215 protein-coding genes, 1 tRNA gene and 1 pseudogene (2 of these 217 cut by a window edge) are annotated in these 230,686 nt (G+C 44.6%); 109 read left to right on the top strand and 108 right to left on the bottom strand.

Going from position 1 to position 230,686, the window contains the following annotated elements:
• The 9 genes from CXF83_RS03875 to CXF83_RS03835 form a co-directional block, all read right to left on the bottom strand.
• Positions 1–409 carry the start of an ABC transporter ATP-binding protein gene (locus CXF83_RS03875; protein ID WP_101090312.1) on the bottom strand. It extends 596 nt beyond the left edge of the window, so the window shows 409 of its 1,005 coding nt (coding positions 1–409); the start codon lies at positions 407–409; its stop codon lies off the left edge, out of view.
• Complete coding sequence (gene nosD, locus CXF83_RS03870; RefSeq protein WP_232775023.1) at positions 399–1,730, bottom strand: nitrous oxide reductase family maturation protein NosD; 1,332 nt, start codon at positions 1,728–1,730, stop codon at positions 399–401. The genes CXF83_RS03875 and nosD overlap by 11 nt, the downstream gene beginning before the upstream one ends.
• 20 nt (positions 1,731–1,750) lie before the next feature.
• Entirely contained in the window at positions 1,751–2,236 is a 486-nt protein-coding gene (locus CXF83_RS03865) for a nitrous oxide reductase accessory protein NosL (protein ID WP_101090313.1), read from the bottom strand.
• A gap of 133 nt (positions 2,237–2,369) precedes the next feature.
• Positions 2,370–3,317, bottom strand: a complete 948-nt coding sequence (gene nrfD / locus CXF83_RS03860) for an NrfD/PsrC family molybdoenzyme membrane anchor subunit (RefSeq protein ID WP_101090314.1) — start codon at positions 3,315–3,317, stop codon at positions 2,370–2,372.
• 2 nt (positions 3,318–3,319) lie between these two features.
• Positions 3,320–4,024 carry a 4Fe-4S dicluster domain-containing protein gene (locus CXF83_RS03855; RefSeq protein ID WP_101090315.1) on the bottom strand — a complete coding sequence of 235 codons (705 nt, stop codon included), beginning with the start codon at positions 4,022–4,024 and terminating at the stop codon, positions 3,320–3,322.
• 54 nt (positions 4,025–4,078) lie between these two features.
• The gene (locus CXF83_RS03850) at positions 4,079–4,795 is read right to left on the bottom strand and encodes a nitrite reductase (protein ID WP_101090316.1); all 717 of its coding nucleotides are present in this window, start codon (positions 4,793–4,795) and stop codon (positions 4,079–4,081) included.
• Between the two features lie 46 nt (positions 4,796–4,841).
• Positions 4,842–5,633 carry an FKBP-type peptidyl-prolyl cis-trans isomerase gene (locus tag CXF83_RS03845; RefSeq protein WP_101090380.1) on the bottom strand — a complete coding sequence of 264 codons (792 nt, stop codon included), beginning with the start codon at positions 5,631–5,633 and terminating at the stop codon, positions 4,842–4,844.
• An 88-nt stretch (positions 5,634–5,721) separates the two neighbouring features.
• Positions 5,722–6,150, bottom strand: coding sequence for a rhodanese-like domain-containing protein (locus CXF83_RS03840; protein WP_101090317.1), 429 nt, complete (start codon positions 6,148–6,150; stop codon positions 5,722–5,724).
• 71 nt (positions 6,151–6,221) lie between these two features.
• On the bottom strand, positions 6,222–8,255 hold the full coding sequence (locus tag CXF83_RS03835) for a cytochrome c3 family protein (protein ID WP_101090318.1): 2,034 nt from the start codon (positions 8,253–8,255) through the stop codon (positions 6,222–6,224).
• A 619-nt stretch (positions 8,256–8,874) separates the two neighbouring features.
• On the opposite strand from CXF83_RS03835, the gene CXF83_RS03830 reads away from it, so the two are divergent.
• From CXF83_RS03830 to CXF83_RS03805, 6 genes are all read left to right on the top strand, one after another.
• The gene (locus CXF83_RS03830) at positions 8,875–10,872 is read left to right on the top strand and encodes a heme lyase CcmF/NrfE family subunit (RefSeq protein ID WP_101090319.1); all 1,998 of its coding nucleotides are present in this window, start codon (positions 8,875–8,877) and stop codon (positions 10,870–10,872) included.
• On the top strand, positions 10,859–11,347 hold the full coding sequence (locus CXF83_RS03825; protein WP_232775022.1) for a cytochrome c-type biogenesis protein: 489 nt from the start codon (positions 10,859–10,861) through the stop codon (positions 11,345–11,347). Before CXF83_RS03830 ends, CXF83_RS03825 begins: the two co-directional genes overlap by 14 nt.
• Complete coding sequence (locus tag CXF83_RS03820) at positions 11,340–11,963, top strand: TlpA family protein disulfide reductase (protein ID WP_101090320.1); 624 nt, start codon at positions 11,340–11,342, stop codon at positions 11,961–11,963. Before CXF83_RS03825 ends, CXF83_RS03820 begins: the two co-directional genes overlap by 8 nt.
• Before the next feature lie 229 nt (positions 11,964–12,192).
• On the top strand, positions 12,193–12,426 hold the full coding sequence (locus CXF83_RS03815; RefSeq protein ID WP_145991691.1) for a hypothetical protein: 234 nt from the start codon (positions 12,193–12,195) through the stop codon (positions 12,424–12,426).
• 4 nt (positions 12,427–12,430) lie between these two features.
• The gene (locus tag CXF83_RS03810; protein ID WP_145992387.1) at positions 12,431–12,679 is read left to right on the top strand and encodes a hypothetical protein; all 249 of its coding nucleotides are present in this window, start codon (positions 12,431–12,433) and stop codon (positions 12,677–12,679) included.
• 132 nt (positions 12,680–12,811) lie between these two features.
• Positions 12,812–13,390 (top strand): nucleoside triphosphate pyrophosphohydrolase family protein, encoded by a 579-nt coding sequence (locus tag CXF83_RS03805; protein WP_101090323.1) that lies wholly within the window; start codon positions 12,812–12,814, stop codon positions 13,388–13,390.
• A gap of 88 nt (positions 13,391–13,478) precedes the next feature.
• Here the strand turns inward: CXF83_RS03805 and CXF83_RS03800 are convergent, their stop codons facing one another.
• The gene (locus CXF83_RS03800) at positions 13,479–14,534 is read right to left on the bottom strand and encodes a hypothetical protein (RefSeq protein ID WP_101090324.1); all 1,056 of its coding nucleotides are present in this window, start codon (positions 14,532–14,534) and stop codon (positions 13,479–13,481) included.
• 209 nt (positions 14,535–14,743) lie between these two features.
• Here CXF83_RS03800 and CXF83_RS03795 point away from each other — a divergent pair, with 209 nt between their 5' ends.
• Positions 14,744–15,730, top strand: a complete 987-nt coding sequence (locus tag CXF83_RS03795) for an alpha/beta hydrolase (protein ID WP_101090325.1) — start codon at positions 14,744–14,746, stop codon at positions 15,728–15,730.
• A gap of 5 nt (positions 15,731–15,735) precedes the next feature.
• Here CXF83_RS03795 and CXF83_RS03790 read toward each other — a convergent pair whose 3' ends face one another.
• The 4 genes from CXF83_RS03790 to CXF83_RS03775 form a co-directional block, all read right to left on the bottom strand.
• Positions 15,736–16,272, bottom strand: coding sequence for a hypothetical protein (locus tag CXF83_RS03790; protein WP_101090326.1), 537 nt, complete (start codon positions 16,270–16,272; stop codon positions 15,736–15,738).
• Positions 16,273–16,555: 283 nt separating this feature from the next.
• Positions 16,556–17,419 carry a 4-hydroxybenzoate octaprenyltransferase gene (ubiA, locus tag CXF83_RS03785; protein WP_101090327.1) on the bottom strand — a complete coding sequence of 288 codons (864 nt, stop codon included), beginning with the start codon at positions 17,417–17,419 and terminating at the stop codon, positions 16,556–16,558.
• Between the two features lie 85 nt (positions 17,420–17,504).
• The gene (gene uvrD, locus CXF83_RS03780) at positions 17,505–19,670 is read right to left on the bottom strand and encodes a DNA helicase II (RefSeq protein ID WP_101090328.1); all 2,166 of its coding nucleotides are present in this window, start codon (positions 19,668–19,670) and stop codon (positions 17,505–17,507) included.
• 574 nt (positions 19,671–20,244) lie between these two features.
• On the bottom strand, positions 20,245–20,598 hold the full coding sequence (locus CXF83_RS03775) for a RidA family protein (RefSeq protein WP_101090329.1): 354 nt from the start codon (positions 20,596–20,598) through the stop codon (positions 20,245–20,247).
• Positions 20,599–20,808: 210 nt separating this feature from the next.
• Here CXF83_RS03775 and CXF83_RS03770 point away from each other — a divergent pair, with 210 nt between their 5' ends.
• Both CXF83_RS03770 and CXF83_RS03765 read left to right on the top strand, forming a co-directional pair.
• Complete coding sequence (locus CXF83_RS03770) at positions 20,809–21,012, top strand: hypothetical protein (protein ID WP_101090330.1); 204 nt, start codon at positions 20,809–20,811, stop codon at positions 21,010–21,012.
• A gap of 70 nt (positions 21,013–21,082) precedes the next feature.
• Positions 21,083–23,200, top strand: coding sequence for a putative bifunctional diguanylate cyclase/phosphodiesterase (locus tag CXF83_RS03765; RefSeq protein ID WP_232775021.1), 2,118 nt, complete (start codon positions 21,083–21,085; stop codon positions 23,198–23,200).
• Here CXF83_RS03765 and CXF83_RS03760 read toward each other — a convergent pair.
• The 4 genes from CXF83_RS03760 to CXF83_RS03745 form a co-directional block, all read right to left on the bottom strand.
• On the bottom strand, positions 23,184–23,597 hold the full coding sequence (locus CXF83_RS03760; RefSeq protein ID WP_101090331.1) for an NUDIX hydrolase: 414 nt from the start codon (positions 23,595–23,597) through the stop codon (positions 23,184–23,186). The genes CXF83_RS03765 and CXF83_RS03760 overlap by 17 nt on opposite strands.
• Before the next feature lie 240 nt (positions 23,598–23,837).
• Entirely contained in the window at positions 23,838–24,779 is a 942-nt protein-coding gene (locus CXF83_RS03755) for an SPFH domain-containing protein (RefSeq protein WP_101090332.1), read from the bottom strand.
• Positions 24,779–25,708 (bottom strand): SPFH domain-containing protein, encoded by a 930-nt coding sequence (locus CXF83_RS03750; RefSeq protein WP_101090333.1) that lies wholly within the window; start codon positions 25,706–25,708, stop codon positions 24,779–24,781. Before CXF83_RS03750 ends, CXF83_RS03755 begins: the two co-directional genes overlap by 1 nt.
• Before the next feature lie 41 nt (positions 25,709–25,749).
• The gene (locus CXF83_RS03745; RefSeq protein WP_101090334.1) at positions 25,750–26,226 is read right to left on the bottom strand and encodes an NfeD family protein; all 477 of its coding nucleotides are present in this window, start codon (positions 26,224–26,226) and stop codon (positions 25,750–25,752) included.
• Positions 26,227–26,664: 438 nt separating this feature from the next.
• Between CXF83_RS03745 and CXF83_RS03740 the strand changes: the two genes are divergently transcribed.
• A complete protein-coding gene (locus tag CXF83_RS03740) occupies positions 26,665–27,417 on the top strand; it encodes an ion channel protein Tsx (RefSeq protein WP_101090335.1) in 753 nt (250 codons plus the stop codon).
• A 95-nt stretch (positions 27,418–27,512) separates the two neighbouring features.
• On the opposite strand, the gene udp is transcribed toward CXF83_RS03740, so the two are convergent.
• The gene (udp, locus tag CXF83_RS03735; RefSeq protein ID WP_101090336.1) at positions 27,513–28,271 is read right to left on the bottom strand and encodes a uridine phosphorylase; all 759 of its coding nucleotides are present in this window, start codon (positions 28,269–28,271) and stop codon (positions 27,513–27,515) included.
• 390 nt (positions 28,272–28,661) lie between these two features.
• Here udp and CXF83_RS03730 point away from each other — a divergent pair, with 390 nt between their 5' ends.
• The gene (locus CXF83_RS03730; protein WP_101090337.1) at positions 28,662–28,877 is read left to right on the top strand and encodes a YdcH family protein; all 216 of its coding nucleotides are present in this window, start codon (positions 28,662–28,664) and stop codon (positions 28,875–28,877) included.
• Positions 28,878–28,925: 48 nt separating this feature from the next.
• Here the strand turns inward: CXF83_RS03730 and CXF83_RS03725 are convergent, their stop codons facing one another.
• Positions 28,926–29,384, bottom strand: coding sequence for a hypothetical protein (locus CXF83_RS03725; protein ID WP_101090338.1), 459 nt, complete (start codon positions 29,382–29,384; stop codon positions 28,926–28,928).
• Between the two features lie 211 nt (positions 29,385–29,595).
• On the opposite strand from CXF83_RS03725, the gene CXF83_RS03720 reads away from it, so the two are divergent.
• Positions 29,596–30,432, top strand: coding sequence for a mechanosensitive ion channel family protein (locus CXF83_RS03720; RefSeq protein WP_101090339.1), 837 nt, complete (start codon positions 29,596–29,598; stop codon positions 30,430–30,432).
• Between the two features lie 38 nt (positions 30,433–30,470).
• On the opposite strand, the gene CXF83_RS03715 is transcribed toward CXF83_RS03720, so the two are convergent.
• From CXF83_RS03715 to CXF83_RS03695, 5 genes are all read right to left on the bottom strand, one after another.
• Positions 30,471–31,355: a radical SAM protein gene (locus CXF83_RS03715; RefSeq protein ID WP_101090383.1), complete on the bottom strand. Its 885-nt coding sequence runs from the start codon at positions 31,353–31,355 to the stop codon at positions 30,471–30,473.
• A gap of 227 nt (positions 31,356–31,582) precedes the next feature.
• Entirely contained in the window at positions 31,583–31,900 is a 318-nt protein-coding gene (locus CXF83_RS03710; protein ID WP_101090340.1) for a putative quinol monooxygenase, read from the bottom strand.
• Positions 31,882–32,367, bottom strand: coding sequence for a GNAT family N-acetyltransferase (locus CXF83_RS03705; RefSeq protein ID WP_101090341.1), 486 nt, complete (start codon positions 32,365–32,367; stop codon positions 31,882–31,884). The genes CXF83_RS03710 and CXF83_RS03705 overlap by 19 nt, the downstream gene beginning before the upstream one ends.
• Before the next feature lie 348 nt (positions 32,368–32,715).
• Positions 32,716–34,302, bottom strand: coding sequence for a DHA2 family efflux MFS transporter permease subunit (locus CXF83_RS03700; protein WP_101090342.1), 1,587 nt, complete (start codon positions 34,300–34,302; stop codon positions 32,716–32,718).
• A complete protein-coding gene (locus CXF83_RS03695; protein WP_101090343.1) occupies positions 34,302–35,375 on the bottom strand; it encodes an HlyD family secretion protein in 1,074 nt (357 codons plus the stop codon). Before CXF83_RS03695 ends, CXF83_RS03700 begins: the two co-directional genes overlap by 1 nt.
• 126 nt (positions 35,376–35,501) lie before the next feature.
• On the opposite strand from CXF83_RS03695, the gene CXF83_RS03690 reads away from it, so the two are divergent.
• A complete protein-coding gene (locus CXF83_RS03690) occupies positions 35,502–36,443 on the top strand; it encodes a LysR family transcriptional regulator (RefSeq protein ID WP_101090344.1) in 942 nt (313 codons plus the stop codon).
• 108 nt (positions 36,444–36,551) lie between these two features.
• Here CXF83_RS03690 and CXF83_RS03685 read toward each other — a convergent pair whose 3' ends face one another.
• The gene (locus CXF83_RS03685) at positions 36,552–36,917 is read right to left on the bottom strand and encodes a nuclear transport factor 2 family protein (protein ID WP_101090345.1); all 366 of its coding nucleotides are present in this window, start codon (positions 36,915–36,917) and stop codon (positions 36,552–36,554) included.
• A 122-nt stretch (positions 36,918–37,039) separates the two neighbouring features.
• Here CXF83_RS03685 and CXF83_RS03680 point away from each other — a divergent pair, with 122 nt between their 5' ends.
• The 3 genes from CXF83_RS03680 to CXF83_RS03670 all read left to right on the top strand — a co-directional run bounded on the left by CXF83_RS03680 (position 37,040) and on the right by CXF83_RS03670 (position 39,475).
• Positions 37,040–37,945: a LysR family transcriptional regulator gene (locus CXF83_RS03680; RefSeq protein WP_101090346.1), complete on the top strand. Its 906-nt coding sequence runs from the start codon at positions 37,040–37,042 to the stop codon at positions 37,943–37,945.
• A gap of 118 nt (positions 37,946–38,063) precedes the next feature.
• The gene (locus tag CXF83_RS03675) at positions 38,064–38,582 is read left to right on the top strand and encodes a hypothetical protein (RefSeq protein WP_101090347.1); all 519 of its coding nucleotides are present in this window, start codon (positions 38,064–38,066) and stop codon (positions 38,580–38,582) included.
• A 158-nt stretch (positions 38,583–38,740) separates the two neighbouring features.
• Positions 38,741–39,475 (top strand): YebC/PmpR family DNA-binding transcriptional regulator, encoded by a 735-nt coding sequence (locus tag CXF83_RS03670; protein WP_101090348.1) that lies wholly within the window; start codon positions 38,741–38,743, stop codon positions 39,473–39,475.
• Between the two features lie 82 nt (positions 39,476–39,557).
• Here CXF83_RS03670 and CXF83_RS03665 read toward each other — a convergent pair whose 3' ends face one another.
• From CXF83_RS03665 to fdhD, 5 genes are all read right to left on the bottom strand, one after another.
• Complete coding sequence (locus CXF83_RS03665; RefSeq protein ID WP_101090349.1) at positions 39,558–39,965, bottom strand: thiol-disulfide oxidoreductase DCC family protein; 408 nt, start codon at positions 39,963–39,965, stop codon at positions 39,558–39,560.
• A gap of 30 nt (positions 39,966–39,995) precedes the next feature.
• Positions 39,996–40,652: a thiol:disulfide interchange protein DsbA/DsbL gene (locus tag CXF83_RS03660; protein WP_101090350.1), complete on the bottom strand. Its 657-nt coding sequence runs from the start codon at positions 40,650–40,652 to the stop codon at positions 39,996–39,998.
• 328 nt (positions 40,653–40,980) lie between these two features.
• Positions 40,981–41,217 carry a sulfurtransferase-like selenium metabolism protein YedF gene (yedF, locus tag CXF83_RS03655; RefSeq protein WP_101090351.1) on the bottom strand — a complete coding sequence of 79 codons (237 nt, stop codon included), beginning with the start codon at positions 41,215–41,217 and terminating at the stop codon, positions 40,981–40,983.
• Positions 41,218–41,278: 61 nt separating this feature from the next.
• A complete protein-coding gene (gene yedE / locus CXF83_RS03650; RefSeq protein WP_101090352.1) occupies positions 41,279–42,535 on the bottom strand; it encodes a selenium metabolism membrane protein YedE/FdhT in 1,257 nt (418 codons plus the stop codon).
• 22 nt (positions 42,536–42,557) lie between these two features.
• A complete protein-coding gene (gene fdhD / locus CXF83_RS03645; protein ID WP_101090353.1) occupies positions 42,558–43,421 on the bottom strand; it encodes a formate dehydrogenase accessory sulfurtransferase FdhD in 864 nt (287 codons plus the stop codon).
• A gap of 147 nt (positions 43,422–43,568) precedes the next feature.
• Between fdhD and CXF83_RS22460 the strand changes: the two genes are divergently transcribed.
• A tRNA-Sec gene (locus CXF83_RS22460) sits at positions 43,569–43,663 on the top strand.
• Here the strand turns inward: CXF83_RS22460 and selB are convergent.
• The 8 genes from selB to zntR all read right to left on the bottom strand — a co-directional run bounded on the left by selB (position 43,641) and on the right by zntR (position 55,399).
• Complete coding sequence (selB, locus tag CXF83_RS03640) at positions 43,641–45,548, bottom strand: selenocysteine-specific translation elongation factor (RefSeq protein ID WP_101090354.1); 1,908 nt, start codon at positions 45,546–45,548, stop codon at positions 43,641–43,643. The two genes, CXF83_RS22460 and selB, sit on opposite strands and share 23 nt — an antisense overlap.
• Positions 45,545–46,969, bottom strand: a complete 1,425-nt coding sequence (gene selA, locus CXF83_RS03635; protein ID WP_101090355.1) for an L-seryl-tRNA(Sec) selenium transferase — start codon at positions 46,967–46,969, stop codon at positions 45,545–45,547. The genes selB and selA overlap by 4 nt, the downstream gene beginning before the upstream one ends.
• A 107-nt stretch (positions 46,970–47,076) precedes the next feature.
• On the bottom strand, positions 47,077–48,051 hold the full coding sequence (gene fdhE, locus CXF83_RS03630) for a formate dehydrogenase accessory protein FdhE (RefSeq protein ID WP_101090356.1): 975 nt from the start codon (positions 48,049–48,051) through the stop codon (positions 47,077–47,079).
• A gap of 2 nt (positions 48,052–48,053) precedes the next feature.
• Positions 48,054–48,698 (bottom strand): formate dehydrogenase subunit gamma, encoded by a 645-nt coding sequence (locus CXF83_RS03625; RefSeq protein ID WP_101090357.1) that lies wholly within the window; start codon positions 48,696–48,698, stop codon positions 48,054–48,056.
• A 5-nt stretch (positions 48,699–48,703) separates the two neighbouring features.
• On the bottom strand, positions 48,704–49,612 hold the full coding sequence (gene fdxH / locus CXF83_RS03620) for a formate dehydrogenase subunit beta (protein WP_101090358.1): 909 nt from the start codon (positions 49,610–49,612) through the stop codon (positions 48,704–48,706).
• Positions 49,613–49,614: 2 nt separating this feature from the next.
• Positions 49,615–52,635, bottom strand: coding sequence for a formate dehydrogenase-N subunit alpha (gene fdnG / locus CXF83_RS03615; RefSeq protein WP_101090359.1), 3,021 nt, complete (start codon positions 52,633–52,635; stop codon positions 49,615–49,617).
• A gap of 926 nt (positions 52,636–53,561) precedes the next feature.
• Complete coding sequence (locus tag CXF83_RS03605; protein ID WP_101090360.1) at positions 53,562–54,893, bottom strand: SO_0444 family Cu/Zn efflux transporter; 1,332 nt, start codon at positions 54,891–54,893, stop codon at positions 53,562–53,564.
• Positions 54,894–54,895: 2 nt separating this feature from the next.
• On the bottom strand, positions 54,896–55,399 hold the full coding sequence (gene zntR, locus CXF83_RS03600) for a Zn(2+)-responsive transcriptional regulator (protein WP_101090361.1): 504 nt from the start codon (positions 55,397–55,399) through the stop codon (positions 54,896–54,898).
• A gap of 322 nt (positions 55,400–55,721) precedes the next feature.
• Between zntR and purH the strand changes: the two genes are divergently transcribed.
• The 4 genes from purH (at position 55,722) to CXF83_RS03580 (ending at position 62,783) form a co-directional block, all read left to right on the top strand.
• The gene (gene purH, locus CXF83_RS03595) at positions 55,722–57,311 is read left to right on the top strand and encodes a bifunctional phosphoribosylaminoimidazolecarboxamide formyltransferase/IMP cyclohydrolase (protein ID WP_101090362.1); all 1,590 of its coding nucleotides are present in this window, start codon (positions 55,722–55,724) and stop codon (positions 57,309–57,311) included.
• Between the two features lie 179 nt (positions 57,312–57,490).
• Positions 57,491–58,792, top strand: coding sequence for a phosphoribosylamine--glycine ligase (purD, locus tag CXF83_RS03590; RefSeq protein ID WP_101090363.1), 1,302 nt, complete (start codon positions 57,491–57,493; stop codon positions 58,790–58,792).
• A 454-nt stretch (positions 58,793–59,246) separates the two neighbouring features.
• Positions 59,247–62,246, top strand: coding sequence for a hypothetical protein (locus tag CXF83_RS03585; protein ID WP_101090364.1), 3,000 nt, complete (start codon positions 59,247–59,249; stop codon positions 62,244–62,246).
• Positions 62,247–62,564: 318 nt separating this feature from the next.
• On the top strand, positions 62,565–62,783 hold the full coding sequence (locus CXF83_RS03580; RefSeq protein WP_101090365.1) for a hypothetical protein: 219 nt from the start codon (positions 62,565–62,567) through the stop codon (positions 62,781–62,783).
• Positions 62,784–62,801: 18 nt separating this feature from the next.
• On the opposite strand, the gene CXF83_RS03575 is transcribed toward CXF83_RS03580, so the two are convergent.
• The gene (locus CXF83_RS03575) at positions 62,802–63,605 is read right to left on the bottom strand and encodes an SDR family oxidoreductase (RefSeq protein WP_101090366.1); all 804 of its coding nucleotides are present in this window, start codon (positions 63,603–63,605) and stop codon (positions 62,802–62,804) included.
• Between the two features lie 64 nt (positions 63,606–63,669).
• Positions 63,670–63,828 (bottom strand): hypothetical protein, encoded by a 159-nt coding sequence (locus CXF83_RS22455; protein ID WP_157822896.1) that lies wholly within the window; start codon positions 63,826–63,828, stop codon positions 63,670–63,672.
• Between the two features lie 130 nt (positions 63,829–63,958).
• On the opposite strand from CXF83_RS22455, the gene CXF83_RS03570 reads away from it, so the two are divergent.
• The 4 genes from CXF83_RS03570 to CXF83_RS03555 all read left to right on the top strand — a co-directional run bounded on the left by CXF83_RS03570 (position 63,959) and on the right by CXF83_RS03555 (position 67,843).
• Positions 63,959–64,660: a spondin domain-containing protein gene (locus CXF83_RS03570; protein WP_101090367.1), complete on the top strand. Its 702-nt coding sequence runs from the start codon at positions 63,959–63,961 to the stop codon at positions 64,658–64,660.
• Between the two features lie 11 nt (positions 64,661–64,671).
• Complete coding sequence (locus CXF83_RS03565; protein ID WP_101090368.1) at positions 64,672–65,403, top strand: spondin domain-containing protein; 732 nt, start codon at positions 64,672–64,674, stop codon at positions 65,401–65,403.
• An 89-nt stretch (positions 65,404–65,492) separates the two neighbouring features.
• Complete coding sequence (locus CXF83_RS03560; protein ID WP_101090369.1) at positions 65,493–66,230, top strand: response regulator transcription factor; 738 nt, start codon at positions 65,493–65,495, stop codon at positions 66,228–66,230.
• Between the two features lie 140 nt (positions 66,231–66,370).
• Positions 66,371–67,843 carry a sensor histidine kinase gene (locus tag CXF83_RS03555; RefSeq protein WP_101090370.1) on the top strand — a complete coding sequence of 491 codons (1,473 nt, stop codon included), beginning with the start codon at positions 66,371–66,373 and terminating at the stop codon, positions 67,841–67,843.
• 440 nt (positions 67,844–68,283) lie between these two features.
• On the opposite strand, the gene CXF83_RS03550 is transcribed toward CXF83_RS03555, so the two are convergent.
• From CXF83_RS03550 to CXF83_RS03530, 5 genes are all read right to left on the bottom strand, one after another.
• Positions 68,284–68,574: a cytochrome c3 family protein gene (locus CXF83_RS03550; RefSeq protein WP_101090371.1), complete on the bottom strand. Its 291-nt coding sequence runs from the start codon at positions 68,572–68,574 to the stop codon at positions 68,284–68,286.
• A 21-nt stretch (positions 68,575–68,595) separates the two neighbouring features.
• Entirely contained in the window at positions 68,596–69,537 is a 942-nt protein-coding gene (gene nrfD, locus CXF83_RS03545; protein ID WP_101090372.1) for a cytochrome c nitrite reductase subunit NrfD, read from the bottom strand.
• Positions 69,534–70,211: a 4Fe-4S dicluster domain-containing protein gene (locus tag CXF83_RS03540; RefSeq protein WP_101090373.1), complete on the bottom strand. Its 678-nt coding sequence runs from the start codon at positions 70,209–70,211 to the stop codon at positions 69,534–69,536. The genes nrfD (CXF83_RS03545) and CXF83_RS03540 overlap by 4 nt, the downstream gene beginning before the upstream one ends.
• A 15-nt stretch (positions 70,212–70,226) precedes the next feature.
• The gene (locus CXF83_RS03535) at positions 70,227–70,694 is read right to left on the bottom strand and encodes a cytochrome c3 family protein (protein ID WP_101090374.1); all 468 of its coding nucleotides are present in this window, start codon (positions 70,692–70,694) and stop codon (positions 70,227–70,229) included.
• 86 nt (positions 70,695–70,780) lie between these two features.
• The gene (locus CXF83_RS03530) at positions 70,781–71,281 is read right to left on the bottom strand and encodes a DUF2726 domain-containing protein (RefSeq protein WP_101090375.1); all 501 of its coding nucleotides are present in this window, start codon (positions 71,279–71,281) and stop codon (positions 70,781–70,783) included.
• Positions 71,282–71,823: 542 nt separating this feature from the next.
• Between CXF83_RS03530 and CXF83_RS22785 the strand changes: the two are divergent.
• Both CXF83_RS22785 and CXF83_RS03525 read left to right on the top strand, forming a co-directional pair.
• Positions 71,824–72,012 (top strand): annotated as a pseudogene (locus CXF83_RS22785) (helix-turn-helix domain-containing protein); the annotation flags it as partial.
• A gap of 36 nt (positions 72,013–72,048) precedes the next feature.
• The gene (locus tag CXF83_RS03525) at positions 72,049–72,789 is read left to right on the top strand and encodes a substrate-binding domain-containing protein (protein WP_232775055.1); all 741 of its coding nucleotides are present in this window, start codon (positions 72,049–72,051) and stop codon (positions 72,787–72,789) included.
• Between the two features lie 236 nt (positions 72,790–73,025).
• On the opposite strand, the gene CXF83_RS03520 is transcribed toward CXF83_RS03525, so the two are convergent.
• Positions 73,026–74,027 carry a LysR family transcriptional regulator gene (locus tag CXF83_RS03520; protein WP_101097968.1) on the bottom strand — a complete coding sequence of 334 codons (1,002 nt, stop codon included), beginning with the start codon at positions 74,025–74,027 and terminating at the stop codon, positions 73,026–73,028.
• Positions 74,028–75,014: 987 nt separating this feature from the next.
• Positions 75,015–76,079, bottom strand: coding sequence for a uroporphyrinogen decarboxylase (hemE, locus tag CXF83_RS03515; protein ID WP_101090688.1), 1,065 nt, complete (start codon positions 76,077–76,079; stop codon positions 75,015–75,017).
• A 522-nt stretch (positions 76,080–76,601) separates the two neighbouring features.
• Here hemE and rsd point away from each other — a divergent pair.
• Positions 76,602–77,069 (top strand): sigma D regulator, encoded by a 468-nt coding sequence (rsd, locus tag CXF83_RS03510; RefSeq protein WP_101090689.1) that lies wholly within the window; start codon positions 76,602–76,604, stop codon positions 77,067–77,069.
• 148 nt (positions 77,070–77,217) lie between these two features.
• Here the strand turns inward: rsd and acnB are convergent, their stop codons facing one another.
• Positions 77,218–79,815, bottom strand: coding sequence for a bifunctional aconitate hydratase 2/2-methylisocitrate dehydratase (gene acnB / locus CXF83_RS03505; RefSeq protein WP_101090690.1), 2,598 nt, complete (start codon positions 79,813–79,815; stop codon positions 77,218–77,220).
• A gap of 400 nt (positions 79,816–80,215) precedes the next feature.
• On the opposite strand from acnB, the gene hxpB reads away from it, so the two are divergent.
• Positions 80,216–80,893, top strand: coding sequence for a hexitol phosphatase HxpB (hxpB, locus tag CXF83_RS03500; protein ID WP_101090691.1), 678 nt, complete (start codon positions 80,216–80,218; stop codon positions 80,891–80,893).
• Between the two features lie 78 nt (positions 80,894–80,971).
• On the opposite strand, the gene CXF83_RS03495 is transcribed toward hxpB, so the two are convergent.
• From CXF83_RS03495 to ampD, 9 genes are all read right to left on the bottom strand, one after another.
• Positions 80,972–83,029 carry a M13 family metallopeptidase gene (locus tag CXF83_RS03495; protein WP_101090692.1) on the bottom strand — a complete coding sequence of 686 codons (2,058 nt, stop codon included), beginning with the start codon at positions 83,027–83,029 and terminating at the stop codon, positions 80,972–80,974.
• A gap of 156 nt (positions 83,030–83,185) precedes the next feature.
• Positions 83,186–85,402 carry a patatin-like phospholipase family protein gene (locus tag CXF83_RS03490; RefSeq protein WP_101090693.1) on the bottom strand — a complete coding sequence of 739 codons (2,217 nt, stop codon included), beginning with the start codon at positions 85,400–85,402 and terminating at the stop codon, positions 83,186–83,188.
• Between the two features lie 64 nt (positions 85,403–85,466).
• On the bottom strand, positions 85,467–90,053 hold the full coding sequence (locus CXF83_RS03485) for an EAL domain-containing protein (RefSeq protein ID WP_232775020.1): 4,587 nt from the start codon (positions 90,051–90,053) through the stop codon (positions 85,467–85,469).
• A 374-nt stretch (positions 90,054–90,427) separates the two neighbouring features.
• The gene (gene lpdA / locus CXF83_RS03480) at positions 90,428–91,858 is read right to left on the bottom strand and encodes a dihydrolipoyl dehydrogenase (RefSeq protein ID WP_101090694.1); all 1,431 of its coding nucleotides are present in this window, start codon (positions 91,856–91,858) and stop codon (positions 90,428–90,430) included.
• 424 nt (positions 91,859–92,282) lie between these two features.
• On the bottom strand, positions 92,283–94,217 hold the full coding sequence (aceF, locus tag CXF83_RS03475) for a pyruvate dehydrogenase complex dihydrolipoyllysine-residue acetyltransferase (RefSeq protein WP_101090695.1): 1,935 nt from the start codon (positions 94,215–94,217) through the stop codon (positions 92,283–92,285).
• A gap of 12 nt (positions 94,218–94,229) precedes the next feature.
• Positions 94,230–96,896, bottom strand: coding sequence for a pyruvate dehydrogenase (acetyl-transferring), homodimeric type (aceE, locus tag CXF83_RS03470; RefSeq protein WP_101090696.1), 2,667 nt, complete (start codon positions 96,894–96,896; stop codon positions 94,230–94,232).
• Positions 96,897–96,965: 69 nt separating this feature from the next.
• Positions 96,966–97,718 (bottom strand): pyruvate dehydrogenase complex transcriptional repressor PdhR, encoded by a 753-nt coding sequence (pdhR, locus tag CXF83_RS03465; protein WP_101090697.1) that lies wholly within the window; start codon positions 97,716–97,718, stop codon positions 96,966–96,968.
• Between the two features lie 320 nt (positions 97,719–98,038).
• Positions 98,039–98,890: a beta-lactamase regulator AmpE gene (ampE, locus tag CXF83_RS03460; RefSeq protein WP_101090698.1), complete on the bottom strand. Its 852-nt coding sequence runs from the start codon at positions 98,888–98,890 to the stop codon at positions 98,039–98,041.
• 93 nt (positions 98,891–98,983) lie between these two features.
• Positions 98,984–99,526, bottom strand: a complete 543-nt coding sequence (gene ampD / locus CXF83_RS03455) for a 1,6-anhydro-N-acetylmuramyl-L-alanine amidase AmpD (RefSeq protein WP_101090699.1) — start codon at positions 99,524–99,526, stop codon at positions 98,984–98,986.
• Between the two features lie 508 nt (positions 99,527–100,034).
• Between ampD and nadC the strand changes: the two genes are divergently transcribed.
• From nadC to mutT, 9 genes are all read left to right on the top strand, one after another.
• Positions 100,035–100,919 (top strand): carboxylating nicotinate-nucleotide diphosphorylase, encoded by an 885-nt coding sequence (gene nadC / locus CXF83_RS03450; RefSeq protein ID WP_101090700.1) that lies wholly within the window; start codon positions 100,035–100,037, stop codon positions 100,917–100,919.
• 1,730 nt (positions 100,920–102,649) lie between these two features.
• Complete coding sequence (locus CXF83_RS22945; RefSeq protein WP_269801699.1) at positions 102,650–103,072, top strand: pilin; 423 nt, start codon at positions 102,650–102,652, stop codon at positions 103,070–103,072.
• A 109-nt stretch (positions 103,073–103,181) separates the two neighbouring features.
• A complete protein-coding gene (gene pilB / locus CXF83_RS03440; RefSeq protein WP_101090701.1) occupies positions 103,182–104,891 on the top strand; it encodes a type IV-A pilus assembly ATPase PilB in 1,710 nt (569 codons plus the stop codon).
• 75 nt (positions 104,892–104,966) lie between these two features.
• A complete protein-coding gene (locus CXF83_RS03435; RefSeq protein WP_101090702.1) occupies positions 104,967–106,238 on the top strand; it encodes a type II secretion system F family protein in 1,272 nt (423 codons plus the stop codon).
• 70 nt (positions 106,239–106,308) lie between these two features.
• Positions 106,309–107,220 carry a prepilin peptidase gene (locus tag CXF83_RS03430; RefSeq protein ID WP_101090703.1) on the top strand — a complete coding sequence of 304 codons (912 nt, stop codon included), beginning with the start codon at positions 106,309–106,311 and terminating at the stop codon, positions 107,218–107,220.
• Positions 107,221–107,693: 473 nt separating this feature from the next.
• Entirely contained in the window at positions 107,694–108,299 is a 606-nt protein-coding gene (gene coaE / locus CXF83_RS03425; RefSeq protein ID WP_101090704.1) for a dephospho-CoA kinase, read from the top strand.
• A gap of 8 nt (positions 108,300–108,307) precedes the next feature.
• Positions 108,308–109,042: a cell division protein ZapD gene (zapD, locus tag CXF83_RS03420; RefSeq protein ID WP_101090705.1), complete on the top strand. Its 735-nt coding sequence runs from the start codon at positions 108,308–108,310 to the stop codon at positions 109,040–109,042.
• 51 nt (positions 109,043–109,093) lie between these two features.
• Entirely contained in the window at positions 109,094–109,321 is a 228-nt protein-coding gene (yacG, locus tag CXF83_RS03415) for a DNA gyrase inhibitor YacG (RefSeq protein WP_101090706.1), read from the top strand.
• On the top strand, positions 109,318–109,713 hold the full coding sequence (gene mutT, locus CXF83_RS03410) for an 8-oxo-dGTP diphosphatase MutT (protein WP_101090707.1): 396 nt from the start codon (positions 109,318–109,320) through the stop codon (positions 109,711–109,713). Before yacG ends, mutT begins: the two co-directional genes overlap by 4 nt.
• A 106-nt stretch (positions 109,714–109,819) precedes the next feature.
• Here the strand turns inward: mutT and CXF83_RS03405 are convergent, their stop codons facing one another.
• Together CXF83_RS03405 and CXF83_RS03400 are read right to left on the bottom strand one after the other, a co-directional pair.
• Positions 109,820–111,217, bottom strand: coding sequence for a M16 family metallopeptidase (locus tag CXF83_RS03405; protein WP_374702346.1), 1,398 nt, complete (start codon positions 111,215–111,217; stop codon positions 109,820–109,822).
• 77 nt (positions 111,218–111,294) lie between these two features.
• Positions 111,295–112,626, bottom strand: coding sequence for a M16 family metallopeptidase (locus CXF83_RS03400; protein ID WP_101090709.1), 1,332 nt, complete (start codon positions 112,624–112,626; stop codon positions 111,295–111,297).
• 399 nt (positions 112,627–113,025) lie between these two features.
• On the opposite strand from CXF83_RS03400, the gene CXF83_RS22450 reads away from it, so the two are divergent.
• Positions 113,026–113,196 carry a hypothetical protein gene (locus CXF83_RS22450; RefSeq protein WP_157822901.1) on the top strand — a complete coding sequence of 57 codons (171 nt, stop codon included), beginning with the start codon at positions 113,026–113,028 and terminating at the stop codon, positions 113,194–113,196.
• Positions 113,197–113,223: 27 nt separating this feature from the next.
• On the opposite strand, the gene CXF83_RS03395 is transcribed toward CXF83_RS22450, so the two are convergent.
• The 3 genes from CXF83_RS03395 to CXF83_RS03385 all read right to left on the bottom strand — a co-directional run bounded on the left by CXF83_RS03395 (position 113,224) and on the right by CXF83_RS03385 (position 115,426).
• A complete protein-coding gene (locus CXF83_RS03395) occupies positions 113,224–114,195 on the bottom strand; it encodes an eCIS core domain-containing protein (RefSeq protein ID WP_157822902.1) in 972 nt (323 codons plus the stop codon).
• A 71-nt stretch (positions 114,196–114,266) separates the two neighbouring features.
• Positions 114,267–114,911 carry a class I SAM-dependent methyltransferase gene (locus tag CXF83_RS03390; protein WP_101090711.1) on the bottom strand — a complete coding sequence of 215 codons (645 nt, stop codon included), beginning with the start codon at positions 114,909–114,911 and terminating at the stop codon, positions 114,267–114,269.
• Between the two features lie 155 nt (positions 114,912–115,066).
• Positions 115,067–115,426 (bottom strand): hypothetical protein, encoded by a 360-nt coding sequence (locus CXF83_RS03385; RefSeq protein ID WP_232775019.1) that lies wholly within the window; start codon positions 115,424–115,426, stop codon positions 115,067–115,069.
• A gap of 410 nt (positions 115,427–115,836) precedes the next feature.
• On the opposite strand from CXF83_RS03385, the gene CXF83_RS03380 reads away from it, so the two are divergent.
• A complete protein-coding gene (locus tag CXF83_RS03380) occupies positions 115,837–117,948 on the top strand; it encodes an EAL domain-containing protein (RefSeq protein WP_198553517.1) in 2,112 nt (703 codons plus the stop codon).
• A gap of 205 nt (positions 117,949–118,153) precedes the next feature.
• Here the strand turns inward: CXF83_RS03380 and CXF83_RS03375 are convergent, their stop codons facing one another.
• Complete coding sequence (locus CXF83_RS03375) at positions 118,154–118,756, bottom strand: tRNA-uridine aminocarboxypropyltransferase (protein WP_101090713.1); 603 nt, start codon at positions 118,754–118,756, stop codon at positions 118,154–118,156.
• Between the two features lie 163 nt (positions 118,757–118,919).
• Positions 118,920–120,122, bottom strand: coding sequence for a multidrug effflux MFS transporter (locus tag CXF83_RS03370; protein WP_101090714.1), 1,203 nt, complete (start codon positions 120,120–120,122; stop codon positions 118,920–118,922).
• 100 nt (positions 120,123–120,222) lie between these two features.
• Here CXF83_RS03370 and CXF83_RS03365 point away from each other — a divergent pair, with 100 nt between their 5' ends.
• Positions 120,223–121,218 carry a LysR substrate-binding domain-containing protein gene (locus CXF83_RS03365; protein WP_101090715.1) on the top strand — a complete coding sequence of 332 codons (996 nt, stop codon included), beginning with the start codon at positions 120,223–120,225 and terminating at the stop codon, positions 121,216–121,218.
• A 118-nt stretch (positions 121,219–121,336) separates the two neighbouring features.
• The gene (locus CXF83_RS03360) at positions 121,337–121,660 is read left to right on the top strand and encodes a hypothetical protein (RefSeq protein WP_101090716.1); all 324 of its coding nucleotides are present in this window, start codon (positions 121,337–121,339) and stop codon (positions 121,658–121,660) included.
• Here the strand turns inward: CXF83_RS03360 and CXF83_RS03355 are convergent.
• The 3 genes from CXF83_RS03355 to CXF83_RS03345 form a co-directional block, all read right to left on the bottom strand.
• On the bottom strand, positions 121,650–122,933 hold the full coding sequence (locus CXF83_RS03355) for a hypothetical protein (RefSeq protein ID WP_101090717.1): 1,284 nt from the start codon (positions 122,931–122,933) through the stop codon (positions 121,650–121,652). The genes CXF83_RS03360 and CXF83_RS03355 overlap by 11 nt on opposite strands.
• 282 nt (positions 122,934–123,215) lie before the next feature.
• Positions 123,216–124,625, bottom strand: coding sequence for a DUF4145 domain-containing protein (locus CXF83_RS03350; RefSeq protein WP_101090718.1), 1,410 nt, complete (start codon positions 124,623–124,625; stop codon positions 123,216–123,218).
• Positions 124,626–124,732: 107 nt separating this feature from the next.
• The gene (locus CXF83_RS03345) at positions 124,733–125,461 is read right to left on the bottom strand and encodes a hypothetical protein (protein ID WP_101090719.1); all 729 of its coding nucleotides are present in this window, start codon (positions 125,459–125,461) and stop codon (positions 124,733–124,735) included.
• Positions 125,462–125,647: 186 nt separating this feature from the next.
• Between CXF83_RS03345 and CXF83_RS03340 the strand changes: the two genes are divergently transcribed.
• Positions 125,648–126,157, top strand: a complete 510-nt coding sequence (locus CXF83_RS03340) for a DUF2780 domain-containing protein (protein ID WP_101090720.1) — start codon at positions 125,648–125,650, stop codon at positions 126,155–126,157.
• A gap of 109 nt (positions 126,158–126,266) precedes the next feature.
• Positions 126,267–126,725 carry a tellurite resistance TerB family protein gene (locus tag CXF83_RS03335; protein WP_101090721.1) on the top strand — a complete coding sequence of 153 codons (459 nt, stop codon included), beginning with the start codon at positions 126,267–126,269 and terminating at the stop codon, positions 126,723–126,725.
• Positions 126,726–126,745: 20 nt separating this feature from the next.
• Here the strand turns inward: CXF83_RS03335 and yjeH are convergent, their stop codons facing one another.
• Positions 126,746–127,999 (bottom strand): L-methionine/branched-chain amino acid transporter, encoded by a 1,254-nt coding sequence (yjeH, locus tag CXF83_RS03330; protein WP_101090722.1) that lies wholly within the window; start codon positions 127,997–127,999, stop codon positions 126,746–126,748.
• Between the two features lie 143 nt (positions 128,000–128,142).
• Here yjeH and CXF83_RS03325 point away from each other — a divergent pair, with 143 nt between their 5' ends.
• Positions 128,143–128,571 carry an Lrp/AsnC family transcriptional regulator gene (locus CXF83_RS03325; protein ID WP_101090723.1) on the top strand — a complete coding sequence of 143 codons (429 nt, stop codon included), beginning with the start codon at positions 128,143–128,145 and terminating at the stop codon, positions 128,569–128,571.
• Between the two features lie 50 nt (positions 128,572–128,621).
• Positions 128,622–128,966, top strand: coding sequence for a hypothetical protein (locus tag CXF83_RS03320; protein ID WP_101090724.1), 345 nt, complete (start codon positions 128,622–128,624; stop codon positions 128,964–128,966).
• Here CXF83_RS03320 and CXF83_RS22940 read toward each other — a convergent pair.
• The gene (locus tag CXF83_RS22940; protein WP_101090725.1) at positions 128,963–129,448 is read right to left on the bottom strand and encodes a type II secretion system protein; all 486 of its coding nucleotides are present in this window, start codon (positions 129,446–129,448) and stop codon (positions 128,963–128,965) included. The two genes, CXF83_RS03320 and CXF83_RS22940, sit on opposite strands and share 4 nt — an antisense overlap.
• Before the next feature lie 617 nt (positions 129,449–130,065).
• On the opposite strand from CXF83_RS22940, the gene menD reads away from it, so the two are divergent.
• The 4 genes from menD to menE are packed head-to-tail and all read left to right on the top strand — an operon-like array spanning position 130,066 to position 135,088.
• Positions 130,066–131,775, top strand: coding sequence for a 2-succinyl-5-enolpyruvyl-6-hydroxy-3-cyclohexene-1-carboxylic-acid synthase (menD, locus tag CXF83_RS03310; protein ID WP_101090726.1), 1,710 nt, complete (start codon positions 130,066–130,068; stop codon positions 131,773–131,775).
• A complete protein-coding gene (gene menH / locus CXF83_RS03305; RefSeq protein WP_101090727.1) occupies positions 131,775–132,581 on the top strand; it encodes a 2-succinyl-6-hydroxy-2,4-cyclohexadiene-1-carboxylate synthase in 807 nt (268 codons plus the stop codon). The genes menD and menH overlap by 1 nt, the downstream gene beginning before the upstream one ends.
• The gene (gene menC, locus CXF83_RS03300; RefSeq protein ID WP_101090728.1) at positions 132,581–133,624 is read left to right on the top strand and encodes an o-succinylbenzoate synthase; all 1,044 of its coding nucleotides are present in this window, start codon (positions 132,581–132,583) and stop codon (positions 133,622–133,624) included. The genes menH and menC overlap by 1 nt, the downstream gene beginning before the upstream one ends.
• 6 nt (positions 133,625–133,630) lie before the next feature.
• Positions 133,631–135,088: an o-succinylbenzoate--CoA ligase gene (gene menE / locus CXF83_RS03295; protein WP_101090729.1), complete on the top strand. Its 1,458-nt coding sequence runs from the start codon at positions 133,631–133,633 to the stop codon at positions 135,086–135,088.
• A gap of 105 nt (positions 135,089–135,193) precedes the next feature.
• Here menE and CXF83_RS03290 read toward each other — a convergent pair whose 3' ends face one another.
• Positions 135,194–135,793, bottom strand: a complete 600-nt coding sequence (locus CXF83_RS03290; RefSeq protein ID WP_101090730.1) for a hypothetical protein — start codon at positions 135,791–135,793, stop codon at positions 135,194–135,196.
• 284 nt (positions 135,794–136,077) lie between these two features.
• Between CXF83_RS03290 and CXF83_RS22445 the strand changes: the two genes are divergently transcribed.
• The gene (locus tag CXF83_RS22445; RefSeq protein ID WP_157822903.1) at positions 136,078–136,254 is read left to right on the top strand and encodes a hypothetical protein; all 177 of its coding nucleotides are present in this window, start codon (positions 136,078–136,080) and stop codon (positions 136,252–136,254) included.
• A 379-nt stretch (positions 136,255–136,633) separates the two neighbouring features.
• On the opposite strand, the gene rpoH is transcribed toward CXF83_RS22445, so the two are convergent.
• From rpoH to ftsY, 4 genes are all read right to left on the bottom strand, one after another.
• Complete coding sequence (gene rpoH / locus CXF83_RS03285) at positions 136,634–137,491, bottom strand: RNA polymerase sigma factor RpoH (protein WP_101090731.1); 858 nt, start codon at positions 137,489–137,491, stop codon at positions 136,634–136,636.
• A 214-nt stretch (positions 137,492–137,705) separates the two neighbouring features.
• On the bottom strand, positions 137,706–138,671 hold the full coding sequence (ftsX, locus tag CXF83_RS03280; RefSeq protein ID WP_101090732.1) for a permease-like cell division protein FtsX: 966 nt from the start codon (positions 138,669–138,671) through the stop codon (positions 137,706–137,708).
• Between the two features lie 8 nt (positions 138,672–138,679).
• The gene (gene ftsE / locus CXF83_RS03275; RefSeq protein ID WP_101090733.1) at positions 138,680–139,372 is read right to left on the bottom strand and encodes a cell division ATP-binding protein FtsE; all 693 of its coding nucleotides are present in this window, start codon (positions 139,370–139,372) and stop codon (positions 138,680–138,682) included.
• Positions 139,373–139,423: 51 nt separating this feature from the next.
• Positions 139,424–141,085: a signal recognition particle-docking protein FtsY gene (gene ftsY, locus CXF83_RS03270; RefSeq protein WP_101090734.1), complete on the bottom strand. Its 1,662-nt coding sequence runs from the start codon at positions 141,083–141,085 to the stop codon at positions 139,424–139,426.
• 224 nt (positions 141,086–141,309) lie between these two features.
• On the opposite strand from ftsY, the gene rsmD reads away from it, so the two are divergent.
• Together rsmD and CXF83_RS03260 are read left to right on the top strand one after the other, a co-directional pair.
• Positions 141,310–141,927, top strand: coding sequence for a 16S rRNA (guanine(966)-N(2))-methyltransferase RsmD (gene rsmD, locus CXF83_RS03265; RefSeq protein ID WP_101090735.1), 618 nt, complete (start codon positions 141,310–141,312; stop codon positions 141,925–141,927).
• On the top strand, positions 141,928–142,206 hold the full coding sequence (locus CXF83_RS03260) for a DUF1145 domain-containing protein (RefSeq protein ID WP_101090736.1): 279 nt from the start codon (positions 141,928–141,930) through the stop codon (positions 142,204–142,206).
• Between the two features lie 210 nt (positions 142,207–142,416).
• On the opposite strand, the gene CXF83_RS03255 is transcribed toward CXF83_RS03260, so the two are convergent.
• Positions 142,417–142,686, bottom strand: coding sequence for a bacteriophage T4 gp5 trimerisation domain-containing protein (locus tag CXF83_RS03255; protein ID WP_101090737.1), 270 nt, complete (start codon positions 142,684–142,686; stop codon positions 142,417–142,419).
• Between the two features lie 148 nt (positions 142,687–142,834).
• Positions 142,835–143,395 (bottom strand): NapC/NirT family cytochrome c, encoded by a 561-nt coding sequence (locus CXF83_RS03250; RefSeq protein ID WP_101090738.1) that lies wholly within the window; start codon positions 143,393–143,395, stop codon positions 142,835–142,837.
• Positions 143,396–143,777: 382 nt separating this feature from the next.
• Here CXF83_RS03250 and CXF83_RS03245 point away from each other — a divergent pair, with 382 nt between their 5' ends.
• The 6 genes from CXF83_RS03245 to CXF83_RS03220 all read left to right on the top strand — a co-directional run bounded on the left by CXF83_RS03245 (position 143,778) and on the right by CXF83_RS03220 (position 150,632).
• Complete coding sequence (locus tag CXF83_RS03245) at positions 143,778–144,215, top strand: hypothetical protein (protein WP_101090739.1); 438 nt, start codon at positions 143,778–143,780, stop codon at positions 144,213–144,215.
• A 92-nt stretch (positions 144,216–144,307) separates the two neighbouring features.
• Positions 144,308–144,724 (top strand): DUF2057 family protein, encoded by a 417-nt coding sequence (locus CXF83_RS03240; protein WP_101090740.1) that lies wholly within the window; start codon positions 144,308–144,310, stop codon positions 144,722–144,724.
• 112 nt (positions 144,725–144,836) lie between these two features.
• Positions 144,837–145,253, top strand: coding sequence for a hypothetical protein (locus tag CXF83_RS03235; RefSeq protein ID WP_101090741.1), 417 nt, complete (start codon positions 144,837–144,839; stop codon positions 145,251–145,253).
• 129 nt (positions 145,254–145,382) lie between these two features.
• A complete protein-coding gene (locus tag CXF83_RS03230) occupies positions 145,383–145,769 on the top strand; it encodes a heavy metal-binding domain-containing protein (RefSeq protein WP_101090742.1) in 387 nt (128 codons plus the stop codon).
• A gap of 24 nt (positions 145,770–145,793) precedes the next feature.
• Positions 145,794–147,461 (top strand): efflux RND transporter periplasmic adaptor subunit, encoded by a 1,668-nt coding sequence (locus CXF83_RS03225; protein ID WP_101090743.1) that lies wholly within the window; start codon positions 145,794–145,796, stop codon positions 147,459–147,461.
• Between the two features lie 15 nt (positions 147,462–147,476).
• Positions 147,477–150,632, top strand: coding sequence for an efflux RND transporter permease subunit (locus CXF83_RS03220; RefSeq protein ID WP_101090744.1), 3,156 nt, complete (start codon positions 147,477–147,479; stop codon positions 150,630–150,632).
• 386 nt (positions 150,633–151,018) lie between these two features.
• On the opposite strand, the gene CXF83_RS03215 is transcribed toward CXF83_RS03220, so the two are convergent.
• Positions 151,019–151,798, bottom strand: a complete 780-nt coding sequence (locus CXF83_RS03215; protein ID WP_101090745.1) for a VOC family protein — start codon at positions 151,796–151,798, stop codon at positions 151,019–151,021.
• A 469-nt stretch (positions 151,799–152,267) separates the two neighbouring features.
• Between CXF83_RS03215 and CXF83_RS03210 the strand changes: the two genes are divergently transcribed.
• Positions 152,268–153,461 carry a GGDEF domain-containing protein gene (locus CXF83_RS03210; protein WP_101090746.1) on the top strand — a complete coding sequence of 398 codons (1,194 nt, stop codon included), beginning with the start codon at positions 152,268–152,270 and terminating at the stop codon, positions 153,459–153,461.
• A gap of 96 nt (positions 153,462–153,557) precedes the next feature.
• Here CXF83_RS03210 and CXF83_RS03205 read toward each other — a convergent pair whose 3' ends face one another.
• Together CXF83_RS03205 and CXF83_RS03200 are read right to left on the bottom strand one after the other, a co-directional pair.
• The gene (locus CXF83_RS03205) at positions 153,558–154,781 is read right to left on the bottom strand and encodes an HlyD family secretion protein (RefSeq protein ID WP_101090747.1); all 1,224 of its coding nucleotides are present in this window, start codon (positions 154,779–154,781) and stop codon (positions 153,558–153,560) included.
• On the bottom strand, positions 154,774–155,139 hold the full coding sequence (locus tag CXF83_RS03200) for an MFS transporter (RefSeq protein ID WP_101090748.1): 366 nt from the start codon (positions 155,137–155,139) through the stop codon (positions 154,774–154,776). The genes CXF83_RS03205 and CXF83_RS03200 overlap by 8 nt, the downstream gene beginning before the upstream one ends.
• 147 nt (positions 155,140–155,286) lie before the next feature.
• Here CXF83_RS03200 and CXF83_RS03195 point away from each other — a divergent pair, with 147 nt between their 5' ends.
• Complete coding sequence (locus CXF83_RS03195; protein WP_232775018.1) at positions 155,287–156,309, top strand: AraC family transcriptional regulator; 1,023 nt, start codon at positions 155,287–155,289, stop codon at positions 156,307–156,309.
• A 36-nt stretch (positions 156,310–156,345) separates the two neighbouring features.
• On the opposite strand, the gene mtr is transcribed toward CXF83_RS03195, so the two are convergent.
• Both mtr and plsB read right to left on the bottom strand, forming a co-directional pair.
• Entirely contained in the window at positions 156,346–157,602 is a 1,257-nt protein-coding gene (mtr, locus tag CXF83_RS03190; protein WP_101090749.1) for a tryptophan permease, read from the bottom strand.
• The gene (gene plsB, locus CXF83_RS03185; RefSeq protein ID WP_101090750.1) at positions 157,602–160,025 is read right to left on the bottom strand and encodes a glycerol-3-phosphate 1-O-acyltransferase PlsB; all 2,424 of its coding nucleotides are present in this window, start codon (positions 160,023–160,025) and stop codon (positions 157,602–157,604) included. The genes mtr and plsB overlap by 1 nt, the downstream gene beginning before the upstream one ends.
• 301 nt (positions 160,026–160,326) lie before the next feature.
• Here plsB and lexA point away from each other — a divergent pair, with 301 nt between their 5' ends.
• The 6 genes from lexA (at position 160,327) to CXF83_RS03155 (ending at position 166,596) form a co-directional block, all read left to right on the top strand.
• Positions 160,327–160,947 (top strand): transcriptional repressor LexA, encoded by a 621-nt coding sequence (gene lexA / locus CXF83_RS03180; protein ID WP_101090751.1) that lies wholly within the window; start codon positions 160,327–160,329, stop codon positions 160,945–160,947.
• Positions 160,944–161,456 (top strand): cell division inhibitor SulA, encoded by a 513-nt coding sequence (locus tag CXF83_RS03175; RefSeq protein WP_101090752.1) that lies wholly within the window; start codon positions 160,944–160,946, stop codon positions 161,454–161,456. The genes lexA and CXF83_RS03175 overlap by 4 nt, the downstream gene beginning before the upstream one ends.
• A 451-nt stretch (positions 161,457–161,907) precedes the next feature.
• A complete protein-coding gene (coxB, locus tag CXF83_RS03170) occupies positions 161,908–163,443 on the top strand; it encodes a cytochrome c oxidase subunit II (RefSeq protein WP_101090753.1) in 1,536 nt (511 codons plus the stop codon).
• Positions 163,444–163,452: 9 nt separating this feature from the next.
• Entirely contained in the window at positions 163,453–165,057 is a 1,605-nt protein-coding gene (ctaD, locus tag CXF83_RS03165) for a cytochrome c oxidase subunit I (protein ID WP_101090754.1), read from the top strand.
• Between the two features lie 2 nt (positions 165,058–165,059).
• Positions 165,060–165,617, top strand: a complete 558-nt coding sequence (locus CXF83_RS03160) for a cytochrome c oxidase assembly protein (protein ID WP_101090755.1) — start codon at positions 165,060–165,062, stop codon at positions 165,615–165,617.
• 103 nt (positions 165,618–165,720) lie between these two features.
• Positions 165,721–166,596, top strand: coding sequence for a cytochrome c oxidase subunit 3 (locus CXF83_RS03155; RefSeq protein WP_101090756.1), 876 nt, complete (start codon positions 165,721–165,723; stop codon positions 166,594–166,596).
• A gap of 30 nt (positions 166,597–166,626) precedes the next feature.
• Here CXF83_RS03155 and CXF83_RS03150 read toward each other — a convergent pair whose 3' ends face one another.
• Positions 166,627–166,845, bottom strand: coding sequence for a DUF2909 family protein (locus CXF83_RS03150; RefSeq protein WP_101090757.1), 219 nt, complete (start codon positions 166,843–166,845; stop codon positions 166,627–166,629).
• On the opposite strand from CXF83_RS03150, the gene CXF83_RS03145 reads away from it, so the two are divergent.
• From CXF83_RS03145 to CXF83_RS03125, 5 genes are all read left to right on the top strand, one after another.
• Entirely contained in the window at positions 166,793–167,581 is a 789-nt protein-coding gene (locus CXF83_RS03145; RefSeq protein WP_101090758.1) for an SURF1 family protein, read from the top strand. The two genes, CXF83_RS03150 and CXF83_RS03145, sit on opposite strands and share 53 nt — an antisense overlap.
• A 225-nt stretch (positions 167,582–167,806) precedes the next feature.
• Positions 167,807–168,352: a hypothetical protein gene (locus CXF83_RS03140; RefSeq protein WP_101090759.1), complete on the top strand. Its 546-nt coding sequence runs from the start codon at positions 167,807–167,809 to the stop codon at positions 168,350–168,352.
• Entirely contained in the window at positions 168,352–169,335 is a 984-nt protein-coding gene (locus tag CXF83_RS03135; protein WP_101090760.1) for a COX15/CtaA family protein, read from the top strand. The genes CXF83_RS03140 and CXF83_RS03135 overlap by 1 nt, the downstream gene beginning before the upstream one ends.
• 107 nt (positions 169,336–169,442) lie before the next feature.
• Complete coding sequence (cyoE, locus tag CXF83_RS03130; RefSeq protein ID WP_101090763.1) at positions 169,443–170,348, top strand: heme o synthase; 906 nt, start codon at positions 169,443–169,445, stop codon at positions 170,346–170,348.
• A gap of 66 nt (positions 170,349–170,414) precedes the next feature.
• Complete coding sequence (locus CXF83_RS03125) at positions 170,415–171,047, top strand: SCO family protein (protein WP_101090765.1); 633 nt, start codon at positions 170,415–170,417, stop codon at positions 171,045–171,047.
• A gap of 712 nt (positions 171,048–171,759) precedes the next feature.
• On the opposite strand, the gene CXF83_RS22935 is transcribed toward CXF83_RS03125, so the two are convergent.
• From CXF83_RS22935 to CXF83_RS03105, 4 genes are all read right to left on the bottom strand, one after another.
• Positions 171,760–172,938, bottom strand: a complete 1,179-nt coding sequence (locus CXF83_RS22935) for a methyl-accepting chemotaxis protein (protein WP_101090766.1) — start codon at positions 172,936–172,938, stop codon at positions 171,760–171,762.
• 26 nt (positions 172,939–172,964) lie between these two features.
• The gene (locus CXF83_RS03115) at positions 172,965–173,711 is read right to left on the bottom strand and encodes an EAL domain-containing protein (RefSeq protein WP_101090769.1); all 747 of its coding nucleotides are present in this window, start codon (positions 173,709–173,711) and stop codon (positions 172,965–172,967) included.
• The gene (locus tag CXF83_RS03110; protein ID WP_101090771.1) at positions 173,704–174,189 is read right to left on the bottom strand and encodes a hypothetical protein; all 486 of its coding nucleotides are present in this window, start codon (positions 174,187–174,189) and stop codon (positions 173,704–173,706) included. The genes CXF83_RS03115 and CXF83_RS03110 overlap by 8 nt, the downstream gene beginning before the upstream one ends.
• Before the next feature lie 466 nt (positions 174,190–174,655).
• Entirely contained in the window at positions 174,656–175,702 is a 1,047-nt protein-coding gene (locus tag CXF83_RS03105; protein WP_101090772.1) for a polysaccharide deacetylase family protein, read from the bottom strand.
• Between the two features lie 18 nt (positions 175,703–175,720).
• On the opposite strand from CXF83_RS03105, the gene CXF83_RS03100 reads away from it, so the two are divergent.
• Entirely contained in the window at positions 175,721–177,052 is a 1,332-nt protein-coding gene (locus CXF83_RS03100; protein ID WP_101090774.1) for an MATE family efflux transporter, read from the top strand.
• Positions 177,053–177,150: 98 nt separating this feature from the next.
• Here CXF83_RS03100 and nfuA read toward each other — a convergent pair whose 3' ends face one another.
• Positions 177,151–177,729 (bottom strand): Fe-S biogenesis protein NfuA, encoded by a 579-nt coding sequence (gene nfuA / locus CXF83_RS03095; protein WP_101090775.1) that lies wholly within the window; start codon positions 177,727–177,729, stop codon positions 177,151–177,153.
• A gap of 211 nt (positions 177,730–177,940) precedes the next feature.
• Between nfuA and CXF83_RS03090 the strand changes: the two genes are divergently transcribed.
• On the top strand, positions 177,941–180,481 hold the full coding sequence (locus CXF83_RS03090) for a M14 family zinc carboxypeptidase (RefSeq protein WP_101090777.1): 2,541 nt from the start codon (positions 177,941–177,943) through the stop codon (positions 180,479–180,481).
• A 36-nt stretch (positions 180,482–180,517) separates the two neighbouring features.
• Here the strand turns inward: CXF83_RS03090 and CXF83_RS03085 are convergent, their stop codons facing one another.
• The gene (locus CXF83_RS03085) at positions 180,518–181,240 is read right to left on the bottom strand and encodes a ComF family protein (protein WP_101090778.1); all 723 of its coding nucleotides are present in this window, start codon (positions 181,238–181,240) and stop codon (positions 180,518–180,520) included.
• 71 nt (positions 181,241–181,311) lie between these two features.
• Between CXF83_RS03085 and bioH the strand changes: the two genes are divergently transcribed.
• Complete coding sequence (gene bioH, locus CXF83_RS03080; protein ID WP_101090780.1) at positions 181,312–182,082, top strand: pimeloyl-ACP methyl ester esterase BioH; 771 nt, start codon at positions 181,312–181,314, stop codon at positions 182,080–182,082.
• Positions 182,083–182,168: 86 nt separating this feature from the next.
• Positions 182,169–182,642, top strand: coding sequence for a hypothetical protein (locus tag CXF83_RS03075; RefSeq protein WP_101090782.1), 474 nt, complete (start codon positions 182,169–182,171; stop codon positions 182,640–182,642).
• Positions 182,643–182,661: 19 nt separating this feature from the next.
• On the opposite strand, the gene CXF83_RS03070 is transcribed toward CXF83_RS03075, so the two are convergent.
• From CXF83_RS03070 to greB, 3 genes are all read right to left on the bottom strand, one after another.
• Positions 182,662–184,533: an LTA synthase family protein gene (locus tag CXF83_RS03070; protein WP_101090922.1), complete on the bottom strand. Its 1,872-nt coding sequence runs from the start codon at positions 184,531–184,533 to the stop codon at positions 182,662–182,664.
• Between the two features lie 431 nt (positions 184,534–184,964).
• Positions 184,965–187,304: a Tex family protein gene (locus tag CXF83_RS03065; RefSeq protein WP_101090784.1), complete on the bottom strand. Its 2,340-nt coding sequence runs from the start codon at positions 187,302–187,304 to the stop codon at positions 184,965–184,967.
• Positions 187,305–187,456: 152 nt separating this feature from the next.
• Positions 187,457–187,942: a transcription elongation factor GreB gene (gene greB / locus CXF83_RS03060; RefSeq protein WP_101090786.1), complete on the bottom strand. Its 486-nt coding sequence runs from the start codon at positions 187,940–187,942 to the stop codon at positions 187,457–187,459.
• A 355-nt stretch (positions 187,943–188,297) separates the two neighbouring features.
• Here greB and ompR point away from each other — a divergent pair, with 355 nt between their 5' ends.
• From ompR to CXF83_RS03040, 4 genes are all read left to right on the top strand, one after another.
• The gene (gene ompR, locus CXF83_RS03055) at positions 188,298–189,023 is read left to right on the top strand and encodes an osmolarity response regulator transcription factor OmpR (RefSeq protein WP_101090787.1); all 726 of its coding nucleotides are present in this window, start codon (positions 188,298–188,300) and stop codon (positions 189,021–189,023) included.
• Between the two features lies 1 nt (position 189,024).
• Positions 189,025–190,341 (top strand): two-component system sensor histidine kinase EnvZ, encoded by a 1,317-nt coding sequence (gene envZ, locus CXF83_RS03050; protein ID WP_101090789.1) that lies wholly within the window; start codon positions 189,025–189,027, stop codon positions 190,339–190,341.
• Between the two features lie 197 nt (positions 190,342–190,538).
• Positions 190,539–192,482: a methyl-accepting chemotaxis protein gene (locus CXF83_RS03045; RefSeq protein WP_101090791.1), complete on the top strand. Its 1,944-nt coding sequence runs from the start codon at positions 190,539–190,541 to the stop codon at positions 192,480–192,482.
• Between the two features lie 111 nt (positions 192,483–192,593).
• Positions 192,594–193,445 carry a hypothetical protein gene (locus tag CXF83_RS03040; protein ID WP_101090792.1) on the top strand — a complete coding sequence of 284 codons (852 nt, stop codon included), beginning with the start codon at positions 192,594–192,596 and terminating at the stop codon, positions 193,443–193,445.
• A gap of 55 nt (positions 193,446–193,500) precedes the next feature.
• On the opposite strand, the gene CXF83_RS03035 is transcribed toward CXF83_RS03040, so the two are convergent.
• The 4 genes from CXF83_RS03035 to CXF83_RS03025 all read right to left on the bottom strand — a co-directional run bounded on the left by CXF83_RS03035 (position 193,501) and on the right by CXF83_RS03025 (position 196,346).
• Positions 193,501–193,974, bottom strand: a complete 474-nt coding sequence (locus tag CXF83_RS03035; protein ID WP_101090794.1) for a peroxiredoxin — start codon at positions 193,972–193,974, stop codon at positions 193,501–193,503.
• A gap of 182 nt (positions 193,975–194,156) precedes the next feature.
• Positions 194,157–194,681 carry a sulfatase-like hydrolase/transferase gene (locus CXF83_RS03030; protein ID WP_198553502.1) on the bottom strand — a complete coding sequence of 175 codons (525 nt, stop codon included), beginning with the start codon at positions 194,679–194,681 and terminating at the stop codon, positions 194,157–194,159.
• 18 nt (positions 194,682–194,699) lie between these two features.
• Entirely contained in the window at positions 194,700–194,825 is a 126-nt protein-coding gene (locus CXF83_RS22930) for a hypothetical protein (protein ID WP_257985428.1), read from the bottom strand.
• Between the two features lie 96 nt (positions 194,826–194,921).
• The gene (locus CXF83_RS03025) at positions 194,922–196,346 is read right to left on the bottom strand and encodes an aminotransferase-like domain-containing protein (RefSeq protein ID WP_101090796.1); all 1,425 of its coding nucleotides are present in this window, start codon (positions 196,344–196,346) and stop codon (positions 194,922–194,924) included.
• 108 nt (positions 196,347–196,454) lie between these two features.
• On the opposite strand from CXF83_RS03025, the gene CXF83_RS03020 reads away from it, so the two are divergent.
• Positions 196,455–196,967: a GNAT family N-acetyltransferase gene (locus CXF83_RS03020; protein ID WP_101090798.1), complete on the top strand. Its 513-nt coding sequence runs from the start codon at positions 196,455–196,457 to the stop codon at positions 196,965–196,967.
• A gap of 209 nt (positions 196,968–197,176) precedes the next feature.
• Here the strand turns inward: CXF83_RS03020 and flhA are convergent, their stop codons facing one another.
• Genes flhA through CXF83_RS02985 form a run of 8 tightly spaced genes read right to left on the bottom strand, consistent with a single transcriptional unit; the run spans position 197,177 to position 203,634 of the window.
• Entirely contained in the window at positions 197,177–199,258 is a 2,082-nt protein-coding gene (gene flhA / locus CXF83_RS03015) for a flagellar biosynthesis protein FlhA (RefSeq protein WP_101090800.1), read from the bottom strand.
• Positions 199,259–199,273: 15 nt separating this feature from the next.
• Positions 199,274–200,407, bottom strand: a complete 1,134-nt coding sequence (gene flhB / locus CXF83_RS03010; protein ID WP_101090802.1) for a flagellar biosynthesis protein FlhB — start codon at positions 200,405–200,407, stop codon at positions 199,274–199,276.
• Positions 200,404–201,183 carry a flagellar biosynthetic protein FliR gene (fliR, locus tag CXF83_RS03005; protein WP_101090804.1) on the bottom strand — a complete coding sequence of 260 codons (780 nt, stop codon included), beginning with the start codon at positions 201,181–201,183 and terminating at the stop codon, positions 200,404–200,406. Before fliR ends, flhB begins: the two co-directional genes overlap by 4 nt.
• Positions 201,184–201,194: 11 nt before the next feature.
• Positions 201,195–201,464, bottom strand: coding sequence for a flagellar biosynthetic protein FliQ (locus CXF83_RS03000; RefSeq protein WP_101090806.1), 270 nt, complete (start codon positions 201,462–201,464; stop codon positions 201,195–201,197).
• A gap of 4 nt (positions 201,465–201,468) precedes the next feature.
• Complete coding sequence (locus CXF83_RS22440) at positions 201,469–201,615, bottom strand: hypothetical protein (protein WP_157822904.1); 147 nt, start codon at positions 201,613–201,615, stop codon at positions 201,469–201,471.
• Between the two features lie 42 nt (positions 201,616–201,657).
• Complete coding sequence (gene fliP / locus CXF83_RS02995; protein ID WP_101090807.1) at positions 201,658–202,386, bottom strand: flagellar type III secretion system pore protein FliP; 729 nt, start codon at positions 202,384–202,386, stop codon at positions 201,658–201,660.
• Positions 202,387–202,388: 2 nt separating this feature from the next.
• Complete coding sequence (gene fliN, locus CXF83_RS02990) at positions 202,389–202,745, bottom strand: flagellar motor switch protein FliN (protein ID WP_101090809.1); 357 nt, start codon at positions 202,743–202,745, stop codon at positions 202,389–202,391.
• The gene (locus tag CXF83_RS02985; RefSeq protein ID WP_232775017.1) at positions 202,738–203,634 is read right to left on the bottom strand and encodes a FliM/FliN family flagellar motor switch protein; all 897 of its coding nucleotides are present in this window, start codon (positions 203,632–203,634) and stop codon (positions 202,738–202,740) included. The genes fliN and CXF83_RS02985 overlap by 8 nt, the downstream gene beginning before the upstream one ends.
• A gap of 482 nt (positions 203,635–204,116) precedes the next feature.
• On the opposite strand from CXF83_RS02985, the gene CXF83_RS02980 reads away from it, so the two are divergent.
• The 8 genes from CXF83_RS02980 to CXF83_RS02945 all read left to right on the top strand — a co-directional run bounded on the left by CXF83_RS02980 (position 204,117) and on the right by CXF83_RS02945 (position 211,941).
• Complete coding sequence (locus CXF83_RS02980; protein ID WP_232775016.1) at positions 204,117–204,944, top strand: MotY family protein; 828 nt, start codon at positions 204,117–204,119, stop codon at positions 204,942–204,944.
• On the top strand, positions 204,941–206,248 hold the full coding sequence (locus CXF83_RS02975) for a sigma-54 interaction domain-containing protein (protein WP_101090813.1): 1,308 nt from the start codon (positions 204,941–204,943) through the stop codon (positions 206,246–206,248). Before CXF83_RS02980 ends, CXF83_RS02975 begins: the two co-directional genes overlap by 4 nt.
• A gap of 29 nt (positions 206,249–206,277) precedes the next feature.
• Positions 206,278–206,616, top strand: a complete 339-nt coding sequence (gene fliE, locus CXF83_RS02970; RefSeq protein WP_101090815.1) for a flagellar hook-basal body complex protein FliE — start codon at positions 206,278–206,280, stop codon at positions 206,614–206,616.
• Positions 206,617–206,695: 79 nt separating this feature from the next.
• The gene (fliF, locus tag CXF83_RS02965) at positions 206,696–208,411 is read left to right on the top strand and encodes a flagellar basal-body MS-ring/collar protein FliF (RefSeq protein WP_101090817.1); all 1,716 of its coding nucleotides are present in this window, start codon (positions 206,696–206,698) and stop codon (positions 208,409–208,411) included.
• 48 nt (positions 208,412–208,459) lie between these two features.
• Entirely contained in the window at positions 208,460–209,446 is a 987-nt protein-coding gene (locus CXF83_RS02960) for a flagellar motor switch protein FliG (RefSeq protein WP_232775053.1), read from the top strand.
• On the top strand, positions 209,446–210,198 hold the full coding sequence (gene fliH / locus CXF83_RS02955) for a flagellar assembly protein FliH (RefSeq protein ID WP_101090820.1): 753 nt from the start codon (positions 209,446–209,448) through the stop codon (positions 210,196–210,198). The genes CXF83_RS02960 and fliH overlap by 1 nt, the downstream gene beginning before the upstream one ends.
• On the top strand, positions 210,188–211,531 hold the full coding sequence (locus CXF83_RS02950; RefSeq protein WP_101090822.1) for a FliI/YscN family ATPase: 1,344 nt from the start codon (positions 210,188–210,190) through the stop codon (positions 211,529–211,531). The genes fliH and CXF83_RS02950 overlap by 11 nt, the downstream gene beginning before the upstream one ends.
• Positions 211,528–211,941: a hypothetical protein gene (locus tag CXF83_RS02945; protein WP_101090824.1), complete on the top strand. Its 414-nt coding sequence runs from the start codon at positions 211,528–211,530 to the stop codon at positions 211,939–211,941. Before CXF83_RS02950 ends, CXF83_RS02945 begins: the two co-directional genes overlap by 4 nt.
• A 12-nt stretch (positions 211,942–211,953) precedes the next feature.
• Here the strand turns inward: CXF83_RS02945 and flgN are convergent, their stop codons facing one another.
• The 3 genes from flgN to flgA form a co-directional block, all read right to left on the bottom strand.
• The gene (gene flgN / locus CXF83_RS02940) at positions 211,954–212,412 is read right to left on the bottom strand and encodes a flagellar protein FlgN (protein ID WP_101090826.1); all 459 of its coding nucleotides are present in this window, start codon (positions 212,410–212,412) and stop codon (positions 211,954–211,956) included.
• The gene (flgM, locus tag CXF83_RS02935) at positions 212,405–212,692 is read right to left on the bottom strand and encodes a flagellar biosynthesis anti-sigma factor FlgM (protein ID WP_101090828.1); all 288 of its coding nucleotides are present in this window, start codon (positions 212,690–212,692) and stop codon (positions 212,405–212,407) included. The genes flgN and flgM overlap by 8 nt, the downstream gene beginning before the upstream one ends.
• Before the next feature lie 110 nt (positions 212,693–212,802).
• Entirely contained in the window at positions 212,803–213,549 is a 747-nt protein-coding gene (gene flgA, locus CXF83_RS02930; RefSeq protein WP_101090830.1) for a flagellar basal body P-ring formation chaperone FlgA, read from the bottom strand.
• An 84-nt stretch (positions 213,550–213,633) separates the two neighbouring features.
• Here flgA and CXF83_RS02925 point away from each other — a divergent pair, with 84 nt between their 5' ends.
• The 12 genes from CXF83_RS02925 to CXF83_RS02870 are packed head-to-tail and all read left to right on the top strand — an operon-like array spanning position 213,634 to position 223,553.
• Positions 213,634–213,984: a flagellar basal body rod protein FlgB gene (locus CXF83_RS02925; protein WP_101090832.1), complete on the top strand. Its 351-nt coding sequence runs from the start codon at positions 213,634–213,636 to the stop codon at positions 213,982–213,984.
• 6 nt (positions 213,985–213,990) lie between these two features.
• Complete coding sequence (gene flgC / locus CXF83_RS02920; protein WP_101090834.1) at positions 213,991–214,410, top strand: flagellar basal body rod protein FlgC; 420 nt, start codon at positions 213,991–213,993, stop codon at positions 214,408–214,410.
• The gene (locus CXF83_RS02915; RefSeq protein ID WP_101090836.1) at positions 214,410–215,072 is read left to right on the top strand and encodes a flagellar hook capping FlgD N-terminal domain-containing protein; all 663 of its coding nucleotides are present in this window, start codon (positions 214,410–214,412) and stop codon (positions 215,070–215,072) included. Before flgC ends, CXF83_RS02915 begins: the two co-directional genes overlap by 1 nt.
• Positions 215,073–215,094: 22 nt before the next feature.
• Positions 215,095–216,303 (top strand): flagellar hook protein FlgE, encoded by a 1,209-nt coding sequence (gene flgE / locus CXF83_RS02910; RefSeq protein ID WP_101090838.1) that lies wholly within the window; start codon positions 215,095–215,097, stop codon positions 216,301–216,303.
• A 9-nt stretch (positions 216,304–216,312) separates the two neighbouring features.
• Complete coding sequence (locus CXF83_RS02905; protein WP_101090840.1) at positions 216,313–217,047, top strand: flagellar basal body rod protein FlgF; 735 nt, start codon at positions 216,313–216,315, stop codon at positions 217,045–217,047.
• Between the two features lie 23 nt (positions 217,048–217,070).
• Complete coding sequence (gene flgG / locus CXF83_RS02900) at positions 217,071–217,856, top strand: flagellar basal-body rod protein FlgG (protein ID WP_101090842.1); 786 nt, start codon at positions 217,071–217,073, stop codon at positions 217,854–217,856.
• A gap of 49 nt (positions 217,857–217,905) precedes the next feature.
• Positions 217,906–218,580: a flagellar basal body L-ring protein FlgH gene (gene flgH / locus CXF83_RS02895; protein ID WP_101090843.1), complete on the top strand. Its 675-nt coding sequence runs from the start codon at positions 217,906–217,908 to the stop codon at positions 218,578–218,580.
• A gap of 37 nt (positions 218,581–218,617) precedes the next feature.
• Positions 218,618–219,754 (top strand): flagellar basal body P-ring protein FlgI, encoded by a 1,137-nt coding sequence (locus tag CXF83_RS02890; protein WP_101090845.1) that lies wholly within the window; start codon positions 218,618–218,620, stop codon positions 219,752–219,754.
• The gene (locus CXF83_RS02885) at positions 219,754–220,167 is read left to right on the top strand and encodes a rod-binding protein (protein ID WP_101090847.1); all 414 of its coding nucleotides are present in this window, start codon (positions 219,754–219,756) and stop codon (positions 220,165–220,167) included. Before CXF83_RS02890 ends, CXF83_RS02885 begins: the two co-directional genes overlap by 1 nt.
• A 47-nt stretch (positions 220,168–220,214) precedes the next feature.
• On the top strand, positions 220,215–221,588 hold the full coding sequence (gene flgK, locus CXF83_RS02880) for a flagellar hook-associated protein FlgK (RefSeq protein WP_101090849.1): 1,374 nt from the start codon (positions 220,215–220,217) through the stop codon (positions 221,586–221,588).
• Between the two features lie 10 nt (positions 221,589–221,598).
• Positions 221,599–222,516 (top strand): flagellar hook-associated protein FlgL, encoded by a 918-nt coding sequence (flgL, locus tag CXF83_RS02875; RefSeq protein ID WP_101090851.1) that lies wholly within the window; start codon positions 221,599–221,601, stop codon positions 222,514–222,516.
• Positions 222,517–222,536: 20 nt separating this feature from the next.
• Positions 222,537–223,553, top strand: a complete 1,017-nt coding sequence (locus CXF83_RS02870) for a hypothetical protein (RefSeq protein WP_101090853.1) — start codon at positions 222,537–222,539, stop codon at positions 223,551–223,553.
• A gap of 64 nt (positions 223,554–223,617) precedes the next feature.
• Here the strand turns inward: CXF83_RS02870 and fliB are convergent, their stop codons facing one another.
• On the bottom strand, positions 223,618–224,793 hold the full coding sequence (gene fliB / locus CXF83_RS02865) for a flagellin lysine-N-methylase (protein ID WP_101090854.1): 1,176 nt from the start codon (positions 224,791–224,793) through the stop codon (positions 223,618–223,620).
• Positions 224,794–225,037: 244 nt separating this feature from the next.
• Between fliB and CXF83_RS02860 the strand changes: the two genes are divergently transcribed.
• The 8 genes from CXF83_RS02860 to motA form a co-directional block, all read left to right on the top strand.
• Complete coding sequence (locus CXF83_RS02860) at positions 225,038–225,844, top strand: flagellin N-terminal helical domain-containing protein (protein WP_101090856.1); 807 nt, start codon at positions 225,038–225,040, stop codon at positions 225,842–225,844.
• Between the two features lie 290 nt (positions 225,845–226,134).
• On the top strand, positions 226,135–227,514 hold the full coding sequence (gene fliD / locus CXF83_RS02855; RefSeq protein WP_101090857.1) for a flagellar filament capping protein FliD: 1,380 nt from the start codon (positions 226,135–226,137) through the stop codon (positions 227,512–227,514).
• Positions 227,515–227,527: 13 nt separating this feature from the next.
• Complete coding sequence (fliS, locus tag CXF83_RS02850; protein ID WP_101090859.1) at positions 227,528–227,908, top strand: flagellar export chaperone FliS; 381 nt, start codon at positions 227,528–227,530, stop codon at positions 227,906–227,908.
• Entirely contained in the window at positions 227,877–228,203 is a 327-nt protein-coding gene (locus CXF83_RS02845) for a hypothetical protein (protein WP_101090860.1), read from the top strand. The genes fliS and CXF83_RS02845 overlap by 32 nt, the downstream gene beginning before the upstream one ends.
• Positions 228,196–229,299 carry a flagellar hook-length control protein FliK gene (locus tag CXF83_RS02840; protein WP_101090863.1) on the top strand — a complete coding sequence of 368 codons (1,104 nt, stop codon included), beginning with the start codon at positions 228,196–228,198 and terminating at the stop codon, positions 229,297–229,299. Before CXF83_RS02845 ends, CXF83_RS02840 begins: the two co-directional genes overlap by 8 nt.
• Positions 229,300–229,314: 15 nt before the next feature.
• Positions 229,315–229,770, top strand: coding sequence for a flagellar basal body-associated FliL family protein (locus CXF83_RS02835; protein WP_101090865.1), 456 nt, complete (start codon positions 229,315–229,317; stop codon positions 229,768–229,770).
• Positions 229,771–229,782: 12 nt separating this feature from the next.
• Positions 229,783–230,505 carry an RNA polymerase sigma factor FliA gene (locus CXF83_RS02830; protein WP_101090867.1) on the top strand — a complete coding sequence of 241 codons (723 nt, stop codon included), beginning with the start codon at positions 229,783–229,785 and terminating at the stop codon, positions 230,503–230,505.
• A gap of 14 nt (positions 230,506–230,519) precedes the next feature.
• A protein-coding gene (gene motA / locus CXF83_RS02825; RefSeq protein ID WP_101090868.1) for a flagellar motor stator protein MotA crosses the window boundary here: on the top strand, positions 230,520–230,686 show its 5' end (the start). It continues 691 nt past the right edge of the window; the window shows 167 of its 858 coding nt (coding positions 1–167); its start codon is at positions 230,520–230,522; its stop codon lies off the right edge, out of view.

Below are 230,686 nucleotides of genomic sequence, written 5' to 3'. Positions count from 1 at the left end.
AGGTCTTTAAGGGGCGATGCTGTGCGTATTCTAATTCAAACTCAGCTATAAGTTGCTTAACCCGTGGGGCTTTTACCCCTTTTAGCGCGGCAAAATAGCTAAGCACCTCCCAACCCGTTAACTTGTCATAGAAGCTGACATCTTCTGGCAGATAACCCAGATTGACTCGCTGCTGTGACGCTTGTCCTCTCTGTACTGTTAACTGACCTGTAGTGGGCGGAATTAAGCCTAAAATCAACTTTATTAGGCTAGATTTACCGGCGCCATTATGGCCGAGCAACGCTAACGTTTGCCCTTGATACACATCCAAATTAATGTCATGTAATACCTCAACATCACCAAAGCGTAGCCCCACATGTTTAACGTTGACCACTGGGATATTATAAGTTGGACTCGTATTACTGTTCATAGACAAACTCACTTTCGAACATATCTGACTCAACAGGATGATTGATCGGAAACGGCTGCATTAGCGGGTAATCATCTTTAATGCCAGTGACCGTGAATACGGTCAGTTGCGACTCAACCCAACGCAGAAGGGAAACAACTGGGCTATTCATTAAGAATTTGGCTTCAGGATAACGCCAAAAAAGTTTGTCCATTGAATCATTAGGTTGATAACTCTGCGCGCCAATGCCATCTTGAGTATGATCCCAGCCCATGTAGCCACTCCAATAGTTACCGCGACCCGCTAAGCTCCACTGCAGTAACTCATCGCCCACATATTTCACTTGAATAAGGTTATTAATAAAGTTGTTCTCATAAATACGGTTCTTCTCTCCACCCATTGCCATCGCAATACCTATATCACTCATCGCAAACTCATTCCCACGGATCTCATTATCTAAGGCGCCGTAAATGAACATGGCTCGGCCTTGATTGCCCAAGGCTTCCTGTCCATTAGGATTATGGATATTTCGTAATACATTGAACTCAATACGCGCACCATTGGTGATGTTTAATAACACGCCATACTCAGTGGCATTTTGTGTCCTGTTATGATGTAAATACACCAATTTTGAGCTCATGATCGCGTAACCACCGTTCACATTTTCGCTCACATTACCGTAAGCTTCACCTTGCTCGCTATACATGTAATGAATGCCGTACTGCAGCCCATAAAAGCGGTTGTTGGTAACTAAACTGCCTTTACTCGACTCGATATAGACGCCATCTCTGACATGATCGATTTTATTGAATTCAATGACGGCCTGCTCAACGCGATTGAGATAAATGCCATCACCTCTATCAAGAACGTGCAACAAGGGATTACCAGAGATTCGATTATGGCGGATAGTCAACTCTCGGCTATCGTCGGCGCGGATCCCAAACCCATCGCCCACTAAGCGGTTACCGTTAATCGTTATCTTGTCCGTTTGTTCTGCAATCCAAATACCGGCATCATTTTCATACAGATCGGCGCCCCAATTTCGAATGCTGAGACCTTGTATAGCTACATCGCTGGCACTGACTTTTATCGCACTGCCATGGCCTAGAGCATCAATATCAGCACCCTCTAACCCTTTCAACATTAACGCTTTAGTGATCTCAAAATTACCGGTGTAACTAGCAGCTTGCAGTATTATGGTATCCCCAGCGTTAGCACTAAGTAACTGCTCACGTAGCTCAGAGTTATTATTAACTATCCATGTTGCCGCCATCACAGCATTGCTAAGCACAACGATTGCAATAATCGTAATATGGGCGATAACATGAGCCATTTTTGACATTGAAATAAGCCTAATTAAGGTTACTCACCTGCAAGTAACTGGGTATCAATTTGGTCATAACTCAGCACTATGCCGCCTAACTCCTGAGAAAATTTGAGCGCGCCTTCTTTAGTACCAAAACTAGCAACCGCTGGACCCATTACCGCTTTTTTACTCGCACCATAGACATACCATGCTGTTTTAGCATCAATAAAGGCGCTATCTTCGGGCGATTCCCAATTCGTTGTTGCCATATCATGCACAAAAAGGTCCGTCACTTGACGTTGATTTTCGCTTTGTAGTGCAAAATTAAACATGTCTCGAGTCGAGCAGAATTTAGGAGTAACCAGCTGTCCTTTTAGATGCACCTGACCTTTAGGCCCAGGATATTTCTTGATCATCATGCCGCACATATGACAACGATCATGTTCATGAATGGCTTGTGCTACGACTACAGCGGTGTCGCTGGAGTCCTGACTACACGCAAATAATAAAGGCAATAACAGCAAGCCCCATAACTTTTTCATTGACGACCTCAACTCCAGTAATAATTGTTTTCTAACTGACTTAGCTTTCAGTTCAACACCCAATTGCAGCCCTGCAGGGGCGGCGCAATTGGGGGCTGACCTACTCGCTCTTTGTCACATATACTTTGGACTATTAAATCGCAAAGTTTTGTCCCGCATACAGAATGAACAAACGTAAACACATCATGCCTGTTACCGCACAAACACCTGAGGCATAAAATGCTTTAGCAGAATGGCTAAACGACTTACTGGTGGCAAAGTTCAGCAACAGCGGACCAGCAAAGCCTATCCCTATAACCCCGAGCCAAAACACGTTTGCCCACTCACCAGAATGAAAAGCAACAAAGGCACTTTGTGCGCCTGCGTTTCCTGTCATTAACGAGGTGACAATCATAAAAATGAACATGGCTTCAGCAAACATAATCGGCCATTCAGCACCATGGAGTAGCTTCATGTCTTGGCTATGCAGATCTTCTTTGAAGAATGACACTGCCAACATTTTTGCTGATGCTGCACCCGCTGAGATCCCTGACGCAATGAATAACGCCGGCAACACCGATGTATTTATGATGGGGAAACGGATCAAGGCTGAGATAAGGAAACCTGTGTAGGCACACACTGATAACGCTAATATCAACACCAGCACTTCAATTGGCTTGCGCACACCTTTCAATTTTTCAATGATCGGTAATAACGCTTTCAGTGCTGGTATTGAGCGCAACTCCTCTTCTAGTGCCAGTAATGCAACAATCGCGGTTAATGGGATATAAACCGTTAAAGCAATCACACCAATTGACATCACAGAACTAAGGTTGTAATAAACCAAAATCCTCCAGAAGAACAAAGGGTTAGTTAAGTCTAAAACTAAACACAACATGCCCAAACTGATGGTCACAAACGAGATTACGGCTGCCGCTTTATAGAAAGGCGTGTTGGTCGTCTGTTTTTTATAGAAACGAATAAATATCGCAGTGGCTAGCGCTCCACCGGAAATTCCCGCAAAAAACAGATAAACCGCAATCGGCCAAGGCCAGGCAATGCCCTCAGATAAGCCGATGGTAAAATCAATAGTTCCGTCCATAGCTATACCCCTAACTTAACAATTGGTATGTATCTCAAGCTCGGTTCAGTGCCAAATTCAGGCTTGATCCGCACGGAGTCCTTCACTCTTAAAAGCTTGCTCACATAAGAGGTAGGGTCATTCGCATCACCAAAAATCAACGCATCATAACGGCATTGTTGCACGCAAGCTGGAAGCTCACCTTTAATCAATTTACTGTTTAAACAGAAATCACAGTTATCCGCTACATCGGTTTCTTTATTGATAAAACGCGCATCATAAGGACAAGCACCAATACAGTATTTACAACCTGCACATTTGGCTTTATCCATAGTCACAATGCCCGTTTTTTCATCTCTATGGGCTGCGCCCGTAGGGCAAACAGTGACACAAGGAGCGTTCTTACATTGCTGACAAGAAACACGCACATATTTGCGTTCGCAATTACATTCTGTTTTGCCACAATGAGGACATATTTCACCCGCTACACCACCTGATAACTGCTCCATAACCATGCGAGACTTACCATCGGGTAGATTATTTGCGACATTACATGCGTCCTTACATTCACCGCACCCAGTACATTTATTTTGATCAAACACCATCACGTAATGGGGTTTGTTTGCATCTGACTCTTCTTTGACTGAACTGCACCCTAAGGGCGCTATTATCAAAGAGCTGGCTCCTAAGCATTTAAGGAACCTCCGTCTCTCTATATTTTCACTCACAGCATCCTCCATCTAGCCAGCTATATTGCCGACCTATTCTCTATTGGTGTGACTTTACTCAGATGCAGTCACTGAACGATTAGCTATTTTTTGCTCGGTTCTTAAAATTGCATTGTTAATTGAGGCTCTATTAAAGCTCTGGCTATCGCTACGGAGTAACAACTGCCAATGTTCAATCGCTTTGGCATACTCTTGATTGAGATAAGCATCCGTCGCGATCAGTAATTGCGCTTGGGATTCAAATTCATCAAGGGCTAACGCTCTAGCCAAAACTAAACGGGTATCGATGCTCATCTGGCGGCCATCACGGTAGTACATGGCAGTCGCTTTCATCCCTAAGGTTTGAGCATCCTCACCAGTAAAGGCAAGTAGTTCATTTAGCGTCGCAACAGACTGGGCATATAGCCCGCCATCGACATAAGATTGAGCCAAAGTTAACAATGCAATTTCGTTGTTAGGTTGCTCGTTGACTTTACGTGCATTTTTATTGATATCTGCGGCGATCAGATAATCAATGTTGTCGTCTATTACTCCTTTATCCCACTCGGAAAAACGGCCTAACTGGCTATAAAGCACCAGAGGTACAATTAATATCACTAAAGAGATTACTGTTGGCACTGCTCCATTTACGGCTCTTCCTTTAGCAGTAGACAAAATATCTTGGCTCGCTAGATCAGAACGTTGGAGATGACGAGCTTGAAGGTGATGGCCCCAAACACACGCAATGACACTAACCAGACAACAACCAATGCCAACAGCAAGACTACTCATAGTGACTCTCTAATTTAGTTAGATAACGACTCAGGCACTTAACGTACTAGTGCGCTTTGTCCATTCCCATCATGCCACCCATTCCCATGCCGCTAAGTCCCATACCGTGGGAGTTTTCGCCTGGGGCTTCAACTTTGACGAGTTCAACTTCAAACACCAACGTTGAACTTGGCGGAATGATACCGACCTGCTTTTGACCATAGGCAAGCTCAGATGGAATTGAAAACTTGTAGGTAGAACCTTCTGTCATTAGAGGGATCCCTTCTTGCCAACCCTCAATGACACTCATTAAAGCAAAACGATTAGGTTCATCACGATCGTAGGAATTGTCGAATTCAGTACCATCAACCAAGTAGCCTTTATAGTGCACAGTGACCACATCTTCAGGGCCTGGTTTACGTCCTTCACCCTCTGATATCACTTCGTATTGCAAACCCGAATCGGTCACACTGACGCCGGGCAGCTTTTTGTTATTGGCTAGGAAGGTACTTCCGGCTGTAATATTTTGTTGAGCTATTCGCTCTTCAGCCGCCTCTTTAGCACTATTGAGTTGCACTGAGCGCTGATTTAAATAGGTGAGGATCTCTTCATCTGAGAATTGTGGATTATTCTTCAGTGCATCCACGACACCCTCAATAACCAGTTCAACATTAACCTCTGCACCCAACTCTGTTTGAGCGAAAATCTGGCTAGAGAGGTATTTACCGATTGAGGCGCCGATACTATATGACTCTTTCTGTACGTCGCTAGTCAGGTCTGTGTTTGCCATGCTGTTAGCGGAAATAAATAGCGAAAGTCCCGTCACAACAGCTAAAGACGTTTTTACAAATGTTTTCATGTTCATCATCTCTTTTAATAAGGTCGTCATTCATTAAATTGATTACAGCAGTTCCATCTGTGTAGTCATTCATCACTGGATTGATCTATTATGGTTTTTCAGTCACCCGGTTTGATAAGCGCCAGCCATAAATCCCTTCTGGCATTTGTCTAACATCGGTGTAGCCCAACTTCATTGCTGCTCTGGCGGCAATTTCACTCGCATTGCAAAGCCTATTCGCACAATAGAACACCATCTGGGTGTCTTTTTTTGCGGGTAGAAGCGTTTTCCAATCTTTAACATTGAAGTAAATAGCACCTGGTATAAATCCCTCAGCCCACAGCTCCAACGTGTTGACATCAAAAAAGTAAACGCCCTCTTTACCCACTAAGCCATCCACTTCCATCATGGTGATGGTATTGAGTTGGTGCTCGTAATGCGGAGCTAAGGCCATCTCTGAGCCACCACCCGCTATACAGCTTGCCGAACTAACGAGTAAAGTCAGTGTTACTAGCATTTGACCAAGTACTCTTTTCATAATCTTCCCTCTTATATCTCGACACCGTTTATGACTTATTCGGGTGCCGAGATAGTTAACGATTAAGCTGCTTACTTCGCAGCGTAACCTGTTCCGTCAAGGATGTTTTGCGCTTGAGTGACATAAGTCAGCGCTGCATCTAGACGTTTCTGGCTATAACGGAAACCATGTACACCCCAAGAACCATCTTTCTTAATCAGATCAACAGTTTCTTTCGCTTTTTCAGCCAACATAAGCACTTGTGTCTTATCTTCGGTTGATAGCTTGGTGACTTCGAGTAGCTGATCGATTCGCTCGAGTGCTTGCTCAACTTTGGCGTGAACCTCTTTGACGGGAGTCTGCATCTTCATGACTTCGCCATAGATCTCCATCTGGTCTTCATAATGCAGACCGGTTTCAAGCTCTGATTGGAACTGGCTGTGACAACCTTTGTTATCTACCACATCGTGGTCAGAAATTGAGGTACGAGCGCAAGACCACATCAAATCGAGATATGAGCGACCTTCTTCGTTCTTAGCAACCGTCCAACCTTTGCCAGCTTTTGGCCCTTGAGTACGAGGCTCGCCTTCAGGTGGGTTCAAAGTTTTACGTGTTGGGTTAACATCAATTTTCCACATGTGAGACTTACGAACCGCGTCGAAGCCCGCTTGGTCAGGGAACTGCATTGCTTTAAAGTTTTCACAGCTACCCATATTTGGCATATGACAGCTTTGACATGTTTGCTTGCTATGAGTATCTGTATTTTCAGCAATCAAAGTTTGTGCTTCGTGGCAATCCTTACAGTCTTTCTTTAGCTTTGGCTTGGTGATGCCAGACATCCAAGTGCCGTCAGTCACTTCATGTGGATCGTGACAAGTAGTACAGCGCATGCCTTTCTCATAATGCGCAGAGCCATACATTTGTGAACCTTCAGTACCACAAGATGGACAAAGAGACTTCATCTTCACACCAAAGGCATACTCACCTTTCTCTTGTGCTTCCGGTGTGTCCATAAGTGCAGGGTTGTACTGGAAGCGTTGATGACAACGTTCACAGTTAGACTGCATGCCACCCGTACCACCATCTAAATGACCGCCAGCGCCATGACACTCTTCACAAGCAATACCCTTACTGATGGTATGTTCTTGTAGTTTCTTAGGATCACCTAAGGCATCGAAGAACTCTTGTTGATTTTGGAAATCAAATTTGAAAGAGTGACAAATTTCACAATATGAACTTGCAGGTTGGAACAACATCTCTTTACGGTATTTAGCACCGTATGAGCTCATGCCTTTCTGATGCGATCCTGAACCACCAAACTCTTCTAACGTTGTCGGGAATTCAGGAATAACAGCATTAATTTTTTTAGCCATATCATCGGTAAGCCACTCAGCCCACCCACGTGAAAACTGGTTAGCACCAGCAACCATTTTACCGGTACCGTCGCGCAGCAAACCGCCTTCGATATGGTAAGTACCACGGACTAACCAAGCATCAATGTAACCGTATTTAGTACGAGGAGTACCAATAGTGGCGTAGATCATGTCAGGGGTAATACCGTCAGCCAAGATAGAGGTGTCTTTAGTGCCATACATTGGTTTTTTCAGATCGTTATCCACTTCTGGGTGTTCACCAGGAAAACGAACTGATTGGGCATGACGCGAACGCTGCCACTTCTCATATTGAGTAGCATGACACTCAGCGCACTTTTCTGGACCAACAAAATTGTTTGGATAATCCAAAATAGATTTCGCACCTAAACGGTACTGTACAGCACGAGGCTTACCATCAATTGAGCTGTAATCAGGGCTGTGTCCAGTATCTAAATACTCTTCGCCACGATCACTGATGTGGTAATCACCCACTAAGTTACCTGACTCTTGATATTTAAATAGAGGATGATTTTCGAACAAGAAATCGAATAATTCTTCTTCTTGAACAATATAATCTTGTAGCGTTTTCACGCCATTAATACGTTCAGTACCTTTGTAATTGGCAATAGCTTCTTTAGCTGTTTTACCCATTTCAGGTACGCTGTTGTATTTACCACCACTGGCATTAACATTAGCAATGGCACCAAAACAAAACAGCATGCTTAATGCTACCTTGTGCTTCCATCGTCTCATCATTCACTCCTACTTATTATCAGTTTTATTTTTAAACTCTCATCTTATCTTTAACGCATCACATTAGAATTTGGATTTATCGAAAGAAGAAATAACATCACCGTTTAGTTATTTATCGCAGTCGACATCTATACCTACATTAAAATGTTTTTTACAAAACCTAACCGTTCACCGAACGACTTAAACAACTGAGCAACCGCTATTCTCCTGATTGACCCGAGGAAAAACATGCGCTAGAGCACATAAACAAACGCGTTAGTTATGATTAAATCTAAAAATTAAATACTTCTTTAGTAACAGATGCATACGATTTTATTACGTTGATTATTAAGATGTAAAACTTATGATTTTTAGATCTAAAAATAGTTCAAAAACAACATTTATATATTAAAAATAATAGCAATTGGATATTGTCAATTAGACTTTGAACTTCATCCCATTATTAAACTACATTCTGAATTAGTCTTATAAAAAGAAACGCAGATTGTTTTCAAATGCAGTGAAAAAACAATTAACCATAGGTAACATCAGTACCTAACTCAAATACCAAACTATCGTAAAGCCGATATAATATTCTTATATGGATTGCTCTGAATTAATTATAGACATAGGAAAAATCATGATTCCGGAGATAGGTTTAACATTGCTTATAGTATCTTCTACTTTATCGTTTATATTATCATTTATAACGATTATGGGTATTAAGCTAAACAGTGAATATTTACTCAGCTATACAAAACCATTAACAACACTGATGTGTTTAACGCTGATATCGTCAATACTATCTCTGGCTTATTGCTTCTTAGTTAATGATTTTTCTGTCGCCTACGTTGCTAATAACTCGAATACACAGTTAGCCACCTTATATAAAGTCGCTGCGGTGTGGGGCTCCCATGAAGGCTCAATGTTATTTTGGGTCGTCGCCATTGCAATTTGGGCAACTTTTATCATTAATCGTGCTCCAGCCACTGATCAATATTTCCATCAAAAGCTTGTAGCAGTCGCCGCATTACTCATATTAGGGTTTTGTCTTTTTCTACTGTTTACCTCTAGCCCCTTCACGCGACTATTACCCGGTATCCCAATTGAAGGCAGAGATCTCAACCCCATTCTGCAAGACATTGGGCTGGTAATTCATCCTCCACTACTTTTTCTCGGCTACGTTGGGCTAACTATCTGTTTCGCTGGTGCCGTTGCTGCATTGCTATCTGGTGGGTTAAGCCAACAATATGCTCGCTACCTTCAACCATGGGCCATTTTGGCTTGGGTCTTTTTAACCGGAGGTAATGCATTTGGCTCATGGTGGGCCTATAACGAACTTGGCTGGGGTGGTTGGTGGTTTTGGGACCCTGTAGAGAATGCCTCGTTTATCCCGTGGTTAGTTTCAACTGCAATGGTTCACTCCATATTACTCACTGCGAAACGAGGCATATTAGGTTCTTGTAGTATTTTCTTGGCCATTATGGCCTTTTCTTTAAGCCTACTCGGAAGCTTCTTAGTACGTTCTGGGGTGGTCCAATCGGTGCATGCCTTTGCGTCAGATCCCACCCGTGGCGTATCAATACTGATACTACTCATTGTATTTTCTGGCTCTGCGATGGCATTGTTTGCTCAGCGAACGTCAATAAAGGCTGCGCCAATGACATTTTCACTACTGTCTAAAGAAGGTCTAATACTATTCGGTAATATGTTACTGGTCATTGCTGCTATTTCGGTGCTACTGGGAACTTGCTACCCCCTCATTTTCGAGGTTATATCCGGACAAACTATCTCTGTAGGTGCCCCCTATTTCAACAGTATTTTTATCCCAATTGCTGCGCTTATATTTTTACTGATGGGCTTGGCACCACTGCAAAACTGGCAGCATAGCGCCAAGATGCGACCACCTCTAATATTAGCGGCTGTGTGTATGTTAATGGCACTAATTATCACCTTGGTAACTAGAGACACATTTAGTTTTTGGCTTCTACTCGGTTTGTTCTCCTCTCTATGGATTATAAGCGCTACAGGGCTTGCATTAGTTCAGAGAATTGCTTTTAAAGACGATGAGTTAGGCACTGGAAAAGACTCTTCATCATTGCGCTTTTACGCGATGTGTTTTGCTCATCTTGGCGTCGCTATATCAATTCTAGGGGTGACGTTAGTGTCTAACTTTGAGTCCGAAGAGCTACTCCGTATGGGGCCTGGTCAAGGTAAGACTCTGGCTGGCTACAGCTTTATTTATGATGAGACACAAGCCGTTGAACGTAACAGCTACACCGCCATTCAAGCTCAAATAAGAGTGCTGGATAACCAAAACCAGTTTGTGACTTACCTCTATCCGCAAAGGCAAACATTTAAAACCAATGGCATGGAGATGTCAGCGGCAGGAATACATAGCGGCTTCTTAGGTGACTTATATATTTCTATGGGGCAAAAACTGACGAATAAGCGCGGGCTCAATGACAATGAATACCTGATCAGGATCAGTTACAAACCGTTAGTAAGCTGGATATGGTTGGGCGCATTATTCATGATGCTTAGCGGGCTTGTCATTGTCTTGGCGACAAGCAAGAGCGTTGCGCCGATACCTTCGCTAACACTAAAGTACCGGGGGCACTCCAATGAATTGGCATAATGGCATTATGAATGGCGCACTCCGCTTTAAGCTGCTCACACAAAACGTACTATCTATTGCACTGATTTTATTATTACTGCTGTTTTGTGTCACAGCTACGGCCCAAGATACTTTAGCACCGACACATTATACTCATGAACAAAAAAGGGACATTGGCTTTCAAATCGCCCGCGAATTACGCTGTCCGATGGCGGTGAATCAAAATTTATTTGATTCACAAAGCAAAATAGCCAGTGAGCTTAAAGGACAGATATTTTTGATGTTGGACGAAGGGCAATCTAAAGCCGCCATTATTGATTTTATGGTACTACGCTACGGCGAAAAGATCCGCTACATGCCAACACTTAGCAGTCATACTTTTATACTCTGGTTTATACCAATAATTTTGGTTCTACTCGCCATAATAGGCCTATTTTTCTTCGTGCAGCCAACATTGAAGCCTCAAAAACTTACGCAGGACTCCCCCCATGACTAATTTTATTATTCGCCCACTCTGTAATGCTAAGCAGTTGATAGCGTCTTTCTTAGCTGTCGCAGCACTTAGTTTTACGCTAGTTTTTCCAGCACACGCATCACTCCCCACTCAAAAAGTTTACAACACGGGGCAGCCGATAGAAAAGCCGATGATCATGTCACGCTTTATAGAGATGAGTTCAGCAAGACAAGTCCCTAATGTTAGTTTTGTCGATACCGAAGGCGGCTCCATTAATTTAAAGCAGTTCGACGGCAAAGTGATACTGATGAGTCTATGGGCGACATGGTGCGCTCCCTGCTTAAAGGAGATCCCACAAATGGAAGCCATTAAACAGGCAAATATCAATAACAATTTAGTTGTACTGCCGGTTTCTATTGATGAAGAAAGCGATAAGGTCGCCGCTTTTTTAGCACGTCATGATCTTGGTTACTATCACACATGGCTTGACCCTGAAATGAACATCGATAACGTCATGCCAGCCGATGTTGTACCGGCCACTTATGTATTTGACGGTTCTGGTAACCTTATTGGATTTCTGCGTGGCTACCTCGACTGGAGTGATAAAGATGTCCAACCCTACCTAGAGAAACTCATCAGTAAATACGCAAAACGCTAAGTAGATATCCTCGCTATACTCTAGCGCAAAGCTAAATTATCGCGCTGCCCTTTTGATGATTATCAAAAGGGCTTTTTTCTGCTTAAAAATAAAACTTGTCATGCCACTTTAAAATCGATGTAAAGAGATAACGATAGATAGTTTAACGGAGCGCGTTCAACAATACTTTTATTACCGCTAGTATTGTTTTATGGTGATGTTCCGCTTAATGCCACAGACGAGTCAGCATATGGAAGTGTTTAAAATTAGTCGTATTACCGCTGCCGAAGGCATTTTCAAGATCTCTGGGGAAGTATCGACAAGCAAGTCGAGCGATACAGGTAAGCAGTCAGTTCGTATCACGGCCCTAGACATAATGAGTACCGACGGCTGGCAAGCATTGGATATCAGTGCAGACCCCGTGCAAACACTCATCCATAAGCTTAATCCTCTAATCCTTTGCCACCTAGAAGTAGAGGTCTAAAGTGATGATAAACATTAAACCTTCAAGCCTGTTTATTATTCTTATGTTGCTCATGTCGTCATTAACTGCCTGCAGCGTGCAACAAACTCAATCCGTTGCCGAGCCTTTTATCAGTGGTGCGGACAATGCTCGCGAGGCTAGAGAAGATCAAGAGGCGCACAACATTAATGACCAACAGACAAGCAATAGAGATGTTGAAGTGGGTATTTTAAGTACCATCATGGCATTTTTGTTTTCAGGCAGTGGGGGTTAACCCGTAAATCCAAGCTGCTAACATAACAAAATGCGCTTGAGTACGTTCAACAGCACTACCAACCTTTCATTTTCAGGTCCATTTCTTTACTATGACGGCAATTTTTTAATATTAGCGCCAAGGGTATTACTTATGAAACTATCTGCTTTAGACCAGCCTCTCTACGATCATCTTTATGGTGATATTCACCAATTCCGTGCCACATTTGATCTACCTATTGAAGATGAATCAACGCTAGATGATAAAGCCGATACGTTGCACACTTCGCTGGCAATTGAAGAGTTAACTGAACTTGCTGAAGCTGATAGCCGCGTTGAACAAGCCGACGCTATTGTCGATTCAGTCTATGTATTGATGGGGCGTCTAGTGCACTTAGGCGCTAAAAAAATATCTGACCATGTTGAAATAAGCTACGTGATTGACCTGCTTTTACATGTTGCTAAGAACCGTGAAATCGACTTTATCACTTGTTGGGATGAAGTACATTCAAGCAACATGAGTAAAGTCTGTCGCAATGAGCAAGAGCTGACAGAGACTATCGCTTTTTACGCTAAGCAAGGTGTAGAGATCGTTGGCAGTACCAAAGGCAATTTCATTATCGCTAAGTGCGCCAAAGACGTCGATATGGCGGGTAAAATTGTCCGCCAAGGCAAGGTGTTAAAATCGGTTTACTATCGCCCCGCGGACTTAGAAGCACTTGTAAAAAACTAGTCTTCTATCGACCTAGCCTCTTTATCAAAATCTTTAATTTAGTGACTAGGTCGGCAGGATCTCAAGCTGCTACCTAGTCGATGTTGTGCTAAACCGCAGCAGTCAACACCTGTTGTTGCTCACTCTCCTTCACCCGTAACTGTTGCGCTAAAGCTTCGGGATCGCTTACGACTAAGTAGAGCTGTTCAATTTTTTCAGGTAATTGCCCAAGTGCACCAAAGTATGTCTGTGGCTGGCTAAATTGAAGCTTTATATTGGCATTTACACCTCGACCAAAACACAGTAGCTCTTCTGCTGAGCCATTATTGTTCAACGCACTGCTCTTGTCCCACGTTCCAACTTCCAGCTCTGCTATCTCGGCAATGTTGACGGTTAAAAAGCCCCACATACTATTATTGATCACTAACTTATCTTGCTGAACATATAATGAGTAATGCTTTGATACTCTATAGTTAGCGGTCACAAACACCACACCATAAGCAATAATACTGGTGACGATGATCGCCACTAATTCACTCCATAGGCTTAACAACATGAAGCAGACTGTCGACATCGCCAATGTTCCCAGCAACATCAACAACCACATCCAAGTCTTGCCAGATAATAGCTCAATGGCGTTATCACTAGAGACATGCTGACGACTAAACCAAGGAATAGCGTAATACCAACTTGCCGGCTCTGATGCTAATACCAGTGCTAACGAGCGCTTCTTGTCGTCCTCATCTTGATACTTATCAACGATATGCACTCTAGGATCCCCCTTCATATTGCGGGCTTGCCATAATCCCTTAGCGATACTGGCCATTAAGTAGAGTTCTATCAGCAACAACACCGCAATAATCGGGTACCTAAACCACATGATAAATTCGAAATAGCTGGCCACTTCAGCAGGAAAACTCAATCGTGCCATTAAGCCACTAAGACTGAAGATAAGCAGTAGTTTCCACGCTTTTTGCTTACCTGCCTTAATAATCCAAACCCAATATAGAATCGGCAGCAGCACAAAATATACGGCGGCGATAACACCCAATATGGCTATCTCTGTGTCATTGCTCAGCGACTCGGGTAAAAGGTTAAACCCCAAAACGTAGCTAGCGATTGCGGTTAGCAAAAAACTCAGCCTTAACTTAACACTGCGACGCATACGGGCTCCTCGTTACAATTAATCAACATGATAGCCTACAAGTAAAACTCAGAGTTTAATAGTGCAATGACCTTCCACCAACCGGATTAATTGAAAGCTAATGTTAAACCTAAGTCACTATTAAATAGTTAAGCCTCAGCGTATGCTGACTGACCTGATTATCCAACGTATACAAGGTATTTAGTTACCTACTTTCCAGGATGAAATTTATGTCTCGCACTTTAACCTCTTTTCTCTCTTCGGCATTTTTATTATTCCCTTCATGGTTTTCACGATATGTACTCAGTGCCATTGGAGTCATTATTTACATCGCCAACAGTCACAACGCTATTGCTGCGCAGCAAACTGACGCCAGCCCCTTTAACATTCCTCGTACTCAAACGATTCAGCTCGATGATGCAGATAGGGCCTACGACCTCTTTATTAAATTGCCAAAAGGCTACAACTCAGACGCGAATCAACACAGCCACTACCCAGTGATCTATATTACCGATGCCATGTATGCTTTTCAGATAATCTCTGGTGCAACGCGATATCCAATGAACTCAAATGCGATGCAGCAGGCCATTTTAGTTGGTGTATCGTGGCAAAAGGGCCTTCGCGGTGATAAAAGCCGAGTTCGAAATTACACCCCTTCCGTTGATAAGAGCTGGAAAAAACAGACGGGAGGCGCTGATCGCTATGTCGCCTTTCTGCAGCAAAAAGTACTGCCTTATATACAACAACACTTTAGGACAGAACCGAGCCAACGCACTTATGTCGGTAACTCTTTAGGTGGGCTATTGGGTGCCTATATACTGCTAGAGCAGCCAGAAATGTTTAGCAACTACGTATTAGGTAGTCCATCATTTTGGTGGCATAAGCAGATGATTTTTAAGCTTACCCAACAGCGACAAGAAGCATTAAGCAAGATTAAGACTAATGTCTTTATTGGCATTGGTGAGCTTGAGCATAATGGTAACGGAGGCTTTTCAAATTTTGACATGGTCGGTGATGCGCAGCAGTTTAAGGCCCTGCTCGACAGGACTAATAGCCTCATAAGTGTGAATAGAAACAGCAATAAAGTGCCAAACAAGACGATAACTAGCAAGCTACTTATCATCAGCGACGCCAGCCATGAAACCGCATTTCCTACCAGCGCAATACAGGGGATCTATTGGCTCTTTAATCTAAAAAATGGTGTGAGTTCTAAGTAGAGGCTTTAAACAGCCTCCACATCAAGCGCTTCAATCCTTAAAATGCAGGGTGTTTTTAATGTAATTAAATCATTTTTATATATAAAATCATGTTCATACCAATGTATGTACAAACGTAATTTCGCCTGGTCACCAAACTCATTAGTGTTATAAAAATTGCGATAGCAACGCGTATGCTGCAGATAGCCAGAGTGGTAAAGTTTCAGTATACGTTCGCCAATATGAATCTCTCTAAAGTCGACGCCATAAGCGGAATTGTGCGGAAAATGATAGCGTCCATAATGGTAGCTGCCATCGAGAACTTCAATATTTTGGCCTTTGTTCAATAACAAACTTAACTGCAAGGCATCCACGCGACTGGTTAGGCATAAGCCACTGATCACTACGCAGCTCAAGACCGCAAAAATCCACCGTATAGCCCCCTGAGGTTTAAATAAACATACCGATAGCCAGATAACTAAAATTGAAATGGCCACCATCAGTAATGCCAACTCGTAATCAGCCCACTGGCTAGCATCGAATGTCGTTACCCAATATGACATAACCTATCCTCCATACAAACAACTCCCTTTGCTTGTTACGATTACGTCGATGTAGCCAATTTCATAGGCCTTTATCCTGAAAAAACACTTATGACGACCCTAATCAGTCCTAAAGAGTTCATCGACTATCGGTAAGTATAGACAGGAATAGTGACCATCTAATGGCATTTACTTAGAAATGTATTGTAAGGAAGACAAAAGCCGCATATAAAAAAACGCCTCCATTAGAAGACGTTTATTTTGATGATGGTATCGCTACCCAACACGAGTAACCGTTGTGGACTTATAACACTAAATAATCTAATCCCAGTGCGACAAAAAGTGTCAGTCCAGCCCAGTTATTATTTAAAAATGCCTTGAAGCAAGCAGCTCGTTCTCGGCCATAAATCAATTTTTGCTGATAAAGCCCAAAACCAATAAACGCCAAAATACCTAAGCTAAAAATTTCACCTCGAGCGGCGATAACACCGGCGATAATAAAGCAGATGAGTGCAGCGACCTGAAAGGCAGCAATGATCTGTCGATCATATTGTCCGAATAAAATGGCCGTCGATTTAATGCCCACTTTTAAGTCGTCATCACGATCAACCATGGCATACATGGTGTCGTAGGCTACCGTCCAACACCAATTGGCCGCAAATAGCCACCATGCTTCAACGGGCACAGTGCCAGTTTGTGCAGCATAAGCCATCGGAATAGACCAACTCCACACGGTGCCCAAAAACATCTGTGGCATATTGGTGTAGCGTTTGGTAAAGGGGTAAAGAATGGTAAGAATAATACCGACGACAGAAAGTTTGACCACCAGCGGATTTAATAACAACACCAAACCAAATGCAAAAAGTGCCATCGCCAGAAACAATAAAAGTGCTTCTTTACTGCTGATCTCGCCACTTGCTAATGGTCGAGACTGAGTCCGTTCCACGTGAGCATCGAGGTTTCTGTCAGCGTAATCGTTTATCACACAACCACAAGCGCGCATCACAACAACACCTATGACAAAAATAACCAAAACTTTTATGTCTGGCATCCCGCCTGCAGCAAGCATCAATGCCATTAAGCAGGGCCACAATAGCAGCAAGGTGCCAATAGGACGATCTAAGCGACTGAGCCGCATGTAGACATCCAATTTATCCCTAAAATTCATTTTATTAGGCTCTCCTAAAACGTCTTCAGCCTTTAATTCATACCCATCCTACCTGAAGATTCAGGAACCAGTGGGAATAGCGTTATTACACTTTTTCTAAGCGTGCATAAGCGATCACTAACCACTTACTGCCAACGTCTAAAAAGTTAACCTGAATTCGAGCTTGAGCACCGCTACCTTCGTAGTTAGTCACCGTGCCGGCGCCAAATTTAGGATGACTGACGTTTTGTCCAATTTTAAACCCTGACTCGTTAAACGAATCATCTTGCTTACTAAAGCGAGTACTGATCGCTGGCGCAGACACTTGTGTGCGCATGCGGATCTCTTGTACATATTGCTCAGGGATCTCTTTAACAAATCGAGACGGCCTAGCAAAGCTTTCTCGACCATAAATACGACGAGACTCGGCATAGGTAATATAGAGCTTTTGCATTGCACGGGTCATGCCCACATAACAGAGGCGTCGCTCTTCATCGAGTCGATCCCCTTCATCAATCGCCATTTGGCTAGGGAACAAGCCCTCTTCCACACCCGACATAAACACCATTGGGAATTCAAGACCTTTGGCAGAATGCAATGTCATTAACTGCACTGCATCGGTAAACTCATCAGCTTGCCCTTCACCCGCTTCAAGCGCCGCGTGAGATAAAAAGGCATTAAGCTCGCCCATATCTTCGAGCTCTTCTGGCATCACAAAGCTACGCGCTGCAGTCACTAACTCCTCTAAGTTCTCTACTCGAGCTCTGGCTTTTTCGCCTTTTTCAGTTTCATACATCAACTTAAGGCCAGACTCTTTGATCACATGATCTGTGCGTCGGTGTAATGACAAATCTTCAGTGTCGATTCTCAAAGCCACAATCAAATCCATAAAGCCACGCACTGCATTTGCAGCCCGGCCACTGAGCACTTTCTCCTCAAGTAAGCGCATACAAGTGTCCCACAAGGTGAGCTCTTGCTGGCGAGCGGTGGTGCGCATGATCTCTAATGTTCGACCACCGATACCGCGGGCAGGCGTGTTAACCACTCGCTCAAATGCAGCATCATCATTTTTATTATTGATGAGGCGCAGATACCCCATAGCGTCTTTAATCTCTTGGCGATCGAAGAATCGTAGGCCGCCATAAATACGGTAAGCGACCCCTTTATGCAGTAACGCTTCCTCAAGAACACGGGATTGGGCGTTAGAGCGGTATAAAATAGCGCAATCTTCTAACTTGCCCCCTTCATCTTGCCAGTCGCTAATACGGCCAACAATAAACCGCGCTTCGTCCATTTCATTAAAGGCACAATAAAGCCCTATTGGCTCACCGTCTTTATCGTCAGTCCACAGCTTTTTACCCATACGATCGGGGTTGTTAGCAATAAGCTCATTGGACGCTTTAAGGATATTACCGGTAGAGCGATAGTTCTGCTCTAGACGAATAGTTTGTGCTGCTGGGAAATCGCCTAAAAACTTATGCAAATTCTCAACTTGAGCACCACGCCAACCATAAATGGATTGGTCATCATCACCCACTATCATCACATTTGCGGTTGACCCCGCGAGTACCCGGATCCATGCATATTGAATGGCGTTAGTATCTTGAAACTCATCCACCAAAATATGTTTGAATCGGTCTTGATAGTGGTCAAGAATATGCGGTTTGTTAAGCCAAAGCTCGTGAGCTCGCAATAAGATCTCAGCAAAATCTACCAAACCAGCACGATCGCAAGAATCTTGATAAACCTGATAAATTTTAAGTAGGTTTTGCTCTATCGGAAAGCCGCCCGCATCGATGTGGGCCGGCCTTAGTCCCAGATCTTTTTTGCCGTTGATATAACCTTGAGCTTGTCTTGGGGGATATTGTTTCTCATCCAAGTGAAGACTTTTTAGAATACGTTTGATTAGCCGCAGTTGATCGTCAGAATCTAAAATTTGGAAACTCTGCGGTAAATTGGCGTCTTTATAATGTGTACGCAGTAGGCGGTGGGCTAACCCGTGGAATGTACCAATCCACATGCGGCTCATATTACCGCCAGCCACTTTTTCTACTCGTTCACGCATCTCCTTGGCAGCCTTGTTGGTAAAGGTCACCGCTAAAATTGCATAAGGGCTTTGCTGTTCAACCTGCATTAACCAAGCGATTCTGTGTGTTAACACACGAGTTTTACCGCTACCGGCGCCAGCCAAAACTAACATACTGGATTGCGGAGCGCCTACGGCATCACGCTGCTTGTCATTTAGGCCGTCGAGTAAAGAAGATACGTCCATTATTGCCTCCAAAAAATCAAGCTGGCAGTATAACAGAACCTCGATCCCATTAACGAGTGAAAGCTTAGACGTGTCATCGAGATGGTAAATAAAACCAGACTTAATCCTGGTCATCTCAACGCGGGAGTATTATACCAATTGCATTAAGTATTTGACCCATTCAGAGCGCCTCAGACTTTTCAATTCAAGGCGCATTAGTGAAGAAATGGTTATTCCCTTTTGAGCCAATGCAAAGCAGAAGTGGAAAGTCTGAGTAGCTCACGTAGTGCGGCCGACGTTTAAAGCAAATGGCAAAGCCCTTTAAGCTTCGTTGTGGGCTTTGGATATACGACTAAATGGTCTATTTTGTTTCATACAACATAAGACATTCCCACCCTCCTTGGCGGTCAGATTCAGGAGCTACGAGTCCACGGATGGACGAAGGTAGAATAATGCAGGAGCAATTATCGAGAGTCATGCATGGAGCAATTACCGAGGATGCCAGAGCCGAGAATAACTATTAGCTTCAATCCCCCATCTTACCTACAGGGCTTTGAATTCCCGCTGAATGATCAAACTTTTAATGCAATTGATATTAGGCCCTTTCAGCAGCCACTATCGATATTTCCACCAATAAGGCTTCGCGTGCCATTTTAGCGGCGACACAAGCGCGAGCTGGCGCTTGGCCTGCCGGCACCCAAGCATCCCAAACCGCATTCATTTCGGCAAAGTACTGCATGTCTTTAACGTAAATGGTCGCTGACAAGATATGTTCTTTGTCACTACCCGCTTGCGCTAACAATGCATCCACTTTATCTAACATTGAGCTGGTTTGCTCCGTGATCCCTTGCTCAGCATCCTTACAGACCTGACCACATAGATAAATAGTACCGTTATGCTTAACAATTCGGCTCATGCGACTACCGGTTTCAATTCTTTCAATACTCATATTCAGCTCAACTCCAGTTAAATAGCTTATGTTCAAATCATCGACAATATTCTAGCGAACTAATGTAAATTTACTAGTAAAAAACACTTGTTTTTCATATAGATATTTCATTGAACAATTGCTTATTTCCTGTTTCATTAATTCGATCCTATACTTAACCGAGTAAGACAAGTGATCACGGACTGATTTCTTATATTTTAAAGGACTAAAATGACCTCTGCAGCTAACGCTAATAATACTTCCCTCACGCTCATGCTGACTCACTTAATTCGGTGTTTAGTTGTGCTTGGTGATATTCAAAATACTTTATTAACTCCCTCCCCCCAAAAGCCTCCCCTCCAAGGCATTTTAGGTTGGTTTGGTGATCGCGTTGATTTCCTCAATATTCAGCAGCTCTTAAAAAAGCGGCGGTAAAACTCCAGCATTCTCCTTGATTATCTTTCAAGCAAAATGCCGTTTTTACAACTCAAGTTAGGAAGTGCGTATGCTAACAATGAAACAAAACACACTAAAACCTTGGCAGGTAGCCTTATTGGTCACCACCGTAATGTCACTCTGTTTGGCTGTTCTTATCTTTCTCACTAGGCCAACACAAGATCAGACTCTTTTATTTACGGTGACGCTATTCAGCCTCGCTAACATCTCAATACTCAGCGTGAGTCTATTTCAGTTATCGGCAATCACTCCACGAATACGCCATCTGACTCGTTGTGTGCAACGTTGGTCAAATGGGGATCTGAATACTCGAAATAAGATGGGTGAACGTGGCGAATTAGGAGAGTTAGAAGCCGAACTCAACCACATGTTTAGCCGCTTACAAGAGAGTTCCGCACAAGCAGAAGAAAATCAAAAATCCATACTCAGTAAAAATTATCTTCTCTCTGCCATTTTAAATTCAGCCGCTGCGGCTATTTATGGCGTCGATGAGAATGGTCGTTGTATATTTGCCAATCCTCAATGCGTAAAGCTACTGGGTTATCGCAGTGAAGAGCAGTTAATAGCCTGCAATATGCGCAGCCTAGTTCATCAAAACCCTGATGATGAGCGAGTAATAATGAGTTCAATTTCAGAACAAGAGAATCGTGATATCCACCTAAAAGAAGACCACTTTTGGCGAGCCGATGGCAGTAGCTTTCCCGTCGAATACTGGTCTCACCCAATGACGTTTAACAACGACAAGATGGGTGCGGTCATCTCCTTCCATGACAATAGTGAACGCCTAGAAGCCGAAGCCTTAATTCGCCATCAAGCACATTATGACGCGTTAACCGACCTGCCCAACCGATTCCTCGCCCTTAAACGTTTAGAGCAATTGGTAGAATCAACGGAACACAGCGGAAAGATGCTAGCAGTTATTTTTCTTGATTTAGATGATTTCAAAAAAATTAATGATTCATTAGGCCATGAGGCGGGCGATCAATTACTTATTACTGCCGCCGAACGATTGACGAAAGCAACACGAAAAGAAGATACCGTTGGCCGTTTAGGTGGAGACGAATTCATTATTTTACTCGATGGGCTATCCAGTGCAGATGACGCTCAGCCTCTAGCCGAAAATCTGATTGGCGGCTTTCGAAAGCCTTTCTATATCGGTAATCGTCAACTTATTCTGACTGCCAGTATCGGCATTGCTATCTACCCAAATGATGGCGAAACGCCATCAGAGCTGCTCAGAAATGCAGATTCTGCGATGTACCATACCAAGAGTATTGGTCGTAATACATATTCATACTTCACTCATGCGATGAACAAAGAGGTTTCTCGTCGATTAGCCATTGAGGAGCAGATCCACGGCGCACTAGAACGAGGAGAACTGCAGGTTCATTACCAAATTCAGCTCGACATCAGAGACGGCAGCATCATGGGTGCAGAGGCCTTGCTCAGATGGGACAACCCGGTTCTGGGCAGCGTATCTCCCGCCGAATTCATCCCGATTGCCGAACAAACGGGGGTCATAGAACCGATGGGAGAGTTTATTCTTCATCGCGCCTTGAGGGCAGCGCAAACATGGCAGAAAACCTTTAATGACCATTTCAGGATCGCGATTAATCTGTCACCCAGACAGTTTAGAAATCCAAACTTGGTGCAGATCATTACTGATAGTGTAAACCAGCTCGGTATGCGCCCTGAAGACTTAGAGCTGGAGATCACTGAAGGGGTGTTGTTAAGTGGTCATGCTTATACCCTTGATGCATTAATGGCACTAAGCAAAGCCGGTTTTTGTATCTCTATGGATGATTTTGGTACTGGCTACTCTTCACTCAGCTATCTGCGTACGTATCCATTCCAAATCCTCAAAATTGATCGTAGCTTTATCAAAGATATGAACACTGATGACACTAGCAAAGAGTTAATTATTGCGACTATTGAGATGGCGCACGCGCTTGGGATCAGAGTGATTGCCGAAGGTGTAGAAACTCAAGAGCAACTCGACGAGTTGAGCTTTATGATGTGCGATTATGCTCAAGGATTTTTAATCAGTAAGCCCGTGGTGTTTGATGATTTACTGAAGATAGGCGAACATTATAAAAGGAGTGCTCAAATTGAGTTTAAACCCCATATCGAAAGGGTAGAAGATAAACCCATTAAAACTTACGGCTAATCACTATTCCGTTAAATTCTATGCAATCAACTACTCTCGTTCTCTGTACTGCAGAAAGCGAAGAGATGGGCATGAATTCATATTCTGAATGTTCATCACTCAATTTTATTTCATCAAATTCATTCATCTCACATTTAAACAGAAAAGCTTGGGAATTATAGGCACTGTAATAATAAACCCCCGTCAAACAACTAATGTTGACGGTGAACCCTAGCTCCTCATGACATTCTCGAATAAGCGCTTGATGAATTGTCTCTGCGGGCTCTAACGCCCCACCAGGCAAGCCCCATGACAGTGTTCCATACGTTGCCTTTAGCAATAAGACTTCAGTCTCATGAGGGCCTTGTCGTAATATAACAGCGTGGCAACTTAGCCTAAACTTATCTTCAAAAGCCATACAATCTACCCGATTTTAAAGGTGTGTTGACCGCCATTTTACTCCGAGCAAAGACAGATATAGATATAGACGCTAAGCTCAACTTACGGCGTGACATGCTATACCCATGGCATTAAATATTTAGCCATCTACATTTGGCCCACTCAATTAAACGTAAATATCAGACAAAAAAATGCTAGATTCCATTGGGAAAACTAGCATCTTTAGTGGATTGCTTAAAGCTTGAATAAACGAAAATTATTAGTTTTCCGTCTTCGACTCCTCTAAGCCTATACTGTTCATCCAGTGATCAAAATCCATCAGATTACCTGGTAAAACAACCTTACTCTTACTAGAGCTAAGCCCATCCATCTGCTTTAGGTATTGTGCCCCTAGCTGCATCCGCACCACATTCTTACCACCGGGAGCAGAGATTACCGCCGCCATGCGTTCAATCGATTCGGCTGTAGCGCGGGCAATAGTTAGGATCTCTTCACCTTTACCTTCCGCTTCATTGATCCGGCGCTGCATCTCACCTTCTGAGTGGTTAATTGTCTCGGCCTTTACACCTTCAGAGCGATTAATCTTACTTTGCTTATCACCTTCACTCTTTGCTAGCAGTGCACGCTTCTCACGTTCGGCATTAACCTGCATCTCCATCGCATTTTTTACTGTTTCAGGCGGAGTGATGTTTTTAATTTCGTAACGGTGAACACGGATCCCCCACATGGCACCCGCCTGATCAAGCACCTCAACCACTTTGGCGCTAATCACATCGCGCTCTTCAAATGTACGGTCAAGATCAAGCGTACCAATCACCGAGCGAGTCGTGGTTTGTGCCAACTGAATTGCCGCAAATCGATAATCTACTACGCCATAACTCGCCTTTACCGGATCGATAACCGAAATATAGATAACACCATCGACTTCAACATTGACCTCATCACATGAAAAACACTCCTGCGGTGGAACATCAATAGTTTCTTCTTTAAGGTCATGGATGTAAGACACTTTATCAACAAACGGCACCAATGCATGGAAACCTGCATCTAGCGTCAAATGATATTTGCCGAGGCGTTCGACAATGTAAGCTGATTTAGTTGGCACCAATCGAATAGATTGAAACAACTTAATCACGAAGACCGCAAAAATAAGTCCCCAAATTGCCATAACAATCAAATCAGTATTAATTCCAGCAATCATTAGCGTGCTCCTTTTACTGAATTGGCAGACACGGCATGAGTCACTTGCTCCATACCTTCGAAAAACCCTTCTAGCTTAGCCAATTCCGCTGGTACAATTGAGACATCGGCCTCATGCAACACCTTGCCAATTTGGTTGATGAACTGTTCTTTTAACTGCATATTCATCGCTTCATTACCGCCATCTAGTGCTAGTGCAGCCGAAACAAGTTCCATCCCTTCTGTTTTCGCTTTAGCAATAATAGTGATCTCTTGCCCCATGCCTTTTGCTTCGTTAATACGACGCTGTTTTTCACCTTCTGAGAAATTAATCGCCTCCTGACGCTCACCTTGAGATAGGTTTATCATCGCGGCCTTTTCGGCGTTAGCCAAAGTGATTTCAGCGCGCTTACGACGCTCTGCCTCCATCTGTTTTTCTAGCGTATGGATCACTTTTCGAGACGGAGTGATATTCTTAATTTCATAACGAAGTACTTTTATCCCCCAAGGGTCAGAGGCTTTATCAATTTCGCGTACAATAGATTCGTTAAGACTATCTCGCTCTGAGAATGTCTGGCTTAAGCTCAATTTACCGATTTCAGATCGCATTGTGGTTTGCGCTAAATTGACCGCAGCACGGCGATAATCCTCAATGCCGTAGCTAGCAAGCTTACCGTCCATCACTTTTAGGTAGACCAGACCATCAACTTCAAGCTGAGTATTATCTTTTGAGATACAGCTTTGCGGCGGTACATCGAGTACCTGCTCGCGGATCTCATGTTTATAAGCAACGCGGTCAAAAAATGGGATTAAAAAATGAAAACCCGGCTGTAATACAGCACGGAATTTACCTAAGCGCTCAATAACATTGACTTCGCGCATAGGGACAATGAGTAACAACTTATAAAGAATGAAAAAAACAAACAAAACAAACAGTGTAAATATAAACATGTATAGATCCCTTCCCTAATATTGACAGTGTAACGACTAATTTATTTCGCTAAATCTTCATTTTTGTCTGCTAGAGGTTCGACGACTAACGCGATATTGTCTCTACAGATCACCCGAACTTGAGAACCAGCAACAATTTCACTGCCATCTCCCAATGCGGGCCATTCACTTCCTTGAAATTCAATACGGCCCGTTTTCTGTGCTGGCCCAATGGTCTGCTTAACGGTAGCAAGTTGATTGTAGAGATCGAGTTCTTCATCTGTATTATCGACATGTGCATCGCCACCCACAAGCTTTTGCGTGACTTGTCTAAACAGCAGCATAAACACCATAGATGTAATGAACCAAAGTGTAAGACTTTGAACAATACCTTCAACCAACCCAGTCGCTAATCCTCCAGCAACCACTAAACACGCTGCACCTAGGAGAATAACAATACCACCGGGTAAAATAATCTCCGCTAACATCAGAAATAAGCCTATACAGGCCCAGATCAAAATAGGATTTGATAACTCCATATTTCCCCCTGAAATGAAAGAGTCCTTATATCGACTATATCAGCTGTCTGTTTTTATTGCGACATAATATGTCACCATCATTAACAGAGAGATTCAGTATAGGCGATGATAATTTGTAACTTCAACGCTTGAGTGTAACAGTAAACACTTGAATAAAAACATGTTAATATGGAACGTCAGCGCGATTGCGTTACACCATCGCCCAACACAACTTTAAGCACCATAGGCTTTTACAGCAAAATATTTACAATCTAGTGCAAGAAAGCGTAACAAACCCTTTGAACATTACTAACTTTCAGCCTATATTCCTCGCCATTGAAACGACTAAATAACGCGCGTTTCAACTTAGCTTTTGCCCTTATATATTGAATACACCATAGAGTGTAAATATTGCATACATAATAAGCAGCGTTAGCTGCATTAAAAAAAGGTTTTAAGATGAACAAGAAATGGCTATGCCTAGCGCTATTAGTGAGTCCAACTGCAATGGCTGACAGCATGATTAACTGGTGGGACGCGAGTGTAACCGCGCTTTACGGTGATAATTATGATTTAGCACCCTCTGAGTCACAAACAACATTTACCTTTGAGACCGCGGGTGACTGGAAGTATGGTGACTGGTTTGCTTTCCAAGATGTTATCTACTTTAACGGCTCAAATGCTGGCAAAGACAGCACCACCTATGGCGAGATATCTACGCGCTTGAGTGCGAGCAAAATTCTAGGTAAAAAAGTGGCAATGGGCCCGATTACCGACCTATCTGCTGCATTTACCTTCGAAGAGGGTGAAGGCCCAGTAAAGAGCTTTTTATATGGTGTTGGTATGGATCTTCATGTTCCCTACTTTAGTTATTTCCAACTCAATACTTATCGCAGACATGCCACGGGTAGTGGCAATATTAGTGATGGCTGGCAGTTAACCCCAGTATTTAGAATGGACTTCCCCGTCGGTGACTCTAATATCGTATTTGATGGTTTCTTTGACTGGGTGTTTGCCACAGATGAAGATGCATATGAGACTAACTTCCACTTCAACCCACAGCTAAAGTATGATCTGGGCGCCGTTGTTCTCGGTGAACATAAGAAGAATAAGCTGTTTGTCGGTATCGAATATGATTACTGGAAAAACAAGTATGGCGTTGATGGTATCGATCAGAACACTTACTCTGTGATCGCTAAGTACCACTTCTAAGCAAGCTTTAACGCCAGTTCATGGCATAAAAAAAAGGCGCATTATGCGCCTTTTTTATTCCCTAATAGACCCCTCTTATAGGGAATACTTTCCCATTATGCCAGCAGTTTTTTCGCTGCTGCAACAACGATAGAAACAGCACTAACTTCTGTTTTCTTCATTGTAACTTCATCTGGGATCTCTTGTTGTGTACGGTTAACAATAACACCTGCAACACAAGCTGCGCGCCAGCCTTGCGAAGCACACATAGTAAACAGAGTAGAAGACTCCATTTCGTAGTTCAGCACACCAAGATCTTGCCACTCTTGCATAGACCCTTTGAACTGACGCGTAATGCGGCCTGAAACCGTATCGTAACGCTCTTGTCCTGGGTAAAAAGTATCTGATGAAGCTGTGATCCCGATATGAGGTTCTAGACCTGCATCGCGACATGCTTCAACCATAGCCGTTGTACATTCAAAGTTTGCAACGGCAGGGAACTCCATAGGTGCAAAATGTAAACTTGCACCATCTAAGCGAACAGACGCTTGAGTGACAATAACATCACCAACATTGACCTGTGGTTGAATAGCGCCAGTAGTACCTACACGTAAGAAGGTACGAACGCCCAACTGAGCAAGTTCTTCAACCGCAATAGAAGTTGAAGGCCCGCCAATTCCTGTTGAACATACAACAACTGGCTTACCGTCAATATATGCTAGATAACTTGTGTACTCGCGATGACTCGCTAGAAATGTCGCATTGTCCATTAACTCGGCAATACGCTTAACGCGCTCAGGATCACCAGGCACAATCGCCAAGCTAGCACCATCCAACATTTCTTTGGTTAAGCCTAAATGAAATACATCAGACATTGTGAAAACCCCTTTCAATTTTGATTATAAAATTCTTAATAAATCGACTTTAACCTAGTATCGGCCGCGATAAGGTTAACCCGATCACACTTTTTCTGCCAAGAGTAAATGAATTGTCGTAATCTAGTTACCAAAACAATATTTATAGAAGTGATAGAAATATAGCAGCTGCACTACAGAGTGCCAGTTGATATCCACCCGCAAACTCTCGGCGTAAAAACCAGCCAGTAAATCCAATAAAAACAATTACTTAACAAATTTTAGTTCCAGATCTAAATACAAAATTACAGAACGAGATCTAGCTCACAACTTGCTCAAAATAAACGCGCTAGTTTAAAGTTGAACCAGAAAAATATATCAGAAAAATATATCAGAAAAAGGACAGCCTGCATGTTTCCAGAATATAGAGAATTAATCAGTCAACTTAAGACTTCAGATACTCATTTCCAGAAAAAGTTTAACAAACACAATCAACTCGATGAAGAGATTAAAAATCTGGAGTTACACGATGCTAGCGATTTCACCCCTGAAGTGCATGAGCTAAAACTCAAGAAGTTGCATTTAAAAGAGGAGATATACGATATTTTGAAGGGACATTCTGCTTAACCATTAGCAAACTAAAAAAAGGCGCTTATAGCGCCTTTTTTAATACGTTTATTTTAACGCCTCTAACAATGACTCTGCGGAGTCAAAATAGCTTATTTGAGTAATTTTGTTATCGCTAATTTGAATCAGAGTCACTTGATCTTTCTGAGCTGGTAAGGCTTTGGTGATCTCACCGTCTCGATCGAGCGCCACTCGATAAGCAAATTGCTTAAACTGTGGGATCGCAACAAAGCGGGCAATAAGCGAAGGCATACCACTAATATCGGCAACATAAGCCAAATCACCCTTTTTATACAGCTCAGGTTGCTCCTCTAACGCTGTTTGAATGAGTGTGCCACCATCCATGCTACGACTGAATAGAACGTGCTTGATAGTGCTATCAATCGCATAGTCAGCTTCATATTGGTCTTGAAGTTTTAAGGTTTCCATTGGGTCACCAACAACATACGTATTTGCCCATACTGGCGTGACAAGCAAACTACATAGAATCAGAATAATTGCTTTCATTGTTGATCTCATTAATTAGAATTAGCCTTGAGAATAACCTATTCTTGTTGATGTCACAGAACGTTCACTGCAAACCATGATCGTCTTCACGGATCGTAAAATAGCTATTTGAAAGTTGCAAAGATAGTATCTTCAACGTAAATAGCAAGTTACAAAACAGTTTAACTTCAGTAAGCTGCCAAGTGAAAATGTTGTATTAAAGGACAAATCAATGAACGAACCCGGTTTAGATCAAGAGATAGCTCAATTGCAAAATGCCTATGGCATGATCACTGAGTTTATCGTGCAATATAGCTTTAGTCTCTTAGGTGCCGCGCTGATTTTTCTCGTCGGCTTATGGATTGCAGCTAAAGCCTCTAATCTTGTCACCCGTCTTTTCGAAAAGCATAACATAGACGTTACCCTCAGCAATTTCACCAGCAATTTTGTGCGCATTCTAGTGATCTTATTGGTGGGTGTTATCGCGCTAGGGAAGCTCGGTATTAGCGTGACCCCCATGGTCGCCGCCATTGGTGCCGCATCCTTAGGTGCAGGTCTCGCATTACAAGGCATGCTAGCCAACTATGCCGCGGGTATTACGATTATTGTGACTCGCCCTTTCATTGTAGGAAACACCATTGAAGTTAAAGGGGTTAGTGGCTTAGTTAAAGATATCCACTTAGGCATGACCGTGTTAACTAACGAAGAGGGAGAACAGATTAACGTTCCTAATAAGCATATTGTTGGAGAAGTACTGCACAACTCCTTTGCCAATAAATTAGTCGAAACAGAACTCAATATTAGTTATCAATCAGATCCCGACGCCGTCGTCGCCATACTATCGAAAGTACTGACGGATAGCCCTCATGTCAGTAATGGCGAACATGCACAAGTTGGGATAAATGATTTTAATAGCATCGGCATTGAAATTGGCATCCGTTATTGGGTCGCCACCGAGAGTTACTTTCAAGATAAGTACCAAACAAATTCCAGCTTAATAAAGGCGCTAAAACAGGCCAAAATAGAGATCCCGTGCCCAGTGAGAGAGATCCATATTCAACAGCCTTAACATACTTTGTCATCGGCGTAGCATTGGCTGCGCCGCGGTTACAAACCTCTCTGCCACTCTTGCCGTAATTGAATGCGTTCAGGTGTATTCACCGCCGCCTCGACTTGGCTTAATAACGCTAGCTTATCTTTGCCAAGAACACCTTTCAGCACCAAGTAATTGGAGGCATGATCTGAGCGGAAAATTGTTTTGTTTAGCTCTAAATTACTGAGTAGTACTCGCATCTCTTCAAATAACTGTAATTGATTCGGCAGCTGAAAATGCCCGTCAAACGCCTCGTCCATCCGCTCTGTTCCTAGTGGTAAAGTCACCACTAACGTTGACAGAAATTCTGGCTGTGCTTCATTCATTAATTTGGCAGATTGCTGCGCGTGCTGCACTGACAGCGACACCCCACCTAATCCATTTAAGATCATTACCGACGATTTTATACCAGCCGCTTTTATCTTCTGTAAAGCAGCCAATGAAGAGGCAAATGTTTCACCCTTTTTGATTCGTCGCAAAACTTCGTCATCACCACTTTCGCAACCAATATAGAGTAAGCTTAACCCCAGCTCCTTTAACCGCTGTAACTGCTCCGGTGTTTTATTATTGATGTTTCGAGGCAGACAATAGCTACTGATCCGAGTCACTGCGGGGAGATGTTTTTTTATCAACAAACAAATCTCTTCCAGCCTGGAGAAAGGAAGTGTCATCGCATCACCATCGGCTAAAAACACCCGAGATATATGTGCCTTTGAGCTGGACACAGCAACAATATCTTGTTCGACTTTATCTATTTTTTGCGCCCGAAAGCGTTTTTGGTTAGCGGTGTACATATCGCAAAAACTGCATTGGTTCCAACTGCAGCCATTGGTCACTTGCAGAATTAATGATTTCCACTCCGATGGTGGACGAAATACAGGTTCAATATAATTTAGCACTGTAAACCTTTGCTGATTAAATAATGGCTGTATAAAGTTGAACACTTTTATCGCTAAAAAACTACCTTTATTAGCCGTGTAACATGCTTAGAGGGGAGCTAATCGTGGGTTGGACACCATGATCTTGGAGAGGTGTTAAACCTATATTGAAGTGCAGTAAAAACAGACTCGTTAATGCGGTTATAACCTTAAAGGTGCACCTAGTGCACCTTTAAAACATAAGTAAGTTAAACGATAACTTGGTGATAGGTCTCAACATGGTGAGATGCAACCAGCTCAGGCATGATGTGATGAAAGTAATGTTGAATAGCTTCTTTCTCACAATGACTATTAAATGCCGCTTCATCGACAAATTTTTCCACAAAAGTCACTTTATCGGCATTATCACGGCTAAGATTAAGCTCATAACGAATACAACCATTCTCGCGGCGAGTATCGGCGATAAGCGCTGACAAAGCTTCAACTAACCCAGCTATTTTCCCAGGCTTGGCGGTAAACGTCGCCACACATACTAACTGCTGAGTATTCACTTTGTAATCTGGCATTTTTTTCCTTCACTCTTCAAGGTTAACAACATATCGAGATGTGGGATCCCATCTTCCAAATACATTTCAGATACAGGCTCAAATCCCAGCTTTTGATAAAAACCTTTTAAGTGCTCCTGCCCACCTAACTGAATATTATGCTTCGGCCATTTTCTCAGCGAAATAGAGATCGCTTTTTGCATTAAGATATGGGCAATCCCACCACCTCTTGCTGCCTCCGACACGATCACTCGGCCAATACTGGCGTCAGGATAACTCACCCCTGGAGCAAGCACTCTCGCATAAGCTTGGATCGTACCTTGCTCGTCAACCCCCAGTAAATGTTGGGTCTGGCTTTGCCTGTCTTTATTATCCAGCTCCGGATACGGACAGTTTTGTTCCACCACAAATACATCTACTCTTAACTTGAGTAGCTCATATAATTCATTCAGCGTGAGCTCTGAAAAAGCTAGCGATTTCCACAACAAAAGTCTCTCTCCATAGCAACGAGTCAGTGCTGCAGTCTAGCACTTCAAATCAACAAATACAGGTAGATAATTTTCAGCAAGAAGGGTTGGCTATTGTGAAGATAAATATCTAATTTTAACCTTTGATTTGGAGGTCATAGTTTAGGTCCGCTTTGGAGAGCAGATTTAATTAATACGCGCTTACTCACGGGCCGCTGAGGGTTCGCCAAGGGGGACAAGCGCTTTACCCCTTGGCTCGCGTGTGGGCGAAGCGCCGCGACTTTGATTCTGATTATAAAACGCTAACACTATAAAATAGACACCTAGCCCGACGTTATAAGCATTAATCATGCATAGAACCAGGGCAAATTAATGCGCTGCAACGGCAACCGGCTTGCGTATCGACAACACTGCAACAACAGCCACCATGAGCAACCCTGACATGATAAAAAACACATCATTGTAAGCTTGAATCGACGCCTGCTTGGCCATTGTTTGCCCCAGCAGTGCAGATGCCTGCAGACCTGCTGTTATAGGGTCGGAGCCTGCTGCTTGCAGCATATTTGCCGATGCTGTCAAATAGTCATTCGCCATTGAACTTACCGCAGGTAACGTCTCTTTAATATGGGCTAAATGACCACGGCTCAAATTATCAGTTAAGGTCGCGACTAAGGCTATTCCAACCGCGCCACCAAGATTACGCATAACATTAAGCACCGTTGAGGCTGATGCATTTTCATCTTTGCGTATATGTGCAGTCGCCAACATACCGATGGGCACCATAATAAACGGCTGACCAATCGCCCTAACGACCATAGAGGCTATCATTTGTGGGCCAGCAAAATCAGCCGTCATGTGGCAGTTCATATAATAACTAACCCCAAACATGAAGAAGCCAAACCCTGCAAGGTAACGGTTATCAAATCGCAACATCAATTTCGGCATAAAAGGTAAAATCAGTAGCTGTGGAAATCCCATCCACATCAAGACCTCGCCAATCTCCATAGAGTTATAATCTTGGATTTGTGATAGATACAGCGGAACCATATAGATGGATGAAAACAGTGCCAAGCCCAGCAGAAAATAAGCAACCGTCGACAGCGCAAAATCTCGCTGTGCAAGCAATCTTAGGTTCACTAACGGATTGGTTTTTTTAAGTTGAAGATAAACAAATATAACAATATTAACCGCTGATATAATGGCTAGATTGCGGATAAAATCAGAGCCCAACCAATCTTTACGGTTGCCCTCTTCCAGCACCACTTCTAAACATCCCATCCCCAGCGCCATAGTGATAATACTGCTCACATCGACATTTTTAAGTTCTGGCCAGTTTATCGGTTTTTTAACTAAACCGTAGGCCAACATCGACATCACAACCAGCCCTGGTGGCACATTGATATAAAAAAGATAATGCCAACTAAACTGCGCGGTTAACCAACCTCCGAGAGTCGGTCCAATTGAAGGAGCAAAAGTAGCCGTCACGCCGAACAACGCCATCCCCACAGCCCGCTTATCATCAGGCAGGTATTCAAGAATTAACCTGAACGCCATTGGAATGAGCGCCCCGCCAAAGAACCCTTGCATCGCCCTAAAGGCGATCATCGATTCTAAATTCCATGAGATTGAACACAGTAGAGAAGCGACAATAAAAATAGCACTGTTCCACAGCATATAACGTCTAATATCGAGGCCTTTACTCAGCCAACCAGACAGCGGAATTGCGATCATCTCAGCGACTAGGTAGGCTGTCGCAATCCATGAACCTTCCTCTAATGTCGCCCCTAACCCGCCTTGGATCTCCTTCATTGACGCATTGGTAATTTGAATATCCAAAATGGCCATGAACGCACCAATAAGCCCGCCAAACACCGCTATCCAGGCACGACGACTACCACGTTCCACCTGCTCAATATTTGTATTTGCGCCCAAAGGAGTCGCCTCCAGAGTGGGCATTATTGACTCGCCTTGTTTAAGGCCACGGCAGTACTTAGGCTTTCATTTGATGTGTCGACTTTAACAAATGCACTCAGTCCTGGAACGATTCTAACCTGCTGTAGATCTGCAGATGACGCCCCTTCAAGGCGAATTCTCACCGGAATACGCTGTACAATTTTAGTGAAATTACCGGTCGCATTTTCAGCAGGTAATAAGCTGAACTTAGCCCCTGATGCTGGCGATAGACTGTCGATAACACCAATGAACGACTCACCCGAAAAAGCATCCAACTCCACTGATACGCTTTGCCCCGGCAGCATATGTGCTATCTGTGTTTCTTTGAAATTTGCAGTAATCCACACCGCATTGTCTGGCACTAAACTATAGATAGCTTGTCCTGGTTGTACATATTGGCCCTGCAGCGCGCCACGCTTACCAATAACACCGCTAAAGGGCGCCGTTATCTGCGTATCTACCAACTGAATTTTTGCCAGTGCTAATCCAGCTTTAGCTTGCTCGACACTAGAGTCAGCCTCAATCAGCTGCGAGTTAAAAACGGCAAGCTCTCGTTGCTTAGCGACCAAAGCGGCTGCGGCTTCATCTAAATGTGCCTCCGCTGACTGAAAACCCGCTTGGGCTTCATCAACGGTATCTTGTGAGCTATAGTTTTTGACTTTTAACTGCGTTGCGCGATTAAGCTGCTGCGATGAACGCAATTTTTCAGCGTCAGCAGCTGCAACCCCCGCTTGAGCTTGGGTAATAAGCGCGCGCTGCAGATCCACTTGCGCCGCTAAGGTTTGTAGATCAGCCTTTGCACTTGCAAGTATGGCGTCATTTTGCGCCACTTTAGCCTTGTACTGGTTATCTTCAAGTTGTGCCAATAACTGCCCTTGCTCGACATGCTGATTGTCTGTAACAAAAGTGGCCGTAACATAACCTGGGACTTTAACGCTGATATTAGAGATATCAGCGTCGACATAGGCGTTATCTGTTGATTCAAAATTACGCACATGATTCCACCAGTAGTAGCCTCCAGCCAATACCGTCAAAAACAGCAGTGGAATTACGATAAACATTCTATTTTTGGACATATATGACTCCCCAATCATTGGATCCTTGATTAATGAAGTACATTTTACTACTGTCACAACATATTTATTAGATAGTTAAAATATTACCCACTGTTTCACAGGTGTAACAATCATGAGTTTAAACCAATGGATTTAAATAGAGTGCAGATGTTTGCTCAAGTCGTTGAGCAAGGCAGCTTCACCAAAGCCGCTAAAGCCTTAGGGATCACCAAGGCAACAGTGAGCCGAAAAATTGCAGAGTTAGAAGCAGACGCAGGAGTACAACTATTATTTAGAACCACAAGAGCGCTAAAACTCACTGAGGCCGGTGCAAACTACTACCACAGAGTGCATGGTATTCTCGCCGATCTGCAAAATGCCGAAGATCAGCTAAGTGCCAGCCAGGAGTCAATTAAAGGTCATCTAAAAATTATCTGTCCTATCGAATTAGGCCAGCTGTACTTTGGGCGAGTACTGGCAAAATTTCTCACCGCCTATCCGCACATCACTATTGAAGCTGAACTGACAAATCGTAAAGTCGATGTGATAGCCGAAGGTATTGATATTTTATTTCAGATCACTGAAAAACCGAATCAGGCACTGCAAACCTATGTTCTGCTAAACACACCTAAAGTGCTGATGGCAAGCCCTGAATATCTTAGCCAAAATGGTACCCCACAGATCCCTGAAGACCTCAACCAACATCAATGTATTAGACTTTCAACACCATACGTTGATAACAGCTGGTCCCTGTTTAATGGTGAAAAATGGTTAACCGTTGAACCCAAATCAAGGCTTGAGACCAATAACATTACCTTGGTGCGTGAAGCCGCAATTGAGGGGTTAGGCATTGCAACTGTTCCTATGGTGATAGGCAGTGAAGCGATAAAGAATGGCTCATTAGTCGCCGTTCTTCAAGACTATCCTATGAAGCAAAGCGTCGTTACTATGAGCATGCCGCAGCGCGTTTATCTACCGAGAAAATACCGCGTATTTACTGAATTTCTATATCAAAACTTGTTTGAAAAGTGGCGGGACTTAATCATTGAGGTACCCGACTATATTCAACGACCTGGCGAACCAGAGTAACATGCAGGTTTATTGCTAACTAAAAAAAGGGCTCAAAATAGAGCCCGATAAGGGTGCATAAACATTAGTAGTAAAGCACTGATTGGGTTTAAGTCATGCTCAATCGCGTTAACCTAACACTTCAAAATCATCATCAGACAATTTTGCTGAACCATCATCTTGTAGCACCCACAGTTCTTTATGGATAACCCCATGGGCTTTATTCATTTTCCAAGCTGAGGTTAGCAATACCGTGCTGTTATCAACGACGCTGAATTGTGGCTCAATGTATTCAACACTGTTAAACCCTTCATTGATGAGGTTCTGCCAAAATGCTTCAATCGCATCTCTACCAACAAACTCACCGAAAGGCCTAGCATTCATAGTCGCATTAGCCTCGTATTGAGCAGCACACTGCTGCGCGTCTTGAGTATTAAAACCATTTTTCCACGTTTCACTTGCTAACTTAACTGCGTTTAATAATGTGGCTGACATAGTCTCGCTCCCGGATCTGCACATAAATAATATAGAGCGTTAGTTTACAGTTAACATTTGCATTGATAACCTAGGCAATCTCGCAATCACTGTTCGATTAAATAGAACAATATAGAGGGGCTATGGATCATTTACGCCATATGGCAATATTCAAACAGATCGTTGATGCTGGCTCTATTAGCGCAGCAGCCGACAATCTAGCGCTATCGAAATCAGTTGTGAGCCATCATTTGAAAAGCCTCGAAGTTGCGATCGGCGTGCAATTGCTGCATCGCACCACTCGTAAGCAACAACTGACGCCAGCGGGAACTGACTTCTATCAACACTGCAAGCAGATGGCTGACATATCTCAGGTTGCCTGGCGTGAAGCTCGCGATACCGGGGGGATGCTTGCAGGGCCTATCAGGATCAGTGCGCCGCATGCATTAATTGACTCTATCGTCGCCCCAGCGATTAGCCAACTCTGCAATGATAATCCGCTCATTCGCCCAACCATCACAGTTGCAGATCAGCGTATCGATCTACTCAGTGATGATATCGATCTGGTGATTAGAGTGGGAAAACTGCCATCCAGCAACTTAATGCAACGCCAGCTAGGTCATTTCAGAGATGTAATATGCGCCAGCCCTGACTATATCGACAAGCATCAAACGAAGATTGATGCTGAGCAGTGGCAATCGTTAGATTACATCGCCAACTCTTGGCAGAAAGCAACTGTCACTCATTCAGTGGAACCGTTACCTGATGGTAAGATTAGAAAGGCGGAAGCACTGAAACAACTCAACTTTGTTGCCAACAGGTTCACCGACAACTCCTCTGCTGTTGGTGCACTAGCCAAAGCGGGTTTAGGTATTTCATTGCTGCCTGAATTTGTGTTTAAACAAGCAGAACAACAGGGACTACTAGCCATGTTGCTCCCTGATTACCAATGCCCGATGAATGCGGTGTACGCCGTACATGATTTTGGTCGTAAGCCACCATTACTGGTAACCCATACCATCGAAGCCGTTATGAGGCACTTTATATAGAGCAAATTTAGGTCCGAACACAAGGAAAAAAAAGCCTATGGATGCTTAATCACGCAACATATTGGCTATTAATACACTAAAATCAATCCACGACTTATCAAACCTGAGGAAGCTCATTATGTCTACCTTTGTTCAATTTCCCGATGAGTCAGAAGATCAACGTCTACTGCTTAAATCGGTATTAATTAGCGAGAATCACCTTCCCTCTTCGGCGATCAAAATGGTCGCATGGGCTGCAGCGCTAGCCTGTAGAGACGAGGATGTTGTTAAGCAAGTGCAATTCATCGTTGGAGACCTGAGCGCAGAAGCCAAGCGTGAAATGCAGTATGCCGTTAGCCGCATGTCTGTGACTAACCCTTACTTCTTTAGCCGGCAGTTTGTTGATATTCACGCGGGAGGCAATCTAGAGTCGCTTCAATTGAGGCCCTTTACGGATATTGCCGTCGAAAATGAAGTCGATTATCACTATGCATGTATTGCGGTGTCGATGGTTAATGGCGGCTACGCCTGTTTTCAAAGTCATACCATGAGTTTAAAGACATTAGGACAAAGCGATACTGCGATAGATCAGGCGATGCGCATAACCGCAGCAGTGTTAGCCAGCCGTCAGGTGAATTTTAATCACCATCTACTTTAATTAGGTTTAAAGAATGCCTCACCTCTGCAGCTAAAACCACGCGCGAAAGTGATATTAATTAGCAGATTTTTGTATTTTTAAAGGCCTGCCCCCTGATTTGTACAAATAAAGCTGCTAACATCGTTTGCAATTTTTAAAGCTTAGTGAGAAAGGTCAAGATGGGCAGAGCATACCAAAACAAGAAAGAATCCATGGCGAAAACCGCTGGGCAGAAAACAAAAATCTATTCTCGATACGGAAAAGAGCTTTACGTTTGTGCCAAAAATGGTGGTTTCGATCCTGAAGGTAACTTAGCGTTACGTCAAATGATTTCCAAGGCTAAAAAAGATCAAGTACCCGCTCATGTTATTGAGCGTGCGATTGAGAAAGCCCGTGGTGGTGGTGGTGAGGACTATGAAAGTGCTCGTTACGAAGGTTTTGGTCCTGGTGGCTGTATGGTCATTGCAGATTGCCTAACCGACAACGGTAAGCGTACCTTTACCCAAGTCCGCCAAGCATTCGTTAAGAACGGCGCCAAGCTCGGTGGTCCAGGCACTGCCGGCCACATGTTCGATCATCAGGCAGTATTTGTATTTGCGGGTGAAGACGAAGACGCCATTCTTGAAATGTTGATCATGGCAGACGTTGATGTAACCGACGTTGAACTTGAAGACGGTATGATCAGCGTTTACGCACCTCACACTGAATTCTTTAAAGTTAAAACGGCATTAGCGGCTGAATTGCCGGCTGATACTGACTTTGTTATGGAAGAGATTACATTTGTTCCGCAAACGATGACTCAAGTTACCGATACTGAAGAGATAGAGCTGTTTGAGAGGTTCCTTGCTGCACTTGAAGATTGTGATGACGTACAGAACGTTTACCACAATGCCGAGTTACCAGAAGAAGCATAAATTAGCGCTAATGCCATGCAACGGCATTTTACGCAATTGAAAGGCACTCATTGAGTGCCTTTTTTGTTTAGAGCAACGGGGATTAATCCTCAATAAAGCGCTGCTTTATCTCTTCCGTTGGCAGAATACATATGGCTCTGGTGCCAAATAATGAGTAACGACGTTTAGCCACGGCATTATAAAGCCCATCACGAATCACTTTCGGCACAAAACGGATAAAACGCAATAGCGGCCAAGGCGCATCAAGTGACTTTGCAATTTCTATCGCGGCATCACTTCTTAAAAAACATTGATCAGCCTTAATCAATATCACGCTATCTAAGGCATCGTCAGTAACACCATGCTTAGACAAGTATCTTTTGGCGGTATTCGATTGCAGTGGTGCAAACACAAAGCGTTCCGCACTATCGTGTTTAATCACAAAATTAACCGCAGCGTGGCACAAGTTACAAACGCCATCGAATATGATTACTTCTGACTGTGATTGCACGACACTCTCCTCTCTTATACTGCTTTTGCGCTATTGCGCAGCTAAACGCACCTTCTCTTTCTCGACGAGGAAACTGGTAATATCCATTATCTGTTCAACCGTTTTCGCCGACTCATTGAGTACTAAATACCGACCATTAACCAAAATAGACGGTGTACCTTCAATTTTAGACTGCGACATAAGCTCGATTGCGCGCTGCAGTTTTTTGTTGATTTCAACCGATGACAGTTGTTGCTTAAAATCCGCCTCACTAAGACCATAGCCTTTTAGGAAAACAGCCAACTCTTCGGTTTGAAGCTTAAGATCTCGAACCTCACGTAAGTCCATAATCTCAGCGAATAGTGCAGCATGGATCGGCTGATTATTTGGCATATTCTGTACAATGAAAAACACCTTCGCGTGCAGCTTCATCGGTTCATTCCATATCGCCGGAGATTGAACGAGCTGAACGCCCTCAGGCATCACCTTTTGCCATTGGTGTAATGGTTTTTCAAATGACTCGCAATGCGGGCAGCCGTACCAGAAAAACTCCATCACTTCTATTTGTTCACTGTCCGTCGCAATTGGCGTAGCAAGTGTCCGATAATTAACACCTTCAATGTAACCTGAAGCAGTATCGACAACCTTATTGTCACCGCAACCTGCAACCATAAAGGTCAGTAGCAATAGTGTGAGTAGTTTATTCATATGTATCCTTACGATGTGATAATTGAAAGCTAGCAAGAGTCTATAATTGCAGATTTTCCATGCTAATTTGTAAGCTATTACCTTATAAATTAGCATAAAAAAGGCACTCAATGAGTGCCTTTAATAATAATGCTTTATGACTAGCAGTTAAAAACATAGCGGCGAGCAACAAGATGTTGCTAGCCGGACTGCTGCATTGCTATCGCCACTCCGCCCTACCGTTATCTACGGCATAAGTTTTTACCTAGACGACGCACAAACCGAAGAAAGTCGATGCCCTTGTATCAGCCGCTTTATCAAACGCAGCAACATGACAACGTTGTGACTATTATCGTCTTATCAAAAAACGCAGCATCACACCTTGCTGGCTAATATCAAGTACTTCATAGCCATGATTGCGTGCATCACTAGGGATATTATTGATCGATTGCGAGCAATCAGTGAGCACTTCTAACACTTCTCCAGGCTTTAATGACGCCATAGCCTCAAGCGTAGCAACCGCAGGATAAGGGCAAGGTTCACCATAGATTTCTAAATTGTAATCGGCCACAACAGACTCGGTCATACTTTGCTCCTCAGCAAAAGTCAGCTCAAGTCACCTTGAGCTGATAATAAAGTAAATTTGTTTATAACGGCAGTGTTTTTGCCATTGCAATAACCACATCAGGTTGTGACACAACGGGTGAGAAGTTTGCATTTTTCAAACTTCGCTGCTTTTTAAAAAAGTGCCTTTCCCACAATAAAATCAATCCGAAAGAGAGCGCCAGTAGCAAATACGTCACGCCTAACCCACCTAATGGACCGAAGACATCCAGCAAATTCACCTTATCCCAATTCGTTGCCAACGGTGCCGAAAAGACATCCCAGTAATAAGCTAAAATGGTCGCACCAATAATATTGCCAATACCCACCCACCAAAAATGAATTTGCCCTTCCAATGCGCGGTACATCCAGCCCGTTTCACAGCCACCTGCGATAACGATCCCGATACCAAACAATAAGCCGCCTATCAGCGCATTTGGACCCGCCCAAAGGGTTTTTGGTGTCATTCCAAGCTGCACATAGCTATAGATCCCGATAACACTGACAGCCATGCCCAAGATGATCGCTTTCGCCATGTGAGTACGACCTGTTATCCACATATCTCTGAAAGCAGACGTAAAACAGATCTGTGCCCGTTCAATTAACAAACCAAACACAATCCCCATCAACATCGCGAAACCCAGCTTGGTAGAGCTACTCATAATATAAAATGAGCCAGCGACTATCGCAGCAAACACCACCCAACCTAATCGAAAACGATTCTGCACTTGATTAGGATTAGGCTTTATCACTTTCTTCAAGCCACCCGGTTTAACGATTGCGCTTGAGCGGAAAAAGGGTAATAGAGTAATCTTGGCACCAATATAGGTGCCTGCCGCCGCCGCAAACGCAAATAGCCATGCATGCAAGGTAAACTGTGGAATACCAGTGAAGAACGCCGCCAGATTACACCCCATGGCCAAACGCGCGCCAAAACCAGCAATCATGCCGCCGATCAGCGCTTGCCCGATACGCTTTTTACTGCTTGGCATACGCAGTTTCATGTTGTTCGCCCACAATACCGCGGCTAAACACCCGCCGAACATGCCAATAATCATTACCCCACCAACCCGATCTAATGGTGTCCCTTCGAGGCCTATAATTTTAAAGTACTGCCATGTCTCTGGCTCGGCGCCAAACCATTGCATTATATGCCCACCCCAGCGCGTAAACTCGCCGGTCACCGCCCAGAGGGAACCCGTTAGGCCAAAAAAATAGGTCGACAAAATACCGGCAGCAATCACTGCAGCAAAAGGAGACCAAAATTGAATAAAGAACTTATTTTTAAACGTTAACCACATATTTAAATTACCAAAACTTATTTTACATTACAGCCAAGTTATTATTGTTAACATTACTTAGCGTTTCATTACACAGATATAACCTTTCTGGATGGGTATATATTGTCACTCTGTTTTCACGACAGAATCCGACTAAGGTAATATTAGATTTTTGAGCTATCTCTATTGCTAACGAAGTTGCGGAAGAAATTGCAAATACAATGCTAATGTTTGAAATGGCGGCTTTTTGTACCATTTCAAAACTGGCTCGACTGGTTAATAATAATGCCGACTGGCGATATTTATTATCAGAAGATATATGACCAATTAATTTATCTAACGCGACATGACGTCCCACATCTTCGAAGCAAGATATAATATCACCTTCTGCAGACAACATGGCAGCAGCATGTGTGGCTCCGGTCAAATTAAATGCAGTTTGATGCTGATGTAAACTAGATAAGGCCTTTTTTAGACTGTTTAAATTAAACTTTTCAGTGCCTGTGACTTTTACAATCGGTTTAACAGCTTGCTCTATCTGTTCTACACCACAAAGTCCGCAGCCCGTTCGACCCGCAAGGCTACGCCTATGAGCTTTAAGATGTAGAAAGCTGCGTGGGCTAATCGCTATATGCACCAAAATACCCGTTTCTATGGTCTCGATGTCGATTGAACGAATATCTTTAATGTCATCAATAATGGATTCAGACAAACTAAAACCAATGGCAAACTCTTTTAATGCAGTTGGGCTGGCCATCATTACTACATGAGAGATACCATTATAGATCAACGCAACCCTCACCTCTTTTGCGACGGTTTCTATTAATGATTGCTCTCTATCATTTCGAAAACAAGTCACTTTAGTCTGTTCAGTAATATTATTGAGCCCACACACAAGTTCCGTCATAGCTATTTTCCATTTGTTCTGGTAAATAATGTCCCACTGTTCATCATTCATATCGATAAATGATTGTTGGACTCACATTTATTAAATATAGAAACTACTGATATTGTTTAATTACAAACAATTATCTATTATTCTCGCAAGTGTTAAGGAAGAACGTCGTTTCCGGTGAAACGTCTGGATTTCAAATCCAGGTGGGGCTGCCAGCAGTCCCGGGTAGGTTCAACTCCTATGTTCTTCCGCCAAATCACTTAATATAAAAACACTGCTATCTTTTATGACTCTAGAATTATCCTTTTGCTTTCTCCAAGTTAATCCACTGCGATCATAAAACTCTAAAAGTTGAATGCTGACTTTTCTGCCTAATTTAATGATGGAATTAAAATCAGCGGTTTTTATTTCTCCATGTATATTGATCTGTTCACGAATAACATTGGCATAAAAATAAAGGTTTTCAGTTAGCACATAACGATCTTTAATAATTGCAGAAATGTACCCCAATTGAATGAGCTTGCGACAAAGCTGACGCACGATGCTCAAGTCCAAGTAGTGCCCAGCTGCAAGCTCTGATGACCATAACGGCCCCCTAGCCATTAGCATCTGCTGCTTTATCAGCAGCCATAGTTGCTGCTCATTATCCGATAGCGCTAAGTTATGCCGTGGCAGGTGTAATAAGCCCCTAGTGTAATGCAGACGTTTTTGCAGGCAGAGGCTATCGCTGATATAGCTCAAAACGGCCAATGGATATTGGCCATGGGTCATGCGTTGTAAACGATTGATGGTTAGCCCCAATAATTCGGGCGATGCGTGATGATAGTCACTTATCTGCGCTAATAGTTGCGCCTCTATGTGGCTATTAAGCTGTGCTGATAATAAGTAGCCTGCAACTTCAACCACCTCTTTATTATGCAATAAGACATCGTGTTGCCCAGTCAACTGATTGGCCCACATAAAATCTGACTTTGCTATACAATGCTCGGCGATTTGCGCCTGTAAACTGGCAGTGATTGTGGTGCAGTCTTTAAGTTTACTTAAGTAACTCAGCCGTTCAGGACTACGCTTGCCTCGTTTTAGCGGAGAAAGGTCGAGTACTCGCATCGCCCCAAGTGTGATTTTCGCTGCAGCGTCGCGCACGATGATCCTATCTTGTTCCACACAAGGTAGCGCCTGCTCGCACTGGAGCTCGATCAATGCCTGATTGTTGGGCAGTATTTTTAATAAGCCGATGCGCGCCGTGGTATGGCTATTAGCTAAGTGAATTTGCACGCTTTGCCAATGTTTGAACGGCAGACAGCTATCGAGTACGCCGCAAATGACCTTGGGCGCTGCCATTGGGGCTAATGCTGTTAGCCAGTCACCACGTTGAGCACCACTATGTTGATTAACACCGGTTAAGTTAACTGCGACACGCTGGCCACTGTGGGCAAGGCGACTAACCTGACCTTGGCTATGCAGAGTTCTGACTTTAACAGCATTACTCTGTTTTGAAAGGTAGAGGCTTTGGCCTTCACTCACCTGACCGCTTATCACTGTACCGGTAGCCACCAGACCTGCACCTTTGACCGTAAAAACCCGATCAATAGCCATGCGAAAGCTGGTTTGTAGGCTTAGCTGACTAAGCGCATTGACCTGAGTGAGCGCAAGCTGTTTGATTGCCTGACTGAGTGCGGGAATACCCGCGCCAGTCAACGCCGATACTACATAAATAGGGCTCTGCCTTCGGTATTGCTCCAGCAGTTCACCCACTTGCACCTTAACGGCTTCAACTCTTGCGCTATCGACTCGATCTTGCTTAGTCAGCACCACGATTAGGTTTTCAAGATCCAGCAGCTGTAAAATTGCTAAATGTTCAGTTGTTTGAGGCATGACTCCGTCATCGCAAGCGATGATTAGCAAGGCATGCTTAGCACAACTCACCCCCGCCAGCATGGTATTGATAAACTTTTCATGCCCAGGAACATCAACAAAAGCCAGACGTTGATCATCAATCACCTTCATAAAGGCGTAACCGAGTTCGATGGTCATGCCGCGTTTCTTCTCTTCAGGCAGTCTATCGGCATCGGTCCCCGTAAGGGCTTGAATAAGACTCGTCTTGCCGTGATCAACATGACCCGCAGTCACGATGATCATAAGCTTTGTCCAACCTGTCTTAGGGCATTGATTAAGCTAGTTTCCTGTTCGACACCGCGAAGATCCAACCAATATTGGTTATTGGCCATTCGACCTATGATAGGTTTATCTTGCTGCTTAAACTTTTGCTCTAACTGATGAATACGGTATTGGCTATTAGTCGTCGGTGTGAAGGTCAGTGCCAAAGATTCCAGTAGAGTCTCTGGCTGGGAGCCACTGCCGACCTGAGTTTGGCTTGCGGTGATCGCCAAGGTGAAGTGCGAGGCAAAATATTCAGGTAATTCAGCCATCATCTGCTGGCCCACTTGCTCCAGTTCGGCCAGTGAACGAGACATTTTTCTCAGCATAGGCAACTCTTCATTGAGCCGCTTAGGGTTTCGGTAGAGCAATAGAGTCGCTTCGAGAGCAGCTAGCGTCATCTTGTCGCAACGCAGTGCGCGTTTTAATGGATGTTGCTGCAGTTTATCAATGAGTTTTTTGTCGCCAACGATGAGCCCAGCCTGTGGACCACCGAGTAATTTATCACCAGAAAAACTGACCAAGTTGACGCCATCAGTGAGCATGTTTTGCGGCGTGGGTTCATCGCCTAAGCCAAACTGACTCAGATCGGTCAGCGCACCACTTCCCAGATCTGAGATCAGTGGGATCCGGTGTTGCTGGCAGAGCGTGGCCAAGCGTTTTTCATCCACCGCCGCAGTAAAACCTTGGATATGATAGTTACTAGTGTGAACTTTCATTATGGCGGCGGTGTTTTCAGTGATCGCCGCTTCGTAGTCGCGTAGATGCGTGCGGTTAGTACTGCCAACTTCAATTAAAGTGCAACCAGCTTGACGCATAATATCAGGGATGCGAAAGGCACCACCAATTTCCACTAGCTCGCCACGTGAGACAATAACCTCTTTACCCGCCGCAACCCCTGAAAGCATCAAAAGTACGGCTGCGGCGTTGTTATTCACCAGACAGCAACTCTGAGAACCGGTTAACTGCTGCAATATCTTGCCTATCGCTTGATCACGGTGACCACGCTTGCCAGCCTCCAGTTCAAACTCTAAGGGCGTCGGGTAACGCATCACCTTAGTGACGGCAGAAATTGCCGCTTCACTCAGTTGCGAACGTCCGAGGTTGGTGTGCAATATGGTCCCCGTCAGGTTCCATACCGCTTGTAGACTGTGGCGTTGACCGTCTAATAATTTATGGGTTAACTCTTTTATGATCGCCTCAGGTGCCCCGCAGTAGTCCGGGAGTTTACTCTGCTGAGCGATAAGCTCTCTTGCCTGATTAAGCAAGCTGTTGAGTTGGCTCTTAACCCAAGTATCGCCATACTCTAGCCTGAGTTTTAGCACGGCCTTATGCAGCAATAGGCTGTCCATGGCTGGCAGTGAACGGTAAAGTGCGGCGGTAGTGTCGATTGCTGAGGTCATCTGATAATGTCTATAAATTTCTATTCAGTTGTCACTGAACTTACTGGAATAAAAATCAGTGCGACTGACTCCGTTATCTGGAATCAGCCGCCCTGACGGGACTTACTTTACTGCTCGTGAGCCAGCAATAGCGGATTAACCGTTGTGGCCAAATAGCCTTGCTCTACCACATATTTATCCATAAGTAGCGTTGCTAGATCATCCACTGCGACCTCGAATTTGGGGTTGATGTCAGTAAACAACATCTTGGTGTACCCCTTACAGGTGTCACAGCTTTCGATCCGCACAGCGGCCTTAGTTTCTGTTTCAGCCCAAAGAAAAACCCCTTTGTCTTCACCACAAGAGGTGCACTCGGCACGGATCTGATGCCACTCAGTTTCACATAAGCTGCAATGTAGATAACGTAAACCTGTGCGTGGTTTCTCCTTGATAACACTCGCCACCGGATGACAGCCACACACCGGGCATAGGGTTTTATAGCCTTGTCCCGTTGTTGCTAAAGCTGTTGCTACATCCGTCGCCCAGTGAGACCAATAGACTGATAGCGCTGCCCAGATAAACAGGGTGTACTCAGCCGGAACCTCTGCAAAGTGACCGAGTAACATCGCCTCGGCATATTGCTGTAAGGTTTCCGGTTCAGTACTCGCTAACGCCTTTAGTACTGCCGTTAGATCCGCCGCACTTTCAGGCGAAGATTCAGACGAAGGCTTGGACAAGAGCTTAGGCAAGAGATCACTTATGAGCTCCAGCAATACCGACTGCCAATAGTTTCCCCACTCAAAATGACCCTGTGCCATAGGCTGACTTTGCTCGAAATCAAACTCAGGCTTGGGGCCAAAGCAGCTCAGCTCAGATAAATCTGTCGGTGTGGCAACGCCATCAGTAACAGAGGCTACCCGGGCTTGTGCGCTGACCAACAGCTTCAGCAAGCGAAAGTAATCAGGCAAACCTGACTCTTCAGCGAGCTCTGCGAGCCTTGCTGCCCGGAATTGGTAGATCGCTTGAGGATCTGCAGGGATCAAGGTTTTGATCTCCAATTTCTGGGCCGGGATTTTTTCAGCGTCGAGTATTGCTGTGCTCATAATTAGTGTTTTTCCTGCTTTATAGTCTTTAGTTTTGGATCATTAAGCATGTTGGGATGGTGCTTCTTACACCAGGCTCTTGAAACAGAGCCATACAACATGCCTGCAACCGACCCTTCTACCCAGGTAGCCATCCAGAAATGCACGATGACGAAGATCAACATGATCACCGCGCAAATGGCGTGCAACAAGATGGCCCACTCGATAGCAGCGGAGGCAAAGTAAGGCGCAAAGTAGGGCTGCCACATCATGATGCCAGTCACTGTCAACACGACAGAGGTCACCACAAAGGTGCGAAACAGCACTTTTTGCCCCGGATTGTAATGGCCGATAGCGGGGATTTTGTCCTCGTTTTCAAACATCACATCCTTGATAGCTAGCATCCATTTAAGGTCGTTCTTTTCCCACTTGTTATGGTGGTAATAACGCACGAGTATCAACATCAACGGCAGACACATCATCAAGCCGGCGATAGGATGAACAAAGCGCGCCATCTGCGGCGTACCTGCAATGGCTCCCAACCATTGAAAAGATGGGAAAAAGAAACCAAAGCCGGTAAGAAAAGTCACCAAGCCCACCGCCACCACAAACCAGTGGCAGATCCGATCGAACAACTTATGGCGCAAAATCTTATTCTGCTTATGCATGAGCGTTACTCCTTATCTGACTTGCTTGGGTGAGAGTGATCGAACGCAGCAGGTTCATCTTCTTCGACGATATTGCGGCCCACAGTGATACGGTGCAGACAAGCCACCGCCACAGTGGCGATAATCCCTGCAGCTCCCAAAGGTTTGACTAGGTCTTGCCATAGTTTGATCGACAAGCTGGTCTTTGGATCAGCGGGTAAACCATAGCTTTGGGGGTCATCGATATCATGCAAAATCATCATCATACCGGTACCGCCAACCCCTTTCGGGTTATACAATCCAGCCTTAGTAAAGCCCTTTTCGTGAAGTTGCTTAATACGCATATCTGCGATAAAAAGCATGTCTTCACGAGTACCAAACTTCAGCGCGCCAGTGGTACATGATTTCACACATGAGGGTTCCTGACCCACTTGCAATCGGTCAGAACACATGGTGCATTTGTAGGCTTTTTGATCCACAGAGTCGAGCTTAGGGACATCAAATGGACAAGCGGTTACGCAGTATCCACAGCCGATACATTTGTCAGAGTCAAAGTCCACAATACCGTTGGCATGTTGAACAATGGCATCTTTGGTCGAACAAGCGGTCAAGCAAGCTGGATCATCACAATGCATGCAGGCTGTATGAGTAAACTGCCAACGTAGTAGCTTGTCTTTCTCATCGGTAACCTCGTTAAACTTCATCAGAGTCCAGCACTCGGAGGAAAGGTCCGCTGGGTTTTGGTAGCTACCAGTAAACTCACCTATGGGTGCCCGCAGATCGTTCCACTCAGAGCAGGAAACCTGACAAGCCTTACAGCCGTTACACTTGGTGGCATCAAATAACTTGGCCACCTTGCTCAGTTTCTTTCTTACCTGCGCCGCGGGACTGAGCCTAGAGGTGCCGGAGCTTAAAATAATATCTTGAGTAGACATAATTAGATCGCCTCCACCTTAGTAACATTTACCAGGAATGCCTTAAATTCAGGCACCTGAGTATTTGCATCACCGACTTCTGTGGTCAGAACATTACAACTGCTGCTCTTGCGAGTTAGCGCGTTATAACCGCCATGACGCGGTAATCCCACGGTGTGCACTAGCTGTCCATGAACCTTGAGCGGTTGTAGGCGCTTAGTCACTAATGCCTTGGTCTGCAACTCCCCACGTTTAGAACTCACGGTGACCCAATCGCCGCTGTTAATCCCTTTAGCTGCCGCCAACACTTCGTCAATTTCAACAAACGTCTCAGGCATCGAGATAGCCGCTAAACGACAATGCGCAGTCCAGAAGTTAAAGTGTTCAGTCACACAGTATGTGGTACACACATACGGATATTCCTTATGCGAACCTAAGGTTTCTGCTACACCATCGAGCATACGTACCGCAGGATTACTAACAACTTTTGGATGCAATGGATTGGTGCCAATAGGCGATTCCATGGGCTCATAATGCTCAGGGAAAGGTCCTTCAGCCAGGTGTTTAAGGGCAAAGAAACGTCCAACACCTTCTTGTTGCATAATAAACGGATGAGCCGATTCTTGTGGTGTCAGCTTCATATTGAAGTCACCTACATCGATGCCATGCCATTTATCATGCTTCCACTCCACAATGGTTCGCTTTGGATCCCAAGGCTTGCCATTAACGTCACATGACGCGCGGTTGTAGAGCACTCTACGATTAGAAGGCCACGCGAATGACCAACCCGGAGTGATACCTTTGCCGGACGGATCCGAGTTATCACGGCGGGCCATCAAGTTGCCCTCTTCGGTCCAAGAACCCGAGTAGATCCAGCAGCCACAGGCAGTACTACCGTCATCTTTAAGCTGACTGAAACTATCCAGCTGCTTACCCGTTTTAAGATCAATACCGTTGAGCTCTTTTGCCACTTCCGACCCATGCGGGAAATGAGAGTCGTGATAGCCAGCCCAGTTAATCGCATTTATCGGCTCAGGCAATACGCCGCCTTCCTCTTTATAAAGCGCTCGGAGCTTCATCAAGATACCGGATAAGATCGCAGCATCAGGCTTAGACTCACCTGGTGCATTAGCGCCTTTCCAGTGCCACTGCATCCAGCGACCCGAGTTGACAATACAGCCTTCCTCTTCGGCAAACAGGGTTGTCGGCAGACGGAAAACCTGTGTCTGGATCTGGCTTGGATCGACATCATTAAACTTGTCGTCTTTTTTCCAGAAGACGGATGTTTCTGTCGCGAGTGGATCCATCACCACCATGAACTTCAGCTTGCTAAATGCCGCTAACGTCTTGTTACGGTTCGGCATAGAGTTAATCGCGTTAACCCCTTGAATAAAATAGCCATTAACCTCGCCGTGGTACATCATGTCGATGTGTTTAGTGAAGTCATATTGCTGATCCCACTTCGGTAACCAGTCATAACCGAAACTGTTTTCTTTGGTGGCGTTCTCGCCCCAGAAACTCTTCATCTGAGAGATGAAAAACTTAGGGTAGTTTGACCAATAGTTGGTCTGACCCGGACGCAGTGGTTTTGGCGTATGGTGATCGAGATAGGTCTGTAAACTCGTATCTTTATCACTCGGTAATTTGAGGTAACCAGGCAGTGCCTGACACAGTAGCCCCATATCCGTTGCGCCCTGCACATTTGAGTGACCACGAAGTGCGTTCACACCACCACCGAGTACGCCAATATTGCCCAGTAATAGCTGAACCATGGCCATAGAACGGATATTTTGCGTGCCCTTAGTGTGGTGAGTCCAACCTAAGGCGTACATGAAGGTTGCTGCTTTGTCATGGGTGTAGGTGCTGCCGATGATGGCACACACTTTTTCATAATCCTCAACAGGGGTACCTGTGATGTTGCTGACGGTGTCAAAATCGTAGCGTTCCACATGCTGTTTCAGCAGGTTCCATACACAGCGAGGATGTTCAAAACTTTCGTCGACTTTGGCATAACCGTCTTCATCAAGCTCGTAGTACCAAGTCTCTTTGTCATAGGTGCGACTCTTCTCATCGAAACCACTGAACAGACCTTCATTAAATTCGAAATCTTCACGGACGATATAAGAGGCATTGGTATAAGCCTTCACATAGTCATAGTTAACTTGTTTGGTTTCAATCAGGTATCGGCTTAAGCCGAGCAAAAAGGCGATATCTGTACCACTGCGCAAAGGCGCGTAGCAATCCGACAGTGCAGCACTGCGGTTATAACGAGGGTCGACAACAACCAGTTTGGCGTTATTGTGTTCCATGGCTTCTGTTACCCAGCCGAAACCGACAGGGTGTGCTTCGGCGGCATTACCGCCCATGATCACCACGACATTGGAGTTCTTAATATCGATCCAGTGGTTGGTCATGGCACCGCGCCCAAATGTTGGAGCAAGACTTGCTACCGTTGGGGAGTGTCAGTTACGTGCAATAGTATCGATGGCAACGAGGCCAAGAGAACGAGCAAATTTATGGGTAATATAAGCGCCTTCGTTTGGCTGTGCAGAGGAGGTCATCATCCCCGTGCTCAACCAGCGGTTTACCGTGGTTCCATCGCTGTTCTTTTCGATAAAGTTTGCATCACGGTCATCTTTCATCAAGCGAGCAATACGACCGAATGCCTCATTCCAGCTAATGCGTTTCCATTCATTAGTACCTGGTTCACGTACTTCAGGAAAGTGGTTACGGTTCGGACTGTTCACATAGTCCACCAGGCCTGCACCTTTAGGACAAAGTGAGCCGCGGTTAACCGGATGGTCCGCATCGCCTTCAATGTGGAAAATAGATTTTTCGGCATTTTTGCCGTTACTGCCATGGCTGTACATCAATAAGCCACAACCCACTGAACAATAACAACAGTTATTGCGGGTCTCTTTCGCTCTTAGTAGTTTAAACTCACGAACCGCAGCAAACGCTTTACTGGGCAACAGCCCAAGTGCAGAGATAGCTGAGGTTGCAGTACTACTCGCGCACAGTTTAAAAAACTGACGTCTGTTCATATTACCCTCACACAATTAGTTTTCTTTCTACCCAGGCCGAGGTTCTCATCTCGACACTGTAGTTTGGTTTTTGTCGTTAACTTGTCTTGCTAAGCCGCACGCTAAACGAAGACGCGTCAACGCCAACGGATTATCCCTAAAGTCACCTATACGGACAATTACTAACGCACGATCCAGATCACAACAAAACACCAACAGAATTAAATGCCAATATATAAGAAAAATTCAGCGCTTATAGCTGAATATACAATCAGACATCAAGAGGCATAGCATTAGATGCTACCCAACTCGCAAACAACGAGCTCGGACAATTTAACCCACTCAAAACGACAATATGTCCCTAAAAGTATCGACGTAAAAAGATAAATAGAGACTATGATAAAAACGTAATTCCGTTAGAAAAGGCCTCCATATCAGGCTTGCAAGGGAATATAAGCCTGCAACATGCCGATATCGATTATAAATAACAAAGGCTATTCAATTTTTCAGAAGGCTATTTATTTATATCGAGACAATATGGCGCACCTATAACGTCACTGTGGCAGCGACTAATTTAGATTTAACTGGAAATAGGGCCAAATTGCCGTTGCCGTAATTTGCACAGCTCTAGGTCGAAGAGATGATATTTGCAGCATTGAACGAGGGACATGCTGTTTTTAGCACCATGTTTGGATGAAGATGATGAAATATTGATATCGAAAATGAACATAATATGACTGCTACTATGTTCAATAGTGATGAGTGTTTGTTGATCCACAGCAAACCGCGGCGGACTAAATGGTCGATAGTTTAAGCACTCTCGTCACCTCACAGTTTCAACAGACAGCTTTAATGAATATAAAAAAAGACACTCAATGAGTGCCTTTTTTCTGCTGCCAATCTATACACCCATCAATTTAATGCATAAGCCTATACGATGGGTAACACTATGAGCAGCAATCTCGACGCCACCAGTTTTTAGGTAGCATGTCTAAAAAGACTTTAGCCATAAGTATGGCAAGCACAATACCTGAAGTGTAGACAATCGCCGCTGGCAACAAGTTATGTTGCTCACCAATCTGCGGCATAACCACAAAACCAAAGGTTTCGACAAGGTAGTTGACGATAATGCCCGAGACTAATGCCACGCCCAATACACCGCCTAAATAACCAAATAGCGCGCGCTTGCCTAGTTCTTTAGTCACCACGCCTAAGGTGGCTATATTCGTCGCAGGGCCCGCCAACATAAACACCAATACTGCACCAGGTGAAACGCCAGCCAGTAGTAAACCCGCCGCAATAGGCGTTGATGCTGTCGCGCAGATATACATAGGGACAGAAATTACGACCATCACCAACATCGCTAAAATGCCATCGCCCCATTTTGCCATAAAGTCAGCGGGGACATAAGTTTGTACTAAGGCGGCAAAAAATAAACCGACCAATAACCACACTGTAGTATCACGCACTAAATCTGTCGCCGCAAAATGTAAGCCTTTACCGATACGACTAATAACCGAAGTGCCTTTTAACTCGGTAGCGATATCTTTCGTCGACTCGCAGCAGCTTTCAGTTTCAGCGGTAGTGTCTGACGACTTTGAACTGCAACATGACGAAGTGGCAGCTTCAGTCTGAATTGGCGCTGTTTTTTTACTGCTACAGCAACTTGATTGCTTAGCCCCTGCTGCTTGGTTTAAATTCAGTGGTGCAGCATTGACTGGCATTGACATTACGCTGCTATCTGCAACCGGTTTCATACTCAGCGGTGCTTTCTTTTCACTTGCACAGCATGAGCTAGTGGCCACTTTAGGTTCCGCTTTCTTACTACTACAGCATGATGATGTCTCGGCTTGCTTAGCTTGATCGGCTGCGGGTTTGCCGTCATCGTCGTCACGTCCGACTAATAGGCCTGCCACAATTGCACTGATAACAGCTGCTATTGGCCTAACAATCGCCATGAATGGGCCGAGCAACACGTAAGACACCGTCACTGAGTCAACCCCAGTTTCTGGCGTAGAGACTAAAAAGGAGGTAGTGGCAGCCTTTGATGCTCCGCTACGGCGCAAGCCGACTGCCGCAGGAATAACACCACATGAACATAAAGGTAAAGGCGCACCCAGTACGGCCGCTTTAACTACGGTTTTAAAACCGTGGCCGCCAAGTTGTTTTTGCATCCAAGCCATAGGCACAAACATTTTGAGCATGCCCGCCAACACTAAGCCCAATAACAGCCAAGGCGCCGAGTCTAAAAAAAGGTCGATAAAGTTGTTTAATAACATAACTATTTCTCTTGTGAATTCTTAACCGCTGATTTGTCTTGGCACGTTTTAGTAAACTGGGCATCGTCGTGAGTATGGCTATGATTTTCACAGCGAATGTTCTCAGTACTCGACTCTAACGCTTCTAAAATGGAGCAATGTTCTGCGCTTTCAGGCCCACCGCAACACGCTTGAGATAGTCGTTGCAAAGAGAGTTGAAAATGGTTCAGTTCGGCAATCTTGGCCTCAACATTAGCCAGCTTATCGTCAACTAGTCCTTTAACATCAGCACAGGCCCAATTGGACTTGTCTAACTCAATCGACAGCAGTTCCGCTATTTCTGCTAGCGTAAAACCGACCGCTTTAGCACGCAAAATAAAGCGTAAGCGTTCAGCATCAGCTTGGGTATAGATACGATAACCCGAATCTGTTCTCGATGAAGGTGATAACAGACCATGTTTCTCGTAGAACCTTAACGTATCCGTTCTGACCTCACACAACTGTGCCAGCTCACCAATTCGATACATCATTCTCTCCTAATCTCACCGCGATAGACTGCCAAATATTGCCGATGCGATATTTATCAATGTTCAAAGTATAAACCTTGGAGTTGTATCCAAGGTCAAGGCTATCTTGAACAAAAAACTGGATCAATGCTTGTTCTGTTTACCGTATTGTGAAATCGCGCAGAAAAAAACACCGTCAAGGATAAAACTGCGTTAAAATATGCGCGCCGTGACGGGAGAGTAAATTGAGGGACTTTTGGAAAGCAGTGTAGGCGTTCGCAAACGCAATACTGTTCTGTTTTCCGAAAGATCCTTAAAATAACTACTGGACCCTATACCTACAATGAATAATGCCAGACCTATTCGTCGCGCGCTGTTAAGCGTTTCAGATAAAACCGGAATCTTAGAGTTTGCACAAGCGCTGCATGCTCAAGGTGTTGAGCTACTATCTACTGGTGGCACTGCCCGCCTGTTGGCAGATAATGGTGTGCCAGTCATTGAAGTATCGGATTATACTGGCCACCCAGAAATAATGGATGGCCGTGTCAAAACTTTGCACCCGAAAGTGCATGGTGGAATTTTGGCACGCCGTGGTATAGACGAGCTTGTAATGGAGCAAAACAACATCAACCCTATCGATTTGGTTGCTGTTAACTTATATCCATTTGCAGAAACCGTCGCAAAAGAAGGTTGCACCCTTGCGGACGCTATCGAGAATATCGATATTGGCGGCCCAACGATGGTTCGCTCAACCGCTAAAAACCATAAAGATACTACCATAGTGGTTAACGCTAACGACTACGGCCGTGTTATTGCAGAAATGAACGCAAATAACGGCAGTACTACGCTGGAAACACGTTTTGATCTCGCGATTGCGGCGTTTGAGCACACTGCTGCATATGATGGCATGATCGCTAACTACTTCGGCACTAAGGTCCCTGCACATAGCAAAGACGAGTGTCATGAAGACTCTAAGTTCCCACGCACTTACAATACTCAATTAGTTAAAAAGCAAGATCTGCGTTATGGCGAAAATAGCCATCAAACAGCCGCTTTTTACGTTGATATCCATATCGATGAAGCCTCTGTTGCAACTGCCGTTCAGTTGCAAGGCAAAGCATTGTCTTATAACAATATCGCCGATACGGACTCAGCACTTGAATGTGTTAAAGAGTTTAATGAGCCAGCATGTGTCATCGTGAAACATGCTAACCCTTGTGGTGTGGCTATTGGTGAAAACCTGTTAGAAGCCTATAACCGTGCATTCCAAACCGACCCAACGTCAGCGTTTGGTGGCATTATCGCCTTTAACCGCGAGTTAGATGCAGCCACCGCAGCAGCGATTGTTGAGCGTCAATTTGTTGAAGTGATCATTGCCCCGTCTGTTAGCCAAGCAGCGCGCGACATTGTTGCAGCAAAGGTTAACGTACGCGTACTTGAATGTGGACAATGGGCTAGCAAGACTGAGAGCCTTGATTACAAACGTGTTAACGGTGGCTTATTGCTACAAGATCGCGACCAAGGCATGGTTGGATTGGATGATGTTAAAGTCGTCTCTAAACGCCAACCGACAGCTAGCGAAATGAAAGATCTTATGTTCTGCTGGAAAGTGGCTAAGTTTGTCAAATCAAACGCGATTGTTTACGCTAAAAACAGCATGACAATCGGTGTTGGCGCAGGCCAAATGAGCCGAGTGTATAGCGCTAAAGTGGCAGGTATTAAAGCGGCTGACGAAGGGCTAGTCGTTCAAGACTCAGTGATGGCATCTGATGCGTTCTTCCCATTCCGTGACGGTATTGATGCTGCTGCCGCTGCTGGCATTAGCTGTATCATCCAACCTGGTGGCTCTATTCGTGACCAAGAGATTATCAATGCGGCAGATGAGCACGGCATGGCAATGGTGTTTACTGGCATGCGTCACTTCCGTCATTAATTTATAAGCAGATTCTAGATCCTAGATTTTAGGATTTAGAGTTTCCAACAAAATTAATTTTAGGGTTTAGCGCAAAGTCATCGATTCTTGGGTAAAGAAAACACACGCAATGTATGCCAATACATGAGTATGTTTGATGCCGAACAAGGATTGATGAAGAAGCGATAAAGGATAAAAAAATGAAAGTATTAGTTATTGGTGGAGGCGGTCGCGAACATGCATTGGCATGGAAAGCGGCGCAATCAGCACAAGTTGAAACTGTTTTTGTTGCACCCGGTAATGCTGGCACCTCTTTAGAGCCAAAGTTAGAAAACGTGGCGATTAACGTTGAAGAGATCACTGCATTGGTGGCTTTCGCAGCAGAGCAAAAAGTGGCTATTACCATTGTAGGCCCTGAAGTCCCACTCGCATTGGGGCTTGTAGATGCTTTCAATGAAGCCGGCTTGCCCATTTTTGGCCCAACTCAAGGTGCTGCGCAGCTAGAATCTTCCAAAGCTTTCACTAAAGACTTTTTAGCACGCCACAATATTCCAACCGCGGCTTACTCAAACTTTACCGACATTGCGCCCGCTAAGGCTTATGTAACAGAATTAACGGCGACAACGGGTTACCCGGTCGTGATTAAGGCTGATGGTTTAGCGGCAGGTAAAGGCGTGATTATTGCCGCTGACCAAACTGAAGCGAATGCGGCAATTGACGATATGCTGGCCGGTAACCTCTTTGGTGAAGCGGGTTCTCGGGTTGTTATCGAAGAGTTCCTAAAAGGCGAAGAAGCCAGCTTTATCGTGATGGTTGATGGCAAGAACATTCTGGCGATGGCCACCAGCCAAGACCATAAAGCACGAGACAATGGCGATCATGGTCCCAACACTGGCGGTATGGGTGCATACTCCCCCGCCCCTGTTGTGACTCAAGCCGTACATGATTGGACCATTGATCACGTAATTCGCCCAACGGTTGATGGCATGGCCGCTGAAGGTAATGTTTACACTGGTTTCCTATATGCTGGTTTGATGATTTCACCCGATGGCAGCGCAAAAGTGCTTGAGTACAACTGCCGCTTTGGTGATCCAGAAACTCAGCCGATCATGATGCGTCTTAAATCTGATCTAGTAGAACTGTGTTTAGCCTCAACTCGTGGCGAGCTAGATCAAGTGACCGCAGAGTTTGATTCACGTGCCGCTGTCGGCGTGGTATTAGCCGCTGGCGGTTACCCAGATGCATATCGAAAGCACGATGTGATTGAGGGTTTAGACTTAGGCAATAACGATGCGAAAGTGTTTCATGCTGGCACCAGCATGCAAGATGGTAAAGTCGTGACCAATGGTGGCCGTGTGCTATGCGCTACCGCTTTGGGCAATACAGTGACTGAAGCACAGGCATCTGCTTACCAATTGGTTGACGCTATCCATTGGGATGACGTGTATTTTCGTACCGATATCGCCTACCGTGCTATCGCTCGTGAGAATGGTAAAAGCTAAATCGCTAAGCATTTAATCTCAATTAAAAGCCCAGTGAAAACTGGGCTTTTTTATAGCGAACATTTGTAGTAATTTCCGACGTATGGCGAGAAAATTGTAATTGAATCACTAATGACCTTTAGATACTGACGGTCATAAAGCTCTATACCAATATCCCCCAGCCGTATTGTCACCAGCGAAACTATATCGATTACAAAAACGTGATCTAGATCGCGATTTATTTAAATGCAACTACGCTGCATAAAACCACCTACTAGAAACACGGGTACTAGATACTTTTTCATATTAATCAAATGCTAAGGTTGAAAAATATACTATTAGTAATTTCTACATTGCATATAGAACACTCTACCAAATAAAACAAAAAACCAACATTTAATAACAGCAAAGCATCGCGTTGCAGCATATTCACCACAAACGTATACTCCCGCTTCAATTTTAAGCTGCAGGCTTTATGAAATACGTAAATCTGCTGTTACTTCTGTTACTAACCGCATGTGGAGGCGGTGGTTCAGAAGACACTGATACCGTGCCACAAAAACAATCGCACCCTGGATTTAAGATCCTTGATATCACACAGACGTTTGCACCTCAGCTTGCTATCACAACGAATATTACCGGTAAAATTGGAACCATAAGTTACCAGGTTGCAGAGGGTGCGGCTGACGATGTATTGCAAATATCAACAGATAAGCAAGGCTTATCTGTACTAAATGCAGGTTCAACTGAAGTTATCGCTATAGACAGTGGTAATAACCAATATCTGCCAGGCCGTATACGCTTCAATGTCACGGTAGAAAAAGCACCTCGTGCACCGATACTGACAAATGATCTAAGCCTAATTTATCAAGAAGCGACACGTCATCAAGCCTTTGCTAGTGGCGCTTTAGGTGAACTAGAATATGAGCTCAGTGCAGATCAAAGCGATCAAGTCGTACTGATTGACCTAGCTGGTGAGTTTTTGATCTGGGGCAGCGGAACAGTTTCAGTTGATGTTACCGATGATGGTGGCCGCAATTACCAACAAGACACCCAAAAATTCAATATTACTATTGAACCAGCATCAAGCTTATCCGCCAGCTTTAAAGATATTAAAAACAAACCATTTGTTATCGGCGCTAAACTTCTACCTGTATATAGTGGTGCTCCAGCCCAAGTTATCCATTACTCACTCGTCAAAGATACCAATTCTAACGTCGTTAAAGTCGACTCTGACACTGGAGAGATGAGTATTATTGGAGCTGGTACAACAGAAATCCAAGTCCAGCAAGAAGCACTGCAACACCACTCACCCATCGCAATGCAACGCTTTAAAGTACAGATTAATCAAGCAAGTAATCTTGAGTTACAAGTCCAAGATATCATAGTGCAGTATAGCGTGGACACTCAGTATGAAATTCCGGTTTCAGCTGCAAAAGGAACTCTACATTTCGCTGTGACCGACAATGTAAATAATGACATCATCAATATTATTGATGATGTAAAGGGTCTGTTTAGCTTTGAAAGCATTGGGGAAACTCAAGTAACAGTCACTGATAGCGGCAACCAGAACTATGCCAGCAGTAGTAAAGTTATTAATATCAAAGTCACACGTATTAATGATAATTCACTTAATAGCTTGGCAATCGAAAGCCGCTATCAAGCAAACTCACAGCTTCTACCTCAAGTAATTGGTGTCCATGGCCAACTGCATTTCAACCTTACTGATAATAGTGCAACTGATGTTGTCCTGGTTGAACCGAATACTGGAAAAATGACGATATTAAAGCCTGGTAAAGTGGAGGTGCTAGTAACGGATGATGGAGGTGATTTCTGGGAAAAACAACAAAAAACATTTAGTGTTTCAATCGACAAGAAAACCAACACGACTCTTTTACTTACCAATACTAGAATTGATTACACTCATAATGCTACTTTTACTCCCACCGTATTAAACAACAAAGGGAGTATGAGTTTCACCATAGATAATAGCGGCGATCATGTTTTCAACCAGGACTCTACTACTGGCATTATCACTTTAGTCGGCGCTGGACGAGGCTGGATAACTGCTGTTGATGCTGGAGACGATTATTATCACAGTGTCACGGAACGCTTTTTTGTCGATGTTTCTCCATTAAGTGGTAGCTTGTCTATTGCTTCAATACGTATCCCTTACTCTTCAGAGCGTGAGCTTGATATTCCAATATCGGGTAGTATTGGTCAATTGCAATGGCAATTTAAACACGGTCAGACTGACGTTGTTTCCATCAATGAAACTGCTCGTACGTTAACTATACATAATGCTGGTAATGCTACATTTATAGTCACTGATCCAGGTGATGCAGGTCATTTACCACAAAAAGCTGAGTTTAATATTATTATCGATAAGGCTGTCGAAAATTCTGAACTCGCACTCACAAATAAACTAATCACAGGTGAGTATTCTCCTGACGGCAAGCTTGCTGCTCCCACGATTATTGGGCGAGGGCCTAACAGCCAGATTAGTTATTATGGTGATCTCCAAGCCGCTAACGTGGTTATCGCTAATACTCAAACGGGGGAATTATCTGTAAAAGGCGCAGGTCTTGTGCAAGTGAGTGTTATCGAAGAAAGTCGAAACTTTGAACGCACAATCCGTTCGTTTAGCGTAAATATTGAGAAAGCCAAACACCCAGGTCTTGAGATAGATAATATCAATCAACAAGTAATTTTCTATCCAGATCGAAATGTCGAAGCGCCAACGATGGATAACCAATTCGGTGAATTAACGTTCCGCTTTCCTTTAACCGTCTCTCCTGAGTTTGCAGAACTCCACAGCAATGGTGATATCAAACTACATACCTACGCTAAATCAGGAGAAAATGCCTACCTAACCATAGAAGTTAATGACGACGGCGGGCAAAACTATAAACCAGCGTCCATAACTTACAAGCTACACGTAGCTGGAATAAAGTCAGGTTTAGGGGAAGAAGCGACTATCAGTTTTGATGCTGCTGATAAGCAGATTATATCGCCAATCTCTATTGCAGCTAATGAAGTTTCTTATTTCTCCGCTTTTGGTGGTAGAAAAGAGCTTAAGAACCATGATACTGGTGAGCAAAGCACTGGCTATTCAACGATGACGGTTCTAGTTTGTAAAGACCCTGCCACTTATAAAGGCTGTACCCTCGTGACATTAAGGCTGCAAAATACCAGTCATTGCAGTGACGGTAGCCAAGTTGGATTCCCTATTACCTCTAAAAGCATTCACACCTGCCCAGGGCTGACTCAACCAGTAAGCTCTGAGGTCACTGTTAGCCTAAATAAGAGCGATCCATTTAACGCTTGGTTTACTGAACCTGGAAGATATCAAACTAGAACTCCCATTGTACTGGTGCACTTTGCTAAGCCTTATCGACCTGGTGGAGTTATCGAGTATGGCGATATTCAATCTAGAGCATGGTGGTTAATCAACCTCGATATAACCAACAACTAACGAACCCTAAGACCAAGCCCAACTATTCGCTGGGCTTTTTATTGATAAACCTCTAACCGAAATACATATCATTTAATAGAAATATCTCTTTCAAACATTAACTCGCTTTAATGGTCATAAGGCTTATCATCTTTGAATGCTCAACAAATTCAAGCTAACATCAAGTAATTAATCTTAATTTTTGTGATCTAGCCAGCACAAATTCAGCCTTTGTTAGCGCATTCTGTGGCTAAGTATTAATCAGTGCGGTAATGAAATATAGATATCATTATGATTAAAATACAGTTTTTTACTTAAACTTAAAAACTAGGGATAATTATGAAATATTCACTTGGCGATCTTGTCTATCAAGGCGAAACATCTGGCGTCCATAATTGGGATACCTTAGCGGGCACCTCATTTTATTGGCATCCTGATTGGTTACATATTGCAGAAAATATGACTGGCCATACGCCAGCGATAACCATTGAACCAACCAAAAGTGCAACGACTAAAGAGGATGCGGCAGCCGCTATCGTTAAGCATCTTAATAAGTAACCGTGATTAATTGATTCGCTAACGGCCTGATGCAATGGCATTACGAGTGATTTTGTCGATCAGGCCGGGGGCGATTATTTTAAAAAATCGTCCTATACGACCTCTAAATGAGGTAATCAACAATCGTTTACGCTGCGCTATTGCGGGTAGCATTAGCTGTGCACATCGGTCAGCCGTCATGATTTTAGACTCTTGCATTGGCGTGGTCCCCAAAGGGTTTCCTTGACCATCTAGGGCTCTTTTATGGGTTTGAGTCACAACAAAATCTGGGCAGATCACTGTCACCGCAACATTATCGTCGCTTAACTCAATTCTCAACGAATCAAAGAAGCCAATCACCGCATGTTTAGAAGCGGCATAACCGCTACGAGCGGGTACTCCTGTCATTCCAGTAATCGAAGCCACGGCAACAATCTGACCTTCAGTCTGTTTAAGATAGGGGATCGCGGCATGACTAAGATAGGCTGGGGCCAAGTAGTTTACCTGCATTATTTGAGATAACACGCTTAAGTCTGTCAGTTCATCAAAGCGTGACCACATTGTCATGCCGGCATTATTGATTAGAATATCTAAACGCCCAAAACGCGCTATACATGCTTCAATTAAACTTTTGCACTGTGACGGTTGCGCTAAATCGGCTGCACACACCAAAGGCGGCAATCCTAATATTGTGAGCTCCGATGCTAAGGACGCTAATCGCTGTTGATTACGAGCACTAATCACTAACTGACAACCTAAGGGCGCAAGTGCAATGGCTAAGGCACGCCCAATACCTTCTGAGGCCCCCGTAACAATAATGACTTTGTCTTTGAAGCTATTCATATTTAATCCACATTTATCGCGATAACCCCAAATTCACATATAAAGCGTTAAACCGCAACTATCGCTATGCCGACCGTTGCAGCAGCGCATTAATTGGCTGGTAAGAATCTAGAGCCTTTGGCCGACCGATAGCATAGCCCTTGGCGTAGTTGACCCCAATTAGCTTGAGCTTAACAATAATCTCTTGGGTTTCAATAAACTCCGCCACGGTCTCGTTATCCATGACAATAAAACGCTGAAAAAATGATTAAGCAGTGACTCACTTACCATTGTTATACTTTTGTGATTATTTGGAGATACTCAGGTGATATCCCGTCGTCATGCTTTAACTATTCAGACAACGGAGATATACCATGAATGTTAACCACGTAACCAAAGCCCTCATACTAGGAAGTTTAATGAGCCTGCCTGCAACCGCTGCAGAGCTTGAAATCAGTGTGACAAATCTAACCCACGGTAACTATTTTACCCCGTTACTCATTGCTGCACATGATATGGATAGCCATCTATTTCAGGCCGGTGAGATGGCAACGCCTGCGCTACAAAAAATGGCTGAAGGGGGTGATATTGGCGATCTAGATGCTGCTGTTACAGGTGCAGGCGGTGTGACGATAGCCAACCCTGCGATGGGACTACTGGCGCCGAGTGCTAAAGTTGCAAGCATTATGCTCGATAGTGGTGAAATGACGCACTTATCGATTACCGCGATGGTATTGCCGACTAACGATGCATTTGTCGGCTTAGATGCTTGGAAGATCCCAACGGAAGCTGGCACTTATACTTTTACCCTTAATGCCTATGATGCTGGTACCGAAGCCAATGATGAGATCATTAATGGTGGCGGAGCAGCAGGAACGCCTGGGATCCCAGCAGCACCTGGTGGCGATGGCGGCATGAACGCCACTGGCGTAATGGATAGCAGTAGCAATGATAAAGTGCATATTCACCCTGGTGTGTTAGGTGATACTGACGTAAATGCTGGCACAAGTGATTTAGACAGCCGTGTTCATCGCTGGTTAAACCCTGTAGCTCGAGTGACTGTTGTCGTGAAATAGGAGATCAAACTATGAACTATCCTAAACTGAACTTTAAATACAGTGCCACGGCAATCATCGCTGTTGCAGCCATGAGCTTAGCGGGCTGCTCTGATAACGACAATGATTCATCTGCACCCGTCGAGCCGCCCGTCGTGGCACCTGTGATGCAAGACTACAGTGTGATGATAACCAACTTAACGGCTAACCAGCCAATGTCTCCGGTCGCTGTCGTGGCTCAAGAGAGCGGTAGTCGACTTTGGAGTACTGGCATGGCAGCCAGTGTTGCACTCGAGACCCTAGCTGAATCGGGTGATAGTAGTGAACTCGCAGGCGAAACGGGTGTCAATGAGCTCTTTAGCGGCGACGGAGTCTTAGTGCCAGGCGCCACTCAATCAATAACAATGAGCCTAGAGCAATCAAGCGTAGCAGACCTGTCTATCGTCACTATGCTCGTTAACACTAATGATGCTTTCGCAGGCACTACAGGTTTTAATCTTTCAACATTGGCTGTTGATGACACAACCACATTGCGAGTCATTGCATACGATGCTGGCACTGAGGCTAACTCTGAAGAAAAAGGGACAATACCTGGGCCTGCTGATGGCGGTGAAGGCTTTAATGCAGCCCGCGATGATAACGACAAAGTCCATGGTCATCCCGGTGTAATAAGTGCTGATGATGGACTCACTGATTCGGTATTGTCAGCTTCTCATCGCTTCGACAATCCCGTTATGATGATTAAGATCACGCGCACTAAATAGTCGCCAATGCTTAATTGATTAAAAAATTATCGAAATAAAAGTTCTTAAAGGTAGGTCTTGTTAAAAGGGATCGCCTTTGGGAGCTCGTCATGAACAGATCGAATACCACTTTCACCTCTGTTTCAAGCAAGAAAATATTATTGATTGAAGATGAACAAGACTTAGCAAAACTGGTCATGCTGAACCTTAAAAGCATGAATCATACAGTCACCCATTGCACCACTCTGCAGCAAGCTAACCAAGTGATAGCGACCAAGCAGATCGATCTGATTTTAATGGACAGAATGTTACCAGACGGCGATGGCATTACCCTTTGCCAACAGATCCGTGAAGCCGGTAATGAGATCCCCTGTATGTTACTAACAGCGAGAGACTCAGAAGCTGATGTGGTATTGGGTCTAGAGTCCGGTGCCGATGATTATCTTGTAAAACCTTTTAGCGTGTTAGAGCTCAGAGCTCGAGTCAAAGCATTACTGAGGCGAGGTAAACAGATTGAACATCAAGATGACTCATTAGAGTTCAATGGCATCACCATTAATTGTAGTACCCGCGAAGTTATCGCCTTTAATGAAACCTTAGCACTCACAGCTCGAGAGTTTGACCTATTACTTTATCTTGCTCAGCACCCTAAGCAGGTTTTCAGTCGCATGCAGCTTTTAGATGCCGTTTGGGGTTATTCCTACTCTGGCTATGAACATACCGTTAATACTCATATCAATCGCTTACGTAACAAATTAGCGCAGAGTTCATCCACCGCCGATTTAGTCAAAACGGTTTGGGGGGTTGGCTATAAATTTACCCCACCAGCCAATCAAGCCACTGCCTAGCTTGAGGTGAAAAGTCGTCATAGATGATCGTAAAGGCTAGCCTAAACGGAAAATGATAACGCCTAGTAGTATCCACGCGGCATCACCTAACATCAAAATGGAAATCGCTGTTCATCACGGCTAGCGACGGAGAAAAACCAATGAAGAGTTTATTTGGCCGCATATTATTGGCTGCCACCTTAGTTATTTTTATCCTCTTTATCGCACTGTGGCAGTGGTTACAATTCAGCCAAGACTTTAGCCGCAATCAAATTCAGCAATCATTACACCGAGATCTTGCTGAACATATGGCGCATATCAATCCACTCCTCTCGCAAGGGATCACCTCTGATGCCGCCTTAAAAGAAGCCTTTCACGACTTTATGTTATTGGGGCCGAGCTTTGAGATCTATACCTTAGATCGCCAAGGCAAGGTTATTGCCTACGACGCCAAAGAGGAAAAAATTAAGCAATCGCAAATTGACACCAACATCATTGATGATTTTATTCAGGGAGCAAACTTGCCGTTACTCGGCACCGATCCTAGATCTTCCAGTAAAGATAAGATTTTCTCCGCCGCAAGATTACTCGCACCAGACGGACAACAGACGGGTTATCTCTATGTCATTATTGGTGGGGAAGACTTTGATGCTTGGCAGTCAATTGTCAGCGAGCACCAAGCACCACAGTTTTGGACCACTGCGATTTTAATCGCCATAGGTTTCGCTTTGGTACTGTTCGTGTTGCTGCTCAAGTTATTTACCGCCCCACTCAGCCGCCTAGAAAACGACTTGCGTTTAGTCGCTAGCCAGCAGTTAAACGCTGGCGTTGTATTACCAAGGCAATACACCGGCAGCAGTGAAATCAATAAACTCAGCAGCCATATAAATACCTTACTTGAAGCATTGAGTCAGCAACATCAAGCGATTAACCGCCAGCAAGAAGAACGGCATGAGTTTATGTTGCACCTGTCGCACGACTTAAAGACCCCGCTCACATCACTGCAAGGTTATATCGACACTTGGCTATTATTACCACCACATGAACGTAGCAGCGACTTAATCGAAGTGGCAGCCAATGCCAGCCAACATCTGCAGCAACTCTTAGGGCAAATGCTTGAGTTAGAGGCGCTAGAAAATGGCCAAGTAACCCCAAATTGGAATGAGCTCCATCTGGTCGATTTACTGGAAGAGCTGCAGTTAACGTTTGCGCCTAGAGCAAACAGCAAAAAAGTAATGTTGAACTTTGTAGACAGCCACAACTTAACCGTTCGCACCGATCGACAACTATTGTTGCGGATCCTCAACAACTTAATTGATAACGCCATACGCTACACCCCAGAACAGGGAATGATTAAGATCCAAACCATCCGGGATCTGGCCACAAATAAAGTTTGGCTACAAGTTAGCGACAATGGTTCAGGTATGCATAAACATGAGCTAACAGCATTAAAGCGAATGACGCAAAAACCACTCGCAATGATGGCAAAACAAACCGCATTACCGCAATTAGGCGTAGGACTGGCCATCGTGCGGCAGTTACTGGAGATCTTGCAGTGTGATATTGAAATTAGCAGTCAGCCAGGAAAAGGCACTACGTTTAATATCAAGCTACAGGTGGTTTCGCAGTCATAGAGTTTATCTCGAACGATACGCGTTTAGACACTCTGACAGAGTTAATCTAAGCAAAGCGTAGTACAGAACAAAGCTATCGAAAAGTGATAGGGAGCATGTCCCTGTGTTTAGGATAGAAATCTTGGAAAGGTGCAGAATCGACACTTGCAGCCGCTGAGCTTTAGTGAATGATCAATCAGGCCAGACCAAGGTCATTATGGTCAGTTAGAGCAACGTCTAAAAAAGAAAGACCACCCTCGTGAGGGAGTGGCCAAACCCATTTGGAGGTTGGGTGCGACTCTAAAGTTTAAGAGTGAGGCAAATAAAATGGCGTCCTGCCCAAGTACATCCTTGTCGTACGGTAAAATAAATGGCTAAAGCAAGCCTGCTTGGACCAGTGTTCGTCAGTCAGCTCTTATTGGTGGCTGGCTTCAACTTAATCAGACTTGTCCACGATCGAATTAGTGACAACGACTGCAGGAGTCCTTAGCCAATGCTTCCTCATGCACCAGATGACAGTCATTACACAACATGGCGCCTTCATGATTCTTATGAACATCACTGTCCAACTCCTTCAAGGGCCCGTGGCAAGAGGCACAAGCCTCATTTTCAAAGGCCCCATCGTCCGAGGGGACCCCATCTTCGTGGCAGGCTTCACACCCTGACATTTTGGTATGGGAATCAGCAATTCCCCCCGCAAATACTGCTCCAGAGAAACTTAGTAGTATTGATAATACTAAGGCTTTAAACATGGTGAACTCCAAATTTGATAGTTAAGCGACAGTCATTTGTCCGGTATAGAGAATAAAATTACGCAGCAGTAATACTCCAATTAGGCTGCAACTGGCGGTGATAGCGACATAGGAGAATTTTCGCTTCGAAGACGCTTTCATGAAGAGATTAAACGCCAGTGGTAAACTTAGACCCAACACGACTATTCCCCCCCAGAATACCCAGCCCCAAAAACCTTCTCCGATGGCTCTCATGGCAGCGATTTTGCTCTGCCCCCCCGAGAGGATGAGTCCGATGAAGAAGGTAAACAACAGCACCATCTCCACCAAAATGATCGGGATCTCTATATTGTGTATGAAATGCACTTCTTTGCCGTCTGGATCTCCTTTAAGCAACACACCACCGAGCAAGGTTCCAGCAGCACCAGAAGACAAGCCAGAGATCAAAAATAGCAAGGGCAATACCGGATTATTCAACATAGGATAAGTGGTCAGCGCAGAAAGCAGGAAGCCGGTGTAAGCCCCCAGAGAAATCGCGAATATGGCTAAAAACCCCGTAATGCTTGGCTCATGCTTAACCAGAGTATTCAGTAACCTGATCACTAGAGGCCAACGGCCATTACACCAATTCAGTACCGGCGCTTTAAATACACAGATTAACCAGGCAAAGAGGATCAGTTGATAGATCATAAGTACGGCAACACCAACAGACATCACGGAAGTACTATTGTAAAAAACCAAGATCTTCCAAAAATCGAATGGCTTGGTAAGATCCAGCACCAAGATCCCAAGCCCTGCGAAGACGGCTAGGGGAGCGATGAGACAAGCGGCCTGAATGAAACCGGATTTATACGCGTCTTTACCCAACTTAAAATGTTTGAGTAGTATGGCAAAGGATATTGCTCCGGCGGATACTCCAGCCAGAAACAGATAAATGGCGATTGGCCAATGCCAGACTAGGCCATCAAAATGGAATGGACTCATAGCGTTATATCCCCTTCTTGTGATGCAATACGGAAAACTTTAGGCCGAGTGCCAAGCTCAGTCTTACTGCGATAATTGGGAGCGGTCTTAAGTACTTTGACAAGATTTGAGTCAGGATCTTTCAAATCCCCAAAGGTTAGTGCCTGGGTCGGACATGCTGACACGCATGCGGGCTGTCTCCCCTCTTTTAAGCGCGTCTCTTTGCAGAAATCACATTTATCAGCGGCATGGGTTACAGGATTAATAAAGCGCACCTGATAGGGACAGGCGGCGATACAATATTGGCAACCAACACACTTCCAGGAATTGACACTGACTATGCCCGTTTCAGGATCTTTATAAGCGGCCCCGGTGGGGCAAACTTTGACACATGGGGCATCTTCACATTGCTGGCAAGATTTACGCGTAAAACGAAAATATTGCTCTGGATATTCCCCATAGGGCCCTTCACGCTCAATCTCCAAACGACTGACCCCCTCGGGAACCTGATTCACCTCTCGGCAGGCAATGGAGCAGGCATCACAACCAATACATTTCGTTTCATCATGCACCAAGGCATATTTTTTCCCGTCCATTTCCACAGACTCAGTGGAACTCTTAGCAATCGTATAACCCGATGCGGCAACGACGACAGCACACGCGCTCTTAAGGAAGAGTCTTCTTGAGTTTTTCATTGGGTATCCTCCTGGTTATTTGGCACTATGGCAGCCGCTGCACATTTCGCTACGTTCAGGCGCTGTCACGCCTATGATAGGGTCGACTTCAGGGTGTAGCTGATGGCAACTGGCACAATTAACCTTGTTGGAATGCACATCGTGGGTCCAATCGGCCTGACTCAGCGTTTCTACATCATGACATTGAAGACATACCGCAGTTTGAACTGCACTTTTGGCGACAGATTTAGTGCCAAACCCAATAAGCTCGGATGCTTTTCTAGGATGGCCTGTCTTTTCTCCGTGGCAATTTTGGCAAGTTAGATCCAATGCATCATTAGCATGAAGCCCAAACATTTTCCCGTTGCGCTTGTGGCACATGATGCATTGTTTATTCTGGTTTATTTTTAACTCCGCTGTCGCTGCAGTCACTGCAGCAGAGTAGGATCCCAGCACTAGCACGGATACCAGTAATGGGACGGAAAATCTATCAATTCTGGACATAATGAGCCCTCACATAACGAGTGATACTGATTTATAATAAAATAGAAAAGGTGATGCCGCAGTCGATGCTACGGCACTCAGTTCGACTATGCGGCTAAGCCATTTCTGATAAGACTTTCATCCCACTTTTGATTCTTGGCCAGGTGAATGACTTTAACCCCGACTTCGGCTAATGAATTATCAATAAATTTAGATTGCTCGGGGGAGTTATGCTCAGGATCGGTGATCACTAGTTTTACTGATGAGGATTGACTATCGACCAGCACATAATCCAGATGACATCCTCTTAGATAGGAATGGACATCGGTTGACGTTTCCGCTTTATCAATATCTAGAATGCTATCGAGACAGGTTCCATATAAAATATTGTATTTGTCTTTAACTATGGTATTTAAATTATTAATGAAGCAGGCCGCTTTAGGTTCCATTGGGTGACGGCTAAATTTTATGTCCTCCCAAATAGATTCCGTATCGGTTGGTTTAAAAAACTTTATACAAGTAAGCGTAAACATCACTAAAACAAATGGCACCACAAGGAAAAAAACAAAGTACATAAAAGCATAACTTAAAATAATTGATACATTCATAAAAGCCTCCAAAACTACAGTTTGATTATTATATTTAACTTTTAAAACGTCATCAGTATTCGCATTCCATACCTTTAAAACATTGATTCAAATCAAACAATCAAATTAACTGGTATTTTTATATTTAAATAACAAGATCAAACATGACTTCTAAAAACTAAAATTAACAAAAGACAATTTTAATTATTGAAATTACATATATTTAAAATTTAAATTTCAAATATAACCACACAAAAATACTCACAAACTAAAACCAATTACAAAACAAATAAACAACAAATTAGTACAAACCAGATAGGGCATCCAATAATTACCTTCAAAAACAATAGCCTGAAGTGGCGCGGGTTAATTTACAAATTTAATTACTTATCAGAAAATCAACATTGAGATATTTAATATAGAGATAGTTATTATCAAAAATGTGAATAACAAAATAAGTGACTTAATAGACAATTTTACAAATCAATTTAAATAAAACAACATAAAGAATGAAAAAAGATTATTATTAAATAAGTAAAAACTATTTTAAAGAGGCATTATAAATGAGGGATATAAGCTTTAGCGACTTGGATTTACTCAGTTTAAATATACTAGTTCATCTCTATGAGAGTAAATCGGCAACGTCAGTATCTCACCAGTTAAACATACCCGCGCCGAAAATAAGTCGATGCCTCAAGCATGCTAGGGAAATCTTTGGCAATGAGCTATTCATCAGAAAAAAACATGGGCTAGTACCAAATGAATTCGCAGGGAAAATATACCCTATTGTGAAGGAGATTGTAGAATGTTCGAAAAACCTGCAAAAGCTACACGGAGAAAATAGTGTCGAACAGACTCATCACTTTGAAATAGCTTCACCTGATCTGATCTCCTACACATTCCCAAAAGTACTATTAACTTCGATTAGAAACGCGGGAAAAGATATGAGCTTTAATATCTCAACCTGCACAAGAAATTCAATAGATAGTATCGTCACCGGTGAGGTCAATATAGGTCTGTGCTGCTGCAACATGATTGAGGACATCAAGGACATAGATGAGCAGCTCGAAGCCATTCCATTAAAAAAACTGAATAAATTATTTCTCATCTGCCACCATGAACATCCAATACTCAAACAAGAGATCACCTTAGAATCGATTGCTGAGTATCCATTTGTTAATGTGAATGTTGATGTTACTAAACAAAAAATGAGTCCATTTCAAGCCTATTGCCATTTAAACGGTATTCAACTTAACACTGAGATGGATCTCAGCAGTCTATCCGGCTTATTTGAATACCTAAGATCAACCCAAGCCGTCGCCTTGCTCCCCTACAGCTCCATATATAACATGATAAACAGTACCCACAACCTGCATGCTTGTCGGATTTCAGATGTCGAGTCAGAGCGACTCTATATGCAAATCAAGGTGCCAACTTTATATCTGGTTTACAATAAGGCCAAAGCAGAGCCTAACCAGCAATGGTTATCCACTCAAATTCAAGGTTTGGTCAACACTGCACTGCACTGAGACTTTGGCATTATTAATAATGGGCTTAGCCATCTGTCCTTGGACATCAATAGTGAGTGAACAAGTACTCACTATTTTTTGAGGAAATATCGACACAGAACATACGGATTCAGGTTAAACGCAGGTATACCATTTTCCCCTAGCGATTAAACGGCAAGTTAGACCCCCTAATGAAACCTTTCATCTAGAAAGATTCCATTAGCGTTAAACTATCGATAGCCTGATGTTAGCGGGGTCTATTCTATAGTGACGAGTGATTTTGCCTGCTCATATTCGTCTTGCATAAAGTCAATTTTTCGCTTCATTATTTCCGACAAAAGATGTGTAAATTCATTCTCATTAGAATGATGATATTGCAGGTAATAATAATATTTTTGATGCTCTGCCGGCTCCAATTCTTTTTTAGCCTTAGCTAACTCAACATGACAAAAGTCTGTCGCATCGATAAAGTCAGTATCATCACGATTCTTAAAATATTGATAGGCAAAAATGGATGCGGTACAACACACGTCATCGGATTTAACGATATGATCCAGCGCCATGTTGTGGCAAGAGGTCTTTAAGATTAGCTTTAATTCCTCACCTCGTAGCTTCACAATGGATTCGAACCAGTTAGGCTTTGAGCCCACCTGGCAATAATTGATAAAAACCAGTCGATTTTCGATAAGCGATGAATAACTCAGGGGCTTTCGAAAAATGGGATGACCTTTCTTGGCGACAACGAACCGATAACTTACCTCACCCAGTTCAAGGTTTTCTATCATCTCGTGATAAGTCGAGTTAGCAGTGATTGCATAGTCCAGCTTACCTTGGGCAATCAGTTGGGAAACATTATCACACCAGGGCTGAATGTTAACGCTCACTTCCTGTTTCAAATGAACACAAACTTCCGATATTGCCTCCAAAAAAAATGCAGACATATGCTCCTGAACCGCCACATTAACAACACGTCTTACACCTGATTGACTCATAGCCACCTGATCTATTTCTTCCAGTGTAGCGACTATCGATTTAGCCAAAGGATAGATTTTTTCGGCCATCGAATTGGGTTGTAAACCATACTGCTGACGCACAAACAGTTCATTCTGGATGACTTCACGGAGGCTGCTTAAGGCACGGCTGACTTTAGGCTGAGTTGTATTTAGTTTCTCAGCTACGACACTGCAGTTCTTAAATTCAAATAAACCTATGAGAACTTTAAGTGTGAAATAATCTAATTTAGAGAGTTCCTTTCGCATTACAATACATCCATGAATATATATTAATATTTAAATTATTACTAAACAATAGCACTTGCAGCTATAGTAATCACATATAGACATGAATACAAAAAATAAAATGTAATTAAATCATTACCCAAGCTATATAGATTCCAATAGCAATGATACATTCAGTCACACTCCTCGTCATATAAAACAAAAAATGGCTTTAAAATATCAACAACGAATATAGAAGTGAAAAATGTAAATCAACTATATCAATAACTTACAATTAGAGATCTTACATTTACAAACGTTCAATTTAGATGTGGCGTTCTATTAAAGTAAGCGCCTGCATTCTCAATGTTACGTACTTTCGTATGAAATCGTTTAGAATAAAAATCACTAGTCCTAATTTACTCATTGTATATAAACTTAATGAAACAAAGAAATTGTATATTACGATGCAGTAATAATTACATTTTAAACCTTGCTCAGAACATTTCATCGGCTACAATTTTAATACATTAATTTAAATGATATTCATTCCTAATTATTACTATTCATTAACACATGTTTTATTTTATAAAGCACGAGTCCTCAAGTAGAAATATAATGACCATTATTGATTTTTAATAATAATTATTAAAGCTATTTACCTACAAAAAGAATAACGGCATGAGTTTATGTTGCACCTGTCGCACGGCTTAAAGACCCCGCTCACATCACTGCAAGGTTATATCGACACTTAGCTATTATTGCCACTACAGGAAAGCAGCAGCGACTCAAACGGCATTGCCACAACTTGGGGTGCGACTGTCGATTGTGAGGCAACAGTTATCGCTTTAAAACGGTGAAATCGAAAGTCAGCCCAGAAAAGGCAGTGACTTTAGAATTGAACAGCAACCGATTAGGTGTTAAACCGACTCCTATCGAAGCACAAAATACTCTAGATATCATCAAATAGCGTCCACAAAAAAGGCCCAGTAAACTGAGCCTTTTAAACCAAACTACTGAAGTAGTGGCTTACTTGTGGTATTTACCTGACAACTCAGTAACTGAGTTGATGAACGCGCCCGCATGCTCAGGATCAACATGTTGGTGAATACCATGGCCCAAGTTAAATACGTGGCCAGTACCTTCACCGTAAGAAGATAGAATCTGTTCTACTTCTTGACGAATACGCTCAGGAGAGGCGTAAAGTACAGATGGGTCCATGTTTCCTTGAAGAGCAACTTTATGCCCAACACGACGACGTGCATCACCGATATCAACAGTCCAATCTAGACCTAAGGCATCACAACCTGTTTCAGCCATAGATTCAAGCCATAGTCCGCCACCTTTGGTGAACAGAGTCACTGGCACTTGACGACCGTCTGCATGGCGAGTTAAGCCATCAACGATTTTCTGCATATAACGCAGTGAGAATTCACGGTAAGCGTGGTGAGAAAGTGCACCGCCCCATGAATCAAAGATCATAAGTGACTGAGCACCGTTAGCAACCTGAGCGTTCAGGTACAAGATGACTGAGTCAGCTAGCTTATCAAGCAACATGTGCAATGTTTTTGGCTCTTCATAAGCCATTTTCTTGATCTTTTCGAAAGTCTTGCTTGAACCGCCTTCAACCATGTAAGTCGCTAGTGTCCAAGGAGAGCCAGAGAAACCAATCAAAGGCACTTCGCCTTTAAGCTCACGACGAATGGTGCTGACAGCACGCATCACATAACCAAGCTCGTCTTCTGGATCTGGGATGCAAAGCTTTTTGATTGAGTCGATAGTATCGGTTGGACGTTGAAAGCGTGGGCCTTCGCCAGTTTCAAAATACAGACCAAGTCCCATCGCATCAGGAATAGTCAGAATATCAGAGAATAAAATCGCAGCATCTAGGTCATAACGACGTAGTGGTTGCAAGGTCACTTCACAAGCCAAATCTTTGTCTTTACAAAGCGACATGAAATCACCAGCTTGAGCGCGGGTTGCTTTGTACTCAGGAAGATAACGACCAGCTTGACGCATCATCCAGACAGGTGTTCTGTCGACAGGCTGTTTTAATAAAGCACGTAAATAACGATCATTCTTTAATTCTGCCATTTGGCTTGATTCCTAAACTTATATTGATATCCACTTGCACAGTAGTTTAGCATTTACGTTAATAAAGTAACCTCTATCGGTGAAATTATGTGACCCGTAACTCGACAAATAGCCCCAGCGAGGTCGAAGTTAACATTATTATCTGCCTAACCACCTTATTTGTAAGTCGTTAATGTGAGATCTCATATCAAGTAAAAGTGCGATATAGGCCCACAATAGAGCTTAACGCACGCTGTATAGCTCTCAATGTGACAGAAAAAAGTTGCACCCAGTGCTTAGCTTTGGTATAAAAAGTCTGCGCTAGCAAGAACAATCAAGAGCTCGTCGCATCGAGCCTGCAAAAACTATACTCGCCCAGCTATAGAATTCTATCACTGGGCTTTTTCTTTTTAGCGCCCCAGCCTTACCTGCTAGCTGGTATGTCCATTCAGTTATTCCGCCTAAATCGTCGAAAAGTAGTTGATCAACACAGTACTTGTCCCTACATTAGATGTTAGGGATAGATTCTTACTGGGGAAGATCATGCTAAGAAAGTTAGAGAAAGCCGAACAAAAATGGGGTGGTTCAAATACTCTTATAGATCAATGGTTAAACAATCGTCGTAAGCTACTGATCAACTACTGCCAAATCGCTGGTATTCCTCCATATGAAGTTTCAGAGAATTCCTTACCTGCATTTGATTCCGTTAAAGCATTTTGCGATCAATTAATGGACTACGTCTCTGAAGGCCATTTCGAAATTTATAACCAAGTCGTCACGGCTTGCGAGAAGAATGGCAGCTCAAGCCAAGAGATTGCGCAGCAATTGGTTCCACAGATTAGCGAAACAACTGACACTGCGCTCGACTTCAACGACAAGTACACCGAAGCCGACGATGAAAAAGTGCTGTTTCACCTAGATAAAGATTTGTCATCACTTGGGCATGCGATGGAAACACGTTTTGCGCTTGAAGATAAGCTGTTAGAAGTGCTGCACACTAAGCACACTTAACCAGTCATTAAGTATTTGAAATTTGCGGTACTGAGCAATATCTGCCTATATCCCTAAGGTGCTTATTGTCTATAAGTTATAAATGTCGAGTCATAAAAAAGGCCAGCTAATTAGCTGGCCTTTTTCGTACTAGACACAAACTTACATCTTAAACAGCAGACTGGAAGATAACTTCGCCCGCTTTTTCTGTGTACGATGCAATTTGATCGAAGTTCAGATAACGGTAAGTGTCAGCTGCAGTTGCATCTAACTCTTTAGCGTATGTCTGGTACTCATCAGGCGATGGTAAACGACCGAGTAACGCTGCAACAGCCGCAAGCTCAGCTGACGCCAAATATACATTGGCACCCGTACCAAGACGATTAGGGAAGTTACGGGTAGAAGTAGAAACTACCGTTGCACCTTCAGCAACACGTGCTTGGTTACCCATACACAGCGAACATCCAGGGATCTCAATACGAGCACCGACACGACCGAAGATAGCATAATAGCCCTCTTCAGTAAGTTGATCACGATCCATCTTAGTTGGAGGCGCAATCCACAAACGTGTAGGCAGAGTCGTAGCAAACTTCTCCAACATCTTACCCGTTGCACGGAAGTGACCGATGTTAGTCATACAAGAACCAACGAAGACTTCGTCAATCTTAGTATCAACCACTGATGAAAGTAACACGGCATCATCTGGATCGTTTGGCGCACAAAGAATAGGTTCTTTGATTTCGCTCAAATCAATTTCGATAATTTCTGCGTATTCAGCATCGCTGTCAGCTTCCATTAATTCAGGGTTTGCTAACCACTCTTGCATCGCAATGACACGACGTTCAATAGTACGACGATCGCCATAACCTTCAGCAATCATCCACTTCAACATCACGATGTTAGAGTTTAGATATTCGATGATTGGCTCTTTATCAAGCTTAATAGTACAACCCGCAGCACTACGCTCAGCGGATGCATCAGAAAGCTCAAACGCTTGCTCAACTTTAAGTTGTTCAAGGCCTTCAATTTCTAATACACGACCAGAGAAGGCGTTGACCTTACCTTTCTTCTCTACCGTCAACAGACCCATCTCAATGGCTTTAAGCGGAATAGAATGTACCAAGTCACGTAACGTCATACCCGGTTGCATTTCGCCTTTAAAGCGCACCAAAATCGACTCAGGCATATCCAGTGGCATTACACCTGTTGCCGCAGCAAATGCGACCAGACCTGAACCGGCTGGGAATGAGATACCAATTGGGAAACGAGTATGTGAATCACCACCCGTACCTACGGTATCTGGCAACAACATACGGTTCAACCATGAGTGGATCACCCCGTCACCAGGACGCAGAGAAACACCGCCACGATTCATAATGAAATCAGGCAGAGTATGATGTGTGTTCACATCAATAGGCTTTGGATAAGCGGCTGTGTGGCAGAAAGACTGCATCGTCAAATCAGCACTAAAACCAAGACAGGCAAGATCTTTAAGTTCATCACGCGTCATAGGACCCGTTGTATCTTGCGAACCAACAGAAGTCATCTTAGGCTCACAGTATTGGCCTGGACGAATACCTGTCACGCCACATGCTTTACCGACCATCTTCTGTGCAAGGGTAAAGCCCTTACCTGTGTCAGCGACATCTTGCGGACGAACAAATTCAGTAGAAGCTTCAACACCCAGTGTTTCACGAGCACGATCAGTCAAACCACGACCAATGATCAATGGAATACGGCCACCAGCACGAACTTCATCCATCAACACTTCGGTCTTAAGTGTAAATACCGAAATAACTTCATCGCTATCATGACGCTTAACTACACCTTGGTATGGGTAGATATCAATAACATCACCCATGTTCATTTTGTCTACGTCTAGCTCAATAGGTAACGCACCAGCATCTTCCATGGTATTGAAGAAGATTGGTGCGATCTTGCCACCTAAACAGAAACCACCCGCGCGCTTGTTAGGCACATTAGGGATATCATCACCCATGAACCAAAGCACTGAGTTAGTCGCTGATTTACGTGAAGAACCCGTACCAACAACATCACCGACATAAACCAATGGGAAACCCTTGGTTTTAAGTGATGCAATCTCTTTAATTGGACCAACTGTACCAGCTGTATCAGGAACAATTCCCTCACGAGCATTCTTTAGCATCGCTAATGCGTGCAAAGGAATATCAGGACGTGACCATGCATCTGGTGCAGGTGACAAATCATCGGTATTAGTCTCGCCTGACACTTTAAAGACGGTCAGAGATATCTTTTCGGCAAGCTTAGGACGCGATAGGAACCATTTAGCGTCAGCCCATGCGTGAACAACTTGTTTAGCGTAGTCGTTACCCGCCTGCATTTTTTCCACTACGTCATGGAAAGAATCAAACATCAATAACGTGTGAGACAACGCTTTAACAGCCAGCGGTGCTTGCGCATCGTTATCTAACTGAGCAATAAGCGGTTCAATGTTATAACCACCCATCATAGTACCAAGCAGCTCAACAGCTCGCGCAGATGACAGAATGCTTGATGAGACTTCGCCTTTGGCGACAGCATCTAAAAAGCCTGCTTTTACATATGCAGCTTCATCAACACCTGGTGGGATACGGTTTTCAATCAGATCAAGAAGAAACGCTTCTTCACCTGCAGGTGGATTCTTTACCAATTCGACTAGTAGTGCCACTTGTTGGGCATCTAATGGCTTAGGGACTACGCCCTCTGAAGCACGTTCTGCGACGTGTTTACGATATGCTTCTAGCATGGCAATATTCCTCTTTTTTGGCGTTCTCACAACGAAACTGCTCGTCTTCACATTGGAACTGACGACTCGGCAGGCTCGACCCTTATTTCGAGGCGTATTATACTACAGCTTTGCAAAAGTATGAATCAGATCACACTTGGACAAGTGATAAATCATGCTCAAGAGGCAAGATGGTCACACTTTAAGCGGTTCATCCCAAAAAGAAAACTAGACCATAGTGTTAAATGAATTTATTCGTTATTTTATTCAAAGAGTTAAGCACTAATAAACTGCCATTATTATTGGTTATATCTCACTATTGATGTCGTTAAATATGCCATTAACCTTAGTATTATTTGAATATTCACTAGAATAAACTACTACTATTCACCAATGTTATAATGAACATAATTGGAGACTTATGACCACACCTGAGTTAAAAGCCGTTATTTTCGACATGGATGGAGTGCTAATTGACTCTGAACCTGTATGGCAAATTGCCGAACATAAGGTGATGTCGGAACTCGGTTTAAACATCTCAATTGAAGATACTGTCGAAACGACCGGACTAAGAATCGATCACGTCGTCGCATTTTGGTATGCCCGCTTTCCTTGGCCTAACTATGACAACGAACAAACAGCCCAAGCCATTGTAGAGCAAGTTATCATGCATATTTTAGTCGAAGGTACACCTATGCGAGGCGTCATCGCCGCGCTTGATACTTGCCAAGAACACGGCCTTAAAATCGGCTTGGCGACCTCCTCTTCTAGCGATATTATTAATGCTGTTTTAAACAAACTATCAATAAGTTCATACTTTCAAGCCATTAAGTCTGCTGAATATTTAACTTATGGTAAGCCGCATCCTGAGGTCTATTTAAATTGCGCTGCTACGCTCAATATTGATCCTATCCATTGCTTAGCGATTGAGGATTCATTTAATGGACTGGTCGCTGCCCGCGCAGCCAATATGCAAACAATTGCCATCCCTGAGCCCAAATTGGCGGATTTAACCAAGTGGGTCATCGCTCATCATCAGTTAGCGAGTCTAGAGCAACTACCAGAGTTCCTCGCTCGAAATACCAATTCCATTAAATAGTTGCGAATTCAGCGAGAATTAAAAAGCCCATCGAAAGATGGGCTTTTTTACTTATTTAGATCGGTATCTAATGTTAGCTTACCAAATCTTAACGCGATCGCTTTCGCTTAAGAACATTTTATCGCCCTCTTTCAAATCAAATGCTTCATAGAAAGCGGGGATATTACGTGGTGTGCCCATCGCGCGGAAATGGCTCGGTGAATGTGAATCGGTCATTAAACGGCGGCCAAGCTCTTCATCTCGGTAGTTACGACGCCAGACTTGAGACCAACCAATGAACAAGCGTTGTTCACCCGTTAAGCCTTCTATTACCGGCGATGGTTTACCATTAAGACTCATCGCATAAGAGCGAGCTGCCACGGTTAAACCGCCTAAGTCGCCAATGTTTTCGCCTAAGGTTAAATCACCATTAACGAACTTACCCGGCATGGCTTCATAACCTGCGTACTGCTTTGACAACTGCGCGGCACGCTTTTGGAACTCTTCACGGTCTTTATCTGACCACCAATCGCGAAGGTTACCGTCACCATCATATTTAGCGCCTTGATCATCAAAACCATGGCTGATCTCATGACCGATAACAGCACCGATGCCACCATAGTTAATCGCATCATCAGCATCCATATTAAAGAATGGTGGTTGCAGGATTGCGGCAGGGAACACTATTTCATTCATCACAGGACTATAGTAAGCGTTCACCGTTTGTGGCGTCATGTGCCACTCAGTACGATCAATCGGTTGACCCAATTTAGCTAACATCGCTTTGTACTCAAATTGAGCATAGCGTTGATAGTTGCCGACTAAGTCGTTAGCTTCAATGTCGAGTGCCGTATAATCTTTCCACTTATCAGGGTAGCCGATCTTATAGGTAAACTTCGCCAGTTTTTCTTGAGCGGCGAGCTTAGTTTCAGGCGTCATCCACTCCAGTTCATTGATGCTGACCTCAAATCCTTTGATCAGGTTTTGGATCATCTCTTCCATTTTGGCTTTAGCTTCGGGCTTAAAGTTTTGCTTAACATACTCTTCGCCCACCAGCTCACCAATCACTTGGTCAGCGGCATCAACACCCTTCTTCCAGCGTGGCTTCTGCTCTTCGATACCCATTAAGGTATTACCATGGAAAGCAAAATGGAGATCAACGAAATCTTTACTCAATAGTTCTGCGTAATCATCCACCAGATGAAAAGCTAAATAGTCTTGCCACTCGGACACGCTAAATTGACTAAACTCTTTGCCAAACTTTTCAAAGTAAGATGGCTGACGCACAATCACGTCCGTCACTTTGTCGATGTCTGCTCCCGCTGAGAACTGCACAAAGTCAAAACCTTCAACTAAATCTTGCAGCTGTTGACGGTCCATCTTGTTATAACTTTTATTGGCATCACGCGACTCAACACGGCTCCATTGACTTGCGGCGATAAACTTTTCAATCTTAGCCACACTTTCGCTCGCGCGCTTTGGATCGCTATAGCCCGCTTTGGCCATCAGGTCATCGACATATTGAATTAATGCTGCACGATTTGCAGTAAATTTCTCATCATCTTTTAGGTAGTAATCTCTATCTGGCAATGTGAGACCTGATTGATACAGATAGACCCCATATTGACTCGAGTTTTTAGCATCGTTATTGACGTAAAAACCGAATGGCACCGTTGAACCATGTACCAATAAACTGCCCATTAAAGTCGCTATATCGTTGTGAGTTGATGCAAAGGCAATATCTGACAGCTGATCTTTTAGCGGTGAGATCCCTAACCCCTCAATGGCGTCGGTATCCATGAAGCTCGCATAAAAATCACCCACTTTTTGCTCACTGCTACCTTTTGCCTTGTTTGGCTTAGCAGCTGCGGCATCAATAATTTTTTTAAGTGCTTCTTGGCTTTGTTCATAAAGAACGGAAAATGAACCGTAATTAGATTTATCAGCAGGGATAGGTGTGTTCGCTAACCAAGTGCCATTCACGCTGTAGTAGAAATCATCTTGATGACGCACAGCTGGGTCAAAATTGGCTTTTTCAACTCCAGAAACCACCATGGAAGTGGCACTTTCTGTAATACTGTCTTTATCGCTACTGCCACATCCTGCAACACCTAACGTTAATGCTACGCACAATGCTAATTGACTTACCTTATTCATATTTATCCCCGATTTAGTCCTTTAATAAATTGCTTCTACTTTTCGTAAAAACAATCGTCTAATTCATATTTCTCTCTATGTTTTAGACTATTAAGCCCATTCTTGTCACATTATATTAATGTTATTTCAAGCGGTCTGAAGCCGCTCACTTCTTGATTACCAGTTCTTACCAATAAACAGGAATATCGTTTTCTCACCGTCATCTGAAGCACCAAAGCCAAGTGCTGCAGGCCCAACGCTAGTGTCTATACCAAGGAAAATACTACCTGCATAAATAAGATCATCTAATGACACATTATCTTTTTGATTCCAGACGTTACCCGCTTCGATACTGGTTCCTAGATAGAGTGGATACTCTGTCATGCCTAATACATCTCGCCCTAAATCATATTGATACACAAAAGCCCCAAACACTTTATGTGAGCCATATAGGGCATTTTTATGGTAACCAGAAAGATTTAAAAACCCACCTAACTCAGAAACATTGACCGTGAAAGCACCATCTATATCAACGGTTGCAAAAGAAGCTATACCGACAAAGGCATGGTTACCAACACCCACGGCACCACGCCAATCGGCTTCAATTTGCAATGAAGTATCAGAGGTGTTCGAGCTAATATCTTGCTCGTAACCCTCTTTTCTAAGATACATATTTAGCGTAAAGCGATTACCCGATGTCGGGAAGTTAATACTATTGAGATCGTCGTAGGCAAACTTAAAATAGCCACCATAACCATCGTAATCGACCGTACCAAGTTGCCAAATTTCGTTCTCTAAACTGCCGACCTCACCTAATAATCCAACCTCTAATTTACCGTTTTGGGTATAATTCCAACCAATGCCTACCTCAGCTCGGTAAGCGGTTTGTTTCAGTTCAAAAATACGGTTGTTATCTTCAAAAAAGCCCCAATCTTTAAGTTCGTACTCCACTCGTGCTCGACTAAAATAATCTTGATCTTTAGACAAAGGTTGATAAAACTCAGAACCTAATAATTTATCGAAGCCTAAGGAGATCTCATTGCGCCATTCACCGCCATTTTCAGTCAAGTCCGTCATGGTATACGCCACATCTAATGAAATGACTGAATCGAGGCTAAAATCATCTTCCCAACTAAAACCTAATTGGAAATAATTCGGTCCCCAAGACTTTGCTTTAGTTGAAACGGTTAGCACTCTTCCATCAGGCGTATCTTCAAACTCGGCATCAACTCGCTCAAATTTGTCCAACGAATAGATCCGGGCGATGCCCGCCTCAAGCGTTTGGACGGTGACATGATCACCCACATCCAAATTGAGGCTATCGGCAAGTAACTTTTCGCTCACTTTAGAGTCGTTGTCGTAGATAACCTTAATGAGTGGCCGGTTCAACTCATCGAGCCATACCTTGCTCTTGCTGCGCTTTGCAGCAAGATACTCGCTAAACTCCTGCTTAGAGACACTGTATTTGCCTAGCTTATCTAATTGGTCTCTTGCCGCTATCTCTCCTAAAGGGAGAGCGATGGGCATGATGCTAAAATCGGTGGTACTTAACTCACCAATATTAGGTCTAATAAGAATATCTTTATCCGACAATAACGCTTTTTGTCTCTCAGAACTGGCATTGGTGAGCATAGTCGATAACTGATTGAGCACTGCAATGGCACTGTCTAGCTCTTCTTTACCGACAAGTGGCGAGCCAATATCGACCGCAATAACAATATCTGCGCCCATCGCTTTAACCACATCTATTGGCATATTATTGGCGATGCCACCATCGACCAATAACATACCGTTGATAACCGCAGGTTGTAGTGCACCCGGAACCGATGAAGAGGCTTGCATTGCAGCCACAAGGCTACCTTCACTTAACACCACTGCTTGGCTGGTCGCTAAGTTGGTAGCCACCGCTCTAAAGGGGATTGAAAGATCATCGAAATGACCAAACTGATGTACCAAATTGGTAGAGCTTCGCAGCAATTGCGACATCGACTGACCGCGCAGTAAACCCGCAGGCATTTTGACTTGTTCATCGCTATAACCGACATTGACCGGAATATTATATTTGTCGCGGATCTCTTTATCTTTATAGCTCAGCTCTTCACGCGGGATGGTATCTGAATAGCCCTTATTCCAGTCAGTCTTCATCATGATAGCTTCTATTTCGGCAGCACTATAACCCAATGCATACATGCCACCAACATAGGAACCGATACTGGTACCAGTGATGTAATCAATCGGAATATTGTTCTCTTCCAGAACTTTAAGCACCCCAATATGCGCGGCACCTTTTGCACCGCCACCACTGAGTACTAAACCAATTTTTGGCCGTTCTGTAGCGCTAGCATATGACTGACAAAATACCAGCAAACAAAGAATAAAAATTCTATGGTTCATAATGACTTATTCAACTCTTCTAATGATGTTTTAACGTAGGGTATTTAATTAACTTGTGCAAGGCTTAGGCACTAGGAGCCATAAGTTGGTCCGCCTTAGACTGCAAATTAACTTCTGGCCGTATCGCCATGTAAGTATCTAAATCAGTACATGACATCGGTTTGGCAAAGTAGTAACCCTGTATGACATAGCAACCTCGACTAAAGACCTGCTCTAACTGCTCATGAGTTTCGACACCTTCAGCCACTACATCTAATTTTAAGTTTCTTGCGAGCTCAATAATACTGCTAGCAATGGCCTGATCGGCTTTATTAGTCGCAATATCAATAAGGAAAGAGCGATCAATTTTCAAGGTATTCACTTCAAAATGACGTAAGTAAGCCAAGGAGGAATAACCGGTCCCAAAATCATCGATCGCGACATCGATCCCTAAACTCTTAAGCTCTTTTAGGTGTTGTTTAGCAACTTCAAGCTCTTTCATCAATACGCCTTCAGTGATCTCAAGCGATAGTGAACGATTCGGCATTCCGGTTTCTGCCAAGCTCTTCTCGACACCATTAATAAAATCGGGCTGGCGAAAATGCAATGCTGAGATATTAACTGAGACTTTAAGCGGTTCATCTAAAATTTGTGCCCAACGGGCACCATGGCGACAAGCCTCACGCATAACCCAACGATCAATATCAACAATAAGCCCACATGCTTCGGCGACTTTGATAAAAATGTCGGTACGTACATAGCCATCTTGAGGGTGATTCCACCGCAATAAGGCTTCCACTCCGACAAGCTTATCATTTTGTAAAATATCTATCTGTGGTTGGAAGTGAAGCTCAAACTCATCTCTTTCAATGGCTTTACGTAGATCTGTCTCCAACCTTAAATGATAAAGCGCCTCGGCATTACGCTCTTGGGAATAATATTTAAAGTTTCCTTTGCCTTCATCTTTAGCATGATACATCGCCAAATCGGCATTTTTGATCAGTGTTTCTGGCTGTTTAGCATCTTCTGGCCACAGGCTGACACCAATACTGGTTGAGATATAAAACTCACGCCCATAAAGATCAAACGGTTTTTGAATACTCGCCAATAACTGTTCACAGAGTAGATTAATGCTATCGAGCTCCGTATCGCTACGCAGTAAAATAACAAACTCATCACCGCCAAAACGACATAAAACATTGTCATTAGTGATAAACGCTTGTAAGCGGTTTGAGGCTTCAACAAGCAAAGCATCGCCCATACTATGACCATAAGAATCGTTAACGTGCTTAAAGCGATCTAAATCTAAAAACAGCAAGGCGAGCTTACCGCCCTCTTTTTCAGCCTGATAAATAGAATGAGATAATTTGCTCGAAAACAAAGAACGATTTGGCAAACCTGTGAGTACATCATAATTAGCCAGACGACGAAGATCAGCTTCAGTGCGCTTACGATCAGTAATATCAGAGAACACCACAACATAATGCGTCGCTTCCCCAGTGGCATTTAAAATAGACGATACATTAAGCCAAACAACGCACTGCTGATCATTGGCGCACGCCACGGTGCATTCCCCCGTCCAGCTCAAGCCATGTTGCAGTAAATCAGCAATATGAGTACCCGACTCTTTGCCCCTTAGTACCTCAGCAAATGATCGGCCAATGAGCGTATTAGCATTGAAACCTAATATATCTTGCGCTGCTTTATTGGTGACTTGGATTAATTCATCTCTGTCGTAGATAAGCACCGCTTCAGATGTATTTTCAAATGCTTGAGCCAACAGATAGACATCATCCTTTAGCTGGCGCTGTTCAGAAATATCGGTATAAATACCTGCAACACGCTCAATTTTACCATTAAACTCATTACGTTCAACAGGTCTACCTAATACTCGCACCCAACCCCAAAGCTTATCACTTCGCAAGTAGCGGTACTCGACTTCGAAGCGATCGGTACGCTCATCGAGCATATCTTTCCAAGCGGTAAGCACATTACTCTTATCTTCGTTATGAATAGGAAATTCGCCAAGCTTAAGATGAACCTGAGTTTCTTGCTTACTCAATAAACCGCCCACATTTTCAAGTCTAAAAATATCAGTCTCTAGATGCCATTCCCATAACTCAGAGTTGCTGCCTCTTAATGCTTGTTTTAATCTATTTTCACTCTCTGTAAGCGCGGAGTTCATCCCTCTAAATGTCATTACCTGCCGCTGCCGAACAAAGATAATGCCTAGCCCGAGCAATAAGACGACAACCAGCAATAAACCTTTAAACCAGCGGGTTTGCCACCAATACATTTCCACTTCAAAAGAGAAAGAAAATGGAGCGGCTGACCATACTTCGTTCTGCACACTAATAATTTCAAGCACATGCGTACCCGCATCTAAGCCAGAAATATTTAACTGCGATTGACCGTCGAGATAGATATAACTACCGCCTGTTTTATCCTCAGCGCGGCGTAAGCGGTACTGTAGCTGCAACGGCTTCTCATTGAGGTAATTGTTTCTCGCCAGTTGAAAGCTCACCAATTGTGCACCAGGTAAAATGCGATGACCCTCTTGCGGTAATAAGTTAACCTCGGTGCGATCTTCGAAATAGACTTCCATCGACTCAAGCAAGATAGTATCTTTTACTATGCGGTTCTTAAATTTGGTTACATCGAGTAGCATCGCCCCATCTGGCGTACCTACATATAGCCCTTCGGGAGAGACAAACACCGCCCCTTCGTTTAGCTCATCACTAATGAACCCATCTTCAGCGGCAACAACGATTATCTCATCCGTCATAGTATCGAATCGGATAATCGAACGTGGGCAACCTATAATGCGATATTGTTCAACGTCTTCAATAAAATACACACTATCACAGCTTACCTTCCACTCTTCAGTCAAAGACCGAGCATCACCCGTTTGCGAGTTGTATTCAACAACGCCACGATCTTTGAACCCAATCCAAAAAAGACCCGGTTCGACTTCTTTCATCGTCTTAACCGAAATAGTGTCCAATCCTAGTGCCTGCGGTATAGTAACGGCATGAAAATTGTTTTGTTTATCTAGATACCCAAGTAGCCGATCGCCCCCGAGCCACAACCTCTGTGCACTATCTCGGTTTACATGCTTAATTATCTGTAGTTGAACGATGCTCCTATCAGTACTCAAGCTGACATACTGCGGCTCTGCCAAGCCAGGATCCCAAAAAAATAGTCCCCTATTGGTAGCGAACCAAATCCGACCTTGAATGAGTGTATCAAAATAGGTGCTGTAAACAGTTTTACTCTCTAAGGTGCCCGAACCTCCCATCCAATCGCCAAACGTCTGCGTATGAAAAGTTGTTTTATTGACGATAGAGAGTCCGTTGGTGCTGGATAACAGAATGTTTTGTTCATCCAGTGGCTCAATGTGATAGATGCTGTCGTTTAGATCAATATTCTTCGGCGTTATAACATAGGGATGCTTCGTTTGCCTATCGATGAGGAATAATCCAGCATCAGTGCCAAACCACACGTTCTCTTTATCTGCATAGATAGACCAAATGACTTCATCTGGCAGTTGGTAGGGTGCAGCCTTACTAAATTGCTCCAGTAAAAAGTCGGGGTTATCCGCCAATACAGCAACCCCATCACCTGAGCCACCGATCCAAATAAGGCCAGTATCATCAACCGCAATATCGTGTATGTAATCGATATTCGACTTTTGTTTTATCTCATTCCCATAAAGCTGGCCTGACGGTGCATCTGGCAACCATTTTAATAAACCTGATCGCGTTGCCAACCATAAAAAACCTTTTTGGTCCTCTGCTATATGGGTAATATAATAAGGTAGCTGCGTAACCTTACGGATTGATAAATCCTGCTGTATTAACTCAAAAAAGCCCTTGCTGGAGCTGATCCAAACTCGATTATTTGAATCTCTAAATATCTGCTCGATTCGACCATCGCTTTCAGACCAAGGCAACACTGCCACCCGTTCGCCAACCTCATCTCTAACCTCAATGCGTCCTTCTGTCGCCACTAGTAATCGATTGTCTGAAATAGCTGATATTGCCCGCCAAGGGTAATCCTGATTGCTGCTTAAAAAATTAACCCGCTCTAACGACATTCTTCTGTAGTTAAAGCGTAATAATTCGCCTTCTCTGGTGAGCAGAATTCTGTTGCCATAGTCATCTTCAACTTGAGAGATGATCCCCAAGCCTTCAAATTCAGGAAAAAGAGTGTTACTACCAAAAGCGGTAAAAGTATTGGTGTAAATATCGTAAAGGTAAATTTCGTAGAAACTACTAACCAGCAGATGACGTTTGCTTAAAGGAGAGACTAAATGAATCAAGTTATCACTCAGTTTTGAGTCTAAACCAACCTGATCGATTCTTCTAATTTTGGTGCTACTAACACGGTAAAGCCCCTCTTCTGTCGCCAGCCAAGTGAAACCATGGGCATCAAAACTAATATCCCATACTGTGCCGTTAATCAACCCATCACTTGCGGTAAAAATACGCTGAACAACGCCACTGGCGAACGCCGGTACGGAACAGATAAGCACTAATACGACAACGCTAAACCATGTTTTTATAATTCTTATTCTCACAGGTATTTCCCCATACAAGCTCGAAATACTGGATTCAGCAAGTCGAGAAGTGACAGAGTTAAAGGTCGTTAATTGCTCCTGCATAAACGACATTCCCACCGTCCTTGGTGGTTTCATGAAATTGATACTCATTATTCGAGTTCAATATTTATTCTTATATAAGCAAAAATGCAGATAAATGTGACTTCATGCCTTACCCTTCTGGAGTTCCCGTGAAATTCCTGCACTGCGTTAGTGATATCAAAAAAGGAAATAACCATTCTCTCAATCACAGCCATATTCAACGGCCCTACAGAAGCTTTAAAACGGGTATTTTGAAGTGGCTTGGATATTAGGCTTTATTAGATTAACTTGAATGTATCATTTAGGTAACACAGAATCACGCTTTGATTGGAAAAACTCCGAATTTACTGGGTTACAGGCATTAAAAAAGCGCTCATAAGAGCGCTTTATTCATTAGAAAAAGCTTACTTTTTCTTTTTTGCCTTAGGGTTAGGCAAGTCAGTAATTGAACCTTCATACATTTCTGCAGCAAGACCAACAGATTCGTGCAATGTTGGATGAGCATGAATGGTTAATGCTAAGTCTTCAGCATCACAACCCATTTCAATTGCTAGGCCAATTTCACCGAGTAATTCGCCGCCATTAACACCCACAATAGCACCACCGATAACACGATGAGTCTCTTTGTCGAAGATTAACTTAGTCATGCCTTCGCTTGCATCTGATGCGATTGCACGCCCACTTGCAGCCCAAGGGAAAGTCGCAGTTTCATAAGCAACACCTTGCTCTTTTGCTTCTTTCTCAGTTAGACCAACCCAAGCAACTTCTGGGTCTGTATAGGCAATAGAAGGGATAACTTTAGGGTCGAAGAAGTGCTTAAGACCTGAAATAACTTCAGCAGCAACATGCCCTTCATGCACACCTTTGTGTGCCAACATTGGTTGACCAACAATGTCACCAATAGCGAAGATGTTAGGGACGTTAGTACGCATCTGCTTATCAACGTTAATGAAACCACGCTCATCAACATTAACGCCTGCTTTCTCTGCGTCTAGCCCTTTACCGTTTGGAGAACGGCCAATAGCAACCAGTACTGCATCATAACGAACAGGTTCGCTAGGTGCTTTCTTACCTTCCATTGTAACGTAGATACCGTCTTCTTTTGCTTCAACTGCAGTCACTTTAGTTTGCAAGATTAAGTTAAACTTCTTCTTAATTTGCTTAGTGAATACGCGTACAACGTCTTTATCTGCAGCAGGAATAACTTGATCGAACATTTCAACTACGTCGATTTCGCTTCCTAGAGATGAGTAAACGGTCCCCATTTCTAGACCGATGATACCGCCGCCCATAACTAGCAGCTTAGCAGGAACTTCTTTAAGCTCAAGCGCGTCAGTTGAATCCCAGATCCGTGGATCTTCATGGGGAATGAAAGGCAGTTTGATCGGACGTGAACCCGCTGCAATAATCGCATTGTCAAAGTTAACCACTGTAACCGTGCCATCTTCCGCAGTCACTTCCATTGTATTTGGGCCAGTGAACTTACCTAGACCATTAACAACATCAACTTTACGCATTTTAGACATTCCGCCTAATCCGCCAGTAAGCTGACCAATAACTTTATCTTTAAAGCCACGAAGCTTATCAAGATCAATCTTTGGCTCACCAAAAACGACACCGTGATCAGCAACAGCTTTTGCTTCTTCAATCACTTTAGAAACATGAAGCAGTGCTTTAGATGGGATACAACCAACGTTTAAACAAACGCCACCCAATGTGCTGAAGCGTTCAACGATGACAGTATCTAGGCCGAGATCCGCAGCACGGAATGCCGATGAATAGCCCGCAGGGCCTGCGCCTAGTACAACTACCTGAGTTTTGATTTCGTTACTCATGTTTTCCTCTATTCTTTTTATGTCGTTGGCGGGAGCACCGTCTCAACGATAAAGTGTGGCCAAATTAGGGTCTGTTTACCTTTCGAGCTTAGTTTTTGTTCGAATTCAATGCTTTTAGTACAAGGCTTTAGCGATGACGCTTAGCTCGCTAAGCGAAAAGCTTACAACGCTGTAATAAAGGCATTGAAACGAACCCGAAGGGCCGCGCTTCTTGGCTATTTTTACTGCGTTACAGCCAATTTGTGGAGAATGACTAAACCGCATACTCTTCGCCTTGCCAAAATAGCCAATAATCTGTGGCAAAAACAACCATGAAAGATCAACAGACCCTTTGTAGGTGACCGCATTTTAACCTTTGTTTGATACTGATCACAATCCTAGTCGTAATAGAAAAAAGGCTGCTCATCATGAGCAGCCTTCAACTTTACAAAATAAGCGTGCGAATATCACTGAGGACGGTTGAAAGCATGACGCTGAATCGTGCCGCCATCGCGCCATCAATAACTCGGTGATCGTAAGATAATGACAACGGCAACATTAACTTAGGTTCGAAGTCTTTACCGTTCCACTTCGGCTTTATTTCAGATTTAGACACACCTAAAATGGCCACGTCAGGGTAGTTAACGATAGGCGTAAATGCCGTACCACCAATGCCACCAAGGCTTGAAATAGTGAAACAGCTACCTTGCATATCAGCAGACTTAAGCTTGCCGTCACGCGCACGGAGTGAGATGTCCATCAGCTCACGTGAAAGTTCAATAATGCCTTTCTTATCGACATCACGCACCACTGGCACCATAAGACCGTTCGGCGTATCAACCGCAACACCAATATGGAAGTACTTCTTCTTGATCAACGACTCGCCATCAGCACTTAGGCTTGAGTTAAATACTGGGAACTCAGCTAGCGCTTTAGCAACCGCTTTCATCATGAAGACTAAAGGCGTGATCTTATAATCCGCTTTCTTCTTCGCAGCAATCGCGTTTTGATCTTTACGGAATGCTTCCATTTCAGTGATATCGGCTTCATCAAACTGCGTCACATGGGGAATAGTCACCCAGTTACGATGCAAATTAGGACCGGATATTTTCTGAATACGACTTAACGGCACTTCTTCAACTTCGCCAAACTTAGCGAAATCAACTTTAGGTGCAGCAATCACGTTTAATCCGCCAGCGCCACCCGCTACAGCAGTAGCGGCCGATGCTTTAGGACGACTGAGCTCATACTTGATGAACGCTTGAACGTCTTCTTTCAGAATACGACCTTTACGACCCGAACCTGTCACCTGAGTTAAGTCAGCACCAAATTCACGTGCTAAACGGCGCACTGCAGGTGAAGCATGTACAGCACCTGTTTTAGGTTGACTACCTGCACTTGGGTGATGCGGAACGGGTGGCTTGCTTACTGCAGGAGCAGGAGCGACTGCCACTGGAGCCGGAGCACTTGCTGCAGGAGCAGCGGCAACTGGCGCGGTAGAAACCGCTTCAATGGTCGCAATCACGCTACCTTGAGATACCTTGTCACCGATTTTAACCGTCAGGCCAACCAGTTTACCGGCAACAGGTGCAGGCACTTCCATGGTCGCTTTGTCTGTCTCAAGCGTGATTAGACCTTGATCGAGCGTCACTTCATCGCCAATGGCAACCAGAACTTCAATCACGTCGACATCTGCTGCATCACCAATATCTGGTACTGCAATCTCTTGCACAGAGCTAACGGCAACAGTCGTGGCTACAGGAGCCTCAACCGCTGGAGCTGATGCTGCCGGAGCGGCATCACCAACTTCTAGTGTCAGTACTAAAGACCCCATCGAGACCTTGTCACCCAAGGTCACTTTAAGTGCTTTAACGATACCCGCTGAAGGTGCAGGCACCTCCATGGTCGCTTTATCTGTCTCTAAAGTAATCAAGCCGGTGTCAACATCAATCTTGTCACCAACAGCCACTAAGACTTCGATAATCTCAACATCGCTTGCATCACCGATATCAGGAACCATCACGTCAATAATTTTAGTACCACCCGCAACCGGAGTAGCAGGTGCAGCTACTGGAGCCGGAGCCGCAACTGCTGCAGCGACTGGCGCTGGAGCCGATACTTCAACTGCCGGTGCTGCACTTGCTGCGGTAGACATCATCGCAATCAAAGTACCTTCTGATACGGTATCGCCTACTGCCACTTTAAGCTCGCTTAATACGCCAGCAAAAGGTGCAGGAATATCCATGGTCGCTTTGTCGCTTTCAACCGTGATAATTGATTCTTCTGCTGCGAGCGTATCGCCTACAGCAACACAGATTTCGATAATCTGAACGTCATCACCACCGATATCAGGAACCAAAACTTCTTTTAATTCAGCCATTTTGTTTCCCTCTTACGCGTACTGTGGGTTGATCTTGTCAACATCGATACCATATTCTTTGATGGCTTTAGTAAGCACATCAACAGGTAGCTCGTTACGGTCAACAAGCGCTTTAAGTGAAGCAATAACGATAAACTTAGCATCAACTTCAAAATGATGACGTAGGTTCTCGCGGCTGTCACTGCGGCCGAAACCGTCGGTACCCAGCACTTTGTAATCTGTTGGGATATAAGCGCGTAGCTGCTCACCGTAAATCTTCATGTAATCTGTGGCTACAATCGCCGGCGCATCGCTAGATAACACTTCAGTGATATAAGGCACTTTTGGTGTTTCAGTTGGATGCAGCATGTTGTAACGCTCTGCCGCTTGGCCATCACGTGTTAGCTCATTGAAGCTAGTAACACTGTATACGTCAGTAGAGATACCGAAGTCTTTAGACAGTGCAATTGCCGCTTTACGCACTTGCTCTAGAATGGTGCCACTGCCCATTAACTGGACTGCGCCTTTACCGCTACCTTGAAGGGTTTCTAGCTTGTAGATACCTTTAACGATACCTTCCTCGCTGCCTTCAGGCATTGCTGGTTGCTCGTAGTTTTCGTTCATTGTAGTTAAGTAGTAGAAAACATCTTCCTGCTGCTCACCATACATACGACGAATACCGTCTTGAACCACAACCGCAATTTCATAACCGTAGGTTGGATCATAAGAGATACAGCTTGGAATCGTGTTAGCCAACACATGGCTGTGACCATCTTGATGCTGTAGACCTTCGCCGTTAAGCGTTGTACGACCCGATGTACCACCAATCATAAAGCCACGCGCACGCATATCACCTGCAGCCCAAGCCATGTCGCCAATACGTTGGAAACCAAACATTGAGTAGTAGATATAGAACGGGATCATTGGCGTGTCGTTAACAGAGTAACTCGTTGCCGCAGCGACCCAAGATGACATAGCACCTAGCTCGTTAATCCCTTCTTGCAGTACTTGACCGGTTTTATCTTCACGGTAGTACGCCACTTGATCTGAATCTTGTGGGATGTACTTTTGCCCTTCGTGAGCATAGATACCTACCTGGCGGAATAGACCTTCCATACCAAAGGTACGTGCTTCATCAGGGATAATCGGTACGATTTGCTTACCAATTTTCTTGTCTTTAAGCAGTGCAGTAAGAATACGCACAAATGACATTGTGCTTGAAATTTCACGGCCGTTTGAGCCTTTAAGTACCGAATCAAAGATCTTCAATGATGGCACTTCAATCTCACCAGAGAACTTCTGACGACGTGAAGGGATAGCACCATGTAATTCTGCGCGGCGCGCTTGAAGATATTGAACTTCTTCTGAATCGGCACCGGGATGATAGAAAGGAATATCTTCTAACTGATCATCACTAATTGGGATATTGAAACGATCGCGGAAGTATTTAAGGGAATCAAGGCCCATTTTCTTCACGTTATGCGCGATGTTTTTGCCTTCACCAGCATCACCCATACCGTAACCTTTAACGGTTTTAGCAAGGATAACGGTTGGACGGCCTTTAGTATTTTTAGCGTGCTGAAGCGCAGCAAAAATCTTCACTGGATCATGGCCACCACGGTTTAGACGCCAAATGTCATCATCTGACATGTTAGCCACCATTTCAGCAGTCTCTGGGTACTTACCAAAGAAGTGCTTACGCGTATAAGCGCCACCTTTAGCTTTACAGTTCTGGTATTCACCATCAACGGTTTCTTCCATCAACTGCAATAACTTGCCGCTAGTATCACGGGCAAGTAGTGGATCCCAATAACGACCCCAAATCACTTTAACCGCTTCCCAGCCTGCGCCGCGGAATTCGCCTTCAAGTTCTTGGATGATCTTACCGTTACCACGCACAGGACCATCAAGGCGCTGTAAGTTACAGTTAACAATGAAGCAAAGGTTATCGAGCTCTTCACGTGCTGCAAGACCGATAGCACCTAATGTTTCAGGCTCATCACACTCACCATCACCTAAGAAGCAATATACCGTTTGCTCAGAGCAATCTTTAATACCACGGTCAGTCAGATACTGCAGGAAACGTGCTTGATAGATAGCTTGGATAGGACCTAAACCCATAGATACCGTAGGGAACTGCCAGTAGTCAGGCATTAACTTAGGGTGTGGGTACGAAGGCAGACCTTTACCATCAACTTCCTGACGGAAGTTATTCATCTGATCTTCAGTGATACGCCCTTCAAGAAAAGAACGTGAATAGATACCAGGAGCAATATGGCCTTGGAAATAAACCAAATCGCCGCCGTCTTTTTCATTTGGACCGCGGAAGAAGTGGTTAAAACAAACGTCATAAATGGTTGCACTAGAGGCAAAGCTTGAGATGTGACCACCCAGCTCCAGATCTTTCTTAGAACCACGTAGCACCATCGCCAACGCATTCCAACGGACGATAGCGCGAATACGGCGCTCCATCTCTTGGTTGCCAGGCATATGTGGCTCTTGGCCTGAAGGAATCGTGTTCAAGTAAGCGGTCGTCGCTTTATAAGGTAGATGAGTACCATTACGACGGGCTTTATCAATCAACTTTTCTAATAAGTAGTGCGCACGTTCAGGGCCTTCTTGCTCTAATACCGCTTGCAGTGAATCTACCCATTCTTGAGTTTCTAGTGGATCTAAATCGTGTAGCATATGTTCAGACATGACGCTGTCCTTCCCTATATACATTAATAATAATGAATTATATGAATAAAGTGGTGTTTGACTTAGTCCCTAAGCACCACTTTTTAAGCGGCGCAGACTACGCTGCAACCGGCTATCTTCTTCTCTTACAGACAACATCACTTCTTCAATGTAACTTAAGTGTTCATTGGAAGCTTCTCGGGCTGCTTCAGGATCACGACGCACGATAGCAGCGAGCAAAGCTCGTCTGTGCTCGTTCGCCATAGTAGAGGCTTCTTCGCGTCGGCTTAAAAGCTCTAAGTTCTGTGCCACGTTTTTATGCAGCACAGGAGATAAACTTAAGACAAGGTGTAGCATCGCCACGTTATGAGATGCTTCGGCGACTGCACGATAAAAACGTACAATTGAATCGGCTTGCGCTTCTATCTCTTCTGCTGTTTCCACTTCTAATATGCAACGCTGGATATTTTGCATATCAGCGTCGTTACCACGAAGTGCAGCAAAATAAGCCATCATGCCTTCAGTGGCATGACGAAACTCCAGTAAGTCGTACTGACTTTCTGAATCAGAATGCATTAACTCAACGATGGGATCGGCAAGACTTTGCCATAACTGTTCTTTTACATAGGTACCGCCACCTTGGCGACGCATCAACAAGCCTTTTGCTTCTAGCTTTTGAATCGCTTCACGCAAAGAGGGGCGTGAAACCTCAAACTGCAGCGCCAATTCACGTTCAGGTGGAAGCTTCTGCCCTGGCTGAATACTGCCTTCCAGGATCATCTGTTCCAACTGACCCATGATGACGTCAGATATTTTTGGCTGGTTTATTTTGCTATAAGCCATATGGCCTCAGCTCCTATTGTAAATTGGTCTTACCAATTTCATTAACTGAGCGCACTTTATCAAATCACACTTTATATGTCTAGTTAGTGATCTGCATCATATTCATGCGCGATGTGTGAGCATAGCTGATTTTTTTCAAGATGGGGTCAGACCAATGTTCCAATTAGCTGATTGTTGTTGAGCAACGCGTCAAACCGTGGTTCATTAACGCCTCACGGAAACATCCGCAATGATATAAGGGTCCCGAATAAAAAGAGGGCTACCGTTATATAGCAAGCCCTCTTATCCAGCACATTTTAGGCTACGAGTTGCTATCGTATTTAACTCACGACACCAAAAATAGTCATCAGCGATAATACGGTAATAAGCAGTATGAAATTACGCTTACTGAGCTGTAAAAGTGCAATGGTCGATTGCACGCAAACGGGAGCAGAAGAGGATTCTGGCAGCGTTTCCGCTTTGGTAGCCACTTTAGTAATAATGTCTCTGGCAGCCGTTTTAGGGTTAAAGGCCAGGCTAATCCAAGATGAAATAGCCAGTCTAAAGTGACCACTGAGTACATAACCAAATGCAAAGATGCGACTTGGAAGCCAATCTAGAATAAATAACAGCGTATCAACCAAGGGTAATTCAAGATCGCGATTACGATTCTCTTCACTGTAAAAGCGCACAGTACAATACAGTACTGAACCCACCGGGCCGAGCAGAATAAGATACAAAGCAATGGCACCGTAATAACGGTAGTTTATCCAAGCCACGCTCTGGCCGACACGTTCACCAAGATCTTGCTCACTGACGGACTCGAGACACGTACTCGAATCCAGCTCTGCAGCATAGTTAAAACAGGCCTGCGAATCACCACGACAAGCCGCTTGAATATAGCGTTTAAACGCTTGTCTTTGCTGGTTATGACTAAAGCATAACACTGCAATTGCCACCCACAGCACTAAGCTAATTGCGCCCCAGAACATTCCGGATATAAACCAAGAGATGATGTTAATTGATAAAGCTGGTAACAGCAGCGCCAGTGCCATCATAAAGGTTGAGCGAACTTGTTTATCACCAAACAGGGTTTGATGGTATTTAGACAAGATCACATCAAACTGCAAAGCGTCTGGTAACAAGCGCATGCGTTCAACAAAAATTGCGATTAATAATGAAAATAAAGCCATAGATTTTCCACCCTCGATTGCCTAACCTAAAAAGTGTGACCATTTACCGTCAAAGCAGTGCTAGAAGCGCTGCTAAAACAGTTATAAAAAGTGCTAAAGCAACCCTTTAAAACGCTGCCAATCAAAACTGTCACCGGGGTCTGTTTTCCGCCCGGGGGCAATATCGCAATGCCCGACAATGCTGTCAGGCGTTAAATTAGGATAATACTCAATAAGGCTGTGAGCTAGCTGTGCCAAACACACATATTGCTTATCGGTATAATCGATATCGTCTGTGCCTTCAAGCTCAATGCCGATGGCAAAATCATTGCAGCCCGTCCGCCCGTCATATTGAGACACACCAGCATGCCAAGCTCTGTCATCACAGGACACATATTGCACTAGCTCGCCGTCACGCCGGATCAAAAAGTGCGCCGACACTTGTAGCCCGTTCAAATCATTAAAACCACTCTGTGCACTCACATCTAAACAGCCTTGAAAAAGCTGGTCGATATAAGGCAAACCAAAATGACCTGCTGGTAAGCTTATATTATGCACCACTAATAAGCTGACCTCATTTAGCGGCCGCGCGTTAAAATGTGGCGATAAACACAAGCGCGCCTGCGTAAACCAACCATCAATAAGAGAATAACGCAAAAACACCCCGATTAACCGACGTAGATAATGCACACTTTATCAGGTTTATCCCTATGAATATAGCAGCTAACCTAATCGTAGCGGTCAATCTTTCGGGCTGTTTTTTGAGTTAATAACTTGAGCTAAGCTGTTGTTAAAATGCAAAGCTTTAATGTAATACATCTAGGCTTAGCCGCATCAATAATAGCCACTCTAATCAGCCCAAGGTTAGCCTTTCCACGCTGTAAAAGTTGATGACTGTAGACCCGCTAAACGACTCAGCCTTACTAAAACGGCAAGCCAAACAGTGGTAAACGGTCGTATAAAACGGTGCTAAAACCACCGCGATGAAACTAACATCAGAAAACAACACCCTGAAAAAAGCGGCCCTATAAGCAGTATAAAAAATGTATTCATCTAAAACATTCAAACAATATTGCTAGGCTATATCACAAGGCTTTATGTTAAGATTACAGATATAAAATACACTTATTCCATTGCTACATTTAGTCAGTAAGGACAGCCTAAGATGCTTGAAAATGACATCCGACTCTCAGTCAAAGCCGCACTAGACGAAGATTTAGGCCATCAAGATGACCACTCCAATCTATCTTTATCACAACGTTTCGATGCCGATATTACCGCGCAACTCATCCCAGCAGACAAAATAGCCCAAGCCACGCTAATAACGCGTGAAGAGGGTGTTTTTTGTGGTAAAGCATGGGCCGAGCAAGTATTTAATCAACTCGGTGGTAATGTCGCCCTGCACTGGCATGTGGACGATGGCGATTTAGTGGTGCCAAACCAACTATTATGTGAGCTAGAAGGGCCAGCACGCGCTATTTTGACCGGTGAGCGCACCGCGATGAACTTTATTCAAACGCTTTCTGGTGTTGCCACATTAACCAAGCATTATGTCGATCGTCTATCGGGGACGCATACGCACCTGTTAGATACACGCAAAACGATTCCAGGGCTCAGAACCGCGCAAAAATATGCAGTTACTTGTGGTGGCGGTAAAAACCATCGTATTGGGCTATTTGATGCGTTCTTAATTAAGGAAAACCACATCATGGCCTGTGGCAGTATTGCCTTAGCGATTGCTGCTGCTCGAGCGTTACATGCTAATAAGCCGGTCGAAGTGGAAGTTGAGAGTATCAATGAGCTAACTCAAGCATTAGACGCAGAGTCAGATATCGTCATGCTCGATAATTTTGATGTCACCATGATGTTAGAAGCGGTAGAGCTCAACAATGATTACAAAGCCAAAGGCATGGGCGTAAAGCTTGAAGTCTCTGGCGATGTGACACTCAATACCATTAGCGACTTTGCCAAAACCGGGGTCGACTATATTTCCGTCGGGGCCCTCACCAAACACGTGCGCGCGTTGGATCTATCTTTAAGACTTAAATAGCGCCGACATGGCATTGATATAGTGTTGATATAGTATTTATTGAGCACTCAATATAAAGAAGGTCCTAGCGACTCATCGCTGAGACCTTTTTTGCTTTACCCCAACCTCACTTTTATCTCAGCAGCTATTCTTAACACTATCTCGTCACGTGCAATGTCACTCCTCACTCGACTCAAGCAAGACTCAAGCAAGACTCAAGCAAGACTCAAGCAAGACTCAAGCAGTTAAGCGTAACAGCTGAGTTAAAGCAGTATTTCATTTTTCAATTAAACAGCTCAATAAACAACCTAATCAAAAGCACAAATCAATAGACCAAAGCAGAACAGTATTGAACTGATTTTTTGATTACTAATGTTCTAATGACCATTTTTTAATGACTACTCTCCGAATCACTAGTTATCTGATGAATAATTAAACAAAACCAAACTAACCTTGGGATAACAACGACCCATTTAGCGCCATTATTAACCGATCTAAATCGGTTGCTAATGTAAAGTGACTATCATTTAGGTAAATATTAATATCGCTGAAATAACAAGCACCTTATTGTTTGTTATTTGTGCTTTCATGCCGACTTCAGCTAAGTGATAAAATATAGATCCAGTTTTAATAGCATTAGCATCTAATAGCGTCAGCGGCCCAATATCAAATTCGGCCGAGTGGTACCTAGGCTCACTAGTCACAGCATATAACCGCATATAGAGGATATTGTACTGAGGGTACAAGGAGTATTGGGAGCATAAATTGCTGCAGTTATTTACGGCTGAATAACCCGCAGCTCAATTTATACTGGCTAATGCAATGTACTTTGATGGCTATTTATGTTGCGAAAAAGTAAATTAAAAGATCGCGATTTTATATAAAAACAGCCTGAGAATATTCACTTGATGGGTTAACGTCAGATGTCGAAAATAAGACATCTATTGCAGTATTAAAACCACAAATAGCCCGCATAGCTTCAGCGCGCTCTAAATTACCTCAGCCTATTCCATGCGTCGTAAAAATGACGTTTTGTCATAATTCGTCAATAACCCTACGACTGCCAATATACTGTTATCACTTTTCAGTAGCAAAAACGCAACTTATAGATTAATTATCCGTTATATTGCAACTTTGTCGTCATTACCTATTCCAATTACATTAACTTTGTACTAACTTTGCCTATAGACAAGCTAGCAGCTACACCAGCTTGTTATTTGTTTGCTATTGACTGCTATCGAGTACGGTAAAATGTGCTTTTATCTCAAGTGGCTATATAGCGCTGAAGTTATTCTTGGCGATATCAACAAATGAGAATACTCAATGCACCATCAAGTAAGTAGCATATTGCTTCAGCAGAGTAGATTGAGTTAGTGCTTTACGTTCAATAAAAGAGAGCCCCAAAATATCGCGCAGATACGTTGGGACTAACTTTTCGGACAACTTGAAAAACTTACATAAATGAAGTCACCAAAAGCGGCTTTATTCATGTAGTAGCTAAAAGAAAGTCAGCAAGTAAAAGTTCGAAATGAAGAGTAATAAGAATTAATAACAAGATAGACACTGACACCTTAGGTCGCGCTATTAGCCAACATCGGTAGATAGGTCTTTTTTTAAAACCTCTACCACTGGCTCATAGCTTTGGATATTGCGACACGCTAGCGCAGGAGCATCAAGCAAGGTTGAAGCGCTATTAAACTAAGCAGCTGCAATAAACCGCGCTGACTTAAAGCTTTCTAATGGAGATAGACATGAACAAATCACAAATGACCAACGCTAAAGGTTTTACCCTAATTGAATTGATGATCGTTGTGGCGATTATCGGTATTTTGGCAGCGATTGCTTTGCCTGCGTATCAAGATTATATAGCAAAAGCGAACGCTACTAATGCAGTTGCCTCACTGAGCGGTTCAAAAGTTAAAGTAGCGGAAAGATGGTCCGTTGAGAGAGTACTTGATTGCAGTGTAAGAGCGGCTGTTCCAGCCACTGGTGTATCAGCTTTAGTTGCTATCCCGTATTGTACGGGTACAGCAGGTGCGCTTACACATACTGTTAGTGGAATTACTGCGACTCTAACACCTACTGTAGCAACAGCTGGAGCGATTGGTGAAATGACTTGGGCATGTACATTGACAGGAACTGGCGCTGTAGCAATTAAGAACTGTACAATCTAGATCAAACCGCTAATAGTCAGAGCAGAATACTAGTTAAATAGGCTTCTGCTCTGATATTGTAAAGCTACTATTTTGATTTAAAATATAGAAGCAATTGTTCAAGGTTACTATGCCAACTACGGGTCTTCATCTAGGTTTATCAACTCTTTTCATTCGCAAGCAGTTACTTAGCGAAGAACAAATTGCAACAGCAATTACTATTTCACGAAAAAATAATGTCTCTCTTGTTAGTACCATCATCAAACAAAAACTAGTATCAGCGAAAACCATCGCCGAGCTTTGCTACGAAGAGTATGGCACTCCGCTACTGGATTTAGACGAATTCGACATTGCCGCCATCCCCGATGAATTTCTTAATAAAAAGCTGATAGAGAAGCATAAGTGCCTGCCACTGTTTAAACGCGGTAACCGTCTCTATATTGCTACCTCAGATCCAACCAACATTGCCGCTCTTGAAGATTTTCAGTTCAGTGCAGGTCTGCACGCCGAAGCGATTTTAGTTGAAGATGACAAGCTGATGAAGGCGCTTGAAAAGCTGCTCGAAGAAGATATCACTGCGCTAGATTTAAGTGCTATTGATGAGGAAGCGCTTGCTGGCATCGAAGTTACCGACACAGATAAGCGCGATGAAGAGCAGGCGGGGAACGGTAAAGATGATGCACCAATTGTTATCTATATCAATAAAATTCTCACTGATGCGATTCGTAAAGGTGCCTCGGACTTGCATTTTGAGCCGTACGAGAAGCGTTACCGTATCCGATTTCGTATTGATGGCATTTTGAAAGAGGTCTCTGAGCCGCCCGTCAACCTGTCCGGCCGTATATCTGCGCGCTTAAAGGTGATGTCAAAGCTTGATATTGCCGAGAGAAGAGTGCCGCAAGATGGCCGCATCAAAATGAAGATGTCGCGCACTAAGTCTATCGATTTTCGTGTCAGCACCTTGCCCACTATTTGGGGCGAAAAGATCGTAATGCGCATCTTGGACTCATCTTCGGCGCAACTGGGCATTGAAAAACTCGGTTACGAAGATGATCAAAGACTGATGTACGAACAGATGCTATCAAAGCCGCAAGGGATGATACTGGTCACCGGCCCGACGGGTTCGGGTAAAACCGTCTCCCTGTATACTGGGCTCAATATTCTTAACACCGAAGAGCGTAATATTTCTACCGTCGAAGATCCAGTAGAGATAAACCTTGAAGGCGTTAACCAAGTTCATATTAATTTAAAGGCGGGGCTCACTTTTGCCTCAGCGCTGCGCTCATTTTTGCGTCAAGATCCCGATGTGGTAATGGTCGGAGAAATTCGCGATCTAGAAACTGCCGAAATAGCGATTAAAGCGGCACAAACCGGTCACCTGGTATTATCGACCTTGCACACAAATTCCGCGGCAGAGACCCTCACCCGTCTAATCAATATGGGTGTGGCAGGTTATAACATTGCCAGCTCGGTTAATTTAATTATTGCCCAGCGTCTGTCTAGACGCTTATGCCCAGCCTGTAAAGCACCGGAGATAATCCCTGAGGATGAGCTGCTTAAGCTTGGCTTTAGCCAGCAACAGCTAGCTGAGGGTATTACCCCGCACAAACCTGTCGGCTGCGAGCACTGCTCTGGCGGCTATAAGGGCCGCGTCGGTATTTATGAAGTGATGAAGATGTCCGATGAAATTGCCCGCACCATCATGGAAGGGGGTAATTCACTGCAAATTTTAAAACAAGCTAAATCACAAGGGATGCGCGATTTGCGCGATTCAGGGCTGTTAAAGGTGATTCAAGGCGTAACCAGTATTGCCGAGATCAACCGCGTCACCAGCTTCTAAGCTTTATGTTTTGAGATTTAATATAAGTTGACCAAAGCCAATAATAACACTAACTAAAGAGCACCAAGGGCACCAATGGCTATTGCAAGCAAACAATCTAAGCAAATTAGAGATAGAAAGAAAAAGCAAAAGAGTCAACCCAAGGTAGTCACCTACACGTGGGCTGGTGTCAGCCGCGATGGCCGCCGCACCAGTGGTGAGCTTCGCGGCGTTTCTAGCGCAGAGATTCGCGCCCAACTAAAAGCTCAAGGCGTTATCCCCAAAGCCGTACGTAAAAAATCGGCGCCATTGTTTACATCAGAAAAAAAAATCAAGCCCATGGATATTGCCATGGTGACTCGCCAAATAGCCACCATGCTGGCAGCTGGTGTGCCGATTGTAACCACCTTGGAACTGCTCGGCAAAGGTCATGAAAAGCCCAAAATGCGTGAATTGCTGACTACCATCATCAATGATGTACAATCGGGTATTCCGCTGTCAGATTCATTGCGACCGCACAGACTTTATTTTGATGATTTGTATGTCGATTTAGTCGCCGCGGGTGAGCATTCCGGTGCGCTCGATGCCGTATTTGATCGCATCGCCACTTATCGTGAAAAGTCTGAAGCACTAAAGTCAAAAATTAAAAAGGCCATGTTTTACCCTGCTGCTGTGGTTACTGTTGCCATACTGGTAACGGCTCTCTTATTGTTATTTGTGGTACCACAGTTTGAATCGATATTTCTGGGTTTTGGCGCGGAGCTACCCGCATTTACTCAAATTGTTGTCAACCTGTCACGCGGACTGCAAGCTTCTTGGTATCTGTTTGTGATTGCTATTGTGGCTGCTTTATGGAGTTTTAGGCGAGCTCATCGAAACTCACAACTGTTTCGTGATAAAATCGACGCGTTCGTTTTAAAAATCCCCATCGTCGGTGAGATATTACATAAAGGTGCCATGGCGAAATTTGCTCGTACTTTAGCGACAACGTTTGCCGCTGGTGTGCCGTTAATCGAGGGTTTAGAGTCCGCTGCAGGCGCTTCTGGTAACGCAGTGTATAAAAAAGCGGTACTCAATATTCGCACCGAAGTGATGTCGGGGATGCAGATGAACGTGGCGATGCGCACTACAGGGCTATTTCCGGACATGATGATCCAGATGGTGATGATTGGTGAAGAATCTGGTTCCTTAGATAATATGCTCAATAAAGTCGCCAATATATATGAGATGCAGGTCGATGATGCCGTTGATGGCTTATCAAGCTTGATAGAACCGATTATGATGGTAGTGATTGGTACCGTGGTTGGTGGACTGATTGTTGCCATGTATTTACCTATCTTCCAGCTAGGTGATGTGGTTAGTGGTTAGTGGTATCTAGCAGTTCTAACTGTAAGTAAACTATATAAAGCTTATACACATAACAATATAAAGAAAAATAATGACTGAATTAATAACTGTTTTTAACCAGCACCCTTGGTTATTTGTTGCACTTAGCTTTGTATTCGCCGCCGTCATCGGCAGTTTTTTGAATGTGGTGATTCATCGTTTGCCGGTGATGATGAAACGAGATTGGCAACAGGAGTGTAATCATTACCTAGCCGAATATAAGAAGTCAGTATTTGAACAGAACGAAAAAGCCCTCAACGCGCCTATTGATGCTTTTCCTGAGAAGTACAACTTGGTGGTGCCGGGCTCTGCTTGCCCAAAGTGTAAAACCAATATTAAGCCAGTGCATAACCTGCCCATACTCGGCTGGCTGTCATTAAGAGGCAAATGTGCGGCTTGCAGTAATCCCATATCGGCGCGCTACCCGATTGTTGAACTGCTCACTGGCGGTTTAGTCGCCTTTCTTGCTTGGCATTTCGGCCCAACACCTGAATTTGTATTTACCAGCATACTGACTTTTGCGCTTGTGGTTCTCACCGGTATCGACCTTGATGAAATGCTGCTGCCAGATCAAATCACGCTGCCACTATTATGGCTAGGCCTGATCTTAAACTTGAGCGGAACGTTTGTGCCAATGTCAGATGCCATTATTGGTGCCGCCGCAGGGTATTTGAGCCTCTGGAGTGTGTTCTGGGGCTTTAAGTTGCTCACTGGTAAGGATGGTATGGGTTACGGCGACTTTAAACTGTTAGCCGTGTTTGGCGCATGGTTTGGATGGCAAGTATTACCATTGGTGATATTGCTTTCGTCATTAGTCGGCGCCATTGTTGGCATTACCATGATTGCGTTTAAAAAGCTTAACCAAGGCACCCCAATCCCCTTCGGGCCTTACATTGCTGTCGCGGGCTGGATTGCAATGATATGGGGAGAGTCAATTACCCAATGGTACATATCGACGTTATAAGGCTTCTAGGTTCTAGCAAAGACGGTAAAATCTTAGGCGAACGGCCTAGGGCACGTGACTTCGTCACTACGGAACGCTTCGCTTACGGTGAAAACTAGAAAAGAGAAAAGCGACGGCATAAAATCAACATCAAAAACCAAAGGGTGTTTTCTGTTGATTTCCTAGCAGGACGTAGTCCGTCCTAGCAGTGAGCAGGCGAACGTCCTAGTACCTAGGACCTTCTCTGCTTTCAGATAAGACGGTAAAGTCTTAGGCCAACGACCTATGGCACGTGACTTCGTCACTATGGAACACTTCGCTTACGGCGAAAACTAGAAAAGAGAAAAGCGACGGCATAAAATCAACATCAAAAACCAAAGGGTGTTTTCTGTTGATTTCCTAGCAGGACGTAGTCCGTCCTAGCAGTGAGCTGGCGAACGTCCTAGTACCTAGGACCTTATCAACCTACAAAATCCAATAGTGAGATAGCTAAAATGGCTGATTATATCGTAGGGCTAACGGGAGGGATCGGCAGCGGTAAAACCACGGTGGCGAACCTGTTTGCGGACCTTGGTGTCACCTTAGTGGATGCCGATATTGTAGCGCGAGAAGTGGTCAGTATCGGCTCTGAAGGACTCAATGCAATTGTGAGCCATTTTGGCGACAGTATCTTGCTCAGCGATGGTAATTTAGACCGCTCCAAGCTAAGAGAGCGTATCTTTAATCACGATGATGAGCGCTTATGGTTGAATGGCTTATTGCACCCGTTGATCCGAAAAACCATGCTGGAAAAATGTAAAGAAGCACAATCAAATTATGTAATTATGGTTGTTCCCTTGCTATTTGAGAACGGGTTAGATAGGTTAGTGCATCGTACACTTTTGGTGGATATTTCACCGGAGCTACAACAGCAGAGAACCATTGCGCGAGATGCGGTGTCTGCTAAACAAGTAAAAAATATAATAGGCAGTCAGGCCACTAGAGCCGAGAAACTGTCACAAGCTGATGATGTCATAGACAATCATGGAGAGGTATCAGCGTTAAAGTGCAAGGTAAATGCACTAAACACACTTTATTTAAAATTATCAAGTAGTGCTTAAATAACGCCATGACTGATTTGATCTATGAACAACCGCTCAACGAAAAAATACGCCGCTATTTACGGTTAGAGTATTTGGCTGAACAATTGCAGGCCAACTTAGATCATGACCACCAGCACCGCTGCTTCTATCCTCTATTCTCACTATGTGAACTCACCGAGCGCTGCGATTATCGTGGTGAAGTGCTTAAAGACTTAGACAGGCAGCTTTTTGCGTTGTCTAAATGGCAATCTCTACCCACTATTGATAACGCAGAGGTCGAAACGTATATCGACAAACTCAGTGTAGCGCGAGAGATTTTACAAGTTTCGCAGCGCACCGGTATGCAGTTAAAGCAGGATCGCTTTCTTTCAGCACTTAGACAACGCTTTAACATGCCTGGTGCAAGCTGTAACTTTGACCTGCCGCAACTGCATTTTTGGCTGGCTAAACCTTGGGAAACTCGTCAGGCTGAGTATCAAGAATGGATGAGCCAGTTTGCTTGCCTTCTATCACCGATTAAGTTGCTACTCGACTTAACACGACAATCAACCGAGTATACTGAGCATCAAGCGGTGGCTGGGTTTTATCAAGGCAACAGCGACCAGGCGTTATCGCTGATCAGAGTTAAGCTCGCTGCCGAACAAGGCTGCTACCCTACGATTAGCGGTCATAAAAACCGTTATGCAATCCATTTTGTGCAGTTTGATAAACAAAAGCACTCAGATCAATCCTTTCAGTTTCAGATGGCAACCTGTCCTTAAAAGCGATAAAATCGTGGCACCCTCATTTTTGAAGCACTAGCTAATTAAATTATGCCTCTTACTGTAAAATGCCCGACCTGCCAAGCAGAAGTCACTTGGGACAACAATGCTAAATTTAAGCCTTTCTGCAGTGACCGCTGCAAGCTGATTGATCTCGGAGATTGGGCGTCAGAGAAGCACGCGATCCCTGTTAAGCCTGAATTTGATCCCGAGATGCTCGATCAGCTCGGCTACGATGATGCGGACTTCTTTCTCAACGACGATGACAATAAGCAATGAGTAAACAAATTCACGTCGCGGTAGGGGTGATTGAAAACAACGCCAAGCAAATTTTGTTGGCTAAACGTCACGCACACCTACATCAAGGCGGAAAATGGGAGTTTCCAGGCGGTAAGGTAGAGTCTGGTGAAACCACTTCTCAAGCGCTCATAAGAGAGCTTAAAGAGGAGGTCGACCTCAGTGTATCAAGCACCACGCCTATGATGGAGATCCATCATGATTACGGTGATAAAAAAGTCATGCTTGATATTCATTGGGTGACCGATTTTTCTGGGATTGCCAATGGCGTAGAAGGCCAAGAGGTGCAATGGGTCGCTAAGAAAGATTTAGCCTCGTTTGAGTTCCCCGCAGCCAATAAAGCGATTGTCGATAAGATCTTAGCGACAGACTAATTATGTTTTAATCAAAAATTAAGCGTAAAAAAGCCGCGACATTCATCGCGGCTTTTCTTATTGGTAACCTAATCTAAACTCGAAATAATGAGTGTCTGATTATCGGTTAACCACCAAAACCAACATCTTTAATATCAACCTGCTTTACCGTGCCATATTGCTTAGCAATAGGCGCTATCTTGGCGGCATTGCCAATAATAACAAACTGTAAGTTATCTTTAGGGAAGTAAGTATCGATTAAACGTTTTGACTCTTGCAACGTTAAGCCATCGACCTTTGCCTGAAATTCATTGATAAACGTATCATCGAAACCATAAAGATACATATCCGACATTAGCCCAGCTAACTGGCCACTGGTCTCATACTTAGGCGGAAATTGCCCTTTAACGTAAGCCTTAGCCGAATCTAACGTGGCTTGATCTAGCCCTTGCTCCCATAAGCGGTTATAGGTTTTCAAAGCCAAATCGATGGTTTCTTTAGTCGTCGCCGTCTTAGTGAAGGTACTAATTCTAAAGGTCCCCGCCGCAGAATAAGCGCTAAAGCCTGAACGAGCACCATAGGTTAACCCTGCATTGACCCTTAATTCATCATTTAGCCATGAAGTAAAACGGCCACCTAATATGGTATTGACTACGGTTAAACCAACAAAATCAGGATTATCACGACTGATGCCCATACCGCCCACCAAGAAAGTCGTTTCAACAGCATCGCCTTTATCGACTAACAACACATTGCTTGAATCAAGCTGCGGTAAGCCCTGCTTTAGGTTTAAACGAGTGACTGTCTCAGTATCCTGCCACTTAGCGAATAACTGCTGCAATTTAGCTTTCATTGCCGTTGCATCAAAATCCCCCACGACGCTAATGGCGGTATTTGATGGCTGGTAGTAACTCTTATGAAAAGCACGCAACTGTGACACATTAAGCTCTGCTAGCGAACGACTGTTACCTGACGTGGCATTACCATAAGGGTGGTCAGCAAAAATTAATTTGTCGTAATAACGGCTGATTACAGCGCGAGGACTCTCTTTAGATTGCCCTAATCCGGCGATATCTCTTTGACGCAGCTTATCAAACTCTGTCGCGTCAAAATCTGGTGATAACAGGATACTTTGGATCAAAGGCAGCATGATATCAGCATCTTTTGCCATAAAGTCAGCACTGAGATAGCTGCCCTCTTTACCCGCACCACTTGAAAGGCTAGCGCCTAAGAAGTCGATCTCTTGTTCTATTTCCAGCTTCGTTTTACCAGCAGCGCCCAACATCAAACTCGCTGCTGTAACCTGCGCGACGCCCGATGTAGTGTCGTTCACCGCACCAGCACGGATAGTCGCATTCACAGTGATTAACGGCACTTCAGTTTGCGGCATAAGATAGATAGTCAGACCATTATCAAGCGTCATTTGCTGATAGGCAGGCATACTAAAACTGCCAGTATCTACAGTGGTGGCTTTCATGTCTGTTGCTGCGCAACCTGTAAGTGCCATAACACTTGCAATGGTCATTGCACTCACAACTTGTTTTGTTTTCGCCACATTGGGCAACCATACCAAAGTACGTGCTCGTGCTGTCGTTAGTGTTTTCATTCGTCAGTCTCCTCAATAGCAGCCAGCACAGCAACGGTTCTATTCGAACGTTTAAGGTAAGTTTGCGCCACACGTTGAATATCAGCAGGCGTTACCTTGTTATAGGCTTGCGGTGCATTGAACAGCTTATCGTAGCTACCAAAAAACAGTTCATACGTCCCTATTGTATTAGCCTTACCATTGATGGTTTCCATCGCTTGATAAAAGCCCATTAACTTAATGTTTTTAACCTTCTCAAGCTCATTTTCAGTCACACCTTCACGCGCAACGCGATTGATCTCAGCAATCATGCCTTTTTCAAGTTCAGTTGCTGTCACGCCAGGATTGGCGACGCCCATCACATAAAATAGGTTGGCATCGAAAGACATTGGCATGTAGGTTTCAACTTCAATCGCGACTTGCTTATCGACCAAGCCTTGATACATGCGTGAGCTATTACCGGTCGTTAAAATAGAAGACAACAGATCCAGTGCGTAATAATCAGCATTTGAAGTCGAAGGCACGTGATAGCCCAACATCACATTGGGTGTACTCACCGAAGCTTTTTGAACATAGACGCGACGTTCACCCTTTTGCAGCGGTTCCACCGTTTTAACTTCTCTTGGCGGGGCTTGTGCAGGAATAGGCGCTAAGTATTGATCCGCAAGACGTTTAACGTCAGCCAATTTCACATCACCCGCAATAACCACGACTGCGTTATTCGGTGCATAGTATGTTTTATGGTATTGAACTAAATCATCTAAAGTCCAAGCGGCAATATCGGACTCATGACCAATCACCGACCAACTATATGGATGCGCTCTAAAGGCAGCGCCTTTAAGCTCCTCTTGCAAGTTACGCCAATTAGAGTTTTCGAGCCCGGTTAATCGCTCTGAGGCAACAACGCCTCGCTCGCTTTCAACCATGTCGGCACTAATATCGAGGTTCTCGATACGATCTGCTTCCAACTCAAAAATGGTTTCAATCGCAGTGGCGGGGAACCAATCGGTATACACCGTTAGATTCTCGGTGGTATAAGCATTGTTTGCTCCACCTGCCGCCTCCATGGTGCGGTCAAACATTTTCGGGCCGTACTTTTTCGCGCCATTGAACATCATATGCTCAAAGAAATGCGATATACCGGTAATGCCCGGTACCTCGTTTCGAGATCCGACCTTCCAAAAAAGGTACATGTTGGCGTTAGGGATTGAACTGTCTTCCAACACCATTATTTTCATGCCGTTATCCAGCGTGAAACTTTGAATATCTTTGGCTTCTGTTGCCTGAGCTGCAGGTGCTGTCAATAGCATACCCACAGACACTAACAATGCCTTTGTATAGCGCTTCATTATTCGCTCCTTGTTTAAGCACTTACGTCATCGTCGCAAGCAACTAAATGACTATAAATATCAGTTTTAATTACCGATATTGACTGATATCAATCGCATTTATTATCTGGTCACTGTTAATGGCTAGAATGCACTTATACCCTGTGGTGAACGCTATAATTAAGGCACTCGTTATCGCCATTCACGTCTGGTATAAACCCATTGATTAACATTAATAAATAGACCACTTACTTAATCTGATTGGTATTATTCAGCTGACATAACAAAGCAAATCGTCGAGAAAATCAAATTAAGCCAGCTTATTATTTGTAACGCTCGGTAAATCAATCGTAACATTGGTTAATAAAAGGTAATAATCAGCTCCGCTAAAATGAAGTTTTTACACTAGGGGGCACTTTTGTGGGTGACGAGATAGAAGGCTTCGAACTTGGTCGTCAATATCTGTTGCCAGTCGACCTTGAGGGTAAAACAGGACAGATCCAATATGGGCTAATTTTAGAAACTGAACACGATGAAACAGAAAAAATGGTGCAAAAGGTTATCTTGCACCACTTATTTACAGAACCCTAAAAATCTGAAGTCTGTGATGACTGCCGATTAGTTTTGCTTAAAGACCTGTTCAATTTCGAACAAGATTTTTGGTGATTTCAATTCGGTTTCTTCAATAACCAATAAAGCAAAATTGTCGGCAATAATCTCTTCGGGGTGAATAATATAATTGGTATTACGACCCACTTGGCTAAAGAAGCCCTTTAGCTCAGGCACTGCAACTATTTCAACTGCAGCGGCATCATAAGTGCTTTTGCTAGCTTCAGTATCCCGGCCAACAATGACAAATTCAAAGGTTAGATAATCAAAGAACTCACCGCCCCTTTCAAGATCATATTGCGCAACGTCAGCAAATAAAATGGGAACAACCCACACTGGCTGCTCTTTATAGTTAACTCGTATTGCAAAGTCATTGACCGGTGCGTCGGGGTTAGTGATTTTTTGCTGTGCAAGCTTGCTCGGAAAATCAATATCACCAATATAGTGGTAACCAATCGCGCGATACAATTGCTGTTTAACTTTGGGGTTAAATCGAGAATAAACATGCAACAGTTCATGCGCTAATAACCGTGGAAGCTCTTCTTCATTAGCCACTTGGCGAGCCTGTAAAATTATCGCTTGCCCACGAGTGTAAGCGGCACCGCCCTCCTCTAATCCTGTGGTCTTAATAAACTGAATCGGTTCAGGTAAATGAATATTTAAATCCACTAGCTTAGCGCTAATACTGTCAAATGCCTTAGTGAGCACTGACTGCTCTTGCTCATTCCAATCCATTGTCTGCTGCGCGACAAAAGCAAGGTAATCACTTTTTGACTGCGCATTGGGCTGCTTCATTCTGGCGTCGATATCAAACTGACTCACACGCTGAATGAAATCATCATTTTGGGTCAGCACCAGTGCAGCTTCAGTTTTATTGAGAAATGCAATTGAATAAGGCGCCTTTGCCTGCACAATGCCACTTAATAGCAGCCCAGAGACCAATACTGCGTAACCAATAACACGTGACATTCGATTTATCATATTTATTATTCCGTTAAAATCATGATGGATAAAAAGGGGAAACACTCAGCCGTTAAGTATAACGATTAACCTCAGCTATTAGCGGCTTTTGTCAAAAACACCACATCGGCACCTATCACTTCAAGCGTCCAATTAAACTTGGCCGCGATCCACTCAAATGTTTCGATTGAGTAAAAGTTGATGTGAGTTAAATCTTGCTTATAGTGCCATGTTGAAAATGCGGCTTCACTAATAACACGCTTAGTCATCACCACTAAAATGGCGCCAGGCTTAAGCAATGAGTCTAACGTTTGCAACAATGGCAGTGCATCTGCCACATGCTCAATCACTTCAGTCATAGTGACAAAGTCATACTGGCGACTAAGCAACTCAAGATCGTTAAAGTAGTACAGGTCATAATTGTGAGTTTGGAGCCCTAACTCCGCAGCCATCACACTAATGGTCGGCCCCGGACCACAGCCAAAATCTAACCCTTCTGCATCAGGCTCTACTCGCTCAAATAGCGGATTAATGGCTCGAGCAAGAAATTGTCGATAGCGTTGATCATCAGGATCATTCTGATGTTGATCGTAAATCGCTCTTTCGTCTATCACACTCAATCTAAACGCAGCCGCCACCGAGACTAAATAGCAGTTGTCACAGCGTTGATACGCCCGAACGTTATCCTGATGAAATGCGCTCAAACTTGGTTGTTGGCATAAAGGACATAAACTCAAATGACGTCTCACTACTCAGGTTAGTCTTAGCTATTATTTTGATGATAAGTACCAAGGGGCAGTTTAACTTTCATCGCATATTTGCACTCATACCGCGCTTATTTATTGCTACTGATAAGCAACAGCCACAAAAATACTAACCTCAACATAATGAGTTAGTCCTTAATAGGTTTAGCCATTTTATGCTCTTTACTCGCCGCTTCCTTTGCCTCACGTAAGTACTTCTCTTCTCTAGATTCACGCCCTTCAAAGTGCTGCTGTGCTTTTTCATACTGCTCACTTTCCCAATCGCTTGGCTCAGCCTTCGACAACAGTTTTTCCTCTTGTTCAGCATGTAAACTGGACGCTTCGCGTGCTTTTTTCAACTGTTCTTGTTCTATTGTCAAAGAGCGCTCTTTAGCTAACTCTCCTTTTTCTGCGAGTGAAGGCTTATCAGCTGCCATGATATTACTACTGAGGCAGCACAAGACAATTGAGTATAACCATGCTGTATAAGGTCGTTTAAGTACCATCATCGAACAAGTCCTTTGATCAGTGTCAGTCAATAATTCACATTCTAACAACAGCCTGGCTCATTTATCGCTTTTTATTTGTGCCGTATGTCTAAGCTCCACAAGTTCATGGACATGCCAATTAAACCTAAAACCGACAAAGACATAGTGACGATGGCATCAAGTAACTAACGTTCAAACAATGCTATGCTTTTGTGTGAACGTTAGTTCTTAGCTAGAAGCTCCTTAACAAATAAGATTCATGCCCCATAAACTCACAAAATATAAAATTTTTGTTACAACAAGTTTGTACAAAGCGTCAAATAAAGGTATTTTTGACGCTTATGGAAAGCAGTTGCTAAACGCTAGATTTATTCACTTTTAGCCAGTGTCTGCTATTTGAATAATGTAATGAAGGAACGGGAAAAATGAGTATGCAAAAGTGGTCAGAGTTATACTCTCGTCTGAAATCTGCCACCCCTTCTCTTTCCGATCAGCTTATTCAATTTGAAATTGCTGATGTTTTACCTGCTCTGGCGATTGTACAAGACCACCGCTTTATTGGTGCCAACCCAGTCGCCCTAAGCTATTTCGAAAGCATTGAGCAAAACTTCATCCATTCCACACCCTATGATTTTTCCCCGAGGATCCAATCTTCTGGAAGAAATAGTGTCGAATATGGCCAACAACAGCTGCGTGAAGCAGCCAAAGGAAAGATCGTTTCCTTTAACTGGTTATACTTAAGTCAGCAAGGCACTGAACTCCCAACAAAAGTCACGCTTTATCCGTTTAGTCTTGATGATAATAATGTGGTATTAATCCAATTTACGCCTATGGATAGACGTGGGAAACGACGTTCACACTCAAGTAATGGCTTTGAAAATCTACCCAAAGAGTTAATGTCGATCACCTTAGAAGACAGTGCTGAAGCTGTTTATATTACTGACGAAGACAGTCACATTTTTGCGGTAAATAAGGCGATGTGCCGCATTTGCGGCTATAGCGCTGAGCACATGTTGGGTAAAACACCCAGTGAGCTTAACCTTGAGGCGATGATTAATGATGGCATTGCTCCAAATCCATTAAAAAGCAAAGGTAGCTGGCAAGGAGAGGTGTGGAAATATCGTTCCGACGGCTCAAAATTTCCTGCCTGGCAAAGTTGCAGGCGCATTTATGCTAGCAATACCGTCTATTTTGTTAACTTATTCAGCGATATCAGTGAAAAGAAGCGACTGGAAGCCAAGCTCACTCAGCAAGCAATGTACGACAAACTGACTGGCCTGCCTAATCGATTCCACCTTATTAAAATCTTGAATAAAGCCATTAATAATATCAAGCAACACAGCACAATGATTGGTGCCTTGATGTTTTTGGATCTCAATGGTTTTAAGAATATTAATGACAGTTTTGGTCATGCCACGGGTGATAAAGTCTTACAACTTGTGGCCGCAAGATTAGAAACCTGTTGTCTAGACGATGCAGAGATAGCCCGCTTAGGGGGCGATGAATTTACCTTAGTGCTGCCAAAGTGCAAAAACAAACAAGAGATAGAAGCTTTTTCAGATCTGGTACTGTCCTTGTTTGATGTCCCCTTTGAGATCGATGGTCAAAAGTTTTATTTAAGCACCAGTATCGGCATATCGTTATTTCCACAGCAAAGCGACGAGGCAAATCAATTACTCAGCATGGCTGATACAGCCATGTATTCCGCTAAGAAAAGCCCAAATCATATTCGATTCTATAATGCGGCGATCAGAGAAGCAGCAGAGAAGAAACTGCTTATACTCAATGATTTAAGGCATGCGCAAAGCCTGGGTCAATTCAGTTTGGTTTACCAACAGATTATTGACCTCGAAAACAATAATTTGATTGCTGTCGAAGCACTATTAAGATGGAAGCGCAGTAACGGCGAAATATTAGAAGCCCGTGAATTTATCCCATTACTAGAAGAAACCAACTCAATGGTGAGCGTAGGGCTATGGGCTCTAGAGCAAGCTTGCGAACAAATGAGCAAGTGGCATGCGCAGTACAATGACCAGTTGAAAATCACGGTCAATATATCCACTTCACAACTAGAACACCCAGACTTTGTGTCGATGTTAACCAAGGTTCTGCAGCAAACTCAATTACCTTCCAACAAGTTGGTGATTGAAATTGAAGAGTCAGCTTTGATCCGCAAACCCACAATGATGTCAGCAGTATTAAACGAGCTCAAACAACTTAATATCAGCATAGCCATCGACGATTTTGGCGCCGGTCTATTCTCGCTAAGTCGATTAGGCAGCTTGCCAATTGATTGTTTAAAAATCGATTCCAGTTTCGCACAGCGACTGCATGAACCTCAAGGCAAAGAGTTATGCAAAGCCATGGTGCAACTGGCTCATACATTGAATCTTTGCTATATCGCTGAAGGGGTCGAAACCGAAGCTCAAAAAGATCTATTACTGATGATGGGCAAAGGATATGGCCAAGGTTATTACTTTGGCTGGCCAGCAACGGCCGAGGTTTTTGCATCTGAGTCATTAAGCTTGCTCAAAAAAGCTTAAAATAAGTACGATTTGACTAAAAGATGGCTGCATCAATCACCTGAATAAATTCAGTGTCGCTCCCTGCAAAAGCGGTGAATGAGGCAGCCTCTTATATTCAACTAATCTAGCTGACATCTCTATTAAACCCTATCTCTTAATGAATTAGCGTGACTTGAATAGGGTTTTATTAAGTAAGAGACGATGCCATTCACAAATCCTACCTCTATTTATTTTCTTGGTATCGTGCGCGCACATCAGCCGGCATTGACGCTAACCTCTGTTCGACTAAAGCCGCTAACGCATCGGTTAGTGGTGTCACATCTTGTTGAGGCTCTATCACCTTTAGCATCATCGCACTCGCTTCCAATGTTGACACGCTATCACTGCGGCTGGCTTTACGAATCGTGTAGTTAGAAGCGCAATCTAAATCAAGATGCAAAGCCGGAAAAGCCTGTAACCATGGATTCAATTGCAATAATTTATATGCCTTGCGCCAGGTACCATCGAGCAAGATTAGAATCACATCCGTATCAATGACGATATCAGCCACTGACTGACTTGCCGTTGATGGGTACACCAAATATATCGGTTTATTGGCCAAAGCCAATTGCTCACGTAGCAGAGCAAAGTCCTCTGCGGTTTCACCGACCACAACTTGCGTCTGAGGAATAACTAACTCCAACAGCCGCACACTATTTTTAGCGTGACCCACTTCAGTAGGATCTTGCAAAATGATCAGCTCAGTTTTAACCTGCATTTTTTTTATGCTGGCGCACAAACAGGCTTTTAGTGGATAGTGGCACGAAGGGCAGTTAGGACGAGACAAAAGTGTAAACCTAATAATGGGACAAACTCGATAGTGCTTAGTTTATACCAATTCCAAGCCAATTTATGGATAAAAAAAACCTGCATGAATGGTTAATTCATACAGGTCAAAGGGTGTTTTACGGTTAATCGTCGCTGTACGCTAACGGTTAATCCTTAATTTGTTAGTGAGCATACTGCTCTTGGTGCCAATGATCAAAGCGAGACATCGCCATCATGACCAACAAGATAATCGCCAATCCGCCCATAATAATGGCAACAGCATAAGGTGCAGGCAAACTCGTTTGTTGCACTATCGCAGTCAGCAGTGACGCGCCGCTCATCTGAATAAAACCGAGCATTGCCGTCGCAGTGCCTGCTCTCTCACCAAATGCAGATAACGCCATACTGGTTGCAGGGCCAAGCAATAAAGCAAAGCCAATACAGAGCAACATCATTGGCAACATAAAGCTAATCGCTGCCGCTAAGCCAGTTTGTGGGCCAACCACCTGCACCAATACTTGAGTGGCTGCAGACGCTAACATAAACCAAAGTGCGACAATTACAGTGGGACGGTTACCTAATTTTTTGATGACTAAAGGTGCAGCAAAACAAGCGACGATGTTGACGACAGCATTTAAACCGAACAATCCACTAAACATCAACTCTGATACCCCTAATCGGTCAATCAACCACACCGGCGCATATGAAACATAGCTTAAGATCGCGGCCATTCCCGCCATGCAGGCAAATGCATAGAACAAAAAGTGTGTCTCTATCACTACGGGTTTATAGCGAGCCCAACGGTATAATGGCCCTGAACTATCGGTACTTTTAGGGCGTGTTTCCGGTAAGCGATAACCCACAAAGATCAGGATTAATATCGCGTAGAGCGTCATAAACACGAAGGTCGAGCGCCAACCAAATTGCAGCGCCAGTAAACCACCCAAGGTTGGTGCCAATGCAGGGATAACGCAAATCATGCCGTTAAGATAGCTATAATAACGCGCGCTCTCTTTTGGAGTGAAGCAATCACGTACCGCACTAAAGACCACAATAGAGGTCGAACAAGCCGCTAAGCCCTGCAATACACGCGCAAACTGCAACCAGTGAAATTCAACGGAAACGGCGGCAAGGATACTGCTGGCGATGTAAAGAATAATACCGCCCAATGCGACAGGTCGTCTGCCATATCTATCGGCTAACGGTCCAATTAATAATTGTCCCGTTCCCATAGCAAAAAGGAACAACACTAAAGTCGACTGTATTTGACTCGCCGAAACAGCAAATTCAGTCGCCATAGCAGGCATAGAAGGAAGGTAAATATCGATAGCCAATGGACTGAGTACAACCATCGACATTAAAATAGGGAGTAAATTACGGCGCATTATCTTTCTCAAATATTGTAAACACGACTATATTAATCAAACTATGGTATGAACAGAAATGATATTATTTCCATAATGAATTTCCATTGAGGAATATCTTGTGAAATTAGAGAATTTGGCACGTATCGACTTAAACCTACTCGTCATTCTACAAATACTATTGGAGGAGCAAAGTGTTACCCGAGCTGCAAATCGCTTACATCTAAGTCAGTCAGCATTGAGTAAGAGCCTTAATCGTTTGAGAGATACCTTAGGCGATCCACTTTTTTTACGCACGGCACATGGCTTAAGGCCTACCGCCCATGCTGTACAACTTGGAAAATTGCTGCCTCAAAGCTTACAGAGCTTATATCAACTGACTTTACCCCCCAGTTTTGAGCCCGGTAGCAGTACTCGGCAGTTTTCATTTTCTATGGTGGAGAGTGCATATGAAACACTGATCCCCTACTTTATCGGCCCTTTGCTGACCAAGGCACCCAATCTTAAATTAGACAGCTATGTTTGGACGGAAAACTCGACCCTAGCGATTCAGCAAGGTCAGATAGATTTCGGTATTTCAGGGCGTGATCTTCACCCACAGTCCGCTTTTAAAATTGATCGCCTGCCCGATGGCATTGCACACCAGACCCTATTTACCGATAAGCAAGTTTGCTTAGTGAGGCAAGATCACCCCTTGCTGGCTACGATAGCAACCGGCCTCTGGGATCTAAATATCTATTTAGAGATGTCTCATGTACAGGTGCGCTGTGAAGGCAATGATTGGTGGGCATTAGATTATCATCTGGCAGATCTAGGGCACCATCGCCGGATCAGTACCACTGTGCCTGACTTTTATGGCGCTGCGAGTATCTGCGCCCATAGTGATTTGATATTTACCCTTCCCGCGAGTTTTGCCCAACATGCAAAGAAATTGTACCCGCTAGCGGAACTCCCACTGCCTTTCGAATTCATGCCACTAGCCTATGTATTGCTTTGGCACCAAAGAAACGATGATGACCCAGGGCATCAGTGGGTAAAAAATGTTATTTGTCAAAGTGTTGCAACCGCTTTCGATTCACCAGACTTAAAACACTTTTTGAAAACAGAACAAGATTAACCTTTATTAACGTGATCTCTGCTTAGATAATCGGCAATATTAAATCCGTTAACTTGCCCATTCAGTTGTTATTCATCTTTTTAGTGTAAGCTAACAACTAAGACATTTTGGAGAAAATATGATTTACAACTCGTTTCAAAGCAACCCAATGCAAAATCGATTTTCTGGCTCTCGCGGCTGGTTAGCATTCATTATCGGTTTGGCCTTTATGACTCTAGCGCTCGTCGCGCTGCCTTTTTTACTGCTTTTCGGCGCAATCACATTTATGGCATTAAGCTTGTTTGGTCGCGTTTACCTAAAGCGTCAACTCGCGCGTTTTAATAAGCAGCAAGCCGGACAGAAATTTCAGAAAGACGATGCTTTTCAAGAAAACGTTTCCCGAGAAAATACTTCTCAATCAACGGCAGCAGGCCGTATCTTTGAGCATAATCCTAACGAATAACTTTCATTGCAGATGCGCTACGAGGTCTTGATAATAAGGCCTCAAATCGCTGCCAGTGTATCGCTTTATCAGCAGTTCCACTCTCCACCCACTCAGCAACAGCATCTTCCCCAACACTATAGTTAATAATGTACGAACGATTTTGGTCAAAGAAACGAGTGCGTTGTTCCGCTCTTGAGTGGGTATAAAATGCATCATCAACCAGCAGACGAGTCGCCTCTTTATAATTAATCTTTTTATCCGTTAATAATTTACTGACATGGTTTTCAAAGTATCCAAGCCGCTTAATACAAGCAAACACCTTGTGAAACAGAGTAAGGTCCGCCTCGAGGCCAGCCAACGGCATTAATACATCACGCTCAAACAACACAATCTCATCTTGGCTCATCAATAGACGCAAAGCATAATTAGCGCTGCCTTCAGCAAGGTAAGATATCGGACTGAACAAGGGATAGATTGAATATTCCAACCAGCCTTTTTCTTTTACCAACAACTGCTCTTGCAGGGCATTAAAGACGTGGTGACCAGGATAGCCTTCGTGAGTCGCTAACTCCAAATATCGGTCAATCGTTAACGGTTGATCTTGATTGAGTTGAATTAGGCTATGGTAATCACCTTTGTACCAGTTATATGCGGTCCACACTTTGTCATTAACATACTCAATTTCACAATGCTCATACGCAGGTAATGTGAACTGCTTTTTAGTCAATTCACGCGCCTTATCAATCGCCGCGTTAAATACTGCAGCGGCTTTATTTTTCGGTACAATATAAGACAACTTAAATTCGGCCAAACGGCTTGCGAATGTCCCTTCGCCGGGCAATAAGTTATTGAGTTCTATATGGATGCTGTTAAGTTCTGCTAATGAGTATTCAACGACCGCTGAATCGTACAACCGACGAGCTTCTTCCTCAAAGCTAAGGGACTTCCCCTCCAATAGATCTAAATACGCGCCAATCGATAGCCATTGCTTTTCGAGGAAGCAATAGCGGCCACTCAACTCTATATCAAGATGATTTTCACCAACAGCCGCAAGCACCTGGCAACCCTCTTCGTATTGCAACCTAAGCTCCGTTAATGGCTGCCAAAAAGCGTCTTCTTGCCATGCTCTAGGGCCAAAATACGCATCAACGTAGAGTTCGTCGTGCTGTCCGATTGCAAGTGCAAATCGAGTATAGCGCTCTGCAAACTTATTCAGTTCTTGGTTTTTCGCTTTTGAATAAGCGGGAGAGATAAGAATTGATTTAGCTTCATTGTCAGCAGAATAAGGCATAGGGCGCTCCAGCATTTTGATTGTCGTCAATGTACACATATAGAATAATGTATACAACTGGAATTTGAGAATATGTTAATTATATGAGTATGGAATCATTTACCCTGTTTTCTACTTAGGAAAGAATTTAGGACAGAAAAATCTACTACGCGGCGTGTGTATAGATATCAATCTAGAGCTGTACAATAAATGCAGCCCGCACTGCTTATTGAAGGAAAGGGAATAGAAATCACACTAGTTGCATTTTAAGACTGAAGCAAAAGAGTATCTGTATTGAGCATTTTAGCTAAGTAATTCAGCCGCTTTTGCTAACGCTTCTTTTTCTTGAGGTGAGTTGGTCATTTCCATCACAGAGAGTACTTGCTGCTCAAGTGAAGCCCATAGAGGTTCGATCACCGCCAGTTCATCATCATTAGCGTGCTCTCGAGCCAGTTTTAATAAAGAGGCTGAAGACACAACATCGATACGCCCTAACATACCATCGGCAAGCGCAATACTCAGCTCTATCATTGCTGGCACACTATGACCGTATTTAATCACTTCACGTAAATAGCTTTCTGCCTGCGAGTAATCATCCCCTAATCCAGTGTCATCATGCAGCATCGACTGTGCTCTAGAGAACATAGCATCGACTTGGCCTTGCTCAGCAGCTTCAGCCAACCAATGTTCGCTTTGTACCGCATCAGCATCACAGCCTTCACCGCGGGCTAACATCAGCGCCAGATGGTATTGTGCATGCGGGAAACCTACTTTTGCCGCGCGACTGATATATTTATAAGCCGTTTTCAGATCAGATTGCTGATAATAAAGTACACCCAGATTTGCCATTGCTTCTGATTGCTCGAGCTTTGCCGCTTGACTCAAGTAACGCTCAGCAAGCTGCACATCGGCTTCAAAATGCTGACTACCGACTAAATAGAAGTAACCTAACAACGCCATGGCATTAGCGACGCCTCCAGCTGCCGCTGAAGCAATGGCCTGCTCACCCCCTACAACATCAAATTCACCGCTGTAACCATGGACTAATGATACGCCATGTTCATATAAGGCATTCACATCATCATTGGCGGCCTGCGCAAACCAATAGCTGGCTTGCTTAAACGATGCAGTAGAGCGATCTTCAACCTTGTCATCACGGCTTTCTTGTAATGCTAATTCCTGCTCTCTTTGCATTAACGCTCGCGTCTTAAGCGACATACCGACTAGATATTGCGATTCCGCGTCTCGCTCCATCACCGCGCGATAGCACAAGTCTCTACCCGCTAAGGCATCAAACTCTTCAAAGTAATATTCTGGCTTGCTCGTATTCGTCACCTGACTGAACAGTGAATCCACCAGCAAGAGTAGATTTTTTATTGCGCGCTGACTTAACTCCTGCAATTGCTCAGGAGTAAGGTGATACTTTTCAGGATGGGCACCACGATTACCATCGGCACGCAGTTTATGCAGAGCTCGGGTGGTTTTAACATCGATAAGTCTGCGTTGGTTTAGCAGCTCAATGCGATCGTAAAGGTTGGGGCTATCGAAATCGATAGCATACTCTTCAGCCAGTAAGCTGGTTAGCTTATGGCTAAAGCTTCTTACATGAAGCAAAGCTTGCGTTGGCACATCAGTTACAAAGCTTTTAGCCTTGCGATAATCCTGTCCCAGCTCGACTGAAAACTGATTAACGAATTCAATATCGTTTAACAAGATATGCTCCCACGCCGTTTACCACATGCGTTACGTTGAATTAGCTAGAACAATGGCGCATGTCATCTAAAACACTCGCCATCATTGCCTATGTTCAATACTGAGGGTTATGGCTCTAGATTACCGGCTGTATCTGGCTGTTCACGTGACACCATATATAAACGAAATAGAACCACGTTAACGAATAAGCCAAAAAATGCCACAATAACTTCACCCACTAACTGTAACGGTAGACCGCCAAGTTGTGTCGCCATAGCCAGCACACTGCCCACCAACGAGACCGGAATATACAGTAATAATACCGTTATTGTTTTCAGTGTTATCGGTCCACTAAATGCAAAGCTACGCTTAATAGCTTCCATGGGTGTCAATCGCTCAACGACCACCATGAAGTTAACAAAGGCCAGCCGAGCAAAAAGATAAACACTAATCACCAAACCAATGATTCCCAGCATAGGGTTGATCGCGAGTAGCACGAAGAAAGGCGCCAGTACCGCTAGACCCGAAAAGACGCCAGCCAACAATAGCGCAGGAACAAAGTTCAAACTGGTTTTTAATATCATGCCGTTACTAGGACTGTGTCCCTGTGAACGGATCTCTAAAAACAGCGTTAATGCTGCAATTAAAAATGAAAATACCAGCAACAACACCATCATAGCGACCATATGACTGGTGCCAAACTGAGGTTTTTCAAGATCAGCAGCGTTTATCTCTAAACTCAACCACAGTTGAATACCCACTTGGATAAACAACACAGGAACAGTCAAAGCCGCTAATTGGCTAATATTATTACGAAAAAAGTTAAATGCTTGAGTCAAGATTGCTGATAATGACATAGAGTTTTCCAAAAAATGAAATCGAGTAACACGAATTAGGGCTAAGGATACCCAAGTTTGGTAATTAATGCACAGTTGAAATCACGTATTAGCTATTTGTTAAAAGTAAAAAAACTGCAAACTGTTTGTTAAAACCGTTAAACTCGTTAAATAACACAACAGAATTACCTTAAAAGGATGGCCCTTATGAAATTATTGACTGCAAGTATTCTGACGCTTCTCAGCATATTCTCAACTCAGATTAACGCCCACGGATTCGACCCATTAGCAGAAGCAACCAAAGCGATTTCAACCCCTTCGCAGTCTGATGATTTAGTCGGTAATGTTATGTCGCAATTAGGCTTAAGCCAAGGTCAAGCTGAGGGCGGTTTAGGCAGTTTGTTATCACTCGCACAGTCTTCACTGGGCAGTAGTGATTTCAGCTCAATTTCGGACTCTATCCCCGGTATTGATGGTTTGCTAGGTGCAGTGCCTGAGCTCGACAACGATTCAGGTATGTCAGGCTTATTATCTAAAGCGGGTGGATTAGGTGATTCACTGCAGGGCGGTGCTATGGTATACGACGCTTTTGAAAAGCTAGGCATTTCTAAAGACTTAGCCGCACCTATGATTGATATCGTAAAGGGTTACCTCGACACGAATGGCACCTCTGGCACCTCTGACCTATTAATGAAAGGACTTGGCGCTATATTGTAAACCAAGGATTTATCCATCTTGGCTATTGTTGAAGCATTCAGCTAAGTCAAGATGGAACTCTCATGCGATTTAATGCTCTAATTTTTATAATCACCTTTGAGGCTCTTGCATGCTTGCCAAGCTAAAACAGTTTTTTGAAGCTCAACACCACACGCTTTCTGCTGAAGAGCAGGCGCAGCACCTTAACCTTGCCGCTGCCAGCTTGCTATTAGAAGTCGTCATGGCCGATGAGAACATGTCAGATGAAGAAGCCAAGATATTACCTGAGCTTCTCACCACCACTTTGGGCTTATCAATAGAAGATGTCAGTGCATTAATCGCCAACGCGACCGTGTCACAACAGAATTCCACCTCACTTTATGAGTTTACTCAAGCGATTAATGACAACTTCGATATAGAGCAAAAACAGCATTTGATCCTCGCAATGTGGCGTTTAGCCTATGTTGACGGGCACCTGTGTCAATATGAAGACCAGATGATCCGCCGCACCTCTGAATTGCTACACCTTAGGCATAGCGAACTCATTCAGATGCGCAATATCGCGATTGAAACACAACAAAAACCTTGAGTAAGCGGCTATTGCCGCTGCTACAACGCGAATTGCTTTCGATTAAGGTGGGTTTTCTGCGCCCACAACATGGGAAACAGAACCAGCATTAATACTATCGCGTAGGTCATATTCCAACCTAAAGCAAAACCAATAACAGCGCATAATGCACAGCTCAGTATCACCAATGGCAAGTAACGCTTGCTCAGTAATTTAGCCGCAGCAAACATAGTGGCCAAATAGATAATCACAAACACCCCATTGCTCCACGCAATAAGATCTTCTAATTGCTGACCTGTTGCGTAGGTCACTATAATGACTAATGCCATCGCAATCAGCACCGCTATTGCAGCGCGAGCAGGTGAATGATGCTGATTCAATTGGCTAAAGTATTTTGGCAATACGCCATCTCGGCTAAAGCTCCAGATTAATCTAGAGACACTCGCGGTATAAACATTGACGGTAGCCAAACCACTCACGATCCCCAATATGCCAATCACCTGTGCCCCATAGCCGCCCAGTAAACTGTCGAACACGCCGACCATCGCCACTGGTGTATCGCTTGGCACGACCAATAGTAATAAGGTACAGGCTAAATAAACCACGCCAACCAGCACGGTGCCGATGAGCATTGCAGGGATCATATCTTGCTTCGGCTGACGAAAGTCATTGGCAAGATGTGTCATCGCTTCGATACCCAAAAAACTCCAGAATGCAATACCGACCGCGGCCATGATCAGGCTCGCATTCGGTGCATCTTGATGGGTAAAAGATTCAAGCTCCGATAAACTCAAGCCAACACCGCCAAATAGCGCTGCCACGACCGAGACAATTGCTAAAGTTAACCCGAACTGCAGTTTTGCAGAAACTTGAATGCCGCGTAAATTAAGTAACAGTAGCACTCCTAGCAATAACAACTCGGTGCCAACTTGCGCCCAACCATTTATCGGCACTAGCGCATTAACGAATTGAAAGGTCATTAGAATAGCGGCCGGTGCACCGATGGGCACCACCAGTAAAAACATCAAGCCAATCGTTCGTCCAGCAGTACGACCAAACGCTTGCTCTACAAAATAGGCCGGCCCTGCGGCATGGGGTAGCACACTGGCTAAACGTCCAAACACCAGCGTCACCGGAATAATCGCTAGCGTTAATACTAGCCAGGCGATTAATGCGCCTTGCCCTGCGGTCACGATTGTCATTTGTGGCAGGATAAACACGCCAGTACCCAACAAAGTGGTGGCCATAAGCCCGGCACCTTGCCAACGGCCTATGGTTCCTTGTATTTGATTCATGTCTTATATGCTCTGGTTTACAATGGCACCATTATAATTCTAGACTGACTAGCTTTCTGCGTTTAATCGCCGTCACCTTCACCAAATCTACCGTCATTTTGTCGGTATTTTACTTTAATGCCGTCATTATGTTGGAATTGATCATGGACAAGTTTGATAATGCCATTTTAAGTGCCTTAAGATCAGATGCACGCCGCAGCATCTCAGACATTGCGGCGGCAGTGAATCTATCACGCTCTGCGGTCACTGAGCGAATAAAGAAGATGGAATCATCGGGTACTATTCGTGGTTATCAAGTGATATTAAGTGCATCCCAAACTGATGGGGTCTCAGCCTACTTTGAAATCCAACACAAATGCCCCAACTGCGCCGATATCGTCAAAATTTTCCATACCATCCCAGAAATTATTACTTGTAAAGGCATCACTGGCGATATGGATCTACTGATCTATGCCACTGCGGCATCAATGAAACGTCTACACGAGATCCGTGAGTTTATTGATGCTCAAGACGATATCACCAAAATTAAAACCCATGTGGTGATGAGTGAGTGGATAGACAATCAAGGTTAACCATATAAAACTGAAAATGACGTAAGAAGGAAAGCGATAATCGACTTGCCATGGCGCTGGTCATTGCCACTGGCATGTTATGGCAATACCCTCCGCACTCAGTTTTGGCGCAGGCCTTGATGCTTGATCAAGCAATGGCCCTAAGCTGGCCAACACTCTCTAAGTGGTTATCAGTCGCAATCTGTCTGCTGGTTAGCAGTCAGCGTTATGCTAACCACTCCCGCGTTTACGCGGTTATGACTATCTTCGATAGGAGTGTATCAGTCATTGCTAACACTATTTTTGACAAGAGAGTCTTAAGGAGTAACTGCCAACTTTCGATTAAAGGCCAAATCCAAAGCCGAACGCTTGGCACTAAATTGTACTCTGGCCCACATATGTCTAATTCAATTTAACAGCCATCGTAAAATTTGTTCACCTTCAATTCACTATTAACAATATTACCAACGCCGACTGATCGTGAAAGTTGAACAAAACAATTCAGGGCTCTAAGTTCTTGCGATTCTAATATTTTATCCCCCAAATATACGTAAGTACTTAGCATAGTCGAATTGTTTGGATAATCAGTAATCATAAACCCATCAACATTCATTGCAGCCTTTATGTGTTCAGGTTTAATACTCATAGAACCGTCAAGCACATATAAATCAGTATTCGGGATGTTTGTTTCAACTTTAGCCGATGCAACTCCCGCGAGAACAGCCTTACTCATTACAATTGAATTCGCTGATTTAACAGCGCCTACAAACCCATCTAGGGATGCTATACGTGCATCGCTACTTATGTTTAAAAATTTTGGAGCTGCGGCGACCGCAAGGATCCCCAATATAATGATAACAACCACCAGCTCGATGAGTGTAAAGCCCTTACTTTTCAATGTTTTTTTAACTCCAATCTTCTTCTCGATGTAAATAGAACGTTTGAACTTATATTATTGTCACTCCGCTATTTTACAGCATCGTCCAAATGGCGTATATGATATTTATGCCTTGGAAAATCATCTTGATAGCTTGCGTAAATAACCGCCGCTATAGTCATTCTATTAAGTATTTAGCGCTTCCCGTAGGGTGGCTTTCAAAGCACTGAATGAACAGGTATTTAATACAATTGGTATTACTTTGTACGGCATGTTAAAGCAATAATTGAAGTACGAGAACCTAGAGTAGTGGCAAAGTCGACAATAACATTTTGTGTTGACCTCACAGCGGGTTAACAATGGCATTTGGTCGTAGACAGAAATGATGGCTTTCGCCAAAGGATATAAATTTAAAAGCTCCACTTATAGTGAGTACATTCATAAGCCCTGCGATAAATTCAACACTCCGATATGTTAATCACGGTGACACCTATTACTAGGTGCTTAACTGTCGAAAACCGACTATTGATTTATTCCCTGCCAGTGAAAACCCTTAGATTTAAGAAAACCAAGGACGATCATATTCCTTTGCACTAAAGCAAGTTAAACTAACATTATCATTGGGATGGTAATTAACTATGCAAACTAAACATACAGCTGAATTAAACCTGCTTTGGGGAACATTAATCTTAGAGGAGCTTGCTCGTCTAGGGGTCAAACATGTCTGTATGGCGCCGGGGTCGCGCTCAACCCCGTTAACCCTTGCTGCGGCTAAGCAGGACAAGCTATGCCAACATCTGCATTTTGACGAAAGAGGCTTAGGCTTTATGGCGCTGGGCATTGCCAAGGCCAGTGGCGCGCCAGTGGCTATTATTACCACCTCTGGCACCGCAGTGGCTAACCTTTACCCCGCTATTATTGAAGCTTGGCTAACCCAAGTGCCACTGATTGTGCTTTCAGGCGATCGTCCACCAGAGCTTATCGACTGTGGCGCTAACCAAGCGATGACTCAGCCCGCTATTTTCGCTCAATATGCCAAGTCACTAAACTTGCCCACGCCAGACAAGAGCATTAGCCCAGCGGCATTACTGAGCTCAATCGATGATGCCGTCAGTAACCAAACACAACCCGTGCATATAAACTGTATGTACCGCGAGCCACTCTATCCAGCAGCGCCTCAAGCAGACTTTAGTCATTACTTAAAGCCGATAGCCCAATGGCAGCAAACTAAAGCACCTTATATTCAGTACGCAGCCCAAACTGCTTCACAATTGCCAACCCACGATGCGCTAGCAAGGTTTGTCCATGGTAAAGGCATTATTGTCGCGGCGACACTGGCTCCAGAGCATCACCCCGAGCAACTGATCGCATTGTCGATAAAGCTCGGCTGGCCCATAGTGACCGATGCACAATCGCAACTGCGACAAAGCAGTGCCGCCATTGGTAATATCGACCAATTATTACTGCAACCTAAGTCGCAAGCTCTGCTAGCACAGGCCGAAAAAGTGATTGTGTTTGGCGGGCGTATCTTGTCAAAACGCTTGAGCAGTTATTTGAGCGAGCATAACTGGAAAGACTACTGGCAAGTATTGCCGCAGCAACAAAGACTCGATCCTAACCATAAAGCTAAACAGGTATGGATTGCGCACGCTAACACCTTTAGCGCGCTACCTTGGCCACGCTCATCTCAGGCTCAATGGGCCTTAGCATTAGTGCAGCAGAATGAAGCGCTAGAAACCTTATACCAGCAGCAAATTGATCATGCTCAATTCGGTGAGGCGCAAGCCATACGAGCAATTGCTAAACGCCAAACGAGCCAGCACCAGCTATTTATTGGCAACAGTTTGCCTGTCAGACTATTTGATATGTTTGCCCCTATTAGCGCAGAACACGCCACGGTCTTCACCAATCGTGGTGCTTCAGGGATAGATGGCTTACTCGCCACCGCATGCGGCGTTGCCATTGCGGAAAAAAAGCCAACCACACTGATTATTGGCGATATTTCACAACTACACGATCTCAACTCTCTGGCGATTGCGCGCAGCGTCACCAGTCCGTTAATCATTGTGATCCTCAATAATGATGGCGGTAACATTTTCAATCTGCTGCCAGTGCCAAACGAGCAGCTACGAACCGATTACTATCGTTTGTCCCATGGGCTTGAGTTTGGTTTTGGTGCGGCAATGTTTGGTTTAGCCTACAACCAAGTTGAAGATCTCGATGACTTTATCGAGTCTTACGAATATGCCATGACCTACGCAGGGCCGTCAGTCATCGAGGTGAGCGTTTCGCAAAACCAAGCCACTGATCAGATAGCGCATATCGCGACTTGGGTGAAACAAAGCTGATGTTGGCATATCAATGCCAAGGTAACCCCAGCATGCCAGCAATGGTGCTGCTGCATGGTTTTTTAGGCAGTAAAGCCGATTGGTCCGCGGTGATAGAGGTGCTCGCGGAGCAATATTATTGCATTAGCATCGATCTACCTGGCCACGGCCAGAGCCTTAACCATACATTGCCAACACCAGGGTTTGATGCCTGCACCGCACTTATCCAGCAAACACTGTTACAGCTTAAGGTTCAGCAGTATCACTTGGTTGGTTATTCGCTCGGTGGCCGTATTGCGCTGCACCTTGCGCGGCAAGCCCCCGAGAATATTTTGAGCCTAATACTCGAGTCGTGCCATCCAGGCCTTAAATCTGCAGATGACAGAGCCGCAAGAAAAACCAGTGATGCACTGTGGGCAACTAAATTAAATAGCCTGACTATCGAGAATTTCTTAGCGCTTTGGTATCAACAAGCCGTATTTGCCGACCTTAGTGCCAGCAAACGTCAAGCAATGATCCAGCAGCGCCGTGGTAACCAAGCCTTAGCCCTAGGCAATTGTTATCAAGCCACGTCACTTGCTGAGCAAGCTGACCTTTGGGACACTCCAGCGATAATATCTGCACCATGCTATTTTATTGCCGGTTCTGACGACCAAAAATTTCTCTCACTCGCGACTCGTTGGCAGCAACAATATCCCATCGCTATGTATGCTGTTGCGGCTAGTGGCCACAATATCCATAGCGCTGCACCCATTGCGTTTAGCAAACAAGTATTACAGCTGCTTAAGCCATCGTCATTTAATCCATCATCCAATAGGCCCACTTAATGATCCTCACTAAACTTAGCCTTCATCAATACACTATTGATCTCGATAGATTATTGCCCGTGGGTAAGCAACGCATCGATGAGCGCCATGGTTTGGTGCTCTGTGCGACTATAAATTCCGGTACCGATGAGCGCACTGAGCAGGTGGAGATTGCACCGCTTTCTGGTATTGATGTCGATGGACATCAGCTCACCGGTTTTAGTCAGCACTCTCTTTTGCAAACGAGTGCACAACTCAGTGAGTACCTAGCAGCGCTGCATCAACAGCCTGCCGATAAGTTGCTTGATTTTGCCGATACAAGCGAACAAAACGCCATAGCCTATGGTTTAAGTTTACTGCACGCCAAACTGATGGGCTCACTCGATGGACACAGTCTTGAAGTTCGCACCATTCCGTTAATTTACCGAAACCAGGATGAGCCGTTAACTGCAGTTGCCGAGCGCGTAACCGCGCTGGCTAACAACATTCACGCCGTTAAAGTCAAAGTCGCACAAACGTCCCTTGAAGATGAGATCCAGCTGATCCATCAGATCTTAGCCATACGTCCCGATTTAAAACTACGGCTCGACGCAAACCGTGGTTTTGAGTTGCAACAAGCCATCGAGTTTATCGCCTGTATCCCTATTCATGCGATTGAGTACATTGAAGAGCCTTGCAAGCAGCCTGCCGATAACCCAATATTTTATAACGCGATTGGAGCACCTTGGGCACTCGATGAGTCACTCAATGACCCACACTACCAGTTTGAGATGCAAGCTGGGCTCAGCGCTATTATCATCAAACCTATGCTACTGGGTAGCTTACAGAAGTTGCAGTCTTTGCAGCATTTGGCCACTGAACACGGGGTTCGCTCAATATTAAGCTCAAGTTTGGAAGCCAGTTTAGGTATTGCAGCCCTCAGCCGTTTGGCCAGCATTATGACTCCAGATGAGGTCCCAGGGATCGACACATTAAGCGCATTTAGCCAGGACCTAGTACAAAGTACAGGTAAAGCAAAATGCCTGCAGCTAAGCGATCTGCAACTACTACTAGCGTTGGACTAGACCCTTATGCCGAACCGTCCTGCTAACGCCCTTATCCTGTCACCTATTCATCAGATTGCTACGCAACGACCTGATTCAATCGCCTATAAGATTAGCGGCCACGCCGTCAGTTATCAGCAGCTAAGCCAGTACGTCGTCGCTATTGGTGAGCAGCTTAAGCAAGCAGGGCTGCAGCAAGGGAATAGAGTCGCTTGTATTGCCAATAATAGCCCCGAGCTACTCAAGCTTTACTGGGCATGTGTCGACCACGGTCTACTGTTTTGCCCAGTCTCACCACGTTTTGCACAAAAGCAGCTAATCGAATTAATCCAAACTCATCAATATCGCTATTGTTGGCTATCCAATAACACCCAAGCCCTATTACCAGATCTAAAAGCTAAACTGCTAACACTGGGCCAAGATAACACTCGCTTGCTAGAATTTGAGTTTGGCAAAACAAGTCCTCAGCAGTCGCTCAAGATCGATCCTGCGCAAGCAGTAGATGCCATTCTCACCTCAGGTAGTACTGGCTTACCCAAAGCCGCGGTGCATAGCCTGCAGAACCATATCGCCAGTGCCAAAGGCGCTAAAACGCTGATCGATATTATGGAGACAGATAGCTGGTTACTCTCGCTGCCGCTGTTTCATATCGGTGGGCTGGCTATTCTCAATCGTTGTGCACTCGTGGGTGCCTGTGTGGTATTTGAAGATAAATCAATCACCCTCGCCGAGCAGTTAACCAGAGACCAAGTCAGCCATTTGTCATTGGTCAGCGCGCAACTGCAGCAGTTACTGAGCGCTGACACTCACTGCTTCCATCACGTCAAAGCGATGCTGTTAGGTGGTGGCGCGATTTCAGCCGATCTACTCAACCAACTTGCAGTGCTCAATATTAACGCCTTTACCAGTTACGGCATGACCGAGATGGGCTCACAGATCACCACTGGCATCGCCCGTGCTGATAGCTCAAGCGGCCAACTTTTACCTCAACGAGAGTTAAAAATAGTCGACGGTGAGATATGGCTAAAAGGCGACTGTTTGTTTCTTGGCTACCTTGGTGTCGATGGCCTTAATAAGCCACAGGACACTTCATTAGAGATACAAGGTTGGTTTCGCAGTACAGACTTAGGACATTGGGATAAAAACGGCAATCTGTGCATTGACGGCCGTTTAGACAACATGTTTGTTTGCGGTGGTGAAAACCTGCAACCTGAAGAGATTGAAGCCGTGTTAAAGCAGCACCCTTTGATTGCTGATGCCATCGTCTTCGCTAAAGCTGATGACAAGTTTGGTCACTTACCTGTAGCAATTATCAAACTTGCTAATGATTTAGCAAGTCAGCCGTCAGAAGCAGAGTTAACAGAGTTTCTCGCCGACAAAATTGCCCGCTTCAAGCGGCCAAGATATTATTACCCGTGGCCAGATGTCGCTACAGTAGGGATTAAAGTGGTGCGTAAACAGATTATAGAAGCGGTTAAAGGCTAGCGTCACCTAAGCGGCGCCAAAACTGTTAGCTATAATGTGTAGCGTTGTAAATAAAATCATAACCAACTTTTTTAAGTAAGTTTAAACGCCTTGCTAGACTACAAATTACAAATCATTTCGAATCGGGAACCACCACGTTTTTAAGTTTTCTTTGTCTGAACGACTTAGCACAAGAGTTTCCTGAGCTTCAGTTTCAACATTAAATAAATATGACTTACTAACGAAACTTTTGAGATTACGATCAAAGGCCTGTATTTCTAGCTTGTATTCACCTGTTTGTAAGGCAACATCGGAAATACCTTCGGATGTAGTTCCCAAACTAGCAAATCTTAAATAGTGCTGTGTTCCTGATTTTCCATGAACTAAAATTGGACTTGCTGTCCTGCCTGCTCCCCAAGCTTCACCTTTATGAGAATTATCTTCGGCGAAGTCTTGCCAAAACAGCTCCCATTGTTGTTTTGTTGGCGATGTTAAAAGAATTTTAAAATCAGTGATTGTTCCTGAATTAGAACCTTCATTTATAACTGTAATTGGAACATACATTGCAAAGTTTGAAGGCATGTAATAAGCCCAAACTTTGTTATCAATGTAAATATCAATTTCGGCTTTGCTGTTACTTAATCTATAACCTAAAGCGGTACCCGCCAGAGCACCAACTATTGAGCCGCCCGCACCTAATAATGATGCATATAATGTAGGATCCAACGGAACTCTCCTTAGTAGCCTAACGCATATTCAATAGCAGCTCGATAACGTTCTTGGCTGCACGATTATTCCGTTCAACGGTAGCACTGCTAAACTATTGTTGTAAATAGCTTATTTATACAATAATCACCAAGAATAGAGTGTATTCAGGCCGGAGAAAGAGAGTCTGTTTCTTTACGGGGTCTATGTATCAATTTTTACTATTTTGCAATAGATTGATATATGGGGATTTTCTCAAACATTATAGAATTACCTGTGCATAAAAAGTACATTTTGGAGCGGTAATGACTCAGCTTCAGCCTAAAGTGGTTCCAATTGCTTGCAGCATGCGTATGTGCAGACACTTCTTAGGCACGCTGCAAGTACGTCCCTGTAAGCTCTACGATGGCATCCATGCCATCAAAGGCCTAAGTCGTATCTACACTAGGTTAGAAAAGCATGGATCTCAGCATTTGTATTAGAAATAAGAACCCAAAACTTAATATGCACACCAATCCAACAGAAAACACCATTCCCCATCGAAGTTGCCGAAGTACGTAGATAAAAATGTCGTAGAACCATCATGGATGATGGTTCAGGCTCGGGGGGACATGGATGTCCCATCTGAGCCGTTAGGCGATTTTTGTAGGAGTATGAGGCCTGTACTTAATGCATGTAACTTCGTCGGGGCGTCATGGTGGATGCAAGGAGGATAAGGACGAGCAGTCCTCCTTGCCCCGGTGTGGGATGGAATCCCACGACTTTGGTCAAGCAAAGCTTGATTCCCCCTGACGTCTGGAATACATTTCAGACATAAAAAAACCTGCCGTAGCAGGTTTCAGTCAGTGCAAATAAAAAGCCTTAAGCCTCCATTCGCCCTTTTAGTTTGTTCATGGCATTCTTTTCAAGTTGTCGGATTCGCTCTGCCGATACTTGATAAGTGGTCGCTAACTCTTGTAGCGTTGTTTTATCTTCATTTAACCAACGAGCCTGAAGAATGTGCTGACTACGCTCATCAAGTGTTTTGATAGCTGAAAGCAGGCGCGTTTGATTATTTTTTTCCCAGTTATCATTTTCAACTTGGTTAGCCAAATCAGATGAATGATCTTCAAGATAATGCATAGGTGCATAGTCTTTCTCATCATCGTTATCGCTGGCCAAATCAAAAGCGGGATCTTGGGCTGCCATGCGTGATTCCATTTCGGTCACGTCAGATTTTGCAACACCTAGGCTTTCTGCAACCATGCCTACTTCATTATCCGTAAACCAGCCAAGACGCTTTTTAGTTTTACGAAGGTTAAAGAACAACTTACGCTGTGCTTTTGTGGTTGCGACCTTAACTATGCGCCAGTTTTTAAGCACATATTCGTGAATTTCTGCTTTGATCCAATGAACAGCAAATGACACCAAGCGAACACCCACATCTGGGTCAAAACGCTTAACGGCTTTCATCAGGCCAATATTGCCTTCTTGAATTAAATCGGCTTGCGGTAAACCGTATCCAGAATAGCCTTTTGCAACATGTACCACGAAGCGCAAGTGCGACATAATCAGTTGTTTCGCAGCTTGTAGGTCACCGGTTTCCTGCAGACGCTTCGCCAGCTCATGTTCTGTCTCTGCATCCAACATAGAAATTCTATGCGCAGAGTGAATATAAGACTCGAGGCTTCCACTACTTTGAGGAACCATTAGTGCCATTGTTTGCGTTTGATCTGTCATTCACGCTCCTGCTACTTATTACTAATACTACGGTCTAACTAAACCTGAAAATCACACCTCTATTGAGATGGACCGTGAACTATCGACTAATTGACAAAATATGTCAACCATCGGCGTTATCTAATACGGTTGAATTTTCACACCTACATAGAGACAACGCAAATGAAGGATAGTTCATCTTTGCCTTTGCGCCTCATCTATACCTAATATATAACTATGAAGGTTCAATAGCCCGCAAATGTTGGCGTACGGAGAGGTATGAGCCAAGCCAACCTAAAAATGAAGCTAATAGAACCAGTTGCCCAAGCTCTGTTAATGTCAGTGATTCCATATGCAGCTGGCTGCCATACAAACCAAGTAACTCAGCCAGTGCGGAGTCTAAATACCATACCAGTAAATTAATAATCACCCAGGCTAATATGCCACCAATGATACCAAACCAAATACCGGTATAAAGGAATGGCCTTCGTATAAAGGCTTCCGTGGCACCAACAAGCTTCATCACCTCGATTTCGGTACGGCGGTTCATAATAGCGAGGCGAATAGTGTTACCTATAACAAGCACAACCGCTAACACCAGTAGCGCTGCAATCGCCAATACCGTGCGTTCAAGTAAACGCACTACGGCTTGTAATCGTTCTAACCATTCAATATCAAGTCGACCAAAACTCACTTCAGCTTCTTGCTCCAGCTTTCTCAGCAACTCGCGCGCGCCCGTAGCACTTGAATATTTAAGACTGGGCGTCACCATCACGACAGCTGGAAGTGGGTTAACATCTAAATAGGATAATGCTTCACCAAAGCCTGAAAGCCGTTGAAACTCTTCTAGAGCTTGATCACGATTAATATAATTAACCTCTGCCACTTCGGGGTAAACTTTGAGCCGAGCGATCAAACTTTGAATACTTTTTTCACTGCGCCCTTCATCGACAAATAACGATATTTCGGCAGCACTGTTCCATGATTGAGTGATAGTTTCGGCATTTTTAACCAGCACTTGCAACGCAGCTGGCAAACTGAGACTGACTCCAAGTACCGCCATCGTCATTAATGATGAAATGGGATTGCGCCATAACTCACCTAAACTCGCCATAGCGTGTTGGATATGGCGAATAAAAAACATCACTATTTGACCAGATATGGGTAGTTTGCTGCGAGTTAACTGAGGTTGCTTATTCATCATAATCCTCAGTAGGCACCTAAATTGTCAGATTGATCTAATTCTTGAGCGCCAAGCACACGACCTTGCTTAAGCGTGAGTGTGCGGTATTTCATGCGTGCGATAAGACCTAAGTCATGCGTTGCGATCAATACCGTGGTACCTGAATCATTAAAAGTTTCAAACAGGCGCAGTATGTCCATCGATAATTTAGGATCTAAGTTACCCGTGGGTTCATCGGCAAGTAATAGCGGCGGCTTATTCACAATCGCTCGGGCAATACCGACACGTTGCTGTTCACCGCCTGAAAGCATGATGGGATGATGTCGTTCTTTACCATAGAGGCCAACCATATCAAGTGCACCAGCCACTCGCTTACGGATCTCTCCATGGGAAAAACCTTCAATAATTAACGGTAGTGCGACATTATCAAATACACTCTTTTCCATTAATAGGTGATGATTTTGAAAAATCATCCCGATATCCCGACGTAAATAAGGCACTTGAGCACGGCGGAGCTTAGCAATGTCATGACCGTTAATTGACACCTTGCCGCCATTAGCGCGTTCAATTACCGTGATCAACTTAAGCAAGGTACTCTTACCCGCACCAGAGTGACCAGTAAGAAACGCCATTTCGCCACGCTTTAAATGAAAGCTCACATCCGATAGCGCTTTTTGCCCGCCGGTATAAACTTTACTTACTTGCTCAAATCGAATCATTAATTAGATTTCTTCGTCGTCGATATCGCTATTAAGGTTTATAAACTAACGCTATTTTGTGTCTATGTCGTCTTTTGATTGACTAAACAGTGCTTCAATAAAGTCTTTTGCATCAAAAGTACGAAGATCGTCAATCTGCTCACCAACACCAATATGACGAATAGGAATACCAAATTTGTCAGCAATTGCAAAAATCACCCCGCCTTTTGCGGTGCCATCTAGCTTACTAATAGTGATCCCTGTGACTCCCACAGCCTCTTGGAAAATTTTTGCTTGGTTAATCGCATTCTGGCCTGTGCTTGCATCTAGGGTGAGCATCACTTCATGCGGGGCTGCTGGGTTCTGCTTTTTCATCACACGCACGACTTTCTTTAATTCGTCCATCAAGTGTGCTTTGTTTTGTAAGCGACCTGCGGTATCGGCAATCAGCACATCAACCTTACGTGCCTTTGCGGCTTGCAGAGCATCAAACAACACTGATGCACTATCGGCACCCGTATGCTGTGCTATTACCGGAATATCATTACGCTGTCCCCACACTTGCAGCTGTTCAACGGCTGCTGCGCGGAAAGTATCACCCGCCGCTAGCATGACTGTTTTACCTTCAGCTTGATATTGCTTAGCCAGCTTGCCGATAGTCGTGGTTTTACCCACACCGTTGACACCGACCATTAAAATAACAAACGGACCATCTGCATTTTCTGGAATTAGTGGAATTGATACCGGATCTAATATTTTTTGCATCTCATCACGCATCAGCTCATACAGCGCTTCACCATCTTTGAGCTGTTTGCGACTGGCCTGCTCGGTTAAATTTTTAATCAAGCGGGTGGTGGTTTCAACACCGACATCAGCGATCAGTAGCTGCTCTTCTAACTCTTCAAAAAGATCGTCATCAATCTTTTTGCCGCTAAATAAACCAACAAAGCCACTACCAATACTTGCACTCGTACGCTTTAAACCACGTTTAAGTCGGGCAAATAATCCCTCTTTTACCGGCTTAGCTTGCGGCTCTGGTTGTTGCTCTGTTGCTATATTGTCAGCTTGTGCAGCTTGCTCAGCAGCAACTGTTTCAACTTCTGCCTGCTCGGCGGCAATACGTGCAGCTTCTGCGGCTTGCTCGGCAGCAACTATTTCAACTTCTGCCTGCTCAGCGGCAATACGCGCAGCTTCCGCTTCTGCGGCTTGCTCGGCAGCAACTCTTTCAACTTCTGCCTGCTCAGCGGCAATACGCGCAGCTTCCGCTTCTGCGGCTTGCTCGGCAGCAACTGTTTCAGCCTCTGCCTGCTCAGCGGCAATACGCGCAGCTTCCGCTTCTGCGGCTTGCTCGGCAGCAACTCTTTCAACTTCTGCCTGCTCAGCGGCAATACGCGCAGCTTCAGCTTCTGCGGCTTGCTCGGCAGCAACTGTTTCAGCCTCTGCCTGCTCAGCGGCAATACGTGCAGCTTCCGTTTCTGCGGCTTGCTCGGCAGCGACTGTTTCAGCCTCTGCCTGCTCAGCGGCAATACGTGCAGCTTCCGTTTCTGCGGCTTGCTCTGCAGCGACTCTTTCTGATTCAACGAGCTCTGCAGCAACGTTATCAGCTTCAATTTGTTTAGCGTCAGCTTGCTCAGTTTCAGCCGAAGCTGATACGTTTAACTCTGCTTCAGCTTCCTGTGGTTGTTCTGTAGATTTATCCTTGCGGAACCAGGAAAAAAAACCTTTCTTTGCCATGTGTTTTACCGATGCTCAAATAGCTGTACATAAATGCGTTAGGAGGAGGACGTTATATCAAAAGCATGGCAAAATTACGCTGCTTAAAGCAGCAAAAATATAACCGAATCGTATGTACACGACGGCTTTTTACCTTTTAGTGATGCTTTGATATAAAATAACGACCTTAAATCAGACGCTATAGTCTACCACTTTCTGCCATAAGGCAAAATCACGAGGACACCATGGTCAAAAAAATACTCTCAAGTGGCCAAGTAAGGATTATTTCTGGCCAGTGGCGATCACGCAAACTGCCTATTCATGATCTAGAAGGATTGCGCCCCACGACTGACCGAGTGCGTGAAACCTTGTTTAATTGGATAGCAAACGATGTACGTGGCGCCAGAGTGCTGGACTGTTTTGGTGGTAGTGGTGCGCTGAGTTTAGAGTCTTTGTCACGATACGCTGCCTATGCCCGAGTATTTGAGCTACAACCGCAGGCGGCAAAGCAACTCGTTGCAAACTTAACGACGTTAAAGTGTGACGACGCCGATGTGATTAAGGGCGATAGCTTAAAGCTATTAGCGACAACGCCTGATAAAGGCTTTGATATTGTATTTATCGACCCGCCTTTCAGAAAGTCACTGACAGAGAAAAGTATCCAATTGCTAGATCAGCAACAATGGTTACTCGCTGACGCACTTATCTATGTTGAAACTGAGTCTGAATTAGCACAGCTTGATGTGCCCGCGAGTTGGACACAACTTAAAGAGAAAAAAGCAGGACAAGTGATCTATCGTTTATATCAATACAGTCCGCAGCAGGAAACTGACGATACACAAGGTGTTGAGGAGAGTGTTTAAATGAAACTGGTTTTGCTGTTAGGAAAGCTAGCCACCGCCTTGGCATGGTTAATGATGTTTTATAATCTAGCGGTGCCATTTGACGGAAACATTGCCGTTATTTTGAATATTCTTCTGGCCGTGACAGTGCTTATGCACAGCTTCCAAACGATGATCTTTCACACTATTTTTAAAAGCCTAATAGCGTTAAAAAAGAGCGATTATCTACAAGTGTTTATTTTCGGCGTCTTTAGCTTACTGCAATATCGCCAACAGGTTTTGGCTCAACAAAAAAGCTAGAACGGTTAACAGCCGAAATATACGAAGTCGACAAGTGCTTAGACGGGCGCTTCGCTGACGGCAAAGCAAAGGATACTCAGCAAGCTGCATATTCTTTGCTATTTCGGTTATTCCTAGCCTATGCCTCAACCCTATCCGGCTTCACCATCTCAGTTCCATCCAGCTTCACCATCTCAGCTCTATCCGCTTTACCGTCTCAGCCCTATCGACTTACCATCTCAGCCCCACCGCCTTTACCATTTCAGCCCTATCCGGCTTCACCATCTCAGTTCCACCCGGCTTTACCGTCTCAGCCCTATCCGGCTTCACCGTCTCAGCTCTATCCGGCTTCACCACCTCAGTTCCATCCGGCTTCACCACCTCAGTTCCATCCGGCTTTACCGTCTCAGTTCCATCCAGCTTCACCATCTCAGCTCTATCCGGCTTCACCACCTCAGTTCCATCCGGCTTTACCATCTCAGCCCTATCCGGCTTCACCATCTCGGTTCCATCCGACTTACCGTCTCTGCCCTATCGATTCCCAAATAACAGCCACAAAAAAGCCCCGTGATATTTCTATCATGGGGCTTTAAGCTGTGAATGCTAGCTCATCTAACTTGCATTCATAGTGCTTGTTGTTTACTGAGTCTTATTTAACGTAAACGTGAGCAACGCCTTTGTGGCAATCAACACAAGTCTTACGCTTATCATCAGCTTTCTTGAAGTTGTTAGCGTGCATTCTCTTCGCCATCTTCTTCATTGCTTCAGGTTGGTTTTCGTAAATACGAGTATGACAGTGCTGACAGTTAGCTGAGTCATTGCCTTTAAAGTACTTAAGTGCGTGATCGGCTTGCTCTTTACGATTTTCATCCAACCATGCTTGAGTATTGAAACCATCGATAGTCATGAAACCATATAGGTCTTTAGACACAATAATTTTCTTAACTAGGTACTTAACTGGATTGTGCGGTAAGTGACAGTCTTGACACTGCACAGTAACACCTGCGCGTCCTCCGCCGTGAGCAGAAGCCATCACTTCATCTTTCAATGAATGATTGCTATGGCAGCTCATACAGAACTGATCTGAACTTGTTGCATGCAAAGTTTGTTGTGTCGCAAAATAACCTACAACACCAACTACGATACCAACGACCAACAATGCTAGAATCGAAAATTTTGCGCTAGGTTTAAATAGTGCTCGCCAGTTCATCACTCATCTCCAAATATTTAATTTTTATATCGATGTAAGTTTTACTTCATCTCTATTTATGCGGTCTAGTATAAACCATATCCTACTGATTAATCTGGGACTAAAAGTGCAAAATGAGACATGGCTCTAACTCTCTCAACTGAATCAAAAATTGCTCACTATATATGCGCTTTCACTAAAGTTAGCCTAAAGCCTTGTTTATCGCAAGGATTATGTCTTATCGGCTTGATAATGCGGTATTTAACGCATTTAATTGAGTTTTTCAAGATGTGAAAATGAGTCAGAGTTCAAACAAATATAAAAAATATATGTGTAGCCTGAAACTAATTACCTAGTAGCAAGGTCTATCTAGTTACATCATCATTATTTGGAAAAGTTGAACATGTGCAAACGCATCGCATATTTAGCATTACTCATCTCACTGGTCGGGCAATTTTTGCTTTCACCAGCGATGGCTATGCCTAAATTTTTGCATGCCAGCTCGCACGCTTCCCAACATGTTCAGCAAATCGAACTAACTCAGCTACCGATAAACCCAGTGTTGATAAGCTCAATAGCCGTTCCCCATCAAGATACACCCAGCTGTGGTAGCGCCATGCTAAGCATTAACACGAGCATGGTTGATTGTGACGCATTGTGTGAGGTGTTAGGCATGGGTGATTGTGTATCACACTGTGTTTCTATCCCCGCTATTATTGCACAAGCTCAGCTCAACCTCGGCTCTCAACAAGCGGGACAGAGCCTACAAACCATATTTTGGTCTCCTCAAACTGCGGAACAAGCATCAATTAACCCACCACCGATCTCACTGCAAGCTTAACCTTAAATCACAAGCGCTCAGCGCAATTTACATCTATGTAATTTATCCATAGGCATTCAGCCCATGGTTACCGGTTTTGTTTGGAGTTTATTATGAAAAAATTTATCAGCGTTATCGCACTTTCTCTTGCCAGTTTCACCAGTATGGCAGCCTCTGTTTCTTTTCCTGAATCACTTGAAGTACTCGGAGTGAATGGGTTAAATAATGTTGACAGTCGATACCTGCAACTGGAGAACGGTCAAAACTTAATTGAGCTACAGTACCGCGATCTTTTTGAATCAAATGCCGATGACTCTAATTGGGTCCGCTCTGAACCGCTATATCTCTATATCGATCTGGAAACGGCCGCTAACTATGAGGCGATCACCCCGAGTATTTTATCTGAAGAGGATGCTTACCAGTTTATCAACTCGCCTTATATTAAGTTAACCGATGATAGCGGTAGCGAGAAACAGGTCGCATTGATGACTCATAGCCAACTGATGGCTAAAATATTACTGCAAAAATAGCAATCTAGCTCCCGCAGCTGTTAACACATTGATAAAGTGAATTTGTGAACTTTATCAATGTGTAACTTTTTTGCTGTGTTAGACTAATCAAAGCACATTACTTGGAACCATCATGTTTAGCATCCTTCGCCGTCATACATTAATAGCCTTTACGCTACTCGCTTTGTTGAGTCAGCTAATGCTATCTAATGGATCATTGATGGTACCGAATGCGATGGCTGATGATATGCCAATGATGAGCATGCAAGATGGGGCTGAATGCCACCAACAGCAAATAGATAGCAACACTCATTGCTGTGATTCTGATGAGGATACGCAAATGCTTCCCGGCAACTCTAAGAATTGCTGCAACGGCAACGGATCATGCCAGAGTGATTGTAACCATTGCTTGGTAATTTCAGTAACAGGTTCACTGTTTAATGTGTTGTCATGGCCTGGCAACAACACCTCCGATATTGCAATGGCCACTCCAATGCCTCATTTCCACTCTATCTCATTGCCACAAGATTTAAGACCTCCAATAGCGTAAATCGAGACGCCCCCCTGTCTCTACATTTTTAAAACGTTATTTATTCTTATTAAGCAATTATTTAAGCCGTTAATTGTTTTGTGCATTAGCACTTACAGCATTCGGCCATCTCTTTGATGGAGTTAAGTTATGAAAACCTTTATTAGCATGGTATTAACTACCTTTTTGTTTTTAACCTGGGCACCTGCTGTATCAGCGCATGCACATGATCACGGCGCCGAGCAGAGTCAAAGCTACGCTTGCCCAATGCATCCTGAAGTCACCGGCGCTAAGGGCGACTCTTGCCCTAAATGCGGTATGGACTTGAAAGCAACAAAAGCCGCTGGACATAACTGTGATTCTTGCCCAAAAAAGGGAAAGACAGCTCATCATAAGATGACTGCTGACACTCACGCATGTCCAATGAACCCTGCAATTACGGGTAAAGCGGGTGATAGCTGCCCTAAATGTGGCATGGACTTAACGCCTATCGCAAATAGCGAAAACGCCGATAAAAAAAGTCACATGCATCACTAAAAGCTAGGGTGGAGATAAGGCATTATGAGTTTATTCAAATCAAAACAGTTTCGTAAAAACGCAGTGTGTGCGCTAAGCAGCTTATTAGTTGCTGCAACCCCGATACTTGGCTACAGCCAAGCTCTATCACAAGAGCAATCTGAAACCACAGTACAAAATCAGCAACATAACGCTGAATATTACTGCCCAATGCATCCAGAAGAGACCAGCCATGAAGCTGGCCGTTGTTCTATATGTAAGATGTTCCTCGTCAAAGATGAATCATCGAGTGGAACATCAATAGCAGATACTGTCGCAGCAGTGAACAAAGATTACTACTGCCCCATGCACCCCGAAGTCACGAGCCATGAACCGGGTCGATGTCCAAAATGTAACATGTTTTTAGTCAAGGAAGAGGAGGAGGAAGCTCTCCCTAATGAACATGCTGGCCACGATCATGCCAGTCATCAAAGTGATGCCTCTAAAATAGCCGTTGCGCCACAAACTAAAGCAGAGAAATTGCTAAGTCAGCCAAAACCGACGTTAATTCCTGCCGCTCAATCAAATGGGGATGGCAATATAAAATATGTCTGCCCAATGCATCCTCACGTCGTTTCTGACGTGCCAGGCACTTGCCCTATATGCGGCATGAACTTAGAAAAGGTCACTGTAGGTGGGGTTACTGAAGAGGTCGTTGTCGGCGTATCCGGCGGCATGCAGCAAGCTCTTGGCATGCGCAGCGAGCAAGTCACCGAGGGCACTCTGTGGAAGCAGGTCAAGACCATTGGTACCGTGCAATACAATGAAAACGCTATTGGCCATGCGCATACACGCGTTAGCGGCTGGATTGAAACCTTAATGGTGCATACCGTTGGTCAACGCGTAAAGAAAGGGCAACTTCTTTATGAATTGTACTCTCCAGAACTCATTAATGCGCAAGACGATTACATGCAAGCTATCGATTACCTCAAACAAGACAAGAATCGCGGTGCAGGATTACTGCGCAAAGCGCGTTTACGTCTCGAACTATTAGGTGTTAGCTCCAATACCATCAAGCATTTAGAGCAAACTGGTGAAACCACTTATCGCGTCCCTTATTACGCCGACCAAGATGGTTTTGTTAGTCTCTTGTCAGTACGCCATGGGATGTATGTTGAACCTGGCAATACGCTGTTTGAAATTGTTGATTTAAGCAGTGTGTGGGTAATTGCCGACGTGTTTGAAAACGAACAAAGCTGGCTAGAACAAGGTCGCCCCGTGGAGGTGACTTCCGCCTCTCAAGGTTTGTTTGATTTGGAATCGACTATTGATTACATCTACCCAGAGCTGGATCCTGTCTCGCGGGCAATGCGAGTACGTATCAAGCTAGAAAATACCGAAAAACTACTCAAGCCAGGCACCTTAGTTGATGTCACGCTCTTTGGTGGTCCAAAGAAAAACGTACTGTCCATTCCTACCGAGGCGCTCATTCTTACCGGCCGAGAGAACCGAGTCGTGGTGCAACGAGACGATAATAAATTTACCTCTGTCAGCGTAAAAGTGGGCATAATTTCCCAAGGAAAAGCTGAAATTATCGAAGGGCTAAAAGCTGGCGATAAAGTGATAGTGTCTGGCCAATTCTTATTGGATTCAGAAGCCAGTATTCAGGGCAGTTTGCAGCGCTTAAGTGGCAGTAATAGCAATGTTACTGACGATCCACACGCAAGTCATTAATCGGAGGGCTACGATATGTTAGAGAAAATTATTAGCGCCGCGATTAAACAGCGGGTGATGGTGTTAGCGCTTACTGCGATAATCGCCTTAATTGGCTACCAAGCTATGCGCATGACACCCCTTGATGCATTACCCGATCTATCAGATGTGCAAGTGATTGTGAAAACCTCTTACCCAGGGCAAGCACCACAGTTGGTAGAAGACCAGATCACTTATCCATTATCAACTGCCATGTTGGCCGTGCCTGGTGCGAAGACCGTCCGTGGCTTTTCAATGTTTGGCGACTCTTACGTCTACATTATTTTTGAAGACGGCACCGATATCTATTGGGCACGATCTCGAGTATTGGAGTACTTGTCGCAAACCCAAGGACAGCTGCCAGCCAGCGTAACACCTACCCTAGGGCCTGATGCCTCGGGAGTAGGCTGGGTATTTCAATATGCCTTGGTCGATCGCAAGGGTCAACATGACCTCGCTCAGTTGCGCTCTTTGCAAGATTGGTTCTTAAAGCTTGAGTTACAAAGCGTTGAGGGCGTATCAGAAATAGCCACTATCGGTGGTATGGAGCAGTCGTATCAAATCATTGTCGATCCGCATAAGTTAGCCCTATATCAAATCGATTTGATGACGGTTAAAAATGCCTTAGACAACTCCAACAGCTCAACGGGCGGTTCTGTCATCGAGATGGCAGAAGCGGAGTACATGATCACGTCGTCTGGCTACCGCCAAACCTTAGATGATTTTGAAGAGATCCCGCTCGGCATAGTGTCTGAATCTGGCACCCCTATCTTGATGAAAGATGTCGCGCAGCTGCGTACCGGTCCAGCCGCTCGCCGTGGCATCGCCGAGTTGGATGGTGAAGGCGAAGTCGTTGGCGGCATTGTAGTGATGCGCTACGGCGAAAACGCGCTAGCCACCATCAACAATGTAAAAGATAAGCTAAAAGAGATTGAAAATGGTTTACCCGATGGGGTTGAGTTAGTGATCACTTACGATCGCTCAACACTGATCCTCAATTCGGTAGAGAACCTGACACATAAAGTGCTAGAAGAGATGTTAGTGGTTGGCATTATTTGTCTCGTCTTCTTGCTGCATGCCCGCTCGACACTGGTGGCGATTATTTCACTGCCAATCTCGATATTAATCAGCTTTATCGTGATGAATATTATTGGTGTTAACGCCAACATTATGAGTCTAGGGGGGATTGCCATCGCCATTGGTGCCGTGGTGGACGCCGCCATTGTGATGGTCGAAAACACCCATAAGCACCTAGAGCACTATCGTGAAAAACATAACGGTGAAGCGCCAACAGGCGATGCTCATTGGGAGCTCATCCGGCAAGCCTCAGTTGAAGTTGGGCCAGCGCTGTTTTTCAGTTTGCTGATCATCACATTGAGCTTTGTGCCTGTATTTGCACTTGAAGCGCAAGAGGGACGTTTATTCCATCCACTGGCATTTACTAAAACCTTCGCCATGGCGGCCAGTGCGATATTGGCGATCACCTTGATCCCGGTATTAATGGGTTACTTTGTTCGCGGCAAAATTCCTGACGAACGCAGAAACCCCATCAGCCGAGTATTGATTGCGATATACGAGCCAATGCTACGCTTGGTATTACGTTTTCCTAAAGTCACGATTTTGCTGGCTATTGTGGCCCTTGGCAGTGCTGTATACCCAATGACGAAAATGGGTAGCGAGTTTATGCCAGAGCTTGAAGAGGGTGACTTACTCTATATGCCGACCACCTTACCCAGTGTCAGTGCAGGTAAAGCGGCCGAGATCTTACAACAAACAGACCGATTGATTAAAACCGTGCCTGAAGTTAAACGGGTATTTGGTAAGGTCGGCCGCGCAATGACGGCAACCGATCCCGCGCCGTTAACTATGTTAGAAACCACCATCATGCTTAACCCGCCAGAGACATGGCGAGAAGGGATGACACTTGAGGGGATTATTGCTGAATTGCAAAAAACCGTCAAAGTACCAGGCATGACCAACGCATGGGTGCAGCCTATCAAAACCCGTATTGATATGCTTTCTACAGGGGTGAGAACGCCTGTCGGCATCAAAATATCAGGCGCCGATATCGATGAGCTACAACGGATTGGGACCGAGATTGAGGCTGTGGTTAGCAAGCTGCCAGGCACCGCATCGGCATTTGCCCAACGTACCAGTGGTGGACGTTATATCGATATTGAACCGGATCTTAAGAATGCGGCTCGCTACGGGATGACACTTAGAGATATCCAAGACGTGGTGCAAATGGCCATTGGTGGTATGCAAGTTGGCCAATCGATTCAAGGCCAAGAGCGCTATCCCATCAATATTCGTTACCCGCGCGAACTGCGCGATAGTCTTGAGAAACTCAAGGATTTACCGGTAATGACTAAAACCGGTAAATACTTACCTTTAGGCAATTTAGCGAGTATTACTGTAAGCGATGGTGCCCCCATGCTAGCCAGTGAAAATGGTCGCTTAATCAGTTGGGTGTTTGTTGACTTAAAAGATATCTCTATTGGTGAATACATTAAGGCAGCAAGAACAGCACTTGATGAGCAGATCCAGCTACCATCACGCTATAGCTACACCTTTGCCGGGCAGTATGAGTATATGCAGCGAGTCGAAGCCAAAATGGAGTTGGTTGTACCACTGATGCTGATCGTGATTTTTATGCTACTGATGATGACGTTCAGCTCGTTCATCCAAGCGTCAGTGATCATGCTCAGCCTGCCCTTTTCACTCGTGGGTAGCGCATGGTTGTTGTACTTTTTGGACTTCAATTTCTCGGTTGCAGTATCGGTGGGCATGATTGCACTTGCAGGTGTGGCAGCAGAGTTTGGTGTGGTGATGCAGGTATACCTGAATAACAGCATCAGAGATCGCAAAGCAGCAGGGCAATACAATCAACGTAGCGATTTATCTGAAGCACTGATCCACGGAGCCGTGATGCGTATTCGCCCTAAGGCCATGACCGTAGCGACGATCTTTTTCGGTTTACTACCGATCATGTGGGGTAGTGGTACAGGTAATGAAGTGATGCAGAAAATCGCAGCCCCTATGGTCGGCGGTATGGTGACCGCACCATTACTGTCGCTATTTGTTATTCCTGCTATTTACCTGCTTATCTATGGCAGAAATCTAGATAAAGGCATCACCACTAATAATGGGTAATGCTTTGCTTTAGTCCTAAAACAAAAAAGCACTGCCTAGAGCAGTGCTTTTTTATGTTTTACTCATAAAGGCTAGTGACAGCGACTTAACCGTGAACCAGTTGTTTTCACTTTTTGACAGCTTTTCTTTGATTTTTCAACAGTCTCATTTCCACTCTCTGAGTCGCTAGTTGACGCACATCCCATCACGCTAACCAATACAATAGGCAACATCAAGCCAATCCATTTCTTTACCATTTGTAGTCTTCCCTAAATTAATTTTATTAATAATCAAATAACCATCTTTGATTAGGCTCCGTCCTACGGAGCCAAACAAATTAACCAAACAATAAAGATTAAACAACATAAAAAACCATTAATTTACAATTACTCACACAAAACTGATGTTTACGCGATTTTCAGTTCAATGATCGAGAACACGGCACCATTAGGATCATTAACCACAGCAAAACGACCCACATTGGCTATATCGGTCGGAGGAACGCAAATCGCGCCGCCAAGTTCAACCACTTGCAGTGCTTTTGCATCACAATCGCCGACGGTAAAATAGCTCATCCAATGGGCTCGCATATCGCCCCACTCGTCAGTCATTGTCATCATACCGCCAACCTCTTGGCTTCCAACCTGCCACGCGGTGTACTCCATACCATCCATGTCCGTCACTCGCGAGCCCCATCCAAAGACATGAGAGTAAAAAGGCTTTGCGATCTTAGGCTGACGACAAGCCAGTTCCACCCAGCATAAAGTACCTTTCTCACCAGCGCGCTGAGCTCCCATATGATTGTTGGCCTGCCATAGCGCAAACTTTGCCCCTTCAGGATCAGTAATCACTGCCATTCTTCCTGCCTCACCAACATCATGAGGCCCAAGCACTATGGTGCCGCCTGCACCTGCCACATCCACCAACGTATTATCGAGGTCCTCTACAGCAAAGTAGATCAGCCATTGGCTTAATTCACCCGTTTTGATCATCTCAACAGGCAATTGATACATAGCCCCGAGATCGTCCCCCTCTAGATTGAACATACTATAGGTACCCTGTGGGATAGGCATGTCAACAATATCCCAAGCAAACAATGCGTGATAAAAAGGCTTGCTGACCGCAATATCTAACGATGCTAACTCTACCCAGCAAGGTTGGCCTTGAAAATATTGATCGATTTTCATTTTAATTCCCATCACAAACTCAGTTTACCCTCTTTGAAGTTAAGACTGATTTGTGCGGACTGTCCAACTAATGAGGCATTGTTGGCTGATTAAAATATTGAGTGAGACTTGTCAATTGCTTAGATGGGTATATATCCCCGTTCTCCCTCAAGATGCTTGCTTTCAGTGGGAATTAAAAGTGATTTAGACAAGGCCAAGACTGTTGTGGAATAGCAGGTCTATTGCCAAGGTCTGTGACGCAGTATAAATCACTTTTAAACCCACCCAACGGGAGCGCCTGAGCGGATCCACTTCCGTGTTGCATTCTCTTCCATTATGACAACACTGCGCCTTGAATTGAACCCGCTCAAGCAGCTCTGAAACATGCACTTTAAAGTAGAACGGGTATATACATCTCAAAGGACAACTAATGACTGATATCTGCGAGCCTCGTCTATAATATTGAAGAGGCCATTTATAAGGATATTCAGTGTCGGTATTTTTACGTAGCGTCCGCTACCTCTTTATGCCCATTTTTATTGTGTTCAGCGGTATTGCCGCTGCGCAATATTATGAGTACATTTGGCAAGCGTGGATGCCAACAATAAGTGAACTGCCACTCTACCTGCTCCCAGTGGCGGCGTTGTTGGCGTTGCAATTTAACTTTAGCCGCATCACTTACCTGGCACTGTTACTGCTTAGCTATTACCTGCTTGAGTATGGTGATATTGTTGACGCGAGTCTTATTGAGCCAATAAGCGAACCTATCTTTCTCGCCGGAACATTAATCATTATGCTATTCGCGATAACTCGCGATAGAGCCTTGTTCTCAGTGTATTCAATCAAGATTATACTCGGTATCGCGCTTTGTTTTGCCATCGCGTTTGGCTCAATAGCGATGATTTCCTTTATTAACCAACCGCCTGCCAATACGATCCCTACTGTACTGGAGCTACTAACGCCGATGCAGGTTCCAATAGGAATCGCAACGCTGGTCACCTGCATTAGCTGTGTGTCACGTGGTAGCCGAATCGATTCGACTATCACTGTCACCTTGTTTATTTGGTTATTTCAATTTTACTTACCGGCTGAATTACCACTGGCACTGCTACTCTGTTTGCTCGCTCTCGTTTATCTGCTTGCCATCTTGTTTGAGTCTCACCAGTTGGCTTACCGCGATGATCTCACCGGGCTTTATTCTCGTCGAGCACTCAATACCATGGCGCCGTCACTTAATAGTCACTACAGCGTAGCGATGGTCGATATCGATCATTTCAAAAAGTTTAATGACAATTTTGGTCACGACATTGGCGACCAAGTTTTACGGTTGGTCGCCTGTAAACTGAATAAAATTAGAGGTGGGGGTAAAGTCTACCGTTATGGCGGCGAGGAATTTGCCATAGTATTCCCCAATAAGGACGTGGAGGAGATTATGCCTCACTTAGAGGAGATTAGAATTAAAGTGAGGGATTATAAGATCGCTATACGAAATGATTCGCGAATGTTAACCAGTAAATCAAACCGGAAAGAGAGCGCGCAAATTCCAACCAAATCAGCCAACATTACCATCTCTATTGGCGTCTCTGAGCATCACGGTGAGTCCACTTTTGAGCAGACGCTAAAACGAGCAGACAAAGCGCTCTATATCGCCAAAAAGAATGGCAGAGATCGAGTGTTTGCTTAGTTAACCAGAGCCTAGCCTCTTAAAGGAGGGCTTCTAAGGCGTTGAGTATAAAAGCCATGCACGGTCTCAGTTCGAAGCCCACATGGCCGACGTTTATTATAAAGAATAAAAATAGTAGATTTGTGATTTCATTCTGATCACGATACCGCGAATAATGTCCAAGAAATTAAGGAATGCGATGGGTTTGGTTCCCGAAATCCAAGCTAACCCCACAGAGCCTACGGGAATATCATAGTCACCGGTTTCGGTCAGCTTTAGCCTGACAAAATGGTGCTTATTACTGGCATTTAGCCCCGTAGTTTGCCTCACATTGTCATCAAAACCCAGTAACGATCCTTGCGACTCGCCCGTGGCTTCTACTATCCCTTCAACTTCTGCATTAAACACTTTTCCAGGGTAAACAGCCGAGGAAAATTCCGCCATCTGGCCAACTTTAACATTACGGATAGCCTGATGATTGACTCGCATTAACACATATTTTTCGTTGGTATACATCTGCATTCTAGGGGCAACGCCAACATACTGACCTTCACGCATAATGAAGTTAGTGACATAACCGTCCGCAGGTGCGTATACCTTGGTGTTGTCTAGCTTCCACTGTGCTTGCGCTACATTTTCTATCTCGCTATTAAGGTCCGACTCACGGCCTTGCACGTTAAGGTGAGACTTCTCAATATTGAGTAGCGCCGTTTGCTCAGCCGTAACTGCCTTTTCGATTTGGCTACCATAGGTGTTCACTTGTGCCATGGCAAGATCGACCGCCGTTTGTTGTTCATCCAGTAAACTCTTGGTCACTGTGTCAGGCACTACGCGATTCTGCTCAATATAGCGGGCGAGCGTTTTCTGTTTCCAATGTAGATCTTTAGTTGCAGCATGCAGCTCATTACGACTAATGCTCACATCAGCAATGGCGACATCATGTTGCTTCAGTGCTAGTTTCACATCTTCGCTGGCTAGCGACAGTGCCACTGTTGCGCTCTGTTTAGCCACCAACGTCTTATTGAGCTCAATCTGAAACGGCTCATCATCCAGATCATAGATTAACTGACCAGCCTCAATCGTTTGATTGGGTTGTACATAGATATTATCTACCTTACCTTTTATTTGGGTATTGGCAGGCCGTAACTGAATACGTGGCGATTGCACCAAAGAGCCACCCGACATGTCCATTGGGGTGTAGTTGAGCAGGCCAACCCAAACAAACATCAGCCACCCCGTTCCGCCTAAATAAGCGAAGCTTTTACTATAAGTGTTCCACGGCATGCCGACTAAACGCAGCAGGTAGATCAATAGAGCCCAAACCGCTAAACCTTCAAGCATTGGTTTGCTCCTCATTTATCTCAAGTGGCTTTATTTCTGCATTGTTATCACTCGTGTCATCGTTACTGTTTTCTCGCCAGATATCTCGCACACGGCGCAATGCTTTTTCGCTATCAACGAACGCAACAATCACCGCGATGACCCACACCCAATGCCAGACAAAGCCTATCCAGGTGAGCGCGGTAATGAGCCCTATCTGTTGGTGCTGTTTTTTATGGGCCTTATTAATAGGCATTTCATGGATCTTCCAGAAGCCAAATGCGGCAGCGGCAATTGTCAGCACCATCACGACACCTGCAACGCCATGTAAAGCGGCATCAACACCGGTATCGACGAACGGCATACTGAATAAACTCATAGGGAACTAGACCTTAAAATCGACTGATTGAAAAAGCAGTTTGCCCTGTCTATAAATTAGAACAAGCCAGAATACCTCTATATATCATTTAGCTCTATTCTATGATTCAATATGGTATCCACATTCGAAATATAGATGGTTATCACAATGGATACGGCATTTATCCGCTCTAGCTATATCGCGCCGGTTTTTAAGGGTGTTGAAGCTCACTATGGAATTAGTTTAAACGAGCTGTCGATCCCAGCTGCTCTGTTTGACGAGCGAATGGCACTCATCCCGTTTACCGAAGTATCTAAATGGTTTATACAACTAGAGATGCTAACGGGTGATACCGACTATATGGTGAAAATTCAGCATTACCTGGATATTTCCGCACTAGAGATACCGGGAAACTGGTTCTTGTCGGCGCCTGATTTAGCCCTGTGTTTTCGGCGGATTAACCATGGGATTTGTAGCTTTCATTCTGGGGCAAGCTATTATGCGCTGCAATCAGGTAACATATTGAAATGGTGCTACAACAACCCTTATGCCAAAGAAAGGGCTCGTTCACATGATTCACTGCGGGTGGCGATCACTTTGTTTAATGCCATCAAACACTTTACCGGCAATCATTACACTTTAAAAAAGCTCAAGCTCAGCGGCCCGCCGATTAAGCAAAAAGAGACTGAAGCGATATTTGGTTGCCCTGTATCTTGGAATGCCGCACAAACTGAGTTATGGATAAGTATCGACGACTTATTCAGTTCATCACCGATGGATTATTTTCCCACCGAGACGTTAACCACTTCAGTGTCACTCGCTCAGCTTGAAAGTTATTTGAACATGCCACAGCCCTCTGACCTACCCAAAGTGCTCTACGAAATGATCAACTATGCTCGCTATTATGATCTACCCACGGTGGTTTCTGTCGCAGAACTCTTTGGGATCTCAGGGCAGCAACTGCAACGGCGTTTGCTAAAAATAGGCTTTAGCTTCACCCACATATCGGGTTATATATTGTGTAATCAAGCAATCAAATACATGTTGGAAGGAAAAGATTTAGCCGAGATAGCACAACGCTTAGGCTATGCAAATGCTCATAGTTTCAGTCGCTCCTTTGCTCGCTTTAGAAAGCAAACCCCGACGCAATATATGAGCAAGATAAACCGACAAAACAAAAAGCCTCTATAAAAGAGGCTTTTTAATCATACAGATGAATGATGCTGATTAACCGTAAACGGGCAATATACCAGCCATGGCCAGTAAGTGGCATGCGCCAGTGACCAAACCAAAAATGATGATGACGACGATCAAAGGCGTGCCACCCGGCACTTTAAAACTGTCACTGTCTGCAAATATTTGTCGTGATTTATAGGCCATCATAGCAGGGACTATCGCTGCCCAAATAGTTGCCGCTAATGCTGCAAAACCAATAGCAATTAAGAACCCGTTGGGAAATAGCAAGCCCAAAATAGTTGGCGGTATAAATGTTACTGCGGCGGTCTTTAAGCGGCCTTGACGAGATTCATCAAAACCAAACAGATCCGCAAGATAATCAAATAAGCCTAAGGTGACACCGAGGAATGATGAAGCAACGGCAAGGTTGGCAAATAACGACAACATGGTGTTAAGCCAGCGACTGGCTATCACTTCTGACAATGCCCCAACCAATATGCCCATATTGCCGCCTTGAGCGATAATATCAATAAACTGACTGCGTGGAATATTACCCATGGTCGCCACTAACCAGCAGCTATAAATAACGAGTGCGATGAAGGTACCAATGAAGATGGCTTTAATAATCGTCTTTGGTTGATTACCGTAATACTTTACCAGGCTAGGCACGTTACCGTGGTAGCCAAAGCTTGCTAAGCCAAAGGGCAAAGCCGCAAGTAAATATGGCGCATAACTGGTTTCGCCATCAGGCACAAACAACTTAGTGGTATCCACATCGATCAGCAGATTACCTACGGCAATAAAGAACGTAATAATCATACCACCCAGCATAATAGTGGTAATTCTATCGACCGCTTTAGTGCTGATAATAACGATTGACGCTAATACGGCGGCAAAAATGAGTCCGGCAATACTTTGCGGTAAGTTAATCCCAAGCCCTGCAAGGCTATGGTTAACAATCGAGCTGCCGCCACTAATGTAAGCATAGGTCAAAATATACAGTACAAAGGCAATTGAGAGCCCGTTGATGATACGCCAGAACTGACCCAATGTTGTTTTCGTTAATGTGTCAAAACTCGCACCCGGTTTAAAGTGCAAATTAGTCTCGAGCAACATCAGCCCCGACACCAACATGCAAAACCATATGCCAGCCAGCATCAGCATTGAATAGCCAAACCACATCCCAGCGCCCACAACAGGCAACGAGAACATGCCCGCTCCAACAGTGGTGCCGGCGATGATCATTGCGCCGCCTAACACCGATTTTCCAGCAGACTTATTCTTGGCCGCGTTCATATGATTGGCCATTAGCTATTTTGCTCCGCATTAACACTATCGACTATTGTTTGCCTTACCAATGAACGTAGCAGTAAATTGGCTCTGTCTTTAATCCGTTTGATATCACTGCACCCTTCGCTATCCGTTAGATGACCTAACTCTTTTAATTTAACGCTGAGCGTGGCGTATAGCTTCTTGTCGTAAAACTCTGGCGCCGTAATACCGTGAAGCGCTCCCAGCCTTTGTGCAAGACGGTGGCTGTCGCGTTCAAGCTCCGAGCGTTCCATGTTCGGTTTTACTGCCAACAAATTAAACAAAATGGCGTAACGTTGCATGGTTTCGTCTATCGTGCCAGACAACAGCAGCAACTTATTCACCTTATTATCAGCAACAGTGAAATGACCATTTTCAGCCACTAAGCCTTGCGCGACAAAAATATCTAGAATGCGGTGTGTATAGGCTGCCGGATCCTCAATGCCCATAAACAGTTCCGCTTTCAGCAACGGATAAAAATCACTGACAAAGCTAAGCACATCATCACGAGTACACTGCTCTTTACGCAGCAAGCAAGCGGCAATTAGCGAGGGGACAACCATTAAATGAATAATGTTGTTACGATAATAAGTCATTGTAATTGCAATGCTATCATCGATGGAAATGATATCCCCAAGCGAATCACTTTCAATTTTAATCTTTTTCAGTTCCAGACCATGAGATACAAGGTCTTTACCGCTGCCTTCTGGTACCGATGTGTATTCGGTATAAGGCAACTCTTTTAATAACGTGAGATAAAGGTCCAACTGCTTTTCTAGCTGGCTACGCTCTAACGCATTTTGCTCAGATGCTAGCAAAACTAAGCTGGTTAACGTCACTGCACTTACCGCAGCAGCATCGTTAATGTTAGTCATCACCTCTCTGGCTAACTTGTTCACCGCTGGTGTAAACCATGGTTGCTTTTGTTCTGGGTCTTGGACGATATCTTCACGCCACGTTGGCACTTCATCGTTCAAGAAATTGTGTAAGGTAATTGGCTTACCAAAATTCACATAGCCTTGGCCGAAATTACCTAACTTTCGAATCGCACCAAACACTTGCCAAACCGACTCTTTCTTCTTCTTTTTACCACTTAATTCTTTGTGATAAGTCGCCACTTCCATTACATGGTCATAACCAAGATAAACCGGCACTAAAGTGACAGGACGTTCAACACCGCGCAGTACACTGTTAAGCGTCATGGCGATCATGCCTGTTTTAGGGGCCAATAAACGACCTGTGCGTGAGCGGCCACCTTCGGTAAAGTACTCAACCGGATAACCCTTAGTAAAGAGTTGATCGAGGTATTCACGGAATACCGCGGTATAGAGCTTATTACCGCGAAAACTTCGGCGAATAAAGAATGCGCCACCACGGCGGAACATAGGTCCTGCTGGCCAGAAGTTAAGATTAATGCCGGCAGCAATATGCGGCGGCACCATGCCTTGATAATAGAGGATGTAAGACAGCAACAAATAATCCATGTGGCTGCGATGACACGGTACATAGACGATTTCATGACCATCATGGTGCAACTGACGAACCTGCTCCGCACCCTTAATATTGATACCTTTATAAAGCTTATTCCACAACCAAGTAAGAAAACGCTCGGTAATACGCACTAAGCTATCGGAGTAATCCGCCGCGACTTCATCTAGATACTCCATCGCTTTTGCACGCGCTTCTGATTCGGAGATTTTTTTATTTGTCGCTTCTTCTTTAATGGCTCGGGTAATTGATTCTGACTTTAGCAAAGCATGGAACAGAGCTTGGCGCTTAGGCAGCTGAGGCCCAGTCATTACTTTACGTTGACGCTGAAAATGCACTCGCGCGACACGGGCTAGTTTTTGTGCGATGCGCTTATCAGTACCATGTTCGTCTGCCATATAACGCAGAGAAACAGCATTAGAAAACTGCACAAAGTTGTGTCGACCGAGAAACAAGATCATCAAGCACTTGCGTAACCAAGTCGGATTTTGACGCTCCAACACAGCAGCGCGCATGGTGTCGTCTTCTTTGCCTGGGGTTCGTCCCCAATAAAGACTCACAGGAACTAGCTGAATATCTAATTCTTCATTTTGCTTATGCACACTCAATAGGCGCTTAAAGCAATGCAAATACTGTTCGGCACTTTCTCTTTCGCCAAATAGAGGCTTGCTACCTTCAAGGCAGACAACGCGCGGCGCAGTCACCCCATTAACCTCTAAGTCATTATATGGGCTAGGTAAACCGAATTTACCGGTTATCTCACTAAGAGCTGCTATGTCACTAACAGATTCTGTTTTCATGACATAAACGAGTGGCTTGCTTGGATCGAGATTGAGGTCTTCAAAAGGATCATGAGGCACTACAATAGTGTGCACGAGCTTTTTTTGGATCCAGCGTAATGATTTAAACCAAAGAGAGTCTTTTTTCGACATGATTCGCTTGCAGTATAGTCGCTTCTAATAACCCCGTAGAATACCAGAATTTCGGAGCGTTTGCGCAATTGCTTTATAATGGCACTCGGAAACATTTGCGTATTTATAGAACAATGACTTAAGCCATCATAAGTCTATGTATATCCTGCCTATCAGGATTAAATCTCGTTCATCCCTCCTTAATCTCTCAGCCCCACCCTAGTGCTAATAAATTCAACTTTAACATAAATTTGGTTAATACTTGCGCGAACAGAAATACTGTATATACTGACAGTTACTGTATGGAAAGACAGGCTTAATAATGAGACCACTTACACCACGTCAAGCTGAAATTTTAGAGCTAATTAAACGCAATATTACAGACACAGGTATGCCACCCACCCGTGCTGAAATAGCCAAACGTTTAGGCTTTAAATCTGCCAATGCAGCCGAGGAGCACTTAAAAGCTTTAGCGAAGAAAGGCTGTATTGAGATCATGCCAGGTACCTCTCGAGGAATTAAGTTAATTCAAGATGATACCGAAGATGCCGACCTTGGTTTACCGCTTATTGGTCAAGTGGCCGCAGGTGAACCTATTCTGGCTCAAGAACATGTAGAGCAACATTATAAAATTGATCCTACCATGTTCCGCCCGTCAGCCGACTTCCTGCTTAAAGTACGCGGTGACAGCATGAAAAACATCGGCATACTTGAAGGCGATTTGCTTGCAGTGCATAAGATCCAACATGCAAGCAACGGTCAAGTTGTGGTGGCACGAGTAGAAGATGAAGTCACGGTTAAACGCTTTGAAAAGAAAGGCAATAAAGTTTATTTACATGCTGAGAATGAAGATTATTCACCGATAGAAGTTGATCTGGCAAACCAAAGCTTAAGTATTGAAGGTTTAGCCGTTGGCGTGATCCGTAATGGAGATTGGCAATGAACAAATTATTAGGTGTAAGCCCGCGTCACCCTGGCCTTTGGCAAGATATACCTGCTCAAGCTATGTCTAAAAAGGTAAATACAGATATCGAAACTATGGTATCTCACACTCAGGGGCGCACTGAATTAAAACAGATTAGTGGCCAACTTGCTCAACTGAGCCAACAAGGTCGCTGGATTGTATTAATTAGCCCACCTAATATCGGTTACAAACAGATGCTCGCTTCTGCTGGCGTCCGCATGGATAGAATCCTACTGGTACACGCAAAAGATGAATTCGAAACACTTTGGGCTATGGAAAAAGCGCTCACGAGTGGCACATCAAGCGCGGTAATAACCTGGACGAATGAAGTCGATGCACGAGACAGTAGACGACTGCAGTTAGTCGCAAAGAGTGCTCAAGCGGTGGGTATCATTATTGAAAATGCGAATGCTCACTTACCTGACAGCACAATAAATACACAGGACGAGCGGTTTAAACAAGGTTCACTGTTCGCAGCAGTCCATTAAGCAATTCTTTCTATTACAAATCTAGTCTCTAAAGCAAAGCTCCCTTAACGGGAGCTTTTTTATTACTGCTGCTAAGCAAATGAATCAAAAAGTGATCTTGATCAATATTTCAACACCAAGTAGGGTAGGTACTGATAACAACGATATATTGTTATATCCGAGCGATTTAGTCGTCGGTCTTTATGTATGGACTGTAGATCCTTAAAGAGTATATGAAGACTGAGATCGGCCTGATATATTTCAGCCGTAGGTGCCAGTGTGGTTACACTAACCAGTATTAAAATACTGAAATTATATAAAGTCTAATCGATAGTCGAAACATAACGACACGATGGATAAACCACTCGCGCACTTTGAAGTCATCGTTGCTTTTTTGGGAACTGAAGAGTTTACATAGAGCAGAGACTTACTGTGTGACTCTTCTTTGTCTTGTTGACAGAGGAGAAGTCTAGTGAAGCAATTGTTGTACTGTGTGTTGGCGCTAATATTTTCGCCTACACTGTTTGCATCAGAAATGCCGTTTAATATGACAGAAGGCGTGACGGAGATCAGTGGTAAGGTTTATAACCTCCATATGATTATCCTTTATATCTGCTGTGCTATTGGCATTGTTGTTTTTGGCGCAATGATTTATGCCATGATCAACCATCGCAAATCAAAAGGCGCAGTCGCCGCCAACTTTCATGAAAGTACTAAAGTCGAGATTTTATGGACTGTAGTGCCTTTTATTATTCTTATAATCATGGCTATTCCCGCAACCAAAACCTTGATTGCAATGGAAGACCCCAGTAATGCTGACCTCACCATTAAAATAACAGGTTCGCAGTGGAAGTGGCATTACAGCTATTTCGATAAAGACGTTGAGTTTTATAGCTTAATGTCGACTCCTAGAGCACAAATAGAGGGCACCGAAGCTAAAGGTGAACACTATTTGCTTGAAGTAGACAAACATCTCGTATTACCCATTAATCGTAAAGTACGCTTTTTGATGACATCTGATGACGTTATCCACTCATGGTGGGTCCCGGCTTTTGCTGTCAAAAAAGATGCTAACCCCGGTTTTATCAATGAAGCTTGGACACGAATTGATAAGCCCGGTATTTATCGTGGTCAATGCGCTGAATTGTGCGGTAAAGACCACGGATTTATGCCGATTGTTGTCGAAGCGCTTTCAGAAGCAGACTTCGATAAGTGGTTACTTGCCCAGCAGCAACAAGCTAATAATGCTGAAGCTGAAGCAGAGGCCGCACTTTCGCAAACCTTAACCATGGACGAACTCATGGCTCAAGGTGAGCAAATCTATCTCGCTCAATGTGCTGCATGTCATCAACCCAATGGTGCAGGTCTGCCTGGCGTATTCCCTTCTCTTATTGGCAGCCCAATTACCACCGGCCCCGTCGGCGCCCATGTCGATATCGTCGTCAATGGTAAGCCTGGTACTGCTATGCAAGCATTTGCTAAACAGCTGACTGCAACTGAAATTGCTGCCGTGGTGACTTTTGAGCGTAATGCTTGGGGCAATAACTCAGGCGATACAGTTCAAGCCGCGGATGTGAGCTCTGCTAGCGCGAGTTCAAGCCCAGCTGCATCCAGCGATCCCAACACCGTAATCCCGGTCACTTTACCTGCCAGCTTACCTGAGGCAGAACAAGTTAAAGCTGTGGCTTTAGATGACTTAACAATGGATGAGCTTATGGTCATGGGAGAGAAAGTCTACATGACCAGTTGTGTTGCTTGTCACCAAGCGGCAGGAACGGGTTTACCCGGCGCCTTTCCATCGTTAGTGGGGAGCGCAGTGATTACCGGCCCAGTAACGGGTCATCTCGATACTGTTATCAATGGCAAACCGGGTACTGCTATGCAGGCATTTACCTCGCTACTGACACCACAACAGCTTGCAGCTGTGGTGACTTATGAGCGCAATGCATGGGGTAATAACTCAGGTGATGCTGTTCAAGCTTCTGACGTTGTTGGTCACGGAAAGTAAGGGATTAAAATGAGCACAATCACACAAGACTCACCAGCAGCTCAGGACGATCACCATGATGACCATCATCATGGTGCGCCGAAAGGCATCATGCGCTGGATTTTAACCACCAACCATAAAGATATCGGCACGCTCTACCTGTGGTTCAGTTTTATTATGTTCCTTACGGGTGGCGCGATGGCGATGGTTATTCGCGCCGAGTTATTTCAGCCCGGTTTACAGTTAGTCGAACCTAACTTTTTCAATCAGATGACCACAGTGCACGGCCTAGTCATGGTATTTGGTGCGGTTATGCCAGCCTTTACAGGCTTGGCTAACTGGCTTATTCCAATGATGATCGGTGCACCTGACATGGCACTGCCTCGTATGAATAACTGGAGCTTTTGGATCTTACCTTTTGCTTTCACAATTCTATTGAGCTCATTGTTTATGGAAGGTGGAGGGCCCAACTTTGGTTGGACTTTCTACGCGCCACTATCGACCACTTATAGTCCAGACAGTACTGCGCTGTTCGTTTTTGCCATTCACATCATGGGGATAAGTTCGATAATGGGGGCGATTAACGTTATCGTCACCATCGTCAATATGCGCGCCCCCGGCATGTCGTGGATGAAGCTGCCGTTATTTGTTTGGACCTGGTTAATAACCGCATTCTTGTTGATAGCGGTGATGCCGGTGCTTGCGGGCACCGTCACCATGGTATTAACCGATAAGTATTTTGGTACTGCATTCTTTGATGCCGCAGGTGGTGGTGATCCCGTGATGTTCCAGCATATTTTCTGGTTCTTCGGCCACCCTGAAGTTTACATCATGATCTTACCCTCTTTCGGTATTATCTCTGCCATCGTTCCCGCCTTTAGTCGCAAACCATTATTTGGTTACGCGTCGATGGTGTATGCCACCGCGAGTATCGCCGTGCTGTCATTTTTGGTATGGGCACACCACATGTTTACCACGGGGATGCCGGTGTTTGCCGAGCTTTTCTTCATGTATTGCACTATGCTCATTGCAGTACCTACGGGGGTAAAAGTCTTTAACTGGGTTGCGACTATGTGGCGCGGATCAATCAGTTTTGAAACCCCAATGCTATTCGCAGTTGCGTTTATCATACTCTTTACCATTGGCGGATTTTCAGGCTTGATGTTGGCTATTACCCCAGCGGATTTTCAGTATCACGACACCTACTTCGTGGTGGCTCATTTCCACTATGTACTTGTCACCGGAGCCATATTCTCCATCATGGCAGCAGCGTACTATTGGCTGCCTAAGTGGACCGGCAACATGTACAGCGAAACTTTAGGACGCTGGCATTTTTGGTGCTCAGTTATCTCAGTGAATGTACTGTTTTTCCCAATGCACTTTCTCGGGTTAGCAGGTATGCCTCGCCGAATCCCCGATTATGCGATTCAATTTGCTGACGTAAACCAGATTGTATCGATTGGTGGTTTTGCCTTTGGTTTGTCTCAATTTATCTTTTTGGCTGTAGTGATCAAGTGTATCCGCGGTGGTGAGAAAGCCCCTGCCAAGCCTTGGGAAGGAGCCGAAGGTTTAGAATGGACCATTCCAAGTCCGGCACCATATCACTCATTTACCACACCACCTGAGGTGAAGTAGAGATGAATCAGGCACAGAGTAAGTCTAATCGTAAGCTTATCGGTATGCTCCTGCTTGGCGCTGTCGGTATGTTTGGCTTTGGTTTTGCTTTGGTGCCTTTATATGATGTGCTGTGCGACACCTTAGGTATTAATGGCAAAACCCAAAGTACTGCCAGTGTTTATAAGCCCATCACGGTAGATAAAAGTAGAACGGTCACTGTTGAGTTTGTTTCCCAAGTGCAAAGTGATATGCCTTGGGAATTCAAACCTGAAGTGAATACCATGCAGGTCCACCCCGGAGAGTTAATACGAACCCACTTTGTTGCTAAGAATTTGTCAGCGAAACACATCGTTGGCCAAGCAATACCGTCAGTATCTCCTGGACTAGGCGCTGCCTACTTTAATAAAACTGAATGTTTCTGTTTCAATCAGCAAGTGTTAGCCGCAAACGCTAGCGCAGATCTACCACTCATCTTTTATGTGGACCCTGAATTACCGGACTCCATTTCAACCTTGACCCTCTCTTATACCCTCTACAACATCACCGACAAAGGCTATGTCGAAAATGTTGCAGAGTAAGGAGCTGCAAGATGAACAAAATATATGTACCGAACAATGTGCTAGCACTGCACACCGGGCTGCTAATTGGCGCTGTCGATAGTGTAGAGCAAGGAGCAACACCATGACGACCAAGCACGAACCTTATTATGTGCCTGCACAAAGTGCTTGGCCGATTATTGGTGCAGTTGGACTCTTCCTCATCGCATTTGGTGCGGGTAGCTATGTCTCTGAATTAAAAAACGGCGGCGGCAACGGCGGTTATATTTTGCTTGCCGGCATCGCGGTCATTATTTTTATGCTTTTTGGCTGGTTTAGAACTGTGATTGCAGAATCAATGGCAGGTCTTTATTCAAAACAGATGGATCGCTCATTTAGACAAGGCATGAGTTGGTTTATCTTTTCAGAAGTGATGTTCTTCGGCGCCTTTTTTGGTGCGCTGTTCTACGCCAGAATGATTGCTATACCTTGGCTGGGCGGCGCATCAAACAATGCGATGACCCATGAAGTGCTTTGGCCAGCATTTGAAGCCGTGTGGCCACTGGTTACCACGCCTGGAGGCACCACAACTGAAGCCATGGGCTGGACCGGATTACCGCTATACAACACATTGATCCTACTAACGTCATCAGTCACTTTGCATTTTGCTCACGTTGGATTAGAGAGCAATAAACGCAAAGCACTCACTATCTGGCTAGCATTCACTATCTTGTTGGGGATTGGCTTTTTATTCCTGCAAGCTGAGGAGTACATTCACGCTTACCAAGAGATGGGGCTAACGCTGGATTCTGGCGTCTACGGTAATACCTTTTTCTTACTTACCGGCTTTCATGGTATGCACGTGACCTTAGGAACGGTGTTTCTAATTGTACTGTTTTTTAGAGTGCTTAAAGGCCATTTTACACCAGAATATCACTTTGCTTTTCAAGCAGGTAGCTGGTATTGGCACTTTGTTGACGTAGTTTGGTTGTGCCTATTTATATTTGTTTATGTACTCTAATTTAAACATAAATAGCACAAAAATAACGGCTTAATAAGGTCTGGGATTGGGCGTGATAATCCCAGTCCCTAATGCCAATAAAAGCAACATGACCACCAGCACGGAAAAGACAACTCGGCGACCCAAATATTGGCTCATAGGAACACTCTTTTCTCCTTTAACCATCACAAACAAGGCACGGCCTAAATTAACTAATATGAACAGTAGTAGCAGTACTAAAACCAATTTAAAAACCAATAGTGTATTCATTAAGTTTCCTAATATAGGGGCTGTGGGTGCTTGGTGCTTTATTGTACTTTCTACTTTGATAGTGTTTTCTATTTTGGTCAAGCTCGGTTTCTGGCAGTTGGAGCGCGCGGAGCAAAAGCAACAATGGCAAGCTGCGCTGAGCGCACGTCAAAACGCAACGGTGCTCAGTTTTGACCAGCTTCTCGCCCAAGCTAACAATGAAAATCTAACAGGCTACAAACTTAGCACTCAAGCCACACCAACTCTGAAACAGGTCTTTCTTCTCGATAATCAGACGGTCGATGGCAGAGTCGGTTATTTGGCTTACCAAGCATTTGAAATTGCTCCCGCTAAACCCTGGTTATTAGTCGAATTAGGATTTGCACAAGGCGGCATTGATCGTGCGGTGTTGCCCAAAGTCGCAGCAATCACAAAACCTCTGCAGCTTACGGGTCGGGTCTACCAAAAAGAGATGAACCCGATGAGCTCCGATTTAATGCCTGAACTCGGTTGGCCCAAGCGTATTCAAAACTTAAATATTGAGCAGTTGGCCTTATTGATAGACCAGCCGCTAGCGCGCGCGGTACTGCAACCCAACAATATCCCAAACGATACGCGCATTCATCCATGGCAACCCATTCCGCTATCGGCGCAGAAACATCAGGGGTACGCCGTGCAATGGTTTAGCATGGCTGCTGTATTTGGGATCATCATGCTGTATCTACTTTTTCGCAAATTAAAACAACAAGATAAATAACCAAATTAAAAACTTACATCGCTATTGCTAAGCAAGAATAGACAATGTAGGTTAGAAAATAGACTTCCTAGCCGTTCCGGGAAGTGTTGATATTAAACTGTTCGCTATCGCCGTAGTTTTGCTTATAGCACAAAGCTGTATTGGTAATGACTGGCCACTTTCCTTTAAACGGGTAAAGCGGCCGCAAAGGTGATGCGAGACATAAAATAACATAGAGGAGATGGAATGAACTCCCCCCAAAAGAACGGTAAAAAGATTTTATTACTGCTATGCCTGGCTTTTGCTATCCCTGTAATTGCTGCCAAAGTGATCCTCAGTTTTGAGCTGTATAACGGTGGGGCAACCAACAAAGGCGAGCTGCTTAACGTTGGGATTAACTACCAAAGTCTTGACATGCCCAACCCCCAACCTCAAGAGTGGCAACTGCTCTATCAGCTACCCACCATTTGCGATAACACCTGCAAAGATAGACTGTATATTTTACAACAGAGCCATACTGCACTCGGGCGAAATCAAGATCGAGTTCATACGATTATTATGCTAAATGAGCACAGTGATCTTGCAGCGCTCGAGTCATTTGATTTTGTCACTGCCACCCCTAATGTAGCTTTGAGTAAACTACTCAACAATCAAGAGTTCATCATTGTTGACCCCCTCGGCAGTATGGTGATGAGTTACCCCATAACAACCGATCATCAAGCACAAATAATGCAAGGCAAAGCCATCATTGCCGATTTAAGGAAGATGCTTAAACTGTCGAGGATTGGCTAATGGATATTAAGCCGCTGCTAAAAATCACCTTAGTTTTTACTCTATGCGTGATTATGATGGGTGCGTATACGCGTTTATCTGATGCTGGTCTCGGTTGCCCTGATTGGCCGGGATGCTACGGTATGATCAAGGTTCCCACAGCAAGCCATGAGTTAACGGCAGTTAAAGATGCCTTTCCTGAATATACCGTTGAGGCTGATAAAGCATGGCTTGAGATGATCCATCGCTACATTGCCGGTGCATTAGGCTTAATGGTGCTTGTTATCTTAATCATGAGCCTACGAAAAGCAGACGCACCGAAAAAGCTGCCTATGTTCATCGCAGCACTGATTGTTTTTCAGGCAGTGCTCGGCATGTGGACTGTCACCATGAAATTAATGCCCATTGTAGTGATGTCGCACCTGATTGGCGGATTCGCTCTTTTCTCGTTACTACTGCTACTTTATTTACGCAGTAAACCACTGCGGATCCCAGGCGGCGATGCGCCTGCAAGAAAGTTATCAACCTTGGCTTTGATGTGCATCGGCGTACTGCTATTACAAATTGTTTTAGGCGGTTGGACTTCATCTAACTATGCCGCACTGGCTTGCACCTCTCTGCCTATTTGCGAAGGTAATTGGGTCGATAACTTAAATTTTAGCAGCGCATTTTCACCGTTTCAAGGCGACCATCCAAGCTATGAATATGGCGTGTTAGATTATTCAGCACGCATGACCATTCATGTAGCACATCGTATTGGTGCCATTATTACCGCTGCCATGTTGCTGTTTTTAGCCTTCAGATTAGTCACTAAAGCGCTGTCTTCAACTATCCGCAATGCGGCATGGTTACTGGCCGTGCTAGTGGTATTGCAAGTCATTCTTGGTATTAGCAATGTGGTTTTACATTTGCCTTTGGGCATCGCAGTATCCCATAACGCTGGCGCGGCTTTGTTATTACTGACGTTAGTCTTTATCAATTATGCCTTGTGGCGTAAGGCATAACGGCAACGCTTTACTAGAGACAGTTTTACGATATAAAAAGCAATAATAATCAATGTACCGACTTAATTAATTTATGTTCCACGAGTGAATATAACGAGGTTTCAGCCATGGAAAAACAGATAACACTACCCAGAAACCCAGCTACGCCACTCTTCCAGTGGCGTGCCTATTATGAAATGACCAAGCCCAAAGTGGTGGCACTCATGCTACTGACTGTTTTGGTCGGAATGTGCTTGGCTGTGCCAGGGACGGTACCATTACAACCACTGATTGCCGGTATGGCGGGGATTGGCATGATGGCAGGTGCCGCAGCAGCCTTTAATCATCTTATCGACCGCCGTATTGATGGATTAATGGCAAGAACCTATAACCGTCCACTGCCCAAAGGCAAAGTCTCTATCGCCAAAGCGCTGGTGTTCTCTTTTGGTATTGGCATATTGGGCTTTGTCATTCTTTATACGTTAGTCAATGAGTTAACCGCTTGGTTAACCTTTGCCAGTTTGATTGGTTATGCCGTGGTTTACACTGCTTATTTGAAACGTGCAACACCGCAAAATATCGTCGTCGGAGGTCTTGCGGGTGCCATGCCTCCTCTATTGGGTTGGACCTCGGTCACAGGTGAGTTTCACGGTAATGCTTTGTTGCTAGTGATCATTATTTTTGCATGGACTCCACCTCATTTTTGGGCGTTAGCAATTCATCGAAGAGCCGAGTACGCCAAAGTTGATATTCCGATGCTGCCAGTCACTCATGGAGTTGAATTCACTAAGACCTGTATTTTCCTCTATACCATTCTTTTAGCCATTGCTTGCCTATTACCAGTGCTTGTCGGCATGTGTGGTCCTGTGTATCTGGTCAGCTCTACGCTATTAAGCGCAGGCTTTATCTACAAAGCATGGCAACTTAAGTTCCATGAAACGCCCGGCTTAGCAATGAACGTATTTAGGTTCTCTATCTATCACCTCATGCTGCTGTTTATTGCGTTGCTAGTTGACCACTATCTCTGGGTGTAAGTTATAGGCTTAAATTCTGGCTGTCATACTCGGTAAATAGCACCACAAAAGAAAAGGCTAAACACGATGAAACTATCATGGATTATTGCTGCTGTAATATTGGCAGCAGCGGGGGTGTTGGCAGCGATACAATTCAGTCAGCCTAAAACGCTGGCCTTACAAACCAGCTTCGAATTTCCGACACCACAAGCCATTGCGCCTTTTACACTCACTGACCAGCATGGTAATCGTTTTAGTAATGATGACTTAACGGGCCATTGGAGCCTCTTTTTCATCGGTTACACCTCCTGCCCAGATGTATGTCCTACCACGATGGGTAAGCTAACAGCAGCTTACCCACTATTATCTGAAAACACCGACCTGCAGGTCATTTTCCTATCAGTGGATCCTGACCGGGACTCGACTGACACCTTGCTCAATTATGCCAACTTCTTCAATCCTGAGTTTGTTGCCGTAACGGGCGAGCATAAACAGCTTTACCCCCTCACTCGCAGTTTGGGCTTTGTTTATGCCATGGTGGGTGACGGCGATAATTACCAAGTGGATCACAGTGCTTCATTTGCGCTGATTTCACCGCAAGGTGAGAAAGTGGCGATTATCAAGCCAAAGTCAGACACTCCTGGCAAACTGCCACAAATTAAAAACAGTGCATTAATCCACGATGTGAAGGCTTTGATTGATAAGTACGATAATGGTTAGCTAGCCAGTTTAGATAAACTTGGTATTGCCTAAAACCTCTAAGGCAGCGGCCTCTCGGCCGATAAAGTCGTGGCGCCTCGCCCACACCAGAGCCAAGGGGCAAAGCGCTTGCGCCCCTTGACAATCCCTCAACGCCCCGGCGAAATTGTCTGAAAAGCGAAAATTTCCAACGGGGGAGATTAATGTTATTCGTAAGCGAGAAGGTATGTGCTTAGATTTGTGTCTTAAAATTAAAAACTCAAATGCTGTAAGTTTGTGCTTTTATAACCCATTGTAGATGCGGCTGAGGCTGTCGAAAACAGGGCCAATTCTGTTCCAGACAGAATACGGCATTCCATCCTTGGAGGTCAGATGTTTTCGTTGATCTTACAGGGAAGTGCTTGCAGCGAGCTTTAGCAGTATCTGCACATGTGCTGACCGCAGGTCATTGGAATGGAATGAAGATAACTCAGTTCTGCCACTTTATCATTTAAAGTAAAAAATAATACACATTGTATTAATGGAGTTTTGCCAGATCAAAACTTATCTGATGAGATTTTCAAAAGGTATAGCTCTATGTCAATCTTTAGCTACTGCGATACCCTTAACTCATTTCCATTGCCTTTCTGATACATTCACGAAATACGTGAATGTATGGAAGCTATAGTTGATAAAGCTAGTAATTATCGTTTCACATCCTCGAATAAATAAGACACATCCATTTAAGCGGATTCTAAGCCCCAACAGAGCTTGTCTTAAATGTCCCGAGCTGTTCAACAATTTGAGCGGTGACTTCACTTAAACGGTGCCCTTGCAGCTCAAGTTCATTACAGTCATACGCATTAGAACTTGACAGCTTTTTAAGGACTTCTATCTCGCCTGCTACATCACCAACTAAACGGTTAATATATTGAATATCAATATTATTTTCTGTTTTATCTTGCCCTATGAGGCCTAGGATCTCGTTAATGTTAGAACATGCTTCCTGTAACTCGACTTGACTGGTTGTGGTGTATTCCGCTAAGTCGGTAATAGCACTCGACTGTGATTTCATCTGGTCACCAGCATCAATGACCGCATCAGAGATCCCCGCGATGATTTGGTTAATTTCGTCAAGGCTCTTCTGGGTCGATAACGCAAGATTGCGAACTTCATCGGCAACCACTGCAAAACCACGACCATGCTCACCGGCTCTTGCTGCTTCAATAGCAGCATTAAGTGCGAGTAAGTTTGTTTGATCTGCAAGGTTTTTGATTACCAACACCACATTCTCAATAGACTTTGTTTGATCCGAGAGTGAGTTGAATTTGTTGTGTAATTTGTCATTGTTATCGATATATGAATTCAATCCTTTCGCCATCGTTCCCATATGTTCATTGGACGAAATCAGCCCTGCTTGTGTACGTTTTACTTGTTCGCGAGTTGCTTCAGCCTTATCTCGTAATGAAACCGATGTGCTATCTAAAATTTCGACTCTGCCTGTAAGGTAATCAACTCGGTTATCCTGATCTTGTATTCTTGATGAAATATTTTGTGCTTTCTGTTTGAGATGCTCGGCAATATCATCTGACGTATTTGCTTGTTGTTGAATATCAACCAACGCATCTTTAACGTTTACCCGGAAGTTATTCACTACACTGAGCACATTGCCTATTTCACTGTTATAGCGACTATCGACGTCACAGGGTACTGAAAGATCTTTTTTTTCAAAAGCTTTCATATAAGTAGTCACGTTGTTCAGGGAATCTACCCCCCAATATTTCTCATCGATATCATGGATAATCAGAAACACCATGACCAAATATTGAACCACCTGTGACGCGACTCCATCAGTAAAAAATAGAGCATTGATAAACAATGCAATCGCTCCCAACCAATGAATCAGTCGCATTCTTAAAAATAATGAGCGCATTTTCTTTCCCTATGAGTTTGTAAAATTTACGCGTTTGACGCGATCAGTGGTGTGATAGGTCGAGGTATGGAATACAAAAAACCTTGGATGATATCGACGCCAGCCCAACGGACAAAGTCAGACTGAGCTTGGGTTTCAATCCCCTCTGCCACGATAAGACTGCCTTTAGACGAACAAAGGCTTATCACTTCGCGATATAAACTGGTAGCCCATAAGTCCATCGGAATATTCTGAATAAGCTTCAAATCCAGTTTAATAATATCGAATTCAGATCGACTCAGCTGAATAAGGTTTGAGTTGCCAGAACCAAAATCATCCATCGCTACCTTAAAACCATGATTTTGTAGGAATGAAATCCTTGCGACTGTCGAATCATCACTGTTAATAGTGTCTTCACAGATCTCTAATACCAAAAGTTGTTTCTGCTCAACCGTTAATTTGCTCAGAGTTTGTTGCCAAAGACAGTCAAACAAACAAGGGCAAGATATTAATTTGCCCGCGATATTGATCCAGATACTATTGCCAATCAGATGCGCCAGCTTCCCGGTAATAAACAGGTCGTCGAGCTGTTTATTGGTCATCTCTAAAAGCAAATCTTCATGAAGATTGAGATATGCCATCAACTGTCCCATATCAATGGGTGCCAGGGAATCAATAAGCGTTGCCCGACAAAGTAACTCTTGACCATACAAGGTATGCTGCGCCGCAGTGACGAGGTCCTGCACAAACCATTCAAGCCTGGCTGGTTCATTATCGTATAAAAACTCAAGCATGCTGTTCTTCCAAAATATCAATCATAGAATAGGCTATGTCTTCATCTGCGAGACGTGCACGTATGTCATAAAACATACCTTCTATTTCTTTGATATGACTTCTACTAAGAGGAGTATTATTGAGGGAAATCTTTAACGAATGGACAAGCTTAGCTGTTGATTCACAGGTATCAAAAAGTGCCTCATAACCTTCTGTGAGACGGTGCCTTTGATTCGAAGTGATATTTAACTGTGATAACACTGGCGTAAAAAAAGTATGTTCCAATTGCAAATGGGTTTTGACGCCTTTGATCAGTCGACGTAACTTGGCATCCAATTTAAATATGCAAAATGTGGGTTGTGACAAGAGTGAAGTGATATTAGTAATTTCGCTTTTCAATTGGATGTGTTGAGCGATAAGCACTTTGGACCATGTAGTAACGCGCTGGTCTTGGGTTGATGACAAATGCCAATAATTAATGTCTAAGGGTTGGGTCATTGAAACGGCTCACATTAATTTTTAGCACGCAACTAAAGCTGCATTATAAATACATGTTATAGTTGGGGTGACGAGATAGCAAACTTTATTTTATGCAGGCGTTTAATACATACATACATACATATTCATAAAATAGATCCTTTCTATGTATATTCGTAAGGTTCTGTATATAGATTTTAATTACTATTACCCGCTTCTAGATGCTCCAAAAGAGATAAAAAGTGGTTTTTATAATGGCAGATATATGTAAATATCTCAGCGGGTAATACACTTCCGTTACCGTGTATTCGATTGTCATACTTTTCCTAATAATAACCTCATGAACTAACGCCTAGGATCTAACACACTGTCTCCAAAAAATGAGTTACCAAGGGCCCTTCTAACCGAAATAAGAACTGTATACCCTTGGTAAACCCTAGCAGCAAACCCTAGCAGCAAACCCCTTGCAGATTAAGACTCTGCGACCTTATTCTGCAATCCAGGTACCATCAGCTTTTGGTCGAACCCAAGGCTGTGAAAACCAATAATAACCGCCTTGATGCTTACTGGGTGCGGTACAATTATAACGTGAACGCCCCGCGGGAAGGTCAAGTTCAGCGCGAATGGTAAACTCATCATCGCTAATCCAGTTGGGCTTTTTTGCCCCCTGCCCTTGAATAAAACACATCAGCTGCGACGCATTAATGTCTTCCATATCCAGCTTCACTTTAATCTCAGGACGCCACTTTCCATATTGCAGTTGTGGGTCACTATGGGTCTGTTCCATTACCGGCATATTAAGACTATGTAGCTTGACCTTTAGACTATCGAGGTTGGCATAAGCTCCTGCGACTGGGAACCTTGGCAATGCCGTTAAAGGTGAGTATGGACCCGCGGCACCTGATTGCTGACCAAATGCCACAAAACCATGTTTCTTGAGCATATCTTCTATCTGCTGATTGTACTCACCATAAGGGTAAGCCAGCATTTTGTGATTCTGACCCGTCGCTTGGGCAATCTCAGCTTCGGTGCGCAAAATATTATTCTCTATACGCGCTAACCATTGCGGCTCAGTCTCGCCTTTCTCCATGCGAATGAGGTGTTCATGTCCCCATGTATGGTTGGCTATTTCAGCCCCCTCTTCTGACAACATAATCAGCTGTTGCCAACTCATCATTTCGCCATACTTTTTCTGAATAGGTTCCACTGAGACAAAAAGCGTGTAGGGGAATTTGTATTGCTTTAAGATGGGATGCGCCGTGTTAGCAATGCTGCGATAACCATCATCAAAAGTGATTGCGATCGTTTTAGCGGGCAATTGTTGCTTGGCTTTTACCGAAGCGACGACCGCAGACAGTGGCACGACATTGAAATTGTTTTCCGCTAGATACTGCATCTGCTCTTTAAATTGCGCAGGCGTAACGCTAGTGATTGCTGGCGTATCATCAGACACATGATGATATTGTAAAATCACCGCGGCTTGCACCGAAAAACCCGTCAGCGCTAACAGCGCTAACAACATATTTTTAAACATAAATATTAGACCTCTAAAATGAATGCCATACTGCTAAACCCACAAAAAAACCGACAGTTACTCGCTCTCGCACTGCCGATGATCTTGTCGAATATTACCGTCCCGCTATTGGGACTGGTCGACACAGCTGTTGTTGGACACCTAAGTAATGCTTATTATTTAGGTGGCGTGGCAGTTGGATCAACAATTATAACCCTAATTTTGTGGTTACTTGGTTTTTTACGCATGGCAACGACAGGGTTAGTCGCGCAGGCCTATGGTGCCAACGACACTCAACAGCAATATAGACTGCTGCTCCAAGCGGGTAGCTTAGCCCTAATATTAGGTTTGGCCGCAGTCTTGTTACAACTCCCGATCGTTAATTTGGCGATGACATTGTCCGATGCCAGCGTCGAAGTTGAAAAATATTGCCGCGAATACTTTCAAGTGCGGATCTGGTCTACGCCCTTCGCATTAATGAACTTAGTCATGCTCGGTTGGCTACTTGGCAGACAGCAACCAAAAGCAGCAATGTGGCAATTAATCGTCGCCAACTTAGTCAATATCATTCTAGATGTCCTGTTTGTTATAGGGCTAGACTGGGGCGTTAGAGGTGCTGCATATGCGTCCGTCATTGCAGATATTGCTGGCTTTGCGGTTGCGCTGACATTCGTTAGGCGCCAACTTAAACGTTTAGGCGACTTTCACTTTATCACTGTTTGTAAGCAGCTATCATTACAGAGCTACCATAAGCTTATTAGCCTTAACGCCGATATCTTTGTGCGTAGCTTATGTTTGCAACTGTCCTTTGCCTTTATGACCTTCTACGGTGCCGGCCTTGGTGACAATACAGTGGCAGCCAATGCAATATTGCTCAATCTACTGTTATTAATCTCCTATGCACTGGATGGTATAGCCTATTACGCCGAAGCCGAAGTCGGCCGTGCTTATGGCCGAAAAGATAGTCGACTGATGAAAGAGTCGGTAACTTTAGCCTGGGCATGGTCAGCTATCGCCGCGATTATTTTTACACTATTTTTTGCGCTTGCTGGTAGCAGTGTCATCAGCGCGCTAACCAGTCTTACCGAAGTGCAACAGGTCGCAAACAGTTATCTGATTTGGGTGATATTCCTACCCCTGCTCGCGTTTGGATCTTACCTATTTGACGGGGTGTATATTGGTGCAGCGCAAGGAAAAATCATGCGTAATAGCATGATCATTGCCACATTTGGGGTGTTCTTTCCCACCTGGTATCTACTGCAATCGTTAGGAAACCAAGCACTATGGGCAGCAATGAGCACATTTATGTTGGCCCGTAGCCTTACTCTGACGGCGCATTACTGGTTCAGGCTTAGAAAAGCACTCGATTGATAACCCATTACATTTGAACTTATCAACAAAGATCAGCATTTACGGCCATAAAAAAACGCGACTTATTAGTCGCGTTTTTATGCTTAACAATCTCAAGCTTACTGGTAAGAGTGATCGCCATGCTGGTGTTCGGTAACATCTCTAACGCCCGTCAAGTCACCTGGGAACATATCGAGAAGTTGCTTTTCGATTCCGTCCTTCAATGTCACATCGACCATAGAACAACCGTTACAACCGCCACCAAACTGAAGCACAGCAATACCGTCTTCGGTTATTTCAACAAGTGAAATATTACCGCCGTGGCTTGCCAGCTGTGGATTAATTTCTGATTGAATCACATATTCAATGCGCTCAACCAATGGTGCATCGCCAGACACTTTACGCATTTTCGCGTTAGGTGCTTTTAGCGTAAGCTGTGAACCAAGCTGATCAGTCACAAAGTCGATAGTCGCTTCTTCCAAGAAAGGAGCACTCTTTTCGTCGACCTGAGCGTTAAAGCCGTTGAACTCGAATTCGGTATCATCTGTTTCAACAGCATCTGGTGGACAGTAAGAAACACCACACTCAGCCTGCGCCGTGCCAGGGCTGATAACAAATACTCGAATGTGAGTTCCTTCAGGCTGATCTGATAGCAATTTAACAAAATGCGCCTGAGCTGTTTCGGAAATGGTAATCATGAAAACATAGCTCCGTCAGGAATATACCTGAGTGTTTTAGTGAGAATTAACCCTATAATACTCTTACTCTGCTGCGCTTTGTAGCCCCCAATGCTCACACTATGTAAATTAACGTTATTTTGATCACAATTTTTTATCTAGATTGGCAGTGGTTTTGTCGCTGCTGAGCTGGTAATTTAACCGTAATATTATAAATATAATGACTATTTCGATGCTGAAAACTGCTCTCACTTTTTTATGCGCTTTTATGATGTTGCTCTCTCTTTCGGCAGAGGCAAAAAAAACTCGGCTAACCGACAATCCACTCTACGGAATTACCACTACTAGCCCAGAGGCTTTTCTTGGTTATCCGTTGGGGGAACATTTGCTACGCCATGATCAGGTCAACTACTACCTTAAAGAGATAGCAAAACAGAATCCGCGAGTGTCACTCGAAAATACTGGCCAGAGTCATGAGGGTCGCCAGCAACTCACCGCTGTCATCACCTCCGCTAAAAACCAGCAGCAGTTAGATGAAATTTTAAAGCAGCGCCAGCAAGTCAAATATCACACTAAACAAACTGGGCCGATCGTTATTTGGCTCGCTTATTCGATACATGGTGATGAAGCCAGTGGCGCCCATGCTGCTTTGAAGCTGAGTCATATGCTGGCCACGAGTGAAGAAAAGTGGGTGACCAATCTACTTAAAAATGCAGTAGTGCTGATTACGCCGAGCCAAAATCCGGACGGCATGGATAGATTTTCCACTTGGGCCAATGGTTACGCCGGTAAAGTGGCCGTGAGCGACCCCAACCACAAAGAGCATAAGCAACGCTGGCCGAGTGGCAGAACCAACCATTACTTAGCAGATTTAAACCGAGACTGGCTGTTTCTACGTCACCCAGAATCTCAGGGAAGAGTCGCGCTATTTCATCGTTGGCAACCGCATTATGTGGGGGACTTCCATGAGATGGGCCACAACCAAACCTACTTCTTCCAGCCGGGTGTTCCTGAAAGAACCCATCCACTAACGCCGGTCGCAAATCAAACGTTAACCAGTAAACTTGCTGGTTATCATCAAGCGGCATTAGACGATAAAAAACAGAGCTATTTCAGCCGCCAACTGTTTGATGATTTCTTTTACGGGAAAGGGTCGACCTATCCAGACATCAACGGTGCTATCGGTGTGTTGTTTGAACAAGCCAGTGCGCGTGGCCAGCAGCAAGACTCTGTTAACGGCATTGTTCGCTTTCAAGAGGCGATAGATAACCAGTACGCAACGTCTATATCGAGCTTAAAAGGCGCGCTGGCACTTAAAACTGAACTGCAAGAGTATCAAGCCGATTTCTTCAGCGGAAAACACCAACAATCAAAGAAAAAGAAGCCAAGACAAGCGGGTCGACTGATCTCTGCTGCCAACGACAGCTGGCGGATAAAGCAACTTACAGAGCTGTTAGCACAACACCAAATTGAATATTACTATTTAACCAACACGCTCACTCAAGGGGGCAAAACATTCACGGTTGAAAACAGTGTATTCATTCCCGATCATCAAGCACAAGCCACGTTGTTAACCGCCCTGTTTGACAATAGAACTGAGTTTGAGGACCCTACCTTTTATGATGTTTCTACTTGGAACTTGCAATATGCATTTGACTTAACGATACGCCAGAACGTTAAGCTCGAGCTCAGCGTCTTAAGTAAAACAGCGCCAACGTTTACGCCGTCTAAATGGACACAAAAGGCAGTCGCATTACTTATCGACTGGCGTCAAAGTCAGGCTGCCCCAGCATTACAACAATTATTAAGCCAAGGGGTGCAAGTTAAATTTGCCGCTAAGCCTTTTACATTAGCAAGTAAGCCCGGCCAGGTCGATTTTCCCGCTGGCACCTTGCAAATCCCCTTAAAACAAGATGGCTACTCCGCCAGTGACCTTAGCAAGTTAGTGAGTAAACTAGCTCAAGAGTTTCGCATCAGTGTCACAGCCGCTTATACCAGTGGCGCCGTCAGTGGCATCGATTTAGGCAGCCCTGACTTTAACGTTATCCGCCCTATACGGCCATTAATCGTCAGCGGCAAAGGCACATCAATCCCTGAAGTGGGTCAAATTTGGTATTACCTAGACTCTCAGCTTAAAGTGCCCACCACGTTAGTGGATACCAGTGAACTCAACTCAATCAAGCTGACTGATTACACTCATATTATTTTTGCTGGCGGCAGCTATGCGAGCTTAGATGAAAAGTTTAGCCGTAAACTGGGGCCCTTTACCGCTAATGGCGGTGTCGTTATCGCCCAAAAGGGAGCCTTAACTTGGCTGAGTAAAGCCAACTTTCTAAAAACGAGCCTGCGAGGCAAACGTTTTTACAAGCAACTCTTTAACGCTGATGGACTGGCTTTTGATCAAAAGTCATCGTTTAGTGCAACACAAGAGATCGGCGGGGCCATCGTCGAATTAACACTGGATAAAAGTCACCCGATTAATTTTGGTATTAATGGCGACCGCTTACCAGTAATGAAGAATAAGGCTCTCGGTTTTGCGCACACCAGTAACGACTTCAGCGTTGCGGCAAGCTACGCTTCACAACCCTTATTAAGTGGTTATATGGCGCAAGAATATCAAAGCAGTTTCGCCAACACCCCCGCGATTATTGTTGAGTCCAGGTCAAAAGGCGCAGTCGTCGCCATTGCTGATAACCTGCTATTTAGAAACATATGGCTAGGGTCAGAAAAACTCTACGCCAATGCACTTTACTTTATTCCCGCGCTTCACTAAGTATTAGCGTTTAACTTGCTAAGTGCTCGTTAAACACTAGTTAAGTCCGGGTGCCTCTGCTCTTGCAAGGCACCAGACTTGAGTTTCAATATGCTGCTTGTTGAATAATCGCGCTATCTCACTGACCGTTGTACCCGTGGTTACCACATCATCAACAATCGCAATACGTTGCCAATTAATGTCAGCCACTAGCGTAAAGGCATCTAATAAATTTTGACGGCGCATTTTTCCTGATAACCCCGCTTGTGGAGCGGTATTGGTTTGCCTAATAAGCACATCGTCAAGCAACGGCAGTTTAAGCTTTTGTGACAGTGATTGAGCCACCAACCATGCCTGATTAAAGCCACGTTGCCGTAATCGTTTTGAGTGCAATGGTACGGCGATAATGACTTGTGGCATTTGAACAAAGCCTAACTCAATTAAATGATGTAATCGATGGATAAGCGCATCGACCATCACCTCGATAACGGCAAACTGCGCTTGATATTTTATCTGGCCAACCCAATGACCGAGTCCATCATGATAACCACAAGGTGCTACCACCTTTAGCCTGTTGTGCCGCTGACACTCTCCACAATAGACAAGCTCTAGCGACATCTCTCTACCGCAGCCTAAGCAAACGGGTGTTTGGTAAAGGCAGGCCTGTAGGCAAACCCGACAAATACCACTTTGTGTGGACGTGATCTGCTGATGGCACATTAAGCATCGATTGGGTAATATAGCCGCGAGCCATCGCTGCAAAGAGGGCTGAGTCATCATGAAATTCCTTTTTCATACGCGATTTCCGCCAATACGACAGCACTAATATAAATTCAATACAAGGCTAATACGTGAGTCAAACTAAATTACATGTCAAATCAATTGGCCAAGGCCACGATGTGGTAATGCTGCATGGTTGGGGAGTCAATGGGGCTGTATTTACCGCTTTGCCCGATCTGTTACCTCAGTATAGATTTCACTTTGTTGATCTGCCCGGCTTTGGCGAAAGTAATGTCGTTGCTGGTGATATTAATGATTGGTTGGCAAGCATCATAGCCAATGTGCCAAAATCTGCTATCTGGATAGGCTGGTCCCTCGGCGGTTTGGTCGCCACCTTAGCAGCACTTAAGTATCCACAACATGTCAGTGCCCTGTGTACTATCTCGTCTTCACCTTGCTTTATGGCTAGAGAAGAGGAGTCTTGGCCCGGGATCCCCCCTAATGTGCTCGCTCAGTTCGCGACTCAACTCACCCAAGATCTCGATAAAACCATCGAACGATTTCTAGCAATACAAGCCATGGGTAGCCAAACAGTTAAGGGCGACATCAAGCAACTGCGCGAATGGGTACTCGCTAAACCTCAGCCGCAATTCACCGCACTCGATCAGGGGCTTGATATGTTAGCTCGGGTTGATTTAAGAAACCAACTGCCACTGATCAAGCAGCCTTGGTTAAGGATATGGGGTAAGCTCGACGGGCTCGTGCCACGTAGAGTGATTAAGCTGATGCCTAATTTGAGTAATAGTGAAGATATTATATTGCCGAAAGCCTCTCATGCACCGTTCATAAGCCATACAGGCGACTTTGTTACGGCGTTAGACCGCTGGCTTAAAAAACACTAATTAACAATAAGGTTAGCGCGTAAAACAGCTTTATTTTTGCGTTGTTTTTGGTTAAGATTTAACCATAACTCAAAGTGGAAATGTTTATGCAAGTGGTAACGAATTATCCCAACGTACCGCTCTCTACGTCTAACGTAGCGACCGATGCTGCACGCACGGATAATCAACAACGGCCACCCGTATTACCGCCACCACAAGCGAGTAAAGGCCATGAAGAACGCGCCTTTAATCCACAACACGAGCGCACCGCAGAGCAGGCTCAAACACAAGCAAAATTACGAGAATCGGTACAAGGTAAGCAACAAGGGGACTCGCAACAAGAGCAGCAAAAACGTCCTGCACCGTTCGATTTAAAACAACTGCTAAGCTATCGTTCGTCATTAAAACGCAGCGATATTAAACTGCCAAGCCTGCCAGTAGAGAAACCAGCATGCGCTGACAGTAAGCGCATGCCCAATGAAACATTACAATTCTATCGTGCATTTGGCGCCCATATCGACGCCTTTTATCAAGCTCGGACTCAGCCAAAGACTGAGTCCGATATGCTGACAAGCGTTTAAAAAGTCACTGCAACTAGCGCTACTTTTTATTGTCGCTATGCAAGCCTTTTTGATAAGCCATACTGCCCCAAAGCGCCCAACCTAATGCCGTTTCTTTCATTTCATCAGACTGTGGGCTAGCAGTTAGTTTCTCAGCCACTGGATCATAGGTAAAGCCTGATGCTGGATGTTCAGGTTGCAGGATCACCACATCATCACCGCGTAAATAAGCCAAGTTTTTGTCGTACTGCATTAACGCGCGACCAGGCCAATCTTCAGGTGTTTTAGTAAGGTCTCGACCCAACATAGGATACGCATCACTCACGCCAATCAATGACAATAACGTCGGTCCTAAATCAATCTGGCTAGTCACTCGCTTATCAACTTTAGGCTCGATCCCCTCACCTAAAATTAGGCCGGGTATACGGAAGCGTGAAATTGGCACTAACTCTGCGCCACCCACTCGACTGTCATGATCGGCAACCACAACAAATACAGTGTCCTTCCAATAATCAGATTTTTTAGCATGTTTGAAAAACTCACCTACGGCATAATCAGCGTATTTAGCCGCATTATTTCGCGTCTGCTTTGGCTGTTCATACAGTTCTATGCGGTCATCAGGAAATTCAAATGGGTCATGATTACTAGAACTAAACACTAAGCTAAAGAATGGTTTTCCTTCTTTATGTAAACGTTCAAATTCATCGTTAGCACGATACATAAGATCTTCATCTGACACGCCCCACGAGCCGACAAAATTAGGATTTTCGTAATCATCTTCATCAATAATATCGGTAAAGCCATTGCCTAAGAAAAAGTTACGCATGTTGTCAAAATGGCTTTCTCCGCCATAAATAAACTGGTTATGGTAACCATGTTGCTTTAACAATGATGCTAGCGAAAAGAAGCCACTTTGACTCAGACCTAACTTGACCACAGCGCGAGCGGGCGTCGGGGTAAACCCGGTCACAACGGCTTCTATCCCACGAACCGAGCGCGTGCCAGTGGCATACATACGGTCAAAAGCCCATGCCTCTTTCGATAACTCATCAATGTTTGGTGTTAACGGTAAACCGCCTAAACTGCCCACAAATTGTGCCCCAAGGCTCTCTTGTAGAATAATAACTAAGTTTTTCGGCTTACCTTGATAACTGGCAGTGTTATAAGACACACTCGGGAATTCATTGGACTGAAAATCGGCTAATGGTCGGCCACTTTCACGGCGAATAATACTCACAATTTCATCTTCAGGGAGTTTGCCATATATCTTGGCAGCATCTGCCTCACTGCCCATCTGCTTAATTGCGAAGACAAGAGAGTATGCCGAGTTAGTCACTAAAGAATTCACTAATGGGTCGCTTGAAAAAGCGACCAATGATGGATTTAGCGGGCGATGCCCTAAGCTTGAACGCGCGCCTAAAATAGTAATCGCAATGACTAAAACACCAAGCACTGGACGCCAGTACCAACGTGGGTATGTTTGATTTTGGGTGAGTTTACCGCTGAGCTTCCAACCACCAATGAACACCGCAGTACTGATCAATGCCGACAGAATAAGTTCGACCTTTCTACCCGCCCAAAGCATTGAAAACACTTCTTTGGGATAGATAAGATATTCAACATACAGCCTGTTAGGTCTGATGCCGTATTCAGCAATAAAGGAGGGCGTCGATATTTCAAGGACAACGATCGTCAGCAAACCTAAGGTCAACCAAACCCGCAATATTAGTGTCCAAATTCGACCAATTGCATGCTCGCCAGAAAAGATAGCCGTCCCCAGTGCAGCTGCGCCCCAAAGCCAGCAAAATGTTGCAAAATCAACACGTAAGCCTTGAACCAACAACTCTAACCAACCCGAGGTTGCATCAACCCGGTCAAACTGCCAAAGGGCCAGACCCAGCCTGCTGAGCATGATAACCAGCAAAGAGATGGCCGCGAATATGATAATCGACCGAAATGGCCCTAACGCATGTGAACGTGTCAAAATAGTTAATCCTAATCATTTTAAATTATCGCTTTCTATAAAGCGTTTAAAAGTAAAGTTAAGACCTCCTTGTCGATAATAAGTTTCAAATATCAAACGGCTTACAACATATCCTTTACTGCGTTTAATTCAAGCTATTTAGGCATTATGCTGCAGCCTTTATCGGTTTATCCTGTTTAGAGCACATTTCTGCACGCTAAAATCTTCAATATCCATCTTAATACAGTCATATTAAAAATAGATTAATTTACTTAAACAACAATCATTTACGTGGAATATACGAAAACACCGACAATATTAAATATTGTCGGTGTTTTTCTATTCACAGAGGTTACAGATAACGTTGTCGATATAAGCCGTTATTTTTTCATCTTAGCAAAGGCATCTGCAAACGCATTGCCCATCGCGGCATTGGTCGTCTGCTTTGGCTTAACATTTTTCTGCGGCTGAGATTGCGGTTTTGAGCCTTTATGTTTAGTACCATTATTTGCGGGCCGAGGTGCAGCTTTCGGCGCTTCGCCGGCTTTATCGGTAAGTCGCATACTGAGGCCAATTCGGCGCCTTTCAGCATCGACTTCCATCACTTTAACTTTGACCACATCGCCCGCTTTCACGACTTTATGCGGATCATCAATAAACTTCTCAGTCATCGATGAGATATGCACTAAGCCATCTTGATGCACGCCAACATCAACAAAGGCGCCAAAGTTGGTGACGTTGGTCACCACGCCTTCTAATACCATGTCAGGCTTTAGGTCATTAATCTGTTCAACGCCATCTTTAAAGGTGGCTGTTTTAAACTCACCACGCGGATCGCGTCCAGGTTTGTCTAACTCAAGCAAAATATCGGTCACCGTCGGTAAACCAAAATCGCCACTGATGAAGTCTTTAGCCTCTAAACTGGTTAGCAGCTCAGTATTCCCTACTAACGTCGCAACAGATTGCTGTTTTGCACTCGCGATAGATTCAACCAGTGAATACGCCTCAGGATGTACTGATGATGCATCAAGTGGGTTTTCACCATCGTTGATCCGTAAAAAACCCGCAGCTTGCTCATAGGCTTTAGGCCCTAAACGTGCCACTTTTAGCAGTGTTTTACGATTGGTGAACTGTCCTTGTTCATCGCGGTATCTGACAATATTGCGTGCCAGTGTTTTATTTAAGCCCGCCACCTGTGCCAGCAGCGGCGCTGACGCCATATTCACATCCACACCAACGCTGTTTACACAATCTTCAACAACCGCCTCGAGTGAACTTGAAAGCATGCTTTGGCTCACATCGTGCTGATACTGACCAACACCAATGGCCTTTGGCTCTATCTTGACAAGCTCTGCCAATGGGTCTTGTAAACGACGCGCAATCGACACTGCACCACGAATAGACACGTCAACATCAGGAAACTCTTCCGAGGCTAGCTCAGAGGCTGAATACACAGAAGCGCCCGCTTCACTGACCATCACTTTGGTCAATGTCGGTAGTTCGGCTTTAACTAAGGTGATGAGCTCGGCCGCGAGCTTGTCTGTTTCGCGAGATGCCGTGCCATTGCCGACAGCAATCAGCTCAACCTTATGCATCTTTGCTAAGTTAGCTAAGGTTCTTAACGATTTATCCCACTGTTTTTGCGGAGCATGAGGGAAAATAGTGGAGTGTGCGACCAGTTTGCCAGTGTTATTCACTATCGCAACCTTAACGCCACTACGAAGACCCGGATCTAAGCCTAAAGTGGCTTTGGCGCCCGCTGGGGCTGCCATAAGAAGATCGCCTAAATTACGCGCGAAGACGTTAATCGCTTCCGTTTCGGCACTATCACGCATACGTCCAAAAAACTCGGTTTCCATCTGCAACGCTGTTTTTACTCGCCAAGTTGCAGCAACAACCGTTTTCAACCATTGATCGACTGCGGTGTCTTTAATTGCAAGTTTGAAGTGTTCAGCAATGATGACTTCACAGTAACTTGCTTGTTTGACTTCTTTATCTGGGTCAGCATTCACGCTTAGGCTCAACATGCCTTCATTGCGGCCGCGTAGCATTGCAAGGGCGCGATGCGATGGGACTTTGGTTAACTTTTCAGAATGCTCGAAGTAATCTCGATATTTAGCACCTTCTTTCTCTTTGCCTTTAGACATGCGGCTTTCTAATACGGCATTTTGCTCAACGTGAGTACGAATTTTTTGCAGTAATTCAGCATCTTCAGCAAAGCGTTCCATTAAGATAAAACGGGCGCCATCTAATACGGCTTTAGCCTCGCTGAAACCGGCATCAACATTAAAATATTCAGCCGCTTTAGCGTCACAATCAGCATCTCGATTAGCCAGTAAAAAGTCCGCTAATGGCTCAATTCCCGCTTCAATCGCTATCAAACCCTTAGTACGGCGTTTAGGTTTGTAAGGCAGATAAAGATCTTCTAGGCGCGTTTTACTGTCAGCGGCATTAATTGCAGCTTTTAGCTCAGGCGTTAACTTACTTTGCGCTTCAATACTCGACAAAATAACATTGCGGCGCTCATTTAAATCTCGTAAATAGCTAAGGCGACTGTTCAGCGTGCGCAACTGCACATCATCAAGCCCACCCGTTGCTTCCTTACGGTAGCGCGCAATAAACGGTACTGTTGCACCGTCATCCAGTAATTTAATAGTGTCGTTAACTTGCTGAAGACGGACGTTAAGTTCTTCAGCAATAAGCTGTGCAATGTTATGCATATATAGAAGTGATGCCAAAAAGGTAATATTACGCTCAAGATAACACAGCTGAGAAGCAATTTTAATGTCACTAATCGCTGTTTTATCGATGAGGAATCTATTTGGCTAATTTAATTGATCTTTAATCTGTGAGGCCGCTGCAATCTTGCTTGCTAAGCCTCCTCAAATCCTTGATAGGAGATACGGTTGATATACCATACCTGTTCGCCAACAGGCGTATGGATCACGGCTTCATCATCAACCTCTTTTTTCAACAGACCACGCGCCATAGGGGAATCAATCGAGATGTAGTCATTACGGCCAAAGATCTCGTCATATCCGACGATTTTAAATACCCGCTTCTCAGCAGCATCATTTTCAATCTCAACCCAAGCACCAAAAAAGACCTTACCTTCTTGCGCTGGTGAATAATCGACAACTTTAGTATTTTCGATGGCCTTGCGCAAATAACGCACTCTACGGTCTATTTCTCGCAGTTTCTTCTTGTTAAAAGTGTAGTCCGCATTTTCACTTCGATCGCCTAAGCTCGCAGCCCAACTGACAATCTTAGTGATTTCAGGTCTAAGCTCGCGCCATAAGTAATTCAGCTCTTTCTGCAATTTTTCGAAACCTGCTCGGGTGACGATGTTTGTTCTCATACGGACTACTTTTTAAAGGTTAACGATAATCTGAGGCCAAAAATCATAGCATAATTCAGCTCTGTCGAGGCACTTTACAACGCGGCAGAAATGTTGCGTCAACTTGTGAGCATTTATATTAGCAATTTGTTCAATTTGGTTACAATTTCAAATACAGTCAAACAAAAGAATTATTACTAAATGTTTCAATACCTTAACAACTCGATTCATTTAGTCTTAACGACATAAATGTGCGATTGCGGAATAACTCGCTAGTCATCAACATATTAAAGCGGCTATATTAGGCTAATTCATTTTCAATATCAGCCAGTTGCCTATACCTATTGGCCCTCCTAGCAAAAAAAGGATCCTACGCATGGGACAAGAAACCTCAAAAATTCTCGTTGTCGACGATGATATGAGGCTGCGCGCCTTATTGGAGCGTTACCTGATGGAGCAAGGTTATCAAGTCCGCAGTGCGGCCAATGCCGAACAAATGGACCGTTTATTAGAGCGCGAAAACTTCCATCTACTGGTACTGGACTTGATGCTCCCTGGTGAAGACGGTCTATCCATCTGTCGCCGACTGCGTCAAACAGGTAACACTATCCCCATCGTTATGCTCACCGCGAAGGGAGATGAAGTCGATAGGATTATCGGTCTAGAACTGGGTGCAGATGATTACCTGCCCAAGCCTTTTAATCCACGAGAGTTACTGGCTCGGATTAAAGCGGTAATGCGCCGCCAAACGCCTGAAGTACCCGGTGCACCGACCCAGCAAGAAGAGGAGATCACTTTTGGTGAATTCTCACTCAATCTTGCAACGCGTGAAATGCATCACGGCGAAGAGGCAATTGCCCTTACCAGCGGTGAGTTTGCAGTATTAAAAGTGTTAGTCAGTCATCCTCGTGAGCCTCTATCACGCGATAAATTGATGAACCTTGCCCGTGGCCGAGATTACTCTGCACTTGAGCGTTCTATCGATGTGCAAGTCTCACGCTTACGCCGCTTAATTGAAACCGATGCTGCTAACCCGCGCTACATTCAAACGGTTTGGGGTTTAGGTTATGTGTTTGTGCCTGATGGCTCATCACGAAAGTAGTATGAAAAAGAGATGGTGGCACCGCTTAGTCCCCCGCAGCTCCTTCAGCCAAACAGTGATGTTAATTGGCTGCTTACTGCTGACTAATCAATTGGTGTCTTACCTTTCGGTTGCGGTTTACTTTATTAAGCCGAGCTATCAACAAATTAACCAACTGATTGCACGCCAAGTAAAACTGTTGTTTGTCGACGGGGTCGATGTTGGCCGTGAACACCTCACTATGGTAGACGCACTTAATGCCAAAGTGGGTGACGATGCCATGCAGTTTTATAATCAAAAAGAGGCGCGTCAAGCAGGTATTGAACGGGCAACCTATTACGGTTTTCTCTCGTCACAAATGTCAGAATACCTCGGCGGTGAAGCCGAAGTGCGCATTGCACAAGGTGAAGAGTTTGAAATTTGGATCCGTCCACCTCAAGCTCCCTCTCTTTGGATTAAAGTTCCGCTCATCGGCTTGAACGAGAAAAACCTTTCGCCACTCACCCTATACTTAATGGTGATAGGCGCCTTGAGTGTCGCCGGTGGATGGTGGTTTGCCCGCCAGCAAAATCGCCCTTTAAGACGCCTACAAAAAGCCGCAATTGCAGTGTCTCGTGGTGATTACCCCGAGCCTTTACCCATCAGTGGTTCTAGTGAAATTGTTGAGGTGACCAATACGTTCAACCAGATGTCCTATTGCATGAAACAACTAGAGCAAGACAGAGCCTTGTTAATGGCGGGGATTTCTCACGATCTCAGAACCCCCTTAACTCGAATTCGTTTGGCGTCTGAGATGATGGTTGAAGAGGACCAGTATTTAAAAGATGGCATTGTGCATGACATTGAAGATATGGATGCCATTATCAATCAATTCATCGCCTATATACGACAAGACCAAGAAGGTACTCGCGAGCTAGAACAAATTAACGATTTGATTAATGACGTGATCCAAGCAGAATCTAATCGTGAAGGCACCATTGAGTCCGATTTAAGTGAATGCCCACAAGTTCTGATGCAAGGCATTGCTATCAAACGTATTTTAAGTAATTTAGTGGAAAATTCTTATCGTTATGGCAATGGCTGGGTCAAAATAAGCTCGCAGTTTAACGGCAAATACCTTGGCTTTAGTGTTGAGGATGATGGCCCCGGTATCGTTGAAGATCAGATCCCCAAACTGTTCGAACCTTTCACTCAGGGCGATACCGCCCGCGGTAGCGTCGGATCAGGTTTAGGTCTAGCAATTATCAAGCGAATCGTTGACCGTCACCAAGGTAAAGTCATTCTCACCAATCGCAATGAAGGCGGCCTGCACGCCCAAGTTTGGCTGCCGCTAGAATAGCGTCACCATCATTGAATCAGAGCCTCTTTCAAGCCGTCGTCTATCGAATCTTCAACAATACGCCTAACATTGAAAGCCCAGAGAGAGCGCTAAATTAGTCATCGATTCAATGGCGTTAGTATTCGCTGTTTTCTTGTAATTTTTTTGTAATCTAAGTGACATATTCTTGCATCATCTTTTTGATGTGAGTCAACGGAATGAAAATATCAACCCTATCGCTTTCTGCATCAGCTGTATTGCTGCTCATTGCAGCATTACTCGCTGGCGTCGTGTTTTGGAGCAGTGAAGAGCGGCTGTTCATTGAGCAACAAACTTCCCAGCTACAACAGATCCAAAAAACCTTTTTAGTTGAAATCAGACGTGAGCTTGATAGGTACCTTACTAGTGGCGACGCTAGTAAGCTTGAACAAGCTAAGCTCAACTTAGCTAAAATTGAGATGCAAATCAGTCAACAACAAAGCGTTGAAGTGTTGCCGCTACAAGCTTCGATTCGACACTTTATTATCGCCCTCGATAATGACTATCGCGCTGCGGGTAAGCTTGCAGGTAATCCCAGGCAATTATTAGCCCATGCTGAATCAGAGATGCTCGATTACAATCGTCGTCTGGCTGATTATGCGCTTCAAGGCTTGCAGCAACAGCCACGACTTGCCAATAAATACTTAGCCTTAACCAGAGAACTGCCACCCTTGATCTATGACTTATCGCAAGTCACTGACGGGTATTTGATCGGCAAAGAGCAGCGACTGAAATCCATATTAGACAGCCTTATTAATGAGCTTAACTTGTGGCATGACAAGCTCGATGCTCTGCCGCTTATCGGGATATATGAAACGCTGGAAGTTGACGAGTTTGCTCTCGGAGATGAAAGCGGAGAAGAGATAGAGATAGGAGAGAGCGCCCACAGTGAACTATTAAGCTTAAGTAATCGCTATAACAAAGAGGTCAACAATACCCACTCGCTATTGATTAAAAACCAACGTACTCAGCAAGCAATGGCTCAGGATATCGCCACCATCGAACAGCTATTATTGGCGCTCGGTATGGAGCAAGAGCAACATAATCAGCAACTAAAGCAAGAACTCAGTATCGCTATCTATACTATGGTGTCTGTGCTTATTCTTTTTGCTATTGGCTATTTAATACTGCAACAACGGCGGGTAATTAAACCGCTCAAACATCTTAACCGCGCCTTCCACAAGTTAAGTGAATCCAATAGTCGAGAGCGACTGGCAATTCAGCGTCGCTGCGAAACGGGTCAAATTGCGGGCCATTTCAACCAGCTTTTACAGCGCTTCGAGAAAGAAGATGAGGTACAACGTGAGCAGATAACTCATGTATCCAAATCTCTTAGCTTACTCGTTAACCGTATTTCATACCTTTCAGCCAGTACAGAGCAGACTCAAAATATTGTGCTCACCGCACAAGACCAAACTGAGCATATCCGTGTATTGGCACAAGATGTGAGTCAAACCTCGGGACAAGTGGAGCAAAGCGCACAACAAACCATGCAGCAGATGCAGCTCAGCCAGCAAGAAGCCCAAGCCGTGCTCGATGCAACAGCAGACTCACAAGTTGCAGTCACTCATTGCCATCAATCGCTTGCTAGCCTTACAACGTCGGTTTCTGACGTGTCTAAAATCATTGATGTGATTAGTAATATTGCCGAACAAACCAACCTACTCGCCCTTAATGCTGCTATCGAAGCCGCTAGAGCGGGCGAGCAAGGCAGAGGCTTTGCCGTGGTTGCTGACGAGGTCAGGAATCTATCGCAACGAACCCAAATATCACTAAAAGAGATTATGCAGATCCTCAACCAGCTCACTCAAGCTAATACTGACCTTGATGAACGAGTGCATGGCATTGAAGAGGCTACACAGACTCAAAGACAACGCGCACAGAGCCTATGGCAAGTCGCTCAAAATGTGCAATTTCAAGCAAGCGATATGGCCAGAACCGCCAAACAAGGGGCTAATAGTGCCTTAGAGCAAGTCAGCTATTTGGACGACTTTGTTAGCGCAATGAACAGCCTTAAAGACCATGCTCAAGCTGCCTCACAGCAAAGTGATGAGATAGCCAAAGAGGTTGAATTAAGCGTTGAAAATATCGAAGTCAGCTTAGGTATTAAGACGAGCGTTTGAAAAACATGCCGGTGATGCTAGGTTTTTGTAACCTTTCGGTAAGAATCCAGCTAAAATAACAGTACTTTCAATAGCGTGATGCTGGATTTTAACAAAGGGAATAGGGATATTATGAACAACCTCCTCTTAAGCGCGGTTATCGCGACAAGCTTTTTATCAGGTCAGGTTAATGCAGCCGAGTCTGACTCCCCTTTTGCAATATCCATATTAACGGCTATGGAAACCTATGAAGACTCTCCTGATAGCTCCCTGTCTAAAGGTGTGGGTGTCTCTGTCATCTGGGACGACCTTCGCTACGATAATACCTACCAGTTAGACAAGAATTACTTTAGAGTCCGCGGCACTTATTATTACGAGCAAGATTCAGAAAAATACGACGAAGATAGATATCGTAACTCGATGGACATGAAGCTTCAGTACCAACGTCCTTTCATGAATATCAACAATAACGCTAACCACACCTTAAGCTTTGTAGGTCGCTACGAAGGTCACTATAACAGCCAGCAACTTGAAGAATTTGAACAACTCGCCATTGCAGGGCTTGGACTCAACAATCGCTACGGTGATGTCAATTACTATGACCTAGGCCTAACACTTGGTGTTGCATATAGCGAAGAAGAGAAAGATGACGATTGGCCACGCGAATATAAAGGCATTACCGAAGATGAGTTAAATCGTCGAGGTTACGGCTACTACTTTGCTTGGAGCAACCGTTACACCTTTGGTCACTCTGGTGTGCAGTTAGGCATTGATTACAGCCGTTATGATGGCCTTTGGGGTTATAAAGATGGTAAGTCATACACCTTTAACCGCCTAAACATGAGCGTGGTCGTGCCGTTAGCTGATAACAATAACTTGCTGCACTTTATCACTCAATATATTGACCGAGAATCAGAGCAAGACTTGATTGGCTTTGATGACGTACTGTATCGCGTTGCCGTTGAATACGTGCATTATTTCTAAAAACAGCAAAATAAGAAAGGAGCTATTAAGCTCCTTTTTTAGATGCTTTTACCGCTTAAAGTGTCGCTAGAATCGCTTCGGCAGTACTGACTTCAAATGACTGTGGTGCTTCAACATTTAATGTTGTGACTACGCCATTATCAACTACCATCGCATAACGCTGTGAACGCACACCGCCAAAACCAGCAGTGTCCATCTCGAGTCCTAATGCTTTGGTAAAGCTCGCATCACCATCGGCTAACATCATCAATTCAGATGCATTTTGCGCAGCTCCCCATGCTTTCATGACGAATGCATCGTTAACTGAAACACATGCAACAATATCAACACCTTTAGATTTGAATTCGTCAGCCATCACTACAAAACCAGGTAGATGAGCTTCAGAACAGGTCGGTGTAAAGGCGCCTGGTACTGCAAAAAGTACCACTTTTTTATTGGCGAATAGCTCAGCAACATTATGATTTAGCATACCATCGGCTGTGAGTTCTGCCAGAGTGCCAGTGGGTAAAGCTTGTCCTTGTTCGATCATTAGGTGTTCCTTTCAATGTTAGAATAGTGGCTGTATCTATATGCTAGTGCAATTTACCGCAAACAAATACAGAGAGAAAACAGGGTTATCAAATTAGTAGCCCTTTATATTGTCCATAAAAAAAGCTCATCGTAAATGATGAGCTTTCAAAGTGTCGCTATTTCCACTACGACTTTCCGCCTCTAGTTACCGACACCACCGGTGTTAATCGGGCCACTGTCAGCCGTCACCGCAGGCCACTGGATCAAAAATGGCGCTCTAACGCCCCCTTCCCAAGTGGTTCCTTTCTCACCATGAAACGGCGTCATACCACCGTCAGGCCAAGTCATTATCTCTGGTCCATTGTCGGCTGTGAAAATAATAATGGTGTTATCGGCAATCCCTAGCTCTTCAATTTTTGCCAGCATCTCACCAACATGATCATCAAGATCTTTCATCACCACTTCTTGAAGACCCCAACCATTAGTACCCAGCATTTTTTCATATTTAGGCGAAAGGTGTGTCCACACATGGCCGCGAGATGGACAATACCAGGTGAAAAATGGTTTGTTCGCCTTTACTGCTTTTTCAATAAAGTTAATGGTGTGCCTGTTAACTTCATCATCAAGCGTCCGCGTCCGCATCCGCATCCGCATCCGCTCAATAGACAATGGTCCGTCATCTTTAATCGACTGGCCACCCTTACCATCGGATTTAGCATGGATCACGTTTCGCGGCGCAAACTTCTAAAACGCTTTATCTTTTGGCCAATCGGGATCTTCGGTGTATTCCATCGCATTCAAATGGTGTAACCAGCCCCAGTATTCGTCAAAACCATGCTTGGTCGGTAAAAAATAATATTTTACAGACACTTATAACTATCTTCACCGAGTAACTAAAGAGATCGACGGTGCAGAAATTGAGGATAAAAATAGCCATCTAATTCACGTTCACCTCGCAACCTAACGCTATTGCTGTACATACTCCGCGATAATCTGCCCCAGTAAACCAATTCCATTTTCCATCTCCTCATTCCATGGCAACGCATAGGTTATTCGGAAATAATTATCGTAACGGCTATCGAGCGTAAACATGGCTCCAGGGGCAATAGACAATTTATTATCAATCACTTTATACCACAACGCTTGGCTGGTTAAATCCGCTGGCAGCTGAAACCAAATACAAGGGCCGCCGCTAGGCTGACTAAGATAAAACGGTGTTGCGGTAATGGTAGCCAAGTGCGGCCTAAGCAGTGCCATTGTCGCACTGTAATTCTGCTGTATTTGAGATCTAAGTGCAGTGAGGTGCTTGTGATAGCGGCCAGAATCCATCATCTCTTGTACCATGTGCTGCAGCAAGATACTTGGCTCTTCGGCGACGGTTTGCTTAGCAAATTGACACTCATCAAAGCTATTAATACACAATAAATAGCCCAAGCTGATGCTCGGTGAAATGGTATCGTAAAAATCGACAATGCAGATCACTCGGCATGATGACTGCTCACACACCAAACTTGCAATAGTCACAGGGCGTTCACTGCCAAAATAGAGTTCACCACGATCATATTCAATTAACGTCACATGATGTTTTTCAGCCCACTCAATAAGCTGTAGTTTTTCGCTGTTACTGAGCACTCTGCCAGTAGGATCAGCAAAATTGGGATTCACCAAATAGGTCGTAAAAGACTGCGATTCATAAGCGCTACTTAACAGCGCAAGCTCGTCTTGATAGTCAGCCTGCATAGGTATTTCAACCACATCTGCATTGAACTGTTTCAACATGGTTTGAAAATAAAATGACATAGGTGACTCGACAGCAATCGGCTGCTGTAAAGCTTTAGCTGCGATAAGCGCTAGCATTAACCCTTCTTGTCGTCCGTTAGTGATCAGAACTTGTTCATAATTAAACACTTGCTGACTGCGCAACAGATGCTGACAAATAGCCTGCCTAAACGCAGCAACGCCTTCGATTGGATCTTGCATCCATAGCTTATAAGGCCGTTTAGCCAGCGCTTTTTTGTGCAGCTGATTAAGCAGCAACTCGGGATCTATCACTGTACTGGGTGCAGTGCACGATAACGGTAAAATATCATCATCATTAAAGGAGTATTGCACCGCTCTATCGAGTGTTAACCCGGCAAGCACCCTATTGATTTGGCGACCATAATTAGGCGGTTTGGCATTGACTCTAGAGACCACAAAATAGCCACGTTTGGGCTTGGCGACCACCCAGCCTAAACGCTCCAATTCATGATAAGCCTGCATGATCGTTGATATCCCCAACTGCCTTTGTTTAGCGAATGTGCGCACTGACATTAGCTTTCCCGTCAGTTGACCTTGCTCAATGGCAGTCATGATCTCATCGACAACTTTTCGATATTTAAACGCTGCCATTAGTGATTCACCATCTGTATTGGGTTTTATTGGCTTTAACTGTATCTGTTTTGCATTTCAATCTATAGGTAAAGTAAAAACCAATACAGAATAGAGGATGTAAAAAATATGAAAGTCATCACTGAAACAGAGCGCTTAATCATTCGCGAATTCAATCGCGATGACGCCCAAGCTGTTTACCACTTTAACTCTCCAGAAATCGTCAACCGCTACACGGGTGATGCCGGTCTGTGCGAAAGTGTTGAAGATGCCGCTGGGATCATCGAAAACATCTGGATTAAAGAGTATGCAGAATTTGGCTTTGCTCGTTGGGCGGTGGTGCTAAAAGAGACCGGGCAGGTTATCGGCTTTTGTGGCTTTAAAAATGAAACGCGTATTAATGCTGTCGATATTGGTTACCGTTTTCACCCCGACTATTGGGGCCAAGGCTTTGCCACTGAGTCAAACCAAGCGTGTCTCACCTATGCTCGTGCCCATATGGATTTGGATATGGTTTATGGCGAAGTGATGCCAGAAAATAGCGGCTCTATCCATGTGCTGAAAAAGCTGGGAATGCAGTTTGTAAAACAGTATCAAGAGGGTGGGTACACCATCGACAGCTATGTAATCCAGCTGAAGTAGCCCCAAGGGTAAGTCCACTTTAAACGATGAATTAGCGTTCTGCCTTAGGCATCATTATCAAACGTTTCGTGAAAAATATTGCAACTGGAGGAGGTACATATTCGTATCAGTAGGTGCTTTACCACTATGATTCACCGTCGCGAGCTAACTCTACACGGTGACACAGTAACAAGGGGAAATAAGCTGTCCCTTGCTACTGCTCCCTTTGACTAACCTAACTGCCCAGCGACTAACAACTCACGCGTTTCAGGGATCTCATTGTAAGACAACACGTGCAACCCTCGTGCAAACGCCAAGGCATAACGAGCCAAAATGGGCCTCAGTTGAGGAGAGACTAACAATAATGGGCTATGACCCTGCTCCTTCGCCTGCGCTAATAACTGCGGCATTCGTTGCTGTAATTGTGCTAACAATTGTGGCTCAACCGGAAAGCTATCTAGTGATCCCTTCCCCTGTTGTTGTGACTGGTTAAGCGCCGACATTAAGGTTTGTTCAAGCTCAGGGGCTAATGTCATCACATTAAGTTTAGGCTCTGCGCCCACAATCGAGTGCAAAATAGTATTGCGCAAGGCACAGCGTACATCCGCGGCTAATAATACTGGATCTTTCGTGTTCTCACTGCAATCGAGTAACGTCGTCGCAATGGTCCGAATATCCTTTAGTGACACTTGCTCTTTCAGCAACAAACGATAGACCTTAAGCTGTAATATTGGCGTTAACGCGTTATTGAGCGACTCCGCCAATTTAGGGCTTTGTTTGGCCAAACGATCACTCAACGACAGTACATCATCATGTTGCAACATATCGGGTAGGGATTCACGGATCAACTTGCTCACATGAGTGGCAATAACAGTGGCATTATCGACAACCGAGTAACCAAGATTGAGCGCTTTTGCTTTGTGAGTTTGATCTATCCAAGTGGCATCCATTTGGTAAGCAGGCTCTTTGGTAATCACCCCATCTATGTCGCCAAATACCGGGCCACTCTTAATGGCCATTAGCCTATCAGGATCTAACTCTGCGGTGACAACAGGATTACCCATTAAACTAATTTGGTAAGCATTAGGCGCCAATGACAGGTTGTCGCGCACTCGCACTTCTGCCAATAAAAAACCAGCTTGTTCAGATAGTGTACGACGGATCCCGGTCAGGCGCTTTTGCAACTCAGCTCCTTTACTGCGTTCAACCAAATGCACTAAACGATACCCTAACCTCACCTCAATCAGATCGGTATAAGGTAGGCCGTCCCAACTGGGAGCGGATGGCTCACTTAAATTGGTTTCCCGCAGCTGTTCAACTTTGGATTCGGCAATCTCTGGCGGCCTTTGACCCTGTTTCCAAGCCACAAACCCCAGCAGTGCCGCAAAAGATAAGAATACTAAGCTCGGCATACCAGGCACGATACCTAGGATCAGCATTACGATCGCAGCGGTCACCAATGTTTTAGGGTTGGCCAACAATTGCTGACGCAATTGCTCTGGCATCTCTTCGGCATCGGACACACGAGTCACAATTATGGCAGCAGCAGTTGAAAGCAATAACGAGGGGATTTGTGCGACCAGACCGTCACCAATCGTGAGCAAGGCATAAGTCTTAAAGGCTTCTCCGGCACTTAAGTCATGCATGAAGACACCGATTGCCAAACCGCCCAACATGTTAATGGTCAGAATAAGGATACTGGCAATCGCGTCACCACGAACAAACTTTGAAGCGCCGTCCATTGAACCGTAAAAATCAGCTTCACGGGCGACCTCTTGTCGCCTGTCTCTAGCTTGTTCTTGCGTTAACACACCCGCATTAAGATCGGCATCAATCGCCATCTGTTTGCCGGGTAAAGCGTCCAAAGTAAAGCGCGCCGAGACTTCTGAAATTCGCTCGCCACCTTTAGTGATCACCACAAAGTTAACGATCATCAAAATAAGGAAAATGACCGCACCAACAACATAGTTGCCGCCAATCACCACCTCACCGAAAGCTTGAATCACTTTACCAGCAGCATCGCCGCCTTCATGCCCCTCAATCAACACAACTCGAGTCGAGGCAACGTTCAATGTTAGACGTAATAAGGTCGCTAACAGTAGTACCGTTGGAAATACCGAAAACTCTAAGGGTCGCCGAATGGATACTCCAACAAGTAACACCATCACCGCCAACACGATGTTAAAGGTAAAAAAGATATCGAGCAGCCAAGGCGGTAACGGTAAAATCACCATTGCCAACACCGCTAGCAGCATAATTGGAATACCGATATAACTTGGACTACCGGCAAAAGTACGTGAAAACCAGTTCATCAATTCAAATAACCTTTAATCATGTTGTAAATTTGTAGGAATAAAAAAGTGGGGTAGAGGATCAGGCTTGGCCTGCTGACCTTGGCGCGCAGCCTGCAGCTGCATGACATAAGTCAGTACATGGGCGATCGCCACAAAGAGCCCTGCGGGGATCTGTTGTTCAACTTGTGTGGAGTAGTATATTGCGCGCGTTAATGGCGGCAACTCAACAACCTCAACACCATGACGCTTGGCGATATCACGCATATAGAGCGCCAGCTCGTCAGTTCCCTTAGCCACGACGTACGGCGCATCGGCCTTAGTTAATTCATATTTTAGCGCCACGGCATAATGGTTGGGGTTCACCAGTAAAACGTCAGCTTTAGGGATTGAAACGTCCGCCCTTGAACGACTGATACGTTGCTGCATTTGACGAATTTTGGCTTTAACCTCAGGCTTACCATCTTGCTGTTTGTGCTCATCCTTCACCTCTTGCAAAGACATTTTTAGCTCTTTGTGATGGTGCCAATATTGATAAGGCACATCTATAAAGGTGATGACTAACAATCCTAGCCCCAGATAGAGCATGGCCAGACTCAACATATCGATCCCACGAGAGACTGCTTCATCAATAGGTAGTTGGCTGATAGCCATCAAGGTTTGGAAGTTTTTTTCCAGAAATAACAACATAATGCTGATCAATAGCACTATTTTTAGTATCGACTTAACTAACTCGACCAAGGACTTAACCGACGCAATGCGACCTAAGCCCGCAATAGGATCGATACGGCTATATTTAAAACTCGCATTTTTAAAGCTTAAGACAGGTCCACCCGGCATTGCCCCAGTAATGATTGCAATGATGCCCACCATTAAAAACAGTGGGCCCAGAATATTGAGTATTTCCAATAATGAATACGCCAAATGCCTCATCATCATGCCAGGCTCATCTAACTGCGCCTTGGTGAACGACATGTTGACTCTCGTCATCTCGGCGACTTTAGAGGCTATCCAGTCTGCGGTAGTGGTGAGTAATATTGAGCAACCGATAATCAACGCCGAAGACGCTAAGTCTTTTGAGCGAGGAACCTGCCCTTCATCGCGAGCTTTTTTAAGCTTCTGCGGTGTCGCTTTTTCAGTTTTACTCTGACCGGTATCTTTACTGCTCATGGGCTACCACCAATAAACTGATACATGGAGGACAGAGCATCTAAACACAGATCGCTATAACGGTTAGGTAAACCAGTGAAAGAGAAGAACACGCATAGCAGTCCCATCAACATCGACATCGGGAAACCCAGTGCAAATACGTTTAATGAGGGTGCGGCTCGGCTTAACACACCAAACGTAATGTTAACGACTAGCATGGCCAAAATAGCCGGTAATGCCAACATAAACGCTGCGGCAAACAGCCAGGAGAAACGCCCAATAAGCCCCATTAGTGGCAAATCAAACACACTGCTCCCTATTGGCCACAATCTAAAACTATCGACCAATATGCCAATAGCAACTAAGTGGCCATCTAATGCCAAGAATAATAGGGTGCCATAAAGCAATAACCACAAGCCAATAATAGGGTTGCTCCCTCCGCTAGAAGGGTCGTTCATCACCGCCATCGATAAACCCATCTGCATCGACATCATTGCGCCAAGTAGCGTCATAACATGGATCATAATCGATAAGAATAGCGCTAACATAAAACCAATAAGCAACTGCTCTATCGCTAAGATTAATGCCATAAAAGAGAGGGCATCCACTTGTGGCACTGGCGGTAGGAGTGGCGCAACTAAGGCTGAAATACTGAACGCTAACAACACACGCACGGTAACGGGTATAAAGTTACTGCCCAAGAAAGGCATCACCATAAATGCGCCCATAATACGGCAAAATGGCCACCAGAAAGTACCGATAAAAGCACTGATTTGGACAGAGGTAAGCGATAACATGCTACTAATCCTCAACCAATGATATGGGGAATATTCATAAACAATCGATTAAAGAAATCACTGATCTGCATCAATAGCCATTCACCTGAGAACAGCACCATCAATAGCGTTAGTACCAGTCGCGGTAAAAAACTCAACGTCTGTTCATTGACCTGAGTTGCCGCCTGAAACACTGCAATAACCAATCCCATCAACAACCCCGGAACAACCAAAACCCCGACCATTGTCACGACAAGGAATATCGCCTCAGCAAACATTCCGGTAAGTTCATTGACGTCCATAACGCTAAAAATATCCGCGAACGAGTAGAGCAATAACACTGGGCCAGTCATTTAACACGACTAACATCAGCATCATAGTGCCAAGCAGTAGATATATAATGTCGCCTATTGATAGCACCAACATTTGCGGATCACTCTTTACATCACTCATCCGTTATTCCTCTGCAGGTGATCTAATCCATCAATCATCTTCCTATCCATAACTGGCGACCAAAGTGCTAACCGTCATTGACCATCCATCCACTAATACAAAGACCATCAGCTTAAACGGCAAGGAGATAATTAGGGGTGAAAGCATCATCATTCCCATCGACATCAAGACACTAGCGACCACTAAATCGATCACCAAAAAAGGCAGGAACAGCAAAAAGCCAATTTGAAACGCTGTTTTTAATTCGCTCAACACAAATGCCGGCATAAGCACAAAGAAAGGGATCTGCTCAGTCGTTAACGTTGTCGGTTCATCAGCGATCTTTAGCATCTGTTCAAGATCCGTTTCACGCGTTTGCGCCAACATGAACGCTCGCAATGGTTTCTCTCCACGATCAACCGCTTCCGTCAACTCTATTTGTCCCAGATCGTACGGTAAAAAGGCCTCATCATAGATGGCTTGCCCCACTGGACGCATAATGAAAATGGTCATCACTAAGGCAATACCAATCAGCACCTTATTGGGTGGACTTTGTTGTAAACCCAATGCTTGCCGCAAAATTGCCAACACGACAATGATCCGGGTGAAGCTGGTCAACATCATCAATAGTGCAGGTAAGAAGCTCAGCACTGTCATTAGTGCCAAGATCTCTAATTTAACGTTTACAGACTGGGTTTTATCACCATCAGCCAGCGAAAATAACGTTAACCCATCTCCTGCATACGCCGTCGATGAAAAACAGACGAATACAACCAGCAACACTCGCCACATAGTTAATTAACTGCTCCGGTTAGACTCGTCGCTTCGACTTCAAGTAAACGCACACCATAGCGACCATTAACCTCAACCACCTCACCACGCCCAAGCAATGCACCGTTAACACGAATATCGAGTGGTTCTCCCACCATGCGGTCAAGTGCAACAACATCGCCCTCACCCATTTTTGCCAACTCCCCTAAAGATATCTCTACGCTAGCGAGCTCTAGCGTCACATGTACAGGAAGCTGATTAAAAAACGACATGTCTTTTACAGGCTTAGCCTGAACTTTGGGTTCATCAATCACATCTTCTGCAAAAAAATCGTCGTCTAAAAGAAAATTGTCATCCTGCAAAATACTATTTTCAGCCATTGGATTGTTCCTCCATTTGAAAGGCTTCTTGAGTTAATTTGGCCACTATTTGGCCCTCATGGGTATGTACGGTGGCGTAAAAAAGCGGTCTTTTCCCAACCGTCAACGGACAGCGAGAATGTAAGTTCATCGGTAAAATATCGCCTACAGCAACATTTTGTAGTGAGGTAACAGGCATACTCTGATGCCCAAGCTCCAGCGAAGTTCGCAATGGAATTTGTTTGAGTCTATTGGCTAACTTCTCTGACAACTCAGGGTCAGCCTGATATTGACTCGGCTGCTCAGCCATCAACTCTAACAAGTGCTCAGCCATATAAAAACGAATGGGTTGACCATCATGCCCAGGCGGAAAGCTCAGTTCACAGCAGGCAGTGGCTTTAATAGGTGCAGCATTCAATACCAGTTCAAGCTCGAGTTTATCGGCATCCATGTCGGTCACTGGTAACCTTGCTATCACAGCCATTATTATCCGTTTCACGATACGAAGTTCAGAGTGACTGGGCGCCCTTAGCGGGGATTTTGCAGCTGTCAAACAGCTACCATAATAGCCACTTGCCAGCTGATCTAAGGTGCACTTGTCTATTTCCCACCAACCTAGCTCAATACGGTTATAACTCAGCAAAAACCAAGCATGGTGTAATTGCGGTGTCACTTGATTGCTTTTGGCACTGAGGGATACATTTGATAGCGCTAAATGACCTTGGCGTATAATAGGCATGAGTAACAAATTAACGGCATCCAATATTGGACGCTGGCACAATGACAATTGCATCAACAATCGACTTCGAGCCAACTTTTCTTTAATCAACACCACAGGTCTTAATTCAACACCTTGGGCAGACTTAATTAGATTAGCTTTCGCAGTTGTTTTAATTATAAATCCCCACACAATAAAATACCGTCAAATAACCGACGAAATGATTTAAATAGTTATTAAAATGACGAGTGCCAAAATAACATCGTAATAAAAAAGTAAAATACAAAGGTTATTCTTACAGAGCTTATTAGTCACAAATTAACAGTAACTTAGATCAATCACACACAAAGGCAGCATTAAATAGACATGTGACAATATGTATTGACGACAAACAAATCAATCAACTTAAATAATATTACACAGCTTACAATATAACTTAATTAAATACACCTTACTTTAATGTAAATACATAAATTTGTTTTAATTACGCATAATAAAAATAAAAAGTTTTACATGTTTTAATATTACGTGTTTAATTGGCAACGCTAAAAAGTGTGATACCAAAAACAATAAAAATAACAGTGCATGCATTTAAGGATTATGAAAAATTGAAATACTCAGTTTATATTTCGGCCTGTTTGGTTTTTATGTGTACAGCCATAACAAATAACGCGATGGCGACATCGATCAAATATCAAACACCTTTTGAAAAGGCCCAATGGCTGTTTTCAGGGGATCCATTTGGCTGTGAAATTAATCATAGAGTGCAGAGTTTTGGTACTCTGGGACTTATCGCCAATCCTGGTGAAGCACTCACTCTATCGCTGCAAGCTGACTGGTTGAGTTTAGATAACACCCAGAGCCAAGCCTTTGTCGTCCCTCCTTCTTGGCAAGCACAAACCCAACAGCCTATCGCGACAACCTCGCTGCATTGGCTCGGTTCTCAGGCATTAGCTCAACACAATACCAATGCATTTTTAGAAGCGCTCGAACAAGGCTCCATCTGGCAAGTTAACATTGCCACACCAGAGAGTAGCAGCTATCAAATAAGCTCCAGTCCGATCTCCACCCAAACGGTCGCGAATCAATTTCGGATCTGCCGTCAACAACTGCTGCCTAAACCCTTTCGTTATTTGCGTCGTCTTGAGTTGCAATTTGCGACCAGTTCAAGCCTGTTAAGCGCTGCACATGAACAAGACCTTTATGCTATGTATCGCTATATCCAAGCAGATCCAACGATCGCTGAGGTCTTAATCGATGGCCATGCCGATGCATCTGGTGACCATCTCGCTAACTTGGTGCTCAGTAAAGCGCGTGCTGACGAAGTGATGTCTCGACTCATTGAGCTCGGAGTGCCAGCACAGATGATCCAAACACGGCATCACGGTAACCGAGCCCCCGTAGCCAGCAACTTGGATACCGCAGGGCGAAAGCTGAACCGCAGAGTCAGCATACGTTTAGTGAAATCAGCAACGCCGTCTGCTTTGGGAGCATCAAAGTGAATCCTTCTAGTTTAAGGTTTATCGACGCCCAACTACCGCCATCAAGCCTGAAAAAATTAATTCAGCAAGGATTTAGCCTTTGGCAAACCGATGATGACAGCGCTCCATGGCTGAGCTTAGTGAACCTTTCTCAGTGCAACAGCCACAATGTTGCTAGCCAGCTAAGGCAGTTTCCAGGTAAACACCAAGTCGCGCTGCTAGAACCGGAGCAAACCGAACTCGCCAGTATGGCAATGCAATGTGGTGTCCAAGACTACCTACTGCTGCCAATAGACGAAGAGCAGCTATGCTCTCTACTGCAGCGACTACGCCGACTAGAATTACCCAATAATGAGTTAATTTGTGCAGCCCCCGTCAGTCGCCAACTGCTTATGCTTGCTCATCGAGCAGCAAGTACCGAAGCCACAGTATTACTCACTGGCGAAAGTGGTACCGGTAAAGAACCTCTGGCTCGCTATATTCACCGTCATTCCGACCGTGCTGAACAGGCTTTTGTCGCCATCAACTGTGCCGCCATCCCTGAAAGTATCTTAGAGTCCATTCTATTTGGTCATGTTAAAGGCGCCTTTACTGGCGCCACCACCGATCAACCCGGTAAGTTTGAATTCGCCAATGGTGGCACCATCTTGCTCGATGAAATCGCTGAAATGCCGCTCTTATTACAAGCAAAATTGCTACGTGTTTTGCAGGAAAGAGAAGTTGAACGCTTAGGCAGCCACAAATCAATCGCACTCGACATTCGTGTTATTGCCGCCACCAATAAAGATCTGCGTCAAGCCATGCTCGATGGTCAATTTAGAGAAGATCTGTTCTATCGCTTAGATGTGCTCCCGATCAAAATATTACCGCTTAGGCAAAGGCGCGAAGACATTTTGCCAATCGCTGAGCATTTTTTGCAACGCTATAAAATGTTGACGCTGAACCAACAGTGTTACTTCAGCGAACAGGCACGCAATGTACTCCTAAGCCACGATTGGCCTGGCAATGTCCGCGAGCTCGAAAATACCATACAACGCGCACTTGTCATGCGCCGTGGGCAAGCCCTGCAAGCTGAAGAGCTTGGCTTAGCAAGTCAAAATAGTAGTGCACAGCTCGAACCCAATGAGTCTGGCCTAAAAGCCTCAAAACGTCAGGCAGAGTTCCAATACATTATCGATACCTTAAAACGCCATAATGGCCACCGAAATAACACCGCACAAGCACTTGGAATGACCACCCGAGCTTTGCGATACAAACTGGTACAGATGCGAGAAGAAGGCATTGATATAGAACAAATTTTATCACCTTCAGGTCACGCGGCGTAAGTCACTACTAGCATAATTAAGGAGCACTAATGTCAAATGCCAACATCGCCAGCGCCCAATCAATGATCCAGCAACTCAGTATCCACTCTGAGATGGCAAAGGGGGCAATAAAAGTAGGTGTTAATCCTCGAGACTTGGGGCTTCAGCCTGCTTCATTTACCGAGCTGATGAAGCATAAGGTTGCCGCAATCAATGCTGATCAAAATACCTCATCAGCCTTAGTTCGAGCCGTAGATAGTGGTGAAAGTGATGACTTAGTCGGCGCTATGGTCGCATCGCAAAAGGCCAGTCTGTCGTTCGCAGCCATGATTCAGATCCGAAATCGTTTAGTGCAAGCATTTGATGAAGTCATGAAAATGCCAATCTAAGCCATGTATATCCAGTTAATCACTCGTGTAATAACGCCCAAAAATCAACTCGCCTTTTTGAGCAAGGAATAAGCAAAGCATGTCGACCACATTGACTCAAACCAGCCCAGCCATAACCGATGTAAATGGCAATAATGATCGTCTTAACACCTTGAAGCAAAAATGGCAGCAGTTCAGTCATGGAGATAATTACGCCGCGACATTGGCTATTCTGGCTATCGTTGCCGCCTGTGTCATCGTGTTGATGCTGTGGAGTACAGGTCGAGGTTATAGTCCGCTGTATGGTAATCAGGAAAACGTCGAAACCTCCCACATCATTGAAGTACTCGAAACCGAAGGGATCCGTTATCGCCTCGATCCCACCAGTGGATTGGTGTTAGTACCTGAAGACAAATTGGGTAATGCACGTATGGTACTCGCCGCTCGTGGCGTTAAAGCCAAAGTTCCTTCCGGCATGGACTCGCTCGATGCGTCGACCATAGGCACCAGCCAGTTTATGGAACAAGCTAAGTATCGCTATAGTTTAGAGGGTGAGTTATCACGAACAATCATGGCACTAAAGGCCGTTAAATCTGCGAGAGTGCACCTAGCCATCCCCAAGAAAACCCTGTTTATCCGCCAACAACCTGAGCTACCATCAGCCTCAGTGATGTTAGCGCTTTATGCTGGAAAGCACCTACAGCCTGAACAAATCACCTCTATCGCCAACTTGGTCGCAGGCAGTGTGGCTGGCATGACCCCCGAACATGTGCAAATTGTCGATCAAGAGGGTAACCATTTAAGTGCTGATATCAATGCAAGTCAGGACATCACTCAAGCACGAGACAAACAACTACAATACACCCAAGAGCTTGAGCAGAACTTGGTTAGCCGCGCCTCAAGCATGCTACAACCTATTCTCGGACAGGATAATTTTCAAGTACAGGTTGCCGCCACGGTAAACTTCAATCAAGTCGAAGAAACACGTGAATCACTTGATCCACAAACTGTTGTGAGTCAAGAAAATCAAAGCACAAAACAAACCAGTGGCAACATGGCTCTAGGGATCCCCGGCGCCTTGAGTAACCAGCCCCCGACAGCAACACCTGGCACCAACAGCAACAGCAACCTCAACCAACAAGAAAGCCGTCAGTTTGAAATTGGCCGCTCAGTTAAACACACCCGTTACCAGCAGATGCAGTTAGAAAATCTTTCTATCGCGGTGCTCCTCAATAGCCAAGCCGCTGGCGAAACAGGATGGAGTCAACCTCAACTCGACCAGATAAGTAACATGGTACAAGGCGCGATTGGTTACTCAACCAACCGTGGCGATCAATTCAGCATCAGTAGTTTTAATTTTGCGCCAATAAAAGTGGTTGAGTTTGAACCCCTGCCTTGGTGGCAAGCCGAGAGCTACCAAACATATTTACGTTATTTAATCGGTGCGATTTTGGGGCTAGGGATGATCTTCTTTGTGCTACGCCCATTGGTACAGCATTTAACGCGCACGGTTGAATACAACGTCAAAAAAGACTCGCTGGACGCTCCGACCCCCTTGATGCCATCAGCAGAAGCCAGTACCAATAACGCCATTAGTGATGCACAGCATCAAGCTGATGCCTTGTTGGACATTGAAAATACCAACGTTAACAACAACTGGAACAGCAATCTCAGCTTACCCGCACCGGGCTCACCATTAACGATACAAATGGAACACCTCAGCTTGCTCGCCAATCAAGAACCAGCACGCGTTGCAGAGGTGATATCGCAGTGGATTAGTGACCAAGAAAATGAACAAGCGTCTCATCAGGCTTAACAGAAATAGGTAACCAAAACAGTGAATAACAATGAAGTCACAATAAAAATGGACAACCTAGAGCAAGCCGCCATGCTGCTGCTTAGCATGGGTGAAAAAGGGGCTGCTCAAGTCATGTCTCACTTGGATCGCCATGATGTACAACACTTAAGCCACAAAATGGCACGGTTATCGAGCATAACGCAAGACGAAGCTGAAGCGGTGCTTGGGCGTTTCTTTAAGCGTTACCAAGAGCAATCAGGTATCGCTCGGGCCTCACGTACTTATTTGCAAAAAACTTTAGATCTCGCCTTAGGAGACCGTGTTGCTAAAAGCCTGATTGACAGTATCTACGGCGATGAAGTTAAAACCCTCATTAAACGGCTTGAATGGGTCGAACCGCAATTACTGGCCCGCGAGATAGCTAACGAGCACAGTCAACTGCAAGCGGTGTTATTAGGCTTACTGCCCGCAGACAGTGCAGCACTCGTGCTGCAAGGCCTGCCCGCTGAAGTGCAAGATGAAGTGCTAGTGCGTATCGCTCAACTTAGTGATATCGACCGAGAGGTCGTTGATGAGCTTAAGCAACTTGTCGAACGCTGTATGCTGATCGCTATGGGGAAAAGTTACACGCAAGTCAGCGGTGTCCGCCAAGTTGCCGACATTCTCAACCGTTTTGAGGGCGACAGAGAGCAATTAATGGAGATGCTCAAACTGCATGATAAGCAGCTAGCCAACAATGTGGCAGACAACATGTTCGACTTCATTATTCTAGGACGTCAGAAGCCAGAAACTTTACAGGAAATCATGGAAGTCGTGCCTGCTGATGTACTGGCTCTTGCCCTGAAAGGCATCGATAGCGAGCTTAAATCCACTTTACTTAGCGCCTTGCCAAAACGCATGTCATCGGCCATCGAAACCCAAGTCGAAGCCATTGGTAGCGTACCATTAAGCCAAGCTATTGCCGCTCGTAAAGAGATCATGGCATTAGCAAAACAGATGATGGACGACGGCGAATTCGAGTTACAACTGTTTGAAGAGCAGGTAGTAGAATAATGACCGATACTGTCAATAAAATAGATCCTCGCTGGCGTCTGGTTGGCCATCACGCACGCCGACACCGTTTTTCACCTCTGATAACAGAGAGTAATGCCGACACTGAAACCGCTGGCTGGCAAGATTTTCAACAGGCATTCGATAAAGGCTACAGCGAGGGCGTGCAAAAAGGCCATCAAGCTGGCTTTATCTCTGGTGAAGAAGAGGGACAACAAGCAGGTCATGCCGCGGGTTTCAACCAAGGTCGAATCGAGGGGCAGCAAAAAGGTAAAGACAATATTGATGAGCAGCTCAATAGCATCATCACCCCCTTAAGTGCGCTGCAATCTCTACTTGAAGAGGGACACAATCAGCAGATTTTGCAGCAACAATCTTTAATCTTAGATCTCGTCAGACGGGTATCTTTGCAGGTGATCCGTTGCGAACTCACCTTGCAGCCGCAACAGATCTTAACCTTAATAGAAGAAACCTTAGCCGCACTGCCAGACGACCCTAGCAATGTCAAAATTCACCTTGAGCCAAGTGCTGTAGAAAAACTTAAAGAGTTAGCAACAGATAAAATTCAATCTTGGAGCCTCGTCGCCGATGCCAGTATTAGCGCCGGTGGCTGCCGTATCGTCAGCGAAACATCTGATGCTGACGCGTCAGTAGAAACTCGCCTTGATCGCTGTATGGCTCAAGTGGAAAACCACTTGCAAGACACTCCAATTATACAAGAGCAACCATTACACGAGACTCAAGTTGAAGCTTAGTGCTGATATTCTAAACTGGCCCAAGATCCCAGTCGCCCAAGTCTACGGACGTCTCACTCGAGTTAATGGTCTTTTACTCGAGGCTGTTGGCTGCCAATTAGGCACCGGCGATCGTTGCCATATCGAATGTCGCGACAATCAACTCGTCGAAGCAGAAGTGGTCGGCTTTTACAAAGACACACTGTGTCTCATGCCTATCGAACCGACCAGTGGTCTAATGCCTGGCGCACGCGTCATGCCCATTGAGGGACGCTATCAAATTCCGACCGGCTTAGGCTTGCTTGGCCGAGTGCTTGATGGCTTGGGCCAACCTCTTGATGATCTCGGCTGTATTAAACATATTCCTCAAGTGCCCTTACAGTTCAAAACGACTAATCCGCTCAAACGGACACCGATCCGCGAACCATTAGATGTTGGGATCCGCGCGATCAATGCGTTGTTACCCGTAGGCCGAGGCCAGCGCTTGGGTCTGTTTGCAGGTTCAGGCGTGGGTAAAAGTGTCCTGCTGGGCATGATGACTCGCTTTACCGAAGCCGATGTTGTTGTTGTTGGGCTCATTGGCGAACGAGGCCGAGAAGTCAGAGAGTTTATTGAGGAATCACTGGGTGAAGAGGGGCTTAAACGTGCCGTTGTCATCGCAGCACCTGCCGATACCACTCCTTTAATGCGCATGCGCGCAATGCGCCTGTGTCATCACATTGCAGCGGGTTACCGCGATCAGGGCAAACACGTGTTAATGCTGGTTGATTCATTAACCCGTTATGCCCAAGCTCAGCGTGAAATAGCTCTCAGCTTAGGAGAACCCCCCGCCACTAAAGGTTATCCACCTTCGGCCTTTGCACAACTGCCTCGCCTCGTGGAAATGGCAGGCAACAGTCAGCACCCGACGGGCACCTTAACCGCGTTCTATACGGTGTTAACCGAAGGTGATGACCAGCAAGATCCGATTGCCGATTCAGCTCGTGCGATTTTGGATGGCCATATTGTGCTTGACCGTAAGCTAGCGGAGCAGGGGCATTTTCCAGCAATTGATATCGGTGCATCTGTCAGTCGCTTAGCAACACAAGTCGCTCACCCTAATACCTTAAAACAGGGGCAATGGTTTCGTCACCTCAACAGCCGCTACAACGAAGTTAAAGACTTACTGCCTTTGGGCGGTTATCAACCCGGTAACGATCCTGATATGGATATGGCCGTAAGTGCCTACCCACAGATGGCAACTTTCTTACGCCAAGAGACTCACACTCAAGCCGATCTAACGCAAAGCCTTAACGCATTAGAACTGTTAGTCAGTAAAATGGGCTTCTCTTTGACAGCTGGAGACACTGAATGAAGCAATTATTGAGGTTGTGCCAACAAGAAGAGAAAAAACTGAGTCAGCTTGGGCAACAAAGAAACGCAGCCCAAAGCAAAATGGATACCATAGAACAACAAAAGCTGCAGTTAGGGCAGATGATTTCAGACTATAGTCACGCGAATGCAACTTGCCCATCAGCCCTGCTACTGCAAAACAGTGCGCAGATGGTGCAAGTGATCGAGCCGATGTTAAAGCAGCTCACCCGTAAACAATTGTTATTACAGCAAGAGCATCAAAGAATGCATGGACTATGGCGTCAACAGTTAGGACGTCAGCAAGGAATACAGTGGCTGTATAAAGAACGCTTACAGCAACATGAACTGCTACAGCAAAAGCAAGAACAGAAGCAACTTGATGATCTGGCTGGGCGTTATTCCCGTCGTTAATCAGGTAAACAATTAACGTGTGTCACCGTAATCGATAGCATTATCGTTATCTCGATTCAGCAGCTGACTGATGACCTCTTGCTGTGCCACTAACAATTGACCATTAGATTCGTTGACTAATTGGCTATCTTTAACCAATAACAGCAGATTGTCCCACAGTATAGAGACCTCTGATGCCGATGCTGCTGGTAGCTTGCTGATCAAGCTCACCATACCGCTCGCGCTACCAGAAAAACCTAAGGCTTCTAACATTTTGCGGCGTTCGCTCGCCTTTCGCATCAAGCTAGAGCACAATTCAGACTGGTGCTGGTTATGATAAGTTAAGCCATTATTATCGCGCCGCTGCATCAATTCACGCTGGCGTTTTAGTAAGCTTTTTAGTTGTTTATAACCTTCAATATCTTGACGAATGCCTCGTACAATACGTTGGACTAACTCACGCTTGCTACTCGTCGGCACGGATTCAACCATGTTGCTGCACCATAGTTTCAGCCAGTTCCTCAAGGTTTAACTCAAAACTACCATCAACCAAAGACTGACGCAGCTGCTCAACCTTGCTTAGATCAAAGTCAGGCAACTGCTCTAAGCTGTGTTTAGTATGTTCTAGCAGTCTGCAATCTTCACTGACTTCCTGCTGGGCCTTAATCGGCGTTGCAACAGGCTTTTCTGGCACAGGTATCGCACTTTGCGTTTTGCTTTTGCTCATCCCCATGTCAGCACTGATCGTGCTACTTACTTTGCTAATTTCCATAATTTCTGCCTTAAATTCGCCTACTATAGGAAGTAAAGCGACCCTTTAACGCCGATCTGAAATAACCAAGCCATTTATTTAGGCTAAAACGTAAGCGATGTTAACCCCGCTTAAAATAGGGTCGACACCCGCCCTTTTGCTATCGGATAGGCTGAGATAATTTTACCCGAGCTCAAATTTTTAACCCGAATGGCTTTGCCCTCGCCACCGCCTTCCAAGGCTTCACCGGGCATATTGGCGTAAAAGCCATTACTGCGGGCCTCAATGATCACTCGGTCGCCAATATTAATCCACTGTGGCGCACTTAATTGCAGCGCCTTAATCGGCTTATAACGACGTAACTTTCGCACCACTTGCCGACCAATAATATGCTCGATATCGGTCACTAAATCTTTATCTGCTGCACTCAGTTTTAACAGCTTCCAATCAATATCCGCCGCATTAATCTGCTCGCCACGCTTTAGCACGCGATTGGCCACGGGAAGCCTGGCACTCACATCGACTGACGCTCGCACATATAAGCTCCAGCCCATCGGCTCACAACTCACCTTGCGCTGCACATTACCTAAAGGAACCCGCCTGCTGATTTCAATCGTTAGTGCCGACGAGCACGTCGCGAGTCTTTTAGCCCCCGATGGCACTTTGATATCGACGGTAGACTCAAGTTGACTCAACCCTGCTTGCTGCTGCCATTCACGCAGTTCTGCTGATAACAATTGCGTAAATTCTCGCTCAATTTGTACCGCTGTACCTGTGTTCTCTTGCGCCAGACTTAATGGCGGAAATAAACAGGAAACACTGAGGAGGAAGTAGGAAATACAGGTTCCGATCTTTCGCCAAGCATAAACGTAAACCATTGAAACACCTCGGTTATAACTATTGGCACAGTAATTGGATATACAAAGAGTAATTAAGCAGGACATACCATACTAGGAGTCGGAATGGCTATCAACCTTGATGCCGCATTAGGTATTCACCCACAGACATTAGATTTTAGAGTCGAGCGCAGCAAGATGCTGGCAGGTAACTTAGCAAATGCCGAAACTCCCGGCTATAAAGCGCGTGATCTCGACTTTAAAACGGTGATGTTACAGATCAATTCCGGCATGTCTCCAGACCGAAATTACCAAGAAAGCTTTCGTGTGCCTTACCAAACCTCAGCTGACCAAAACACCGTCGAATTAGGTAAAGAGCAAGCTAGGTATTCGCAAAACGCCATGGATTATCAAACTAGCCTGACTTTCCTCAACATGAAGATCTCAGGTTTACGCACTGCTATCGAAGGTCAATAAGCCACTATGTCATTTTCTGAAATTTATCAAATTGCTGGTTCTGGCATGCATGCCCAAACCATTCGCCTTAACACCGTTGCCAGTAACTTAGCCAATGCCGGCGCCGCAGCAGAAAGCCCTGAAGAGGCTTTCCGTGCTTTAAAGCCCGTTTTTACCACCATCTATAAACAGACTCAAGAAGGTCAAGTCGCCGGCGCGCACGTGGAAGTCTCCGCCATAGTGCAATCTGATGCACCACTGGATCTGCGCTATGAACCCGACCATCCCTATGCTGATGAGCAAGGTTACGTGGCCTACTCCAACGTTAATACCGTTGAAGAGATGGCAGACATGATGGCCGCCAGTCGTTCATTCGAAACCAATGTTGAAATAATGAACCGTGCCCGTTCTATGCAGCAAGGTTTACTGCAATTAGGAGCCAAATAATGAACGTCACCACCAGCAGCAATAACAGCAATGTAAATACACCAGGCACCATCAGTTCACCCGGTAACGATTCGGCTTCAATCAAGAACGAATTCATGACCTTGATGATTGCCCAAATTCAAAACCAAGATCCAACTAATCCCATCGATGGCACCGAGTACGTGACACAGTTGGCGCAATTTTCTCAAGTTGAAAGCCTAGAACAAATGCGCGCTAATCAGTCAACGCAGATGGTGTTGATGGAAAATCTTGGCATTGTGCAATCAGCGCAACTCGTCGGCAAAGATGCCATGGTGCCTGCGTCAGAATTTAACATCGATAACTCACCGCTAGAGGGCAAGGTGTATCTCAACAATGCCGTTGAAGAGTTGAGTATCGATATCCTTGATAGCAATGACGAAGTGGTACACACATTAGAGTTAGGCGCACAAGAAGCGGGGGATAAGGACTTTACGATCAACCCTGAGGCATTAGGTCTTCCACCGGGTGACTACAGTATCGTCGCCAACACCACTGCAGGCGACGTCACTAAAACTGCCGACACCTTCATCCAAGCAAAAATCGAAAAAATACACTTTATCAGCGCCTCAGGAATGATGATGGCTGAATTAGGTAATGGTCTTGGCACTGTCTCTGTGCTGGAAATCTCTGAAGTTTCATAACTGGTTAGCAAAGGATTAATCGATGTCTTTCAATATTGCGTTAAGTGGCTTACAAGCAACCACACAAGATCTAAACACTATCAGTAATAACATTGCTAACTCTTCAACGGTCGGCTTTCGCAGCGGTCGCAGTGAGTTTTCAGCCATCTATAACGGCGGCCAAGCAGGCGGCGTCAATGTGATGTCCACCAGCCAAAACTTCTCTAACGGTGGTAGCTTAACTTATACGGGTCGTCAGCTTGATATGGGCATTCAGGGCGATGGCTTCTTCGTCCTTAGTGGCCAAGATGGCAATACTATGTACGCTAGAGCAGGCATGTTTAACCAAGATGCCAACGGTTTTGTCACCGATCCTGCAGGCAACCGCTTGCAAGGTTATTCAGTGGGAGCCACCGGTAATCTGCAGACGGGTAACGTAGCCGATTTACAAATACAAGCAGGCGCTTTACCCGCCAAAGCCACAACAACCTTAGGTTTGGTCTCTAACTTAGATGCCAGAGTGGATATTATTGATCCCCTAGCCACCCCATTTGATCCCGATAATGCAGCCACCTATCACTCATCAAGCACCGTCACGGCGTATGACTCGCTGGGTAAGGAACATGCCCTCACTCAGTACTATACCAAAACGGCTGATAACACTTGGTCTGTGCATTACATGATGGGTAATACCGATGTCACACCTGCTGGCGGCCACCAATTGAGCTTCGACTCTGACGGTATTCTTACTGGCGGTAACTCATTAACTTTGGCGATCACCGATCCTAACATTATTGCTGGCGCATCCAACATGAACCTGGCACTCAGTTATGACAAGAGCACCCAATATGCCTCTGACTATAACAACTCTAGCCTGAGCCAAAATGGCTATACCTCCGGTGAACTAAACGGTATTCGTTTAGATGATAGCGGTATGCTATTTGGCACCTACACCAATGGCCAAGAACAACTGCAAGGCCAAGTCGTATTGGCTGACTTTAATAACCCTAACGGCTTAACACCGACCAGCAACAATGCGTGGACAGCAACGAATGCCGCAGGCCAGCCAATTATCGGCACACCCACTACAGGCACCTTGGGTTCAGTCGCTTCTGGATACCTTGAAGGTTCCAACGTCGACACCACTGCCGAAATGGTCAACTTGATGACAGCGCAGCGCAACTATCAGTCAAACGCCAAGGTGTTAGATGCCAATTCAACGATGCAACAAGCATTGCTAAACGCGATTTAGGCCTAACTCATGGACAGAATGCTCTATACCGCCGCCAGAGGCGCAGCCCGAGTGATGGAAGCACAAGCTATCCGCGCCAATAACTTAGCCAATGCTGATACTACTGGCTTTAAAGCCGATTTAGAACGCGTTAACGCCATGGTCGTTGCCCCAACAGGTAACAGCTTGCAAACTCGCGTATTGGCGCAAACCCAAAGTAGCGGATTTAGTCAGCAAAGCGGGGCATTAAATCCGACAGGCAGAACCTTAGATCTTGCCATCAATGACGCGGGTCTATTTTCGGTGATGACCGCTGCAGGCGAAGGCTATACCCGATCAGGCGCTATACAGCCAGACGCCAATGGCCAACTCACCTTAGACGGTCGTCCCGTCGCTGGGGTCGATGGTCCCATCGTGTTACCCGAGTACCGTGAGCTATTTGTCGGTGATGACGGCAGGTTAAGCATTATCGCTGACGATGGCGGCATCATTGAAGAGATTGGCCAACTGAAACTGGTTAACCCCGATATCAGCACCATGAGCAAAGGCCTTGACGGTTTACTGTATCCCGCGGATCGCCAGCCATTGCCTGCCAGTGAGGAAGTGAGACTTAGCAGTGGTTTTCTTGAAGCCAGCAACGTTCAAGCAGTGGGAGAGCTCATTGCCGCAATGGACTTAAGCCGTCAGTTTGAAGTGCAAGTCAAACTAATGAAAAGCGCCGAAAAACTCGCAGAAGCTGGCAACAGACTACTGCGTGATGCCTAGATTCGATTTGAAAGGACAATAAAATGCAATCAGCTTTATGGGTCAGCAAAACGGGCTTAACCGCTCAAGATACTAAAATGACCACCATTGCCAACAACTTGGCAAACGTAAACACCACAGGTTTTAAACGTGATCGTGTTGCCTTCAATGATCTTTTTTACCAAGTGCAACGCCAGCCAGGCGGTCAAGTCGATGCCCAAAACGAACTGCCATCAGGATTACAGCTCGGCACGGGTACCCGTGTTGTCGGCACCCAAAAAGTATTCACTCCCGGTGACATGCTTACCACCAATCAGCAACTCGACCTCGCGATTGAAGGCCAAGGTTTCTTCCAAATTGAAGAAGCGAATGGCGACATTAGTTTTTCCCGCGACGGTCAATTCTACCGCAGCAGCGAAGGTCTGATGGTGACTTCGCAAGGATTACCCATGGTGCCCAACATTGAGATCCCTGAAGACGCGCTCACCGTCACTATCGCGACTGACGGTACCGTCTCAGCACAAATGGCTGGCCAACCAGATGCACAAGAATTAGGCCAGATCACCCTCGTCAATTTTACCAACCCTGCAGGGCTAGAAGCCCGCGGTAATAACCTTTATCGCGAAACGGGCGCATCGGGTGCGGCAATAGAAGGCATTGCCGGTGACCAAGCACTGGGCCAAATACGCCAAGGTGCGCTAGAAGGTGCCAACGTCAATGTGGTGGAGGAGATGGTCGAGATGATCTCTACTCAGCGAGCGTACGAAATGAATGCCAAAGTCGTCTCGGCCTCAGACGATATGCTCAAGTTCCTAAACCAAGCTCTGTAAAACGCGCTTAATCATTGACTCAGTAATAGAACTCGAAAAGGGAGCCCCAATGCAATCAACACGGATAGGCTTAAGTTTAGCGTTGATACTGCTATTGTCTGGCTGTATCGCTCATATTCCAGAACCTGACACAGAGCCAGGTAAGCCTGAATGGGCACCGCCAGAGATTGATTACAGCCTACCTGATGCAGAAAACGGCAGTGCTTATCGTCCAGGCTTCATGCTAACGCTATTTAAAGATAAACGCGCTTTTCGAGAAGGCGATATTCTCACTGTCGCTCTAGATGAGGAGACCTATTCAAGTAAGCGGGCCGACACCAAGACCAATAAGGTCAGCGGCATGTCAATTGATGGTCAAGGCTCGACGGACGGCAGTAGTGTCAGTGGTAGCGGTGAAGCGAATATGGGTCGTTCATTCAACGGCACAGGCTCAAGCACGCAGCAAAACCAGCTATCAGGTTCTATCACAGTCACTGTCGCCAAAGTGTTGCCTAATGGCGCCCTGTTGATCCGCGGTGAAAAATGGCTGCGCCTCAACCAAGGCGATGAATACTTGCGTTTACTGGGGCTTATTCGTACTGACGATATAGGTAACGACAACACTATCTCGTCGCAACGTATCGCCGATGCGCGAATTATATATGGCGGCCAAGGCGCCATTTCAGACAGCAACCGTATGGGTTGGGCCGCGCGTTACTTTAATAGCCCTTGGTTTCCGTTGTGATGATTTGTTTGAGAGTTCAAATTTCAGGATTGTGTGAATGAAAAAAATAGCCATTTTTATCCTCAGTATGTGTCTAGGCTTATCACCTTTGCTTCCGACTCAAGCGCAGGAGAAAGTCCAGCATCGCTACCTGATGGACATTGTCGATGTACAAGGGATCCGTGATAACCAGCTAGTCGGTTACGGTTTAGTGGTGGGTCTAGATGGTAGCGGTGACCGCACCCAAGTGCGTTTTACCAGCCAATCCGTCGTCAATATGTTAAAGCAATTTGGGGTGCAAATTGACGGTAAGATTAACCCTAAACTTAAAAATGTCGCGGCTGTTGCTGTCCACGCTACGGTTCCTCCTTTAGCGAGTCCGGGGCAGAAGTTAGACATCACGGTGTCGTCACTGGGTGACGCCAAAAGTTTACGCGGTGGCACGTTATTGATGACCCCAATGCGCGGTGTTGATGGCGAAATTTACGCGGTAGCCCAAGGTAATCTAGTGGTTGGTGGTGTATCAGCTCAAGGTCGAAATGGCAGCTCTGTCACCATCAATGTGCCTACAGTGGGTAATATTCCCAATGGGGCGCTGCTCGAAGCGCCGATGCACAGTAACTTTAATGAAAACGAACACATCGTATTAAATTTGATCGACCCCAGTTTTAAAACCGCACGCAATATCGAGCGAGCGGTTAACGCGCTTTTTGGCCCCAATGTCGCCGAGGCCGATAGCAGCGCCAAAGTGATCGTGCGTGCCCCAAGCTCTAATCGCGAGCGGGTAACTTTTATGTCGATGTTAGAAGAACTGCAAATTGAGCAAGGCCGTAAATCGCCACGCGTCGTCTTTAATAGCCGCACTGGCACCGTCGTCATGGGCGGTGATGTAGTGGTACGCAAAGCGGCCGTCAGTCACGGTAACTTAACCGTGACCATCGTTGAGCAAGAATTTGTTAGCCAACCTAACGGCGCCTATTTAGGCCAAGCACAAGGTGAAACCGTTGTCGGTTCCGACAGTCAAATTGATATCGATGCGGGTAATGGTCATATGTTCGTTTGGCCAGAAGGTATCGCCCTTAATGACATCGTTCGCGCCGTCAATAGCCTCGGTGCATCGCCGATGGATCTGATGGCCATCTTACAAGCCCTAAATGAAGCGGGCGCGCTTGAAGCTGAATTGGTGGTGATTTAATGGAACTCGATAATAACCACAGTTACTTAAACCAACTCGATGCGGGCGAGTTGATTAAAGCCAATGGCGAACATGGCGCATTGAAAATGGTAAGCCAGCAGTTTGAAGCGCTATTTTTACAAAACGTATTGAAGCAAATGCGCTCAGCATCAGATGTGATGGCCGATAAAGACAGCCCGCTGTCTTCGCAAAACAACGGCATGTACCGTGACTGGCATGATGCTGAACTTGCAGGCCGCTTAAGTCAGGTCCAAAGCACCGGATTAGCAGAGGTGATGATCAAACAATTATCAGCCGGACTTAAGTCTGACCCTGAGACGGTCGCCTCTAGTAATCAACCCAGTAGCGATACTAATACTCGTGCCATGCAGCCCGCCTTGATATTGCCCTTTGTTAGCAAGCTGCCAGAGTAAGTCACGTTGTTGATTAGCCCGTATTTAACCACAAATAAGGATTTAAGATGAGCATGCTCAATATCGGTATGTCAGGACTTAATGCCAGCATGGCTGCCCTGACAGCCACGTCTAACAATGTCGCTAATGCGATGGTGCCGGGATACTCCCGTCAGCAAGTCATGCTCGGCTCTGTGGGTAACGGCGTTTACGGCAGCGGCTCAGGGGTGATGGTTGATGGTGTGCGCCGCATTTCAGATCAATACGAAGTCGCGCAATTATGGAATACCACCAGCGACTTGAGTTTTGCTAAAGCACAATCAAACTATCTGGGTCAGGTCGAGCAGATCTTCGGCTCCGAAGGTAGCAGCATTTCAGCCGGGCTCGATCAGCTGTTTGCTTCACTGAACTCTGCAATGGAGCAACCTAACGAGATAGCCCATCGCCAAGGTGTACTCAACGAAGCCAAAGCACTTACGCAACGCTTTAACTCCATCAGCGAAGGGCTTAACTCACAGGTCTCTCAGGTCGAAGGTCAAATAGGCGCTTCGGCAAAAGAGATTAACAGCCAATTACAGACTATCGCCCGCTTTAACGCTGACATCCAAAAATCCAGTGCCAGCGGTAATGTGCCGTTAGCCCTGCTTGATGCCAGAGATGCTGCGGTAGATGACCTCTCTAAAATTGTCGATGTCAATGTGGTCGAGGATGCCAACGGCATGCTCAATATTTCCTTAGCGCAAGGCCAACCATTGTTATCTGGCACCACCGCATCGAAAATTATCGTCAAACCAGATCCTGCTAACCCACAGTTTAGCCAGATTAGCATTCAGTTTGGTCAATCCAGTTTCCCGCTTGACGAAGCTGCGGGCGGTAATTTAGGCGCGCTTATCGACTATCGTGATAACAGCTTGGTGGATTCAATCGGCTTTATCAATGAACTGGCCACCACCATGGCCGATGAGTTTAATGCAGTGCTTGCCGGCGGTACCGATTTAAACGGTAATCCCCCGACTCAAGATCTGTTTCGCTATGATCCAACCAATCCAGCTGGCAGCTTAACGATGACCTCTGGTTTTACCGCCGACATGCTCACCTTTGGTAAAGATGGCACTCCTGGCGACAACAGTAACTTGAAAGATCTCGTCGAGCTCGCCAATCAAAACTTCACCTTTAGCTCAATGGGTGTCAACACCACCATGAGCGATGCGTTTGCCAGCAAAATTGGTGAATTAGGCTCAGCCTCTCGTCAAGCACAAATGAACCAAGATACCGCAGCAAAGCTGCAACTAGAAGCTCAGGGGCAGTGGGCCAGCACCAGTGGCGTCAACATAGATGAAGAAGGCGTTAACCTCATCATCTATCAGCAATCTTACCAAGCAAATGCCAAGGTTATCTCGACAGCCGATCAACTATTTCAAACGATATTAAACAGTATTTAAGGACATTCGAATGCGCGTAAGTATGCTTAATCTTTACAGCAATAATTTACAAAGCCTGCAGAAATCGACTGTCGATATCTCCAAGTTGAATCAAATGATGGCATCGGGTAAATCGATTCTTCGCCCGTCAGATGATCCCATAGGTTCAGTGAAAGTCATTAACAGCCAAAGAGATATGGCTGCCACGAATCAGTACATCAAAAATACTGAATCACTCTCAACCAGTTTTGGCCGCGCTGAAACTTACATGTCGAGCATGGTCGAATTACAAAGCCGCATGCGTGAAATCACCGTAGCAGCCAATAATGGTAGTTTATCGCCAGAAGACAGAGCCGCATATGCAGCGGAGATGGACGAATTATTAGAAGCCTTTGTCGATACCGTCAACGCCAAAGATGAAGGCGGTAATTACTTGTTTTCGGGTAACTTGACTGACACTGCACCGATTGGAAAAGACGCCAGTGGTAACTATGTTTATCAAGGTGATACCAACCATAGAGAGGTGCAAACCTCCGGCTCATCTTGGATGACTGCCAACAGCACTGCGGCGGAGTTTATTTTCGCTAACGGTAGCGCAGACATTCTCAACCAAACCAAAGATTTTATCACTGTGCTAGAAGATCCTACTTTAGCACCTGGCGACCCCACTTTTAGTCAATCCGCCAGTGACATGTTAACTAGCCTCGATGACACTCTCACCAGTATTAGTTCTGCAATCACAGATATTGGTGGCAAACAAAATACCTTGAGTTTGATCCAAACCTCCCATGAAGAGCGGGTACTATTTAACGAAGAGGTGATTGGGGAAACTGAAGGGTTAGACTATGCCCAAGCCACTGCCGAGTTTAATCTAAAGCTCACCACCCTTCAGGTGACTCAGAAAACGTTTGTGCAAGTATCGCAGTTATCCTTGTTCAACCACATATAATACCAAGCTAAGAGAAGTCGATGCTCAAAGGGATTTCAGATTCACTCCAAGTTCAGCAGCGCAGCCAAACGGTTGCGCCAACGACGGCTATGCAACACCCCGCGAAAGAGCAAGCAAAAGTCAATGTTGCTAGCATTCCAAGCCATAGACTTGAAAGCTATGATAAGTGGGCAAAAGTCACCCAAGGCCAACATAAAATTAGCGCTCAACAAGTCGCCGAACATGGACTACAACAAGTACAAACCTTGCTAAAGCAATTGCAAAATCACAGTCAACAATCTCTCACGTCAAATAATAGCGACTCACTCAGCCAAGCACAGCAGCTCCAACAGCAGCTGGCAGGGCTAAACATCAGCTATCAGGGCACACAATTAGTCGACCATCAGCTCAATCTTATTTCAACTCAACGCCCGGTAGCAAAATACAGTTTTAGCTTAAAGTCTGTCGACTTGATCGCCGTCAACTCCCGTGACGAACAAGTGAATATGCACATAGGCAATGACACAGTAAGGGTACTGCTACCCGCAAATGCTCAACCCGCCGAGCTACTAAAGCGTCTCGACAGCAGTCTCAAGCCGCTCGATATTCGGGTCGTAAAATCCAATGAAGGCCGCGTTATCTTCAAAAGTAATAAACAACAGTGGCAACAAATCCAATCAGGTTTATTGATGACAGGCCAAGGCCAGCGACTCCCTGCTGGTGATGCGCGAACCATTAAGGTCAGCGAAGAGTTAAGCTGGCAAGATCCACGAGAATGGCGTTTTAATAGCCCACAAGAACTTAAACAAACCGTGGCTAAAATCAGTAAAACCCGCCATAAAGTCGAGGGGCAGCTGCAAGAACTTAACCACAGTCAGCGACACATTCAACAGCAACTGCATCAGGCTAACCGCCAAAAAGACACCCTAAAAGGGCTGGATTCGACGCTTAATCAAGTCAAGAGTTTGATGCAACCTGCACCTTTCAGCCTGCAGGTGACGTCACTCATGGCGCAAGCCAACTTCAGCCGAGCTCAGGTGTCTTCCCTACTAACTTAGCGATCTTAAGCGAGAGAATATGGGGCCAAAAAGCCCCGTATTCGTCACTCAATCAATCGCTGTTTCACGCTAGCAGTGTGAGGATCGATGCTAGGTCTTCAAACTGCCCTTTATCCAAGAGTTCCACAGCATATTGGCTATAGTTGGCTTTATGCTGCCTATTGGTGTGATACACCTGAAAACACAGAATGATATCGTGTTCAGACAACCCCTGTTTCTGCGCTGCAATCACGGCTAAATAGCAGCGCAGCATAAAGAAGTCCAACAGCATCACCCGAAATGCCTGCGATGGAGTGAGTGCGTCAACTTGTGGAAAATTCATATGGTAACAATAGTAAAATAAATAACGACTAAATAGCGTTTGATGCTCAGCCAATGCAGGTAAGGCGACATCGCGCCAAGCCTGATTAATCCGCCCCATACTAATTTTATTTTCACCGTCACCCATGGCACAAATGGCTTGGTTTATCTGCTCAAATCGACTACGTCCTCGTCCTGCTTTATTGGTGTTTAACCACAGTTGCATCGACGTGAAAGCGTGCATTTTGTGTATCTCGGTATCTTTATTAAAGCCTTCAAAATGTTGCTTAAGCTGACCGTTATTACTCAAACTCAGCAGTTGTTGAAACATATCATCAATGGCGCTGCTTTCCAGTTCACCATTGGCAACTCGTTCAGTTGTTTTCATTAAAATACCGACCGCTGTGAGCCCATGCTCTATTGGCTGCTCGGGTTTCAATAACAGCTGAATGGTATAATCATGGGCTTTTTTCGCCCATATTGGCGTCGCTTTAAAGGTACGGTGATGGTTCACCGTCATACGTTCAAATTGAAACGCATCGGGCTTAAGCAGAATAGTCCGCGCCGCTTCAGGACAAGATAACGACAGGCTTTCATAACGATCACCATCTTTCATGTGCGACATTCTAGGGTAGGTCTTACAAGTGTGGCTCAACAAGTCCTCACCCGCTTTAGCATGAATTTGACACAGCTGCTTATCATCTAAAAACCCACAAGCACCTTTTGAGTCGAGTACCACTTGAGCCCATTGTTGCTCGCTCTTTTTTACTTTCTTCAGCGCCGTTTGAGCCAAAGACTTAAGCTCCTTGTGCGCTAGGGTCTTTTTGTAACTCTGTTTATCAATAATGATATTCCAGCCATAACAACAGCTATCTTCACAATCACTGCCTATACAACTAAATTGCGTGACGAAGCTGGGTCTAATTAGCGATTTTTCCATTCTAGTTCTCTTAATTCGGCTCCTAACATGACTATATAGAGCGACTAAAAAGACCGTTCACTAAAGCGATTATCGACATAAAATCGTTTTAATTCAAAAAAATTAAACAATATAAACCATAATTTACAACCAGTTACACTTAATGATAACAAAAAGATGATGACGCCTTTTCAGTTTTGATTTTAGCAGTCGTTTTATTATTGGTAAGACCCAGAGCTTAAATGACTTATTAAAGGAAAATATTATGTTATCTGTACATACTAATTATGCTTCACTTGTTTCTCAAAATTCTGTGACAAAAAACAATGACCTACTTAGCAATGCTATGGAGCGTCTTTCTACTGGTCTACGTATCAACAGCGCTGCTGACGATGCTGCTGGTCTACAAATCGCGACTCGTTTAAATGCCAACGTTGTAGGCATGGAAACAGCTAACCGTAACGTGAACGATGCGACATCTATGCTGCAAACTGCTGATGGCGCACTAGATGAGCTAACGACCATTGCGAACCGTCAAAAAGAACTTGCAACTCAAGCCGCTAACGGCGTGAACTCAGCTGAAGATTTAACAGCACTTAACGATGAGTTCGCAGAGCTAACCAAAGAGATCACTCGTATTGTTGATAACACTGAATACTCAGGTAACAAGTTATTCGACTCATTGACCGCCGGTGTTGAATTCCAGATCGGTGCAGGTGCAAGTGAGCAACTAAAAGTTACCGTAGATAAAGCCAATCTTGCTGGTGTTGCTGATGATATTTCAGCTGTCGGTGCAGCAAAAGGCACTATCACTAAGATTGATGACTTCATTGATGCTGTAGGTAAAGAACGTTCAACACTGGGTGCTAACATCAACCGTTTGGGCCACACGAGTTCAAACCTTGCTAACGTAACTGAGAATACTAAAGTTGCTGCTGGCCGTATTATGGATGCTGACTTCGCCGTTGAATCAGCAAACATGACTAAGAATCAGCTTTTGGTTCAAGCGGGTACTAATATCCTGTCTTCTTCAAACCAAAACACTGGTTTGGTTATGGGTCTATTGGGTTAATTTCTCCTCCCTTACCCTCCCAACTTTCAAAAAGAGCCTTTAGGCTCTTTTTTTTTGAAAAATTATCACTGACACACTTCAGCATCACCTTCGCAAGGTCGCCTTAGTAGAGGTATAGCTTCAAATCCAATTGTGGGCAAAGTGACTTGCGGAAGCCGTACTTCCTTTTCCGTGCTGTAAACGGAAAAACGCTAGCGGATACAAGTACAGATAAACAAACAGAATTCAATATATACAAACACTTAACGTTTGGTACAGAGATTGCAAAAGTATCATTATAGGAGGATCAAATGATTTCAGGTATGAACGGTGCATCTTTTGCTGAACAACTCATTTCAGCAGAAAGAATGGGGAAAGATCAACTATTTAAAACCAATTTAACCAAGCATCAAACACAAATTGATGCCTATGAGTTATTGGAGCGTAGCCTCAATAAAATGACCAGTAATCTAGAAAAGATTAATGGTGATGCCTTTGAAAGTAAAACCTCATCAATCAGTGATGAGAACGCCGCGATAACAGTCGACAGTGATGCTCCCACGGGCACCTATGATCTAACCGTCAAGCAACTCGCTCAAGCCCATCAGCTGACTAAAAGCTTTGCCAGTGAAACCGACTTACTCCCCGCGAGTGGTTTATTAAGCATCCAGGTCGGCCCCGATATCGCTGACACTATAGAGATAGATATGGCAGTGCTTAATGCTGACGGCACTCGCACCGTGAATGATCTTCGTGATGCCATTAACTCACACCCAGATAACCCTGGAGTACAAGCCTCACTCGTCAGAACGGGTGGCGGTGTCGAGTTAATGATGACCTCCTCAGAATCAGGTAAAGACAGTACGCTCAAAGTTGAGATGGACGGTGTTGATTGGGGCATGAACCAACGTAAAGCGGCGCAAGACGCAGAGATAGTGCTCAATGGTATCGATATCACGAGTAGCAGTAACTACTTAAGTAACGTTATTGATGGTGTATCAATAGAGCTGAACAAAACACACTCGGCGGGCGAAAGCAGCACCATAAAAATCGAATCTGACACCAGCAGCAGTGAAGATGCGGTTAAGGACTTTGTCGAGTCTTTCAATGACCTGATGAACCAAATTAATCAGCTTACCCGTTCTATGGGCAGTAGCGTCGTCGATGAGGCCAAAGAAAACGATAAGGACACTGACGACAAAGATAAAGACGATGATGATGAAGATGATAAGCCATCATCTGTCACAGAAGATCAGCTCGGTGCCCTCAAAGGTGACTCTACATTAAGAATGCTGCAAGCCAGTATGCGCAATAGCGTATTCGAAGCCGCACCAAACGGTATGCGCTTATCTGACATTGGTATTGAGATGAACCGTAGTGGTGAGCTTGATATCGATGAAGATAAGCTGACCCAAGCACTTAAAGATGATCCCGCGGCCTTAAAAGAGATGTTCACTGCCGATAACAGCTTCATCGATAGAATAGACACTATTATCGAACCATTCACTCAGTCCAATGGTTATCTCGATCTTAAGCAAAACAACCTAGATAGCCAAATTGAACGCGTTGAAGACAGCATGTCTCGCCATGACTATCAGATGAAGCAGAGGTACCAAATTTACCTGTCTCAGTTCACCGCAATGGAAAACACCATTAACCAACTTAACTCAGCTAGCATGCTGTTTAATTAAGGAATGCTAACCAATGTTGAATGAGCACGATCCCTTTAATGCTTACAAACAGACCTCATTAGACGCCCGAGCCGCTGCCGCTAATCCACATGAAATGGTACGGATGCTGCTCGATGGCCTCTTAGAGGAGATCCAACGTGCCAGTGGTTTTATGCAGCGTAAGAGCTTTGAAGATAAAGGTCAGAGTATCAACAAATGTCTCAATATCGTCCATGGCCTCGACTCCATGCTCGATATTGAAAACGGCGGCAAGGTCGCGGCAGGACTCAACCACCTTTATGACTACTGCAGTCGGCAATTGGTCACCGCGAGCGTTGAAAATAGCGTTGCAGCCCTAGAACCCATAACAAAGGTGATTACCGATGTCAGAGCAGGTTGGGCCAATCTCAATTGAGCAGTGGCAACAGTTTGAAAAAGCACTGGCGTTTCACGCGCGCGCTGAAGACTGGGAAAAGCTAGTGATAGTGAATGAAAAGATGTGCAATGCCCTTAAAAAAGCGGGCAAGCCACACTCTCGCTCACAGGTACTTGCACGCCAATCATTAGCGCAAAGCCATGCAAAAATTGTGCAGCAGTTACGACAAGCACAAGGCAAGATCAAGCAAGAGATGGCTCAATTTGAACAGCAGCAAGACGGCCTTGCTGCTTACCAATTTACCTGTGCCAGCGCTGGAGTCACCAATGACTAGTCCCATTTTACCAAGTGCATTAAGCACAACACCGGCCGTTAATTCAGCACGAGTCAGCCATATTAAAGAGCCTGTTGACCAAGCTTATTCCCATGATCTAGAGCAATCGGCGACCGATTCAGCGCCGTTCTCATTGATATTGCCGCAGCCAAGGCAGCCACAAAACGTCAGTATCAATGGTGATATTTCAGGGCAAATAGCCAACACTATTTCAATGTCAGGTGGACCTTTAACAGACGAGAGTTTTCAGCGCGCTAACGTAATAGACTTAGCAAGCCAAAACGCCACGCTGGGACTGGACAATACTGTTAAGCCTTTGCATTTCGCTAGCACTTATACCTCAACAGTCAATCCGTTTACACAAGAGTTAAGCAGCCAAACATCTATTCAAACTGCACAGACAAGCGGCCAGCCATTAACAAGTACAACAGCCGCTAATGACAAAGCCCATACCGCTGCGCTAGCAACAAACTTCGCCAATAGCAGCCCTGGGTCGACCTTCAATAGCAGTGCGGTTAAGCCTGACAGTATGAATCCATTCTTAAGCGCCACTCAGTTAGCAACGGCATTTATAGCCAAACAAGTTGATAGCGCCAGTATCGATACAATTGAATCCACTCATCAAATACTCGCGACAAATACCCGAGCGAATAGTGCCGTTGCACAGTGGGGGCCAGTGTCCGTTTCTCAAGCCGCACCTATGCTGCAGCAGGCCCACGAAATGCTGTCACCATTGCGTGAACAATTACGCTTTCAAATTGATCAACAGATCAAACAAGCAGAGCTCAGACTCGACCCGCCAGAACTCGGAAAAATTGAGCTCAATATCCGTCTTGATGGCGATAAATTACATATCCAGATGCACGCAGCCAACGCTGCGGTGCGCGATGCACTATTAACTGGGCTAGACAGGCTACGCGCCGAGCTAGCCGCAGATCATGGCGGCCAAATTGACGTCGATATCAGCCACGGCGAGTCACCACAAGAACAAACACAGCAGGGTTCGAAGTCGGCCATAGCCGCCGCTAGCCAGCAGGAAGCTCAGCCAATGACAACTGAGATTTCCCAACGAGATCAAGTTGATCTACTCGCATAATTTAAGGATCCCATCATGCCACTCACTAAAAACGCCCGTAAACGGATCAGCTTTTTTCTCTTCATCACGGTTTGGACAGCCGCCATATTTTGGGTTGGCTGGCAATCTCCAACGCTCATTGGAGGCCCTTTCTTAACCCAAGAGCCAGAAATTAAATTAGCAAAATTCTACCCATTAGATAAATTTGTCATCTCTATTCCGGGCGATGAATATCCGCACTATCTACTGTTAGAAATGGCGTTTAAAAGCCGTTCAAACAATGCAGCTAACACCATTAAAAAAGCCGATCCTGTGATTAAAAACTCCTTAATGAAGATGTTTTCAAAGAAACACTTCAATGAACTCAATAATGCGCAGCAGCTTGAGTCGCTGCAAAAAGAGGCGCATATCCTGTTATCACTCGTGCTAGCCGAAAATGACTTCGCCATCGAATTAGACGATGTGTTGTTTACTCGTATGGTCATTCAATAAAGGCCATATGCCATGAATACAGCTCAATCAGCCTACCAAGAAGCAAGTGGAGATATCGCTGTTAATCGTCTATCTGAAAGTCAGGTGATGATGCAATACCTACCTTTAGTGAAGCGCTCAGTATCAAAATTGAGAAGCCATTGCGGCTCGGTGTTAGCTAAAGAGGATATGGAACAGATCGGGATGATGGCGCTTCTAGAATCTGCCAGACGTTATCCCGGCGAGTACGATAATGGTTTTATCTCTTTTGCTGGACTGCGAATTCGCGGTGCAATTTTAGATGAGCTTCGTCGCCAAGATTGGCGACCACGTCCTGTGAGACAGCAAGCCCATGAGTTAAATGACACCGTCAGAAAGCTCACACGACTATTAGCTCGTCAACCAACAGATAAAGAGGTCGCCGAAGCGATGGGGTTAAACGAAACCGCCTATCGTGAACGCTTATTTGCGTCACAATCCGAGTCGATGCGTAGCCTAGATGAACTGGTCAGTGACGGTGGACATTTTGTCGATAAAAATGATGTTTTGGAGCAATTTTCAGCAAAAGAGTGTTTATTTCAAGCCATTTCAAAATTAAACAAAAGAGAACAGGTGATCCTGTCGCTTTACTATCAGCATGAACTCAATTTAAAAGAAATTGCCGCAACCTTAGGACTGACAGAAACTCGAATTTGCCAACTGCATAAGCAAGCAGTGAAACAACTTAAGAGCATCTATCAACAATGGGAACGGTAAACAGGTGAGATAGTATGAGCAAACTGTTAGGGCTAGTAGTCATCCTCTTGTCAGTATTTGGTGGGTATGTATGGGCGGGTGGAACATTGTTCTCTCTTTGGCAACCCGCAGAAATACTCATCATTTTTGGTGCTGGCAGTGGCGCACTGGTTATTGCTAATCCCAAATCTGTACTCATTGA

It is taken from the genome of Shewanella sp. Choline-02u-19 (assembly GCF_002836205.1).
GTDB lineage: Bacteria > Pseudomonadota > Gammaproteobacteria > Enterobacterales > Shewanellaceae > Shewanella.
Note: the sequence above shows the minus strand (reverse complement) of the source record. Positions and strands in the feature narration are given on the sequence as shown.

Bases quoted from the DNA above. Each gene is read 5' to 3' on its own strand.
- nosD (WP_232775023.1), bottom strand. From the start codon at position 1,730: ATGTCAAAAATGGCTCATGTTATCGCCCATATTACGATTATTGCAATC.
- CXF83_RS03865 (WP_101090313.1), bottom strand. From the start codon at position 2,236: ATGAAAAAGTTATGGGGCTTGCTGTTATTGCCTTTATTATTTGCGTGT.
- nrfD (WP_101090314.1), bottom strand. From the start codon at position 3,317: ATGGACGGAACTATTGATTTTACCATCGGCTTATCTGAGGGCATTGCC.
- CXF83_RS03850 (WP_101090316.1), bottom strand. From the start codon at position 4,795: ATGAGTAGTCTTGCTGTTGGCATTGGTTGTTGTCTGGTTAGTGTCATT.
- CXF83_RS03845 (WP_101090380.1), bottom strand. From the start codon at position 5,633: ATGAAAACATTTGTAAAAACGTCTTTAGCTGTTGTGACGGGACTTTCG.
- CXF83_RS03840 (WP_101090317.1), bottom strand. From the start codon at position 6,150: ATGAAAAGAGTACTTGGTCAAATGCTAGTAACACTGACTTTACTCGTT.
- CXF83_RS03835 (WP_101090318.1), bottom strand. From the start codon at position 8,255: ATGAGACGATGGAAGCACAAGGTAGCATTAAGCATGCTGTTTTGTTTT.
- CXF83_RS03830 (WP_101090319.1), top strand. From the start codon at position 8,875: ATGATTCCGGAGATAGGTTTAACATTGCTTATAGTATCTTCTACTTTA.
- CXF83_RS03825 (WP_232775022.1), top strand. From the start codon at position 10,859: ATGAATTGGCATAATGGCATTATGAATGGCGCACTCCGCTTTAAGCTG.
- CXF83_RS03820 (WP_101090320.1), top strand. From the start codon at position 11,340: ATGACTAATTTTATTATTCGCCCACTCTGTAATGCTAAGCAGTTGATA.
- CXF83_RS03815 (WP_145991691.1), top strand. From the start codon at position 12,193: ATGGAAGTGTTTAAAATTAGTCGTATTACCGCTGCCGAAGGCATTTTC.
- CXF83_RS03810 (WP_145992387.1), top strand. From the start codon at position 12,431: ATGATAAACATTAAACCTTCAAGCCTGTTTATTATTCTTATGTTGCTC.
- CXF83_RS03805 (WP_101090323.1), top strand. From the start codon at position 12,812: ATGAAACTATCTGCTTTAGACCAGCCTCTCTACGATCATCTTTATGGT.
- CXF83_RS03800 (WP_101090324.1), bottom strand. From the start codon at position 14,534: ATGCGTCGCAGTGTTAAGTTAAGGCTGAGTTTTTTGCTAACCGCAATC.
- CXF83_RS03795 (WP_101090325.1), top strand. From the start codon at position 14,744: ATGTCTCGCACTTTAACCTCTTTTCTCTCTTCGGCATTTTTATTATTC.
- CXF83_RS03790 (WP_101090326.1), bottom strand. From the start codon at position 16,272: ATGTCATATTGGGTAACGACATTCGATGCTAGCCAGTGGGCTGATTAC.
- ubiA (WP_101090327.1), bottom strand. From the start codon at position 17,419: ATGAATTTTAGGGATAAATTGGATGTCTACATGCGGCTCAGTCGCTTA.
- uvrD (WP_101090328.1), bottom strand. From the start codon at position 19,670: ATGGACGTATCTTCTTTACTCGACGGCCTAAATGACAAGCAGCGTGAT.
- CXF83_RS03775 (WP_101090329.1), bottom strand. From the start codon at position 20,598: ATGAGTATTGAAAGAATTGAAACCGGTAGTCGCATGAGCCGAATTGTT.
- CXF83_RS03770 (WP_101090330.1), top strand. From the start codon at position 20,809: ATGACCTCTGCAGCTAACGCTAATAATACTTCCCTCACGCTCATGCTG.
- CXF83_RS03765 (WP_232775021.1), top strand. From the start codon at position 21,083: ATGCTAACAATGAAACAAAACACACTAAAACCTTGGCAGGTAGCCTTA.
- CXF83_RS03760 (WP_101090331.1), bottom strand. From the start codon at position 23,597: ATGGCTTTTGAAGATAAGTTTAGGCTAAGTTGCCACGCTGTTATATTA.
- CXF83_RS03755 (WP_101090332.1), bottom strand. From the start codon at position 24,779: ATGATTGCTGGAATTAATACTGATTTGATTGTTATGGCAATTTGGGGA.
- CXF83_RS03750 (WP_101090333.1), bottom strand. From the start codon at position 25,708: ATGTTTATATTTACACTGTTTGTTTTGTTTGTTTTTTTCATTCTTTAT.
- CXF83_RS03745 (WP_101090334.1), bottom strand. From the start codon at position 26,226: ATGGAGTTATCAAATCCTATTTTGATCTGGGCCTGTATAGGCTTATTT.
- CXF83_RS03740 (WP_101090335.1), top strand. From the start codon at position 26,665: ATGAACAAGAAATGGCTATGCCTAGCGCTATTAGTGAGTCCAACTGCA.
- udp (WP_101090336.1), bottom strand. From the start codon at position 28,271: ATGTCTGATGTATTTCATTTAGGCTTAACCAAAGAAATGTTGGATGGT.
- CXF83_RS03730 (WP_101090337.1), top strand. From the start codon at position 28,662: ATGTTTCCAGAATATAGAGAATTAATCAGTCAACTTAAGACTTCAGAT.
- CXF83_RS03725 (WP_101090338.1), bottom strand. From the start codon at position 29,384: ATGAAAGCAATTATTCTGATTCTATGTAGTTTGCTTGTCACGCCAGTA.
- CXF83_RS03720 (WP_101090339.1), top strand. From the start codon at position 29,596: ATGAACGAACCCGGTTTAGATCAAGAGATAGCTCAATTGCAAAATGCC.
- CXF83_RS03710 (WP_101090340.1), bottom strand. From the start codon at position 31,900: ATGCCAGATTACAAAGTGAATACTCAGCAGTTAGTATGTGTGGCGACG.
- CXF83_RS03700 (WP_101090342.1), bottom strand. From the start codon at position 34,302: ATGCCCACTCTGGAGGCGACTCCTTTGGGCGCAAATACAAATATTGAG.
- CXF83_RS03695 (WP_101090343.1), bottom strand. From the start codon at position 35,375: ATGTCCAAAAATAGAATGTTTATCGTAATTCCACTGCTGTTTTTGACG.
- CXF83_RS03690 (WP_101090344.1), top strand. From the start codon at position 35,502: ATGGATTTAAATAGAGTGCAGATGTTTGCTCAAGTCGTTGAGCAAGGC.
- CXF83_RS03685 (WP_101090345.1), bottom strand. From the start codon at position 36,917: ATGTCAGCCACATTATTAAACGCAGTTAAGTTAGCAAGTGAAACGTGG.
- CXF83_RS03680 (WP_101090346.1), top strand. From the start codon at position 37,040: ATGGATCATTTACGCCATATGGCAATATTCAAACAGATCGTTGATGCT.
- CXF83_RS03675 (WP_101090347.1), top strand. From the start codon at position 38,064: ATGTCTACCTTTGTTCAATTTCCCGATGAGTCAGAAGATCAACGTCTA.
- CXF83_RS03670 (WP_101090348.1), top strand. From the start codon at position 38,741: ATGGGCAGAGCATACCAAAACAAGAAAGAATCCATGGCGAAAACCGCT.
- CXF83_RS03660 (WP_101090350.1), bottom strand. From the start codon at position 40,652: ATGAATAAACTACTCACACTATTGCTACTGACCTTTATGGTTGCAGGT.
- yedF (WP_101090351.1), bottom strand. From the start codon at position 41,217: ATGACCGAGTCTGTTGTGGCCGATTACAATTTAGAAATCTATGGTGAA.
- yedE (WP_101090352.1), bottom strand. From the start codon at position 42,535: ATGTGGTTAACGTTTAAAAATAAGTTCTTTATTCAATTTTGGTCTCCT.
- fdhD (WP_101090353.1), bottom strand. From the start codon at position 43,421: ATGACGGAACTTGTGTGTGGGCTCAATAATATTACTGAACAGACTAAA.
- selB (WP_101090354.1), bottom strand. From the start codon at position 45,548: ATGATCATCGTGACTGCGGGTCATGTTGATCACGGCAAGACGAGTCTT.
- selA (WP_101090355.1), bottom strand. From the start codon at position 46,969: ATGACCTCAGCAATCGACACTACCGCCGCACTTTACCGTTCACTGCCA.
- fdhE (WP_101090356.1), bottom strand. From the start codon at position 48,051: ATGAGCACAGCAATACTCGACGCTGAAAAAATCCCGGCCCAGAAATTG.
- CXF83_RS03625 (WP_101090357.1), bottom strand. From the start codon at position 48,698: ATGCATAAGCAGAATAAGATTTTGCGCCATAAGTTGTTCGATCGGATC.
- fdxH (WP_101090358.1), bottom strand. From the start codon at position 49,612: ATGTCTACTCAAGATATTATTTTAAGCTCCGGCACCTCTAGGCTCAGT.
- CXF83_RS03605 (WP_101090360.1), bottom strand. From the start codon at position 54,893: ATGTTATTAAACAACTTTATCGACCTTTTTTTAGACTCGGCGCCTTGG.
- zntR (WP_101090361.1), bottom strand. From the start codon at position 55,399: ATGTATCGAATTGGTGAGCTGGCACAGTTGTGTGAGGTCAGAACGGAT.
- purH (WP_101090362.1), top strand. From the start codon at position 55,722: ATGAATAATGCCAGACCTATTCGTCGCGCGCTGTTAAGCGTTTCAGAT.
- purD (WP_101090363.1), top strand. From the start codon at position 57,491: ATGAAAGTATTAGTTATTGGTGGAGGCGGTCGCGAACATGCATTGGCA.
- CXF83_RS03585 (WP_101090364.1), top strand. From the start codon at position 59,247: ATGAAATACGTAAATCTGCTGTTACTTCTGTTACTAACCGCATGTGGA.
- CXF83_RS03580 (WP_101090365.1), top strand. From the start codon at position 62,565: ATGAAATATTCACTTGGCGATCTTGTCTATCAAGGCGAAACATCTGGC.
- CXF83_RS03575 (WP_101090366.1), bottom strand. From the start codon at position 63,605: ATGAATAGCTTCAAAGACAAAGTCATTATTGTTACGGGGGCCTCAGAA.
- CXF83_RS22455 (WP_157822896.1), bottom strand. From the start codon at position 63,828: ATGGATAACGAGACCGTGGCGGAGTTTATTGAAACCCAAGAGATTATT.
- CXF83_RS03570 (WP_101090367.1), top strand. From the start codon at position 63,959: ATGAATGTTAACCACGTAACCAAAGCCCTCATACTAGGAAGTTTAATG.
- CXF83_RS03565 (WP_101090368.1), top strand. From the start codon at position 64,672: ATGAACTATCCTAAACTGAACTTTAAATACAGTGCCACGGCAATCATC.
- CXF83_RS03560 (WP_101090369.1), top strand. From the start codon at position 65,493: ATGAACAGATCGAATACCACTTTCACCTCTGTTTCAAGCAAGAAAATA.
- CXF83_RS03555 (WP_101090370.1), top strand. From the start codon at position 66,371: ATGAAGAGTTTATTTGGCCGCATATTATTGGCTGCCACCTTAGTTATT.
- CXF83_RS03550 (WP_101090371.1), bottom strand. From the start codon at position 68,574: ATGTTTAAAGCCTTAGTATTATCAATACTACTAAGTTTCTCTGGAGCA.
- nrfD (WP_101090372.1), bottom strand. From the start codon at position 69,537: ATGAGTCCATTCCATTTTGATGGCCTAGTCTGGCATTGGCCAATCGCC.
- CXF83_RS03540 (WP_101090373.1), bottom strand. From the start codon at position 70,211: ATGAAAAACTCAAGAAGACTCTTCCTTAAGAGCGCGTGTGCTGTCGTC.
- CXF83_RS03535 (WP_101090374.1), bottom strand. From the start codon at position 70,694: ATGTCCAGAATTGATAGATTTTCCGTCCCATTACTGGTATCCGTGCTA.
- CXF83_RS03530 (WP_101090375.1), bottom strand. From the start codon at position 71,281: ATGAATGTATCAATTATTTTAAGTTATGCTTTTATGTACTTTGTTTTT.
- CXF83_RS03520 (WP_101097968.1), bottom strand. From the start codon at position 74,027: ATGCGAAAGGAACTCTCTAAATTAGATTATTTCACACTTAAAGTTCTC.
- hemE (WP_101090688.1), bottom strand. From the start codon at position 76,079: ATGGCAGAATTAAAGAATGATCGTTATTTACGTGCTTTATTAAAACAG.
- rsd (WP_101090689.1), top strand. From the start codon at position 76,602: ATGCTAAGAAAGTTAGAGAAAGCCGAACAAAAATGGGGTGGTTCAAAT.
- acnB (WP_101090690.1), bottom strand. From the start codon at position 79,815: ATGCTAGAAGCATATCGTAAACACGTCGCAGAACGTGCTTCAGAGGGC.
- hxpB (WP_101090691.1), top strand. From the start codon at position 80,216: ATGACCACACCTGAGTTAAAAGCCGTTATTTTCGACATGGATGGAGTG.
- CXF83_RS03495 (WP_101090692.1), bottom strand. From the start codon at position 83,029: ATGAATAAGGTAAGTCAATTAGCATTGTGCGTAGCATTAACGTTAGGT.
- CXF83_RS03490 (WP_101090693.1), bottom strand. From the start codon at position 85,402: ATGAACCATAGAATTTTTATTCTTTGTTTGCTGGTATTTTGTCAGTCA.
- CXF83_RS03485 (WP_232775020.1), bottom strand. From the start codon at position 90,053: ATGTCGTTTATGCAGGAGCAATTAACGACCTTTAACTCTGTCACTTCT.
- lpdA (WP_101090694.1), bottom strand. From the start codon at position 91,858: ATGAGTAACGAAATCAAAACTCAGGTAGTTGTACTAGGCGCAGGCCCT.
- aceF (WP_101090695.1), bottom strand. From the start codon at position 94,217: ATGGCTGAATTAAAAGAAGTTTTGGTTCCTGATATCGGTGGTGATGAC.
- aceE (WP_101090696.1), bottom strand. From the start codon at position 96,896: ATGTCTGAACATATGCTACACGATTTAGATCCACTAGAAACTCAAGAA.
- pdhR (WP_101090697.1), bottom strand. From the start codon at position 97,718: ATGGCTTATAGCAAAATAAACCAGCCAAAAATATCTGACGTCATCATG.
- ampE (WP_101090698.1), bottom strand. From the start codon at position 98,890: ATGGCTTTATTTTCATTATTAATCGCAATTTTTGTTGAACGCATGCGC.
- nadC (WP_101090700.1), top strand. From the start codon at position 100,035: ATGCTTGAAAATGACATCCGACTCTCAGTCAAAGCCGCACTAGACGAA.
- CXF83_RS22945 (WP_269801699.1), top strand. From the start codon at position 102,650: ATGAACAAATCACAAATGACCAACGCTAAAGGTTTTACCCTAATTGAA.
- pilB (WP_101090701.1), top strand. From the start codon at position 103,182: ATGCCAACTACGGGTCTTCATCTAGGTTTATCAACTCTTTTCATTCGC.
- CXF83_RS03435 (WP_101090702.1), top strand. From the start codon at position 104,967: ATGGCTATTGCAAGCAAACAATCTAAGCAAATTAGAGATAGAAAGAAA.
- CXF83_RS03430 (WP_101090703.1), top strand. From the start codon at position 106,309: ATGACTGAATTAATAACTGTTTTTAACCAGCACCCTTGGTTATTTGTT.
- coaE (WP_101090704.1), top strand. From the start codon at position 107,694: ATGGCTGATTATATCGTAGGGCTAACGGGAGGGATCGGCAGCGGTAAA.
- zapD (WP_101090705.1), top strand. From the start codon at position 108,308: ATGACTGATTTGATCTATGAACAACCGCTCAACGAAAAAATACGCCGC.
- yacG (WP_101090706.1), top strand. From the start codon at position 109,094: ATGCCTCTTACTGTAAAATGCCCGACCTGCCAAGCAGAAGTCACTTGG.
- mutT (WP_101090707.1), top strand. From the start codon at position 109,318: ATGAGTAAACAAATTCACGTCGCGGTAGGGGTGATTGAAAACAACGCC.
- CXF83_RS03405 (WP_374702346.1), bottom strand. From the start codon at position 111,217: ATGACCATTGCAAGTGTTATGGCACTTACAGGTTGCGCAGCAACAGAC.
- CXF83_RS03400 (WP_101090709.1), bottom strand. From the start codon at position 112,626: ATGAAGCGCTATACAAAGGCATTGTTAGTGTCTGTGGGTATGCTATTG.
- CXF83_RS03395 (WP_157822902.1), bottom strand. From the start codon at position 114,195: ATGATAAATCGAATGTCACGTGTTATTGGTTACGCAGTATTGGTCTCT.
- CXF83_RS03385 (WP_232775019.1), bottom strand. From the start codon at position 115,426: ATGATGGTACTTAAACGACCTTATACAGCATGGTTATACTCAATTGTC.
- CXF83_RS03380 (WP_198553517.1), top strand. From the start codon at position 115,837: ATGCAAAAGTGGTCAGAGTTATACTCTCGTCTGAAATCTGCCACCCCT.
- CXF83_RS03370 (WP_101090714.1), bottom strand. From the start codon at position 120,122: ATGCGCCGTAATTTACTCCCTATTTTAATGTCGATGGTTGTACTCAGT.
- CXF83_RS03360 (WP_101090716.1), top strand. From the start codon at position 121,337: ATGATTTACAACTCGTTTCAAAGCAACCCAATGCAAAATCGATTTTCT.
- CXF83_RS03355 (WP_101090717.1), bottom strand. From the start codon at position 122,933: ATGCCTTATTCTGCTGACAATGAAGCTAAATCAATTCTTATCTCTCCC.
- CXF83_RS03345 (WP_101090719.1), bottom strand. From the start codon at position 125,461: ATGTCATTATCAGCAATCTTGACTCAAGCATTTAACTTTTTTCGTAAT.
- CXF83_RS03340 (WP_101090720.1), top strand. From the start codon at position 125,648: ATGAAATTATTGACTGCAAGTATTCTGACGCTTCTCAGCATATTCTCA.
- CXF83_RS03335 (WP_101090721.1), top strand. From the start codon at position 126,267: ATGCTTGCCAAGCTAAAACAGTTTTTTGAAGCTCAACACCACACGCTT.
- yjeH (WP_101090722.1), bottom strand. From the start codon at position 127,999: ATGAATCAAATACAAGGAACCATAGGCCGTTGGCAAGGTGCCGGGCTT.
- CXF83_RS03325 (WP_101090723.1), top strand. From the start codon at position 128,143: ATGGACAAGTTTGATAATGCCATTTTAAGTGCCTTAAGATCAGATGCA.
- CXF83_RS03320 (WP_101090724.1), top strand. From the start codon at position 128,622: ATGGCGCTGGTCATTGCCACTGGCATGTTATGGCAATACCCTCCGCAC.
- menD (WP_101090726.1), top strand. From the start codon at position 130,066: ATGCAAACTAAACATACAGCTGAATTAAACCTGCTTTGGGGAACATTA.
- menH (WP_101090727.1), top strand. From the start codon at position 131,775: ATGTTGGCATATCAATGCCAAGGTAACCCCAGCATGCCAGCAATGGTG.
- menC (WP_101090728.1), top strand. From the start codon at position 132,581: ATGATCCTCACTAAACTTAGCCTTCATCAATACACTATTGATCTCGAT.
- menE (WP_101090729.1), top strand. From the start codon at position 133,631: ATGCCGAACCGTCCTGCTAACGCCCTTATCCTGTCACCTATTCATCAG.
- CXF83_RS22445 (WP_157822903.1), top strand. From the start codon at position 136,078: ATGACTCAGCTTCAGCCTAAAGTGGTTCCAATTGCTTGCAGCATGCGT.
- rpoH (WP_101090731.1), bottom strand. From the start codon at position 137,491: ATGACAGATCAAACGCAAACAATGGCACTAATGGTTCCTCAAAGTAGT.
- ftsX (WP_101090732.1), bottom strand. From the start codon at position 138,671: ATGAATAAGCAACCTCAGTTAACTCGCAGCAAACTACCCATATCTGGT.
- ftsE (WP_101090733.1), bottom strand. From the start codon at position 139,372: ATGATTCGATTTGAGCAAGTAAGTAAAGTTTATACCGGCGGGCAAAAA.
- ftsY (WP_101090734.1), bottom strand. From the start codon at position 141,085: ATGGCAAAGAAAGGTTTTTTTTCCTGGTTCCGCAAGGATAAATCTACA.
- rsmD (WP_101090735.1), top strand. From the start codon at position 141,310: ATGGTCAAAAAAATACTCTCAAGTGGCCAAGTAAGGATTATTTCTGGC.
- CXF83_RS03260 (WP_101090736.1), top strand. From the start codon at position 141,928: ATGAAACTGGTTTTGCTGTTAGGAAAGCTAGCCACCGCCTTGGCATGG.
- CXF83_RS03255 (WP_101090737.1), bottom strand. From the start codon at position 142,686: ATGGTGAAGCCGGATAGGGCTGAGATGGTAAAGCCGGATGGAACTGAG.
- CXF83_RS03250 (WP_101090738.1), bottom strand. From the start codon at position 143,395: ATGAACTGGCGAGCACTATTTAAACCTAGCGCAAAATTTTCGATTCTA.
- CXF83_RS03245 (WP_101090739.1), top strand. From the start codon at position 143,778: ATGTGCAAACGCATCGCATATTTAGCATTACTCATCTCACTGGTCGGG.
- CXF83_RS03240 (WP_101090740.1), top strand. From the start codon at position 144,308: ATGAAAAAATTTATCAGCGTTATCGCACTTTCTCTTGCCAGTTTCACC.
- CXF83_RS03235 (WP_101090741.1), top strand. From the start codon at position 144,837: ATGTTTAGCATCCTTCGCCGTCATACATTAATAGCCTTTACGCTACTC.
- CXF83_RS03230 (WP_101090742.1), top strand. From the start codon at position 145,383: ATGAAAACCTTTATTAGCATGGTATTAACTACCTTTTTGTTTTTAACC.
- CXF83_RS03225 (WP_101090743.1), top strand. From the start codon at position 145,794: ATGAGTTTATTCAAATCAAAACAGTTTCGTAAAAACGCAGTGTGTGCG.
- CXF83_RS03220 (WP_101090744.1), top strand. From the start codon at position 147,477: ATGTTAGAGAAAATTATTAGCGCCGCGATTAAACAGCGGGTGATGGTG.
- CXF83_RS03215 (WP_101090745.1), bottom strand. From the start codon at position 151,798: ATGAAAATCGATCAATATTTTCAAGGCCAACCTTGCTGGGTAGAGTTA.
- CXF83_RS03205 (WP_101090747.1), bottom strand. From the start codon at position 154,781: ATGCTTGAAGGTTTAGCGGTTTGGGCTCTATTGATCTACCTGCTGCGT.
- CXF83_RS03200 (WP_101090748.1), bottom strand. From the start codon at position 155,139: ATGAGTTTATTCAGTATGCCGTTCGTCGATACCGGTGTTGATGCCGCT.
- CXF83_RS03195 (WP_232775018.1), top strand. From the start codon at position 155,287: ATGGATACGGCATTTATCCGCTCTAGCTATATCGCGCCGGTTTTTAAG.
- mtr (WP_101090749.1), bottom strand. From the start codon at position 157,602: ATGGCCAATCATATGAACGCGGCCAAGAATAAGTCTGCTGGAAAATCG.
- plsB (WP_101090750.1), bottom strand. From the start codon at position 160,025: ATGTCGAAAAAAGACTCTCTTTGGTTTAAATCATTACGCTGGATCCAA.
- lexA (WP_101090751.1), top strand. From the start codon at position 160,327: ATGAGACCACTTACACCACGTCAAGCTGAAATTTTAGAGCTAATTAAA.
- CXF83_RS03175 (WP_101090752.1), top strand. From the start codon at position 160,944: ATGAACAAATTATTAGGTGTAAGCCCGCGTCACCCTGGCCTTTGGCAA.
- ctaD (WP_101090754.1), top strand. From the start codon at position 163,453: ATGAGCACAATCACACAAGACTCACCAGCAGCTCAGGACGATCACCAT.
- CXF83_RS03160 (WP_101090755.1), top strand. From the start codon at position 165,060: ATGAATCAGGCACAGAGTAAGTCTAATCGTAAGCTTATCGGTATGCTC.
- CXF83_RS03155 (WP_101090756.1), top strand. From the start codon at position 165,721: ATGACGACCAAGCACGAACCTTATTATGTGCCTGCACAAAGTGCTTGG.
- CXF83_RS03145 (WP_101090758.1), top strand. From the start codon at position 166,793: ATGAACAGTAGTAGCAGTACTAAAACCAATTTAAAAACCAATAGTGTA.
- CXF83_RS03150 (WP_101090757.1), bottom strand. From the start codon at position 166,845: ATGAATACACTATTGGTTTTTAAATTGGTTTTAGTACTGCTACTACTG.
- CXF83_RS03140 (WP_101090759.1), top strand. From the start codon at position 167,807: ATGAACTCCCCCCAAAAGAACGGTAAAAAGATTTTATTACTGCTATGC.
- CXF83_RS03135 (WP_101090760.1), top strand. From the start codon at position 168,352: ATGGATATTAAGCCGCTGCTAAAAATCACCTTAGTTTTTACTCTATGC.
- cyoE (WP_101090763.1), top strand. From the start codon at position 169,443: ATGGAAAAACAGATAACACTACCCAGAAACCCAGCTACGCCACTCTTC.
- CXF83_RS03125 (WP_101090765.1), top strand. From the start codon at position 170,415: ATGAAACTATCATGGATTATTGCTGCTGTAATATTGGCAGCAGCGGGG.
- CXF83_RS22935 (WP_101090766.1), bottom strand. From the start codon at position 172,938: ATGCGCTCATTATTTTTAAGAATGCGACTGATTCATTGGTTGGGAGCG.
- CXF83_RS03115 (WP_101090769.1), bottom strand. From the start codon at position 173,711: ATGCTTGAGTTTTTATACGATAATGAACCAGCCAGGCTTGAATGGTTT.
- CXF83_RS03110 (WP_101090771.1), bottom strand. From the start codon at position 174,189: ATGACCCAACCCTTAGACATTAATTATTGGCATTTGTCATCAACCCAA.
- CXF83_RS03105 (WP_101090772.1), bottom strand. From the start codon at position 175,702: ATGTTTAAAAATATGTTGTTAGCGCTGTTAGCGCTGACGGGTTTTTCG.
- CXF83_RS03100 (WP_101090774.1), top strand. From the start codon at position 175,721: ATGAATGCCATACTGCTAAACCCACAAAAAAACCGACAGTTACTCGCT.
- nfuA (WP_101090775.1), bottom strand. From the start codon at position 177,729: ATGATTACCATTTCCGAAACAGCTCAGGCGCATTTTGTTAAATTGCTA.
- CXF83_RS03090 (WP_101090777.1), top strand. From the start codon at position 177,941: ATGCTGAAAACTGCTCTCACTTTTTTATGCGCTTTTATGATGTTGCTC.
- CXF83_RS03085 (WP_101090778.1), bottom strand. From the start codon at position 181,240: ATGATGACTCAGCCCTCTTTGCAGCGATGGCTCGCGGCTATATTACCC.
- CXF83_RS03075 (WP_101090782.1), top strand. From the start codon at position 182,169: ATGCAAGTGGTAACGAATTATCCCAACGTACCGCTCTCTACGTCTAAC.
- CXF83_RS03070 (WP_101090922.1), bottom strand. From the start codon at position 184,533: ATGCTCAGCAGGCTGGGTCTGGCCCTTTGGCAGTTTGACCGGGTTGAT.
- CXF83_RS03065 (WP_101090784.1), bottom strand. From the start codon at position 187,304: ATGCATAACATTGCACAGCTTATTGCTGAAGAACTTAACGTCCGTCTT.
- greB (WP_101090786.1), bottom strand. From the start codon at position 187,942: ATGAGAACAAACATCGTCACCCGAGCAGGTTTCGAAAAATTGCAGAAA.
- ompR (WP_101090787.1), top strand. From the start codon at position 188,298: ATGGGACAAGAAACCTCAAAAATTCTCGTTGTCGACGATGATATGAGG.
- envZ (WP_101090789.1), top strand. From the start codon at position 189,025: ATGAAAAAGAGATGGTGGCACCGCTTAGTCCCCCGCAGCTCCTTCAGC.
- CXF83_RS03045 (WP_101090791.1), top strand. From the start codon at position 190,539: ATGAAAATATCAACCCTATCGCTTTCTGCATCAGCTGTATTGCTGCTC.
- CXF83_RS03040 (WP_101090792.1), top strand. From the start codon at position 192,594: ATGAACAACCTCCTCTTAAGCGCGGTTATCGCGACAAGCTTTTTATCA.
- CXF83_RS03035 (WP_101090794.1), bottom strand. From the start codon at position 193,974: ATGATCGAACAAGGACAAGCTTTACCCACTGGCACTCTGGCAGAACTC.
- CXF83_RS03025 (WP_101090796.1), bottom strand. From the start codon at position 196,346: ATGGCAGCGTTTAAATATCGAAAAGTTGTCGATGAGATCATGACTGCC.
- CXF83_RS03020 (WP_101090798.1), top strand. From the start codon at position 196,455: ATGAAAGTCATCACTGAAACAGAGCGCTTAATCATTCGCGAATTCAAT.
- flhA (WP_101090800.1), bottom strand. From the start codon at position 199,258: ATGAACTGGTTTTCACGTACTTTTGCCGGTAGTCCAAGTTATATCGGT.
- flhB (WP_101090802.1), bottom strand. From the start codon at position 200,407: ATGAGCAGTAAAGATACCGGTCAGAGTAAAACTGAAAAAGCGACACCG.
- fliR (WP_101090804.1), bottom strand. From the start codon at position 201,183: ATGTTATCGCTTACCTCTGTCCAAATCAGTGCTTTTATCGGTACTTTC.
- CXF83_RS03000 (WP_101090806.1), bottom strand. From the start codon at position 201,464: ATGGACGTCAATGAACTTACCGGAATGTTTGCTGAGGCGATATTCCTT.
- CXF83_RS22440 (WP_157822904.1), bottom strand. From the start codon at position 201,615: ATGAGTGATGTAAAGAGTGATCCGCAAATGTTGGTGCTATCAATAGGC.
- fliP (WP_101090807.1), bottom strand. From the start codon at position 202,386: ATGTGGCGAGTGTTGCTGGTTGTATTCGTCTGTTTTTCATCGACGGCG.
- fliN (WP_101090809.1), bottom strand. From the start codon at position 202,745: ATGGCTGAAAATAGTATTTTGCAGGATGACAATTTTCTTTTAGACGAC.
- CXF83_RS02980 (WP_232775016.1), top strand. From the start codon at position 204,117: ATGGCGACATCGATCAAATATCAAACACCTTTTGAAAAGGCCCAATGG.
- fliE (WP_101090815.1), top strand. From the start codon at position 206,278: ATGTCAAATGCCAACATCGCCAGCGCCCAATCAATGATCCAGCAACTC.
- fliF (WP_101090817.1), top strand. From the start codon at position 206,696: ATGTCGACCACATTGACTCAAACCAGCCCAGCCATAACCGATGTAAAT.
- CXF83_RS02960 (WP_232775053.1), top strand. From the start codon at position 208,460: ATGGACAACCTAGAGCAAGCCGCCATGCTGCTGCTTAGCATGGGTGAA.
- fliH (WP_101090820.1), top strand. From the start codon at position 209,446: ATGACCGATACTGTCAATAAAATAGATCCTCGCTGGCGTCTGGTTGGC.
- CXF83_RS02945 (WP_101090824.1), top strand. From the start codon at position 211,528: ATGAAGCAATTATTGAGGTTGTGCCAACAAGAAGAGAAAAAACTGAGT.
- flgN (WP_101090826.1), bottom strand. From the start codon at position 212,412: ATGGTTGAATCCGTGCCGACGAGTAGCAAGCGTGAGTTAGTCCAACGT.
- flgM (WP_101090828.1), bottom strand. From the start codon at position 212,692: ATGGAAATTAGCAAAGTAAGTAGCACGATCAGTGCTGACATGGGGATG.
- flgA (WP_101090830.1), bottom strand. From the start codon at position 213,549: ATGGTTTACGTTTATGCTTGGCGAAAGATCGGAACCTGTATTTCCTAC.
- CXF83_RS02925 (WP_101090832.1), top strand. From the start codon at position 213,634: ATGGCTATCAACCTTGATGCCGCATTAGGTATTCACCCACAGACATTA.
- flgC (WP_101090834.1), top strand. From the start codon at position 213,991: ATGTCATTTTCTGAAATTTATCAAATTGCTGGTTCTGGCATGCATGCC.
- CXF83_RS02915 (WP_101090836.1), top strand. From the start codon at position 214,410: ATGAACGTCACCACCAGCAGCAATAACAGCAATGTAAATACACCAGGC.
- flgE (WP_101090838.1), top strand. From the start codon at position 215,095: ATGTCTTTCAATATTGCGTTAAGTGGCTTACAAGCAACCACACAAGAT.
- CXF83_RS02905 (WP_101090840.1), top strand. From the start codon at position 216,313: ATGGACAGAATGCTCTATACCGCCGCCAGAGGCGCAGCCCGAGTGATG.
- flgG (WP_101090842.1), top strand. From the start codon at position 217,071: ATGCAATCAGCTTTATGGGTCAGCAAAACGGGCTTAACCGCTCAAGAT.
- flgH (WP_101090843.1), top strand. From the start codon at position 217,906: ATGCAATCAACACGGATAGGCTTAAGTTTAGCGTTGATACTGCTATTG.
- CXF83_RS02890 (WP_101090845.1), top strand. From the start codon at position 218,618: ATGAAAAAAATAGCCATTTTTATCCTCAGTATGTGTCTAGGCTTATCA.
- CXF83_RS02885 (WP_101090847.1), top strand. From the start codon at position 219,754: ATGGAACTCGATAATAACCACAGTTACTTAAACCAACTCGATGCGGGC.
- flgK (WP_101090849.1), top strand. From the start codon at position 220,215: ATGAGCATGCTCAATATCGGTATGTCAGGACTTAATGCCAGCATGGCT.
- flgL (WP_101090851.1), top strand. From the start codon at position 221,599: ATGCGCGTAAGTATGCTTAATCTTTACAGCAATAATTTACAAAGCCTG.
- CXF83_RS02870 (WP_101090853.1), top strand. From the start codon at position 222,537: ATGCTCAAAGGGATTTCAGATTCACTCCAAGTTCAGCAGCGCAGCCAA.
- fliB (WP_101090854.1), bottom strand. From the start codon at position 224,793: ATGGAAAAATCGCTAATTAGACCCAGCTTCGTCACGCAATTTAGTTGT.
- CXF83_RS02860 (WP_101090856.1), top strand. From the start codon at position 225,038: ATGTTATCTGTACATACTAATTATGCTTCACTTGTTTCTCAAAATTCT.
- fliD (WP_101090857.1), top strand. From the start codon at position 226,135: ATGATTTCAGGTATGAACGGTGCATCTTTTGCTGAACAACTCATTTCA.
- fliS (WP_101090859.1), top strand. From the start codon at position 227,528: ATGTTGAATGAGCACGATCCCTTTAATGCTTACAAACAGACCTCATTA.
- CXF83_RS02845 (WP_101090860.1), top strand. From the start codon at position 227,877: ATGTCAGAGCAGGTTGGGCCAATCTCAATTGAGCAGTGGCAACAGTTT.
- CXF83_RS02840 (WP_101090863.1), top strand. From the start codon at position 228,196: ATGACTAGTCCCATTTTACCAAGTGCATTAAGCACAACACCGGCCGTT.
- CXF83_RS02835 (WP_101090865.1), top strand. From the start codon at position 229,315: ATGCCACTCACTAAAAACGCCCGTAAACGGATCAGCTTTTTTCTCTTC.
- CXF83_RS02830 (WP_101090867.1), top strand. From the start codon at position 229,783: ATGAATACAGCTCAATCAGCCTACCAAGAAGCAAGTGGAGATATCGCT.